The sequence below is a fragment of the Serratia sp. szju genome, from assembly GCF_044594185.1.
GTDB lineage: Bacteria > Pseudomonadota > Gammaproteobacteria > Enterobacterales > Enterobacteriaceae > Serratia > Serratia bockelmannii.
This window is the reverse complement of sequence record NZ_CP172576.1, coordinates 2113856-2344541: the sequence shown is the minus strand read 5'-3', so window position 1 is coordinate 2344541 and position 230686 is coordinate 2113856. Positions and strand designations below refer to the sequence as shown.

208 protein-coding genes, 1 tRNA gene and 1 other RNA gene (2 of these 210 cut by a window edge) are annotated in these 230686 nt (G+C 59.7%); 78 read left to right on the top strand and 132 right to left on the bottom strand.

Annotated features, from left to right (window positions below; translation table 11 throughout):
• From recD to rppH, 12 genes are all read right to left on the bottom strand, one after another.
• Positions 1–1626: the 5' portion of an exodeoxyribonuclease V subunit alpha gene (gene recD / locus RE418_RS10970; protein WP_043139870.1), read on the bottom strand. The gene continues 225 nt to the left of window position 1, outside the view; only the first 1626 of its 1851 coding nucleotides appear in the window; the start codon lies at positions 1624–1626; its stop codon lies beyond the left edge, outside the window.
• Complete coding sequence (gene recB, locus RE418_RS10965) at positions 1623–5174, bottom strand: exodeoxyribonuclease V subunit beta (RefSeq protein WP_043139865.1); 3552 nt, start codon at positions 5172–5174, stop codon at positions 1623–1625. Before recB ends, recD begins: the two co-directional genes overlap by 4 nt.
• Complete coding sequence (ptrA, locus tag RE418_RS10960; RefSeq protein ID WP_043139956.1) at positions 5171–8059, bottom strand: pitrilysin; 2889 nt, start codon at positions 8057–8059, stop codon at positions 5171–5173. Before ptrA ends, recB begins: the two co-directional genes overlap by 4 nt.
• A 231-nt stretch (positions 8060–8290) precedes the next feature.
• On the bottom strand, positions 8291–11662 hold the full coding sequence (gene recC / locus RE418_RS10955) for an exodeoxyribonuclease V subunit gamma (RefSeq protein WP_043139861.1): 3372 nt from the start codon (positions 11660–11662) through the stop codon (positions 8291–8293).
• Positions 11663–11694: 32 nt separating this feature from the next.
• On the bottom strand, positions 11695–12048 hold the full coding sequence (locus RE418_RS10950) for a prepilin-type N-terminal cleavage/methylation domain-containing protein (protein ID WP_043139856.1): 354 nt from the start codon (positions 12046–12048) through the stop codon (positions 11695–11697).
• Positions 12041–12487 carry a YgdB family protein gene (locus tag RE418_RS10945; RefSeq protein WP_043139853.1) on the bottom strand — a complete coding sequence of 149 codons (447 nt, stop codon included), beginning with the start codon at positions 12485–12487 and terminating at the stop codon, positions 12041–12043. Before RE418_RS10945 ends, RE418_RS10950 begins: the two co-directional genes overlap by 8 nt.
• The gene (locus RE418_RS10940) at positions 12484–13062 is read right to left on the bottom strand and encodes a prepilin peptidase-dependent protein (protein WP_043139850.1); all 579 of its coding nucleotides are present in this window, start codon (positions 13060–13062) and stop codon (positions 12484–12486) included. Before RE418_RS10940 ends, RE418_RS10945 begins: the two co-directional genes overlap by 4 nt.
• Entirely contained in the window at positions 13056–13559 is a 504-nt protein-coding gene (locus tag RE418_RS10935; protein ID WP_025304064.1) for a prepilin peptidase-dependent protein, read from the bottom strand. Before RE418_RS10935 ends, RE418_RS10940 begins: the two co-directional genes overlap by 7 nt.
• 174 nt (positions 13560–13733) lie before the next feature.
• Positions 13734–14528 (bottom strand): thymidylate synthase, encoded by a 795-nt coding sequence (gene thyA / locus RE418_RS10930; RefSeq protein ID WP_043139847.1) that lies wholly within the window; start codon positions 14526–14528, stop codon positions 13734–13736.
• Positions 14529–14535: 7 nt separating this feature from the next.
• Complete coding sequence (gene lgt / locus RE418_RS10925) at positions 14536–15408, bottom strand: prolipoprotein diacylglyceryl transferase (protein ID WP_016929919.1); 873 nt, start codon at positions 15406–15408, stop codon at positions 14536–14538.
• A gap of 222 nt (positions 15409–15630) precedes the next feature.
• Positions 15631–17877: a phosphoenolpyruvate--protein phosphotransferase gene (gene ptsP / locus RE418_RS10920; protein WP_043139841.1), complete on the bottom strand. Its 2247-nt coding sequence runs from the start codon at positions 17875–17877 to the stop codon at positions 15631–15633.
• Positions 17878–17889: 12 nt separating this feature from the next.
• Positions 17890–18417, bottom strand: coding sequence for an RNA pyrophosphohydrolase (rppH, locus tag RE418_RS10915; protein ID WP_004931849.1), 528 nt, complete (start codon positions 18415–18417; stop codon positions 17890–17892).
• Between the two features lie 696 nt (positions 18418–19113).
• On the opposite strand from rppH, the gene mutH reads away from it, so the two are divergent.
• The 4 genes from mutH (at position 19114) to RE418_RS10895 (ending at position 22237) form a co-directional block, all read left to right on the top strand.
• A complete protein-coding gene (mutH, locus tag RE418_RS10910; protein ID WP_025304067.1) occupies positions 19114–19800 on the top strand; it encodes a DNA mismatch repair endonuclease MutH in 687 nt (228 codons plus the stop codon).
• Between the two features lie 100 nt (positions 19801–19900).
• On the top strand, positions 19901–20617 hold the full coding sequence (locus RE418_RS10905) for a TerC family protein (RefSeq protein ID WP_025304068.1): 717 nt from the start codon (positions 19901–19903) through the stop codon (positions 20615–20617).
• 155 nt (positions 20618–20772) lie between these two features.
• On the top strand, positions 20773–20991 hold the full coding sequence (locus RE418_RS10900) for a YgdI/YgdR family lipoprotein (RefSeq protein WP_016929923.1): 219 nt from the start codon (positions 20773–20775) through the stop codon (positions 20989–20991).
• 205 nt (positions 20992–21196) lie between these two features.
• On the top strand, positions 21197–22237 hold the full coding sequence (locus tag RE418_RS10895) for an NADP(H)-dependent aldo-keto reductase (RefSeq protein ID WP_043139835.1): 1041 nt from the start codon (positions 21197–21199) through the stop codon (positions 22235–22237).
• Between the two features lie 33 nt (positions 22238–22270).
• On the opposite strand, the gene lplT is transcribed toward RE418_RS10895, so the two are convergent.
• The 3 genes from lplT to RE418_RS10880 form a co-directional block, all read right to left on the bottom strand.
• Positions 22271–23455 (bottom strand): lysophospholipid transporter LplT, encoded by a 1185-nt coding sequence (gene lplT, locus RE418_RS10890; RefSeq protein WP_043139832.1) that lies wholly within the window; start codon positions 23453–23455, stop codon positions 22271–22273.
• Positions 23455–25608, bottom strand: coding sequence for a bifunctional acyl-ACP--phospholipid O-acyltransferase/long-chain-fatty-acid--ACP ligase (aas, locus tag RE418_RS10885; RefSeq protein ID WP_049206118.1), 2154 nt, complete (start codon positions 25606–25608; stop codon positions 23455–23457). Before aas ends, lplT begins: the two co-directional genes overlap by 1 nt.
• Positions 25609–25951: 343 nt before the next feature.
• The gene (locus RE418_RS10880) at positions 25952–28210 is read right to left on the bottom strand and encodes a molybdopterin guanine dinucleotide-containing S/N-oxide reductase (RefSeq protein ID WP_089181236.1); all 2259 of its coding nucleotides are present in this window, start codon (positions 28208–28210) and stop codon (positions 25952–25954) included.
• 220 nt (positions 28211–28430) lie between these two features.
• Here RE418_RS10880 and galR point away from each other — a divergent pair, with 220 nt between their 5' ends.
• The 3 genes from galR to RE418_RS10865 all read left to right on the top strand — a co-directional run bounded on the left by galR (position 28431) and on the right by RE418_RS10865 (position 30261).
• On the top strand, positions 28431–29450 hold the full coding sequence (galR, locus tag RE418_RS10875) for an HTH-type transcriptional regulator GalR (protein WP_028127674.1): 1020 nt from the start codon (positions 28431–28433) through the stop codon (positions 29448–29450).
• Positions 29451–29608: 158 nt separating this feature from the next.
• Complete coding sequence (locus tag RE418_RS10870; protein WP_049206122.1) at positions 29609–29953, top strand: type II toxin-antitoxin system RelE/ParE family toxin; 345 nt, start codon at positions 29609–29611, stop codon at positions 29951–29953.
• A gap of 5 nt (positions 29954–29958) precedes the next feature.
• Positions 29959–30261, top strand: a complete 303-nt coding sequence (locus RE418_RS10865; RefSeq protein ID WP_025304078.1) for a helix-turn-helix domain-containing protein — start codon at positions 29959–29961, stop codon at positions 30259–30261.
• Positions 30262–30288: 27 nt separating this feature from the next.
• Here the strand turns inward: RE418_RS10865 and lysA are convergent, their stop codons facing one another.
• Positions 30289–31551: a diaminopimelate decarboxylase gene (gene lysA / locus RE418_RS10860; RefSeq protein WP_043139806.1), complete on the bottom strand. Its 1263-nt coding sequence runs from the start codon at positions 31549–31551 to the stop codon at positions 30289–30291.
• Between the two features lie 133 nt (positions 31552–31684).
• Between lysA and RE418_RS10855 the strand changes: the two genes are divergently transcribed.
• Positions 31685–32608 carry a LysR family transcriptional regulator gene (locus RE418_RS10855; RefSeq protein ID WP_043139803.1) on the top strand — a complete coding sequence of 308 codons (924 nt, stop codon included), beginning with the start codon at positions 31685–31687 and terminating at the stop codon, positions 32606–32608.
• Positions 32609–32635: 27 nt separating this feature from the next.
• On the opposite strand, the gene RE418_RS10850 is transcribed toward RE418_RS10855, so the two are convergent.
• Positions 32636–33544 (bottom strand): LysR family transcriptional regulator, encoded by a 909-nt coding sequence (locus tag RE418_RS10850; RefSeq protein ID WP_033644836.1) that lies wholly within the window; start codon positions 33542–33544, stop codon positions 32636–32638.
• A 108-nt stretch (positions 33545–33652) separates the two neighbouring features.
• Between RE418_RS10850 and RE418_RS10845 the strand changes: the two genes are divergently transcribed.
• The gene (locus tag RE418_RS10845; protein WP_025304082.1) at positions 33653–34537 is read left to right on the top strand and encodes an MBL fold metallo-hydrolase; all 885 of its coding nucleotides are present in this window, start codon (positions 33653–33655) and stop codon (positions 34535–34537) included.
• A 68-nt stretch (positions 34538–34605) separates the two neighbouring features.
• Positions 34606–35253, top strand: coding sequence for a DsbA family protein (locus RE418_RS10840; protein WP_043139796.1), 648 nt, complete (start codon positions 34606–34608; stop codon positions 35251–35253).
• 28 nt (positions 35254–35281) lie between these two features.
• Here RE418_RS10840 and RE418_RS10835 read toward each other — a convergent pair whose 3' ends face one another.
• Positions 35282–35989, bottom strand: a complete 708-nt coding sequence (locus tag RE418_RS10835; RefSeq protein WP_060435046.1) for a hypothetical protein — start codon at positions 35987–35989, stop codon at positions 35282–35284.
• Positions 35990–36194: 205 nt separating this feature from the next.
• Here RE418_RS10835 and RE418_RS10830 point away from each other — a divergent pair, with 205 nt between their 5' ends.
• Positions 36195–37922: an ABC transporter ATP-binding protein/permease gene (locus RE418_RS10830; protein WP_089181237.1), complete on the top strand. Its 1728-nt coding sequence runs from the start codon at positions 36195–36197 to the stop codon at positions 37920–37922.
• A gap of 36 nt (positions 37923–37958) precedes the next feature.
• Here the strand turns inward: RE418_RS10830 and agaF are convergent, their stop codons facing one another.
• From agaF to agaR, 6 genes are read right to left on the bottom strand one after another with little or no spacing between them, the layout of a single operon-like run.
• On the bottom strand, positions 37959–38393 hold the full coding sequence (gene agaF / locus RE418_RS10825; RefSeq protein ID WP_025304086.1) for a PTS galactosamine/N-acetylgalactosamine transporter subunit IIA: 435 nt from the start codon (positions 38391–38393) through the stop codon (positions 37959–37961).
• A 10-nt stretch (positions 38394–38403) separates the two neighbouring features.
• Positions 38404–39297, bottom strand: a complete 894-nt coding sequence (locus RE418_RS10820) for a PTS system mannose/fructose/sorbose family transporter subunit IID (RefSeq protein WP_025304087.1) — start codon at positions 39295–39297, stop codon at positions 38404–38406.
• Entirely contained in the window at positions 39287–40066 is a 780-nt protein-coding gene (agaW, locus tag RE418_RS10815) for a PTS N-acetylgalactosamine transporter subunit IIC (protein WP_399676184.1), read from the bottom strand. The genes RE418_RS10820 and agaW overlap by 11 nt, the downstream gene beginning before the upstream one ends.
• Before the next feature lie 14 nt (positions 40067–40080).
• Positions 40081–40557 (bottom strand): PTS N-acetylgalactosamine transporter subunit IIB, encoded by a 477-nt coding sequence (agaV, locus tag RE418_RS10810; RefSeq protein ID WP_019455696.1) that lies wholly within the window; start codon positions 40555–40557, stop codon positions 40081–40083.
• Between the two features lies 1 nt (position 40558).
• Positions 40559–41842 carry a D-tagatose-bisphosphate aldolase, class II, non-catalytic subunit gene (locus RE418_RS10805; protein WP_025304088.1) on the bottom strand — a complete coding sequence of 428 codons (1284 nt, stop codon included), beginning with the start codon at positions 41840–41842 and terminating at the stop codon, positions 40559–40561.
• A gap of 23 nt (positions 41843–41865) precedes the next feature.
• A complete protein-coding gene (agaR, locus tag RE418_RS10800) occupies positions 41866–42639 on the bottom strand; it encodes a transcriptional repressor AgaR (protein WP_004931804.1) in 774 nt (257 codons plus the stop codon).
• A 503-nt stretch (positions 42640–43142) separates the two neighbouring features.
• On the opposite strand from agaR, the gene RE418_RS10795 reads away from it, so the two are divergent.
• On the top strand, positions 43143–44363 hold the full coding sequence (locus RE418_RS10795) for an MFS transporter (protein ID WP_089181238.1): 1221 nt from the start codon (positions 43143–43145) through the stop codon (positions 44361–44363).
• Between the two features lie 183 nt (positions 44364–44546).
• On the opposite strand, the gene RE418_RS10790 is transcribed toward RE418_RS10795, so the two are convergent.
• Both RE418_RS10790 and RE418_RS10785 read right to left on the bottom strand, forming a co-directional pair.
• Complete coding sequence (locus tag RE418_RS10790) at positions 44547–44660, bottom strand: YmiA family putative membrane protein (protein ID WP_049232362.1); 114 nt, start codon at positions 44658–44660, stop codon at positions 44547–44549.
• Between the two features lie 388 nt (positions 44661–45048).
• The gene (locus RE418_RS10785; protein WP_399676181.1) at positions 45049–46701 is read right to left on the bottom strand and encodes a multidrug ABC transporter permease/ATP-binding protein; all 1653 of its coding nucleotides are present in this window, start codon (positions 46699–46701) and stop codon (positions 45049–45051) included.
• 178 nt (positions 46702–46879) lie between these two features.
• Between RE418_RS10785 and RE418_RS10780 the strand changes: the two genes are divergently transcribed.
• The 3 genes from RE418_RS10780 to lldD all read left to right on the top strand — a co-directional run bounded on the left by RE418_RS10780 (position 46880) and on the right by lldD (position 50889).
• Positions 46880–47800, top strand: coding sequence for a LysR family transcriptional regulator (locus RE418_RS10780; protein ID WP_025304091.1), 921 nt, complete (start codon positions 46880–46882; stop codon positions 47798–47800).
• Positions 47801–48123: 323 nt separating this feature from the next.
• Positions 48124–49707 carry an L-lactate permease gene (locus RE418_RS10775; RefSeq protein ID WP_213928243.1) on the top strand — a complete coding sequence of 528 codons (1584 nt, stop codon included), beginning with the start codon at positions 48124–48126 and terminating at the stop codon, positions 49705–49707.
• 42 nt (positions 49708–49749) lie between these two features.
• Positions 49750–50889, top strand: coding sequence for an FMN-dependent L-lactate dehydrogenase LldD (gene lldD / locus RE418_RS10770; protein ID WP_025304093.1), 1140 nt, complete (start codon positions 49750–49752; stop codon positions 50887–50889).
• Between the two features lies 1 nt (position 50890).
• On the opposite strand, the gene RE418_RS10765 is transcribed toward lldD, so the two are convergent.
• On the bottom strand, positions 50891–51700 hold the full coding sequence (locus tag RE418_RS10765) for a MoaF C-terminal domain-containing protein (protein ID WP_038629879.1): 810 nt from the start codon (positions 51698–51700) through the stop codon (positions 50891–50893).
• 35 nt (positions 51701–51735) lie between these two features.
• The gene (locus RE418_RS10760; protein ID WP_237651420.1) at positions 51736–53001 is read right to left on the bottom strand and encodes an MFS transporter; all 1266 of its coding nucleotides are present in this window, start codon (positions 52999–53001) and stop codon (positions 51736–51738) included.
• A gap of 669 nt (positions 53002–53670) precedes the next feature.
• Between RE418_RS10760 and RE418_RS10755 the strand changes: the two genes are divergently transcribed.
• Both RE418_RS10755 and RE418_RS10750 read left to right on the top strand, forming a co-directional pair.
• The gene (locus RE418_RS10755; RefSeq protein ID WP_025304096.1) at positions 53671–54588 is read left to right on the top strand and encodes a TIGR03571 family LLM class oxidoreductase; all 918 of its coding nucleotides are present in this window, start codon (positions 53671–53673) and stop codon (positions 54586–54588) included.
• A gap of 158 nt (positions 54589–54746) precedes the next feature.
• Positions 54747–55178, top strand: coding sequence for a VOC family protein (locus tag RE418_RS10750; RefSeq protein WP_049296182.1), 432 nt, complete (start codon positions 54747–54749; stop codon positions 55176–55178).
• A 6-nt stretch (positions 55179–55184) separates the two neighbouring features.
• Here the strand turns inward: RE418_RS10750 and RE418_RS10745 are convergent, their stop codons facing one another.
• A complete protein-coding gene (locus tag RE418_RS10745) occupies positions 55185–56729 on the bottom strand; it encodes a BCCT family transporter (RefSeq protein WP_213928244.1) in 1545 nt (514 codons plus the stop codon).
• Between the two features lie 158 nt (positions 56730–56887).
• On the opposite strand from RE418_RS10745, the gene betI reads away from it, so the two are divergent.
• Positions 56888–57484 carry a transcriptional regulator BetI gene (gene betI / locus RE418_RS10740; protein WP_025304099.1) on the top strand — a complete coding sequence of 199 codons (597 nt, stop codon included), beginning with the start codon at positions 56888–56890 and terminating at the stop codon, positions 57482–57484.
• 9 nt (positions 57485–57493) lie between these two features.
• On the opposite strand, the gene RE418_RS10735 is transcribed toward betI, so the two are convergent.
• Complete coding sequence (locus RE418_RS10735) at positions 57494–59263, bottom strand: ABC transporter ATP-binding protein/permease (RefSeq protein ID WP_049206157.1); 1770 nt, start codon at positions 59261–59263, stop codon at positions 57494–57496.
• A gap of 181 nt (positions 59264–59444) precedes the next feature.
• Between RE418_RS10735 and RE418_RS10730 the strand changes: the two genes are divergently transcribed.
• Positions 59445–60302 carry a GyrI-like domain-containing protein gene (locus tag RE418_RS10730; RefSeq protein ID WP_043142553.1) on the top strand — a complete coding sequence of 286 codons (858 nt, stop codon included), beginning with the start codon at positions 59445–59447 and terminating at the stop codon, positions 60300–60302.
• 34 nt (positions 60303–60336) lie between these two features.
• On the opposite strand, the gene actS is transcribed toward RE418_RS10730, so the two are convergent.
• Both actS and ycaC read right to left on the bottom strand, forming a co-directional pair.
• Complete coding sequence (gene actS, locus RE418_RS10725) at positions 60337–61086, bottom strand: amidase activator ActS (RefSeq protein WP_049206129.1); 750 nt, start codon at positions 61084–61086, stop codon at positions 60337–60339.
• Positions 61087–61274: 188 nt separating this feature from the next.
• Positions 61275–61904, bottom strand: a complete 630-nt coding sequence (gene ycaC, locus RE418_RS10720) for an isochorismate family cysteine hydrolase YcaC (protein WP_025304103.1) — start codon at positions 61902–61904, stop codon at positions 61275–61277.
• Positions 61905–62093: 189 nt separating this feature from the next.
• Here ycaC and RE418_RS10715 point away from each other — a divergent pair, with 189 nt between their 5' ends.
• The 3 genes from RE418_RS10715 to RE418_RS10705 all read left to right on the top strand — a co-directional run bounded on the left by RE418_RS10715 (position 62094) and on the right by RE418_RS10705 (position 64131).
• Entirely contained in the window at positions 62094–62960 is an 867-nt protein-coding gene (locus RE418_RS10715; protein ID WP_346402186.1) for a LysR substrate-binding domain-containing protein, read from the top strand.
• Between the two features lie 127 nt (positions 62961–63087).
• The gene (locus RE418_RS10710; RefSeq protein ID WP_043142563.1) at positions 63088–63657 is read left to right on the top strand and encodes an HdeD family acid-resistance protein; all 570 of its coding nucleotides are present in this window, start codon (positions 63088–63090) and stop codon (positions 63655–63657) included.
• Positions 63658–63792: 135 nt separating this feature from the next.
• A complete protein-coding gene (locus tag RE418_RS10705; protein WP_025304105.1) occupies positions 63793–64131 on the top strand; it encodes a hypothetical protein in 339 nt (112 codons plus the stop codon).
• 172 nt (positions 64132–64303) lie between these two features.
• On the opposite strand, the gene RE418_RS10700 is transcribed toward RE418_RS10705, so the two are convergent.
• Together RE418_RS10700 and RE418_RS10695 are read right to left on the bottom strand one after the other, a co-directional pair.
• Positions 64304–64912 (bottom strand): OmpA family protein, encoded by a 609-nt coding sequence (locus tag RE418_RS10700; protein WP_043142565.1) that lies wholly within the window; start codon positions 64910–64912, stop codon positions 64304–64306.
• A gap of 3 nt (positions 64913–64915) precedes the next feature.
• Positions 64916–65392 (bottom strand): hypothetical protein, encoded by a 477-nt coding sequence (locus RE418_RS10695; protein WP_004931717.1) that lies wholly within the window; start codon positions 65390–65392, stop codon positions 64916–64918.
• 389 nt (positions 65393–65781) lie between these two features.
• On the opposite strand from RE418_RS10695, the gene RE418_RS10690 reads away from it, so the two are divergent.
• From RE418_RS10690 to RE418_RS10680, 3 genes are all read left to right on the top strand, one after another.
• On the top strand, positions 65782–66396 hold the full coding sequence (locus RE418_RS10690; RefSeq protein ID WP_319869801.1) for a 2OG-Fe dioxygenase family protein: 615 nt from the start codon (positions 65782–65784) through the stop codon (positions 66394–66396).
• A complete protein-coding gene (locus tag RE418_RS10685; protein WP_089181240.1) occupies positions 66393–67625 on the top strand; it encodes a cysteine desulfurase-like protein in 1233 nt (410 codons plus the stop codon). The genes RE418_RS10690 and RE418_RS10685 overlap by 4 nt, the downstream gene beginning before the upstream one ends.
• Positions 67626–67920: 295 nt before the next feature.
• A complete protein-coding gene (locus tag RE418_RS10680; protein ID WP_025304110.1) occupies positions 67921–68913 on the top strand; it encodes a LacI family DNA-binding transcriptional regulator in 993 nt (330 codons plus the stop codon).
• A 120-nt stretch (positions 68914–69033) separates the two neighbouring features.
• Here RE418_RS10680 and RE418_RS10675 read toward each other — a convergent pair whose 3' ends face one another.
• The 4 genes from RE418_RS10675 to RE418_RS10660 form a co-directional block, all read right to left on the bottom strand.
• On the bottom strand, positions 69034–70431 hold the full coding sequence (locus RE418_RS10675; protein WP_089181241.1) for a cytochrome c: 1398 nt from the start codon (positions 70429–70431) through the stop codon (positions 69034–69036).
• On the bottom strand, positions 70428–72080 hold the full coding sequence (locus tag RE418_RS10670; protein ID WP_025304112.1) for a GMC family oxidoreductase: 1653 nt from the start codon (positions 72078–72080) through the stop codon (positions 70428–70430). Before RE418_RS10670 ends, RE418_RS10675 begins: the two co-directional genes overlap by 4 nt.
• A complete protein-coding gene (locus tag RE418_RS10665; protein ID WP_089181242.1) occupies positions 72077–72664 on the bottom strand; it encodes a sugar dehydrogenase complex small subunit in 588 nt (195 codons plus the stop codon). The genes RE418_RS10670 and RE418_RS10665 overlap by 4 nt, the downstream gene beginning before the upstream one ends.
• A gap of 376 nt (positions 72665–73040) precedes the next feature.
• Positions 73041–73511, bottom strand: coding sequence for a YhcH/YjgK/YiaL family protein (locus tag RE418_RS10660; RefSeq protein ID WP_089181243.1), 471 nt, complete (start codon positions 73509–73511; stop codon positions 73041–73043).
• A 573-nt stretch (positions 73512–74084) separates the two neighbouring features.
• Here RE418_RS10660 and RE418_RS10655 point away from each other — a divergent pair.
• Both RE418_RS10655 and RE418_RS10650 read left to right on the top strand, forming a co-directional pair.
• A complete protein-coding gene (locus RE418_RS10655) occupies positions 74085–75035 on the top strand; it encodes a 2-hydroxyacid dehydrogenase (protein WP_089181244.1) in 951 nt (316 codons plus the stop codon).
• A gap of 87 nt (positions 75036–75122) precedes the next feature.
• Entirely contained in the window at positions 75123–76433 is a 1311-nt protein-coding gene (locus RE418_RS10650; RefSeq protein ID WP_089181245.1) for an MFS transporter, read from the top strand.
• Between the two features lie 580 nt (positions 76434–77013).
• On the opposite strand, the gene RE418_RS10645 is transcribed toward RE418_RS10650, so the two are convergent.
• A complete protein-coding gene (locus tag RE418_RS10645) occupies positions 77014–78579 on the bottom strand; it encodes an ATP-dependent endonuclease (protein ID WP_089181246.1) in 1566 nt (521 codons plus the stop codon).
• A gap of 258 nt (positions 78580–78837) precedes the next feature.
• Entirely contained in the window at positions 78838–79302 is a 465-nt protein-coding gene (locus tag RE418_RS10640) for a helix-turn-helix domain-containing protein (protein WP_089181696.1), read from the bottom strand.
• 239 nt (positions 79303–79541) lie between these two features.
• Between RE418_RS10640 and RE418_RS10635 the strand changes: the two genes are divergently transcribed.
• Positions 79542–80039, top strand: a complete 498-nt coding sequence (locus tag RE418_RS10635) for a hypothetical protein (RefSeq protein ID WP_089181247.1) — start codon at positions 79542–79544, stop codon at positions 80037–80039.
• Between the two features lie 157 nt (positions 80040–80196).
• On the opposite strand, the gene RE418_RS10630 is transcribed toward RE418_RS10635, so the two are convergent.
• Positions 80197–80754, bottom strand: coding sequence for a recombinase family protein (locus RE418_RS10630; protein ID WP_213928246.1), 558 nt, complete (start codon positions 80752–80754; stop codon positions 80197–80199).
• 191 nt (positions 80755–80945) lie between these two features.
• On the opposite strand from RE418_RS10630, the gene RE418_RS10625 reads away from it, so the two are divergent.
• Entirely contained in the window at positions 80946–81899 is a 954-nt protein-coding gene (locus RE418_RS10625) for a hypothetical protein (RefSeq protein WP_233494354.1), read from the top strand.
• A gap of 1010 nt (positions 81900–82909) precedes the next feature.
• Here the strand turns inward: RE418_RS10625 and RE418_RS10620 are convergent.
• The 4 genes from RE418_RS10620 to prfB form a co-directional block, all read right to left on the bottom strand.
• Entirely contained in the window at positions 82910–84838 is a 1929-nt protein-coding gene (locus RE418_RS10620) for a DUF6538 domain-containing protein (RefSeq protein ID WP_399676175.1), read from the bottom strand.
• Between the two features lie 89 nt (positions 84839–84927).
• Positions 84928–85001 (bottom strand) — tRNA-Gly (locus tag RE418_RS10615).
• Between the two features lie 147 nt (positions 85002–85148).
• Positions 85149–86666 (bottom strand): lysine--tRNA ligase, encoded by a 1518-nt coding sequence (lysS, locus tag RE418_RS10610; RefSeq protein ID WP_004931697.1) that lies wholly within the window; start codon positions 86664–86666, stop codon positions 85149–85151.
• A gap of 9 nt (positions 86667–86675) precedes the next feature.
• Positions 86676–87774 (bottom strand): peptide chain release factor 2 gene (gene prfB, locus RE418_RS10605; protein WP_096242572.1). Its coding sequence is split into 2 segments (ribosomal slippage): positions 86676–87698 and positions 87700–87774, totalling 1098 coding nucleotides; the frame shifts between segments, so codons are not numbered across the junction.
• A gap of 261 nt (positions 87775–88035) precedes the next feature.
• On the opposite strand from prfB, the gene RE418_RS10600 reads away from it, so the two are divergent.
• Complete coding sequence (locus tag RE418_RS10600; RefSeq protein ID WP_049296187.1) at positions 88036–88422, top strand: type II toxin-antitoxin system RelE/ParE family toxin; 387 nt, start codon at positions 88036–88038, stop codon at positions 88420–88422.
• Positions 88415–88759 (top strand): DNA-binding transcriptional regulator, encoded by a 345-nt coding sequence (locus RE418_RS10595; protein WP_025304117.1) that lies wholly within the window; start codon positions 88415–88417, stop codon positions 88757–88759. Before RE418_RS10600 ends, RE418_RS10595 begins: the two co-directional genes overlap by 8 nt.
• 50 nt (positions 88760–88809) lie before the next feature.
• Here the strand turns inward: RE418_RS10595 and recJ are convergent, their stop codons facing one another.
• From recJ to xerD, 3 genes are read right to left on the bottom strand one after another with little or no spacing between them, the layout of a single operon-like run.
• On the bottom strand, positions 88810–90543 hold the full coding sequence (gene recJ / locus RE418_RS10590) for a single-stranded-DNA-specific exonuclease RecJ (protein WP_016929971.1): 1734 nt from the start codon (positions 90541–90543) through the stop codon (positions 88810–88812).
• A gap of 6 nt (positions 90544–90549) precedes the next feature.
• On the bottom strand, positions 90550–91266 hold the full coding sequence (gene dsbC / locus RE418_RS10585) for a bifunctional protein-disulfide isomerase/oxidoreductase DsbC (RefSeq protein ID WP_025304118.1): 717 nt from the start codon (positions 91264–91266) through the stop codon (positions 90550–90552).
• Positions 91267–91292: 26 nt separating this feature from the next.
• Complete coding sequence (xerD, locus tag RE418_RS10580) at positions 91293–92213, bottom strand: site-specific tyrosine recombinase XerD (protein WP_154747450.1); 921 nt, start codon at positions 92211–92213, stop codon at positions 91293–91295.
• Between the two features lie 85 nt (positions 92214–92298).
• Here xerD and fldB point away from each other — a divergent pair, with 85 nt between their 5' ends.
• Positions 92299–92817, top strand: a complete 519-nt coding sequence (fldB, locus tag RE418_RS10575; RefSeq protein ID WP_043142598.1) for a flavodoxin FldB — start codon at positions 92299–92301, stop codon at positions 92815–92817.
• A 37-nt stretch (positions 92818–92854) separates the two neighbouring features.
• Here fldB and creD read toward each other — a convergent pair whose 3' ends face one another.
• The 5 genes from creD to sdhE all read right to left on the bottom strand — a co-directional run bounded on the left by creD (position 92855) and on the right by sdhE (position 97079).
• A complete protein-coding gene (creD, locus tag RE418_RS10570) occupies positions 92855–94219 on the bottom strand; it encodes a cell envelope integrity protein CreD (RefSeq protein WP_043142602.1) in 1365 nt (454 codons plus the stop codon).
• An 80-nt stretch (positions 94220–94299) separates the two neighbouring features.
• Complete coding sequence (gene creC, locus RE418_RS10565) at positions 94300–95718, bottom strand: two-component system sensor histidine kinase CreC (protein WP_043142606.1); 1419 nt, start codon at positions 95716–95718, stop codon at positions 94300–94302.
• Positions 95715–96410 carry a two-component system response regulator CreB gene (gene creB / locus RE418_RS10560; RefSeq protein ID WP_025304122.1) on the bottom strand — a complete coding sequence of 232 codons (696 nt, stop codon included), beginning with the start codon at positions 96408–96410 and terminating at the stop codon, positions 95715–95717. The genes creC and creB overlap by 4 nt, the downstream gene beginning before the upstream one ends.
• Entirely contained in the window at positions 96410–96832 is a 423-nt protein-coding gene (locus RE418_RS10555; RefSeq protein WP_025304123.1) for a protein YgfX, read from the bottom strand. The genes creB and RE418_RS10555 overlap by 1 nt, the downstream gene beginning before the upstream one ends.
• Positions 96813–97079, bottom strand: a complete 267-nt coding sequence (gene sdhE / locus RE418_RS10550; RefSeq protein WP_004931679.1) for an FAD assembly factor SdhE — start codon at positions 97077–97079, stop codon at positions 96813–96815. The genes RE418_RS10555 and sdhE overlap by 20 nt, the downstream gene beginning before the upstream one ends.
• A gap of 320 nt (positions 97080–97399) precedes the next feature.
• Here sdhE and ygfZ point away from each other — a divergent pair, with 320 nt between their 5' ends.
• Positions 97400–98392, top strand: coding sequence for a tRNA-modifying protein YgfZ (gene ygfZ, locus RE418_RS10545; RefSeq protein ID WP_043142609.1), 993 nt, complete (start codon positions 97400–97402; stop codon positions 98390–98392).
• A 38-nt stretch (positions 98393–98430) separates the two neighbouring features.
• Here ygfZ and RE418_RS10540 read toward each other — a convergent pair whose 3' ends face one another.
• Positions 98431–98928 carry a DUF2165 family protein gene (locus tag RE418_RS10540; RefSeq protein ID WP_025304125.1) on the bottom strand — a complete coding sequence of 166 codons (498 nt, stop codon included), beginning with the start codon at positions 98926–98928 and terminating at the stop codon, positions 98431–98433.
• Between the two features lie 150 nt (positions 98929–99078).
• The gene (locus RE418_RS10535; protein ID WP_033639467.1) at positions 99079–99753 is read right to left on the bottom strand and encodes a hemolysin III family protein; all 675 of its coding nucleotides are present in this window, start codon (positions 99751–99753) and stop codon (positions 99079–99081) included.
• A 183-nt stretch (positions 99754–99936) separates the two neighbouring features.
• Between RE418_RS10535 and RE418_RS10530 the strand changes: the two genes are divergently transcribed.
• Positions 99937–100545: an HD family hydrolase gene (locus tag RE418_RS10530; RefSeq protein WP_025304127.1), complete on the top strand. Its 609-nt coding sequence runs from the start codon at positions 99937–99939 to the stop codon at positions 100543–100545.
• Positions 100546–100584: 39 nt separating this feature from the next.
• Here RE418_RS10530 and rbsK read toward each other — a convergent pair whose 3' ends face one another.
• The 12 genes from rbsK to RE418_RS10470 all read right to left on the bottom strand — a co-directional run bounded on the left by rbsK (position 100585) and on the right by RE418_RS10470 (position 112920).
• Positions 100585–101511 carry a ribokinase gene (gene rbsK / locus RE418_RS10525; RefSeq protein ID WP_025304128.1) on the bottom strand — a complete coding sequence of 309 codons (927 nt, stop codon included), beginning with the start codon at positions 101509–101511 and terminating at the stop codon, positions 100585–100587.
• Complete coding sequence (alsK, locus tag RE418_RS10520) at positions 101508–102416, bottom strand: allose kinase (RefSeq protein WP_043142612.1); 909 nt, start codon at positions 102414–102416, stop codon at positions 101508–101510. The genes rbsK and alsK overlap by 4 nt, the downstream gene beginning before the upstream one ends.
• A gap of 10 nt (positions 102417–102426) precedes the next feature.
• Positions 102427–103098: a D-allulose 6-phosphate 3-epimerase gene (alsE, locus tag RE418_RS10515; protein WP_025304130.1), complete on the bottom strand. Its 672-nt coding sequence runs from the start codon at positions 103096–103098 to the stop codon at positions 102427–102429.
• 31 nt (positions 103099–103129) lie between these two features.
• Positions 103130–104164, bottom strand: a complete 1035-nt coding sequence (locus RE418_RS10510) for an ABC transporter permease (protein WP_025304131.1) — start codon at positions 104162–104164, stop codon at positions 103130–103132.
• A 10-nt stretch (positions 104165–104174) separates the two neighbouring features.
• Positions 104175–105161 carry an ABC transporter permease gene (locus RE418_RS10505; protein ID WP_043142614.1) on the bottom strand — a complete coding sequence of 329 codons (987 nt, stop codon included), beginning with the start codon at positions 105159–105161 and terminating at the stop codon, positions 104175–104177.
• A complete protein-coding gene (locus RE418_RS10500; RefSeq protein WP_043142616.1) occupies positions 105154–106671 on the bottom strand; it encodes a sugar ABC transporter ATP-binding protein in 1518 nt (505 codons plus the stop codon). The genes RE418_RS10505 and RE418_RS10500 overlap by 8 nt, the downstream gene beginning before the upstream one ends.
• A 2-nt stretch (positions 106672–106673) precedes the next feature.
• Complete coding sequence (locus RE418_RS10495) at positions 106674–107657, bottom strand: substrate-binding domain-containing protein (RefSeq protein ID WP_025304134.1); 984 nt, start codon at positions 107655–107657, stop codon at positions 106674–106676.
• A 48-nt stretch (positions 107658–107705) separates the two neighbouring features.
• A complete protein-coding gene (locus RE418_RS10490; RefSeq protein WP_033644759.1) occupies positions 107706–108524 on the bottom strand; it encodes a DeoR/GlpR family DNA-binding transcription regulator in 819 nt (272 codons plus the stop codon).
• A gap of 311 nt (positions 108525–108835) precedes the next feature.
• Positions 108836–110161, bottom strand: a complete 1326-nt coding sequence (locus tag RE418_RS10485) for an MFS transporter (RefSeq protein ID WP_043142622.1) — start codon at positions 110159–110161, stop codon at positions 108836–108838.
• A complete protein-coding gene (locus tag RE418_RS10480; RefSeq protein ID WP_043142626.1) occupies positions 110158–110811 on the bottom strand; it encodes a DUF4286 family protein in 654 nt (217 codons plus the stop codon). Before RE418_RS10480 ends, RE418_RS10485 begins: the two co-directional genes overlap by 4 nt.
• 49 nt (positions 110812–110860) lie before the next feature.
• Positions 110861–112207, bottom strand: a complete 1347-nt coding sequence (locus tag RE418_RS10475) for an amidase (RefSeq protein ID WP_043142628.1) — start codon at positions 112205–112207, stop codon at positions 110861–110863.
• Entirely contained in the window at positions 112207–112920 is a 714-nt protein-coding gene (locus RE418_RS10470) for a DUF2848 domain-containing protein (protein WP_043142631.1), read from the bottom strand. Before RE418_RS10470 ends, RE418_RS10475 begins: the two co-directional genes overlap by 1 nt.
• A 162-nt stretch (positions 112921–113082) precedes the next feature.
• On the opposite strand from RE418_RS10470, the gene RE418_RS10465 reads away from it, so the two are divergent.
• Complete coding sequence (locus RE418_RS10465; RefSeq protein WP_169540627.1) at positions 113083–113727, top strand: GntR family transcriptional regulator; 645 nt, start codon at positions 113083–113085, stop codon at positions 113725–113727.
• A gap of 224 nt (positions 113728–113951) precedes the next feature.
• Here RE418_RS10465 and RE418_RS10460 read toward each other — a convergent pair whose 3' ends face one another.
• From RE418_RS10460 to RE418_RS10445, 4 genes are all read right to left on the bottom strand, one after another.
• Complete coding sequence (locus tag RE418_RS10460) at positions 113952–114269, bottom strand: BrnA antitoxin family protein (protein ID WP_025304141.1); 318 nt, start codon at positions 114267–114269, stop codon at positions 113952–113954.
• Entirely contained in the window at positions 114232–114555 is a 324-nt protein-coding gene (locus tag RE418_RS10455; RefSeq protein ID WP_071845113.1) for a BrnT family toxin, read from the bottom strand. Before RE418_RS10455 ends, RE418_RS10460 begins: the two co-directional genes overlap by 38 nt.
• Before the next feature lie 77 nt (positions 114556–114632).
• Positions 114633–115379 carry an SDR family oxidoreductase gene (locus RE418_RS10450; protein WP_025304143.1) on the bottom strand — a complete coding sequence of 249 codons (747 nt, stop codon included), beginning with the start codon at positions 115377–115379 and terminating at the stop codon, positions 114633–114635.
• A gap of 96 nt (positions 115380–115475) precedes the next feature.
• A complete protein-coding gene (locus RE418_RS10445; RefSeq protein ID WP_025304144.1) occupies positions 115476–115709 on the bottom strand; it encodes a hypothetical protein in 234 nt (77 codons plus the stop codon).
• Between the two features lie 189 nt (positions 115710–115898).
• Between RE418_RS10445 and RE418_RS10440 the strand changes: the two genes are divergently transcribed.
• Genes RE418_RS10440 through RE418_RS10430 form a run of 3 tightly spaced genes read left to right on the top strand, consistent with a single transcriptional unit; the run spans position 115899 to position 118508 of the window.
• Complete coding sequence (locus RE418_RS10440; protein ID WP_025304145.1) at positions 115899–116558, top strand: response regulator; 660 nt, start codon at positions 115899–115901, stop codon at positions 116556–116558.
• Positions 116559–116562: 4 nt separating this feature from the next.
• Entirely contained in the window at positions 116563–117969 is a 1407-nt protein-coding gene (locus tag RE418_RS10435; RefSeq protein ID WP_043142639.1) for an ATP-binding protein, read from the top strand.
• An 11-nt stretch (positions 117970–117980) separates the two neighbouring features.
• Positions 117981–118508 (top strand): GNAT family N-acetyltransferase, encoded by a 528-nt coding sequence (locus tag RE418_RS10430; protein ID WP_025304147.1) that lies wholly within the window; start codon positions 117981–117983, stop codon positions 118506–118508.
• A 9-nt stretch (positions 118509–118517) separates the two neighbouring features.
• Here the strand turns inward: RE418_RS10430 and RE418_RS10425 are convergent, their stop codons facing one another.
• From RE418_RS10425 to RE418_RS10390, 8 genes are all read right to left on the bottom strand, one after another.
• On the bottom strand, positions 118518–119483 hold the full coding sequence (locus RE418_RS10425) for a zinc-binding alcohol dehydrogenase family protein (RefSeq protein ID WP_089181254.1): 966 nt from the start codon (positions 119481–119483) through the stop codon (positions 118518–118520).
• 108 nt (positions 119484–119591) lie between these two features.
• Entirely contained in the window at positions 119592–122471 is a 2880-nt protein-coding gene (gene gcvP, locus RE418_RS10420) for an aminomethyl-transferring glycine dehydrogenase (RefSeq protein WP_043142647.1), read from the bottom strand.
• A gap of 92 nt (positions 122472–122563) precedes the next feature.
• Positions 122564–122950, bottom strand: a complete 387-nt coding sequence (gene gcvH, locus RE418_RS10415) for a glycine cleavage system protein GcvH (RefSeq protein ID WP_025304150.1) — start codon at positions 122948–122950, stop codon at positions 122564–122566.
• A 46-nt stretch (positions 122951–122996) separates the two neighbouring features.
• Positions 122997–124094, bottom strand: a complete 1098-nt coding sequence (gene gcvT / locus RE418_RS10410) for a glycine cleavage system aminomethyltransferase GcvT (protein ID WP_004931631.1) — start codon at positions 124092–124094, stop codon at positions 122997–122999.
• Between the two features lie 506 nt (positions 124095–124600).
• On the bottom strand, positions 124601–125803 hold the full coding sequence (gene ubiI, locus RE418_RS10405; protein ID WP_025304151.1) for an FAD-dependent 2-octaprenylphenol hydroxylase: 1203 nt from the start codon (positions 125801–125803) through the stop codon (positions 124601–124603).
• Positions 125804–125881: 78 nt separating this feature from the next.
• Positions 125882–127060, bottom strand: coding sequence for a 2-octaprenyl-6-methoxyphenyl hydroxylase (gene ubiH, locus RE418_RS10400; protein WP_089181255.1), 1179 nt, complete (start codon positions 127058–127060; stop codon positions 125882–125884).
• Between the two features lies 1 nt (position 127061).
• Positions 127062–128378 carry a Xaa-Pro aminopeptidase gene (gene pepP, locus RE418_RS10395; protein ID WP_025304153.1) on the bottom strand — a complete coding sequence of 439 codons (1317 nt, stop codon included), beginning with the start codon at positions 128376–128378 and terminating at the stop codon, positions 127062–127064.
• A gap of 55 nt (positions 128379–128433) precedes the next feature.
• Positions 128434–129012 carry a YecA family protein gene (locus tag RE418_RS10390; protein WP_025304154.1) on the bottom strand — a complete coding sequence of 193 codons (579 nt, stop codon included), beginning with the start codon at positions 129010–129012 and terminating at the stop codon, positions 128434–128436.
• A gap of 319 nt (positions 129013–129331) precedes the next feature.
• Between RE418_RS10390 and zapA the strand changes: the two genes are divergently transcribed.
• The 3 genes from zapA to RE418_RS10375 all read left to right on the top strand — a co-directional run bounded on the left by zapA (position 129332) and on the right by RE418_RS10375 (position 130545).
• The gene (zapA, locus tag RE418_RS10385) at positions 129332–129661 is read left to right on the top strand and encodes a cell division protein ZapA (protein WP_004931621.1); all 330 of its coding nucleotides are present in this window, start codon (positions 129332–129334) and stop codon (positions 129659–129661) included.
• Between the two features lie 40 nt (positions 129662–129701).
• A non-coding RNA gene (gene ssrS / locus RE418_RS10380) (6S RNA) lies at positions 129702–129884 on the top strand.
• Positions 129885–129936: 52 nt separating this feature from the next.
• Positions 129937–130545 carry a 5-formyltetrahydrofolate cyclo-ligase gene (locus RE418_RS10375; RefSeq protein ID WP_089181256.1) on the top strand — a complete coding sequence of 203 codons (609 nt, stop codon included), beginning with the start codon at positions 129937–129939 and terminating at the stop codon, positions 130543–130545.
• 47 nt (positions 130546–130592) lie between these two features.
• Here RE418_RS10375 and serA read toward each other — a convergent pair whose 3' ends face one another.
• The gene (gene serA / locus RE418_RS10370; RefSeq protein WP_025304156.1) at positions 130593–131831 is read right to left on the bottom strand and encodes a phosphoglycerate dehydrogenase; all 1239 of its coding nucleotides are present in this window, start codon (positions 131829–131831) and stop codon (positions 130593–130595) included.
• A gap of 292 nt (positions 131832–132123) precedes the next feature.
• Complete coding sequence (rpiA, locus tag RE418_RS10365) at positions 132124–132780, bottom strand: ribose-5-phosphate isomerase RpiA (protein WP_025304157.1); 657 nt, start codon at positions 132778–132780, stop codon at positions 132124–132126.
• Positions 132781–132984: 204 nt separating this feature from the next.
• Here rpiA and RE418_RS10360 point away from each other — a divergent pair, with 204 nt between their 5' ends.
• A complete protein-coding gene (locus RE418_RS10360; RefSeq protein WP_060441301.1) occupies positions 132985–133878 on the top strand; it encodes a LysR family transcriptional regulator ArgP in 894 nt (297 codons plus the stop codon).
• Positions 133879–133926: 48 nt separating this feature from the next.
• Here RE418_RS10360 and RE418_RS10355 read toward each other — a convergent pair whose 3' ends face one another.
• The 3 genes from RE418_RS10355 to RE418_RS10345 all read right to left on the bottom strand — a co-directional run bounded on the left by RE418_RS10355 (position 133927) and on the right by RE418_RS10345 (position 136340).
• Complete coding sequence (locus RE418_RS10355; protein ID WP_025160209.1) at positions 133927–134658, bottom strand: oxidative stress defense protein; 732 nt, start codon at positions 134656–134658, stop codon at positions 133927–133929.
• A 121-nt stretch (positions 134659–134779) separates the two neighbouring features.
• Positions 134780–135397 carry an arginine exporter ArgO gene (argO, locus tag RE418_RS10350; RefSeq protein WP_025304159.1) on the bottom strand — a complete coding sequence of 206 codons (618 nt, stop codon included), beginning with the start codon at positions 135395–135397 and terminating at the stop codon, positions 134780–134782.
• Between the two features lie 124 nt (positions 135398–135521).
• A complete protein-coding gene (locus tag RE418_RS10345; protein WP_025304160.1) occupies positions 135522–136340 on the bottom strand; it encodes an IclR family transcriptional regulator in 819 nt (272 codons plus the stop codon).
• A 374-nt stretch (positions 136341–136714) separates the two neighbouring features.
• On the opposite strand from RE418_RS10345, the gene RE418_RS10340 reads away from it, so the two are divergent.
• The 12 genes from RE418_RS10340 to RE418_RS10285 all read left to right on the top strand — a co-directional run bounded on the left by RE418_RS10340 (position 136715) and on the right by RE418_RS10285 (position 149025).
• Positions 136715–138268: a sugar ABC transporter ATP-binding protein gene (locus RE418_RS10340; RefSeq protein WP_399676161.1), complete on the top strand. Its 1554-nt coding sequence runs from the start codon at positions 136715–136717 to the stop codon at positions 138266–138268.
• The gene (locus tag RE418_RS10335; RefSeq protein ID WP_016930014.1) at positions 138261–139343 is read left to right on the top strand and encodes an ABC transporter permease; all 1083 of its coding nucleotides are present in this window, start codon (positions 138261–138263) and stop codon (positions 139341–139343) included. Before RE418_RS10340 ends, RE418_RS10335 begins: the two co-directional genes overlap by 8 nt.
• Positions 139344–139357: 14 nt before the next feature.
• On the top strand, positions 139358–140458 hold the full coding sequence (locus RE418_RS10330) for a substrate-binding domain-containing protein (RefSeq protein ID WP_043142668.1): 1101 nt from the start codon (positions 139358–139360) through the stop codon (positions 140456–140458).
• Positions 140455–141330: an SMP-30/gluconolactonase/LRE family protein gene (locus RE418_RS10325; RefSeq protein WP_192839710.1), complete on the top strand. Its 876-nt coding sequence runs from the start codon at positions 140455–140457 to the stop codon at positions 141328–141330. Before RE418_RS10330 ends, RE418_RS10325 begins: the two co-directional genes overlap by 4 nt.
• Positions 141331–141586: 256 nt before the next feature.
• A complete protein-coding gene (gene yiaK / locus RE418_RS10320; protein ID WP_043142670.1) occupies positions 141587–142585 on the top strand; it encodes a 3-dehydro-L-gulonate 2-dehydrogenase in 999 nt (332 codons plus the stop codon).
• 13 nt (positions 142586–142598) lie between these two features.
• Positions 142599–143072, top strand: a complete 474-nt coding sequence (locus tag RE418_RS10315; protein WP_025304166.1) for a YhcH/YjgK/YiaL family protein — start codon at positions 142599–142601, stop codon at positions 143070–143072.
• A gap of 122 nt (positions 143073–143194) precedes the next feature.
• Complete coding sequence (locus tag RE418_RS10310) at positions 143195–144490, top strand: MFS transporter (RefSeq protein ID WP_089181258.1); 1296 nt, start codon at positions 143195–143197, stop codon at positions 144488–144490.
• Positions 144490–145980: an FGGY-family carbohydrate kinase gene (locus RE418_RS10305; RefSeq protein ID WP_089181259.1), complete on the top strand. Its 1491-nt coding sequence runs from the start codon at positions 144490–144492 to the stop codon at positions 145978–145980. The genes RE418_RS10310 and RE418_RS10305 overlap by 1 nt, the downstream gene beginning before the upstream one ends.
• A complete protein-coding gene (gene ulaD, locus RE418_RS10300) occupies positions 145977–146633 on the top strand; it encodes a 3-keto-L-gulonate-6-phosphate decarboxylase UlaD (protein WP_043142675.1) in 657 nt (218 codons plus the stop codon). The genes RE418_RS10305 and ulaD overlap by 4 nt, the downstream gene beginning before the upstream one ends.
• A 1-nt stretch (position 146634) precedes the next feature.
• A complete protein-coding gene (locus RE418_RS10295) occupies positions 146635–147495 on the top strand; it encodes an L-ribulose-5-phosphate 3-epimerase (RefSeq protein ID WP_043142677.1) in 861 nt (286 codons plus the stop codon).
• Entirely contained in the window at positions 147489–148184 is a 696-nt protein-coding gene (araD, locus tag RE418_RS10290) for an L-ribulose-5-phosphate 4-epimerase (protein WP_025304171.1), read from the top strand. The genes RE418_RS10295 and araD overlap by 7 nt, the downstream gene beginning before the upstream one ends.
• A 142-nt stretch (positions 148185–148326) precedes the next feature.
• A complete protein-coding gene (locus RE418_RS10285; protein ID WP_025304172.1) occupies positions 148327–149025 on the top strand; it encodes an RluA family pseudouridine synthase in 699 nt (232 codons plus the stop codon).
• Positions 149026–149032: 7 nt separating this feature from the next.
• On the opposite strand, the gene RE418_RS10280 is transcribed toward RE418_RS10285, so the two are convergent.
• Positions 149033–149572 (bottom strand): DUF2058 domain-containing protein, encoded by a 540-nt coding sequence (locus RE418_RS10280; RefSeq protein WP_033635867.1) that lies wholly within the window; start codon positions 149570–149572, stop codon positions 149033–149035.
• Positions 149573–149889: 317 nt separating this feature from the next.
• Here RE418_RS10280 and RE418_RS10275 point away from each other — a divergent pair, with 317 nt between their 5' ends.
• The 3 genes from RE418_RS10275 to RE418_RS10265 all read left to right on the top strand — a co-directional run bounded on the left by RE418_RS10275 (position 149890) and on the right by RE418_RS10265 (position 153461).
• Complete coding sequence (locus tag RE418_RS10275) at positions 149890–150867, top strand: DUF1852 domain-containing protein (RefSeq protein WP_089181260.1); 978 nt, start codon at positions 149890–149892, stop codon at positions 150865–150867.
• A gap of 25 nt (positions 150868–150892) precedes the next feature.
• The gene (locus RE418_RS10270) at positions 150893–151924 is read left to right on the top strand and encodes a methionine synthase (protein WP_049206152.1); all 1032 of its coding nucleotides are present in this window, start codon (positions 150893–150895) and stop codon (positions 151922–151924) included.
• Between the two features lie 187 nt (positions 151925–152111).
• Positions 152112–153461, top strand: coding sequence for an MFS transporter (locus RE418_RS10265; protein WP_089181261.1), 1350 nt, complete (start codon positions 152112–152114; stop codon positions 153459–153461).
• An 82-nt stretch (positions 153462–153543) separates the two neighbouring features.
• On the opposite strand, the gene mscS is transcribed toward RE418_RS10265, so the two are convergent.
• The gene (gene mscS / locus RE418_RS10260) at positions 153544–154410 is read right to left on the bottom strand and encodes a small-conductance mechanosensitive channel MscS (protein ID WP_025304177.1); all 867 of its coding nucleotides are present in this window, start codon (positions 154408–154410) and stop codon (positions 153544–153546) included.
• A gap of 205 nt (positions 154411–154615) precedes the next feature.
• Here mscS and RE418_RS10255 point away from each other — a divergent pair, with 205 nt between their 5' ends.
• Positions 154616–155284, top strand: a complete 669-nt coding sequence (locus tag RE418_RS10255) for a DUF1345 domain-containing protein (RefSeq protein WP_025304178.1) — start codon at positions 154616–154618, stop codon at positions 155282–155284.
• Positions 155285–155339: 55 nt separating this feature from the next.
• On the opposite strand, the gene fbaA is transcribed toward RE418_RS10255, so the two are convergent.
• The 4 genes from fbaA to RE418_RS10235 all read right to left on the bottom strand — a co-directional run bounded on the left by fbaA (position 155340) and on the right by RE418_RS10235 (position 160057).
• Positions 155340–156419 carry a class II fructose-bisphosphate aldolase gene (fbaA, locus tag RE418_RS10250; RefSeq protein WP_025304179.1) on the bottom strand — a complete coding sequence of 360 codons (1080 nt, stop codon included), beginning with the start codon at positions 156417–156419 and terminating at the stop codon, positions 155340–155342.
• Positions 156420–156535: 116 nt separating this feature from the next.
• Positions 156536–157699, bottom strand: a complete 1164-nt coding sequence (gene pgk, locus RE418_RS10245; protein ID WP_025160206.1) for a phosphoglycerate kinase — start codon at positions 157697–157699, stop codon at positions 156536–156538.
• A gap of 70 nt (positions 157700–157769) precedes the next feature.
• Entirely contained in the window at positions 157770–158786 is a 1017-nt protein-coding gene (gene epd, locus RE418_RS10240) for an erythrose-4-phosphate dehydrogenase (RefSeq protein WP_004931582.1), read from the bottom strand.
• A 311-nt stretch (positions 158787–159097) separates the two neighbouring features.
• A complete protein-coding gene (locus RE418_RS10235) occupies positions 159098–160057 on the bottom strand; it encodes a LysR substrate-binding domain-containing protein (RefSeq protein WP_269149643.1) in 960 nt (319 codons plus the stop codon).
• An 82-nt stretch (positions 160058–160139) separates the two neighbouring features.
• On the opposite strand from RE418_RS10235, the gene RE418_RS10230 reads away from it, so the two are divergent.
• The 5 genes from RE418_RS10230 to RE418_RS10210 all read left to right on the top strand — a co-directional run bounded on the left by RE418_RS10230 (position 160140) and on the right by RE418_RS10210 (position 166853).
• Positions 160140–161225, top strand: coding sequence for a tartrate dehydrogenase (locus tag RE418_RS10230; protein WP_049296204.1), 1086 nt, complete (start codon positions 160140–160142; stop codon positions 161223–161225).
• A gap of 364 nt (positions 161226–161589) precedes the next feature.
• Positions 161590–163200: a BCCT family transporter gene (locus tag RE418_RS10225; RefSeq protein ID WP_025304182.1), complete on the top strand. Its 1611-nt coding sequence runs from the start codon at positions 161590–161592 to the stop codon at positions 163198–163200.
• A 26-nt stretch (positions 163201–163226) separates the two neighbouring features.
• The gene (locus RE418_RS10220) at positions 163227–164351 is read left to right on the top strand and encodes an aromatic ring-hydroxylating dioxygenase subunit alpha (RefSeq protein ID WP_025304183.1); all 1125 of its coding nucleotides are present in this window, start codon (positions 163227–163229) and stop codon (positions 164349–164351) included.
• Between the two features lie 46 nt (positions 164352–164397).
• Positions 164398–165846, top strand: coding sequence for an NAD-dependent succinate-semialdehyde dehydrogenase (locus RE418_RS10215; RefSeq protein ID WP_049296205.1), 1449 nt, complete (start codon positions 164398–164400; stop codon positions 165844–165846).
• 41 nt (positions 165847–165887) lie between these two features.
• Positions 165888–166853, top strand: coding sequence for a PDR/VanB family oxidoreductase (locus RE418_RS10210; RefSeq protein ID WP_089181263.1), 966 nt, complete (start codon positions 165888–165890; stop codon positions 166851–166853).
• A 30-nt stretch (positions 166854–166883) separates the two neighbouring features.
• Here RE418_RS10210 and RE418_RS10205 read toward each other — a convergent pair whose 3' ends face one another.
• The 4 genes from RE418_RS10205 to RE418_RS10190 all read right to left on the bottom strand — a co-directional run bounded on the left by RE418_RS10205 (position 166884) and on the right by RE418_RS10190 (position 171965).
• On the bottom strand, positions 166884–167954 hold the full coding sequence (locus RE418_RS10205; protein WP_025304186.1) for an ABC transporter ATP-binding protein: 1071 nt from the start codon (positions 167952–167954) through the stop codon (positions 166884–166886).
• Positions 167947–169716, bottom strand: a complete 1770-nt coding sequence (locus RE418_RS10200; protein ID WP_025304187.1) for an iron ABC transporter permease — start codon at positions 169714–169716, stop codon at positions 167947–167949. The genes RE418_RS10205 and RE418_RS10200 overlap by 8 nt, the downstream gene beginning before the upstream one ends.
• Before the next feature lie 78 nt (positions 169717–169794).
• Positions 169795–170883, bottom strand: a complete 1089-nt coding sequence (locus tag RE418_RS10195; RefSeq protein ID WP_043142713.1) for an ABC transporter substrate-binding protein — start codon at positions 170881–170883, stop codon at positions 169795–169797.
• Between the two features lie 164 nt (positions 170884–171047).
• Complete coding sequence (locus RE418_RS10190) at positions 171048–171965, bottom strand: DMT family transporter (RefSeq protein ID WP_043142693.1); 918 nt, start codon at positions 171963–171965, stop codon at positions 171048–171050.
• Positions 171966–172255: 290 nt separating this feature from the next.
• On the opposite strand from RE418_RS10190, the gene RE418_RS10185 reads away from it, so the two are divergent.
• The 3 genes from RE418_RS10185 (at position 172256) to brnQ (ending at position 175036) form a co-directional block, all read left to right on the top strand.
• Positions 172256–172588, top strand: a complete 333-nt coding sequence (locus tag RE418_RS10185) for a tRNA-binding protein (protein WP_025304190.1) — start codon at positions 172256–172258, stop codon at positions 172586–172588.
• Positions 172589–172618: 30 nt separating this feature from the next.
• Positions 172619–173500 carry a 2OG-Fe dioxygenase family protein gene (locus tag RE418_RS10180; RefSeq protein ID WP_025304191.1) on the top strand — a complete coding sequence of 294 codons (882 nt, stop codon included), beginning with the start codon at positions 172619–172621 and terminating at the stop codon, positions 173498–173500.
• A 213-nt stretch (positions 173501–173713) separates the two neighbouring features.
• On the top strand, positions 173714–175036 hold the full coding sequence (brnQ, locus tag RE418_RS10175; RefSeq protein WP_043142696.1) for a branched-chain amino acid transport system II carrier protein: 1323 nt from the start codon (positions 173714–173716) through the stop codon (positions 175034–175036).
• Positions 175037–175104: 68 nt separating this feature from the next.
• Here the strand turns inward: brnQ and tkt are convergent, their stop codons facing one another.
• The gene (tkt, locus tag RE418_RS10170; RefSeq protein WP_025304193.1) at positions 175105–177099 is read right to left on the bottom strand and encodes a transketolase; all 1995 of its coding nucleotides are present in this window, start codon (positions 177097–177099) and stop codon (positions 175105–175107) included.
• Positions 177100–177337: 238 nt separating this feature from the next.
• On the opposite strand from tkt, the gene RE418_RS10165 reads away from it, so the two are divergent.
• The gene (locus RE418_RS10165; protein ID WP_016930039.1) at positions 177338–178090 is read left to right on the top strand and encodes a M48 family metallopeptidase; all 753 of its coding nucleotides are present in this window, start codon (positions 177338–177340) and stop codon (positions 178088–178090) included.
• A 41-nt stretch (positions 178091–178131) separates the two neighbouring features.
• On the opposite strand, the gene RE418_RS10160 is transcribed toward RE418_RS10165, so the two are convergent.
• The 14 genes from RE418_RS10160 to RE418_RS10095 all read right to left on the bottom strand — a co-directional run bounded on the left by RE418_RS10160 (position 178132) and on the right by RE418_RS10095 (position 191238).
• Positions 178132–179772, bottom strand: a complete 1641-nt coding sequence (locus tag RE418_RS10160; protein ID WP_089181266.1) for a thiamine pyrophosphate-binding protein — start codon at positions 179770–179772, stop codon at positions 178132–178134.
• A 52-nt stretch (positions 179773–179824) separates the two neighbouring features.
• Positions 179825–181294, bottom strand: coding sequence for an aldehyde dehydrogenase (locus RE418_RS10155; RefSeq protein WP_025304195.1), 1470 nt, complete (start codon positions 181292–181294; stop codon positions 179825–179827).
• Positions 181295–181310: 16 nt separating this feature from the next.
• A complete protein-coding gene (locus tag RE418_RS10150) occupies positions 181311–182105 on the bottom strand; it encodes an aspartate dehydrogenase (RefSeq protein WP_043141242.1) in 795 nt (264 codons plus the stop codon).
• 15 nt (positions 182106–182120) lie between these two features.
• On the bottom strand, positions 182121–182915 hold the full coding sequence (locus RE418_RS10145; protein WP_060434492.1) for an SDR family oxidoreductase: 795 nt from the start codon (positions 182913–182915) through the stop codon (positions 182121–182123).
• Entirely contained in the window at positions 182912–183730 is an 819-nt protein-coding gene (locus tag RE418_RS10140) for an alpha/beta fold hydrolase (protein WP_089181267.1), read from the bottom strand. Before RE418_RS10140 ends, RE418_RS10145 begins: the two co-directional genes overlap by 4 nt.
• Positions 183730–184254, bottom strand: a complete 525-nt coding sequence (locus RE418_RS10135; protein WP_004937634.1) for a cupin domain-containing protein — start codon at positions 184252–184254, stop codon at positions 183730–183732. Before RE418_RS10135 ends, RE418_RS10140 begins: the two co-directional genes overlap by 1 nt.
• 168 nt (positions 184255–184422) lie before the next feature.
• Positions 184423–185679, bottom strand: a complete 1257-nt coding sequence (locus tag RE418_RS10130) for an MFS transporter (protein ID WP_089181268.1) — start codon at positions 185677–185679, stop codon at positions 184423–184425.
• A gap of 23 nt (positions 185680–185702) precedes the next feature.
• The gene (locus RE418_RS10125; RefSeq protein WP_025304200.1) at positions 185703–186914 is read right to left on the bottom strand and encodes an NAD(P)/FAD-dependent oxidoreductase; all 1212 of its coding nucleotides are present in this window, start codon (positions 186912–186914) and stop codon (positions 185703–185705) included.
• Positions 186911–187852 carry a VOC family protein gene (locus RE418_RS10120; RefSeq protein ID WP_043141258.1) on the bottom strand — a complete coding sequence of 314 codons (942 nt, stop codon included), beginning with the start codon at positions 187850–187852 and terminating at the stop codon, positions 186911–186913. The genes RE418_RS10125 and RE418_RS10120 overlap by 4 nt, the downstream gene beginning before the upstream one ends.
• 109 nt (positions 187853–187961) lie before the next feature.
• Complete coding sequence (locus RE418_RS10115) at positions 187962–188756, bottom strand: IclR family transcriptional regulator (protein WP_025304202.1); 795 nt, start codon at positions 188754–188756, stop codon at positions 187962–187964.
• 37 nt (positions 188757–188793) lie between these two features.
• The gene (locus RE418_RS10110) at positions 188794–189549 is read right to left on the bottom strand and encodes an SDR family oxidoreductase (protein ID WP_025304203.1); all 756 of its coding nucleotides are present in this window, start codon (positions 189547–189549) and stop codon (positions 188794–188796) included.
• Positions 189546–190589: an aromatic ring-hydroxylating dioxygenase subunit alpha gene (locus RE418_RS10105; RefSeq protein WP_025304204.1), complete on the bottom strand. Its 1044-nt coding sequence runs from the start codon at positions 190587–190589 to the stop codon at positions 189546–189548. The genes RE418_RS10110 and RE418_RS10105 overlap by 4 nt, the downstream gene beginning before the upstream one ends.
• 20 nt (positions 190590–190609) lie before the next feature.
• Entirely contained in the window at positions 190610–190918 is a 309-nt protein-coding gene (locus RE418_RS10100) for a recombinase-like helix-turn-helix domain-containing protein (protein ID WP_004937617.1), read from the bottom strand.
• A 2-nt stretch (positions 190919–190920) separates the two neighbouring features.
• Positions 190921–191238, bottom strand: coding sequence for a non-heme iron oxygenase ferredoxin subunit (locus RE418_RS10095; protein WP_004937614.1), 318 nt, complete (start codon positions 191236–191238; stop codon positions 190921–190923).
• 398 nt (positions 191239–191636) lie between these two features.
• Between RE418_RS10095 and RE418_RS10090 the strand changes: the two genes are divergently transcribed.
• The gene (locus RE418_RS10090; RefSeq protein ID WP_049296214.1) at positions 191637–192878 is read left to right on the top strand and encodes an MFS transporter; all 1242 of its coding nucleotides are present in this window, start codon (positions 191637–191639) and stop codon (positions 192876–192878) included.
• Between the two features lie 110 nt (positions 192879–192988).
• Here RE418_RS10090 and RE418_RS10085 read toward each other — a convergent pair whose 3' ends face one another.
• The 13 genes from RE418_RS10085 to speA all read right to left on the bottom strand — a co-directional run bounded on the left by RE418_RS10085 (position 192989) and on the right by speA (position 206188).
• On the bottom strand, positions 192989–193141 hold the full coding sequence (locus RE418_RS10085) for a Hok/Gef family protein (protein ID WP_049203456.1): 153 nt from the start codon (positions 193139–193141) through the stop codon (positions 192989–192991).
• A gap of 338 nt (positions 193142–193479) precedes the next feature.
• On the bottom strand, positions 193480–194400 hold the full coding sequence (gene speB, locus RE418_RS10080) for an agmatinase (protein ID WP_004937606.1): 921 nt from the start codon (positions 194398–194400) through the stop codon (positions 193480–193482).
• A gap of 396 nt (positions 194401–194796) precedes the next feature.
• Positions 194797–195135, bottom strand: coding sequence for a hypothetical protein (locus RE418_RS10075; RefSeq protein ID WP_089181269.1), 339 nt, complete (start codon positions 195133–195135; stop codon positions 194797–194799).
• A gap of 325 nt (positions 195136–195460) precedes the next feature.
• Positions 195461–196012, bottom strand: a complete 552-nt coding sequence (locus RE418_RS10070) for a fimbrial protein (RefSeq protein WP_158523382.1) — start codon at positions 196010–196012, stop codon at positions 195461–195463.
• A gap of 41 nt (positions 196013–196053) precedes the next feature.
• Complete coding sequence (locus RE418_RS10065) at positions 196054–196596, bottom strand: fimbrial protein (protein WP_089181271.1); 543 nt, start codon at positions 196594–196596, stop codon at positions 196054–196056.
• 252 nt (positions 196597–196848) lie between these two features.
• On the bottom strand, positions 196849–197373 hold the full coding sequence (locus tag RE418_RS10060; protein ID WP_089181272.1) for a fimbrial protein: 525 nt from the start codon (positions 197371–197373) through the stop codon (positions 196849–196851).
• A 42-nt stretch (positions 197374–197415) separates the two neighbouring features.
• Positions 197416–197958, bottom strand: coding sequence for a fimbrial protein (locus RE418_RS10055; protein ID WP_089181273.1), 543 nt, complete (start codon positions 197956–197958; stop codon positions 197416–197418).
• Positions 197959–197969: 11 nt separating this feature from the next.
• A complete protein-coding gene (locus RE418_RS10050; RefSeq protein WP_089181274.1) occupies positions 197970–198890 on the bottom strand; it encodes a fimbrial protein in 921 nt (306 codons plus the stop codon).
• Between the two features lie 10 nt (positions 198891–198900).
• On the bottom strand, positions 198901–201429 hold the full coding sequence (locus RE418_RS10045; RefSeq protein WP_089181275.1) for a fimbria/pilus outer membrane usher protein: 2529 nt from the start codon (positions 201427–201429) through the stop codon (positions 198901–198903).
• A gap of 47 nt (positions 201430–201476) precedes the next feature.
• Positions 201477–202151 (bottom strand): molecular chaperone, encoded by a 675-nt coding sequence (locus tag RE418_RS10040; protein ID WP_025304211.1) that lies wholly within the window; start codon positions 202149–202151, stop codon positions 201477–201479.
• 99 nt (positions 202152–202250) lie between these two features.
• Complete coding sequence (locus RE418_RS10035; RefSeq protein ID WP_089181276.1) at positions 202251–202763, bottom strand: fimbrial protein; 513 nt, start codon at positions 202761–202763, stop codon at positions 202251–202253.
• A 133-nt stretch (positions 202764–202896) separates the two neighbouring features.
• Positions 202897–203388, bottom strand: coding sequence for a fimbrial protein (locus tag RE418_RS10030; protein WP_049208784.1), 492 nt, complete (start codon positions 203386–203388; stop codon positions 202897–202899).
• A gap of 823 nt (positions 203389–204211) precedes the next feature.
• On the bottom strand, positions 204212–206188 hold the full coding sequence (gene speA, locus RE418_RS10025; RefSeq protein ID WP_004937600.1) for a biosynthetic arginine decarboxylase: 1977 nt from the start codon (positions 206186–206188) through the stop codon (positions 204212–204214).
• An 898-nt stretch (positions 206189–207086) separates the two neighbouring features.
• Here speA and metK point away from each other — a divergent pair.
• Positions 207087–208241 (top strand): methionine adenosyltransferase, encoded by a 1155-nt coding sequence (gene metK / locus RE418_RS10020; protein WP_016926681.1) that lies wholly within the window; start codon positions 207087–207089, stop codon positions 208239–208241.
• A 123-nt stretch (positions 208242–208364) separates the two neighbouring features.
• On the opposite strand, the gene RE418_RS10015 is transcribed toward metK, so the two are convergent.
• The 7 genes from RE418_RS10015 to hrpB form a co-directional block, all read right to left on the bottom strand.
• Positions 208365–208517 (bottom strand): Hok/Gef family protein, encoded by a 153-nt coding sequence (locus RE418_RS10015; RefSeq protein WP_004937610.1) that lies wholly within the window; start codon positions 208515–208517, stop codon positions 208365–208367.
• A 305-nt stretch (positions 208518–208822) separates the two neighbouring features.
• Positions 208823–210811, bottom strand: a complete 1989-nt coding sequence (fhuB, locus tag RE418_RS10010; RefSeq protein WP_049296223.1) for a Fe(3+)-hydroxamate ABC transporter permease FhuB — start codon at positions 210809–210811, stop codon at positions 208823–208825.
• Positions 210808–211716: a Fe(3+)-hydroxamate ABC transporter substrate-binding protein FhuD gene (gene fhuD, locus RE418_RS10005; protein WP_089181277.1), complete on the bottom strand. Its 909-nt coding sequence runs from the start codon at positions 211714–211716 to the stop codon at positions 210808–210810. The genes fhuB and fhuD overlap by 4 nt, the downstream gene beginning before the upstream one ends.
• Complete coding sequence (gene fhuC, locus RE418_RS10000; protein ID WP_060434503.1) at positions 211716–212513, bottom strand: Fe3+-hydroxamate ABC transporter ATP-binding protein FhuC; 798 nt, start codon at positions 212511–212513, stop codon at positions 211716–211718. Before fhuC ends, fhuD begins: the two co-directional genes overlap by 1 nt.
• A 47-nt stretch (positions 212514–212560) precedes the next feature.
• Positions 212561–214765: a ferrichrome porin FhuA gene (fhuA, locus tag RE418_RS09995; RefSeq protein ID WP_049208416.1), complete on the bottom strand. Its 2205-nt coding sequence runs from the start codon at positions 214763–214765 to the stop codon at positions 212561–212563.
• Positions 214766–215015: 250 nt separating this feature from the next.
• Complete coding sequence (gene mrcB, locus RE418_RS09990) at positions 215016–217508, bottom strand: bifunctional glycosyl transferase/transpeptidase (RefSeq protein ID WP_025304218.1); 2493 nt, start codon at positions 217506–217508, stop codon at positions 215016–215018.
• Between the two features lie 118 nt (positions 217509–217626).
• Positions 217627–220065, bottom strand: coding sequence for an ATP-dependent helicase HrpB (gene hrpB / locus RE418_RS09985; RefSeq protein WP_197836010.1), 2439 nt, complete (start codon positions 220063–220065; stop codon positions 217627–217629).
• A gap of 189 nt (positions 220066–220254) precedes the next feature.
• On the opposite strand from hrpB, the gene thpR reads away from it, so the two are divergent.
• The 6 genes from thpR (at position 220255) to folK (ending at position 225233) form a co-directional block, all read left to right on the top strand.
• Entirely contained in the window at positions 220255–220785 is a 531-nt protein-coding gene (gene thpR / locus RE418_RS09980; RefSeq protein WP_089181278.1) for an RNA 2',3'-cyclic phosphodiesterase, read from the top strand.
• An 8-nt stretch (positions 220786–220793) separates the two neighbouring features.
• The gene (gene sfsA / locus RE418_RS09975; protein ID WP_004937572.1) at positions 220794–221501 is read left to right on the top strand and encodes a DNA/RNA nuclease SfsA; all 708 of its coding nucleotides are present in this window, start codon (positions 220794–220796) and stop codon (positions 221499–221501) included.
• 183 nt (positions 221502–221684) lie between these two features.
• Positions 221685–222140 (top strand): RNA polymerase-binding protein DksA, encoded by a 456-nt coding sequence (dksA, locus tag RE418_RS09970; protein WP_004937569.1) that lies wholly within the window; start codon positions 221685–221687, stop codon positions 222138–222140.
• Positions 222141–222212: 72 nt separating this feature from the next.
• On the top strand, positions 222213–223124 hold the full coding sequence (gene gluQRS, locus RE418_RS09965) for a tRNA glutamyl-Q(34) synthetase GluQRS (RefSeq protein WP_089181279.1): 912 nt from the start codon (positions 222213–222215) through the stop codon (positions 223122–223124).
• A 61-nt stretch (positions 223125–223185) separates the two neighbouring features.
• Positions 223186–224733 (top strand): polynucleotide adenylyltransferase PcnB, encoded by a 1548-nt coding sequence (pcnB, locus tag RE418_RS09960; RefSeq protein ID WP_071826146.1) that lies wholly within the window; start codon positions 223186–223188, stop codon positions 224731–224733.
• Positions 224733–225233 carry a 2-amino-4-hydroxy-6-hydroxymethyldihydropteridine diphosphokinase gene (folK, locus tag RE418_RS09955; protein ID WP_043141296.1) on the top strand — a complete coding sequence of 167 codons (501 nt, stop codon included), beginning with the start codon at positions 224733–224735 and terminating at the stop codon, positions 225231–225233. Before pcnB ends, folK begins: the two co-directional genes overlap by 1 nt.
• Positions 225234–225238: 5 nt before the next feature.
• Here the strand turns inward: folK and qseC are convergent, their stop codons facing one another.
• Entirely contained in the window at positions 225239–226597 is a 1359-nt protein-coding gene (gene qseC / locus RE418_RS09950; protein WP_399676143.1) for a quorum sensing histidine kinase QseC, read from the bottom strand.
• Positions 226594–227256 carry a quorum sensing response regulator transcription factor QseB gene (gene qseB, locus RE418_RS09945; protein ID WP_004937550.1) on the bottom strand — a complete coding sequence of 221 codons (663 nt, stop codon included), beginning with the start codon at positions 227254–227256 and terminating at the stop codon, positions 226594–226596. The genes qseC and qseB overlap by 4 nt, the downstream gene beginning before the upstream one ends.
• Before the next feature lie 166 nt (positions 227257–227422).
• Here qseB and panB point away from each other — a divergent pair, with 166 nt between their 5' ends.
• From panB to panD, 3 genes are all read left to right on the top strand, one after another.
• Positions 227423–228217, top strand: coding sequence for a 3-methyl-2-oxobutanoate hydroxymethyltransferase (gene panB, locus RE418_RS09940; protein WP_004937548.1), 795 nt, complete (start codon positions 227423–227425; stop codon positions 228215–228217).
• Positions 228218–228240: 23 nt separating this feature from the next.
• Positions 228241–229095, top strand: coding sequence for a pantoate--beta-alanine ligase (gene panC, locus RE418_RS09935; protein WP_089181281.1), 855 nt, complete (start codon positions 228241–228243; stop codon positions 229093–229095).
• Positions 229096–229240: 145 nt separating this feature from the next.
• Positions 229241–229621 carry an aspartate 1-decarboxylase gene (gene panD, locus RE418_RS09930; protein WP_004937544.1) on the top strand — a complete coding sequence of 127 codons (381 nt, stop codon included), beginning with the start codon at positions 229241–229243 and terminating at the stop codon, positions 229619–229621.
• 34 nt (positions 229622–229655) lie between these two features.
• Here panD and RE418_RS09925 read toward each other — a convergent pair whose 3' ends face one another.
• Positions 229656–230686, bottom strand: partial view of a polysaccharide deacetylase family protein gene (locus RE418_RS09925; protein WP_025304228.1) — the 3' portion only. The gene runs 250 nt beyond the window's last position; only the last 1031 of its 1281 coding nucleotides appear in the window; its start codon lies beyond the right edge, outside the window; the stop codon is at positions 229656–229658.

The window sequence follows — 230686 nt, the reverse complement described above, 5'->3', positions numbered from 1 at the left end:
ATAAGCGGTTTCATGCGCCGGCAAACGGCTTGGCTGTACCGACTTGATGCTGCCGTCGGGCAGTTGGAAATGCACGCGCAGATCGCCGTGCTCATCCGGCAATGTAATGCCGATATCCCCATTGAACAGCCCCAGTGCGCTGTCGTTGCGGCCGATCATCACCGGCCGCCCCCGGTACCAGCGGCCGAGCACGCCCGGTTTGCGGTCGATCAGGCCCGCACGCTGCAGCCCGAGCTCAATGCGCTCGTTCAGGCCGGCGACGCCGAACGGCCCTTCACGCAGCGCGCACAGCACCTGGAAACGGCCAAAAGCCGCCAGCACCGTCGCCGCGTCCGCGCCTTCGGCGGTCAGCCGCAGATAGTCGCGGTAGCCCGCCACGCAGGCATCCAACAGCGCCTGATACTCTTCGCTCGTCGCCAGCGCATAGCCCGCGACATCGCCGAAACTGCCGTTTAGTGCCGCCAGTGCGCGATCCCCCGCGCCGGCGTTGACCGCCAACGCCAGCTGGCCGATGCCGGAACGGGCATCGAAGCGATAGCTCTTGCGCAGCAGACACAGGCTATCGCGCACCGCCGCTTCCGCGTCGGCCTGCCGCCCTTCGATCGAACAGCCGGTCAGGCGGCTCAGCTCTGCGGCACGCGCATCGCTGTATCCCTGCTCGGCAAAACGGCAAATATCCCCCAGCACCGCGCCGGCCTCTACCGAAGCCAGCTGATCGCGGTCGCCAAGGAAAATAACCCGGGCCCGATCGGGCAACGCGGCAATCAGGCGCGCCATCATCGGCAGATCGACCATCGAGGCCTCATCCACCACCAGCACATCCAAATGCAGCCGGTTGCCGCGGTGATAGCGCATGCGCTGACTGTTCGGTTGCGCCCCCAACAGACGGTGCAACGTCGCCGCCTCCGTCGGGAACAACGCCTGCTGCGCCGGGGTCAATGCCAGTTGACGGCTGGCGCTGCCAAGTGACTCCGTCAGGCGCGCCGCCGCCTTGCCGGTCGGCGCCGCCAGCTGAATTCGCAAGCGCGCGCTTTCATCCAGTTGCACCAGCGCCGCCAGCAGCTTGGCGACGGTGGTGGTTTTACCGGTGCCCGGCCCGCCGGAAATCACCGCGATACGCCGCGTAGCCGCCACCGCGGCGGCGATCTTCTGCCAGTCGGGTTCGTCGCTCGCCGTGCCGAACAAGCGGTCGAGAATGGCGCGCAACGCCTCCTCCGGCACCGCCAGCGATTCACCTTCGCCGCCGATAAACGCCGCCACTTCACCTTCGTTTTGCCACATGCGCTGCAGGTATAAACGCGGCCCGCGCAGTACCAGCGGCGTTGCGCCGCTGCCATCCCCGACCGCCGCACTGGCCGCCAAACGCTGCTGCCAACGCGCGCTATCCGGTCGTCCGACCGCCTCCCACACCGCCAACGCCAGCGCTGGTTGGCGCCCTTCAAACAGCGTGTCCGCCTGCAGTTGCTCCAGCATCAGGCAGACATGACCCGCCCCCGCCTCTGCGCTCAGGCAGGCAGCGGCCAGCAAAATATCAGGCTCGTCTTCGTTCGCCACCACGCGGGCGAACTGCACGTCTAGCGGGCGCAGCGCGCCAAGCGCCACCGCCTGCTCCAGCAGTGCGATCATGATCCTTCCTCCGCCGCCGCAGCCTCGCCGCTGAACAAGCGATCCATCCCCTCCACCAACTCAAACTCGGGGAGACAGGTGAAAATGCCATTGCCCGGGTGCGCCGCATCCACGCCGCGCAGGAACAGATAAATCACCCCGCCAAAATGGCGTCGGTAATCATAATCCGGCAACCGATGGCGCAGATAACGATGCAACGCCAGCGTGTACAGCTGGTATTGCAGATCGTAACGATGCTCCGCCATCGCCTGCTCCATCGCCGGCCGGGTATAGGCGCTGCTGTCCTCTCCTAGCCAGTTGGACTTGTAGTCCAGCAGGTAGTATTTGCCCTGCCAGCAGAACACCAGGTCGATAAAGCCTTTCAGCATGCCCTGCACCTGGTGAAAATCCAGCGCCGGACAGCGGGCGGAAAGCGGATCGTAACGCTTCACCAGGGAATCGAGCGCCTTCGCCTGCAACAGCCGATTAATCGGTAAATAGAACTGCAGCTCTGCCTGCTTATGCTGCGGCGTCAGCGCCGCCAGCGTCACGCCGCTGTCATCGAGCGGCGTATTGAGCAGCACCTGCATCCACGCCAGCAGAATCGGTTGCCAGTGTTCGGCGAACCCTTGCTGCTGTAGCTGTTCCAGCAGCCACTGTTCGTCGAGCGGCTGGGTGAAGTCCAGCGTTTCAAACAGGCTGTGCAGGAAGGTGCCGGGCGTTGCGCCGCGCGGGAAGGTATGCGGTGTAAGCGCTGGCTCACTTTCTTCCCCGCGCTCACCGGCCGCGTCGACATCCAGACGCGGCAGCAGATCCTGCATCAGGCTCGCGCCGTGCTGTTGCAAACCGGTATAGCTGGTCACCCGCCAAAAATCCTGGATCCGCCGGGTAAAGCTTTTCGCCTCCAACGCCTCGGTTAGCGAAGCCTGGGGGTGCCAGGGTTCTTCATCCGGCGGTTCAACCAGCGACAGCGCGATACCGCCGCCCGCTAATTGCTGCAGCCGCTCCTGCAGATACACGGCGTCACCGGCTTGCCCGCCCTGCACCAGATAACCCAATGCGCTGCGGTGCAGATCGGTATCGCCCTGTTTCTTGCGCGAGCCCTGGAACAACGGTGCGATGCCGATGCTGCAGTGGTACACCGAGCGGGTCAGCGCCACATACAGCAGACGCAGGTCTTCCGCTAATCGCTCCTCCTCCGCCCAGGCCTGGCTCTCTTCATTGGCGTCGAGATCCAGCAACGCCTGGAAACTGTGGCGATCGTGATACAGCGCCTGTTGCTGCTGGCGGAAGTTGCCGACGAACGGCAGCCACACCAGATCGAACTCCAACCCCTTAGACTTGTGAATCGTGATCACCTGCACCAGATGCCGGTCGCTCTCCAGCCGCAACTGCTGATTATCGGACTGACGATTAGGCTGGGCGATCTGTTGCGCCAGCCAGCGCACCAGCGCATGCTCGCTGTCGAGCTGCGCCGCCGCCTCTTGCAACAGCTCCCCCAGATGCAGCACGTCGGTCAAGCGACGCTCGCCGCCGGCGCTGGCCAGCAGGTTCTCCGCCAGCTGGCGCGCTTTCATCACCTCGCTCAGCATCGGCAACACGCCGCGGCGCAGCCAGAGCGTACGGTAACTGTCGAATTCATTAACCAGCGAGTCCCAGGCGCGCTCATCGCGGCTCAGGCCGTCCAACGTCGGCGCGTCCAGCCCCATCAGCCCGGTGGCCATGGCGCTGCGCAGCGTGCGCTCTTGTTCCGGCGCCAACACCGCCTGCAACAACCACAGCAGGTCTTTGGCCTCCGGGGTGTCGAACACGCTATCGCGGTTGGACAGATACACCGAAGGAATAGAAAGCGCACTCAGCGCATCGCGCACCAACGCCGCCTCATTGCGGCTGCGCACCAGCACCGTGATATCGGAGGCTTGTACCGGCCTTGGCATCTTGCCGCCCTGCAGCCACGCCTGGCCCTGCTGCCCAGCGCTGAGCCAGTCGCGAATTTGCGTGGCGCACAGGCGCGCCATCAGCTGTTGGTAATCACTTACACCGGCGCCTTCCCCCTGCTGCAGCCAGAACTGCATCGCCGGTTGCGGCTTGCCGTGCAATTCAAACGCCAGCCCTTGGTTCTTTTCCGCCGCGCTGACCTCGATAAAGGGGATTTGGCCGAACAGGAAAGGCTTTTCTACCTGAGAAAACAGGTGATTAACGCTGGCGACCATCGACGGCGACGAGCGCCAGTTGGTCTCCAGCGTATAGTGGGCGCTCACCTCTGAGCGCGCCCGCATGTAGGTAAAGATGTCGGCACCGCGAAAGGCGTAAATCGCCTGCTTGGGATCGCCGATCAGCAGCAGGCCGCAATCGGGCCGGCCGACGTAAAGTTTTTGGAAAATGCGGTATTGCTGCGGATCGGTATCCTGGAATTCATCGATCATCGCCACCGGGTAACGCTGGCGGATCGCCTGTGCCAGCTGTTCGCCGCCACCGCTTTGCAAGGCGCCGTCCAGCCGGCTGAGCAGGTCGTCAAACCCCAGCTCGGCGCGCTGGCGCTTTTCTTGCTGAATGGAAGTGCGGATCTCGCTGAGCGCGCGCGCCATGATCAGGTCGCGCAGCGTCAAGGGTTCATCAAACAGCTCGTCGATCGCCGTGAACAGCGCATGCCGCGGCGGCTCGCCTTTCTTGGTCTTCTCCAGCAGCACCGACTGGCGAAATTTATCCAGTTCCTTCGGCAGCTGGTAGTCCTGAGTCTCCTGCCCGCTCCATTCGCCGACCTTGTTCAGCCAGTTCGGCAGGTGTTTGCTGCTGTAGCTGCGCTTATCGACACCGGACTGGGCGATTAACGCCTCCAGATCGCCCGCCGCCGCCCGCCATTGCGCCTTGATGGCGTCGATGCGCCCGACGATCTGCTCGTGGCGCATCAGGACGGTTTCTTCGTCCTTCGGCGGCCGACGCAGCGCCGGCGCTTCACCGTGCAGATAACCGGAAAGGTCGGCCAGCAACGCTTCCGGGCCGCTCCACTCCTGGCTGACCGCACGCGCCACGCCCAGTGGCAACGGATAGCAGTGGCGACGCCAGAAATCGGCGCAGGCCTGCCGCCGCAGCGGCAGTTCATCCTGCACCAGCGTTTGTTCAAACAGCATGCCGGACTCAAAGGCGTTGTGCGTCAACATTCGTTGGCAAAAGCCGTGGATGGTGTAAATCGCCGCTTCGTCCATCTGCCGCTCCGCCGCCAGCAGCTGCGAGGCGGCGTCGGTCAAATCGTCAATTTCTTCCATCAGCGCCGAAAACAGCGGGTTGGCGCTGATACCGCGCACGCAGGCGATGCGCAGCCCGTGGATATTGTCGCGGATGCGCCCGCGCAGCTCCTCGGTGGCGGCCTCGGTAAAGGTCACCACCAGGATTTCTTCGACCGTCAGCGGCCGGGGAAACGCTGCTTCACCGCCCAACCCCAGCAGCAAACGCAGGTACAGCGCGCCGATGGTAAAGGTTTTGCCGGTGCCCGCCGACGCCTCGATCAGGCGTTCGCCGAACAACGGTAACGTCAGCGGCTCCAGCCTTTGCGGGGCAACTTCCGTCATGGCGTCGCCACTTTGCGCGGCAGGATCTGCTGCAATGCAGACGCGTTCGGATAGGTAACCCAATCCTTAGGCGCCGCGTAATCCGCCTTGTCTTGCCCGCTGCCGCTCACCTGCGACAGCACCGCCAGCCCCTGCGGTTGGATCACCGCCTGGTGGAAATAATCCGCCAGCTTGGCCGGCGTCAGCTGTTGCACCTGCGCAATCAGCTTCTGACGGGTATCGAAGGCGAAATTGCCGCGATCGAAATCGTTGGCGAACCGGCTGGCTTCTTCGCTGAGGGTTTGCGGCCGCTGCTTCAGCTCATTAATGAGCGCCTGTTTGTACTGCTCAAAATCGGCCTCGCTCATGTCGCGCAAGCGCTTCTCGGTTTTCGGGTAGAAATCCTGATAGCGCTGGTACAGGTAGGCCGGCTGTTTGCTGTTGCTCTGCAGCAGGAAGCCCACGCCCCACTGGCGGCCCACCGACATCGGGAAGGCGAAGACCGCATACCCCAATTGCTCCTGAGTGCGCAGCTGGCTGTAGAACCACGGCTGAATGATCTGCCCCAGCAGCGAGCTGTAGGCCATGCCGGTCACTTCGTCGTAGCCGGTCGGCACATAGACCGCCGCCAGCGCCGAGTCGGTGCTGCTGCCCACCTGTTGCAGGTTGGCTAGCTGATTCTTGTCCACCACCACGTCTTCGCCGTGCCACCATTCGATGCCGGTACAGCCCAGACGATGTTTCAACGTCGACGCCAACGTGTCGACCTGCTGCTTGCTCATGTTGCCCACCACCAACAGCTCCGGCGTGGCCTCGGCCAGCAGGCTGTCGCGATAGGCCAGCACGTCTTTCAGCGTCAGCGTCTTCAGCACTTCGCGGCGCTCGCTACGTTCGGAATACGGCACGCGGGAAACCATCTGCACCGGCTGAATGGCCAGTTCAAACGCCTTGCCCTTCTCGGCGGCGTCCAACTGCTCCAGGTACCAGGACTTGGCCTGCGCCAGCTGATCTTCCGTCGGCGTGAAGCTGGAATAGCCCTCGATCAGCGCCGTCAGCAACTGCGGCAGGCGCTGGGTAAAACCGTTGGCGTTAAACATCAGGCCGTTGTTCGGCGACGTCGAGAAGCTCAGCCCACCGACCGATGCCTGATAGCTCAGCTGATCCAGTGCGAGGCCGGCCAGATAATCCGTCAGCGAGAACAGCACCTGGTTGCGCGCGGAATCCATGGTCTTGGCGTTGCGGAAAGCGACGGTGACGTCGGCCTTCGGCTCGTCGGCGAAATAACGGCTCGGCATATACAGCACGCGCAGGCCGGGTTTATCCACCACCATTTCTGGCTTTTTGAACTCGTGCGACGGTTTGGTCAGGGTGAAGTCATCCGGAATGTACGGATTGAGCGCCGGCAACGACAGGGCAATGCCGCTGCCCAGCTGCTGCCACTGCGTAAAGTGCTGCGGCGTGATTTTGTCGACCTGGTAAGGCGCGTTGACGAAATAGGCCGTCTTGTTGTGCGGCTCATCGGGGCTGACGAACCAGATGCGCGCATTTTGCGGCGTCATGGCATCCAGACGTTCAGCGATCGCCTTGGGATCATAACGATCGGCCAGGTAGGGTGCGTCCAGCGCATGCTCAACCGGCACACGCAGCATGGTGTCCACCAGCCATTCGATGTAGTCCATATCGCGCGTGATCGACGGATAACGGAAGTCCAGATTCAGAACGTGCGAAATTTCGTCGAAATAACTCTGCTTGATGCCTTCGCTGCGCAGCATTTTCAGGTAGTTGAAAATGGCGGCGACGACCTCGTCGCGTTTGGCCAGACCTTTGTCGGTCAGTGAAACGCTGATGGCGAAGACGCCGCCGTTGCGATCGACCATCGGATCCGCGCCGGCATTGATGGCGTCCGCCAGCCCCTGCTTCTGCAACCAGTCAGACAGGGTGTTTTTGCTGCGGTTGCCGATCAGGTAGCTGATGTAGGTATCGGTTTTGCTGCGAAACGCGGCGCTGTTGTTATCGATGCGGAACTCGACCTTCAGCTGCTTGCGCGGCTGTGCCGGCACATAGTGAATGATGATACCCTGCTGTTCCGGCGTCACGGCCGGCACGGTGATCGGCGGCACGCTGGCGTCGTGATTCGGCACGCGGCCAAAGGTTTCCGCCGCAATATCCGCCAACTGCGGCAGCGGCTGATTACCGTACAAAACGCCCATCATCAGGTTGGCGGAGTAGTAGCGTTTATAGAAGCCGGTCAGTTCATCATGCAACTTGCTGTCCGGCTTGTCTTTCAGCGTATCGAGATTGCCGCCGGAGAAGCGCGCGCTCGGGTGCGCCGGGTTAAGGGTTTCCGCGCCGACCTGCGCCATGCGCATGCCGTCGCGCGAGCGCGCCATCGTCAATTCGGCGTTCACCGCGTTGCGCTCACGATCGGCATTGCCCGGATCCAGCAGCGGCTCGGCAATGGCGTCGGCCATGCGATCGACCGCCGGCTCCAACGCGTCATTCTCCACTTCCAGATAGAAGGCGGTGCGATAAGAGGCCGTGCTGGCGTTATGGCTGCCGCCGTGCTTTTTCAGGAATTCGGACAGGTTTTCCGGCTCTGGATAGCGTTTGGAGCCCATCAGCACCATATGTTCCAGATAGTGCGCCAAGCCCAGTTGGCTGTTCGGATCTTCGAGCGACCCGACCGGCAATGCCAGCGCCGCCAGCGATTTCGGCGCCTGGGCATCGGACACCAGCAACACCGTCATGCCGTTAGCCAACTTGATCGCCTCGTACTGACGCGGATCGTGTTCGCTCTTGTTGATCTTCTCCGCCAGCGGTTGCCATCCTTGCGCGGCCCAACTCAACGGTGCCCAACACATAGCCAATAATACCAGCCCGGCGATACGGGCCAACTGTCTGCGCATATCCAAAATAAACCCCTATTCTGACGTCGCTACGCCCACTCCCTGACGTTGGCGACGTGCATCAAAACCACATAACCAAATCGGTACTCGCCGGGTTCTTCGCCAATGTGGCGGTCCGAACACGGCGGGTATATGCCTGTACGTTATGTCAGACCGGGAATTACCCCAATGGTTGAATATAACCTTCGTTATTTTTACCACCTCCCGCTGCACAGCACCACCGGGGGATTGTTACCCCAGGTTATGCCGCGCCACCGGCAGCAGATAACGCTCTGTTTCGGCCAGAATTTGCGCCAAGTATTCATTATCCAATTGGCGGAATACTCGCTGCACGTAGGGATCTTCCCCTTCTCCGGGAATGCGCTGATCGCCCTGCCAGGCCTGCAGCAATTTGGCGCGGGCCTTAATTTGCGCGTCTTCCTCCCAGTCGATTTGCTGCGTTTCCGGCAGATAGCACTGGCTCAGCCACGCCCAGCCGCTCTTGTTCAGCAACAGCAGCGGCTCACACAGACCGCGTTGATAGCCCGCCAGCAGCTCCGCCAACTGTGCCTGCGCCTCTTCTGGCGCCAGCGCGGCAAAGCGCCAGGCGGAGTTCTTGCGGCCATACATGCGGCTCTCGCCGGTGCCGCCGGCACAGCAATACACCAGGTGCTCCAGCCACAACAATATGCCGTCCACCGCCGACAGCGTAGCGGGCCGCCAGCGCAACAGGCCGTCATCCTGCACCTGGTGCAGCCAGCCACTGAGGCGCACGCCGGCGATATCGATATCCAGCTCCAGGCTATGGCTCTGCGCCCGTTCCGCGCGCACCTGCTCGGCCAGTTCGCTCATTTCTTCCTGCTGCTTTTGCCAATAAATTTCGCCGAAGGCGCCATAGGGCAACCCACCGGCGGCGCGCACCCGCTGGAATAGCCGCTCGGGATCGTCGCCGTCGATAAGCGTATTCAGCAGTTGACTGTTGAACTGGTAACGGCTGAGGTTATCCAGCGTGAAGGGTTCTTCGTCCGGCAACTCGGTCTCTTCCAGGATAAAACTGACGCCCAAGCGCAGCTGGAAGAAGGCACGAATCGGATGGCGATAAAACCGCAGCAGCTCATCCAACGCTATTTGCTGCAGCGCTTCGGCGGGCAGCGGCTGGTTGAACGCCGGATGCGCCGCACCGCGACCATCGGCGGCGGGCAGCCACTCGGCGGCATAGCTTTGCGCCTCCGAGCCCGGCAAGAAATTCTCGGCGGCGAACGGCATGCGCGCATGCCACTTCAGCAAGTGCTCGCCCACTCGGCGGGCGCTGTCGTCTGCACTAAGTTCCTCGTCTCCCGGCAGACAATAGCTTTGCTCCAGGTACTCCAGCAGCTCGGTGACCAGCACCGAAGGATAGCGCGGGCTGTTGTCCTGAATGGAACGGCCGATGAAGCTGATATACAGCCGCTGCTGAGCGGACAAAATCGCTTCCAGGAACAGATAGCGGTCGTCATCGCGACGGCTACGGTCGCCACGTTTGACCTGCTGCGCCATCAGATCGAACCCCAGCGGCGGCAGCGTGCGCGGATACACGCCGTCGTTCATGCCCAGCAGGCACACCACCTTGAACGGAATGGAACGCATCGGCATCAGCGTACAGAAGTTGATTTGCCCGGCGAGGAAGCGCTGACTGATGCGTTCCTGATCGAGGCGCGCCGCCAGATCGTCACGCAGAATGGTCAACGGCACCTCGTCGGGATAGCGCGCCGCCAGGCCAAAATTGATGGCCTGCTGCCACTGCTGTTCGATCAGCGCCAGCACGACTTCAGTGTCACTATCCGCGGCGAAGAAGGCATCCAGCAGTTGCCGGCACAACGGCAGCCACGCCTCGAGCGGGCGCGCTTCGCTCAAGACTTGCCGCCAGTGGCTGAGCTGCGCCAGCAGGTCTGCCAACTGCCCCGCCAACTCGGCGGCCAACCCGCTCGATTCGTCGTAAGGTAAAATGCCCTGCCAATCGCCGGCATTGCTGTCCATCGCGTAGCCAAGCAGCATGCGCGTAATGCCGAAGCGCCAGGTATGCTGGCCAGTGGCGGGCAGATCCAGTTCGCGCACGTTATCGTCGTCCAGGCCCCAGCGAACGCCGGATTCACCAACCCAGTGACGCAGCAGGCGCAGCCCCTCTTCGCCGATGGCGAAACGGGTAGCCAGGGCAGGCACCTCCAGCAGCGCCAGCACCTGTTCCGAGGTAAAGCGGCTTTGCGGCAAATCGAGCAGTGAAATGAACGCCTGCAGCGCCGGATGCGCCTGCCGCGCTTTACGGTCAGAAATGGCGAACGGCAGGTAGCGCTCGGCGGGGGCGTTGCCGAACACAGCCTGAATATAAGGCGTGTAGCTGTCGATATCCGCTACCATCACGATGATGTCGCGCGGTGTCAACGACGGATCCTGCGCCAGCATGGTCAGCAGTTGATCGTGCAGCACCTCCACTTCCCGCTGTGGGCTGTGGCAGGCGTGCAGGTTGAGGGAGCGGTCATTCTCATCAAGCGGGCGTTTGCTGACGCTGCTTTCCAGCGTTTCCGCGGTAATACCGATCACCGCATGATCTTCCAACTCCAGCATGTCGCGCTGAACGGCGTGCAGCATGGTATCCGCCGGGATATCGACAAAGGCGTCTACCTCTTGCGCCCCTTCCATCTGCGACAGCAGATAGAGGTGATCGCGCCCCAGCTTGCCCCAGGAGGCCAGCAGCGGGTTGCTGAGCTGCTGCTGACCTTCGGCGTCAAACAGGCGCGCCGCGTCGGCCGGCTCGCGAAACAGCCCTTGCTCACGCGCCTGATGGTAATGACGACGCTTGCGGCTCTGCAAGCGGGCCAGGAAAGCGTAATCCTGAATGTCGCCCCAGTAATAACGACAGGGGTTGGTGAACATCAGGTGGATATCGATATGCCGCCCCAGCGCCTGCAGCGCCTCCAAATAGATCGGCGGCAACGCCGAGATGCCGCAGATAAACACCCGCGGCGGCAAACCGGGCGGGCACGTTTTTGCCTGCTCCAGCGCGTGGATAAAGCGGCTGTACAGATTAGCGCGGTGCCATTCCGGCTGCCCCAGTTCGCGCGTGTACTCTACCAACCGCGCCCAGAGCGGCGCCTGCCATTGCTGAGCCTCCGCCAGACCGTCGATGCGCTCACCGCGCTGCCAACTCTCCAGCCACTGCGGGCGATAAACCAAATATTGGTCGAACAGGTCGGCGACCCGGCCGGCCAGCTGATGAATTTTGCGCTTGTCGCCGTCATCGGTCAGATAGTGCTGCAGCGGCGCAAACGCCGGTTGGGTCAGCATCTCTGGCAGCAACCACATCAGCTTCCAGGTCATGGCGTCCTTGCTGAAGGCGCTCTCTTTCGGGATATCCGGCAGCACCCGGGTGAACATGTCCCAAATAAAGGTCGCTGGCAGCGGAAACGCGACATTGGCGGCGATGCCGAATTGTTCCGCCAGCTGCATCTGCAGCCATTGCGCCATCCCGGGGCTCTGCACCAGTACCACTTCCTGTTGAAAAGGATCGGCCAACGGATCTCTGGCTATCAGCGCGCTGGTCAGCGTCTTCAATAAATCCAGCTGATTGGAATGATAAACCGTGAACATGAACGCTCCTTTAAAACAAAAAACATACCGGCTCAAAAACGGGTGCAATACCAACGGCTCAGCGTTGCCCACTGCCGCTGCGGCGTTTGAACCCTGACCGTCAATCGACGGCAATCACTCTCCGCATCGTCAAGCGCCGCCTCACGTCGCCAGCCATCCAGCGGTGGTTCGGCATCGAGCCGCCCGGTGACGGCGAACGTTTCCAACTGCTGGTGCGCCAGCGCCCAGGCTTGCCGGTAGTGCCACTGGCGCTGAAACGACTGCAACAGCACCTGATGATACTGTAACAAGCCAAGCAGCGACACCGAGAACAGCAAGGCTGCCACCAATACCTCCGGTAGGCTGAAGCCGTTGCGGGATAGCCGCCCTGCGCGAGCGTTAGCCATCGCAGTCAGCCAGCCTTTTCTCGGGGCAAAAATCCAGCCGCCCCCCTGGCTGCGCTTGCACCTTGCCAGCAGCCTCTGCATCGTCAAACACGCCCCATTGATACAGCCAAAGCGGCTCCCCCCCGTGCATCTCACCAAGGCCGCGTACCGTCACCACCCCCGCTCTGGTAGACAGCCGGGCGCAGGCCGTCAATTCCACGCGCTGCCTGCATAGCCAGGCCGCTGCACTCAGCTCGGCGCGCGGCCAGCGCTGGCTCATCCCCCAACTCAGCGCCGAAGCGGCCTGATTGTAAGCCTGAAGGTAACGCTGCTGATCGGCGGCCAGTAACAGCGCGTTATCCAATTGCCGATGCTGAGCATTGAGCAACATCAGCCCCAGCGCCAGCAGCAACATCACCGCCGCCAGGGTGCTACCGCCTCGCTGGGTGCGCCGCTTCATGGCAGCGCCGCCATTTCGACGCTCCCGCTCAGACTGCGCCTGATACGCGTATCGCTGGTGGAGCGCCCCGTCAGCGTCAGACGAGCCAACGCTGCGCCGTGATCGCCCCGCTCTATCGCCACATGAAACCGCTCAATGCGCACTTCGTCATGATCGAGCAGCCGCTCCCAGCCGCCGCCATCGCATTGGCTTACGCCGCGCTGCCCTTCCAAGCCGCCATTGCGCAGCCGATAACCGAAATAGCCTGCATCCTCGCCCGAGGTGGGCCATTGCCCGCTGCGGGTGATGTCGTAAGCGACGATAACGCAGCTGCCCGCCGCTTCTCCCGATGCCTGGCCGATCAGCAACGGACGGCCTGCGCACTGCCCGGCGCAAAAACCGGCGCGGCGCAGATCTTTCTCAATGCCGAACGCCAGCTGTCGCAGCGTTGACTCCAGCCGAAAGTGCTGACCAACGGCCACGTTCTGCTGGCGTAACAGCGGGTAAGTTTTTGCCGCGCCAAGCGCGATCACGCTGCCGAACACCAGCGCCAACATGACCTCCGGCAGAGTAAAACCGCGTTCGACAGTCAGCATGGCGCGATCCCCCTTATCCGGAGCCCTTCGCTGCATAAACGCAGCCGCCCTCGGGCAGACAGCACTAGCCGCAGGCCGCCTGCCTCATTGCTGAGCTGGATATGCCCCGCCTGCGCAGTATTGCGCAAACCGTAAAACCCGATTTCTTTGTCGGTATAACCGCTCAGCGCAACGTCGCGATAAAACGGTGAAAAAACGGGGCCTTCGGCTGAACCACAATCCGGCGGCGGCACGCCACCGCCCAGACACCAAGGCGTGCCGCTCTTGAACCACAGCAGCGTCGTGCGGTTACGCCAGTTGGCGTCCGCCTGCAATCGCAGCAAAAACGCCAGCAGTTGTTGGGCCGTGTGTTCCAGCCGCAGCGCTTGCTGATGATAGCGCCATTGCCCGACGCCCCAGCCGGTAAGCATGCCGGCGATCAATATCGCCGCTAACAGTTCAATCAGCGTCATGCCACGCTGGCGGTCATCAATGTTCGAGAGAGTCTTGTCTTTCATGCGGCCAGTGTAAGGGCCGTAACAAAGCGGTAAAGCCGTATGCGCAAGCCTTGCGGCAAGCTGCGCAATGTTTTCTCAGTAGTGACAAGTGGCGACAATAAAATGCGGCGCAGTGCGCAATGCGGATAAAAAAAGGGGCGCAATCGCTGCGCCCCTGGTGTGATGCGGTTAAGGTCAGATCGCGACCGGCGCCTTGATGGCCGGATGCGGATCGTAACCTTCGATCTCGAAGTCTTCGAAACGGTAATCGAACAGCGAAGCCGGCTTGCGTTTGATCACCAGTTTCGGCAACGGACGCGGTTCACGCGTCAGCTGCAGCCGCGTCTGTTCCATGTGGTTGCTGTACAGGTGGGTATCGCCGCCAGTCCAGACGAAATCACCCACTTCCAGATCGCACTGCTGCGCCATCATGTGCACCAACAGCGCATAGCTGGCGATGTTGAACGGCAGGCCCAGGAACACGTCGCAGGAACGCTGGTACAGCTGGCAAGAGAGCTTGCCGTCCGCCACGTAGAACTGGAAGAACGCGTGGCACGGCGCCAGCGCCATCTGGTCCAGCTCACCGACGTTCCAGGCGGAAACGATGATGCGGCGCGAATCCGGATCCTGCTTCAGCTGTTGGAGCACGTTGCTCAGTTGATCGATCTGACGACCATCCGCCGCCCCCCAGGCGCGCCACTGCTTGCCGTACACCGGGCCGAGATCGCCGTTTTCATCGGCCCACTCGTCCCAAATGGTGACCTTGTTGTCACGCAGGTAGGCGGTGTTGGTATCGCCGTTCAGGAACCACAACAGCTCATGAATGATCGAACGCAGATGACATTTCTTGGTGGTCACCAACGGGAAGCCTTCCTGCAAATTGAAACGCATCTGGTGGCCGAAAATCGACAACGTGCCAGTGCCGGTACGGTCGGCTTTAGGAGTGCCCTCGGCGAGCACCTTGTTCATCAAATCCAGATACTGTTTCATTTGTCCCTCACGACAGTTGTTGCTGCGGGCGACGACGGTACGCCCAAATCATCATAATAATACCGGCCACCACCATCGGGATGGACAGGATCTGCCCCATGCTGATCACGCCGTCGAACAGGCCAAGCTGGGCATCCGGCTGGCGGAACGCTTCGACGATGATGCGGAATGCGCCATAACCGATCAGGAACAGGCCCGATACGGCACCCATCGGCCGCGGCTTGCGGATGAACAGGTTCAGAATGATAAACAGCACCACGCCTTCCAGCAGCAGTTCATACAGCTGGGACGGGTGACGCGGCAGCACGCCGTACTGGTTCAGCAGCGGCAGCAGAGAAGGATCGGCGGCGGCGAGCGCCACGTCTTCGCTGCGCGAGCTTGGGAACAGCATCGCCCAAGGGGTGTCGGTAGTCACGCGGCCCCACAGTTCACCGTTGATGAAGTTGCCGAGGCGGCCGGCGCCCAAACCGAACGGGATCAATGGCGCGATAAAATCGGAAACCTGGAAGAAGGTGCGTTTGGTGCGACGAGCGAACCAGAACATCACCAGAATCACCCCCATCAAACCGCCGTGGAACGACATGCCGCCATCCCAGACCTTGAACAGATAGAGCGGATTATCCAGGAACAACGGCAGGTTGTAGAACAGCACATAGCCCACGCGGCCGCCGACGAATACGCCCAGGAAACCGGCGTAGAGCAGGTTTTCCACTTCGTCTTTGGTCCAGCCGCTGCCCGGCTTGTTGGCGCGGCGCACCGCCAGCCACATGGCAAAAACGAAGCCGACCAGATACATCAGGCCGTACCAATGCAAAGAAACCGGGCCAATGGAGAAAATGACCGGATCAAATTTAGGAAACGCCAGATAGCTATTGCTCATCTATCACCACAACATGTCTGTTATTTTTCCCCATGCGGGGGCGGCAGGTGCCAAACGGCGACGGACATTACCTCGCGCCTTGCAAACGGCAGCATTGGCCGCTGCGGTTTGCAAGACGACGAACATGCGTCGCGCTGAGGTTGCGCATCATAACATAGGCTTAGCGCGGTCCGGGCCGGCAGCGCGGGAAAAGTTCTGTAAAAAAATCACATCGCGCGGCGATTATCTGCCGCCGCGAATCAACCCGCCCATGCCGCGTCGCTCCATAAACGCCGCCACCAAATGGCGCACTTCCGTGGTCATTTGGGTGTTCAACACCCGGAGCGCCAACACTTCCGCGTCGGCAAGGTCGATATGTCGCAGCAGGTATTTGATGCGCGCCACGCTGCGGCCGTTCATGCTCAGATTGCGATAGCCCATGCCCACCAGCAACAGCGCGCCCATCGGATCGCCGGCCAGTTCACCGCATAGGCTAAGCTGCAGCCCGGCCGCTTTCCCCTGTTCGGCGATCAGCTTCAGCACCTGCAGCATCGCGGGATGCAGACTGTCGTACAGCGAGGCTACCCGCGTGTTGTTGCGATCCACCGCCAGCAGGTACTGGGTCAAATCGTTGGTGCCTACCGAGATGAAGTCGACGCGCCCGGCCAAATGCGGGATCAGGAAAATCATCGACGGCACTTCCAACATCACGCCGATTTTCGGTTTCGGGATCGCGTAGCCAAGCACCTCTTCCACCTCGCGCCCGGCGCGGTCAATCAGGCGCTTGGCCTCATCGACCTCTTCCAGGCTGGTGACCATCGGCAGCAAAATGCCCAGGTTGCCGGTGCCGGCATTGGCGCGCAGCATGGCGCGCACCTGTATCAAAAAGATCTCCGGCTGGTCCAGAGTGATGCGAATGCCGCGCCAGCCCAGGCAGGGATTTTCTTCGCTGATCGGCATGTAGGGCAGTTGCTTGTCGGCGCCGATGTCTAGCGTGCGCAACGTGACCGGTTTGTTGGGGTAAAGCTGCAACATACCTTGATACTGCGCGACCTGTTCTTCTTCGGAAGGGAAACCGCTTTGCAACATGAACGGAATTTCAGTGCGGTACAATCCCACGCCGTCCACCCGGCCGCCCAACAGCTGTTCATGTTCCGGGCTGAGGCCGGCGTTCAACATCACCTGAACGCGTTCGCCGCTTTTCAACTGCGCCGGCTGTTCGACGTCGTCTTCCGCCAGCTTGCTCAGTTCCTGTTCTTCGCTGATCAGCCGTTGGTATTCCTGCACCAGCACCGGCTCAGGATCGACCAGCAGTTCGCCGCGATACCCATCAACGATCAGCAGCCGCTGGCTGAGCAGAGAAGGCTGGATGTCGGCGCCCATCACCGTCGGCACGCCCATCGCCCGCACCAAAATCGCCGCATGCGAGTTGGCGGCGCCGTCGCGCACCACCACGCCGACCAGGCGATCCTGCGGCACTTCGGCCAGCAATGTCGCGGTCAGTTCATCCGCCACCAGCACAAAACGCGCCGGCCACTGGGTGGCGCCCTGAGTGGTGTCGTCGAGGTGGAACAGCAGGCGCTGGCCCAGCGCGCGCAGGTCGCTGCCGCGCTCGCGCATATAGGTGTCCTGCAGTTTGGCGAACTGTTCGGCAAAGGCTTCTATCACCTGCTTCACCGCCCATTCCGCCACCGAGCCGTTATCAATTTCGGCGAACAATTCGCGCTTGAGGCGGGCATCGTTTAGCAGGTGAGAATAAAGATCGAAGATCGCCGCGCTCTCTTTTTGCGAGCTGGCGGCAAAACGCTTGCTGAAGCGACGAAATTCGGCGCCGGCCTCTTCCAGCGCCAACGTCAGGCGCTCGCGCTCGCTGGCGGTGTCCAGCGTCGACGCGCGGTAAACCTGATCGAGCGAAGGCTGGCTGCTGTCCTGCCACCCTTCCGCCACCGCCACGCCGGGCGAGGCCGCCAGCGCGCGCACGCGCGTTTGGCGATACTGGCCGAAAATGGCGTTAAGCTGCGACTGTGACAGGATCCCGGCCATCTGCGTGGCCAGGGTGACCATGAAAGACTCTTCGCTTTCGTCGAACTGGCGCAGCTCACGCTGCTGCACCACCAGCACGCCCAACAGCTGGCGCCGGTGAATGATTGGCACCCCGAGGAAGGATCGGAAACGATCCTCTTTCACCTGAGGGACATATTTGAAACTGGGATGGCTTTGAGCATCGGCCAGGTTGATAGGCTCGGCCCGGCGGCCGACCAACCCGACGACGCCCTCGTCAAACGCCAATGCGATAGTGCGCCCGCGCGGCTTTTTCAGACCGCGCGTGGCCATCAGGTAGTAGCAGCGGCGATCGTTGTCCGCCAGGTAGATGGAACACACTTCGGTGTCCATCGCCAGACAGGTTTCATTGACCAGCAGATCCAGCGCATCCGTCAGACTGGCCGCCGCGGCCACCTTCTCTACAATTTCTCGCAAGCGCGTGAGCATAGTCGGCTTAACTTAACCTCTCTTTCGGCGATAAGCGGGGGCCTGCCGCGGCGCCGCCTGCTCTTGCATCGGCATCACGGTCACGGCGAATTCTTTCATCACCCGGCGGTAAACGTCGCGTTTGAACGACACCACCTGGCGCACCGGATACCAGAAGCTCACCCAGCGCCAACCGTCGAACTCCGGCGTGCTGCTGCGCTGCATATTGATATCAGCGTCATTGCACAGTAGCTGCAACAAAAACCATTTTTGCTTTTGGCCGATACAAACCGGCTTTGTGTCCCAACGCACCAAACGTTTCGGCAATTTATAGCGCAACCAGTTGCGGGTCGAAGCCAGGATGCGCACATCCTTTTTACTCAGCCCCACTTCTTCGAACAGCTCACGGTACATCGCCTGCTCCGCAGTTTCGCCAGGGTTAATCCCACCTTGGGGAAACTGCCAGGAGTGCTGACCGTAACGGCGGGCCCATAAGACCTGCCCCTGACGATTACAGATTACGATACCAACATTCGGGCGGTAGCCATCATCATCGATCACCGGACTACCTCGATAAGCTTAAATTCGCATAGATGTCCTGATTGTTTCACACAAGCTACAGGCGGTAAACCACTGCTTTACGGTGCTGCGGGCCGGATAACATTGGGATAACTCACAGATATAGGCAAAGTTATAAACATACCCCAGCCTTTTAAGCCGGTTTTATTCACTTTTTCTGTGGATAGGTGTGTGCAGAACTCGAGGGATAAGCCGGTAAAACTCTCACACCCTCAAATATCCCCTCATACCGAAAAACACATATTTACCTTAAAAACATATAATTAAACGACAACACGCAATGATGAACAGGTCAAAAATGTGATCTATGCACGGTAAGGATCTTACCCTGGTGAAAGATCCACCAACGCCGTTTTTATCCACAGATTATGCGGGCAAGTTACGCACAAAACGGACAAATTCGTAAAAAACCGCCTGAGTCAAGGCTGTAAATTGAACCAGTGATCGGCAAAAATTTGGGTTATCCCATAAATCTGTGGATAAATAGGTGTAAGATCCTGTTTATTGTCGGTGGCTTCAGGTGAACAAGCCCCGTGAGTGTATTGTCGACCACGTAAGGAAAGAAAAAAAGTCATGTAAAATCATGCTACTATTATTCTTTTCCCCAGGCGACAGCGGTTATCGCTCGCCGTGTATAATTGCAGTACATTTTTCAACCAAATTCGACAGGCTTGATTTATGGCATTTTTATCCCCTTTGCCGCCCCCGCCGGAAAATGAACGGCAGCTGTTCGAGCGCGCTCAGGCGCTGGCCGGCTTCAGCTTTGGTGAACTGGCCGCCCGTGCGCAATTGCCGATCCCCAAGGATCTGAAACGCGATAAGGGTTGGGTGGGCATGCTGCTGGAGCTGTATCTCGGCGCCATGGCCGGCAGCAAACCGGAACAGGATTTTCCCGAGCTGGGCATTGAGCTGAAAACCATTCCTGTCGACGCCGCCGGCAAACCGCTGGAAACCACGTTTGTCTGCGTCGCCCCGCTCACCGGCAACAGCGGCGTCACCTGGGCCAGCAGCCACGTTCGCCACAAGCTGGCGCGCGTGTTATGGATACCGGTAGAAGGCGAACGGCAGATCCCGCTAGCCCAGCGCCGCGTCGGTTCGCCGCTGCTGTGGAGCCCGAGCGCGGCAGAAGAAGAGAGGTTGCGCCGCGATTGGGAAGAACTGATGGATCTGATCGTGCTCGGTCACGTAGAACGCATCACCGCGCGCCACGGCGAAGTGCTGCAACTGCGCCCCAAAGCGGCCAACAACAAGGCGCTCACCGAAGCCATCGGCGAACAGGGGCAACCTATCATGACGCTGCCGCGCGGTTTCTATCTGAAAAAGGGTTTTACCGGCGCGCTGCTGGCAAGACATTTCTCAATCTAGGCGATTTCGTTTAACTCTGGTTTAGCTAACCCTGTCAGCGCCGCGATAAACGCGTATAATTCACACTTTGCATTTATTTAGTATTAAGGTGTGTCGGGCAATGTTCGAATGGATTATGGATCCCAATGCCTGGTTAGCGTTAGGTACGCTAACCATTCTTGAGATCGTACTGGGTATTGATAACATCATTTTTCTGTCGCTGGTGGTGGCCAAGCTGCCCAAAGCGCAACAGAACAAAGCTCGCCGGCTCGGGCTGGCCGCCGCCATGATTATGCGTCTGGCGCTGTTGGCCTCCATAGCCTGGGTGATCCGCTTGACGCACCCGCTGTTCACCGTGCTGGATCACTCTATTTCCGCCCGCGATTTGATCCTGCTGCTGGGGGGATTGTTCCTGATCTGGAAAGCCAGCAAAGAGATCCACGAAACCATCGAGGGGTCGGAAGAAGAGCACCACACCAAGGTGCACAGCTTCTTCGGCGCGATCGTGCAAATCATGCTGTTGGATATCATCTTCAGTCTGGACTCGGTGATTACCGCCGTGGGCCTCTCCGACCATCTGTTCATCATGATGGCGGCGGTGGTGATCGCCGTCGGCGTGATGATGTTCGCCGCCCGGCCGATCGGCGAATTCGTCAATCGCCATCCGTCGGTAAAAATGCTGGCGCTGGCGTTCCTGATCCTGGTGGGCTTCACGCTGATGCTGGAAAGCTTCCAGGTGCACGTGCCGAAAGGCTACATCTACTTCGCCATGTTCTTCTCCATGTCAGTAGAGGCGCTCAATCTGATGCGCAGCAAGAAAAACCGTTCGCCGGAATAACCCTACGCGGAGGCCGCCATCGGCGGCTTCCGCCGTTTCGTTGCCCCCTCATTTCAGTTTTTCTTATCAGATAAAGACTTATCTGAGACGCCCCCGGCCAAGAGTTTGCTAATCTTGAAAGAACATTGTTTTCTGCATAATCGAGGATCCGCAGGATGAAAAAGTGGGTAATGGCAGTGTCTGCGCTGGTGATGGCCGCCGGTTTGGCGGGATGTTCCAGCGACTACGTCATGGCGACCAAAGACGGCAACATGATCCTGACGCAAGGCAAACCAGAGATCGACACAGACACCGGACTCATCAGTTATAAAGATGAGAAAGGCAACCACCGCCAGATCAACGGCGATCAGGTTTCCCAGGTTATCGAACGCTAATCACCGCCCGCCGGCTATCGCCCGCTCGAGCGCGGTAGCCCTCATTCGTGTCCGCACGGAATCCGCTTCCCCCATCTTCACCGCTTGGTTATAGTCAGGAAAGGCGACATCGCCGCCCGACGGACTTTGCGCCGTCTTCTGAATTGGGCTCCTGTTTCACCGGGCCGCACGGCCCGTCAGCGCTAACAAGAAAGGAAGGCCGTTAATGCAATACCACCGTATTCCCCACAGTTCTTTAGAAGTGAGCGTGCTGGGACTGGGCACCATGACCTTTGGCGAACAGAACAGCGAAGCCGACGCCCATGCGCAACTGGACTATGCATTGGCCGCAGGCGTGAACCTGATAGACACCGCCGAACTGTATCCGGTGCCGCCCCGCCCGGAAACCCAGGGCCTGACCGAGAGCTATATCGGCAGTTGGATCAAAGCGCGCGGCAATCGCGAAAAAATCGTCCTGGCCAGCAAAGTCTCGGGCCCGGTGCGCGGCACTGACAGCAGCATCCGCCCGCAGCAGGCGCTCGATCGCAAAAACATCCGCGCCGCGCTGGACGCCAGCCTCAAGCGGCTGAACACCGATTATCTCGATCTTTACCAATTGCACTGGCCGCAGCGCGCCACCAACTGCTTTGGCAAACTCAACTATCAATATACCGATGACAAAGCCACGGTCACGCTGCTGGAAACCCTGGAGGCGCTGACCGAGCAGGTGCGCGCCGGTAAAATTCGCTATATCGGGGTCTCCAACGAAACGCCCTGGGGCGTGATGCGCTATCTGCAGCTGGCGGAGAAACACGAGCTGCCGCGCATCGTGTCGATCCAAAACCCGTACAGCCTGCTGAACCGCAGCTTTGAGATTGGCCTGGCCGAAATCAGCCAGCACGAAGGGGTAGAACTGCTGGCCTATTCCAGCCTGGCGTTCGGTACGCTGAGCGGTAAATACCTCAACGGCGCTAAACCGGCCGGTGCGCGCAATACGCTGTTCACCCGCTTCAATCGTTATTCAGGGCAGCAAACCCAGCGGGCGATCGCCGAATACGTGGCGCTGGCCAAAAAACACGGGCTGGACCCTTCGCAGATGGCGCTGGCCTTCGTGCGTCAACAGCCGTTCGTCGCCAGCACCCTGTTGGGCGCCACCTCGGTGGAGCAGTTGAAAATCAACCTCGACAGCCTCGACGTGATTCTGGATGAGGAAGTGCTGCAGGCGCTCGAAGAAATCCACACCCGTTTTACCATTCCGGCACCTTAATACCCTGAGGGCGCAGCCAGGCTGCGCCCCGTTTCACCGCCGCTGCGACCACCACAACGCGCAAATCGCCAGCGCAAACACCACGCCAAACCCTACGCCGACGCCCACTACCGGCACGCCCAGCTTCACGACCAAAGAATACAGGCCCAGCATCAGCAACATGGCGGCGTTTTCACCCAGGTTTTGCACCGCGATCGCATTGCCGGCGCCGACCGAATGTTTGCCCCGCTCCTGCAGCAACGCATTGAGCGGTACGACGAAGAAGCCTCCCAGCATGCCGATGATCGCCAGCAAGACGTAGGCATTGAGCATGGTCGTTTGCAGCGCAAATACCGCGACCGCGACGCCGATCAGGATCCCGGCCGGCATACAGCGTTTCACCGTCTTCAGCGTGACGAAGCGCGCGGCGGCACCCGCGCCCACCACGATGCCGACGGCCACCATGGCGTTCAGCAGCGTCGGCGTGGCGTTATCGGCGATACCCAGCGCCACCGGCACCCATAGCACCAGCAGAAAACGCAGCGTCACGCCGGCCCCCCAAAACAGGCTGGTGCCAATCAAGGAGAAACGCGTCTGCCCATCGCGCCACAGCGTAACGCAGGCGGTAAAGAAACTGTTCGTCATGGCCCGCGGCCGCCATGAAGCCCCCGGGCGCGCCGCCGCCAGACGCGGAATATACAGGTTGGCGACCACTGCCCCCGCGTAAACCAAGGCGCAGGCCGCCAGCGCCGCGACCACATGCCAGTCCGCCAGAATACCGCCGGCCACCGAACCGGTCAGAATGGCCGCGATGGTCGAGGCCTCGATCAGGCCGTTAGCCTTGACCAGTTTCTCGCCGCTGGTGATCTCGCCCAGAATGCCGTATTTGGCCGGTGAATATGCGGCGGCCCCCACGCCGACCAGGCTGTAACCCAGGAACGGGTTCCCCCCAAAACAGATCACCAACGCTCCCGCCAATTTTAGGGCGTTGGCGAACATCATCACCCGCCCTTTGGCAAAGCTGTCGGCGATCTGCCCGACGAATGGAGCCAGAATGATATAGGTGGCGACAAAGGCCATCTGCAGGATCGGCTGGCTCCAGTCTGGATACAGCTGCTGCTTGATCAACGCCAGCGTGGCGAACAGCAATGCATTGTCGCCGAACGCCGAGAGGAACTGCGCGCTGATCACCGCGATCATGCCGCGTGACAACAAAGGGGATTCGGTCGAAGGATTCATCAGGCACTCTCCGGCTGTTCGGCCATATGACGCAGGGTGACGAAATCGGGTTTGCCGCTGCCGAGCACCGGCAGCGTTTTCAACAGGCGAATATCGCGCGGCACCGCCAGCTCCGGGCTGCCCAGCTCGCGCGCCACCCGCAGCAATGCCTCGCGGGTAATGGCGGGATCGGTGGTGAACAGCACCAACGCCTCCCCCTTGCTGCTGTCGCTTTTGACCGTGGCGGCATGCAGCTTTTCCGGCGACAGCCGTTGCGCCAGCAGTTCGACGCTCTCGAGCGACACCATCTCACCCGCCAGCTTGGCGAAGCGTTTCACGCGGCCGCGAATGGTGCAGTAACCCTGCTCATCCAGGCTGACGATATCACCGGTGTCATACCAGCCCGGCTGCAACACGCCGTTCGCATCTTCCGCCGCCGGCGGTTCCAGCTCACCGGGGCGTTCAACCCGCAGATAACCTTTCATGATATTCGGCCCCTTCAGCTGCAGACGGCCGCCGTTATCGATGCCCGGCACCGCGATCAGACGCGCCTCCATCTGCGGCATGATGCGGCCGACGGTGCCCACCTTGGTCGCCAGCGGCACGTTGATCGAGACCACCGGCGCGCACTCGGTCACGCCATAGCCTTCCAGAATGCGGATGCCGTATTTGTCCTGATAGATCTGTTTGGTGCTGTCCGCCAGTTTCTCCGCGCCGGCCACGACATAGCGCAGGCGGGCAAAATCATACGGATGCGCGAAGCGCGCATAGTTGTTAAGGAAGGTCGCCGTGCCGAACAGCACCGTGCAGTTACGGTCATACACCAGCTCCGGCACCACGCGATAGTGCAGCGGGCTGGGGTAGAGGAAAATGCGGCTGCCGGTGAGCAGCGGCGTAAGCAGCCCCACCGTCAGGCCGAACGAGTGGAACAGCGGCAGCGACGACATGAAGCGGTCGCGCGGCGTGAAATCGGCGATGGTGCGAATTTGTTCTACGTTGGCCAGCAAGCTGGCGTGCGAATGCACCACGCCCTTGGGGTGGCCTTCAGATCCAGACGTGAACAGGATCAGCGCCGCGTCCTCCGGACGTTGCGGCAACGCCGCGCGCTGCGGCTGCAGCAAGTGACGCAGGATCCACAGCTTATCCGCCAGCGTGACAGTGTCTTTCAGATCTTCCAGATACACCCAGTTAGCCTGCGGCACCTGTTCCGGCAGGTGGGTCAGCTTGCCCTTCTCCAGAAACTGGCGCGAGGTGACGATGGTCTTGATACCGGCGGCCGTCATCGCGCTGTTCAGGCCCTTGGCGCCGGCGGTGTAGTTGAGCATCGCCGGAATGCGATTGCGCAGCGAAGCGCCGAAGATCGCCGCCGCGGTGATAGTGGCGTTCGGCAACAGCAGCCCGACGTGTTCCCCTTCGGCGGTAAAGCGTTGCAGAATGCGGCTGACACCCAGCGATTTTTTGATCAGCGTCTGGTAGCTGTCTTCTTTGAAAGCGATGTCTTCGATACACGGTTTTCGGCGCCCATAGCGGTGCTGCGCCGCCAGCAAGGCATGGAACAGCGTCTGCGGTTCGCGCGTGTCCATCCGCGCCCGCATCATAATCTGCATCAGCCGATCGCCCGCCAACGCCCGGCGATCGCGCGCACGCGGCGCCTCCGGCATCGGCAGCGTGGTCGGCGGCAAGATGCGAATGTTGATTTGCGGGAACCAGCGGATCTTGAACACCCCGGCCATACGGCCGAACGGGCTGAATTCGGGGCCGTCGATCCGCACCGGCACCACGGTGGCGCCCGATTTGGCGGCGATAAACGCCGCGCCGTCGTAGATTTTCATCAGCGCGCCGGTCACGGTGATGCGCCCTTCAGGGAACACCACGATCGGCCGTCCCTGTTCGACCATCCGCACCAGCTGCTTGATGGCCATCGGCTTGGTAGGATCGAGCGAGACAAAATCGATGTAAGGCCGCAGCCAGCGCATAAACCAGCTCTCGCCGATGCTGGCGTAAACCGCAAACACCGGTTTTATCGGCAGGAATAGCGCCAACAGCACGCCGTCGAGGAAAGAGACGTGGTTCGGCGTAATCAGTAATTTTTGCCGTTCGAAGTGCTGGACGTCCCCTTCGACCCGAACCCGAAACAACAGGCGAAACAGCGCGCGCAGCAGTGAAAAGATCATGCCCTTCTCCCTTGGCCATGGAGGCGTAAATCGTTGTAGGGAAAAGAATACTATATGGCAGGCAAAAAAAAACCTACGCATCCGCGTAGGTTGGTGCAATTGAAAATGGCTTCAACATACAGAGTATGCTGATTTCTCACCAATCAATACCTCTGGGATCACCTACTCTAGAGAGATGTCGTGCAGGAAACTACCGCCGAATCGCAAGAGTTCTGCTCCAAATGCAACCAGCTGTAAATTTCCCGCGATCAGCTGTAATAACTCAATGAAACTTAAACCTTCCCGCAGCGACGAAAATAAATATAACAACGACGAGCCAGTGACCCAGACGTGAAATCTTCACTCATCGCGCGCTGACCTCCACCAGACAGCTCATGGCGTTCGGCCCCTGCGTCAGCGGCGAGGTGCCGATATCGAGCGTCAGCACGTTCGGGTTGCCCGCCTGCTCGACCGGCCGGCGCTGCGCGTCGTAACCCGGCTCGAACCAGGCGCCGGTCGCCATCAGCACCACGCCGCGCGTCACGCCATCGGTGAGCGATACCCCCGCCAGACAGCTGCCGCGTGCGTTGCTAACCAGCACTTCGGCGCCGTCCGCCACGCCGCGCGGCGCCGCATCGTCCGGATGCATGTACAAGGTTTCGCGCCCGGCAGTCTTGTTGCCCTGCGCCAGCGGCGCCGGATCCATCTGGCTATGCAGGCGATCGCTCGGTTGAATGGAGATCAGGTGCAGCGGCCAGTTTTTGGCCTGCGGCGCGCCCAGCCACTCCACCGGCGGCCGCCACTGCGGATGCGGCGCGAAATCTTCGTAGCGATAGCCGGCGATCCGCTCGCTGAACAGCTCTATCTTGCCGCTGGACGTTTGCAGCGGGTTAGCCTGCGGATCGGCGCGGAACGCCTCAAAAAAGACGAACTCTTTGGCCGGCGCGGGCAGTTCGACATAGCCCCGGCGCCAGAAATCCTCAAACTCGGGCCAGGCGACGCCGGCGCGCTGCTGCGCTGCGCCGCATTGCCGGTAGATAGCTTCGATCCAAGCCCGCTCGTCGCGATTCTCGGTAAAGCGCTCACGATAGCCGAGACGCTCCGCCAGATCGGCGAAAATATCGAAATCGTTGCGCGCCTGATGCTGCGGCGCAATGGCCTGATGCATCGCCAACACGTAGCGATCGCGCGACGAGCCGCCGATGTCGTTACGCTCCAGCGAACTGGTGACCGGCAGCACGATGTCCGCCATTTTGGCCGCCGCCGTCCACCAGATATCTTGAACGATCACCGTGTCCGGCTTCTGCCACCCCTCCACCAGCCGATTCAACTGCTGATGATGATGGAACGGGTTGCCGCCGGCCCAGTGCACCAAATGGATATCCGGATAATGCCGCGTCTCGCCGCAAAATTGATAGGCTTCGCCGGGGTGCAACAGCATGTCGCAGATGCGCGCCACCGGGATCGCCAGCCCGGCCGGGTTTTCGCCTACCGGCATGGTCGGCGCGGGGGTATCCACGCGCGGGTTGCCGACGCCGTTCATCGAGCCGTGGCCGAACGAGAAACCGCCGCCCGGCAGCCCCACCTGGCCCAGCATCGCCGACAGCGCGATCATCATCCAATACGGTTGCTCCCCCCGATGTGCGCGTTGCACGGAGTAGGAACAGGTGATGAAACTGCGCACGCCGATCAGTTGCCGCGCCAGCAGCGCAATACGCGCCGCCGGAATGCCGGTAATGGCGCTGGCCCAGTCGGGGGTTTTCGCCACGCCGTCACCGGCGCCGTTCAGGTAATCCGCCAGCTGTTGATAGCCCACGCAGTGGCTGTGCAGGAAGGCTTCATCCTGCGCGCCCAGCCGCTGGATTTCATAAGCCAGCGCCAGCATCAGCGCCACGTCGGTATTCGGCCGGATCGGGATCCATTCCGCGTTGACGAACGCGGGGCAGTCGTCGCGCATCGGGCTAATGTTGATCACCGGCGTGCCCTTATGCGCCAGCTTTTGCAGCCAGGGTTTGAGCGCATGTTCCGCCGCGCCGCCGGAAGAGACCTGAGCGTTTTTCAGCGCCAGCCCGCCAAACGCCACAAACAACTCACAATGCTCCACCACGCTCGGCCAACTGGTGACGCGCCCGGTCAAGGGCGAGAAAGTGCCGATCACATACGGCAGAAAGAACTGCGCCGCGCCCCAGCTGTAGTTGCCCTGCTGATCGACCCCGCCGCCGCCGCCGAAGTAGAACCGCCGCACCAGCGAGCGTGCATGGTGCAGCCGCCCGGCCGACGACCAGCCATAAGAACCGGTGAACAGCCCGGAGGCGCCGTAGCGATCGCGCACCCGGCGATTCTCTTCCGCCACCAAATCGAGCGCTAACTCCCAGCCCACCTCGACGAAATCTTCCCTGCCGCGCAGCGTCCGGTCGCTGCCCTCGCGCTTTTGCAGCCACGAGCGGCGCACCGCCGGCTTGCGGATGCGTTTGTCGGAGTAGACCATCGGGACGATGGAATCGAGCAGCGGCGAAGGGTCGGGATCGTCGACGAAGGGTTCACAACGGATAAGCCGACCGTCTTCAACCACGGCGGTATAAGCGCCCCAATGGGCGAGCTGCGGATAGCGTTTAATGGACATGGCATTCTCGGCGCAAATCGGAATGCACAGACGTTACCTCAGCCCGGCGCCAGTGCCAACGTACAAATTGCGCTATCGTTCGGTCGTCGATGGTTATGCGTACAGACTCGAAGAGATTCTGCAACGGCCGCCACAAGTTGCGCACGAGACCGCTTGCAGCCCCGGTTTTTTTCCGCAAAACTGGGGGATGTAAGCGATTACCCAGGATGTGTTGACTGATATGGCTACAATAAAGGATGTTGCCAGGCTGGCGGGTGTTTCCGTGGCCACGGTATCCCGCGTGATAAACAATTCCCCCAAGGCCAGCGAAGGGTCGCGCACCGCGGTGCTGGCCGCCATGGAACAACTGCAGTATCACCCTAACGCCAACGCACGAGCGCTGGCGCAGCAATCCACCGAGACGCTGGGCCTGATCGTCTCCGACGTTTCCGATCCCTTCTTCGGCGCAATGGTCAAAGCGGTCGAGCAGGTGGCCTACGCCACCCATAATTTTCTGCTGATTGGCAACGGTTACCACGACGCCGAAAAAGAGCGCCAGGCGATTGAACAACTGGTGCGACACCGCTGCGAAGCGCTGGTGGTGCACGCCAAAAGGCTGAGCGATCAGGAACTTTGCGGCTGGATGCAACAGATCCCGGGCATGGTGCTGATCAACCGCACGCTGCCGGGCTTCGAAACACGCTGCGTGGCGCTCGACGATCGCTACGGCGCCTGGCTGGCGACCCGTCATCTGATCCAGCAAGGGCATCAGCGCATTGCCATCATCTGCTCCACTCACCAGATTTCCGACGCTACCGACCGGCTGCAGGGCTATCTCGACGCGCTGCGGGAACACGGTATCGCGGTGGATGAAAAGCTGATCGCCTATGGCGAACCGGACGAGATCGGCGGCGAACAGGCGATGACCGAGTTGCTCGGCCGCGGCCGTTCGTTCTCCGCCATTACCTGCTATAACGATCCGATGGCCGCCGGCGCGCTGTCGGTGCTGAGCGATAACAGCGTCGACGTACCGGGGGAAATTTCGCTGATCGGTTTCGACGACGTGTTGATTTCGCGCTACCTGCGCCCACGCCTGACCACCATTCGCTACCCTATCGTCGCGATGGCCACCCAGGCGGCAGAGCTGGCCCTGGCGCTGGCCAACCGGCAACCGCTGCCGGAAATCACCAACATGTTCAGCCCGACGCTGGTGCGCCGCCACTCGGTCGCCACCCTCAACAACGCGCACGAACAGCCGTAATGACATCGCTGCATGGGTGAGCAGTCACCCATGCGTTCATATTGCGTAGCCCGCCGCATTTCCCGCTTTTGGATTTTTTCCGCTCCCTGCGTTCGTGCATATTGATCGAACAATAACCTTTACGCTATATAGCATAAACACTATATTCTGAGCACGTCATGTGGCAAGTGGTGACCGTCGAACGGTTCGACGACTGGTTTTTAGCGCTGAACAACGCCCAGCAAACCAGCATCCTGGCGGCGATCTTCAAATTACAGACGTTCGGCCCGCAGTTGGCGCGGCCGCACGCCGATACGCTGCATTTTTCCGACGCGGCCCGGCAGTTGAAGGAGCTGCGCGTTCAACATCGCGGGCGCCCTTTCAGAGGGTTTTTCGCTTTTGACCCACAGCGGCAAGCGGTATTGCTGTGCGGCGGCGATAAAACTGGCGACAAACGCTTTTACCAGCGCATGTTGCCCATCGCCGCCATGGAGTTTTCACATTATCTGGCAACCCGGAGGTAGTACAGATGGCCAAACCGTTATCCCAACTGATCGATAAACTCGATCCCGCCGTCGTTGCCGCAGCCAGGCAAAAAGCGGACAAGGAAATTTTCGAGCTGCGGCTGGCAATGCTGAGGGAAGAGCTGGCGGTCTCTCAGGTTGAATTGGCGAAGCGGCTCGGCATCAGCCAACCCTCCGTCGCCAATTTGGAAAAGCGCGGCAGCGAAATAAAGCTGTCGTCGCTCAAACGCTATATCGAGGCGATGGGCGGCACGCTGTCGCTGGATGTGCAATTGCCCAATGGCCAGCACCGCCGCATGACGCTGTAAAGCGGGCGCCAGGCGCCCGCCCGCTGATCAGATAAGCTCCAGCGCGATCAGTTCTTCGATGGTTTGGCGGCGGCGGATCAAGCGCGGCTCGCCGTTTTCGAACAGCACTTCAGGCAACAGCGGACGGCTGTTGTAGTTGGAGGACATCGATGCGCCGTAGGCGCCGGTATCGTGGAACACCAGATAATCGCCGATCTGCACCGGCGGCAGCTCGCGAGTTTCCACGCCGCCGCCCGCCTGCTGGGTGAAGACGTCGCCGGATTCGCACAGCGGCCCGGCGATCACCGTGTCGCGCAGCGGTTGCCCCGAGGTAGCGCGCCCATCGGCCGGCAACAGTGAAATATGGTGATAGCTGCCGTACATTGCCGGGCGCATCAGATCGTTAAAACCGGCGTCCACCAGCACGAAGTGGCGGCTGCCCATGTCTTTCACCGCCCGCACCTCGGCCACCAAGACGCCCGCTTCCGCCATCAGGAAACGCCCGGGTTCAATCTCCAGCTGCACCGGATGCCCCAGATGCGCGGCGATGCGTTCACGCGCCCGGTTCCACAAACCGAAATAGTGTTCGGTATCGATCGCCTCTTCGCCGTACTGATACGGGATAGACAGGCCGCCGCCGGCGGAAATGGCGCTGATGTCATGACCGAGATCGATCACCTGCTGCACCATCGCATCGCAGACGCGCTCCAGATGCTGGTAATCGACGCCGGAACCGATGTGCATATGCACGCCGATCAGTTGCAGGCCGTAGCGGCGGATTTTCTCCACCGCCTGCGGCAGATCGGCATACCAGATGCCGTGCTTGCTGTTTTCGCCGCCGGTGTTGGTTTTCTGGCTATGGCCGTGGCCAAATCCCGGGTTAATGCGCAGCCACACCGGATGCCCTGCGGAAACCTGGCCGAGCTGATCCAGCATGTCGATGGAACCGGCGTTAACCGGGATCTTCAATTCGCTGACGCGCGCCAGCGTGGCATGATCCAACACGTCCGCGGTAAACACGATCTCACTCGGTTCGCCGCCCGGCTGAAAACCAGCCTGCAGCGCCCGTTCGATCTCGCCCAGCGACACCGAATCCACCTTCACGCCCTGCTCGCGCATCAAACGCAAAATATGAATGTTCGAACAGGCCTTCTGTGCGAAACGAATGGTGTCGAAGTGGCGCAGTTGAGCGATGCGCTGGCTGATGATGTCCGCATCATAGGCCCAGACCGGGCAACCGAAACGCGGCGGCAAGGCCAGCAGGTTAGCGGCATTCAACGCGGTGGAGGTGTCGTGCAACGGGCGAGGCATGGCGATATTCCCAATTCGAAAATGACGGCAGATAGAGCCATAGTGCCGCACGCTGAATCGGGTGAAAAATATCTATTTAGCCGTAGTCTATTCATTTATGATATGGATTTCTCTATAGTCGAGCAGCCTCGCCATGCACAGCATCTCTTTGCGGCAGATCGAAATCTTTCGGGCGGTGATGACCACCGGCAACCTGACCGAGGCGGCAGCCCTGTTGCAAACCTCGCAACCGACCGTCAGCCGTGAGCTGGCGCGCTTTGAGAAGCTGATCCGGCTGCAGCTGTTCGACCGGGTGCGCGGGCGCTTGTCCCCCACGGTGCAGGGCCTACGGCTGTTCGAAGAAGTGCAACGCTCCTATTATGGCCTCGATCGCATCGTCAACGCCGCCGCCGGCATTCGCCAGTTTCAGCAGGCGCAGCTGTCGATCGTGTGCCTGCCGGTATTTTCCCAATCGCTGCTGCCGGCGGTGTGCCGGCCCTTTATCGAACGTTACCCGGAAGTCAGCTTCAGCGTGATCCCGCAAGAGTCGCCGCTGCTGGAAGAGTGGTTGTCGGCCCAGCGCCACGATCTCGGGCTAACGGAAACCACCCTGACGCCGGCGGGCACCGAGCGGGTAACGCTGATGACGTTGAATGAAGTCTGCGTGCTGCCGGCGGGCCATCCTTTGCTGGCGAAAGATCCACTGACGCCGCAGGATTTCGCCGGGCAGAACTTTATCAGCCTGTCGAGCACCGACAGCTATCGCCACTTGCTCGATGCGCTGTTCGCCGAGCAGGGCGTCGAGCGCCGCATGGTGATGGAAACGCACAGCGCGGCGTCGGTGTGCGCCATGGTGAGGGCCGGCGTGGGGGTGTCAATCGTTAACCCGCTGACGGCGCTCGACTATGCCGGCAACGGCGTGCACGTGCGATCCTTCAGCATCGACGTACCGTTCACCGTCAGCCTGATCCGGCCGCTACACCGCCCTTCGTCGGCGCTGGTGACGGCCTTTATCGACCATTTGCATCAACAGGCCGCACTGTTCACCGCTCGCCTGGCCGCTGCCGTCAAGCGGTGAAAACGGCGTGGGAATGTTGCCGAAGCCTCAGCGCAGCGTCGCCTGCCACTGCGGATCGCTGGCGAACCACTCCACCAGAAAGTCCAGCATGGTACGCAAGGTGGCAGGCATCTGGCGGCGCGAGGTGTAGATGCCGTAGATGCCCATCGACTGCGGCCGGTAACCCGGCAGCAGCTCCACCAATTCGCCGCTGGCCAGCAGCGGCGCCGCCGAATAGTAGGGCTGCAGGGAAATGCCCGCGCCCTGCACCGTGCCGGCCATCAGCACCACCGACTCGTTGGCGCTCAGGTTGCCGCTGACCGCCACCGCCGATTTCACCCCCTGAGCGTCAAAGTGCCACAGGCTTTTGCCGAAATAGGAATAAGTCAGGCAGTTGTGCAACGCCAGATCCTGCGGCTGGCGCGGCGTGCCGTGCGCCGCCAGATACGCCGGCGCGGCACACACCACCGATGCGCAGGTGGACAGCGGCCGGGCGATCAGGTTGGGATCCAGCTCGTTGGTGATGCGCAGCGCCAGATCGATGCGCTCTTCCACCAGATTCACCGCCCGGTTGTTCATCTGCAGATCGACCGCCACCTGCGGATGGCGCTTCAGATACTGAGCGACGGCCCCCACCAGCGCCGTTTGCCCGAGCGACTGCGAACAGGTGATGCGCAGCAGGCCGCGCAGTTCGTCGCTCTGCCCTTCCTCCACCAGATCGATTTCCCCCGCCAGCGCCAACATTTGTCGGCAGCGCTCCAAAGTACGCTCCCCGGCGTCGGTCAGACTAAGCTTACGGGTAGTGCGATGCAGTAAACGCGCCCCGGCCCATTGCTCCATCTGCGCCAGATAGCGCGTGACCATCGCGCGCGACATCTCCAGCGTTTCTGCGGCGGCGATCATGCTGCCGCGATCGACGATGGTGACAAAAACCTCAGCGGCGGTAATGCGATCCATGATTAGTCCGATTTATGCAACGAATAATTGCTTATTATCCGGTTTTTCTATCGCTTTATGCAACCTAACATCATTACAACATTAACCGATACCTAAGGACCTCTGCCCATGTTTAAGAAATCACTGTTAACTCTGGCCTTCACCGGCGTCGCCACCCTGAGCACTTACGCCACCGCTGCCGATACCCTGACCATGGAAGTGTATAACCCGGGCGAAAAAAGCGTGTTCCCGGTGTCTTCCGAAATCGTCAGCGGCAAACACGAAGTGGCGCTGATCGACGCTCAGTTCCAGCGTAATGATGCTGAAGAGCTGGTGAAAAAGATCAAGGCGACCGGCAAGAAGCTGACCACCGTTTATATCAGCCACTCAGACCCGGATTTCTATTTCGGTCTGGACGTGATCAAGGCGGCCTTCCCGGAGGCGAAAATCATCGCTTCGCCTGGCACCATCAAAGACATCAATGCGACCAAAGACGGTAAAGTTGCCTACTGGGGCCCGATCCTGAAAGACAACGCGCCAAAAACCGTGATCGTGCCGCAGCCGCTGCAAGGCGATAGCTTCACCATCGACGGCCAGAAAGTGGAAGTGAAAGGCTTGAACGGCCCGACCCCCGATCGCACCTTCGTGTGGATCCCGGCGCTGAAAGCGGTCGTGGGCGGCGTCGCGGTCGCCGGTGACAATATCCATCCGTGGATCGCCGACAACCAGAGCGTGGAATCGCGCCAGCACTGGCAGCAGACGCTGAAAAATATCGAAGCGCTGAAGCCGCAGGTCGTCGTGCCGGGCCACTTCCTGCCGGGCGCCGCGCAAACGCTGGCATCGGTGCACTTTACCCAAAAATACCTGACCACGCTGGAAGCCGAACTGCCGAAGGCCAAGGATTCCGCCGCGCTGATTGAAGCGATGAAAAAGCATTACCCGACGCTGAAAGACGAATCGAGCCTGGAACTGAGCGCAAAAGTGCTGAAAGGCGAGATGAAGTGGCCGCAATAAGCGCCCCTGCGTGATTGAACCAGCCCTGGCGCCGCGGTGAACTGCCGCGCGCCAAGCGAGGAGTAAAAATGACCGAAACCACTCTGCATTATATTTTCGATCCGCTGTGCGGCTGGTGCTACGGCGCCACGCCGCTGGTGAAAGCGGCTCAGAGCCTCCCCGGGCTGAAGGTCGTGCCGCACGCCGGCGGCATGATGACCGGCAACAACCGTCGCCAAATCACCGACGAATGGCGCAACTACGTCATTCCGCACGACAAACGTATCGCCGAGATGACGGGCCAGCCTTTTGGCGAAGCCTATTTCAACGGCCTGCTGCGCGACACCACGGCAGTGATGGATTCCGAGCCGCCGATCACCGCTATCCTGGCGGCGGAGAAACTGGCGGGACGCGGGCTGGACATGCTGCACCGCATTCAGCGGGCGCACTACCAGGAAGGCCGGCGCATCGCCGACACGCCGGTGCTGGAAGCGTTGGCGAAAGAGCTGGGGTTGCCTTCGGCGGCGTTTATCGCCGAAATGCGCTTTAGCAGCGGCGCGCCAACCGCGCAACACATCGCGGAAAGCCGGGCGCTGCTGGCCAAAGTGCAAGGCCAGGGCTTCCCGACCTTTGCGCTGCAGGACAGCGAAGGCCGCCTGCATCTGCTGCCGGCCGGCAACTATCTGGGCAATGTGGAAGCCTGGAAAAACCTGCTGGGCGCCGCCGCGCTGGCGTAACCCTTCTCGCCCCGATCGCCGGGGCGGGTCATTCGACCCGCACGAACCGCCCTTCGGCCCGCACGTTGTGACCGAACCCGCAATCCCCCCGCGTGTGCATCTCCAGCGCTTGTTTGCCAAACGCCATTGTCACGTCGCAGACCTGCGCGCTTTCCGCTTCATGCTGGTGGTAGACAGCCTTGCCGTGTTCGATCGGCAGCTCGGCGGTGAAGTCGCCCATGTTCGGCCCGTAATACAGCCCCATCTGCGGCATGGCGTAGCCGGAAAACGCGATCAACCAGCGCTCGCCCTGCGGCTTCACCGTCACTTCGCTCCACACGCCGCGCCCGGCGTATTGCCAATACACGCCGGCCAGCCCCTGCGGCTGTGGCCACTGCGCCAGGCGTTGGCGCAACAGGCTCATGTTGTGCTGCGATTTGTCATCGTGCGGCGCCAGCGCCAGATAGGCCTGCGCCTTGAGCAATTCGCCGGCGTGCATCAGCGACAACGCCACGTTGTTGTAAGCCGTGGCGACAGCCTGCTCGCTCAGGCCGCAAAACTCGCTCCAAGCCGCCTGATCGCGAAAGATGTCGGCGGCTTTAGCGTAATCCTGCCGCTGATAGGCCTTTTTTCCCAGTTCGGCGTAGCTCGCCACCTTTTGGCAGTCGGCGGCGATGTCCGGCTCGTCAATGTGCGCCCAGGCCCGGACGCTGGCGAAGACGCCGCAGGTCAGCAACAGAGGAAACCAAGCCTTCATCGTTTATCCTTTCTGCAAAAATTCGGCGCCAGTATAACCGCCCGGCGCCGGAGTGTATGCCGCAATTGCGCCCAGCTGCACGCTGCCGGCGATTCAGCCGCTTTATTTCAAACGGTTAGCGGAGTTAAAACTGCTTACAGTCACGGTTTGTTTGTTACCGGCCCGCAGCCCATGCTGAACGAAATACCGCAATTATCGAGCCGTTATGAACGCAACCCCCTTGCAGAAACACGCCGTGTGGCAGCTGATCAAACCCTTTTGGGTGTCGGAGGAACGATGGCGCGCCTGGATGATGCTGATCGCCATCGTCATCCTGTCACTCGGCCTGGTCTATATCAGCGTGCTGATCAACCAGTGGAACCAGGTGTTCTACGATGCGTTGCAGAACAAAAACTACCCGGTGTTCAAGGCGCAGCTGTGGCGCTTTACCTATCTGGCGCTGATTTTTATCGTGTTGGCGGTCTACAAGATCTACCTCACCCAGGGGCTACAGATGCGCTGGCGGCGCTGGATGACGGAAAAGTTCATGGGGAAGTGGTTGGCGCACCAGGCGTATTATCACACCGAGCAGCAACAGATCGTCGATAACCCCGATCAGCGTATCGCGGAAGATCTCAACGTATTGACCCAATATACCCTGTCGCTGTCACTCGGGCTGCTCTCCAGCCTGGTGACGCTGTTTTCCTTTATCGACATTTTATGGCACGTCAGCGGGCCGATGACCTTCGCGCTCGGTCAGCACGCCATCACGCTGTCCGGCTATATGGTGTGGTTCGCGCTGCTGTATGCGGTGCTGGGATCGCTGCTGATCTGGTGGGTCGGCAAACCGCTGGTCATGCTGGGCTTCAACCAGGAACGGTACGAGGCGAACTTCCGTTTCGGCCTGATCCGCATCCGCGAAAACAACGACGCCATCGCGCTGTACCACGGCGAACCGCGCGAGGCACAGCAGCTAGGCGATCGTTTTGACACCATTCGCAGCAACTGGTGGGCAATTATGCGCATCACCCGGCGGCTGAACATTGCCACCAACTTCTACAGCCAGTTCGCCATCGTGTTTCCCCTGCTGGTAGCGGCGCCGCGCTACTTCTCCGGCGCCATTCAGATGGGCGGCCTGATGCAGATCGCCTCGGCCTTCGGCCAGGTGCAGGGTGCGCTGTCGTGGTTTATCGACGCGTTTAACGATTTGGCGACTTGGAAAGCCTGCGTTAACCGTTTGGCCGGCTTCAACGCCGCCGTCGATCAGGTTCACCATCAGCCGCGCGGCATTCAGCTGCGGAAAGAGACCGCCCACCCGTTAACACTGGATAACCTCAGCCTGAACTTGCCCGATGGTCAGCCGCTGCTGACCGGTGCCGAGATGACGCTGCAACGCGGCGATCGCCTGCTGATCGTCGGCCCTTCCGGCTGCGGCAAGTCGACGCTGCTGCGGGCCATCGCCGGCATTTGGCCTTACGGCGCGGGCGCCATCGGGCTGCCGGCCAACGCCAATACCCTGTTCCTGCCGCAGCGCAGCTACATTCCGATCGGCACGCTGCGCGAGGCGCTGAGCTACCCGAGCCAGGCGACACAATACAGCGACGAGCAGCTGATGCGGGTGCTGGAAAACTGCCGCCTGAAGCACCTGCAGCGCTGGCTGGATACCGCCGCCAACTGGAGCCACCGCCTGTCGCCAGGCGAGCAACAGCGGCTGGCGTTCGCCCGCGCCCTGCTGATTCGCCCGAGCATCCTGTTCCTCGACGAAGCCACCAGCGCGCTGGACGACGAAACCGAGCAACTGATGTACTGCCTGCTGGTGGATGAACTGCCGGACGTGACGCTGATCAGCGTGGCGCACCGCAACAGCGTGGCGAAGTACCACCAGACCTGCTGGCGCTTCAGCCGCAGCGAAGATCAACCGGCGCGCCTGGCGCTGAGCCCGCTGCCGGTATAACCCGCAGAGCCGGGCGCTATCGCGCCCGGCGTTCGTTCAGATGCCGTCGGTCTGCACGTCTTCGCACTTCACTCGGCGGCGCTCATGCCACAGGCTGGTCAGGCCCCGTTTGCCGCACGCCAGCGCCACCTCGCGAAACTCATCCAGGCTCAACCCGTCGCGCTCCAGCATCATTTCCGCCGCCAGCTGCATATTGACGCCGGTGAGCACTTCGCAATCGCCCTGCTCATCCGCCAGTTCGCAGGCACTGCGAAACGGCGAACCGCCGAGCATATCGGTCAGGAACACCACGCCGTCCGGCTGCATCACCGCAGCCAGCGCCGAGCGTAGGGCGTCCCTGAGCTGCGCGGTACTCATCTGTTCGGGGAAATCAACCGCCGCGCAGTGCCGCTGCGGCCCCACCACCTGTTCCACCGCCTGCAACAGCCCGGTGGCAAAACCGCCGTGGCCGGTAATCACAATGCCTGGCATCGCTCGCTCCTCACAAAATGCCGATAAATTTGCCCACTACGCCAATCGCTACGGTGACGCCTATCAGCTTCACCGGTGAGAATCCGCGCTTCATCAGGAAGAAAATAAGCAGCGTGAAACACAGCGGCAATAAATTGGGCATCAACTTGTCCAGCACGTCGGTCTGCAAGGCCACGCTGGCCTTGCCGGCATGCATTACCAGCGGCGTGGACAGGTGCACATACGACGCCACCAGCGCGCCGATCACCGTCATGCCAACGATCGACGCGGCGTGAGAAATGCGCCGGGTGTGGGTCTTCAGCAGCGCCAGCGCGCTGGTGCCGGCCTGATAGCCGTAGTGCGCCAGCCCAAAACGCAGGCCGAAATGAAACAGGTTGAACAGCAGCAGGAAGACGATAGGCCCGAACAAGCTCCCTTCCAACGCCAGCGAAGCGCCTATCCCGGCACAGATCGGCAGCAGCGTCAGCCAAAATAGCGCGTCGCCGATACCGCCGAGCGGCCCCATCAGCGCCACTTTCACCGCGCGAATGGTGGAGATTTTCTCCTTGTTCTGCTCCATCGCCAGCACCAGGCCGGACAGGAAGGTGACGTCGAACGGGTGCACGTTGATAAATTCCATGTGCATCTTCATCGAGTTGGCCAGATCCTGCGGGTTGCGGTGGATCTTGCGCAGCCCGGGGATCAGCTGATACAGCCAGCCGCCCGCCTGCATGCGTTCATAGTTGAACGACGCCTGCAGCAGCAGCGAACGCCAGGCCATGCGGTTGATGTCGCCGCGCGTCAGCGCCTCGGCGGGCTGGCTGTCCAGATAGTCGTCCTGCTCCACCTGGCTGGTGGCCAGCGCCTGCGCCATGCGCTGCTCGGCCTTTTGCGCCAGCAGATCGTCGGAATCGTTAAATGCCATCTTCGGCGTCCTCCTGCGGAGCGGGCCAGGCGGTCGCCTCTGCCGCGCCGCGTTGCGTGTTGAAGAAATCAATCAAAGCGATCGCCAGGGCGCCCAGCGCCACTGCCAGGATCGGCAGCTTGAGGAACGTGACCGAGATGAAACCGAGGATAAAATAGGCCACGTAGGTTTTTTTCATCATCACCTTCATCAGCAGCGAGAAACCGATCGCCGGCATCATGCCGCCCGCCACCGCCAGCCCGTCCAGCAGCCAGCCCGGCGCTTTCTGCACCATGGCGCTGGCCGCGTCGGCGCCGAAGTAAATCGGTAGGAACGCCACCACGAAATAGAAGATGAACAGGATGCTGATGCCGAGATAGTTCACCCGTTCGATGCCGCGCCAGTTCAGCTCTTTCACCATGCGATCGCAGCGGTGCATCATCGGTGAGAACAGCGTAAACAGCAGCGTGATGCAGCCCTGCACCGCAATCGAGAACGGCACTGCCACGCCGATCGCCACTTTAGGATCGGCCTTGGTCAGAATGGCGAACGCGGTGCCGATCACCCCGCCGATCACCACGTTCGGCGGTTGAGCGCCCGCCAGCGGCACCATCCCCATCCACACCAGCTCCAGCGTCCCGCCCACCAGCAAGCCGGTGTAGACGTCACCCAAAATCAGCCCCACCAGCGGCCCCATCACCACCGGCCGGTGGAAGTGGGTTAGACCGTCGAACAGGTCAACCCCCGCCAATCCGGCCAACAGCGCAATCAATAACGCATCCGTCAACATGCTTCCCCCCAGGCTCAAAAGAGCAATTTGCCGATCGCCTCACCCGCCTCATCCGGCACCCGGCGCACTTCGCACTCCACGCCCAGCGCCGCCAGCGCGCGGAACGCGGCCACGTCGCCGTCGTCCAGCGACACCGTTTTGTGCACCTGCCGCTTCCCCTCGGCGAAGTGCATATTGCCGACGTTGACGAAACGGATCGGCACCCCGCCGCGCACCAGCGTCAACACGTCCTGCGGTGTTTTGCACACCAGAAAAATCTTCTGCCTGTCCGCCGCCTTGTGGATCACGTCGATGGTTTTCTGCAGCGTGAAGTAGCGGGTCTGCACCCCTTCCGCCACCACCATGTCCATCAGGTTCTGCTGCACCGGATCGGCGGCGGCCTCGTCGTTGGCCACCACCACCAGGTTGGCGCCGAGGGTATTGGTCCAGGTCACACCCACCTGGCCGTGCACCAGGCGATTGTCGATGCGGGTCATTAAAATGTTCGGCATGTCAGCGGCCCTCCGGGTAACAGGCGGCGTGGTAATCGTCGAGCACCTGCGTCACTTTATGCAGCACCCACTCCTGCGGATCGGCGCTTAATTCGCCGGCGTTCAGCGCCCGCGCCTGATCCGGCAGGTACTGGCTGAGCAGCGCCAGCGGTGCCGGGCTGCGGCGCAGGTTGTCCAGCAACCCGTCGACGGCCTGCTGCACCTGCGGCTGCGGCCAGTAGTAACGCACCCGATCGCTCAGGCTGTAGTGGCGATCGAGATACTGCTGGTGCGGCGTGCCGTGGTAATAGCGGCTCCACTGCTGCGGCTGCTCGCGCATCACCTGCTCCAGCGTGGCGCACAGCTGCGCCGACTGGCGTTCCCCCAGCCATTCACGCTCGATGCGATCGAGGGCGAACAGCGCTTCGCGCAGCGCGAAGGTCAGCGCCGGCCCCACCTTCAGGATGGCGAAGTGATCGCGCACCAGTTGGCGGTAGGCCTGCGGTGGTTGGTAGTCCGTAGAGTGCGCCTCATAGATCATGCCCGGCTGCCTTTCGATGAAGTGGCTCAATGCGTCGGCGCGCTGCGGTTGGTAATGCTCAACGCTGTGGTGATCGAACTCGACGCCCGGCTGTACCACCAGCGCGATAGTTCGCTGCCAGGCATCGTTCAGCTCGGCTTTTTGCCAGGCGATGCGGTGCGTTTCCAGCGTTTGCGCCACCGCCTGCGGCGTGGTGACCTGCAGACCCGCCAGCGCCTCCTGCGCGCCGCCCGGGACCGGCACTTCGGTGCCGATTACATAGACCGGCGCTTCGCCGCCGCTCTGCGCCCAGGCCCGCTCCGCCACCGCGCACAGGCGCGCCGCACGCTCGGCGACCGTGACATCCCCCAGGGGCGAGGGATCGCCGGCGCACGACATGGAACAATCGAGGTGAATTTTGCGAAATCCGGCGCGAACGTAATCGTCGATCAAGGTTTCCGCCAGCGCCATCGCCTCCTGAGCCGGGCGATCTTGCCAAGCGTTGGGCCCCAGGTGATCGCCACCCAGCCACACGCGCTCGCGCGCCAGGCCCACTTCATCCGCCAGGCGCCACAGCGCATCGCGGAACTGGGCCGCCGTTTGGCCGGTATAGCCGCCGAATTGATTAACCTGGTTGGACGTCGCCTCCACCAATACCGGCGTGCCGCGCGCTTTGGCCTGCCGCAGCGCGGCCTTCAGAACCCAGGGATGGGCGGAACAGACGGAAAAGATCCCGACCGGCATACCGGCCTTGTGCTGCTCGACAAGCTGTAACAACTGCTGCATGAAGCCCCCATGCAGGCGCCCTGCTACCGATCGGCGATGATGACCTCCACGCCCAGCTCGGTTAACGCCCGCTCGTAATCGTCCGGAAGACGGCTGTCGGTGATCAGCCGATGGATTTGTCCGGCTTCGCGAATCATGCAAAAGCTCTTGCGACCGAATTTGCTGGCATCCGCCACCGCGATAATCTCGCGCGCCACCTCGCACATCACGCGATTGAGGTGCGCCTCACCGGGGTGAGGCGTGGTGATGCCGGCGCTCAGATCGAACCCGTCGACGCCCAAAAACAGTTTGTCGAAGCGGTACTGACGCAATTGCTGCTCGGCAGCCGGACCGTAGAGCGAGTAAGAGTTGCGGCGCACGCTGCCCCCCAGCACCATGACTTCCACCCCGTCGTTTCCCGAAAGCTCGTAGGCAATGTTCAGCGCATTGGTCATCACCACCAGATCGCGCCGCCCCTTCAGGAACGGCACGATCTGCGCGGTGGTGGAACCGGAATCGAGGATCAACGCATCGCCATCGCGCACATAGCCGGCCGCCGCGTTGGCGATCAGCGTTTTGACGTCGCGATTCAACCGCCCTTTGTCCCGTAACGGCCGATCGAAAGCGAATTGCTGATTGAGCATTGCGCCGCCGTAAGCGCGCAGCGCACACCCTTTTCGTTCCAGAAAGCGCAGATCGTTGCGGATCGTCACCGTGGATACCGCAAACTGCTTACTGAGCTGCTCCACGCGCACGCTGCCGTGCTCGCATAACAGATCGATGATGTGTTCACGTCGCTTTGCGGTATTCACTGGCATGAGCTGCGGTCCTCAGGTTTCCGGCAACGCCGGGGAGAAGATGGCTTTCGCTCTACTGCGCTGGCATTACAGCAAAGCGAAAGCAATGAAATTGTGATCGGGCTTACAGCCCCGTTTTAGCAAAAAAACCGCCAAAAAACCTTTCGAATCGAAACGAATCGAAAAGCAAAAAGTGGAATGGGAGAAAAATGAAATGCCATGACGAGCGCTAACCCCCGGAGCGCTGAGACGTGGGCTGCACGGAAAGCGAAAGCGGCGCATGGTGCGCCCCACGCCATGACTTTTAGTTCACTCAGTGACCAGGATCACATAATGATAATTATCCTGCGGCCGGCGGGCATTAACCGCCACCATCCCGCCGGGCCATCCCCTTGTCAGTACGAGCCATCTTCCCTACACTTGCGATCAGATATCGGCCCCTTGTCGGTACGTAAGCGTTAACGTCAATCAACGCATCACGCCATGCAGCGCTGATTGACTGCATGCCCTGGTGCGAGGAACCCATGCCGCAACCCGCTTCATCCCCAGCGTCCACCGCGACCCCGCGTCGCCGGTTACACTGCCCTATTTTGCTGATCGTCGGCATTATGCTGATCGCGGCCAACCTGCGCGCCGCCCTGACCAGCGTCGGCCCGCTGCTGGAGCAGATCCAGCAACAGCTGGCGTTGTCCGCCACCGCCGCCGGCCTGATCAACTCACTGCCGCTGATCCTGTTCGCCATTCTCTCGCCGCTGACCCCAGCGCTGGCGAAACGCATCGGCATCGAGCGCACCCTGGGCCTGGCCCTCGCGCTGCTGGTCTGCGGTATCGTGCTACGTTCCCTGCCGCAAGACGCCATGCTCTGGCCGGGCAGCGTCCTGATCGGCGCCGCCATCGCCTTCGCCAACGTGGTGCTGCCAACGCTGGTGAAAAGAGATTTCCCACATCGCGCCGCCGCGATGATCGCTGCCTATGCGGCGGTGATGTCACTGGTTGCCGCCATCGCTTCCGGCCTGGCCGTGCCACTGGCCTCCCTGGCCAACCTCGGCTGGCGGTTCTCTTTGCTGTGTTGGGGTTTGCCCGCGCTGCTGGCGCTGTTGGTGTGGCTGCCGCAGCTGCGGCGCTCCGCCCCCCCCGTCGCCAAAGAGCCGCAGCCAACAGAGCTGCAACGCTATCGCTCTCCCTGGGGCAGCGCACTGGGTTGGCAAGTAGCGATGTTCATGGGGCTGCAATCGATCGCCTTCTACACCATCATCGGCTGGTTCAGCGCCTTTGCCGCCAGCCACGGCACCTCCGCTCAGCAGGCGGGTTTCGAACTGTTCGTTTACCAGGTGGTGGCAATCGTCGCCAACTTTGTCATGGTGGTGATTTTGCCGCGTGCGCGCGATCAGCGGGCAATAGCGTTGGGCAGCTCGCTGCTGATCTTCATCGGCGTCGGGGGATTATTGGTGCAACCCGCCAGTTCACTGGTGTGGCTGACGTTTGCCGGGTTGGGGGCGGGGAGTTCGCTGGTGCTGGCGCTGTCGTTCTTTGGATTGCGCAGTCAGCATCATCATCAGGCGACGCTGCTGTCGGGTATGGCGCAATCCGTCGGTTATCTGTTAGCGGCGCTGGGGCCCACCCTATTTGGCTTACTGCACGATCTGACGGAAGGCTGGCGCTGGCCGTTGATCGCCCTGCTGTGCCTGACCGTCTTGCAAATGCTGTTCGGCGCGTTGGCCGGCCGCAGCCGCGTGATCAGCTAACGCTGCGGCGCGATGGGGGCCGCGCCGCCTCAGAGTCGGTGTCCTGCCATAAATCTTCAATAAAGGCGCGCTGCTCATCGCTCAGCACCCATGACGGCGGAATTTTGGACGGTGCGCGACGCTCAGCGCCCTCACGGTTTTTAGCCTGCTTTTTGTTCACGAATCGCCTTCCTGCTTAACCTGCTAACTCAGTAACCAGTAAATCACGGCGGCGGTTAACAGCCAGAATAGCCCGCTACCGATAAACACACACAGCCATGCTCTACGTTTGATATCAGATCCATCCTTGCTCACCACAGCGCCCTCAACCAATAGATTAAACCATTCAAACATTAATTATCGATCTGTTTTAACGATCAATAAAGTCGTTTTTTCCTATGGAAATTTAAAAAACAGCTGCTAGCCATAGATCTGCATTACCGCCCTGGTAAGAACGGCACCGTGGATATCACTGTTATCGGCAGGCGATAACTTGAATTGATAGGCGAACGAACGTGCAGTGTGTCATACCTTGAAAGGTCAAAATTAAACCACTAGTAAATAATTCAACTATCAATTATTTGACTGGCCGTAAGCCAAATCGACAACAGACAGCGCTAAAGGCGGGGGATAAAATGAAACGACATACTGGGATCATACGAAGAGAAGCACCGGCCCGCTTTGGTCTCGCCCGGGCCGGCGTGAGTTAACCGATTCTGCTGACGGAATCCCGGCTGGCATGTTCACGCTCGCTGCCGGTCAGCTCACGTAAATGACCCGAGCGCATCTCAAGCAACCGATCGGCGTATTCGAAATAGTGATCGTCATGGCTGATGGCAAACACCGTTTTGCCCAGCGCACGCAGTTCTGGCAATAGTTCACGATAGAAAATGCGCCGGAATTGCGGATCCTGATCCGCGGCCCATTCATCCAACAGCAAGATATCGCGCTGTTCCGCCACCGCCAGCAGCAAAGCCAGACGCTTGCGCTGCCCCTGCGACAGTTGCGGATTGGTCACCCTGGTGCCGTCGAACTGCAGTTTGCTTTTCATATTCAACCGCTCGAGCCAGGCGGCGACCAGCTTCGCATCGGGTTCACCGCCTTCCGGCCCTTGTAAACGATCGAACTGATGAAAATCGGTGAAAATCGCCGAAAATAGCCGGCGGTAGTCCGGCATATCCGCCGCGGTCTGGGCGACGCCATCCAGCACGATGTGGCCGCTCACCGGTCGGTACAATCCGGTCAACAGCATCGCCAGCGTTGACTTGCCACTGCCGTTGCCGCCGATCAAAAAGACCAGCTCGCCATGCCGCAGCGTCAGATTAAGCGGCCCGACGGCAAAACCGGGCTGCTGTTCCTTATCTGCATAGTGAAAAACCACGTCACGCAGCTCCAGCGTCTGCCAGGAACGGCAGGCGGCGACAGGGAACGCCGGTTGGTACTCGGCCAAGTGCAGCGTCTTCAGCTTGTTGAAGGCGACTTCGGCGCTGACCAGCGTCGGAAACGCCCCCACCGCCTGCAGTAATGGCGTGCGCAAGAACAGCAGCGTCAGGGAATAGGTGGCAGCCACCGCCGAGTCCGCCCATCCCAGGCTGTTAGCCATAAAGAACACCAGCCCAATCGCGCCTAACATCATGATATTTGACCAGTTGAGCGCACTCAAATGGAAGGTATCGGCGCGAATGATATGGTGGCGGTAAGCTTGCGCATCGGGTTGATAGGTCTGTTCGTACAGCGCCTGCGCTCGCTTGCGGTTTAACGTCAGTTCCTTGCGACCGTCAATCACCGATTCGTAATGATGATAGAGACGCTCTTCCGACTCGCGCAAACTGGCCATATGGCGATAAACCCGCGAGACCAGGCAGCCGCTGCCCACCACGGTGACGGCGACCCACACCGCCGTCACCGCCAACATTTTCGGCGATAACCACCCCAGATAGGCCGCCGACCCCAAGGTTAAAATCACCCCTTGCACCAGTTCGGGCAAGCGCACGAAGGCGACGGTGATATTGCGGACATCGCTGGACAGGCTCGCCAACAATGAGGCGCTGCCTAACTGTTCAAGGCGTTCAATATCGGTATCCAGGATGCGCTTCACTAACTGCCCGCGCAGGCGGTAGACGAAGTAATGGCCCAATGTCGTCAGCGCCAATTGCGATCCCAGCGTGACCGCCATCAGCAATGCCAGCAGGGCGAGAAACATTGGCAGTACGGCCAACGCATCGCCGCCGGCGTCCATCAGGTATTGATTGATAAACGCAATAATACCGATGCCTAAGCCGGCGCTGGTCATGGTCAATGCCATAACCGCCAGAAATGGCCAACGATACTGGTGATAAACCACCCGTAGCAGTTCCATGAAAAAACCTCTGAAGTCGCGATCTGGCAGGCATTGTAAGCGGCACGAGAATGAGATCAAGACGAATTCTCATTGCTCGCGCAGCCTCTGATTTCGACGCCAAGGGCATTTTGATGATTGCTTATTGAAACGAGAGACTTACACTGACGCCTCTATCCGCTGAAGGGAACAGCCGATTATGCTCGCCACTCACGAATACGCCAACGACCTGATTCTGTTCGCCCTGATTGTCGACTACGGCTCGTTCAGCAAGGCCGCGGAGAGCGCCGGCATCACCAGTTCGGTGGTCAGTAAACGCATCGGGCGGCTGGAGAAATCCCTGGGCGCCCGGCTGCTGTACCGCACCACGCGCAGCCTGACGCTGACCGAAAGCGGCCAGGCGCTCTACCAACAGGCCAAAGAGATCGGCGCCAAAGTGCAGGAGGCACTGTACGCCGTCAGCGAAAAAAGCGAAGAATTAACCGGTACCATCCGCATGTCGGTGCCGACCATTTCGGGCGAGCTGCTGCTGAGCGAGAGCGTGGCGGAGTTTTGCGCACTGCATCCCAGTCTAAAGGTCGAAATGCGGCTGGAAAACCGCTTCGTCGATCTGGTGGAAGAAGGCATCGATCTGGCGATCCGTACCGGCACTATGCCAGATTCGAGCCTGATTGCCCGGCCGATCTTCGATTCCCGCTGGGTGATCGTCTGCTCGCCGGGCTATTTGAAAAGCCACCCGGAACCGCGCAGCGCCGAAGACCTGCTCGGCCACAATTGCCTGACCTACACCTACCAGGAGAGCGGCACCGCCAACTGGCTGATGAAACGGCCGGGGCGCAACGAAATCTACGAGCTGCAGGTTAACGGCAACCTGTCGGCCAACAATGCGCGGGCGATCCGCAAAGCGGTGATCGGCGGCCACGGCATCGCCATGGTGCCGCGCTGCATGGTGTATGAGGATTTGCAGGACGGCAAACTGACGGAGATCCTGGCCGGCCACTGCGGCAAGGTATTGGGCATTTACGCCGTCTATCCTTACACCCGTAATCTGCCGTTAAAAACTCGCCTGCTGATCGAACATATCATCGGTTCCTACCAAAATATCAGCCATTATTTTTGAGTTTTCCTCTCGGATTATTTCCCCGCTACCGCAAAAGCCCGCGGGGATTACGGCATTTTTGGACATAATCTATTGAACATTAGCGCCTAATTAATGTGAGCTCGCGCACTCATCACACAGCAAAGATCCCTATCACACTGATTTTAAATCAATTAATTTAACCCCTTCTACCGGCGATTTTCTCACCGCCGACGCCGTTCGCCGATGTTAAAAAATTACCGCATGGCATCGTCACCAACGTTGTGATTAGAATGAAAATGTTGCGGTAATTAACCTTTCAGCTACATATCTCTGCCCATAAAAATAATAACCCTGAGGATCTTATGCCCCTGCTTTTTAGTATTGCGCCCATCGTCCTGCTGATTTGGATGATGACCAAAAGGAATGGCGTGCCCTCTTATCTCGCCCTGCCGCTGACGGCCGCCGCGGTGTATGCCCTACAGCTCCTGTGGTTCGATGCCTCGCTGCGGCTGCTGCATGCGAATATCATCACCGCGCTGGTGTCGACGCTGACGCCGATCACCATCATCGCCGGCGCCATCCTGCTCAACAAACTGATGCAGGTAAGCGGCGCGGAAAACGTGGTGCGGCGCTGGCTGGAAACCATCAGCCCCAATCCCGTGGCTCAGCTGATGATTATCGGCTGGGCATTCGCCTTTATGATCGAGGGTGCCAGCGGCTTCGGCACCCCGGCCGCCATCGCCGCGCCGATTCTGGTCGGGCTGGGCTTCAACCCGCTGCGCGTCGCCCTGCTGACGCTGGTAATGAACTCGGTACCGGTCTCCTTCGGCGCCGTGGGCACCCCCACCTGGTTCGGCTTTGCCAATCTCGGCCTGTCGGACGCCAGCCTGCTGGAGATCGGCCGGCAAACCGCGCTGATCCACTTCATCGCCGGCTTCGTTATTCCTCTGCTGGCGCTGCGCTTTATCGTTTCCTGGCAGGATATCCGCCGTAACCTGCCGTTTATCCTGCTCAGCGTGCTGAGCTGCACCCTGCCCTATCTGCTGCTGGCCCAGGTGAACTATGAGTTCCCGGCGCTGGTCGGCGGCGCCATCGGCCTGGCACTCTCGGTGCTGCTGGCACGCGGCGGCATCGGTCTCGCCCGCAGCGACAAACTGCAGAACGCCGGGCAGGCGGTGCCGTTCTTGCAGGTGGTCAAGGCCATGACCCCGACCCTGCTACTGATTGCTATTCTGATAGTGACGCGCGTGCATCAGTTGGGCCTGAAGGCGCTGCTCAACAACACCACGCTGCTGTGGCAGGAAAACCTCGGCTGGCTCGGGGAGCTGCGCATTAGCCAGGCGCTGATCGTCGAACTGCAGCAGGTACTGGGCACCTCCGCCGCCGCCGGCTACAAAACGCTGTATGTCCCGGCGCTGATCCCGTTCCTGTTGGTGGTGGTGCTGTGTATTCCGCTGTTCCGTCTGAATGGCGGCCAGGTGCGGCAAATGTTCAGCGAAACCGGCGGGCGCATCGCGCGGCCCTTTATCGCGCTTTTCGGCGCGCTGGTGATGGTCAACCTGATGATGCAGGGCGGCGACAACGCGCCGGTGATCCTGATCGGGAAAGCGTTGGCGGCGCTGACCGGCGAGAGCTGGCTGCTGTTCTCTTCGTTCCTCGGTGCGCTGGGCTCGTTCTTCTCCGGTTCCAATACCGTTTCGAACCTGACGTTCGGCGGCATTCAGCAATCGATCGCCCAGAGCAGCGGCCTTGACGTCAATCTGACGCTGGCCCTGCAGTCCGTCGGCGGCGCCATGGGCAACATGGTGTGCCTGAACAACATTATCGCGGTCTGTTCGATCCTCGGGATCGGTAACGCCGAAGGCAAAATCATCAGAAAGACCGTGCTGCCGATGCTGGCGTACGGCGGGATTGCGGCCGGTATGGCAGCGATCCTCACTCTCTGACTGAACACTCGTTATCGCAAGCAAGACAAGAAGGTAAACACTATGATCATCTCCGCGTCAACCGACTACCGGGCCGCCGCCCAGGCCAAACTGCCGCCGTTTCTGTTTCACTACATCGACGGCGGGGCCTACGCGGAGCATACGCTGAAGCGCAATACCGCAGATCTGGCCGATATTGCCCTGCGCCAGCGCGTGCTGCGCAATATGTCCGAACTCAGCCTGGAGACCACGCTGTTCGGCGAGCAGCTGGCGATGCCGGTAGCGCTGGGGCCGGTGGGGCTGACCGGCATGTACGCCCGCCGCGGCGAAGTGCAGGCCGCGCGTGCCGCGGCCAAAAAAGGCATTCCGTTCACGCTGTCCACCGTGTCGGTCTGCCCGATCGAAGAGGTAGCGCCGGCGATCGATCGGCCGATGTGGTTCCAGCTCTACGTGCTGAAAGATCGCGGCTTTATGCGCAACGCACTGGAGCGCGCCAAGGCCGCCGGCGTGAAAACGCTGGTGTTTACCGTCGACATGCCGGTGCCCGGCGCCCGTTACCGCGACGCCCACTCGGGAATGAGCGGCCCTAACGCCGCCCTGCGCCGCGTGCTGCAGGCGTTTACCCATCCGCAGTGGGCCTGGGATGTCGGCCTGTTCGGCAAGCCGCACGATCTGGGCAACGTCTCGGCCTACCGCGGCAAACCGACCAGCCTGGAAGACTACATCGGCTGGCTGGGCGCCAACTTCGATCCGTCGATTTCCTGGAAAGATCTGGAGTGGATCCGCGAATTCTGGGACGGCCCGATGATCATCAAAGGCATTCTGGATCCGGAAGACGCCAAAGACGCGGTGCGCTTCGGCGCCGACGGCATCATCGTCTCCAACCACGGCGGCCGCCAGCTGGACGGCGTGCTGTCGACCGCGCGCGCCATGCCGGCGATCGCCGACGCAGTGAAAGGCGACATTACCCTGTTGGCCGACTCCGGCATCCGCAGCGGCCTGGACGTGGTGCGCATGATCGCGCTGGGCGCCGACAGCGTGCTGCTGGGGCGCGCCTTCGTCTATGCGCTGGCGGCGGCGGGCGAAGCCGGGGTGGCCAACTTGCTGGATCTGATCGACAAGGAAATGCGCGTCGCTATGACGCTCACCGGCGCGAAATCCATCACGGAGATCAACGCCGGATCGCTGGTCAGAAACGCCTGATTCACAGCGGCTGCACGCCCTCCGGGTACGCGTTGTAGCTCATCTTGCTGATGAATGCCCCGGCCGGTGACACCAGCACCCGGCCGGCGGCGTCCAGCCCGAGGAAGGTGCCGGTGCAGCGTCCGGAGATAAAGTCGAAGAAGAACACCGAGCACACCGGGATAATCTTTTCCCGGAAGGTGAACAGGAACATCTCGTCCTCAAACTTGTAGTAAGTGGCGTAGTCCATGTCGCCGTGGCCGAACTGTTCGCCGCGCAGGTTTTGCCAGGCGTAGCGCTCGGTGTTGACGTAGAAGTGCTCGTAGTAATGGTTGGGGCTGTAGACGTTCAGCGTGCGATAGCCGATCAGCTCGCGGGTCAAATGCGGTGCGATGCCGCCCGGCGTGACGCCTGCAATCAGCCCAACGTGGAAGCTTTGCTTGAGGCGAGACCCCTTTTCTACCGCATGTTCAGGCAGTAGCGTGCTGCGCACCAGCAGCGCCCGGCCGCTGTCGCGGTTGAGCACCAGCGTCAGGCATTCGTTGCCCGGCGACTGCAGCGGAATATTGAAGAAATAGCGTGCGGCGGAGGTTTGCACCTCTTCGTAAGCGTCCTCGCCGCTCTCCCCGCCCCAGGCCCAGAGCACCCGTTGCCGATCGGCGCTGAAACGCAGCGTGAAGTCCCCGCCGTCTTCAAAGGCGATCTGCAACGTTTTGCCGCGCCAGTCCTGGGTGCCCGGCAGCCGGTTGGTGTCGATGCCGCGTGCGAAATCGTCGTAATTCTTCCAGTCCGGTTCGGCATTTTGATTCAGTACGGATTGTTCTGCTGACATCTTCGCTCTCCTTGATTGAATGGGATAAAACCGTCTTACACGTCGGCGACGCTCGCCGGTTTCACCGTTCTGCGGCTCACCACCGCGGGTGCAGTTTCATCGAGAAAACAGCTCAGTACGCCGGCGCAGACCGCGCCGGCAGCCGCCAGCCACATCACGCTGACCAGGCCATAGCGATCGGCGATCAGCCCGGCGATAAACGGCGCCAGGCAGCCGCCAATCACCTCGCCGATCCCCATCACCAGCCCTAATGCGGTGGCAATACGGGCTGGCGATACCGTTTCAGACGGGATGGTGGCCATAAACAGCGTGAAGCAGCCGAGGCCGGTATAAGACAGGAACACCAGCACGCCCAGCAGCCACGGGTTGTCGACGTAGCTCAGGAACAGCGGGCAGCACACCGCCAGCAGCGAAAAGAAAATCAGCGTCGGTTTGCGCCCAAGGCGATCGGAGATCGCCGGTACCGCCACGCCCCAGAAGACCCAGGCGGCGCCGATGGCGCTCATGATGCCGCCCATCGTGCCTTCACCGAAGCCACGGTCGGTCACCAAAAAGTTAGGGGTGAAGGTAATGATGATCATGAACCAGGTGACGAACACGCAGGAAATCAGAATGCACAGCGCCACGTTCTTGATTTTGAACAGCTCGCCGTAAGCGGCTTTGCCCGCCGCCTTACCGGTCGCCGGCGCGGCGATAAAGGCGGGATCTTTTTTGCCGTTCACATGGCGATAGATCAACCACGCCAGAATGATGCCCGGCACGGCGGTCAGGTGAAACGCCATGCTCCAGCCCCACTTCTGCGCCAGATAGATGATCAGCGGCGGCGCGATAATGCCGCCCAGCAGCCCCGGCGCCGCGCCCTGGATCAATCCCATATTGAAACCGCGGCGTTGCGGCTGCGATTTTTCCACCATCAACGATTGAGCGATCGGCAAAACCGGCCCTTCGGCGATCCCCATCAGCGCTCGGAAGATCAATAGCATGGCAAACCCGCTGACCAACCCCGACAGCGCTGAGAACAGCGAAAACACCAGGATCGACAGGATCAGCATCGGTTTGCGGATATTAAAGCGATCGGCTATCGCCCCCAGCCCCGCGCCAGACAGCGCCCAAGTCAATGCCAGCACCGCCGACAGCGTGCCGAGATGCACGTTGCTGAGCTTGAGGTCGGCGGCAATCATCGGAAACAGAAACGAGATGGTCAGACGATCGACGAACACGCAGCCGAAGACGAAAAACAAAATAATCAGCAACCGGTTCTCTTCACTTAATGCGCGGCGAAGCCCTGGCGATGTATTCATAGCGTCATTTGTCCATAAGTTAACTTATGAATGGCGACCCGCCATGGCATAAGTGTATTAAGCGCTCGGCCAAGAGAGGCATTGGCCCTCCTTCACGACAACAACTCATTAACATATTAATGACATAAAATTATCGCAAGCCGGCGGTCTGTCAACCGGCGCTTTCTTAGAGACGAATGAAGTTTTTATCCGGTACTATTTTAAAATCGAATTATCACAATCAGATATCTTATCACTTTGTTTTTACAGACAATAAAATAATAACGGGTATTTTCCCGCGGTTAAAAACGCCTATTTTCACGCCATCTGCGAATAATCCCATCATTCACTCTTCAGGTTTATTAATTTGTTATCCACTTTCAGTTAACGATAGGCAGCATTCGGATTCGTTTTTATCTATTGAATCATTTCGTTTTATTTCATGACCGCACAACAAAATAACTCTTACGAGGGAAAGGCTATTGGCAGGGTTACATCATTTAATCTGGACAATAACAAAAGCGCAGAGCGTGACGTAAATCACGGCAATCATGCCGTATCCTGCAAAGTAATTATGCTCGCAACAGCAATTATCTATTGCGATTAGGGCTGTTTATCTCAATTAAGCGCCATGCAACACTTCGTGCCATCGTTCGACACCGCGCCGCAAGGCCAGAGACGGAGTGACACATGAGCATCGAAAAACTAACCCGGGAGCCGCTTTCCATCGGCATCGAGTTGCCGCTGGACAACGATTGGTCCACCAGCGGGCAGCTGAAACGCCAGCAGGATGGGCGACCGTTCGGCGTGCCGGACATGAGCGAACACGCTGCGCGCATCAAGCTGGCCGATGAGCTCGGCTTTCGCGCCGCCTGGGTTCGCGACGTGCCGCTGTACGATCCGGACTTCGGCGACGCCGCGCAGGTGTTTGAGACCTTTACCTACCTCGGCTACCTGTCCAGCCTGACGCGCAATATTCTGCTGGGCACCGCGGCCGTGGTGCTGCCGCTGCGCCAGCCGTGGCTGGTACGCAAAGCGGCTTCCACGCTGCAAACGCTGAGCGGCGATCGTCTGCTGCTCGGCGTCGCCAGCGGCGATCGCCCTGTGGAATACCCGCTGTTCGGCGCCGATTACGCCGCGCGCGGTGAACGCTTTCGCACCAGCGTCGGCATTCTCAAAGGGGAAGCCGACAGCGCGCTCCAGCCTGGATTGCGCCTGCTGCCGGCCACGCCGCCGCCGCCGCTGCTGGTCGCCGGGCTGGCGCAACAAACGCCTGAGTGGGTGGGAAAAAATATGGATGGCTGGCTGTCGTATCCCGGCACGCCTGCGGACCACGTTTCGCGGGTCAAACTCTGGCGTAACGTGGCCGGTGACAAACCCTACGTCAGCTTTATTCATCTCGACCTCACAGATAACGCCGACGCGCCGATTCAGCGCCATCGCTTCGGCATCAAGAGCGGCCGCAATGGGTTGATTCAGGAACTGAGCGCCATGCGTGACGCCGGGGTCAACCACATCGGCCTGCATTTCCGCCGCAACCAGCGGCCGCTGGAAGAGACGATGCAGGAGATCGGCCAACTGGTGTTACCGGAATTCCATCGCGCCTGACGCCTGCTTTAGCCCGCTATTCCGACCTGAGCTGGTCTTTGCCCCGTTACCGGGGCTTTTTTATTTCCGCCGCTGCTAGTTCATAACAACTCAGTCTAATCCCTGCGGCCAAACGGCGGCATGATGACGGGGAAACGAGCCACCATGAGGAATGAGCAATGACGGCAAAACTGACAGAAGCGGGCTTTTGGCGCAAAACCGCCGACTCTTCATCGCTGCGCGAGCCGCGCGTGCTGATCCGGGTCTACGTCGACGAAGGCGAGATTGACCGCGCCATCGCGTTTTACGAGCAGCTGCACGGCGTGGAAGCGGATATGCGTTTCGACTTTCCCGAGCATCGGTTGGTGCTGGCAGCGGTAGGACCGTTTCTGATCCTGGAAGGCGCGGAAGAAAACCTGCGCCCTTTTCGCAGCACCGTCGGCACGCTGCTGGTCGATGACATTTACCCTTACCACCAGCGGCTGCTGGCGTCCGGAGCCGAGATCTTCTTCGGCCCGGTGGAAGTGCCCACCGGCGCCTGTTTCAATGCGCGCCTACCGGACGGCACGATTGTCGAGTACGTGCATCATCGGCCGCGCGCGGACGAATAAACCGCCTCAGGGGATCGCCGGCGTCATGGTGTAACCGCGCAGATCCTTGCGCAGGCTGACCATGTACAGCACGATCACCGCCGAGAACGGCAGGCCGCACAGCACCACTGCGGTCTGCATCGCGCTGAAACTGCCGGCGTACAGCAACCCGGCGCACACCAGCGTGGTGACCGCCGCCCAGAACACTCGCAGCCAGGCCGGCGCGTCATCGTGCGCGGAACCGCCCTGGCAGGAGAGGTTAGCTATCATCAGCGTGCCGGAGTCGACCGGCGTCAGGAACAGCACAAAGCTTATCACCACCACGAAACCGGCGGTCAGCTGGGTATAGGGCAGGTATTCGAACAGCTTGAACACCGCCATCGGCGGATCGCTTTGCGCTACCTGCCCCAGGATCGCCTGCCCGCCTTCCAGCACCAGGCTGATGGCGGTATTGCCGAAGATCGACAGCCACGCCAGCGTGAACCCGAGCGGGATCAGCAACACGCCGAAGATCAGTTCACGGATGGTGCGGCCTTTGGAAATGCGTGCGATAAACAGCCCGACGAACGGCGCCCACGCCACCCACCAGGCCCAATAAAACAGCGTCCAGGCACCCTGCCATTGGCGCGCCTTGCCGTACAGATACATATCAAAGCTGCGGCTGACGAGCGAGGTCAGATAATCCCCGAGGTTCTGCAACATGCCGTTGAGCAGGTTCAGCGTCGGGCCAGCCAGAAACACGAACAGCAGCAGCAGGCACAAGAAGCCGACGTTGATGTTCGACAGCATGGCAATGCCCTTCTCGACGCCGGTGACCGCCGCCAGCGTGGCCACCACCATCATCACCACGATCAGCGCCAGCAGTACGCCGGTGCTTTGCGGGATGTCGAACAGGTAAAACAGCCCCGAGTTCACCAGCAGCGCGCCGATCCCCAGGTTGGTCACCATCGAGATAACCGTCACCAGAATGCCGAAGCTGTCCACCAGATGGCCGACGCCACCGTGGATACGCTCGCCGAAGATCGGGTACAGCGCCGAACGCAGCGCCAGCGGCAAACCGCGACAATAGGCGAAATAGGCGAGCGCGGTGGCGATCAACGCATACAGCGCCCAACCGTGCAGCCCCCAGTGCAAAAAGGTCAGCGCCATCGCCTGTCGCGCCGCCGGCACGCTGCCGCCGCTGCCTTCCGGTGGCGACAGGAAGTGATCCAGCGGCTCATAGGCGCCGTAATACACCAGCGCAATACCGATGCCCGACGAGAACAGCATCGCCACCCAGGAGGGGTAGCTGAACTGCGGCGGCTCGTCATCCTGGCTCAGGCGAATATGGCCAAAGCGCGACAGCGCCAGCCAGAACACGAACGCCATGCAGGCGACCATCAGCAGCATGTAATACCAGCCGAACACATCGGCCACCCAGCTTTGCGCGACATTCAACCACTGTTTGCTGGCGGCGGGAAACAGCACAATCAGCGATCCCAGCAGCAGGATCACTGCCGCTGAACCGAAAAATACCGGGACATTTAATCTGACAGGTTCTTCGTCAAGCGATAGGGGAGTTTTCATTGTCATTGGCAGGCTTCCATGATGCGAAAGACAGACGATTTAAATGCAACCTTCAGTTAACATCTTATCGTCATTTATTTGACATTTTCGCAGCATATAGAGTATTGATTGACCGTTCAATCAATCAAATTCAAAGTGTGATTTGCCTATCAGTTGGGGAAAATATGTACCGCAGAGACATTCCTGAGCAGCGCAAGGAGCAGCTGATTAACGCCGCCTTCGAAACCATCAGCGTGGTGGGGCTGGCCGGAGTCACCCTCTCTCAGGTGGCGAAAGAGGCCGGGCTGTCGACCGGCATCGTCAGCCACTATTTTGGCGATAAAGAAGGATTGTTGAGCGCGACCATGCGCAAGATCCTGCGCGATCTGCGCGACGCGGTGGCCGAGTGCCGCGCTCAGGCGGCAAGCGACAGCCAGTCGCAGCTGTGCGCCATCATTCAGGGCAACTTCCACCCCAGCCAAACCAACGCTATTTCCATGCGCGCCTGGCTCGACTTCTGGGCCGCCAGCATGCACCAGCCGGTGCTGCGCCGCCTACAGCGCGCCAACGATCGGCGGCTCTATTCCAATATTTGCAGCCAGTTCCGCCGCGAGCTGCCGCTGCAGCAGGCGCGCGACGCGGCGCGCGGGCTGGCGGCGATGATCGATGGGCTTTGGCTGCGCGGTAGCCTGGCCGGGGATGACACCGATCTGCAGCAGGATTACCGCATCGCCTGCGACTACGTGATACAACGGCTCAGGGCCGCGCCATCGGCGGAGTGAACGGCAGCGTCAGCGCGGTTCCTGCTCTTCGCTGTACTGGGTTTGCCACATGGCAGCGTAGCGGCCGTTCGCCGCCAACAGCGCCTCATGCCCCCCGCGCTCGACGATCTCCCCCGCCTCCAGCACGATGATCTCATCGGCATCCACCACGGTGGAGAGCCGGTGGGCGATCACCAGCGTGGTGTGGTTGCGGCTCACCTCGCGCAGATGCCCCTGGATTTCGCGCTCGGTCTGGGTATCCAGCGCGCTGGTCGCCTCGTCGAACACCAGGATAGCCGGATTTTTCAGGATGGTGCGCGCGATCGCCACCCGCTGCTTTTCACCGCCCGACAGCTTCAGCCCGCGCTCGCCCACCCGGGTGTCGTAACCGTCTGGCAGACCGACGATAAAATCATGGATATGCGCCAGCCGCGCCGCCCGCTCGATTTCTTCATCGCTGGAGCCGGTTTTGCCGTAACCGATGTTATAGCGCAGCGTATCGTTGAACAACACCGTATCCTGCGGCACGATGCCGATCGCCTGACGCAGGCTGGCCTGCGTCAGTTGGCGAATGTCCTGGCCGTCGAGGGTAATGGCGCCGCCCTGCACGTCGTAGAAGCGGAACAACAGACGCGACAGCGTGGACTTGCCCGCGCCGGAGGCGCCGACCACCGCCACCGTGTGGCCTGCCGGAATGGTAAAACTCACCTGCTTGAGGATTGGTCGGCGCGTGTCGTAACCGAAGCTGACCGCGTCGAACCGCACTTCGCCGCGATCGAGGCGCAGCGGCTGCGCATCCGGGCTATCGACGATCTCACGCTTTTCCTGCAGCAGATCGAACATATTCTCCATGTCGATCAGCGCCTGGCGCACCTCGGAATAAATAAAGCCGAAGAAGTTCAGCGGCTGATACAGCTGCAGCAGGTAGGCGTTGACCAGCACGAAGTCGCCGACCGTCATCGTCCCCTGGGTAATGCCCTGTGCCGCCATGGCCATCATCACGATCAGCCCGATCGAGATAATGGCGGTTTGCCCCAGGTTGATCGCGGTAAAACTGAATTGGTTCTTGATGGCGGCGTATTCGTACAGCCGCCGCGACAGATCGAAACGCTCGGCCTCGAACGCTTCATTGCCGAAGTACTTCACGGTCTCATAGTTCAGCAGGCTGTCGATGGATTTGCTGTTGGCGTCGGCGTTGGCCTTGTTGAGCTCACGGCGAAAACGGGTGCGCCAGCTCACCGCCAGCACGGTGAACAGAATGTAGCAGCCGACCGTGGTCAGGATCGCCAGCGCAAACCAGCCGTTCAGCATATGCCACATGATTGCCGTGACCAGCGAGAGTTCGAACAGGATCGGCACGATGGAGAACAGCAGCCGCGACAGCACCGTGGACACCGCCTGGGTGCCGCGCTCGATAGACAGCGACAGCCCGCCGGTCTGGCGCTCCAGATGAAAGCGCAGGCTCAGCGCATGCAGCTGGCGAAACACCCGCACGCCCAACAGGCGCGTGGCGTTCTGGCTGACGTGGATAAACATCACGTTGCGCAGCTCCTCAAACAGCGCACCGCCCACCCGCGCCACGCCGTAGGCGATAATCAGCCCCAGCGGCACCGCCAGCATTTTCGCCGTCTCGCCGCTCAGCGCATCGACCATCGCTTTGTAGGCCAGCGGCACCAGCGTGGTGCTGACCTTGGCCGCCACCATAAACACGAAGGCCACCACCAGATACCCCCGCAGCCGCGGGTTGTCTTTCGGCCACAGGTAGGGCAGTAGGAATTTCAGCAAACGGGAACGGTCCATCATGTAATATTCATCTTCTCGGTCGGGCTCGCGGCGCATGGCCGCGCGGGGGTTATGAGTTTGGCCTGGCCGGCGGCGAACGCCTCAGCCATTCCGTTTTCCTGCGGTGGCAACTCAGCATCATCCGTCAGGAGAAGCAGCAGCGACTCGGGCAAAGTTCAGGCATGGAGGAGACAATCACATGACCCAGACGTATGCAAAGCGCTTTGCGCAGGTCTTTGACTATATCGACCGCCACCTGGACGAAGCGCTTACCGTCGACACGCTGAGCGAAGTGGCCCATTTTTCGCGCTTTCACTTTCAACGCCAGTTTAGCGCGTATTGCGGCATCTCGGTGTGGCGTTATATCCAGTGGATGAGGCTTAAACGCGCCTCTTACCGCCTGGCGTATAACCCGCTGGAGCCGGTGATTGACATCGCGCTGGACGCCGGTTTTCAAAACCCGGAGTCCTTCAGCCGCGCCTTCAAACAGGCGTTCAGCCAAACGCCGAGCCAGTTTCGCAAACAGCCGGCCTGGATCGATTGGCAGCAGCGCTTTCCCGAGCCGAAACACAAAAGGAAACAACCCATGAAGGTAGACATTGTCGATTTCCCGGCCACGCCAGTGGCGATGATCGAACATAGCGGCCCGCCCGCGCTGGTCAACGAAACCGCCGCACGCTTTATCGAGTGGCGCAAAACCAGCGGCCTGTCGCCGGTCAGAAGCAGCCGCACTTACGGCATCGCACCGCACGATCCGGCCACCACCGACGCGCAAGACTTCCACTTCTTCATTTGCGGCGAGGTCACTGCACCGATCCCGGAGGACAACGCCTCTGGCGTGGTGAACGGCACGCTGCCGGCCGGACGCTGCGCGGTGCTGCGCCATCACGGCTCGCTGGATGGGCTCTCGGAAAGTGCCCACTATCTGTACCGCGAGTGGTTGCCGGCCAGCGGCGAGGAGCTGCGTGACTTTCCGCTCTATTTCCACTACCACAACTTCGTGCACGAGGTGGCGGAATATGAACTGGTGACCGATCTTTATCTGCCACTGAAATAGCTGACATCCGGCCCCGTAAGGAGCCGGATTAATGTTAACAGGACGGCGACGATCCCTGCGGCGGCAGATAGCGCTGTGGATCGAGCGCGGTGGCGCGGTAGCGGATCTGGAAATGCAGGAACACCGAATCGGTGCCGGTGCTGCCCATGGTGCCAATCTTCTGCCCCGCTTTCACATCCTGGCCGTTGCGCACCAGCGTGGTGTCGTTGTGCGCGTAGGCGGTAATAAAGTCTTCGCCGTGCTTAATCATGATCAGGTTGCCGTAGCCGCGCAGTTGGTTGCCGACGTACACCACTTTGCCCTTGGCGGAAGCATAGATCGGCTGGCCGCGCTTACCGGCAATGTCGATGCCCTTGTTGCCGCCATCGGCATTGGAGTACGCCTGCACGATCCGGCCGCTGGTCGGCCAGCGCCAGCAACGTGCGGCGCCCGGCGGTGGCGTTTGCTTGGCGATAGCGGAGGAAGACGTTTTACGGCGCGTGGCGGCGGTTTTGGTCGGTGCGCCGCCGCTCAGCCGCAGCTTTTGCCCCACTTCCAGGCTATAAGGCGGGCGTATCTTGTTGATTCTGGCCAGATCGCTGACTTCGCTGTCGGTGATCCAGGCGATGTAGTACAGCGTATCGCCCCGTTTGACGGTGTAAGACTTGCCGGTGTAGCTGCCCTTCGGCAGTTTGTCGTAGTCACGGTTGTAGGTATTTTTACCCGAACACCCGGCCAACAATAGCCCCAATGTCAGACACACCGCGATGCGGCGCCACCTCGCCAGCTTGCTTCCTGTGCTCAAATCCTGTCCCCAATCGTCTTTTCGGTTCTGATACGCGTCAGCCGCACAGTGTAACATTTGCGCCGGGTCAGTCAAAAAGCGGGAAAGAGGCAACTATCGGAAAACAACTGGCACGGAGGCCGCTGCGGCACGATCGGCGGGAGGAAAAATGGCGCCATAAGGCGCCAAATCATGCAGCGATGCCGGGGTTACTGTTTACCTGAGGTCAGCAAACTGAAGCTGGTCATCAGATTGCGATAGTCAGGGATATGTTGAGAGAACAGGTTCCCCAACCCTTCGATATCATTTCGCCAATCGCGGTGCAATTCGCACGCCGCGCCAAACCAACTCATCAGCTGCGCGCCGGCCTGGGACATGCGATCCCAAGCCGCATCGCGCGTAATCGCATTGAACGTGCCGGATGCGTCGGTGATGACGAAAACCTCATACCCCTCTTCCAACGCAGAGAGCGCAGGAAACGCCACGCAAACCTCGGTCACCACGCCGGCGATGATCAGTTGTTTCTTGCCCGTGGCCTTTACCGCCTTGACGAAATCTTCATTATCCCAGGCATTGATATTGCCGGGACGAGCAATATAGGGGGCGTCAGGGAACGTTTGCTTTAGCTCTGGCACCAAAGGGCCGTTCGGTCCGTTTTCAAAACTCGTGGTCAGTATCGTCGGTAAATTGAAGTATTTAGCCAGATCGGCCAGCGCCAAAACATTATTTTTGAATTTATCCGGATCCTGATCTCTAACCAGGGACAGTAGCCCCGTCTGATGATCGACTAATAACACGGCGGCCTGTGCCTTATCTAATCGGTTATATTTAAAAGTCATTCCCTTCTCCTTTATCATCAAAATCATCAAATTCCGATCGCCCCATGCATTCCAAGCATGTAGCATGCTTTAAAACGCTCCGACATCAGGCTAGCAATGAACCAGCCGGGTAAATAGAACGATTATTGGGAATGAGTATCTCACCACTGGGAAGGTCAACTTTATATGATAGATTTCAATGAGATGGTTATGTTTGCCAGAGTAGTTGAATGCGGTGGATTTCTTTCCGCCAGTAAGAAGTTTGGTATACCCAAATCGACGCTATCAAGACGAATATCCAATTTGGAAAAAAGGCTCAATGTCAGACTTATTCAGCGTTCAACGCGAAACCTCATGGTCACCGATATAGGAAAAGAATATTATCAGTACTGCCTGCAGATGATTAGCACCGCAGAGAAAGCGGAATTCCTCATTATTAACAAAAGCGAAAAACCCACTGGAAAAATAAAACTAACCTGCTCAAACATTCTCCTGGATCTTGGCCTAACGGAAGTCCTGGCGAAATTCATGCTGCAATACCCCAAGGTCAATTTGCATGTGAAAATATTTAATCGCAACGTGGATATTATTTCTGAAGGGTATGACCTCTCATTAAAACTCATCGCCGATGAGCCCAAAAACAGCAACTTGGTGATGCGTCGAATTTGCGCTGTGCCCACCGCATTTATGGTCGCCCCCTCTGCAACTATTCAGTACCAAAGTATCAATACGCCCGAAGATCTCTCCAGTTTGCCAACGGTCGGGTGGTTATCGACCCATCTTCAGGCCGCCTGGACGTTTCAACAAGCCGATCGCGAAGTCAAAATAAACAACGAGTCGCGCATGGTGTGCGATGACATTCGCCTGATCAAGGAATCGATCGTAAAAGGCGTCGGTGTTGGCTGCCTGCCGCTGAAATTAGCCCGCCAGGAACTGCTCGACGGCAGCCTGAAAACGCTGCTCGACGACTGGACATTGGAACAACACAAGATTGTCGCGTTTTACCCTTCCAGACAAGGACTCCCCCCTTCGGTAAGGGCGCTGATTGATTTCATCGTTGATGAACTGGCCGAATAACACGCCGCTACCAAGCATAAACGCCACGCCGGATTTACCGCAGTGATTAAAAAGTGACTACTATAATAGAGCGCTCGGAAAAATAGAGTGCCCCCGAGGATCGCAACAAAGAGAATGGAGCTGTAACATGCTAAACCTTGATCGCAATAATCTGCCCCTCCTGAGCGAAGAACTGCTCAAAAAGCAACGCACCACCCTGCTGATCATCGCCTTCCTGCTGCTGGCGGGCGGTATAGTGTGCCTGGTTAATCCTTTCGCCTCCGGCGCGGCGCTGAGCATCGTGGTCGGCGTCCTGCTGCTGTTGAGCGGCGCCGGGCTGATTATCGCCATGATCGCCAACCGAGCGCAGAATACTTGGCCGATGATCGGCGGCATTCTGCTGGGTGTGGCCTACCTGATTATCGGCTATGTGTTCATCACCAGCCCGCTGGCGGGCATTCTGGCGCTGGCAGTGTACCTCGCCGTGCTGTTCGCGCTCGGCGGCATCGCCCGCCTGGCGGCTGGCTATATGCGCCGCGGATTGCCGGGCAACTGGCTGCAGTTCGTTATCGGCGTGCTCGATTTGATCATCGCCTGGATGCTGATCGGTTCAGGCCCGGCGGCGTCGGTCACGCTGGTGACGGCGATCGTCGGCATCGAGATGCTGGTCAGTTCCTTTGCGCTGTTCCAGGCGGCGAATCTGTTTAAACGCGCCTGACTCTACCGGCCCGCCATCGCGGGCCTCATCGCTTTCGTTGCTTCCAGACAAAACAAGGCGATACCCCCTCGGCTTGTCCGTGGTTATCTTCATCGGTAAGTGCCAATATAGGCGCAGACAAGGGAGCTGAAACCGATGACAACCCATTCCAACCCGTTGAACTCGCGGGAAGTCTGCCTGCAATTACGCCATTTCAATCAGGTAATCGGGCAACAATGCCGCAATATGGCGCGCCAAAAAACCACCTGCCCGTGCTGCCTGACGGACATCGCCACCGGCTGCGACGCCGGTATCAAACTGTGTGGACAGCAGTTGGCCAAACCCAACCCGCAAACCCCGTTATTCCGGCAGATTCGCAACTTGCTGCTCGATCTGCGCGCAGAAGCGATAGGAGTTCACAGAATAGACGTCCTGAACCGCACCAATAACGAAATCTCCTGGCTGTTGCGCGAGCTATATTTCGAGACGTTCTGACCCGCATTTTGTCGGGGTCGCTAAAGCGAAAGCCGAAAGTGGGATACAGGCTTTTGGCGACGCGATTATGTTCATCAATCATTAACGTCACCGGCTCCACGCCCTACAAGCAGTCAGCAGGAGAGCCCGTTTAAAAGCGGCTCTGGCAAAAGAAACGTCCACCGACGCGGGGTTAACCGGCGGCAGCGGTTTTCGGCAACACGAAGTCAACCCGCCGATTCTTGGCCCGGCCCGTCGGCGTGTCGTTGGAAGCCACCGGTTCAGCCTCCCCTTTTCCCCGTTCACTCAGACGAGATTTTTCTACCCCATGTGCGATCAGCCAAACAGCCACCGCACGTGCGCGTCGCAGCGACAGATCCTGATTATATTTATCGCTGCCCACCGCATCGGTGTGCCCCTCGATCACCACGTTCCCTACCGGTTCGGCCGCGATAAATTGCGCCACCTGTTGCAGCGCAGGCTCCGCTTTAGCAGCAATCGCATCGCTGTCGAAAGCGAACAGCACATCGCTGCGCATCGATAACGTTACGGCATTTTTGCTGTCTCTGACGGAAATGTCGGCGGATTGTTTAGCCAAATCCGCTGCCTTACTCTGCAGATCAAGGACGCCGGCATTCAGCCCCGAAGGCAAACCAACCAAATCCAGCCGGGTGGCCTTAAGATCGAGTATCACCGGTTTCCCCACGGATGCCGGCTCTCCGCTGTCAGCCCATGAACCCAATGACACCAACCCAAAGGCTAACATCCCACCCACACAGGCGGCTTTCCTGAGGCCGTTCATCGCTCAACGATCCGTAATGGCTATCGGCCCGAGCGGCTCGACGTTGGCGATCGTCAGGTACACCTCTTTCACATCAGGTGGAGGCGCAGGGAAGCTGCCAAACCAGGTGGCGACATAGGGAATGCCTGAACTTGAGCTGAATGACACGCTGGGAGAGGCCAGTGGGACATTATTGCTATCGGTAAGCAGCAGGTATTTTTTATTACCCACCAGAATATAGAAGGATTTCTCAAGGCTGCTTTTATCCAGACTGCTATACAAGCCTTGCCCATTAAGGTTGTCTTTCAACCCTTTGAAACGCACTTTGATGGTCAGGATTTCACCGTGGCGCACGGCCTCGGTCACTTGCGCTTCGGCTACGCCGCTGCTGACGATCCCGGTAGCCAACGGTGTCACGGGGGGATCTTCCGCGAAGGCCATGCCGGGGAACATTATCGACGCAAACAGGCAGGAAATGACGAATTTTCTGACATGCTGCATGATCGGAGTCCTTATTCAGGGGGAATTGAAGATTGTTCTTTCAACAACCAGGCAATGCCACTGCGGTCACTCTGTCCCGGAATTATAGTAAAGCACCTCATATTCATGAGAGTTATCCCTGAAAGCGTAACCTTGGTCACGTTATGCTTGCGCATGAATTCTCCCCCCGTTAGCGCTTATTTTGCTGAATGACCCGCTTCATACCGGCATTCCCTTTCGCTCATCCTCTCTACTGTTCACCCCACTTTACGACCGCCGTCACACCTCGCCACCGCCAAATTGCGTTGGTTATAGAGTCGTCTACAATTCAATCGAATTACCCCCTACAACATCAGAAATTATTATTATTAGAGGTGATTATGTTACAGAAACACGAAAACGTAATAAGTATGACTGTACTAAGCCCGCAAGCCACCCAACAGCTGATGCCATCGTTCTCCTCCTTGCCCCACACGCAACACGCCGACGGAAAATATCGCCTGCGCCGTTACTCGGTCGTCAAATACCTCAACCCCAACGTCGCCGAAGTGGGGCCGCGCACTTTCATGCAGTCGGATCAGATCAACCACTTTCAGGGCAACGTAGTGCGCCGCTTCGAACCTATCGACAGCGCCGTGTTGCAGAGCGCCGGCATGGCAGAGATGTGCAACCTGTTTGCAGAAAGCAACGAACTGCTGGAAGGCGCCGAGATAGAGATCCACCAGATGCGCGTGGTCGCCATCGAGAAAGACACCCAGGTGGCGCCGGAAGGCATTCACCAGGACGGTTTCGACCACATCGCGATGATCGCCATTCACCGGCACAACATCGTCGGCGGTGAAATCATGCTGTATGACGACAGTCACCACGATCCCTTCTTTAAAAAAGCGCTGGCGGACGGCGAAGCCGTGCTGCTGGCGGACAGCAAACTGTGGCACAACGCCACGCCGATCAACGCCGTGAGCCCAACAGAAGAAGGCCATTTGGACCTCTTCGTCCTCACCGCGCGGGGAGAGAAAGCATGACCTTTACTCCCGAGCTCGCCCGCCGCCAGTTCAGCGCCCTGTCCCAGCTAATCGACGGCAAACCGGCGATCTTTTTCGACGGCCCCGGCGGTGCGCAGGTTTCACGGGGCGTGCTGGAAAAAATGACGGATTACCTGGGGGCATACAACGCCAACCTGGGCGGCCACTACTTCTCCAGCCGAGTCACCGGCGAGGTGATGGGCCAGGCGCGGGAATCGGTGCGCGCCTTGTTAAATGCCCCGTCGGCCGACACCATCGTCTTCGGCATGAACATGACCACGCTGACTTTTCATCTCAGCCGCATCATCAGCCGCGACTGGCAGGCCGGCGATGAGGTCATCGTCACCGCGCTGGATCACTACGCCAACGTCTCCAGCTGGCAGCAGGCCGCTGCCGACAGAGGGGCCGTGGTGCATCAGATACCGCTCGAGAGCGCCGACTGCGCATTGGATGCCGCGAAAGTGTGTGAGCGCATCAATGCCAACACCCGCCTGGTGGCGGTCAGCTACGCCTCCAACGTCACCGGCAGCATTGTCGATATCAAAACCATCGTCGAAGCCGCGCATCGGGTCGGTGCGCAGGTGTATGTCGACGCCGTTCATTACGCCCCGCATAACCTGATCGACGTACAGGCGCTGGGCTGTGATTTCCTGGTGTGCTCCGCCTACAAGTTCTTTGGCCCGCACGTCGGCATGGCCTACATCGCGCCGCAGTGGCTGCAGCGCCTGCGTCCGTACAAAGTCGAGCCGGCCACCGACGTCGGCCCCGGCCGTTTCGAGACCGGTACTCAGAGCTTCGAAGCGCTGGCCGGCGTCGCGGCCGCTATCGAGTATCTGGCGCAGTGGGGCTCGCCCGGCGCGCCGTTAAGGCAGCGTTTGCAGGAGAGCTTCGCCGCCTACCACCAGCATGAAGAGGCGCTGTGCCGCCACTTCCTGCAGCGGCTGCAGCAGCTCGACGGGGTGCGGCTTTATGGCAATCCCCAGGCGGACAGCGCGCGCCGCACACCGACCTTCGCCCTGACCTTCAGCGACCATACGCCTGACGCAATCGCCCGCCGCCTCGGGCAGCACAACATCTGCGCCGGCAGCGGGCATTTCTATGCGTTGGGCTTGGTGCAACAGCTGGGGTTGCAGGACGGCGGCGTGCTGCGCATCGGCATGATGCACTACAACACTCAAGGCGAGATCGATACGCTGTTCAACGTGATCGCCGAAGATATTCTCAGTTAACCCGGCCACATCGCCCGCTCACCTTATTGAGCGGGTTGAGCGGACGAAAAGGAATCAAACTGCCCGCCTTTTCTTCCATGAGAGTCCACGGCACGCTGATGCGTGCCTTTCTTTCACTCCGTTACGAAATGCGGGGATAATGAACATACTCATGCTGGAACGGCAAAAGAAGCCGGGATCGGCGCATCGTGCGGTTGTCACCGGATACGCCGGAGGTAGCGCATTGCACGCATTCTCTTTTGACTCAGCAGTGGGCATAATGACAAACACGGTCTGGGTCAGATGAGTATGAATGGTGAAGTCGCAGCGAATTACGTTAAATGACATTGCTGTACTGGCGGGTGTAACCAAAATGACGGTCAGTCGCTATCTGCGCACGCCGGACAGGGTTAAACCGGAAACAGCTGCGCGCATTGCCGCCGTTATCGAGGAAGTCGGCTATCAGGCCGATCCCGACAATCCCGCCCTCTATTCCAATAGCCCTCCCCTCATCGGCGTTCTGGTTCCTTCTTTTAACAATCTGATATTTGCTGATGTCCTCGCCGGCATTGAATCCGTGACGTCTATACAGGGTTATCAGACGCTGGTCGTCAATTATGACTACAACAGCAAACGCGAAGAGGAGCAAATTGCCGCGATCCTGGCTTTTAAGATAAAAGGGCTGCTGCTGACCGAGTCGGTCCATAGTTTGCGGGCGGAAAAATTCCTGAAGACGGCAAAAATACCCGTTGCTGAAATCATGGGGCTGTCAGGCAATACAGATCGAATTAACGTGGGTTTTGATAATGTGAAAGCCGGCTACGATATGACCACCATGCTGCTGGCCAGCGGTAAAAAACGCATTATCTATTTTGGTTCAATGTCTGATATCCGCGATGAACAGCGTTATACGGGATACTGTCAGGCAATGGCTAACCATGATTTACCTACCGGTCGTATCTCCCCCAATAAGATCTCTTCCATTTCGATTGGAACAGGCATGATGACGCTTGCGAGCCAGATGTATCCGGATATGGATGGGATTCTCTGTACCAACGACGATCTGGCCGTGGGCGTGTTACAGGAATGTCTGGCAAACGGTATCAGCGTGCCAGCGCAAATGGCCATTGCCGGATTTCACGGTCTTGAGATCGGGCAGATCATTACTCCTCGGTTAGCCAGCGTACTGACGCCACGGTATGAGATGGGGAAAGTGGCGACAGAAATCATAATAAAAAAAATTAAAGGGCTGCCGACCATTGAACGTGTCGATCTCCACTTCCGCCTGTCAATGGGGGAGACAATATAGCTTGCCCCTGCCAGTGACTTTATCATTGGCCATCACTGCCCGCTTCGCCAGAAGACCATCTCTCGTTATCCCGGCCAGAGATTCGGCCAGATGGCGCCACCCACCTGACCAAACGCCCCCTTAACGTGCCTTGCGGCGGCGGAGCCAGAATAGGACCAGCAGAATAATGACGACCGCCGCGACGGCCATGCCAGGCAGAATCATCGGCTGTGCGCGCGCCAACAGCGGTTTCGGGCCCCCGGCGCGCACCTCACTCACGTCGGCCTCAGTCACGCTCAGCGTGCTGTTGCCGTATTTCTGCAGTACGAAGTTAGCGATATCGGCAACCTGCTTATCCGTCAGTTCTCCGACATAGGAACCGGCGCCAAAGCTCGGCATCAGGACGTGCTTACCGTCAACCCGGCGATCAACCCCCTGCAAAATGGCGGCAATCAGGTTTGACGGATTGCTCGCGGCCGTGGTGGAGTTGTTGAACAGCGAAGGGTAGGCCTGGTTCAAACTGCCGCTGCCGTCCGGCTGATGGCAACTGGCGCAGTAGCCGCTGTAGAGCGCCTCGCCGCTATTGAGCGTGTGGTTGGCGTTGGGCGAATTGATGCCGCGGAGATGGTGCTCAACGTTGTAATGCGCTTGACTAAAGCTATTGCCCTGGCGCTCATCGCCCTGTGACGGCACGGTCTTCAGGTAAGTCGCTATCGCCTGCAGCTGCTGGTCGGTCAGGTATTGGAAGCTGTGCTCAACGGCTTCAGCCATTGGCCCCGCCGCTTGCGCGCGCCCTTCCGCCCGACCGGTTTTCAGGTAGGCCACTAACTCCTGCTCGCTCCAGCCACCGATCCCTTCTTGGCGATCTGCGGTGATATTCGGCGCGTACCAAGAGCCCAACGATGCCCCCATCAGGAAGCGCGAATTGTCTTCCGCCATCAGCACATTACGCGGCGTATGACAGGTTCCACAGTGAGCCGGGCCCTGCACCAGCGCGGCCCCTTCGTTCCACGCCTCACCTTTCGTCAGATCCGGGGTGAAGCGCCGATTGTCCAAATAAAGCCTGTTCCACACCGCCATGGAGAGGCGGATGTTGAACGGAAACGGCAGATCGGTTTGGTGCTTGGCCGGCTCATCGACCGGGGCAACGCCATGCATGAAATAGGTATACAGAGCGTGGATCTCGTCATCACTCAGACGGGTGTAGGCGGTGTAGGGCATGGCCGGATAGAGATACGCCCCATCTTTCCGGATCCCGGCGCGCAGCACGTCGGCAAACGCCGCTTCGGAATAGCCGCCGATGCCGTATTTTACCGATGGAGTAATATTGGTGGCGTAGATAGTGCCCATAGGGGAAACGATGCCGTACCCCCCGGCAAAAGGTTTACCCTGCTGCTGCGTATTCGTATGGCAGGCCATGCAGTCCGAGGCGATAGCCAGCGCTTGCCCTTTAGCGATCAGATCGCCGTCCTGGGCATGCGCCGCAAAACCGCTTCCCAGCAGCAGCGTCGCTGCCAGCGCGTGGGTGATTTTATTCATTTGCTCTCCAGGGCTCGAAGTACGTCATTGGCCGCCTTGAGTCCAAGCGCCGCCATCGTCAACGTGGTGTTGACAACGCTGGCTGAAACCATGGCGCCTCCACCCGGGATCCAAAGGTTGTCGTGATCGTGAGCGCGGCAATTACCGTTCACCACCGAGTTCGTGGGGTCGCTGCCCATGATCGTGCCGCCCATAATGTGGTTGTTGGCATTCAGCTTGTCGTTAATCACAAACTCTTGCGCATCGAACAAGTCGCCAATCTGCCGTAGCTGGGTTTTGACCACTTCCAGCCCTTTGCGCACGTAATCGCCGACGTCGTAGTGGATGTCCGGGCAGGCCAGGCCATGCTTGTCTTTGCGAGTGGGGCTCAGGGTCAGACGGTTGTTCGGGTCCGGCAGCGGTTCCAGGCTGATGGAGAGATCCACCGAGCGGCTGGCGCGATCGCGCACTTCATCCTGCAGCGCCTTGCCGACCTTGCCCGTTTTCAGGACTTCAAGGGCGGAGGGGATCACCCGGTTGATGTTGTTGATGATGATCTTGTTGGCGGAGTGGTCGCTGCGGAACGCGCCGTCACGATACCCCACCATGCAGCTGCTCTGCGCCGGGCCGCGGCCAACCCACAGGGCCTCTCGCGCCAGGAAGGAGCAGTGCAGGCCCGAGTGATCCATCATGTTGCGTCCCACCTGATCCGAGCTGTTCGCGATGCCGTTCGGGTTCTTTTCGTTGGCCGCCAGCAACAGCAAGCGCGGGTTCTCAATCCCATTGCAGGCCAGAACGAACGTTTTACCGATCGCCCGATGGGAGTTGTGCGCCGTGTCATACCAGTGAACGGCGGTGACGCGGTTATTGTCGTCGGTGTCAATTTTGTACACCACCGCTTCAGGGATCACCTTCGCCCCCTTGTGTTCGGCCCGTTCAACGTGGTGAATACCGTTGTACATCGCCCCGATCGGGCAAATCGGCTGGCAATTGTTATTGCCGCAGCAGGTGGGCCGTCCATTCCAGGGCCGGGTGCTGCGGCCTTGCGGAATGGGCACCGATTTAAAACCGTGAGGATTAACAATCTCAGCAATGCGTCTGTCGCCGTAGGCCCAGGGCACCATGTCCATCGGGTAAGGCCCGCTGCGTTCCGCAGGGGACTGCCACTCCGGATTATTCGGGCCGGCAACGCCTATTTCCTCTTCGGCTTTCGCGTACCACGGTTCGATATCTTCGTAAGAAATAGGCCAGTCTCTCCCCACGCCATAGAGAGATTTCATGCGAAAATCATTGGGATGGTTGCGCCAGCAAGAAGCGGCCCAGTGCCAGGTGGTTCCCCCCACCACACGCAAATAGCCCTGTTTAAAGCCAGAGCCATTGGGGCCGGTCAGTTTGATATAGTCGTTCTCCGGGAAATAGAGCGGCGCGGTGGCGTACTCCGATTGCGGGTAAAGCCCCTGAAAATCCGACCCCGCACGATTGTGCAGTGGCATATTGCGCCAGTTTTCCACAGCCTGTGCGCGCTCAATGCGCGGGCCTGCCTCAAGTACCAGCACCGAGTAGCCCTGGCTCACCAAAGCATCCGCCATCAGACCGCCCACAATACCGGAACCGACAATGACGACATCGGCCTCTGCATCGCCGGAAGCATTAATTATTGGGCTTTTCACACGCGGTCCTCATATTTTTTATCGGCTACGGCAGGCACATCTGTTGCGGGAATGGAAGGTTGGCGGGTAACGCCCGGCGGCAGGCCGGTCCACCACAGCGGGCCAAAATTGCACCAGGTCGGCACGATCAGGGCATCCTGAACCGTGCGATACATCAGTGCCTCTTTATAGGTAATCAACTGACCCTGCTCGGCGCTTGAAGGATCTACAGTTCCGGTATACCACGCGGTCACGATGGCCTGAATAAGCTCCCTCTGCCCCTGTTCAATCGCATGTCGGTTCAAGGTTTCCGCATCGGTAGCTTGCTGGCTCAGGGTGAACAGGGCGTTGAGTTGCGAGTTCAACTGCGGAAAATGTTCGCGCAGTGCGGAAAAATAGCGGGCGGAGAGGGTGACGTCCAAATCGTCAAACTCGGTAATTTTTCTCGAAATTTGCAAAAATTGCGCGTATTCAACGGGCGAGGCGGCAATTTGTGCCCGTTCGGCATAGGTTATATTTGAATAAGGCAACAGGCTGGCGGCGACGATGACGCCCACCATTTTTCCCAGCGCCTCCCTGCGGGTAAGCACGATTTGCAACGACATTGTTAGCTCCGAAATAATTTATTTTTATATAGTTTTTTTAATATCTATCAGAACGCAGGCAAACCAAAATAAAAAATTGTGCCAATGGGGAGGAACCGCATTAAAAGATCAAGGCGTTATGAGATTGGCTACATCGACTACAGAGGTAAACTCACGGCCTTTAAGGATGTAATGTGAACCTGAAGAAAATATCCCTGTAAATAATACGGCGTAATCTCTGCCGTAAATTTATTCAACCTAACTCAATCTTTAAAAATTAGGGGCTATGGCTTTGACGGGAAAGGCGTATTCTTCGGAATCGCTGCAGACAGCGGATGAGCGAGGCTTTCCGCCGGGCAGCCTGAAGTCGCGATACCAGCCGCCGCTGAACGTCTTGCTACGTCAGCAGGGCGCAGTCGATTTTCGCCACAATTTTACGCAGAGCTGCCGGTGCCGTGCAGGTACTCATCGGGCGGTGCAACTCACCCGGGAAGATAACGGCCAGTTCACCGGGTTGCAGGTGGATGAGAGTCTCACCGGGGATCGCCGGGCTAAACCCAAGATCGTGCGCCTCGTTAAACGGCTCACTCAGGGGCAGAGGTAGCCCCAGAACCCCGGCGCCAATCACTTCTTTCCCTTCCAGGACAAAATGGATATCCAGATACTGGCGATGAAACTCTGGCTTCTGGTCGGCCAATAGTTTGGTTTCCCCTTCAACGACGTTAAAGAACATCTGTTTACCCTGCACCTGATAGTGCCCGACAGGTAAATTGTACGGCTCATTTTCAATAATACTGGCCAGCATTTTACGGATGGCCGCCGGATAGAACCTATTATTTACGGCAGTGGTTAAAGCATCAATAATCATAATATTTTCTCTGGTCAATATCGGCTCGGTATTTCACCGACAAAAACAATGGTTGGATAGTGTTATGGCAACACGCAATCTCGGCGTAATTACGGCAGAATCACTATTAGATCGTTCTACGGGCGCCACTATGAATAAACAACAAAGCAAACCGCTTTGTTTCTAATATTTACAACCTATCACCACTGTGAGTAAACTCCACCTGAAAGGCCATTCGGCATGGTGAAATAAGTCATGGCCTATCTCACGGTTTTTAGCCGTTTAAAACTGTGACAAAAGTCACTTAATTAAGTGTTACGAAACAGCGTTACTTATCCTGTGATCCACGGCAGAAAATCACTGGCTATTCACCCTTTTCACCAGAATCGACCGATTTCACACTCTCCGCCTACGGGCATAACGGGCTATCGCCCCCGATAAGAATCGACAGAAGCCACGAAATTGCACACGAGATCACGCCAGCAGTAACATGCTTTTTTAACACTCTTTGGCGTGATGTAGATCGCAATAATAAGCGGTAAAAAAACGTCTGATACAGGATATCCCCTATTGTTTTCAGACAGGATCGCAACGATGCACACTGACACTCAACCTACCATTTTACTTATCGCGCCGGTGATGGATACTTTACAGGCCGCGTTGGACGCCAGTTACCGGGTATTCCGTCTCTATGAACAATCAGATATTCCAGCCTTCCTGGCTCGCCATGGCGCAGACGTTCAGGCGGTGGTCACCCGTGGCGACGTGGGGGTAACCCGGGAGACGCTGGAGCAGCTGCCGCAGGCGGGCATGATTGCTGTTTTTGGCGTGGGAACCGACGCTATCGACCTCAACTACACCCGGGAACGCCATATCAGCGTCGGGATCACCGCCGGCGTGCTGACCGATGATGTGGCCGATCTGGCGATGGGGCTAATGCTGTCCGCCAGCCGCCGCCTCTGCCAAGGAGACCGTTTTGTACGCGAAGGCCGCTGGGAAACGACGCCGCCACCGCTGGCGACCAAAGTGAGCGGTAAGCGCATCGGTATTTTTGGCATGGGGAATATTGGCCAAGCCATCGCCCGCCGGGCGAAAGGCTTCGATATGACCATCCTGTATACTGACCGCCGGCGCAAAGACGACCTGGATTACCCGTGGTGCGCCGATCTGCACACGCTCGCAGCGCAGAGTGATTTCCTGGTGATCGCGGCATCTGGCAGTGCGGAAAACCGCGGGATTATTGATGCCAGCGTATTTAACGCCATGCCCGATCGTGCCTGGCTTATCAATATCGCCCGCGGCAGCCTGGTCGATGAGGCGGCGCTGATAAAGGCGTTACAAAATCATGTTATCGCCGGGGCCGCTCTGGATGTGTTTGAAAACGAGCCCCATGTCCCGACAGCGTTTTTTGCGCTCGAGAATGTTTTGCTTCAGCCCCACGTGGCCAGCGCTACCGTAGAAACCCGCCAGGGAATGAGCCAATCCGTTTTGGATAATCTCGCAGGTTATTTTTCCCATCAGGATATTCCTGGCTTAATTCAATAAAAATGATCGCCTGAATGGCGCACCATCATTTTTATTCAGCCTAACAAAATATCCGCTTATCGTGGCGGATATCATCGAGGCATTACTATGACCGATAAAATACCAGGAACTCGCTGGCTGCGGGTTATCGCGCCGATCCTTGTCACCTGCATTATTTCATTTATGGATCGCGTTAATATCAGCTTTGCTCTGCCGGGCGGCATGGAACAGGATTTAGGGATTACCAGCCAAATGGCTGGCGTGGCCAGTGGGATATTTTTTATTGGTTATTTATTTCTGCAAATCCCTGGCGGACGACTTGCGGTTTACGGTAGCGGGAAACGTTTTATCGCCTGGTCGCTCGTGGCCTGGGCGATTGTCTCTATCGCCACCGGCTTTGTCACCCATCAGTATCAGCTGCTCGTGCTGCGTTTTATTCTCGGGATCTCCGAAGGAGGAATGTTGCCCGTCGTGCTGACCATGGTCAGCAATTGGTTCCCGGAAAAAGAACTGGGCCGGGCCAATGCCTTTGTCATGATGTTTGCCCCACTAGGGGGGATGCTGACTGCCCCAGTTTCCGGCGCGATTATTGCCACTCTCGACTGGCGCTGGCTGTTCATTATCGAAGGCTTGTTGTCGGTCGTGGTGCTGGCCATTTGGTGGCTGGTGATCAGTGACCGTCCGGAAGAGGCGCGTTGGCTGCCGGCGAAGGAACGCGACTATTTATTGACCGAACTGGCCCGGGAGCGCAAAGCGCGAGAAGGGATGGTGCCGGCGGCAAAAGCACCGTTAAAATCGGTGTTTCGCAACAAGGGATTGATGCGCCTGGTCGTGCTGAATTTCTTTTACCAGACCGGAGACTATGGATATACGTTGTGGCTGCCCACCATCTTGAAAAACCTGACCGGTGGCAGCATGGCCAATGTTGGGGTATTGGCGATCCTGCCGTTTGTTGCCACTCTGGCGGGGATTTATGTGATTTCGATGTTCAGCGATCGCAGCGGTAAACGCCGTTTGTGGGTCAGGATCTCCCTGTACTGTTTTGCGGCGGCGCTGATAGCCTCGGTGATCCTGCATGAGCACGTGGTGGCCGCCTATATCGCGTTGGTGGTGTGCGGCTTCTTCCTTAAAGCGGCGACCAGCCCCTTCTGGTCAATTCCCGGACGCATTGCGACGGCAGAAGTGGCGGGCAGCGCACGCGGGGTGATCAACGGGCTGGGCAACCTCGGTGGGTTCTGCGGCCCCTATCTGGTAGGCGTCATGATTTATGTGTACGGACAGAACGTCGCGGTTTGCGCGCTGGCGGCATCGCTGCTGCTGGCGGGAAGTATCACCTTCCTGCTGCCGAAAGAATGCGATCGCTCCTGCGAAGAAACGGACAATCTCCTCCCCTCCGGGGCCAAACAGAAGTGGAGTTAAGCGGCAATAACGCGGTGTGGGCAGCAACGGTGGCTCACACCCGCATCAGGACTGGATGGCGCGTTGTGTTATCGCGGTAAGATGCCAGGCCAGCGGCTTGCTCGTCTCACACGTCAACCCACACCAAACGGTGATGCAATCGTTGAGAATCAGCTTTTCTGAAAACGGTTATAGCTCAATGGGGTGATGTTTACGGAGGTTTTGGAGCGGGTGAAGGGAAATCACCCCCGCTCCAAAGATCTCGTAATCCCATGGATTTATTAACAAAAATTTGACGCATTGTAGGAGAGTTTTGTAGGAGGAACTACAGCTTTGTTCAGAACAACCTAAATATAGGGATTGCCATATTCGTCGCAACATAGAAGACAAAGTAATCAGTCAGGTGCTAACCATCTTTAATTTTCAAAGCGTAGAAACTCACAGCATCTCGGAATCTCTTAGAAAATAGAAGAATTGAGCATAACAATGTTCTACTAATAGCATCCTTGAATAAACAGGCTCTATAATTGTCGGAAGCGCACCAAATAGATGCTTAACTTGACTGCCCCCAAAAGGGGGCCAGTATGATTTATGCTGCACTCTAACGATAAAAACGTGATAGCACTTCTTCCAGATCATTATTGTTAGGTGATAAGGGTGATTCGATCGATCTCATAGCAATATCACAAAGAGTATTCTCTACTGAATTCTGATCAAACCTCTTCTCTCCTGCTCTTGTTTTTATTGCATTCAATAAACTTTTCCCCTTTTTATCTGTCGTCTCATAGTTAGGATTATCTCTTACATAATCCTCAATAACTTCTTCAAATGAAAGAGTTGAGTTATTAAAGAATGCACCTTCTATAGCTCTGAATATAGAGTCATCACCCTCAATCATTAATTTCCTAAACAAAAACTTCTCTAAACTTGGTATGGGTAAAAACTCCACCCAACAATTAGAATATAAATTACCATACTTCTCCTTATTGTATTGCTCTTGAATATCTCCGTCCAAAATGGAAATATAACTACAAAAGCTCCCCCCCAAAGAATTAACCTGAAATTCATCATGGAGTTCAATTACTTTCTTCCACCCTCCCAATGGCATGATTTTATGTAAATTGTTATCACCAAGCCCAGACAAAATAATTTGCCGCTCTATTATCTTTTTGGCTAACCTATCCTCAACGAAAATCATTTTGTCATAACCATTCATATCCTTTGTTGCTCGAATTGCATATGCAGGATAACATGGATTTAATATTTTAATATTTTTCCCGCCAAACTTAGAGCGCTGCAGTAAATAAATACCACCTTTAGAAACCTTACTCATGGTCGCGGGATTATGAGTGGCAATCAAGAAACAAATTTTATTTCGTTTACTTATAACCGATAAGTAATCCATAAGTCTATTTAATGCAGATGGATGTAACCCAACCTCAATTTCATCTAAAATGACAAGACTTACATCAGAAATCCTACCCGGCTTCCCATTAATTCTTTTAATCTCGCTATCTATATACTCTAGTAGGCTAGCAACTATAAACTCTCCCGAACTCATGTCATGGTGTCGAACCGACTTACCACCAACCTCCATAATAAAAAGCGGTCTATCTGCCTTAACCATTTCAAACCCTGAATCCACATTACCTTTTGAATTTTTTATCTTTCGAGGGAAATAAGGGTAATACGCCTGTAGCTTTGAGTAATGGCTTTCATCTTTTCTTAAAATAGTGCCAAGCATTTTCCTTACATCATCACTAACATAAGACAGCTCATCTGATGTTATTTTTTCAGACTTTCTCATCATACTTGTATTTGCGTATTTAAACCTATTCCCATGAATAAAACTGCCTTCAATAAATCCATTTAATAATATATCACCATTTTCTGAAAACACATTCCTCCATGTGAAATTCTTATTTTTCACCCATCGATTAGTTAAATCACCGAACTCAATCTCAATTGACGAACTTTGATCTGCAGAGTGATAAAAATGATCTCTATATGCATTCCCATTAAATAATTTCGACATAACATGAAGCAAAGTAGTTTTCCCAACGCCATTGGCACCACACAGGACGTTCACGCTAGGCGTAAGTGGGATAGAGAATTTTAAATTATCAATTGTCTTTAAGTTTTTTATATCTATCGAAAGAACATTCATTTCTTATCCTTATTGCAAGGTGTGTATTAATGCTAATTTTTAGCACAGCATTGAAAAGAAGCTCTTATGCTAAACCTACCAAGATCTTCACTGATGCCCAACCAACAAATGCCACCGTAACGCCTATGTAACGCACCTGTATTTCATCGTTTTATTGGTTTTTTTTGAAGAAAGGAACTTACTCATAGGCAAAATACCCATCGTTAAAAGATGTTGATAATTCACACATCGATCAGAATTTATAAACTTACACTAACGTCACTCTCTCAGTTTGTCCCATCGCACCGCTGAAACAATGCCCCAGTTGCCACTGGCATTGGGTCTACGCCATTTTGCCGTCTCCATGCTACGGAGATACTCAAGCGCTTCGGAAAATGAGGCAAAACGCTTCTGAGCCGCTTTATCACCTACGCCAAACGAACCATCACGGGTGCTCGCCAAACCGGGGTGAAAACAAGAACCATCCGCCGCATAGGGAACCAACAGTTCAGGGTCGTTATCTTCAGATGAATCAGACATCAACAGTTGCCAAGGCTCAACACTCAAAGCATTAGCCAGCACCTCAATCGCATCCAAAGACGCATTAGAACCACCGCGTTCAATGCGGCTCATATAGCTACGAGCAAACCCACACCGATCGGCAAAGGCTTCCTGGCTCATTCCGGTGGCTATACGCAGTTCTTTTACCCGTTCGCCAAACTGTATTCTCAGGGATTTTCTCATGCACTGAATGTGCAATTTTGACCACTGTAAGGCCACGCTCCATATGAGACATTTTGAATCTAACAGCCTTAATTGTGAGCACACGCACCTTCACAAGAAGCCTGTATCGCTAAAATCAAAAGATTCAAAATGAATACCAATAGTGACAAATAAAACCAATATCGTATGATGGCTGTCACTGGTTGGGTGTCTTCAGCACTCACTATGAGATGTGATGTTGTTTGGCAAGTGAGGAAATCATGGCGGGATCAGACTTTATATTTCCGATGGTAGCGGGAGCCGTGCTTAGCTGGGCCGGTTACAACGTGGTCGCTCATGTTACATCAAAACGGCAGATCAGCAGTCTACGAGCAATCTCATGGGGTGTTCTGGGAACGCTCTCATTAGTGCTGGGAGTGAGTGCATTTTCCGCTGTTAGCGCTGAACACCCGGCAGAAAAACAAAATGCCTTGTGCTTAATTAACACCCCAGAATGTTATGCAAAAGCGCATCATAATCCCGTAAAAAAGTGCAAGCAGGTAATGGATGAGAAAGCGACGTTTCGCCATGTGTGGCTGGATAGCGAAGCACCGCAGGTTTTCAGCACCTACCTCTGGCACGACGAGCAAAAGAAAACGATTCAAGCATTTGGACAACAGGCTAAGGCCATTAACAGCATGAATATGCTGATACCACTGCAATATTTTTGTGTTTTTAACGCCAACACCGGGGAAGTCATCGCGGCTTCATTTGAGTAACCACCATAAGCCCCCCAAATTTATAAGTGGGGGCATTCCACCTAGTAGATCTTCCCTGCTGATCTAACCGGAAACGGTGCCACAATCTTTTTCACGCTTTGAATCTCCCACGCTAACCAGCCCAAAACTCGGGATTGCAATGAAAGTTTAGAAGCGTTTAAAGCAACGCGGCTATAGTCGCTCTGGAAACGCCATATTCACGCGCTAATGCGCTGACACTGATTCCGCTACTTTTTTTCTCTATAATCACTCTACGGGCTTCTGGTGCGATTTTAGAAGGTCTACCCAATTTCTTTCCTTCGGCTTTTGCTCGCGACAAACCCGCCTGAGTGCGTTCAATCAGTAGATCACGCTCCATCTCCGCAACCGCTGCCAACATCGACAATAGAAGCTTACCGGCAGCAGAAGTGAGGTCAGTTGTTCCAAGCTGGTGGACGATTACCTTGATGCCGCGATCAGATAACAATCGGACTGTCTGGAGCACGTCAATAGCATCACGCCCCAGACGGTCGAGTTTTGCCACTACCAGCGTTTCACCGGTTCGAATTTTGCCAAGCATTTCAGCAAACGCCTTACGCTGAATTGCCTGAACTTTCCCGCTAACAATATCGGCAAACCAAAAGTCAAACGTCCAACCAGCTTGCTCAAGCTCCAACCTCTGGTTCTCCGTATCTTGCTGAGCGGTAGAGACACGCCCGTAGCCGAAAATCGCCATTTTCAACACCTCTCAATACCTGTCAGAAAACGGTGTCAACAATAGGACGCCTGCCAACAATTGCCAAGGCTAATTTTTCAACATCCCGGAAGATACAAGCGAAGAGGTGCCAGCAAACGGTCGTTTGTTGGCACTGCTGATCTGTTTATACATACAGCAGAGCGTTGCCGCGGAAAACCGGATGACATAACATGAAAATTCTCTGGGCCAAAAAAGGAATAAAAATGATTGCTCTCAACACAGTCAAGGGAATCATTGAGATCAGCAGTTGGCATGATATCGTTGAGCGCCCGCATTTTCGCTCAAACATCAACCCTACAAACGTTGACCTTAAAGAGATCATCGGTAGCTACCAATTTCCAGAAGATGTTCCGTGTGGACTCACAACATGTCATCAACCACATAAACGTGGTTATATCGTAGTAACAAAGGAAGGTTACGAAACCAACATCGGAAAAGATTGTGGCAAAAACTACTTTTCCGTAGATTTCATCGAAATGAAGACGCGGTTTGATCGAGATGTTAAAACCTCACTACAACGCGACAATATTCGCAAGGCAAAAGAAACAGCACCACTACTCCTTGAGCATGTCGAGGGATTACGGAAACACCCTAAAGGGGCTGATTGGATCTACTCTCGTATTGAGAAACTCCGCAATCGAGGTGTAATTGGTGAGGCTGCGGCTAACGAAATTCGTAAAATGCTTAAGGAGAGACGTAAAGAGCTACTCTCATCTCGTCTTGCAACGAAAGAAGAAAGAGAGCGGGATTTTTCCATGAATCCGTCTTTGGAGGATAAATACCGTGGTCAACCTTATTACGTTACTATCGTTACAGGCTCGATTAACCACCTCGAAGCAATGTCTAAAGACAATGATCTCAAAGAACTATTGATCCGTGGCGTTACACAAACACTGAGGCAATTAATAGATTGTGATGTCGATAATTTGAAGTCTCGTGAACTTGCACAACTGTCCAAAGATGCAAGCAACATTCAAGCAAAAATTAACATGGCCCAAGAGATCATACCGCTTGCACAAAAATTACTAACAGCTTCAAATCTTGAACCGCTTGCCTTTTGGGTGGAAGAGCATCATGGAGAGCGAGCAGCGGCACCCTTTAAACGCTTTATTGAACAACTCTAAGCAAGATAACTCTCTTGCACTGAAGCCTCAAAATGTTACTATCAGTATACATTTTGGGGTTTTGGTATACAGACGCTTACCCAAAATGGCGTATCAACAAGGCTCTGCAACTAGCGGAGCCGGGGTGTAAAGCGGGCGCACCGTTACCCACTGGTCTGGTTCCGAAAGGCGGCGTATGCCAGGGTGCGTGAGGTTGTGTAAGGTGCTGAGTCTTGGACTTGCACAGCCAATAAGAATAGCGAGTTATCATGTTTTGCAAAGGGCTTACGTCGTGAGTCTTTTTTAAAGCAGAGTAGCTCACATCGCCGATCCAAGCAGGGACCCAGAAAAGAGGTTTAATAAAACATATAAAACAAAACAATAAGTTAAGAAGAAAAAACAACTCTAGAACCAAGTTCTTGTTGTCTTGAAGTTTCAGCTTAGAACCTACCAGAATCTCTAACCCACACGACAAAAGCTACCGGAAAAATTGTCGCGCCGAAAAGTGGATCTCCTAGGTTTGGAAGCGCCTCTCTCAGGCATTGCGTCCGAAATTTTCCGCAGCGGCAGGCTTCTCCTTATAGAGCCAAACAGACTCAAAAGTTAAGAGGCGCGGTAAAGCTAAAGCTCGCCCAGATTTCTCATTGATTGCTCGATCTCCGCTACCCATTTATCAGGGCAAGGATAAACCCGGCTTTCAGTGCTAATACGGTTCGGAGATATTCGACGGGTTAGCCCATGCAATGACTTAACATGCGCGATCCAACACGTTTTTACTGTTTTTCCCGTCCGGGATTTAACATCATCGGCAATCTGCCGGTAGGTCGCCATAAATGTCCGCGCTCCTATGGTTAATATTTTTCTGCATGAGGCTGCATATTTAGAAAGTGGCAGCGTGATAAAAGGTTACGCCTGCTTCATCTGACTTCGCCAGCCACACTATGAGAACGCCGCATCCTATAAAGCAATAAATCCGTTACCTATGAGAAAAAACGCGCCACAGGGCTTCCTATGGCGCTAGTGAGAGATCACTACTTATGCTTGCGAACCCCATCTTTCATCGCTTTCAGCCCCGCCTCTGCATTAAATGGGGCTATCTCAGGCAAATTGTATGTCAGCCCGGAAATGGCGTGGAACTGATCCTCAACCGCCCTGTCCTTACGATAGGTTGTCATGGCAGTAGTGTTGCCACGAACATGTCCAACAAGCTGCGCGATCATCCGCTCACTTAGCTCCAGCCTGTCGAGGCTGTTCACATAATTATGGCGGAATGAGTGAAAAACTATCTTCCCATTGCGCTCTAAGCCAAGCTGGTTGCCACAATAAAGCTCATTAAACCATTTTGATGCATAGCCACGATAACCTTTAGTTTTATTAAACTTTAACTCAGGGAAAAGGCGTTCTTGTCCGTCGGATTTTAACGCCTCTACATATTTGAGAAATCCAAGCCGAATTAACTCTGGGTGGATCGGCATCTGTCGTAAAGCATTAAGTGTTTTTAGCGACTTATCTGCTTCTGAGTCCATTACTTTATCCGGTGCATCCAAATTGAAATCTAAATATGCGACGCCATTTTCACTTACACGGATATCAGAAAGATAAAGCTGGCATAACTCATTCATTCGCCCGCCGATATACAATGCCAACAATGGCAGCCAGTAGCGGTAAGGACGAAAGTCGATGTAACGCCCAAACTTATTCGGCACACCTGCACCTGTTTTAAACCAGTATGCGGAGAATATGAGTTCCAGTTCATCATCACTAAATTGATGCCGGTTATCCTGAGATCTGACGATTTTCTTACGTTTCGCCAGAACGTTCTCAACTGGATTCGCAATTAAGTAATTTTCTTTACGCGCCCATTCCAGCATTGAACCCAGTGATGCCATATGGCGTTCAATGGCATCTTTCGTCATGAGCGGCTCACCAGCATCGAGGGCTTTTTCGATGAGCTGATCTAAGCTTTCAGCAGCATATCGACGCCGCATTAAATACAAGTTACTGGGCATCCTCTGCATTCTGGAAACGTAATTTTTAACAACATTACGATCTAACTCAGCGAGTGTTATGTCGCCCACAATGTCGATAAAATGAGATATTCGTGACCGAATTTTCTCCTCGCTGGCAAGTTTGATATCCCCTGAGTGTTTATAAGCCAGAAACTCCTCCAGCACTTCTGAAACCCTTTTCGAAGCGGATAGAGGATTGCAATGCGGATTAGTGATGACAACTGGTGGAGGTAGCGGGGCTGAAATCACAACAGGAGCCGGAGGCAATTCAGGCTCTGATTTCGCAAACGCGTTATCCCAAATATTGCGCAAACTCTCAGCCTGCACCTTGTTGATAAACAAAGAACTGCCATCCAATCTGATCCCTGGAAAATCCATCAACCAGATAGAAAGACGGTTGTCGCCGTTCGTTCTGAATGCCACTTCCTCGGTGTAGCCTTGCTCCAGAAGTTGTTTAAACGCATAGCTCGTCTGGAACAATCGGACATAGCCATGCATCACGCTTTCTAACCCTTTCTGCTCAAGGTTATTAAGCACAAAACCGCCATTATCTTCCCGTTCAGCTTCGGTAAAGTCTGCAATCTGGAAAGCGGTTAGGCCTTCCGCGAAGCAATAAACCGGAACATTGTGCGCCAAAAGATGCTGAACAACCATTTCAAGCGCAATCCCAAATGACTCGCAAAACAGCGCTAAACTGATTTTGCCAGCGCCAGCCAACAGCGGCGCATTACCCCGAATCTTCTCTTTATCCACTTGCCTGAACTCTTCCAGAGACGCATACCACTTCTCCAGCAAACGCGCGGCAATAGCTCTGGCATTTGCAAGGTGGGTTGTGCGGGTAGATGCATGAATTTCACGCTGCCCTATCAGGGCGCGATAACGAACCGGAACGGTGATCCGCAGAACATAGATACCACTTGGACGTCGATATAGATTATCACGCTGCGCCATCGGCTGTATGACCCCTTTGTAGGAGGATCACGAACGCCGTCACGTATGGTTTTGAAAAAGATAGTAGAATTAATACGTTAGGGGAATTCTGGAGCGGGCGAAGGGAATCGAACCCTCGTATGCAGCTTGGGAAGCTGCCGTTCTACCATTGAACTACACCCGCATCGGTGTGCGACAGGCATTATAACCGGTTATCGGCGGCGGGCAAGCGGAGATGGCGCGTAACTGTCGATGTTTTAAGCGGTTAAGTCCCGTAGACGAAAAAAAACCGGCGCAGTCGCCTGCACCGGTTGTTACACGCTAAACGCGATTATTTCTGTGGGCGCATCGCCGGGAACAGAATCACGTCGCGGATGGTGTGGCTGTTGGTGAACAGCATGACCATACGGTCGATACCGATGCCCAGACCGGCGGTCGGCGGCAGGCCGTGCTCCAGCGCGGTGACGTAGTCTTCGTCGTAGAACATCGCTTCGTCGTCGCCGGCGTCTTTGGCGTTCACCTGATCGGCGAAACGCTGCGCCTGGTCTTCGGCGTCGTTCAGCTCGGAGAAACCGTTGCCGATTTCACGGCCGCCGATGAAGAACTCGAAGCGGTCGGTGATTTCCGGGTTCACGTCGTTGCGGCGCGCCAGCGGCGACACTTCAGCCGGGTACTCGGTGATGAAGGTCGGCTGAATCAGATGGCTTTCCGCCACTTCTTCGAAGATCTCGGTCACGACGCGGCCCAGACCCCAGCTCTTCTCAACCTTGATGCCGATGGATTCGGCGATGGCCACCGCTTTACCCATGTCGGCCAGGTCAGCCAGATCGGTTTCCGGACGGTATTTCTTGATCGCCTCGGTCATGGTCAGCTTCTCGAACGGCTTGCCGAAGTCGAACACTTCGTCGCCGTACTGCACCTGAGAGGTGCCCAGCACTTTCTCGGTCAGGGTGCGGAACAGGGTCTCGGTCAGCTCGATCAGGTCTTTGTAATCCGCGTAAGCCATGTAGAGTTCCATCATGGTGAACTCTGGGTTGTGACGCGGAGAAACGCCTTCGTTACGGAAGTTGCGGTTGATTTCGAACACGCGTTCGAAGCCACCGACCACCAGGCGCTTCAGATACAATTCCGGCGCGATGCGCAGGTACATGTCGATATCCAGCGCATTGTGGTGCGTGATGAACGGACGCGCGGACGCGCCGCCCGGGATCACCTGCATCATCGGGGTTTCGACTTCCATGAAGCCGCGTTCCACCATGAAGTTACGGATAGCCGACATCACCTGCGAACGCACTTTGAAGGTGTTGCGCGATTCTTCGTTGGCGATCAGATCCAGGTAACGCTGGCGGTAACGGGTTTCCTGATCTGCCAGGCCATGGAATTTGTCCGGCAGCGGGCGCAGCGCTTTGGTCAGCAGACGCAGCTCGGTGCAGTGGATCGACAGTTCGCCGGTCTTGGTTTTGAACAGCTTGCCGCGCGCGCCGAGGATATCGCCCAGGTCCCACTTCTTGAACTGCTCGTTGTACACGCCTTCAGCCAGATCGTCGCGCGCGACGTACAGCTGAATGCGGCCGCCCACGTCCTGCAGCGTAACGAAGGATGCCTTGCCCATAATGCGGCGGGTCATCATACGGCCGGCGACGGTCACTTCTACGCCCAGCGCTTCCAGCTCTTCGTTGTCTTTATCACCGTACGCGGCGTGCAGTTTGTCGGAGGTGGAATCGCGACGGAAGTCATTCGGGAACGCAATGCCGTTCTCACGCAGGCCGGCCAGCTTCTCGCGGCGGGACTGCAGTTCGTTATTGAGATCCAGCGCCTGATCGGCGCCCTGTACTTGTTGTTCAGACATTTCTATTCCTCATAACCCGGCTTTCAAACTTGCCTCAATGAATTTATCCAGGTCGCCATCCAGTACGGCCTGCGTGTTACGCGTTTCGACGTTGGTGCGCAAATCCTTGATGCGGGAGTCATCCAGCACGTAAGAACGGATTTGGCTGCCCCAGCCGATGTCGGACTTGTTGTCTTCCATCGTCTGCTTATCAGCATTTTTCTTTTGCATCTCAAACTCGTACAGCTTGGCTCGCAGCTGTTTAAACGCTTGATCCTTGTTCTTATGCTGAGAACGATCGTTCTGGCACTGCACCACGATGTTGGTTGGCAGGTGAGTAATACGTACGGCGGATTCGGTTTTGTTGACGTGCTGACCGCCCGCACCGGAGGCGCGGTACACGTCGATACGCAGATCCGCCGGGTTGATTTCGATATCGATATCGTCGTCCACTTCCGGGTAGATGAACACCGAGCTGAACGAGGTGTGGCGACGGCCGCCGGAATCGAACGGGCTCTTGCGCACCAGGCGATGCACGCCGGTTTCAGTGCGCAACCAGCCGAACGCGTAGTCGCCGATGATCTTGATGGTGGCCGATTTCAGGCCCGCGACGTCGCCGTCGGATTCTTCGATCACTTCGGTCTTGAAGCCCTTGGCTTCGGCCCAGCGCAGGTACATGCGCAGCAGCATGCTGGCCCAGTCTTGCGCTTCGGTGCCGCCGGAGCCGGCCTGGATATCCAGGTAGCAGTCGGCGCTGTCGTATTCGCCGGAGAACATGCGGCGGAATTCCAACTGATCCAGCTTGCTCATCAGTTGATCCAGCTCGGCGACCGCTTCGTTGAAGGTTTCTTCGTCGTCGGCTTCCACCGCCAGTTCCAGCAGCCCGCCGACGTCTTCGCCGCCCTGCTCCAGCTGATCGATGGTTTCAACGATGGCTTCCAGCGCGGCGCGCTCTTTGCCGAGCGCCTGTGCGCGCTCCGGCTCGTTCCAAACGTCCGGCTGCTCCAGCTCGGCGTTGACTTCTTCTAGGCGTTCCTTCTTGGCATCATAGTCAAAGATACCCCCTAAGAACCGCAGTCCGCTCGGACAGGTCCTGAATTCGGTTTTTTACCGGGTTAATTTCAAACATGGTTTCGTTCTTTTACGTTGATGTCGTCGATGGCGGAATGCCATTGGAACCGCTAATTCTAACGGATCCGGGCGGCAGTTTATAGCGAGTTGGTCAGTTTTTGTGGCGATCGGGCGACAAAGCGGGTGGCAGGAAGAGCAGGAATTTCACCAGCGTTTTATTACCGGTGCCCCTCACGCCGCTAAGCTGTTCAAGTATTGAGCAATGTGGTCATTGAGACTATAGTCGCTATGATGACTCACAGGGACAGGCGGTGCCAAAATGGACATTTTCGTCACGGATGATTTCGACAAATTTATGAAGAAAAATCGCATCGTCGATCAAAAGATTTGCACCGCGGCTCACGAACTCGCACACGGTAACCATGACGGCGATCTGGGCGGCGGCGTCTACAAGAAACGTATTTCGCTCAATCGGGGTAAACGGGGTGGTGCTCGATCCATCGTGGCGTTTAAACGCGGTCGTCATCAGTATTTTATTGATGGATGGCTGAAAAACACCGTAAAACAGAACGGTGCAAAAGAAATCAACGATGATGAATTGGCAACCTATCGCGAGCTCGCCAGAGATTTTCTTGCCATGCCGCCGGAAATTATCAAACGAGCCATCGATAGCGGCTACTTGCGAGAGGTGAAATGCGATGACTGATAATCGCCTGCTCAGACTGCAAAAAATGGCACAGCGTTTTAATGAGATCGGTGCGGTGTCAGACGATACCGTACGCAACATCGCCACACGAGTACAGGCGCAGGAACAACATGCCCAGCGTGAGCAGCATGATCAAATGGACGGCGCACGCATCAAAATGCTGCGCAGACGGCTCGGCCTGAGCCAGGCCGATTTAGCGGCCGTGGTTAACATGTCGACCACCAGCGTACAAAAATGGGAACGTAACGCGGTAAAACCCCAGGGAGCCGCGCTCAGAATGCTGGAAATTATCGAACAGAAAGGGGTCGCCAGCCTGATCATCTCACCACGAAACTGATGAGCGTTCGTGCACCAGTCACTTACCGATGCACGAACGTCAATTTCGCCTCAGCGCGGCCAAAGATGCTGGATCAGCAGCTGCACGTTGCGGTTGCCGCGAAACTCGTTGACGTCGAGCTTGTAGGCCAGTTCCACCTCGCGCACGCTGCTGTCAGGCCACAGCGTGGTGTCCACGTTGAACGCGATGCCGTCGAGCAACGGGCCGCCGCCGAGCGGCTCCACCATCAGCTTCAGGTGTTTCTCGCCCACCAGCCGCTGCTGCAGGATGCGGAACTTGCCGTCGAAGGTCGGTTCCGGGAACGCCTGGCCCCACGGGCCGCCCTCGCGCAGCAGCTCCGCCGTTGTCAGCGACAGCTCCTGCATCGCCAGTTCGCCGTCGGACCAGATCACCCCTTCCAACATCGCCGGATCGAGCCATTCACCCACCAACTCGCCGAAACGCTGGCGGAACTCGTCGAATTTGGCCTCTTCCAGCGACAATCCGGCCGCCATCGCGTGGCCGCCGAACTTCATCATCAGCCCGGGGTTCAGCATATCCAGCCGCTCCAGCGCATCGCGCATGTGCAGGCCGGGCACCGAACGGCCGGAGCCTTTCAGTATGCCGTCGCCCGCCGGTGCGAACGCGATCACCGGGCGGTGGAAACGCTCTTTGATGCGCGAAGCGAGGATGCCCACCACGCCCTGGTGCCATTCCGGGTGATACATCGCCAGCCCGTAAGGCAGCTCGGTGCTGGTGCGCTCCAGCTGATCGCACAGCTGCAGGGCTTCCACCTGCATGCCTTGCTCTATCTCGCGTCGCGTCTGGTTCAGCGCATCGAGATCGTTGGCCAGCATACGCGCCTGCGCAATGTCGTCGCTCAGCAGCAGCGCCACGCCGATAGACATGTCGTCCAGCCGGCCGGCGGCGTTGAGGCGCGGACCGAGAGCGAAACCGAGATCGTTGGCCGCCAGTTGGCGGGCATCGCGATTAGCCACTTCAAGCAGCGCGCGGATGCCCGGTCGGCATTTGCCGGCGCGGATGCGGTTTAACCCCTGATACACCAGAATACGGTTGTTGGCATCCAGCGGCACCACGTCGGCCACGGTGCCGAGCGCCACCAGGTCCAGCAGCTCCGCCAGATTGGGCATCGCCAGCGCGCGCTGCTCGAACCAGCCGCTGTCCCGCAGGCGGGCGCGCAGCGCCAGCATCAGGTAGAACGCGACACCAACCCCCGCCAGCGATTTGGACGGGAAGGCGCAGCCGCGCAGGTTGGGGTTAACGATCGCTTCGGCCGCCGGCAGGGTCTCGCCCGGCAGGTGATGATCGGTCACCAGCACCTGCATGCCCTTGGCGTGCGCCACGTCGACGCCGGCGTGGGAGGAGATGCCGTTATCGACGGTGACAATGAGTTCTGCGCCGCGTGCCGCCGCCTGCTCCACCACTTCGGGGCTCAGGCCATAACCGTCTTCGAAACGGTTAGGCACCAGATAATCGACGGCTGCGCCGCCCATGCTGCGCAGCGCCAGCACCGTCAGCGCGGTGCTGGTGGCGCCGTCGGCGTCGAAATCGCCCACCACCATGATACGGCGACCGTCGGCCAGCGCCTGTTGCAGCAGGCCGACGGCGTCGTCGATGCCGTCCAGCTGTTGCCAGGGCAGCATGCCCTTGACGCCGCGTTCCAGCTCTTGCTCAGCCTGCACGCCGCGCAGGGCGTAAAGCCGACGCAGCAGCGGCGGCAAACTGGCGGGCAGATGCGTGTCGTCCGCCGCCGGGCGGCGGCGTAGTTGCGTTTTGATACTCACCGGCGATTAACCACCGGCTTTGGTGGCGGCCTGGTGCGCATCCAGCATGGCGGCCATCTCTTTCGGCCCCTGATAGCCCGGGATCATCATGCCGTTTTCCAGGATGATGGCCGGCGTGCCCTGAATGCCGAACTGCACGCCCAGCTCGTAATGCTTGCTGATGTCGGTTTTGCAGGTCGCCGGAGAAACGGCATCGCCCTTCATGGCGGCGTCGAACGCCTTGGCCTTGTCGGCGGTGCACCAGATCGACTGCATGTCTTTTTCAGCCTGGGAAGCCAGCCCCTGGCGCGGGAATGCCAGGTAACGCACGGTAATGCCCAGATCGTTGTACTCTTTCATCTGCTGATGCAGTTTGTGACAGTAACCGCAGGTGATGTCGGTGAACACGGTGATCACGTGTTTCTCTTTCGGCGCTTTGTAAACGATCATCTGATCTTTCAGCGCGTCCATCTTGGTGCCCAGCAGTTGGTTGGTCACGTTGACCGGCTCTTTGCCGCTGACGTCAAACAGCGGGCCCTGCAGGATGTGCTTGCCGTCTTCGGAGGCGTATAGCACGCCGCTGTCGGTCAGCACGGTTTTCAGGCCGTTGACCGGTGAAGGCTGCACGTCCGCCTGCTGGATACCCAGGCTGGCGAGCGCTTTTTTGATCGCCGCGTCATCGGCATGGGCGGCGCCGGCCACCGAAGCCACCAGCAGAGAGAGCAGCATTAAACCTTTTTTCATTGTTCCAATCCTTTCGAACCCGCCGCTCAGGCGCGCGGGTGATGCTGTTGATGTAGCTGTTTCAGTCGTTCGGTCGCTACATGTGTATAAATTTGCGTGGTCGAGAGATCGCTGTGCCCTAACAACATCTGTACGACACGGAGATCGGCCCCATGGTTCAGCAAATGGGTGGCGAACGCGTGCCGCAACACGTGCGGCGACAGACGCTCGCTGTCGATGCCCGCAAGGATGGCATAGTGTTTGATGCGATGCCAGAACGTCTGTCGGGTCATTTGCTGGCAGCGGGTGCTGGGGAACAGCACATCCAGCGTCTGGCCGTTGACCAGCCATGGGCGGCCGTGCTCCAGGTAATTTTCGATCCAGTAGACCGCCTCTTCGCCCAGCGGCACCAGCCGCTCCTTGTTGCCCTTGCCGATCACCCGCACCACGCCCTGGCGCAGGCTGACGTCGCTGATGCTCAACCCCACCAGCTCGGAAACCCGCAGCCCGGTGGCGTACAACACTTCGAGCATCGCCTTGTCGCGCAGCTCCAGCGGTTGATCGACGCAGGGCGCCTGCAACAGCGCATCGACCTGCGCCTCGCTCAGATCCTTCGGCAAACGCTGCGGCAACTTGGGAGACGCCAGCTGCGCGGTGGGATCGTCGGCGCGCAGCTTCTCGCGGTACAGATATTGAAACAGGCGCCTCATGGCGCTCAACAAACGCGCGGAGCTGGTGGCCTTGTAGCCGCCGTCCACCCGCTCGGCGAGAAACGCCTGCAAATCCAACGCCTGCGCCTGCAGCAAGGTGGTATTTTGCTGGCCAAGCCAGGCGCCCAGGGCCTGCAAATCCAGCCGGTAGGAGGCCAGCGTATTTTCCGCCAGATTGCGCTCAAGCCACAGCGCATCCAGGAATTGTTCAATCAGCGCATTGTCTTGCTGTTGCACGCGGTCCTCTCTTTGTTGCATTTCCACCCGCGCCATTATGCCTTAAGCCGACGCAAATCAGGTATACTCGCTGCAATTCTCTAAACAGCAACGTAACGGTTTACACATGAAGATTGGTCTGTTTTACGGCTCCAGCACCTGCTACACCGAGATGGCGGCAGAAAAAATCCGTGAGATTCTGGGTGAAGACCTGGTCGACCTGCACAACCTGAAAGACGTCTCGCCCAAGCTGATGGAGGACTATTCCATTCTGATCCTCGGCATCCCGACCTGGGATTTCGGCGAACTGCAGGAAGACTGGGAAGCGATCTGGCCGCAGTTGCCAGAGCTGGATCTGAAAGGCAAGATCGTCGCCATGTACGGCATGGGCGATCAGCTCGGTTACGGTGAGTGGTTCCTTGACGCGCTGGGCATGTTGCACGATCACATCGCGCCGCTGGGCGTGCAGTTCATCGGCTTCTGGCCAACTGAGGGCTTCGAGTTCACCAGCCTCAAACCGCTGAGCGCCGACGGCAAACACTTCGTCGGCCTGGCGCTCGATGAGGTCAACCAATACGATCTGAGCGAAGAGCGCCTGCAGCAATGGTGCGAACAGATCCTGCTGGAGATGGAGCCGCTGCTGTAGCCGCTATCGGGCGCTGAGCGCGCCCGATTCCCCTCGCTTATTTCCACAGCCGGAAGCGTGGCTCATCTTCCCCGGCCGGCGTTTCCTTGGTCAAACGCGCCGGATCGGCCACCTGATACCAGTCCAGTTTGCGCGTCAACAGCATAATGCCCGCCAGAATGGCGAACAGCAGCCCGGCTCCCAGCACCAACGCATTGTCCTCCGACTGCAACAGCAAATAGAGCACGCCGTACAACAACAATAGGCTCGCGGCGAACAGCGCACCGCGCAGCTTGCCGCGCAGTACGGCGCTCAGATAGAAGCCGATCAGTCCGCTGCAGGCGATGCTGGCCGCCAGGTAAGCGAAAGCGAATCCCAGGTGTTCGGAGAAGGCCAGCAGAATCAGGTAGAACAACACCAGCGCCGCGCCGACCAGCAGGTACTGAATCGGGTGCACCCGCAGCCCGGTCAGGGTTTCGAACAGGAAAAACGCCATAAACGTCAGCCCGATAAACAGCAGCGCGTATTTGACCGCGCGCTCGGTCAGCTGATAGTGATCGACCGGTTCGACCAGGCTGGCGCTGAAGGCCGGCAGCTTGTCCTCGTCGATAATGGCATCGTCGTAATGGAACGCACTGTTGATGTTGTTGGCAAACCAGGTGCTGCGCCAGCGAGCGCTAAACCCTTGCTCCGTCACCTTGCGTTCGTCCGGCAGGAAGTTGCCGAGGAAATTCGGGTGCGGCCAGTTGCTTTGCAGCTGCAGCTCGCTGCTGCGCCCCAGCGGCACCAGCGACAGGCTACTGGTGCCCGCCAACGTCAGGGTGAAGTCGGCGTTCAGCCCCTCTTTTTGTTGCAGCATCGCCAGCGTCAGCGGGGCGTGGATCCCCTGGCGCAACGATCCCACGCCGGTGCCCGGTTCAAACGCCACCGGCTGCGGCATTGCCAGCGGGGAAATGCGCTTGATGCCGCGAGAGTCGCTCAGCGCCACCAGCAGGAACGGCTGGCCGACGGTCACGTTGGCGCGTTGCAAATCCGTCAGCTCCGGCTGGCCGAAACGCACCTTGAAGTTCAGCGGCCCCTGGTAAACCTGCGTCTGATAAATGCCCAACTTGCGCACCTCCACATTCGGCGCGCCCTGTACCTGAAGCGACTCCGGCAGCAAATAGCGGTAATGCTGCACCCGCTGCACTACCGTTTGTCCTTTCTCGTCTTTCTTCTCTTCGCGTTCGACATAGGGAATGACAATCAACGGACCGAGCACGCGCTGCGCCCCGCTGGTGCTTTCGCTCACCTGCCCGACCACGCTTTGCCGATAGCCGCTGCGTTCGTCGATCACGCTCATCAGCTGGGCGATGGGGATCAACATCACCACCATCAATCCCAGCAGCGTGGTTATTTTCCAGAAAAGTACCGATTTCATCATGCTCGCTCCTCGTAGGTAATAAGGCCACGATAAAACCCGCAGGTGAAATCAGAATGTGGTTATGTGAAGGGAAGGTGAAGTCACAGCGATAACATGAAAGTCGCTTCCACCCCGTGCGGCCGGCGGTTGCGCAGGTGAATGCCGCCATGATGCAGACGGGCGACTTCCTGCACGAAGTTCAGGCCCAGCCCGCTGCTTTTCGGCCGTTCGGCGCGCGGCAGCGAATAAAAACGTTCGAACACTTTATCGAGGGCGTAGTCAGGAATGCCGCTGCCGTCGTCACAGACGCTGATGCAGTAATGCTGTTCCCGCCGTTCGCCTCGCACGCTGACGCACCCGCCCGACGGGGTAAAGTCGATCGCGTTGTCCAGCAGGTTGGTCAACGCCTGGCTGATCAGCAACGCATCGCCGTTCAGCGTCACCTCCGCCAACGCCTCCAGTTGCAATCTGACGCCGCGCTGCATCGCCTGCGCCTCTTTGCCCGCCATCGTCTGGCTGACCAGCGCCGCGATCGCGATGGGCGCGGTCTCCATGTCTGGCCGGCTCTCCAGCCGCGCCTGCACCAGCAGTTTGTCCACCAGCTGCTGGATGCGTGCGCTTTGCTGCTCGATGTTGGTGAGAAAACGCCGGGCGGTATCCGGCGGTGGCAGCTCCTGCAACAGCTCCGCCGCGCCCCTGATCGCCGCCAGTGGGCTTTTCAGCTCATGCGTCAGGGTATGTGCATACTGTTCGATATAAGCTTTACCTTCCAGCTTCAGTCGCATGCTCTCCAACGCCTGCGCCAGCTGCGTCAATTCCCGCCCGCCCACTTTGGGCAGCGGCGCGCTTTCCCCTTGCGCCACCCCGTCGGCATAACGCACCAGCCGGCCTATCGAACGGTTGATCCACCAGACGAATACCGCGCCGATCAGCAACGCAATCCCCAGCAGCAACGCGCCGGCCCATAGAATGCGCCGTTCGCTGCGTTTGATCACCGGCGCCATGGTGCTGTTGGGTTTGCCCACGGTGAGCACGCCGATAATACGCCCTTGTTCTATCACCGGCGCGGCCACATACATCACCGAACTGTTTTCATCTTCTGGATCGCTACGGGTGCTGCGGGCGCCGTACTGGCCGCGCAGCGTCCGATAAACGTCATTCCAGCGCGAGTAGTCTTGCCCCTGCGCGCGGCCGGCAGAATCGAAAATGACCCGGCCCTGGGCATCGGTAAGATAGACGTGGTATTCACTGCGATCCTTGCGGATGCCGGAGATATTGGCGCCGATCGGCCGCTGGTTCAGCTGCGTGAACGCCTGCGCCAGTTGGCCATGCGCCGCATCGCCGCGCTGCATGTCCTGACGGGCGATTTGCGCCAACAGGTTGGCGGTGTCCACCAGCGTGCCTTCGGTAGCGCGCCGCACGCCGGGCTTCACTTCCTGGACGAAAATGCTCAGCACGAAGTACCCGGCCACCGCCACGATCAGAAAATATCCCAGCAGCAGGCGCAGGCCAATTTTCATGGCTGGCGGCTCACGCTGTAGCCCAATCCGCGGTGGGTGTGGATGGGCGGCTCACCGGGCTCAACCGCACGCAGCTTGGCGCGCAGCGTTTTGATGTGGGTATCGACGGTGCGATCCAGGCTTTCTTCCGCTTGCGCCCAAACGCTTTCCATCAGTTGCTGCCGCGAGAACACCCGTCCAGGCGCCAACAACAGCGTCTTCAGCAGCAGGTATTCGTAACGGGTCAGCGGCAGCGGCCGCTGATGGTAGGAGATGGTGGCCGCGTCTTCGTCGAGCGTGAAAGCGCCGAAATGGTAGCGCGCGCTCTGTTGCAGGCGCTGCTGCTTATGCAGGCGGCGCAAAATGGTGCGCACCCGGGCGCTGACCTCGCGAGGGGAGAACGGCTTGGCGACATAGTCGTCGGCGCCGATCTCCAGCCCGATCAGGCGATCCACTTCATCACTGCGGGCGGTAAGAAACAGAATCGGCAGGTCAGCCGCCTGAGCCAGCAGGCGGCGACACAATTCAAAACCGTTGATATCCGGCAAACCGACATCGAGGATAGCAAGCGCGGGCGCGCCTTGCGCCAGCGCCTGCAACGCCGGTTCCGCACGTTCGAACCAGCGTACTTCGAAGCCTTCGCTCTCCAGCGTGTAAACCAGCGTATCGGCAATGCTGGGTTCATCCTCCACCAACCAGAGCACGGGTTTCATCAGGGTTCCTCGCCGTTACCCGCCGGCGGATACAGCAACAGCTGCCGCAGGTGGCGCCACTCCTCTTTGCTCATGCAGTCGGAAGCCAGCCACAGCCGGCGGCGCTTTTTGCCTTCCATCGGCTGCAGCGTCAGCAGCAGGCCGTAGCCCGGCATCCAGGGCTTTTTCGCCAGCCGCCATTCTCGGCCGTGCCAGCTGAAACGCCGGTCCGCCAGCAGCCGCAGCTCGCCCTGCACTGCGGCGATGCGCTTCTGGCTACGAATGCACTGAAACACCACCAGCGTCAGCAGCACCAGCCAAAGCGGGCCATAACCTTCCGGCCAGGGCGAAATCAGGATCAGCAAGATCAGAACGCCATGAGTCAACAGGGAAAAAAGCTGGGTGCGCCAGGAAATGCGGATATCACATCGCCACTGGGCCACGGTCTTTATTTCGCGTTTGGATCAGGGTCACCATTCTCTGCAGCTCGCCGTCCTGCGGCGCGCCATGATTCATCAGCCAGTTGAACAGATCGGGATCGTCACACTCCAGCAGGCGGATAAACAGCGCCTTGTCCGCGTCATTCAGGCTGTCGTATTCGTATTCGAAGAACGGCATGATGGAGATGTCCAGCTCGCGCATGCCACGACGGCAAGCCCAGTGAATACGTGCTTTGTTGTTAATATCCATGTTGTTATGACTCACCTCTTTTCAGCGCGGCAGCGCCAGCGCAGGGTTCAAATGACACACTGTATGGCAACGCCGTCGCAATATAATTCCATCAGCCGGGGATCTGTCTGCAAGGGTGCCCTGGCCGCAAGCCTATAGAGTAACAATTTGACATACACGCCGGGAAGGCGCTTTGCTGCGGAAAACGTAATAAAGCGCAAAATGCCAAAAAAAGCGCCCCCCGGTCCCACGGCGCGAATAACAGTTTGCAAAGCCCGCCGCCTCTTTTACCATGGGTTCAATACCCTTCAGGTAAGCTAAACGTTGAGCAGGAACTTACTATGGCGCATAACATTCCATTCCCACCCCGTCAGCCCTCCGCTTCCACCCATCTCCCCCTGACGCTGATCTCGCTGGAAGATTGGGCGCTGGTGACGTTGAACGGGCCGGACACAGTGAAATATCTTCAGGGCCAGGTGACGGCGGACATCGACGCGCTGGCGGCCGATCAGCACGTGCTGTGCGCCCACTGTGACGCCAAGGGCAAAATGTGGAGCAACCTGCGTCTGTTCCACCGTGGCGAAGGCTTCGCCTATCTGGAACGCCGCAGCGTGCTGGACAGCCAGCTGGCTGAAATCAAAAAATACGCGGTGTTCTCCAAAGTCACTATCGCCGCCGATAATGACGCGGTGTTGCTGGGCGTCGCCGGTTTCCAGGCGCGCGCCGCGCTGACGGGCCTGTTCGCCACGTTGCCGGACGCCGAGCACCCGGTGGTGCAGGACGGCGAGACCACGATTCTGCACTTCGCTACGCCGGCGGAACGTTTTCTGCTGGTGACCCGCCCCGCCGTGGCCGAACAGCTGATCGGCAAGCTGCATGACCAGGCAGAGCTGAATGACAGCAGCCAATGGCTGGCGCTGGAGATCGAAGCCGGTTATCCGGTTATCGATGCTGCCAACAGCGCACAGCTGATCCCGCAGGCTACCAACCTGCAGGCGCTGGAAGGCATCAGCTTCAGCAAGGGCTGCTATACCGGTCAGGAGATGGTGGCGCGCGCCAAATTCCGCGGTGCCAACAAGCGGGCGCTCTACTGGCTGGAAGGTAAAGCGGTCCGCGCCCCGCAGGCGGCGGAAGATCTGGAGCTCCAACTGGGTGAAAACTGGCGCCGCACCGGCACCGTATTGGCGTCGAGCCAACTGGCCGACGGCACGCTGTGGGTACAGGTGGTGATGAACAACGATTTGGATGCCGACAGCCAGTTGCGGGTGCGCGACGATGCCGCCAGTCAACTGGCGATCAAACCGTTGCCCTACTCGCTGGCCGAAGAGAAATAATCCGTCGGCCGCAGGCGCCCTGCCTGCGGCCATCTTCATTACTCGTCCAATTCCCCGTCGCGCTGCACCAGATAAATCAGCACCAGAATGATAGTGACGAAGAAGCGAAACGCATCCGGCACGCCGTTCCACTGCTTCGACATCCACATGCCAAACCACTCGCCCCCAATCGACATAAAGCCGACCTGCCAGGTGAGAAAGCCCAGCGTCAGCCCCACTACCGCCAGCTTTTTCCGACCGTTAAAGGCGTGCGCAGGCAGTTTCAGGCCGCCCAACAAACGCAGGCCGCCGATCCAGCACAGCAGCGCGGTCAGGCTTTCCAGCGCGATGATGAAAATATAACCGGCGTGATGCAGCCACGGCGTCTGTATCGAGCGGTATCCGATGGTGGCGTCGGGGAAAATCGTGTCCATCATAAAGACGTGGCGCACGAAGGCGAAGTTGGAACCGTAGTCGGTGATGTTGCCGAAGGCGACCAGCGAAGCGAACAAGGCGATAGCGCAGACCAGCAGCGCTTTGGATAAGCGAACGATCATCTTGGTGAGTCCTGAACAGAGGTTAAAGAAACGGTATGCGGGCTCAGAAATGAAGGAACGGGCTTGCTGGATACCCGAAAGAAGCAAGCGCCTCTTTTTTAAAACAAAAGAGGCGCCAGTTCAATACGCATTCAGACGTAGCGGGAACGCTTAGACGTAGAGGTAGATCGCCATGAAATGGCAGGCGCTGCCGCCGAGCACGAAGGCGTGCCAGATGGCGTGGCCAAAGCGAATGCGCTTGGAGGCGTAGAAAATCACGCCCAGGGTATAGACCACCCCGCCGATCGCCAGCAGCGTGACGCCGCCGGCCTCCAGCCGCGTAACCAACTGATAAATTACGATCAGCGACAGCCAGCCCATCGTCAGGTAGGTCACCAGCGACAGGGCTTCAAAACGGTGGGCGAAGGCCAGCTTGAACAGCACACCGAGCAGCGCCAATCCCCAGATTACCGCCATCAGGCCCTTCGCCAGCGGCGAATCCAGCCCCACGAGTAAAAACGGGGTATAAGTGCCGGCAATCAGGAGATAAATGGCGCAGTGGTCAAATTTTTTCAGCCAATGCTTGGCCTTCTGATGCGGGATCGCATGGTAGAGCGTGGAAGCGAGAAACAGCAGGATCATGCTACCGCCGTACAGGCTGTAACTGGTGATGGCCGTCGCATCGGCGCCGGTATTCACCGCCTGCACCAACAGCAACACCAGGCCGACGATGCCGAACACCAGCCCGATGCCGTGGCTGATGCTGTTGGCGATCTCTTCCGCCCACGGATAAGCCGCGGCGACAATCTTATTGCTCCCGGCTTTCACTACGTCCGTTTTCCCCATAACGCGCAACCCCTCAAAATGCCCTGCTTTGTTCGAAATTAACGCAAAGCAGCTTAACTGAGAATAATTCCAGTGTACACGTGTACGCTAAAATAAAAATGTGAACGCGTGTAACCATCGAAATCCCCCGCCCGGTGGTCTACAATCGTCAGGCTTCAACCCACCCACCTTGAGGTTTACACCATGTCATCCGCTGTACCCGCGTTAGATTTCGGCTCAATGACCCAAGTCATCCAATTCCTGATGGAAATCGATAAGTTGAAAGGTGTTCAACGCCGCACCAAAGTGCTGGGCACCCAGCGCCAGGAAAACTCCGCCGAACACAGTTGGCACTTCGCCATCGCCGCCATGAGCCTGGCGCCCTACGCCGGTGATGACGTAGACATTCAGCGCGTGATCCAGATGGCGCTGCTGCATGACATCGTAGAAATCGACGCCGGCGACGTGCTGGTCTACGATCTGGCGGCCCGCGCAGCGATCCACGATCAGGAAGTGGCGGCGGCACGTCGTCTGTTCGGCATGTTGCCGGAGGCTCAGCGCGAGTATTTCACCGCTTTATGGCAGGAGTATGAAGATGGCGAAAGCGCTGATGCACGCTTCGCTCTGCTGCTGGATCGCACCATGCCGATGCTGATGAACCTGCACAATGAAGGCCAGAGCTGGGTGGAAAACGGCATCAGCCTGGAGCAGGTGCTGGCGCGCAATGCATCGATCGCCGACGTACACCCCGAGCTGTGGCACCATATGGAGCAACACCTGCGGGATGCGCAGCGCAAAGGCTGGTTGAAGTAAGGGACCGGGCTGCCGCTTCTTGGCCGCAGCCCGTCTTCGTCAAGCGAACGCCTGCTGGCGTTCCAACGCCTCCTCATAGCTCGGCATCGATCCCGCCGCCCCGGCCCGTTCCACGCAGACCGATGCGTAGGCGGCGGCAAAGCGCACCGCATCGGCTAACGGCACCTGATTTGCCAGCTGCGCCGCCAGGGCGCCGTTAAACGCATCGCCCGCACCGGTGGTGTCTTTCGGCTGTGCCGGAAACGCCGGGATCAGCTCGCTGTTTTCCCCATCCGAGAACAACGCCCCCTGCGTGCCCAACGTCACGATCAGCAAACGAATGCCCTTGGCGTGCAACACCTGCGCCGCCTGGCGCGCCGAAGCCACATCGCGCACCGGCACGCCGGTCAGCAACGTGCACTCGGTGGCGTTGGGCGTCAGCAGATCGACCTGCGCCAACAGGCTGTCCGGCACCGGCTGAAACGGCGCCGGGTTGAGTATGATGAACGTTTGCGCTTCGCGGGCAATGGCGATCACCTGCTCGATCGCCGGCAGGTTGTTCTCCAATTGAGTCAGCAGAATATCCGCCGCGGCGATCGCCGGGCGGCACTGGCGCACCTCGTCTTCGCTGACCGTCAGGTTGGCGCCGGGATCGACGGCGATCATATTCTCCGCCTCCTCGCCGGCAACATAGATAAGCGCATTGCCGGTCGGGCAATCGCCGGTCGAAAACAGCGTCACCGCATCGAAACCGGCGGCGGCGAGGTGGCGCCGGGCGAAGGTGCCGAAGTCGTCGCGCCCCACCTTGCCGATATAATGCACCCGCGCCCCGGCGCGCAGCGCGGCGGTGGCCTGGTTGGCGCCCTTACCGCCCGCGCCCATCATGCTGTTGCGGGCGATCAGCGATTCACCGGGCTGCGGAAAGCGCGCCATGCCGGCGACGATATCTAGGTTGAACGAACCGAACACGCAGACTTTGCCTTTCATTGCGGGTACTCCCTGCTCAATTGGAGGTGGCGCCGGGCGGCCAGGCAGGCGCCTTTGCAGCCGGTTTCATCGGTCAGGCGGCTGACGGAGATCGCCAGCCCCTGCGCCGGCTGCGGCCCGCGTAAATGGCGGCGGATCTCTTGCTCAAGGTGCGCCAACGGGAAACCGCTCATGGCGATCACGCCGCCGCCCAGGATCAGCCGCTGGGGATCGAGCACGTTCATTTCGATGGCGATGGTCTGCGCCAATCGTTCGACGAAGCGTCGCAGATCCGGATGATCGCCGTGGCGCTCAAACAGCCGGTCGAACGGCGTTTGTGCCGCGTTGGCGCGCGCCCAGCCGGTCAGCCAATGGCCGGAAGTCAGGCTCTCGACGCAGCCCCGTTTACCGCACGGGCACTCGCCCTGATGGCCGGGCCAGGGAATGTGACCCAGCTCGCCGGCGGCGCCGTGCGCCCCGTGATAAAAGTCGCCGTTCAGCCACAGGCTGTTGCCCATGCCGGTGCCCAGATACAGCCCCACCGCCACCTGCGGCAGCGCCGGCAGCTGCTGCAAATCCCACCACAGCAGATGGTTGACGTCCTTGTCCATTCGCACCGGCAACGCCAACAAATCGGCCAACAGCGCCGCCACCGGCTGGGCGTCCAGCGCCGGAATAAACGGCAGCGACAGCACCCGCGAGCGATCGCGACTGAGGATCCCCGGCAGCCCCAGCATCACCTGCGCCACCTGACGATCCTCGCAATGCCCGGCGATCAGGCGGCCCAACGCCGCCAGCGGATCGGCCTGCTGCGCCCAGTCGGCGGTCGCTATCTTGCGGTACCCGCTGAACTCGCCGTCATCATTCATCAACAACAGGCGGGTATTGGTGCCGCCGACGTCAACGCCAAGAAAATGCCGCATCATGTCCCCCGCCTCAGGCCGCCTGCCGCATTTGATCCAGCATTTTTTCCCATGCCGTCTCCAGATCCGGATCGAGGTTGAACAACCCGGAGCTGCCGACGATCAACACCTCCGCGCCGGCGCCCATCAGATCGCGGTAGGTCCGCTGATTGCAGGATCCGTCGATCTCGATCAGATAGCGCAGATTTTGCTGGCGTTTCAGATCGCGCAACTGACGGATCTTTTCCAGCATTTCGGGAATGAACGGCTGCCCGGCATAGCCCGGATCGACGGTCATCACGGTGACCTTGTCCAGCAGGTGAAGGTAGTGGCGGATAAACTCCACCGGCGTGGCCGGGTTCAGCACCACCCCCACTTTTTTGCCCAGCGCGCGGATTTGATTGATCACCCGAAACGCGTCGCGGTTGATGGTTTCGGCGTGCGGGCAGATAAAGTCCGCGCCGGCGCGGGCGATCGGGTCGATGAAATCGGTCGGGTTCTCCACCATCAGATGCACATCCAGCAACAACGGGGTGTGCGGGCGGATCTGTTCGATAAAGAACGGCGACAGCGTGATGTTTTTAACGTAGTGCCCGTCCATGATGTCGATATGCAGCATATCGGCGCGGCGATTCAGCACCGCCAATTGCTGGCGGATATCCATCAGGTTCATGCACATCAGTGAAGGTGAAATCTGGTATTTCATTAGCGTTATCCTGCGCAAAAGGGAAAAGGGATCAGTGGCCCGCCGCGGTTCTGGCCTGGGCCGCGCTGCGGCGCATCGCCCGCCGCTGCCGATAGCGATGCCGGAAAAACTTCATCGCCAGCACCGCGATCAGCACCGCGCCCCACATCGCCAGACTGAAATGCGGGCTGACGTTCATCAGGTTCAAACCGGTCGCGATCACCTGCAGCACGATCAGCGCCAATACCACGCCGCTGACCCGACCAAAACCGCCGAATGGATCGGTGCCACCCAGAATGATCGCCAGCACCGTCAGCAGCAGGTAAGAGTCGCCGTAGCCCATGCGCGCCGAGTTGAAGCGCGCCATCATCACCAGCCCGGCAATGACGCACAGCAGGCTGGAGAGGGTGTAAATGGCGATCAGTACTCGATGGGTATTCACGCCGCTGAAGTGGGTAGCGTTGATGTTGCTGCCGCTCATGTAGATGCATTTGCCGAGCCGGGTTTTCTGCAAGAACAGCGCCAGCAACGCGGCGACCACCAGGAAGATCCACAGCGGTACCGGCACGCCCAGCACGCTCTCAGCGCCGATAAACCGCACGATCTCCGGCATGCCGCTTAGGGCCGCGCCGCGCGTCAGGTAGATGCCGATACCGTTGACCGTGGTCATGGTGGCCAGCGTCACCAGAATCGGATGTGCACCGACGTACGCCACCAGTGCGCCGGTCGCCGCGCCGATAAGCCCGGCCAACAGCATCGCCGCCGCCAGTGCCAACACCAGCCACAGCGCCTGCAAGCCCAGCCCGGCGTCCGCCGGCAGATAGCTGATGAACAGCCAGGCCATCAGCAGGCTGGTCAGGTTGGCGCTGGCGATAATGCACAGGTTCAGGCCGCCGCTGAGGATCGGGATGAACATCGCCAGCGTCAGCAGGCCCAGCTCCGGCAACTGGAAGGCCACGCTGGTGAAGGTGGCGCCGCTGAAGAAGCGCCCCGGCATCAGCAGGCTGAAGGCCAGCACCACCGCCAACAGCAAGGCCAGCAAACCGACGGCGGCCCCGTCTGGACGAAATTTCAGGTTGTTGCCCATCAGGTGCTCCTCAGGCGAAACCGACGTCGGTTTCTTTGCGTTTCTTGTAGTGAGTGACGGTGATCGCCGCGACGATCACCAGACCGATCACCACGTTCATGAAGTAGCTGGACACGCCGATCAGGTTGAGGCCGTTTTTCAGCACGCCGATCAGGAACACGCCCATCAGCGTGCCGACCACGCTGCCCTTGCCGCCGTTCAGGCTGGCGCCGCCCAGCACCGCCGCCGCCAGCACGTCAAGCTCGCCGCCCACCAGCGCGTTGGGCACCACCTCCCCCATGCGGTACACCTGCACCAGGCCGCCGATCGCCGCCATCGCGCCCAGATAGCCATAGGCGAACAGATGCAGCAGGCCGACGCGGATGCCGATGCGCCGCGCCGATTCCGCATCGCCACCGACGGCAAACAGCTGGCGCCCGAGGTGCGTTTTGTTCAGCAGCAGCCAGGTCAACAGCGCCACCGCCAGCATCACCAGCGTCGGCAAACCGAGCTGATAGCTCTGCTCACCCAGTTGGAACGGCAGCACGCTACGGGGCAACGTCCACCAGTCCGGCAATGCGTACACACTGCGGCCGTTGGTCAGCCACATCAGCATGCCGAACAAGAACGCCTGCATGCTGATGGTGACAATGATCGAGACGATGCGCAGGCAGTAGATCAGCAGCGCGTTGACCATGCCCAGCGCGGCGCCGATCGCCAACGCCAGCAAAATGCTGCCCGCCGGGCTGGCCAGGCCGTAATGCGTCGCCAGCGTGGCGATCAGGTACTGCACCACCGAGGCGACTGCGGCGAAGGAGATATCGATGCCGCCGGTCACCAGCACCACGAACAGGCCGAGGGCGAAAATGCCGCTCACCGCGTAGCTTTCACTAAGATCGAGCAGGTTCTGCACCGTCAAAAACCGATCGCTGAGCAGCGAAAAGACGATGACCGTCAGCAGCAGTACCCAGGCCAGATAGCCTTCGTTGCCGCGCGGTTTCAGACTGAATCTACGCATTGACCGCCTCCGCCAGCTGCTGCTGGCTCACCTGCCCCGGCAGGTATTCGCCGATCACGCTGCCGCCGCTGAAGTGCAGCACCCGATCGCAGTTGTAATACACCTCCGGCACTTCATCGGAGATCAGCAGAATGGCGATCCCTTCCTGCGCCAACAGATGGATCAGTTGGTAGATGCTGGCCTTGGCGCCAACGTCGACGCCAACGGTCGGCGAGTCGAGGATCAGGATCCGCGGCTGGGTCAGCACCCACTTGGCCAGCACGATCTTTTGCTGATTGCCGCCGGACAGCGTCGAAACCGCCTGATCCGGATCCGCCACCCGCACGCCGAGTTTGGCAATCCACTCCGCGACGATGCGATTCTTGCGGTAATCGTCGATCAGGCGAAAACGCCCGCGCAGCTTATCGAGAATGGTCAGCACCGCGTTATCCGCCACCGACTGTTGCTGCACCAGCCCCAGCGTCAGGCGATCCTCCGAGACGTAACCGATGCCGGCCTTGATGGCGTCCTCATGGCCGCGAAAGCGTACCGGTTTGCTGTCGAGATAAAGCTTGCCGCTGTCCGGGCGGGTCATGCCGAACAGGCTCAGCGCCAGCTCGGTACGCCCGGAGCCGAGCAGTCCGCACAGCCCGAGCACCTCGCCCTGATGCAGGCGGAAGCTCACGTCCTGATACTGCCCGGCGCGGCTGAGACGATCCGCCTCCAGCATCACCCGATCCTTATTCATGCTCGGTGACTTCAGGCGATAATCCAGCTTCAAGCCGGTCATCAACTCGGTCAGGCGATCGCCGGTGATCTCCGCCGCCGGCCAGGTGCCGATCTTGTTGCCATCGCGGATCACCGTGACGCGATCCGAGATCTCCAGCACCTCGTCCAGCCGGTGGCTGACGAACACCACGCAGATGCCTTTCGCTTTCAGGTAATCCACCGTGCGCAGCAGCTGATTGACCTCGGTGCGGGTCAGTGAGGCGGTCGGTTCATCCATGATCACCAGCCGCGCTTCCGCCACCAGCGCGCGGCAGATTGCCACCTGCTGGCGCTGGGCAATCGGCAGCTCCGCCACCCGTTTGTCGAGATCGAGATTAAAACTCAGCTCCTGCAGCAGGCGCTCGGCGGTGCGCCGCAGCCGCGCCGGCCGGTGCCACCCCAACAGCCCGCGCAGGTTGTGCTCGAAGGCGATGTTTTCCGCCACCGTCAGGTTGGGAAACAGCGACAGATCCTGATAGATCACCTGAATGCCGAAGGCGCGCGCCTGATCCGGCGACAGCCGGCCGAAGGTTTGCCCATCGAGGGTAATGCGGCTGCCGTCATCCGGTTGATACACGCCGGCGATCGCCTTGATCAGCGTGCTCTTGCCGCAGCCGTTGGTACCGGCCAGGCAGTGCACCTCCCCCGGCATCAGCGCCAGTGAGATATCGTTCAGCGCTCGCTGCCCGCCGAAGGTCATCGACAGCTGTTGCAACGCGATCAGCGGTGCACCCTGCGTTGCCGTATTGCCGGAAATCGCCATGATTACAGCCCCATTTTCACCAGCTTCGGCAGGTTTTGCTTATCCAGGCTTTCGGTGGCGTTGCCGAGAATAGTGTGCTGCTGCGCATCCACCTGCACCTTGCCCATGCCCTCGATGGTCATGCCATCGGTGATTTTTTCTCCTTTGTGCATCATGTCGGCGATGCGCACGAACACTTCGCCGGCCACCATCGGATTCCAGATATAACCGCCCTTGATGGCGCCGCGATTGACCAGCGAAGCGCCCTGGCCTGGGCTGAACGGCCCAATGACGCAGATATCGTTGCTTTTGCCGCGGTTGAGCACCGCGCGCCCGGCGCCGATCGGCCCCTGCGAACCGAACGCCAGCACGCCTTTCAGATCGGGATATTTGGCCATCAGATCGTTGGTGGTGCGCACACTGTCATCCAGCGATTCCCCCACGCCGAACTTGTCGCCCACCAGCTGCATGTTCGGGTAGTGCTGCTTCTGGTAGTTGATGGCCGAGTCCGACCAGGTGATGTGCAGCGGCACCGTCAGGCTGCCGACATACACCGCATACTTGCCCTGCTCTTTCATGCAGGCGGCCAGCGCTTTCATGTGGTTGACCCCGTGCTGCGAGGCGTCCACCAGCTCAAAATCCCAGTCGGCGTACTTCTGTCCGGGAGATTCGTGCACGATCACCTTGATGCCCGCTTCCTGCGCGCGCTTGAGCACCGGCTCCAGCACCCGGGCGTCGTTCGGCACCACGCCGATAATGTCCACCTTCTGCGCGATCAGATCCTCGATGGCGCGCACCTGCAGCGCCGGATCCGCCGCCGTCGGCCCGACCATCCAGGCGTCGATGCCGCGTTTGGCGCTCTCGCTTTTGATACCGGCCTCCATGGCGTTGAACCAGGGAATGCCGCCGATCTTCACCACCACGCCCATTTTCAGCTTGTCCGCCGCCTGCGCGGAGACCGACAGCAGCAGCGAGGCAAACAGACCGACCAGTACGGATTTTTTCATTGTTCTCTCTCCACAAGTGTTGGCTGTAATAAAAGGTTTTCGTTGTTGTTATCGCGCCGCCCTTTTCGCGGCGGGTGAAACTTCAATCACGTCGACGTTATTCCAGGCCAATTCCTGACGAAACTCGTCGTCGCCAAGCCTGTCGGTGATCAGCGTATCTATTTCCCGGTAATGGCAAATGCGAGCGAACGAGCGGCGGCCGAACTTGTTGCTGTCCACCAGCAGGAACTTGCGCTCCGAGGCCAGCAGCATCTGTTGCTTCAGCCGCGCATGGTGCTCATTGCTCTCGCGGATGCCGCCGTCCTGGCAAATGCCGTGGCAGGAGAAAAACAGCTTGTTGATCACGAACTCTTTCAGCATCTGCTCCGCCAGCACGCCGATAAAATCCTCGTACTTGGCGGAATACTCGCCCCCCAGCCCGATGGTGCGCACGTTGGCCTTGCAGGCCAGCGTCTGGATGATGTGCAGCGAGTTGGTCAGCACCACCAGCGAGATATCCGGCAGCTGGCGCGCCAAAAACCAGCTGGTGGAGCTGCTGTCCAGCAGCAGGCAATCCCCGGGCGCGATAAACTCCAGCGCGCGTTTGGCGATGCGCGTCTTCTGCTCCGGCGACTCATTGCTGCGCTGGCGGAAGGACTCCCCCTGATCTATCTCGGCGGGCACATAGGTTTTTTCCACCGCCGGCGGCTCGACGAAGACCGCGCCGCCGTGGCTGCGCAGCAGCAGGCCGCGCCGTTCCAGCAGGGCCAGATCACGCCGCGCCGTCTCGATAGAGATGTGGCACAGCTGCGCCACCTCCTGCACCATCACGCGGCCGCGCTGGCTCAAGACTTCGGTAATAAAGCGATGACGTTCTACAGGCAGCATGTTTCTTTTCTCCTCCACGACGATGATTACGATATCGATTTGCCGCGCCGCGTTTTGCGCGCAGACGCAAAGCGCATCGCCCCGCGGTCGGTCAACGATCGCGCTGTGATAGTTGTCAAAAAAATCGGGAAGGAAATGAAATGAATAATTACGAAAGTGTGGAGTAACAGACAGTTATGATGCGCGACCGCCTGAGGCAGACAGGAGAGAAACGGTAAACGGTCACAATTCCACGTTCCGCAGCATGACCGTTAATGACCGTTTGTGTGGTTTTGACCGAGCGCCGGCCCCAAAGTAGCCCGGCGTTCTATTTACAGCGGCTTATGCGCCGTTTCCCGCGCCGCCCATACCGCCCAAAGTGTGATAAGCAGAGCCAACGCAACATAGGCGGAAATCGCCAGCGTGCTGTCGTAAGATTTAAACAGAGAAGTGATGATCAGCGGGGCAAAGCCGCCACCGATAATCCCCGCCAAGGTATAGGCTAACGAAGAGCCGGCATAACGCACCCGTGTCGGGAACTGTTCCGTGATGAATGCCGCCTGTGGCCCATACATCGCCGCATGGATCAACAGCCCAATCACCACAGCCATGCAGATCAACACCGGTTGACTGCTGTCGAGCAGGACGAAGAACGCAAACGCCCACACTATCGCCGCCAATGCACCGCCGATATACACCGGACGACGGCCGAAGCGATCCGACAACGCGCCAAACAGCGGTACTGCGACGGCGTTGCCTATCGCCCCCAGCATGGTGGCACCCAGCGCCAGCGGGCGCGGCAGATTCAGCACGGTGGTGACGTAGGTCAACGTGAACACGACCACCAACGCATAGAGCACGTCAGAGCCGATACGCGATCCGCCGGCGATCAGCAGCGGACGCATGTGCTGCGTGAAGACTTCGCGCACCGGCGACTGCGTAACATCTTTCGACGCCTCCAGTTGCAAAAATGCCGGCGTCTCACCCACACCCCGGCGCAGCCACAAACCGAAGATGACCAGCACCAGACTCAGCAGGAACGGAATCCGCCAGCCCCATTGCTGAAAATCGTCCGCCGACATCGCCAACGTCACCAGCGTAATGAGGCCTGTGCCGATCAACGAACCGCAGGACGGCCCTACCTGAGCAAAGGACGCGTTGCGCCCGCGCTGATGCGGCTTACCGTGTTCCATCGACAACAGTACCGCACCCGCCCATTCTCCGCCCAGCGCAATGCCCTGAATAAAGCGCAGCGTCACCAGCAGCAGTGGGCTCCAAATCCCCCAGCTGGCGTAGCCGGGCAGCAATCCCATCAACGCCGTGGTCACGCCCATGATCACCAGCGTGGTGACCAGTACAAAGCGCCGTCCCAACACATCGCCAAGGTGGCCGAATAAGATGCCACCGATCGGCCGGGAAACATAGCCCACCGCGTAAGTGGAGAAAGCCAGAATCGTGCCCACCAGCGGATCGAACGATGGGAAGAATACATGGTTGAAAATCAACGCGGCCATGATGTTGTAGACGGTGAAATCGTACCATTCCAGCGCCGTACCGATCGAGCTGGCCGCCGCAAGTTTGCCGGTATTGGGCGTTGCGGCGGCACTTTCTGCGGCCGGTGCGGCAACCTGTGCCGTTTCAGTGGTGTATGCATTCATGATGTCAGCTCCTGTGCAGTCAGTTGCCAGCCAAGGGCATAATGCCAGGCATCGGCGGCGGGCATGTTCAGCGCTTCAGCGGCCTGCTCGCTTAAACGCAGGCCGGCTTCGGCGTCGCTGCTTTCGATCAATAGCATCGGCAACATTCGGCGGTTTTCTCGCGATTCTTTCGGCAGCGGGGAACTGAGTTCGGCATCCGGCGTCAACAGGCTGCTGCGCACGAATCCAGGCTGTTCAGCCAGCTGCGCGCCCAGTTGCAAGATGCGGGCATGCAGCGCTTCCGATGCCGCCGACGGCAGCACGAAGATACAGAGATGACTGCCGCACCCTTGGCCAGTGACCGCCTCCACCGCACACACTCTGCGCATTGGATCTCGCATTTTCTCCAGGCTCGCCACCGACCATGGCGTTTGGTGTTGAAACGCGGCGCGATAGGCTTCGGAGGTAAAACTGGCCAACGATTCGGTTTTATACAACCCCAAATATTGACGCCCCCCCTGCAATGCCCGATAGCGTGTGCCGGATAAAAAGCCGGGCACCCGCACTCGCTCCTCCACATGTTCGCGGTCATACCAGCGATTGAAATCCGCATCATCCTGCGTGGCGACATCCGTCGCGACAAACAGCATTCCGTTCTGGGAATCGTTCATGAATATTCTCCTGGTCATCTCAAAAGGCAGGCCTGCGCCCACCGGAAAATCACGCGTCGGCGAGGCAGCGCTCGATCGCCAGCGCCCACCCCAACAACGCCTCATCACGCATCGGCAACCCAGCCAGCATCAGTCCGACCGGCGCCTCTCCTGGCTGTTGGCAAGGCAAGGACAACGCGCAACCGTCGAGGAAATTGATGATCGCGGGATTGCGCAGCATCAGTCCGTTGCAACGGAAGTAGGCATCATCCGCCGCCAGCTCGCCGATAGTTGGCGCAATCAGCGGCACGGTCGGCATCAGCAAAGCGTCAAAACTCTGCAGCGCCGCCGTAACTCGCCGCTGCCAGTCGGCACGTTGTCGCTGCAACAGCTGCAGCTCAGCATCGCCCAAGGATGCACCGCGGCGAATGCGCGACAGCACCCTTGGGTCATAGCCATCGGCCCGTTCAGCGATCAACGCTTGATGCCAGCGCCAGGACTCCAGCGCGGTGAAACCGCCATCGGCATTGATCGCCGCCAGCTCGGCGAACGCCGTGGCGGGGATCAATTCAATACGTGCGCCTGCCTGACTTAGGCATTGCAGGCTGCGCTGGAACGCCCCGGCAACTTCCGGCTGCAGTTCATCCAGCACCACCGCTTGCGGCACGGCAAAATGCGCCTGCGCCAACGTTTTTTGCGGCACCCGCAGCGGACAGCCGGCAATCAGTGCATCCAGCGCAATACAGCTGGCGACGTCATGAGCGATCACGCCGATCGAATCCAGCGAAGGCGACAGCGGCAGTAAGCCAGCGTCATTGATGCGCCGTGCAGTGGGTTTATAACCGGTCAACCCGCACAGCGCGGCGGGAATGCGTACCGACCCGCCGGTATCGCTGCCAATCGCGCCCAGGCACATGCCGTCGGCCACCGCCACCGCCGCACCGGAAGAGGAGCCGCCGGGAATGCGCGCCGCCTGGCGCTCCCAAGGATTGGCCGGCGTCCCGTAATGCGGATTGATGCCCAGACCGGAATAGGCGAACTCCGTCATCGTCGTTTTGCCAACCACCACCGCGCCGGCTTGCAACAGCCGTTCCACTACCGCAGCGTGTTTTTCAGCGGCTGGCGCGTCCGCTAATACGCGCGAACCGGCCGTGGTCACCTCACCGGCCACGTCAAACAGATCCTTGACCGAGATCGGCACGCCATCCAGCGCCGACAGAGGCGAGCCGGCGGCGCGTCGCCGATCGGAGGCCTGCGCTTGCCGTTGCGCCCACTCGGTGTATGTTCGCGTAAACGCGCGCCCCCCCTCTCCCCGCTCATCGACGATCTGCGCCAAAGCGGCGGTGGTGAGTTGCACTGCGGTGAACTCACCGCTAGCCAGCCCGGCGGTGGCCTGCATCAAAGTCAGCTTTTTCATTACGCCACCACCGGCAGTTCGATGCTGCGGTAGCGATGACTGATGGTTCGCCCGAGCACGTCGTCCACCAGTTCCATGCGAAACTCGCCAGCCGGTCGAATGCCGCCGATCGCCGCCACCGTGCCGCAAGTCATCGCCAACCCGTCGGGCGTTTGCGGCTGCGCCAGCCCGCACTCCGGCGGCTGCATACCGGTGAAGTAACGTTCCAGCAAATCACCGGGCGTACGCAACGCGGCAAGGCAGCCCTGTTGATACAATCGCCATTCGCCCTCTTCCCTGATCCACGAACGCAAGATCAAACTGTCCCAATGTTCCAACACCTCCTGGAGCGGCCAGGCGGCTCGCGCCACCGGTTTAACGCAAATCTGTTTCGACAGCGCCACGCTGTGCGCTTCGAGTTGACGATCGGTGTGATCGGACGCCAATGACACGAACAGTTCGCCGCTGTGGGCAAAAATCAGCGGTTCCACTTCGCCGGACGTCGCGTTGCCAATGACTTCAATGGTCTCTTGCTGGCTCAACTGATTGGCGGCAACGCGGTAAAACAGGGGGATTGCACTGGGCTGGGGCACGCCCAGCTCGGCCAATTCACGAATATGGTGCAAGATCGCCTCGCGATCGCGTCCGGTCCAACCGGCGATCACCAGATGATCAATCTCAACATTCAACGTCGCCGCGCCGCAGGATTCAGGTAAAGTGAAGGTCAGTCTCATGGCAGTTTCGCCCCTTTTGTTAAAACACTGTGAAATTTCACTATATCTTTAGTTACCAAATAAGCGATTTCCATGCCATGTTTTTGTGTACTATGTCTAAAAACTTTCTTCTTGCAGGAGCAAAACGTGAAGACTGTTGACGCAGAAAGCCCGCAGCGCCCGATGACGGAAGAAGCCGGCGTGTCACTGAACGAGCTGGCCTACCGGCGTTTCAAACAGGCGCTGGTCACACTCAGCTACAAGCCGGGCGAATATCTCAATACCGCGCAGGTGATGAACGACCTGGATATGGGGAGAACGCCGATCAATCAGGCAATCCACCGCTTGGCCAACGAGGGGTTATTGCAGGTCATCCCGCGCAAGGGCGTGATGGTTTCACCGTTGTCGATGGACGATGCGTTGGAATTGATCGAAGTAAGGCTGGCTAACGAGATGCTGTGTATGCGGCTGGCAAGCCAGAAGATTACCGAGAGGCAGATAGCAACGCTGACCGAACTCAATCGGCAAATCGAAGCCGCGAGCCAGGAGCGAGATAGGGTGCGCATGATGACACTCGATCATGAGTTTCACCAGGAACTGGCGCAGATCGCCGGCAATAACATGCTGGCGGATATCCTGAGTGTACTGCACGCCAGGGCGCAGCGTTTTTGGGCCAGCACCCTGTCGCGGGAAGGGCATATGCGCGAAGTGATCGACGAACACCGGGCAATTATCGCCGCGCTGGCCGCACAAGACAGCGCCGCCGCCGCCGAGGCCGCGCAGGCGCATATCCTGTCATTCCGCACTGCGCTGCTGCACGACGGGTAACCCCGCGGCGCAGGATATTACCGGGAATAGTTATGATGACCCTGTTCTGCCGATGAGCAGGAGATAAACGGTAAACGGTCACATTTCACGCTCCGCGGAATGACCGTTTTTATAGTTTTGATCGAGCTCCATCGAGAGGTGGCCGACGTTGGTAGGCGTTGCCTTAAAAAACAGCAAAAAAATCCGGTGAGAATCTCACCGGATCGTTAGCCGCCTGACACACATTATTCTTCGTGCTCATGCTCTTTCAACATCGCCTCACGCAACACGGCGTTCAGGCGTTTCTGATAGCCTTTGCCTGGCCGCTGAAGCCAAGCCAACACATCCGCATCGATTCGGATGGTTTTTGATACTTTCATCGGCTTATAAAAACGCCCCTGAACCGCAGTCTGCCACGTTTCTTCCTCCAGCGCCGGCGCATCGGCATAATCGATGTCCTCGTCCGGCAACGCATTCAGTGAAGCAATTTGCGCTTTCTGCTCCTCCGTCAACGGCGGGAGTACGCTATGGGCCAGATTTTTGGCGGAATTTTTGCGCTTCATATCTTCCCCTCTCTTTGGCATCGGCCTTGCGTGCTGAAATGATACGCACGATCTCGACGGTATCGCCTTCGACATCCGTTTCGATCGTCGTATGTGCCACCAGCAACAGCAAACAGGATCCGACCATACCGATCGTTTGCCAACGTTCTTCTCCATCCTCGATCCTTTCCAGCACAGCCAAATGGTTGGGATCCAGAAAAACCCGTTGCGCTATCTCAAAACTGACACGGTGTTTACGCTGGTTGCTGTGATTTTTATCCTGATTCCATTCAAAATAAACATACATTTTTGTAACTACATTTTGATTGTTATTTAATCAAAATACACTCCACACGACGGGATGTCAAAAACCCCCTCATGCATTCAACGCCCGCCTGCTGCCTCGATAAAAGTACCGGTCACGTAAGACGCAGCGTCAGACAGCAGCCAAGCGATCGCCTCCGCCACTTCCTGTGGCTGCCCGCCGCGCTGCATCGGTAAACTGTCCTTCACGCGATCCACCCGGCCGGGCTCGCCGCCGCTGGCGTGCATCTCGGTATAGATGAATCCGGGCCGTACGCCGTTGACGCGGATGCCCTGCGCCGCCACCTCGCGCGATAACCCGATGGTCAGGGTATCGACGGCGCCTTTCGAGGCGGCGTAATCGACGTATTCTCCCGCGGCCCCCAACCGGGACGCCGCGGAGGAAACGTTGACGATAGCGCCGCCCTGCCCGCCATGGCGCTGCGCCATGCGTTTCACCGCCTCGCGGCAACACAGGAAGTAACCGGTGACGTTGGTGCCGAGCACCTGATTGATGCGCTCGGCGGTCAACTGTTCAATGTTCGCCTGCTGGAACAGAATGCCGGCGTTGTTGACCAGCGCGCTGAGCGTGCCCAGCCCGGCATCCAGCGCCCTGAACATCGCCATCACCTGCGCTTCATCGGCCACATCGGCCTGCAGCGCCAGCGCCTTACCGCCCTGCGCCTCGATCTCCGCCACCACCTGGCGCGCCGCATTTTCGTCACGCAGGTAATTCACACCCACCGCATAGCCCTGCCGGGCCAGCAGCAAGGCGGTCGCGCGGCCAATCCCCCGGCTTGCGCCGGTCACCAATGCCACTTTCGTCATACTGTTTTTTCTCTGGTTAGCGATATCAACACAGCGGCCTGCGCGCAGGCGCCCCGTATGCCCGTCAGAGTATAGAACGGCTCCCTAAAAACCGCTTCAAAGCTGAGCCAGGCGGCGCAGCTGCTTTTTAATGCGCGACTTGGCGCAGCCGTAAGCATCCGTCGCCGCCGCCTGATGCACCCGCTGCAAAGCGGAAGCATGATGGCCGCCGTGGCTATGGCTCTGCGCATCGCCGCGAAAAGACAACAGCAACAGAACGAGCAGCGTCGCCACGCCTACATACATCAGCCGCCGCGAGGCGCCCGCGTTCGGGAAACCTTCAGTCTGCATGTTTTGCTCCCCCAGCCATGATTTCGAATGGCAGCAAAATAACTGAAATTCCCCCCCGCTCCCTTAACGCGAGATTAAAGCCAGATTAAGGTTTGCTTAAGAACGCGCAGGCAGAGCGGTTTTCCCCGTTGTCTTCCCGTCAGCGTTATAGTTAGATAAGCGCGACTCAAGGCTCTCAGCGGAAATAACGTGAACATACTGTTGGTGGAAGACGACCTGCAATTAGGCAAGGCGCTGTGCCGCGCATTGGAGCTGGCCGGCTTTAATTTGTGCTGGGTGCGCCTGCTCACCGACGCGGAAAATAAACTTTCACCCGGCGGGTTCGATTTGATGCTGTTGGATCTCACGCTGCCGGACGGCGACGGTTTGCAGAAGCTGATCGCCTGGCGCGCCGCCGGGCAAAATATCCCGATCATCATCCTGACCGCTCGCGACCGCATCGAAAGCTTGGTGAACAGCCTCGACTCCGGCGCGGACGACTTTCTGGCCAAACCCTTTGCGCTGCCCGAACTCATCTCGCGCGTCAAAGCGGTTAACCGGCGCATGGCGGGCTTCGCTTCTCAAACCTGGAGCCTCGGCGCGCTGTATCTCGATCCGGTCAACCATCAGGTCATGCTGGATAACGAACTGCTGATGCTGTCGAAAAAAGAGTATCACCTGCTGCACGAACTGATGCGCTGCGCCGGCACCGTGGTGCGCAAAGCGGTGTTGGAACAGCGGCTGTTCGGCCACGGCGACAGCGTGGAAAGTAACTCGCTGGAAGTGCACATGCATAATTTACGGCGCAAAATCGGTAAAGAAAGAGTGATTACCGTACGCGGCATTGGCTATTTGCTGAAGAAAGAGTAGCGGAATGATCGGTTTCAAATCCTTCTTTATGCGTACCATTATTTTTCAGGTGCTGGCCATTTTATTATTGTGGGGGATCCTCGTCGCCTGGGTGAAATATTGGTATTACCCCGACATGGAGAAATATTTCGATAACCAGCAACGCATCGTCGCTGCAGGCATCGCCAATATTCTCGACGAAACCGGCACTGACAATATCGATTACCGCGGCATCATCAAGACCATTGAAGGCATGTACATTGATTCCATCAATAACGGCATGCAGGATGAAATCGACTATCACCCGCTGTTTGTGGTTTACGATCGGGACAGCCGGGTGCTTTACAGTTCGCAAACGCAGGGAGAACCGCTGCGCCTGCCGCCTTCGGTGCTGTCCGGCTCCGTCAATTACGCCGGTGCCAACTGGCATCTCGCCGGCAGCTGGAGCGAAAAGCACCAGTACCGGGTGATCGTCGGCGAATCGTTCAACGATCGCACCACGCTGTTCGGCAACCCGGCGGAGAGCACCGCCGTACCGCTGCTGGGCATTCTGGCAGCCATCATCGTTACCTTGCTGTTTACCGCCTATTTCAGCCTGCGGCCGCTGCGCCAGATCGCCCGCACCATCTCCGATCGCCAGCCTGGCAACCTGTCGCCGATCAACGTCAGCGAGCAGTATCAGGAAATCCGGCCGGTGGTGGTGGAGGTCAACAAGCTGATGGCGCGCATCGACGCCGCCAATCAGCGCGAGAAGCGCTTTATGGCCGATGCGGCGCACGAGCTGCGCACGCCGATCGCCGCCGTGCTGGCACAGCTGCACCTGCTGACCCAGGTCGGCGAGCAGCAGGAGCGCCGGGAGATCATCGGCGACATGCAGCAAGGGCTAGATCGCGCGGCATCGCTGTCGCGCCAGCTGATCAACCTGGCCAAGCTGGAGGCGGAAGATTTTCCACTGAAAATTGAGGCGGTGGACATCTACGCAGAGATCGGCAAATGCATCGCGCAGCACGTCCCCTATGCGCTGGAAAAGGATGTGGAACTCTCGCTCGACGGCAGCGAGGACGTGGTGGTGAGTACCGATCGCCATGCGCTGATCGCCATCTTCACCAACCTGCTGGACAATGCGCTCAAGTATGCGCCCCCCGGCAGCCGTATCGAAGCCAATATCCGCTCGCTGGCGCCGCTCGGCTGCTATATTACGTTGCGCGACAACGGCCCGGGGGTGAGCGAAGAACACCGTTCCCGCCTGTTTGAGCGCTTTTACCGCGTGCCCGGCACGCAGCAAACCGGCAGCGGGCTCGGCTTGGCCATCGCCCGAAACCTGGCCGACAAAATCGGCGCGCAGCTGCGCGTCACCGAAGGCCTTGACGATCGCGGCATCGGCTTCATCATCGATTTGCCGGAAAGTTACCGGCCACAGACTGAGAGTTAACAACGACCATGATCGCCCCTGTTCTGCTGCAACGGCAGCAACTCGACCGGCTATGGGATATCGACCGCAGCGAAATTATCGACACTCTGTATCGCCTGCAGGACGGCAAGCTGCAAGCCTACCCGGACTACTACGACGTGCGCGGCTGGGATCCGCACGATCGGGAAACCTATACGCCGATCCACGAAGCCTGCTTCGATCGCGGCGGGACATTCTTCGCGCTGTTCGAAGGCGAGGAGATCGTGGCGGCGGCGGCGCTGGACACCGAACCGCGCGGCCCACAGCGGGATCTGCGCCAGCTGCTGTTCTTTTACGTCAGCGCGCACAAACGCGGCCAGGGGTTAGGCAGGCAGCTGTTCCAGCTCTGCCTGCGTCAGGCGGCGCAAGACGGCGCCGCCGGGCTGTATGTCTCCTCCATCCCCAACAAAAGCACTGTAGACTTCTATCTGGCGCAGGGTTGCCGGCTCATCGAACAACCGGATACCGAATTGTTCGCCCGTGAGCCGGAAGACATTCATCTGGTCTGCCCTTGCCGCTAGCGGCCGGGGTTAACGGGCGATGCGCATCACCGAACGCACGTCGCTTTTCTTGTTCAGATCCCACACCTCGGCGATCTCCGCCAACGCGTGCTCCTGCGTCTCGATAGTGAGCGCTCCGGTCGCCGCCAGCGCCAAAATCTCGGCCGCGTAGCGCTGCATCTCCGGGATCGGCGGGAAGTTGCCGGTGCCGCTGCCGAGGATCTGCAGCTGGTTGCTGCGCAGCACCGCCGCCGGCAGCCGGATGTCCGGCGCGGCCATCGAACCGACGTTGACCAGGCGAATGCCGCGTCCGCCGGCGTAAGACGAGAGATCGTGATTATTGAGCGTCGCGAGCAGCGCTTCGGTCGCCGGCCCCCAGATGTAATCGACGATCACCTGATAACCGCCAGGCCCCGCCGCTGCCGCGAAGGCCTGCGTCAGCGCCTCGCCGTGCAGGCTCAGATCCACCGTGGCATCCACGCCCAATGCCTCCAGCACGCTCAGCCGACGGCCGGCGGCAACGATACGCCCAGCCCCTGCCTGACGCGCCGCGGCAACCGCCAGTTTGCCTGAGGTGCCGGTGGCGCCGATGATCAGCACCGTTTCACCGGGCTGCAGATCCGCTCGCCAGCGCAACGGCAGCCAGGCGGCGAAGGCCGGATTGATCAGCGCTGCCGCCGTGGCGTCATCCACCGCCTCCGGTACCGGCACCGTCCATGACGCGACGCTGCGCTCAGCCATCGCACCGTAAGGACGGCGGAAGGAGGCAAAGTACACCCGTTTTCCGTCCGCCGTACGGCCCACGCCGTCGGTACCGGGCACAATTGGCAATTGCTTCGGGCTGGAATAGTGGGTGCCGGCGACGGTGGCGCGATCCAGCTGTTTGATGCCGGCCGCCAGAACGTCGATCGGCACTTCATTCGCCTGCGCCTGGGGCTCCTCAAAAGTGCCGAAAACCGGGGCTTGCCCCAGCGCTGTTACGATTGCCGCTTGCATGGTGACTCCTTAAATCGTGGGAACGTACAGGAAAGAATAGGCCGCTATAAAATAAAAAGGGACACCGCATGATGCGGTGTCCCCCAAACACAAACTTTGCCGAACGTGTTATTCGTAATCGCTCATCGGCACGCAAGAGCAGAACAGGTTACGGTCGCCGTACACGTCGTCCAGACGCTTAACGCTCGGCCAGTACTTGTTCTCGCGCACGCCGGCCACCGGGAACACCGCCAGCTCGCGGCTGTACGGGTGCTGCCAGTCGTTGACCAGCTCCGCCTGCACGTGCGGCGCATTCACCAGCGGGTTGTCTTCCAGCGGCCATTCGCCTTTGGCGACGCGGTCGATCTCGCTGCGGATCGCCAGCATCGCATCGATAAAGCGATCCAGCTCCACTTTGCTTTCCGACTCGGTCGGCTCGACCATCAGCGTGCCCGCTACCGGGAACGACATGGTCGGCGCGTGGAAGCCGAAGTCGATCAGGCGTTTGGCGATGTCCATTTCGCTGATACCGGTCTCTTCCTTCAGCGGACGAATATCGAGGATACATTCGTGCGCCACGCGGTGATCGCGGCCGGTATACAGGATCGGATACGCGTCTTTCAGACGAGTTGCGATGTAGTTGGCATTCAGGATCGCCATCTGGCTGGCCTGCTTCAGGCCTTCCGCGCCCATCATGCGGATGTACATCCAGCTGATCGGCAGGATGGAGGCGCTGCCGAACGGCGCCGCGGAGACCGCGCCCTGCTGGGTGGTTACGCCGTCGATCTGCACGACACTGTGGCCCGGTACGAACGGCGCCAGGTGCGCTTTCACGCCGATAGGGCCCATGCCCGGGCCGCCGCCGCCGTGCGGGATGCAGAAGGTTTTATGCAGGTTGAGGTGCGAAACGTCGGCACCGATGTAGCCTGGCGTGGTGATGCCCACCTGGGCGTTCATGTTGGCGCCGTCCAGATATACCTGACCGCCGAACTGATGCACGATCTGGCACACTTCACGGATGGTTTCTTCATACACGCCGTGGGTCGACGGGTAGGTCACCATGATGCAAGAGAGTTCTTCGCCTGCCTGCTCTGCCTTGACGCGCAGATCGTGCAGATCGATGTTGCCGTTCTTGTCGCAGGCGACCACGACCACGCTCATGCCCGCCATTTGGGCGGAGGCCGGGTTGGTGCCGTGCGCCGAGCTCGGGATCAGGCAGACGTGGCGGCCCGCTTCGTTGCGGCTTTCGTGGTAGCGACGGATCGCCAGCAGGCCGGCGTATTCGCCCTGCGCGCCGGAGTTCGGCTGCATGCACACCGCGTCATAGCCGGTCAGCTGCACCAGCCACTGAGACAGTTGGCCGATCATCTGTTGGTAACCGGCAGCCTGCTCCGGCGGGCAGAACGGGTGCAGTTCGGAGAATTCAGGCCAGGTGATCGGGATCATTTCCGCCGCAGCGTTCAATTTCATGGTGCAAGAGCCCAGCGGGATCATTGCCTGGTTCAGCGCCAGATCCTTACGCTCCAGACGATGCATGTAACGCATCATCTCGGTTTCGCTGTGATAGCGGTTGAATACCGGGTGGGTCAGGATCGGGTCCTGGCGCAACATGGCGGCCGGGATCGATGCGCTGTTCTTGCTCACCGCCGCGTCCAGCGCGTCGATGTCCTGGCCGTGGTTGTCGCCGGCCAGCAGTGCAAACAGCGTTTGCACGTCTTCACGCGAGGTGGCTTCATCCAGCGTGATGCCCACGGCGCCGTGAATGTCGGTACGCAGGTTGATGCCGAAGCTCAGCGCACGTTCCAGCACGGCAGCCTTGTCTTTCACTTCAACGGTCAGGGTGTCGAACCAGGTGTTATGACGCAGCGTCAGGCCGGCCTTCTGCAGCCCGGCGGCCAGAATGTCGGTCAGGCGGTGGATACGCCCGGCGATGCGCTGCAGCCCTTGCGGGCCATGGTACACCGCGTACAGGCTGGCGATGTTGGCCAGCAGCACCTGCGAGGTACAGATATTCGAGTTGGCCTTCTCGCGACGGATATGCTGCTCACGGGTCTGCATCGCCATACGCAGCGCGGTGTTGCCGGCGGCATCGCGGGAAACGCCGATGATGCGGCCCGGCATCGAACGCTTGAACTCGTCGCGGCAGGCGAAGAAGGCGGCGTGCGGGCCGCCGTAGCCCATCGGCACGCCGAAGCGCTGCGCGGAGCCGAACACCACGTCGGCGCCCTGCTTGCCCGGCGCGGTCAGCAGCACCAGGGCCATGATGTCGGCGGCCACGCTGGTGATGATTTTGCGCGATTTCAGTTCGGCCAGCAGCGCGCTGTAGTCGTGCAGTTCACCGGTGGTGCCCACCTGCTGCAGCAACACGCCGAACACGCCGTCCAGCTCCAGCACTTTTTCCGCTTTATCGACGATGACGTCGAAGCCGAAGGTTTCGGCGCGGGTGCGCACCACGTCCAGCGTCTGCGGATGCACGTCGTCAGCCACAAAGAAGCGGTTGGCGTCTTTCAGCTTGCTGGCGCGTTTGGCCAACGCCATCGCTTCGGCGGCGGCGGTCGCTTCATCCAACAGCGATGCGGAAGCCAGATCCAGGCCGGTCAGATCGAGGGTCACGGTCTGGAAGTTCAGCAGCGCTTCCAGGCGGCCCTGCGACACTTCCGGCTGATAAGGGGTATAAGCGGTGTACCAGCCCGGGTTTTCCAGCATGTTGCGCAGGATCACCGGCGGCGTCAGCACGGCGCTGTAGCCCATGCCGATATAGGATTTGTAGCGCTGATTTTGCGAGGCGATCGCCTTCAGCTCAGCCAGCGCCTGGTGTTCGGTCGCCGCGTCGCCGACCGGCGGCGGCCCCGGCAGCTGAATATCCGCCGGCACGATCTGTTGGATCAGCGCGCTGAGCGAGCGAGCGCCCACCGCTGCCAGCAACTCCTGGCGTTGTTCCGCAGAAGAGCCGATGTGGCGTTCGATGAACGCTTCGCTGTGTTCGAGTTGGCTGAGTGTCTGAGTCATTGCTACAAATTCCTGAATGCTTGCGTGATACGGGATATAGCTTGAACGGTAACTAAAACGCCCCGGCCGAGAGGCCTGGGGCGCGGTCACGATTACTCGTCGATCGAGGCCTGATAAGCCGCGGCGTCCAGCAGGTTCGCCAGCTCGCCTTCGTCGGAGGCTTTAATCTGGAACAGGAAGCCGTCACCGTAAGGTTCGCTGTTCACCAGCTCCGGGGAGCTTTCCAGCTCGCCGTTCACCGCCACGATTTCGCCGCTGATTGGCGCGTAAATGTCCGACGCCGCCTTGACGGATTCCGCCACGGCGCAATCTTCACCGGCGGCGACGCTGCGGCCCACTTCCGGCAGATCGACAAACACCATATCGCCCAGCAGTTCCTGCGCGTGTTCGGTGATGCCTACGGTGTAAACGCCGTTACCTTCTGCACGAACCCACTCGTGGGAGGATGCGTATTTCAATTCTGTTGGCACATTGCTCATCGCCGGTTACTCCTTCGAAGAAATAAAAGAATCAATCAATAAAAAATCAATTTGTCAGCGGCTTGCCGGCGCGAACGAAACCGGGCTTGGTCACTTTGACCGGCATTTCACGGTTGCGGATCTGCACGATAGCCTGCTCGCCGATGCCTGCCGGCACGCGCGCCAGCGCGATGCTGAAGCCCAGCGTCGGAGAGAACGAGCCGCTGGTGATCACGCCTTCGTGGGTTTGCCCCGCCGCGTCGGTGAAACGCACCGGCAGCTCATTACGTAATACGCCTTTTTCCGTCATGATCAAGCCGACCAGTTGCTCGGTGCCCTGCTCGCGCTGTTGCTCCAGCGCTTCGCGGCCGATGAAACGGCGATCTTCCGGCTGCCAGGCGATGGTCCAGCCCATGTTGGCGGCCAGCGGCGAAACGCCTTCATCCATCTCTTGCCCGTAGAGGTTCATGCCCGCTTCCAGACGCAGCGTGTCGCGCGCGCCCAGACCGGCCGGCTTGACGCCCGCGGCCAGCAATTTTTGCCAGAAATCCGCCGCCTGCTCTTTCGGCAGCGCGATCTCATAGCCGGCCTCGCCGGTGTAACCGGTGGTGGCGATGAACAGCTCGCCGGCCTGCACGCCGAAGAATGGCTTCATGCCTTCGACCGCGCTTTTTTGTTCCGGGGTGAACAGGGTGCCGGCACGCTCTTTGGCCTGCGGGCCCTGCACTGCGATCAGCGCCAGATCGTCGCGCACCGTCAGCGCGACGCCATACGGCGCGGCGTGCTCTTCGATCCAGGCCAGGTCTTTGTCGCGGGTGGCGGAGTTCACCACCAGGCGGAAATAGTCTTCAGTGAGGAAATAAACGATCAGGTCGTCGATCACGCCGCCGGAGGCATTCAGCATGCCGGTGTACAGCGCTTTGCCGGGTTGGGTCAGTTTGGCGACGTCGTTCGCCAGCAGGTAGCGCAGGAACTCGCGGGTGCGGGCGCCGTGCAGGTCTACAATGGTCATGTGAGACACGTCGAACATGCCGGCATCCTGACGCACCGCGTGGTGCTCATCGAGCTGCGAGCCGTAGTGCAGCGGCATCATCCAGCCGTGAAAGTCTACCATGCGCGCACCGCACGCCACGTGCTGGTCGTACAGTGGGGTTTGCTTTGCCATCTTTTCCCTCTTTCCACTCGTCGCTAGAAGTTAGGGTGCTGCCACGCAATGCGGCGGAGCCTGGCTCGCGGCCCGATCGCCATGGCGCACTGACTGCTCAACACAAATGCTGCGCCGGGACGGGCGGAAACTGCGTGTAACCGCCGTGACGCAAACGATACCTTTCCCTCGAACTTATCATCGAACGACCACATTAACCATAAGTTAAAATAGGCTCATCGCCGTTCCCGGGCGGTAAAATGCCGGGGTAGTGTGCAGAGTTTTTCACTGGAAAAATGCGCCTTAAGGCACAAAATTAACAATTAAAGCGGTAAAACGCCGAAGTTATATAACAAACAGATGGCCGCGCATGGGATCCCGACTTTTGATAACCGAACATGGAATTAGAAAAAGTAATGATAAAAAGCGGCTGAAATTAGATTATTTCAAATGAAGGGTTATATAAGGAAAAGCGATGGAATAAGGCGAGAAGCGCGAGCCCGGTGCGGGCCCGCAGAAGGAAGGGATCAGGCAAGCCACTCGGGCAGATCGTTCAGGCCCATCGCCTGACGCACCAGCTTAGGCTTGACGCCCGGCAGGCTGTCCGCCAGCCGCAGGCCCACGTCGCGCAGCAGCTTTTTGGCCGGGTGGTTGCCGTCAAACAGTTCGCGGAAACCCTGCATGCTGGCCAGCATCACCGCCGCGCCATGTTTGCGGCGGCGCTCATAGCGGCGCAGATAGAGGTGCTGGCCGATATCCTTGCCCTGCCGCTGCAGGCGGCGCAGTTCGGAAATCAGCTCGGCGGCATCCATAAAGCCCAGGTTCACGCCCTGCCCGGCAAGCGGGTGCACGGTATGCGCCGCATCGCCCACCAGCGCCAGGCGGTGCGCGGCGAAGCTGCGCGCATAGCGGCCGGTCAACGGGAACGCCAGCCGTTCGCTTTCCAGGCTGCAAGCCCCCAGGCGCATGTCGAAGGTCATCGCCAGTTCGCGGTTGAATTGCTCCGGTTCCAGCCGTTTGAGCCGTTCGGCTTCTTCCGGCGTCACCGACCAGACGATAGAACTCAAATGCGGATCGCTGAACGGCAGGAACGCCAGAATGCCGTCGCCGTGGAAAATTTGCCGCGCCGTCGCCTGATGCGGTTCTTCGGTGCGAACGGTGGCCACCAGCGCGTGGTGACGGTAATCCCAGAAGGTGAGCGGGATATCGGCATGCTGGCGCAGCCACGACTGGGCGCCGTCGGCGCCGATCACCAACCGGGCGGTCAGCATGCGCCCGTCCTCCAGCGTGACGAAGGCGTCATTTTCGCCCCATGCTACCTGCTTGAGCGCGGCCGGGGTAATCAGCGTGATGTCCGACAGGCTTTCGGCGCGTTTCCACAGCGCCTGCTGGATCACCGAATTTTCGATGATGTGGCCGAGATGGCTGAAGCCGCACTCGTCGCCGCGGAAAGCAATCTTGCCGAAGCTGTCGCGATCCCACACTTCCATCGCATTGTAGGCGCTGGCGCGCAGCTGGAGAATGTCGTCCCACACGCCGATGTGCTGCAGCAAACGCTCGCTGGCGGCATTGATGGCGGAGACGCGCAGGGCCGGCTGTTCCGACGGCGGCGCCATCTCCGGCTGGCGCTGCTCCAGCACCGCCACGCGCAGCCCGCTGCCCTGCAGGCCGCAGGCCAACGCCAGCCCCACCATACCGCCACCGGCGATAATCACGTCAAATGATTGCATGCTGCTCGATTTCCTTAAATAACGCGCGACGCCTTGCCGCGCCGCGCTTTGGGCGCGTTAAAGCGCCCGACCATGTCTCTAACGTTCCACCCAGCCCAGCGTTCGCTTGGCGAAGGCATCGCGTATCGCCGGCAAACGTTCCATCGCCATCAGCCCCAGATTGCGCCCAATCACCAGCGGGCCATAACGGTTGGCGAACAGATGAATCAACCCGTCGGTCACGCCGATCGTCGCCTGTTGATCGTTTTGCCGCCGCTGCTGATAACGGCTCAGCAGCGCATAACCGCCAGCGTCTTCGCCGCTGTCTGCCGCTTCCGCCAGCGTTTCCGCCAACGACATCACGTCGCGCAGGCCAAGGTTGAACCCCTGCCCAGCGATCGGGTGCAGCGTCTGCGCGGCGTTGCCCACCAGCGCCAGCCGGTGGCTGACATGGCGATCGGCGGTCAGCAGGCTGAGCGGATAACTGTGCCGTTTACCGGCCTTGAGGATACGCCCCAGCCGCCAGCCGAAGGCCTGTTGCAGCTCGGCGATAAAGCGCTCGTCGCCCCAGGCATCCACTCGGGCGCGATCTTCGCGCGCATGGCACCACACCAGTGAACTGCGCCCCTGCGACATCGGCAACAGCGCCAGCGGCCCATAGCGGGTAAAGCGCTCAAAGGCGCGCCCCTGCGGATCTTCCGCCGTGGTGACGTTGGCGATGGTGGCGAACTGCGGATAGTCCTCCTGCCGCCACTGCACGTTGCAGGCCTGCGCCAGCGCAGAGCGCGAACCGTCGGCCGCCACCAGCAGCTGCCCGCGCAGACGCTGGCCGTTGTCCAGCAGCACTTCCGCCCGCTCTGCGGTGCGGATCACGTCCACCACCCGCGCCGGGCAGTGCAGCGTGACACCCGGCGCCTTGGCCAGCAGCGCGAACAGCCGCTGCCCGGCGTCGTGCAGTTCGATCACCTGGCCGAGCGCATCGACCTGATAATCTTGCGCCTGCAGATTCACGAAGCCGGCGTGCCCGCGATCGCTGACGTGCACCTGAGTGATCGGCGTAGCGCAATCGCGCAGCGCCGGCCAAACGCCGATGCGCGCCAGCTGTTGGCAGGTACCCTGCGCCAATGCGATGGCGCGGGCGTCAAAACCTGGGTGGCTGCGGTCATCCGGCCGGGTCGCCTCGACCAGATCCACCGCCATTCTTCCCTGAGTGAGCGACGAAATGGCCAGCGCCAACGTCGCGCCCGCCATACCGCCGCCAACGATAATAACGCTCATGCTACGACCTTGCCGCCGCCATCAAGGCCTCGATGGCATCGGCGTCTTTCACCACGGTGGCGGTCAGGTTTTCATTGCCGTCGGCGGTGATCACGATATCGTCCTCGATGCGGATGCCGATGCCGCGGTACTCCGCCGGCACGTCCGCATCCGGCGCGATGTACAGCCCCGGCTCCACGGTCAGCACCATGCCCGGCTCCAGCAGCCGATCGCGGCTCGGCGTGCCGTAGTGGCCAACGTCGTGCACATCGAGACCCAGCCAGTGGCTCAGCCCGTGCATGAAGAACTGACGGTGCGCCTGCTCGGCGATCAGCGAGTCGACTTCACCTTTCAATACGCCCAGCTCCACCAGCCCGACCACCATGATGCGCACCACTTCGTCATTGACTTCGCGAATGCTGGTGCCGGGTTTGAACAGTTCCAAAGCGCGCTGCAGCGACGCCAGCACAATGTCGTACACCGCGCGCTGCGGCCGGCTGAACTTGCCGTTGACCGGGAAGGTGCGGGTGATGTCGCCGGCGTACCCCTGGTACTCGCAGCCGGCGTCGATCAGCACCAGATCGCCGTCGCGCATCTGGCTCTCGTTCTCGGTGTAGTGCAGGATACAGCCGTTTTCGCCGCTGCCGACGATGGTGTTGTAAGACGGGTAACGGGCGCCGAGGCGGGTGAATTCATGATGAATTTCCGCTTCCAGCTGGTATTCGAACATGCCCGGGCGGCATTTTTCCATCGCGCGGGTATGCGCCAACGCGCTGATCTCACCGGCGCGGCGCATCACCGCCAGCTCTTCCGGCGACTTGAACAGCCGCATGTCATGCAGCCACGGCCGCCAGTCGGTAACGGTGGCCGGCGCCTGCAGGCTCTGGCGGAACCCCTTGCGCAGCTTGTCCAGCGCGCCGAACAGGATCTGATCGGCATAGGCGTATTCGCCCTGCGCGTGGTAGACCACGTCCAGGCCGTTGAGCAGCAGGTGCAGCTGGTCATTGATTTCATCGAACGGCAGCGCGCGATCCACGCCCAGCTTCGCCGGCGCGGCGTCTTGCCCCAGGCGGCGGCCAAACCAGATTTCCGCCGTCAGATCGCGCACCCGGTTGAACAACACGCTGTGGTTGTGCGTTTCGTCGCTTTTAATCAGCACCAGCACCGCTTCCGGCTCATTGAAGCCGGTCAGGTACCAAAAGTCGCTGTTCTGCCGATAGGGATAGTCTGAATCTGCACTGCGCGTCGTTTCCGGCGCAGAGAAAATAACCGCCGCGCTGGCCGGCGCCATTTTCGCCAACAGCGCCTGGCGGCGGTTGTTGAATTCCTGCTGAGTCATTACCTTCTCCTGAAATCATGCCATCCGCACCGCCGGCGGAGGGGCGATAGAACGTTTAGTGCAGCGTCGGTTTGATATTTTCCGGCGCCGTCGGTTTTTGACGGGTGAATTCGCCGTGGCACATGATGGCGGCAACCCGCACATACTCCGCTACTTCTTCCAACGACTGTTCCAATTCTTCCTGATCTTCGTCTTCGTCGTAGCCCAGCTGCGCGATGTTGCGCAGATCGTCGATCGCTTCACCGACCTCGTCTTTCACCTGAGCCAGCTTCGGCTGCATCATGCCCAGCCCGAGCAGGAAGTGGTTGACCCAACCGCCCAGCGCGTCGGCGCGATCGAACACGCTGACGATCTCCCCTTCAGGCAGCATCAGTTGGAACAGGAATTCGTCATCTTCCAGCGTGTCACGCGTCACTTCATACAGCTGCTGCAGCGGTTGGCTAAGCGCCTGCGGGAAGGCGACGCCTTCGTTGGTCAGATCGTGCACCAGCGCCTGCCAGCCGGCGTCACGGCTGCCGCCGCACAGCAGGCCGCTGATCAGGCCGTGCATTTCTGCCGCGGTCAGCGCCACCGACTGCTGGTTTAGGGCCACGGTCAAAGATTGGTAACTTGGAAATGTATTCTGTATAGACATGCGCATTCGTCATCGTTGGCAGGATAAGTTCGTGTTATGCTACCACCAAGGTCCGTCGCTATACCAGATAAGCGCGACACCTCAGTGGCTAGTTATAATCGCGATGTGGCAGGTTTCACACTGCGCCGGCGGGTGACGAAAGTGCGGTAAATACGCATTTTGAAACCCTTTTTTGACTGGCAATGTGCGCCACAGTAGATTACAACCAGGTACTGAAAAAGGGGTTGTATCTTGGTACCGAGGTATATATAGTGGCGCCCGCTTTGACGGCCCGGCCAGGGCGGACAAGGCTGGCGCGAAATTTAGGCAGGAAGGTGGCATGTCTGCACAACCGGTAGATATTCAAATTTTTGGCCGCTCGTTAAGAGTCAATTGCCCGCCAGAACAACAAGATGCGTTGAATATGGCGGCGGACGATCTTAACCAACGGTTGCAAGATCTTAAAGTTCGCACTAGAGTCTCCAATACTGAGCAACTGGTTTTCATCGCGGCATTGAACGTCTGTCACGAACTTGCTCAAGAACGGTTGAAAACCCGTGACTATGCGTCCAATATGGAACAACGCATACGGATGCTGCAGCAGACCATTGAACAAGCGCTGCTTGAACAAGGTCGCATCTCTGAACGTCAGGATGCACAATTCGAATAACTTAAGTTGTTGAAATCAAAGTTTCAGCAACGAGTACAAAATTTCTCTGAGATGTTCGCCAGCGGGCCAGTCCCCTGAGCCGATATTTAGTACAAACAGAATGTGTTGCTCCGCGATCGGTGAGCACGCTCGGTGCGCCGAGAAGCCTTAAGATTGCGACGGCACGTTCACCTTGAACCATGGGTTCAAGGGTTACAGCCTGCGACGGCATCTCGGAGATTCCCCTTCTCAGCGGTTTATGTGTGCTGAACGCCACACTGAGCAAGCCTGATACGATGTCTTTTCAACCCCAATTCGCGCAGCAGCGCCAAGCCATTCGTCAACTCATTCGCCAACGTCGGCGTGAGCTTACGCCGGGCCAGCAACGCTTTGCCGCAGACAAGATAACCGAACGCCTCGCCGCGCACACACGTATTCAGGCCGCGCACAACATCGCGGTATTTTTGTCGTTTGACGGCGAACTCGACACCGGGCCGCTGATCGAGCAACTGTGGACGCTCGGCAAACAGGTTTACCTGCCGGTGCTGCATCCGTTCAGTTCAGGACACCTGCTGTTTCTGCGCTATGCGCCGGAAACACCGCTGGTGCGCAACCGCTTCAATATTCTCGAGCCGCGGCTCGATGTGCGCCAGGTGTTACCGCTGGGCGAACTGGAGGTGGTGCTGACACCGCTGGTGGCATTCGATCATACCGGACAGCGTCTGGGCATGGGCGGCGGTTTTTACGATCGCACCCTGCAAAACTGGCGCAGCGGCGGCCCCTATCCCATCGGCCTGGCCCATGATTGCCAGCAGGTGGAGCACCTGCCGACCGAGCACTGGGATATCCCGTTGCCGGAAATCCTCACCCCGCTCTGCAGCTGGGCGTGGCACGAGCCCAAATAGAGAAGGCCGGATCGCTCCGGCCTTTTTCGTTGCGGCGAGCCGCCGAATCAGAACAGCAGTCGGGCGCGAATGGTGCCGTCGATGGCCTTCATACGCTGCAGCGCGGCGTCGGCGCGCGCGGTTTCCGCTTCGATGTCGATCACCACGTAGCCGATTTCCGGCCCGGTTTGCAGATACTGCGCGGCGATGTTAACCCCCTCTTCGGCGAAGATCTGGTTAATCTGCGTCAGCACGCCCGGACGGTTTTCGTGGATGTGCAGCAGGCGGCTGGCGTTCGGACCATGCGCCGGCAGCGACACTTCCGGGAAGTTGACGGCGGACAGAGTCGAACCGTTGTCGGAGTATTTCGCCAGCTTGCCGGCCACTTCGTCGCCGATGTTCTCCTGCGCTTCCTGCGTGGAACCGCCGATGTGCGGCGTCAGCAGCACGTTATCGAACTCGCACAGCGGCGAGTTGAACGGATCGCTGTTGGTCGCCGGCTCTTCCGGGAAGACGTCGATCGCCGCGCCCGCCAGGTGATTGCTGGCCAGCGCGTCGCACAGCGCGGGAATATCCACCACGGTGCCGCGCGAGGCGTTGATCAGAATCGCGCCCGGCTTCATCAGCGCCAGCTCTTCCGCCCCCATCATGTTCTTGGTGGCCAGCGTTTCCGGCACGTGCAGCGTCACCACGTCGCTCATATTGAGCAGATCGGACAGATGACGCACCTGCTGCGCGTTGCCTAACGGCAGTTTGTTCTCGATATCGTAGAAGAACACCTTCATGCCCAGCCCTTCGGCCAGAATGCCCAGCTGGGTGCCGATATGGCCGTAGCCGATGATGCCCAGCTTTTTGCCGCGCGCCTCATAAGAGCCCACGGCCAATTTGTGCCACACGCCGCGGTGCGCCTTGGCGTTGGCGGCCGGAATGCCGCGCAGCATCAACAGCAGCTCGCCCAGCACCATTTCGGCCACGGATCGGGTATTGGAGAAGGGGGCGTTGAAGACCGGAATACCGCGTTTGGTCGCCGCTTTCAGATCAACCTGGTTGGTGCCGATGCAGAAGCAGCCCACCGCCACCAGTTTTTCTGCGGCGGCGAACACCTCTTCGGTCAGATGCGTACGCGATCGGATGCCGACGAAGTGTGCATCGCGGATGGATGCCTTCAGCGATTCGGTGTCTAACGCACCCTTGTGGTATTCGATGTTGGTATAACCGGCGGCACGTAAATTATCGACCGTGCTCTGATGAACCCCTTCCACCAACAGGAATTTAATCCTGTCTTTCTCCAATGATACTTTTGCCATTTACCCGACCCTATGTTCAGACTTCAGAAGCGGCTGTGACGACACAGCTCCCATCCAACATAACAAAAATAACGCGGGCGGCAATACAAACGATTGCCTGCCCGGCAGGACAAGGCGCAGCGTTGATGGCGGTTTACGGCAGAAAATGCCATAGGGAAAGTTTTCAGCAGAAGCTTTGGGGAGTCAGCTTTCACAATGTGACATAAGTCACCAAATTTGCCGTTTTTCAGAAAAGATATTTTAACCGAAGAATTATGCGGCCCGGCACTACCGGGCCACAGACGGCAGAGGCTTATTTGACTACTTTCACGCCTTCCGGGGTGCCGACCAGCGCCACGTCCGCGCCGCGGTTGGCGAACAGCCCCACGGTCACCACGCCGGCGATGCCGTTGATCTTGTTCTCCAGCGCGATGGCGTCGGTGATGCTCAGGTTATGCACATCGAGGATCACGTTGCCGTTGTCGGTCACCACGTTCTGGCGATACTCCGGCAGGCCGCCGAGTTTCACCAGCTCGCGCGCCACGTAAGAGCGAGCCATCGGGATCACTTCCACCGGCAGCGGGAACTTGCCCAGCACGTCCACCTGCTTGCTGGCGTCGACAATGCAGATAAATTTCTTGGCGATGGCGGCGATGATCTTCTCGCGCGTCAGCGCCGCGCCGCCGCCCTTGATCATCTGCATATGGCCGTTGATTTCGTCCGCGCCGTCCACGTAGATATCGAGCGAGTCCACTTCGTTGCTGTCGAACACGTGGATGCCGAGGCTTTTCAACTTGGCGGTGGAGGCGTCTGAGCTGGACACCGCGCCTTCGATCTGGTGCTTGATGGAGCCCAGCGCGTCAATAAAGTGGGCGGCGGTAGAACCGGTGCCGACCCCGACGATGGTGCCCGGCGTCACGTATTCCAGCGCCGCCCAGCCCACCGCTTTTTTCAGTTCATCCTGCGTCATAATATGTCCCTTGCCTCTGTACGAAAACGTGTGCGTATTATAGGGTAAAACGCTATTTTTCACGCCGGCAGGATCACACTTATTTACCGCAGCCCGCATTTTTACCCGCTTGGCGGCGAGCTGGGGGCGTGATTTTTCCACCTGCGCCGCACGCAAAATGTGGCATAGTGCCGGTATCATTCTAATTTAAGGGATATCTTTCCGATGAAACGCCCAGACTATCGTACGCTGCAAGCGCTGGACGCGGTGATCCGTGAGCGCGGCTTCGAGCGCGCCGCGCAAAAACTCTGTATCACGCAATCGGCGGTATCCCAACGCATCAAACAGCTGGAAAACCTGTTCGGCCAACCGCTGCTGGTTCGTACCGTGCCGCCGCGCCCGACCGAACAAGGGCAAAAGCTGCTGGCGCTGCTGCATCAGGTGGAGCTGCTGGAAGAAGAGTGGCTCGGCAATGACACCGGCGTCGATACGCCGCTGCTGCTGTCGCTGGCGGTCAACGCCGACAGTCTGGCAACCTGGCTGCTGCCGGCGCTGAAGCCGGTGCTGGCGGACTCCCCCATTCGCCTGAATCTGCAGGTGGAAGATGAAACCCGCACCCAGGAGCGGCTGCGCCGCGGTGAGGTGGTGGGCGCGGTGAGTATTCAGCCGCAGCCGCTGCCGAGCTGCCTGGTCGATCGGCTGGGGGCGCTGGACTACCTGTTCGTGGCCTCCCGCGGCTTCGCCGAGCGCTATTTCCCGAACGGCGTCACCCGCTCCGCGCTGCTGAAAGCGCCGGCGGTGGCCTTCGATCATCTCGACGACATGCATCAGGCATTCCTGCAGCAGAACTTCGATCTGTCGCCGGGCAGCGTGCCCTGCCACATCGTGAACTCATCGGAAGCCTTCGTGCAGCTGGCGCGTCAGGGCACCACCTGCTGTATGATCCCGCATCTGCAGATCGAAAAGGAGCTGGCATCCGGTGAACTGATCGATCTGACGCCCGGGCTATACCAGCGCCGCATGCTGTACTGGCACCGTTTCGCGCCGGAAAGCCGCATGATGCGCAAAGTGACCGACGCGCTGCTGGAACACGGTCACCAGGTGCTCCGCCAGGATTAAAACGAAAAAAGGTTCGCCGCAGCGAACCTTTTCTTCAATACGATAACCTTACTGCGCGGCGTTACGCTGCAGCTCGAACACCACGTCCACCTGATCGTCGAAGTGAATGCTTTGCTGTTCATAGGTTTGCGCCGCGTCGCTTTCCGCCGCCGCACCGGCCGCCTTATACATCCGCGCCACCGGCATCGGCTGGTAGTTGGCGACCCGGTAGCGAATGCTGTACACCGGTCCCAGCTTGGCGTGGAAGCCTTTGGCCAGGGATTCGGCCTGTTGAGTCGCGTTCTCGATCGCTTTTTGCCGCGCCTGCTCGCGATACACGTCCGGCTTGGCGACGCCCAGCTCCACCGCGCGGATCTCGTTCAGGCCGGATTTCAGCGCGCCGTCCAGCAGCTCGTTCAGCTTGTCCAGCTGACGCAGAGTCACCTGCACCTGGCGCACCGCCCGGTAGCCCTTCAACACCGACTCGCCGGTTTTCAGGTAATCGTATTCCGGCTGGGTGCGCAGGTTGGCGGCGCTGATGTCTTTCTTCTCGATGTTGTTTTTCTGCAGGAAATCAAAGTACTGCGCCACGCGCTCGTCTACCTGCTTCTTCGCCTGGGCGGCGTCTTTGGAGGAGACGCTCACTTCGATCGCCAGGGTGGCGATATCCGGCGTGGCGTCCACGCTGGCGGTGCCGGAGGTGACGACGTGCGGCCCTTCAGGCACTTCAGCCGCCTGCAGCGCCATCGGTAACGTCCCTAATCCGACCATTGCGGCCATAGCCAATGCTTTTAGCTTCACAGTGTCTCCTTAATGACAGGCTGTCTCTGATCGCCGGCTTTTCCCTGTGAGAACCGCCGGTTTCCTGGCATCAAACGTAGCATATCGCGCGGCGTTTTGAATTCGGATTAGTGACAAATTCTTATAAATTTGCCCCCTGCCAGGCCAGCTGCAGCGCGATGCCCCACATCACCAGCCCGACCAGCGCGTTGATGATGCGCTGCGCCCGCTGCGTGTTCAGCCACGGCGCCAGCCAGGAGGCCAGCAGCGCCAACCCGAAGAACCACACCGCCGACGCGCTGACCGCGCCAAGCGCGAACCAGGAACGCACGTCCGCCGTCAGCTGCCCGCCCAGGCTGCCGAGCACCACAAAGGTATCCAGATAGACGTGCGGGTTCAGCCAGGTGACCGCCAGCATGGTGACCACGAGGCGCCAGCGGCTCTGCGCCAGCTCCTGCGCCGCGGCCTGCGCAGGTTGCGGGCTGAAGGCGGAACGGAACGCGCCCCAGCCGTACCACAGCAGAAACGCCACCCCGCCCCAGGTGACCAGCGCCAGCAGCAACGGCGAACGGGTCAGCAATGCGCTGCCGCCGAAAATACCGGCGCAGATCAGCACGATATCGCTCAACGCGCACAACGAGGCAATCATCAAATGATACTGGCGGCGAATGCCCTGGTTCATCACGAATACGTTCTGCGGGCCCAGCGGCAGGATCATGGCGGCGCTCAGGGCAAAGCCCTGCAGGAAGACGGCTAACATGGGGATTCCTCGAATGATAAAAGGCGCCGGACGAGGGCGCGTGTCGGTCAACACGCGCATCATACGAGGAAGCGATCATTAGGTGAAATTGATGTTTCTAATCCAGTATCAGAGATGCTAATACTTAAATCGGCGTGACGAACCCCAGCTCCTGAGAGATGCGTTGCGCGGTGGCCAGCACCGGTTTAATCAAGCTTTTGACGCCGATCTGCTGCAGCTTGGCGGTCGGCAGAGAAACCGACACCGCATAAGGCACGCGCTGTTGAATATCGAACACCGGTGCCGCCACGCAGGAGACCCCCAGCTCGTTTTCCTCGCGATCCATCGCCATGCCGCGCTGGCGAATATCGGCCAGTTCCTCATACATCTTCGGCAGCTCGGTAATGGTATTGCGCGTCAGCGTCTGAATCTCTTGCTGGTGAGTCTGCCAGTAGTGAGCCGGGTAATCATCATTGCCGTAAGCCATGAAGATTTTACCCATCGCCGAACAGTACAGCGGCATATGCTGGCCGATATAGGCGCGGGTGCGCATCATGCCGGTGGTCGGCTCCAGCTTGTAGATCAGGATGACGTGGTCGTCTTCGCGGCTGGAGAAGTTGACCGTCTCGCCCACTTCCAGATTCAGCTGTTCCAAATGCGGCGCGGCCACGTGAATGATGTTGAGTGACGACAGCGCCTTCTGGCCGATGGAAATGAACTTGGTGGTCAGGCGGTAGCTGCCCGGCGACGGCGCCTGGGTCACATAGCCGCTGGTGTGCAACCCCTGCAGCAGGCGGTGCACCGTGCTCTTGTTCATGCCGGCCAGCTCGGACAAATGCGCCAGCGGACATCCGTTGGGGAAATTACTCAGGATCTCAATCAACTGCAAACCGCGGAACAGGCTTTGGCTGCCCAGCGGTTTGTCTTTCTTGTCATCTTTCTCGTCGACGGCTTTCAGGCTCATAGCGAAAATCTCTCCAGTGTCGAACCGCCAACCGGCGCTGCGGCAAAGTCAGCAGGCTCTTTGCCGGGCATGTTACCCCAAGGCCCGCATCAGGTGAAGACGGAACGCCGTTTCATTGTCCGCAGCAGGATAAAAATCCGCAATATTTCCCCCATGTTGAAGTGAGCCATCGGTCACACTTCCGCAAAGTAAAAAATAACTCATTGTTTAATAACAATAATTAAAACCTCACCGCCTTTGATTTAGCGCAACGAACGTCATATTATTTTTGAAATTGAATTTCGCATATTGAAATTTAAAGACCAGATACTCACCAGCAGTTTGGCTAATTTGCCCGACATCTTCGCACGGGCACGACACCAGGGGCGCATCACATGACTATGGATAATGCGGCACAACCCATCCTTACCCTCAGCCACATCGTCAAACGATTTGGCGGCAACGTGGCGGTCAACGACGTCAGCCTGCAGGTGATGCCGGGCGAAGTTCTGGCGTTGCTGGGCGAAAATGGCGCCGGCAAATCGACGCTGATCAAAGTGCTGGCGGGCGTCTACCCGCGCGACGGCGGCGATATTCGCTTTCAGGGCGCAAGCATCGCCTCCGCCGCCGCGATAAAAAGCACCAGCCGCCAGCCGATCGCCTTTATTCATCAGGATCTCGGCCTGATCGAATGGATGACGGTGGCGGAGAACATGGCGCTGGTGATGGGGTTTCCCCGCCGCTTTGGGCTGATCGACTGGCGCGCCATTCGCCGCCGGGCGGCGCAGGCGCTGCAAGACGTCGGCATCGCGCTCGATCCCGATGCGCGCGTCTTCGAACTGTCGCGCACCGAAAAATCGCTGCTGGCGATCGCTCGCGCGGTGGCGGTCAACGCCGAGCTGCTGGTGCTGGATGAACCGACCGCCTCCCTGCCCGCCAACGACGTGCGTCATCTGTTCGCCGTGATCAACCGGCTGCGCGCCAAAAAGGTCGGCATGATTTATGTCACCCACCGTCTGGACGAAGTGATCGAAATCGCCGATCGGATCTGCGTGATGCGCGACGGGCGCTATGTCGCCGGCGGTCGCACCGCCGACTACTCGCTGCGCGATCTGGTGCAAACCATCGTCGGCGAAGCGATGGCGGACGATCAGCGCGAACCGCTGCCGGAACATCGTCCGCCGGTGCTGCAGCTCGATAGCGTCACGGTGGGCGACATCGGCCCGGTGAGCTTCGACTTGCAGCCGGGCGAGATGCTGGCGCTGGCCGGCCTGCGCGGGGCCGGGCAAGAAGAGATTGGCCGGCTGCTGTTCGGGTTGCGCCAGGCCGACGGCGGCGCGATTCGATTTCGCGATCGGCCCTATCAGGCGAGCACCCCGCAGCAGGCGATGGCCTGCGGCGTTTCGCTGGTGGCGGGCGATCGCACCGGCGAAAGCCTGGTGATGTCGATGAGCGTGCGTGAAAACCTGTTTATCAACCCCTGCGCCAGCGGCCACCGGCTGCTCTCCCGCTACGGGCGGCGAGCGGAGATCGGCGCCAGTTGGTGGAAGGTGCAGCTGTTCGACGTACGCCCCAAGGACGTCAATATCGATATCAGCGCGCTATCCGGCGGCAACCAGCAAAAGGTGGTGATGGCGCGCTGGATGCATCTGGGGGCGCCGCTGCTGATCCTGGAAGATGCCACCGCCGGCGTGGACGTCGGCGCGCGCGCGGAAATCTACCATCTGCTGAATAAATCCCTGGCGGAAGGCGTGGCAGTGCTGGTTATCTCCAACGATTTCGAGGAGATCGCCCATATTTGCAACCGCGCACTGGTATTCAACCGCGGGAAAGTGGTCGGCGAGCTGAAAAATCAGCAGGTGTCATTCGCCAATTTATTGGAGCTGGCCTCTGCCAGCACCGGGGAAAACGTCGCAATCACGTCAGAATCCGAGGTAGGCCATGTCTAAAACATCCGTTAAATCAACCGCACTGGAGCAGCGCGTCAGCCTGGCGCAGGACGGCGCCGGCCCGTGGCTGATGCAGGTTCTCACCCGCTATGGCCTGCTGCTGCTGTGCATCGCGCTGGTCGTGCTGTTCTCACTGCTCACCCCCTCCTTCGCATCAATGCTGACGCTTCAGGCTATCTTGTCGAGCAAGGCCAAAATCGCCCTGTTGGCGCTGGCGGCGACCATCCCGATGATCGTGGGCAAGATCGATCTTAACGTCGGTTTCGGCATTGTGCTGTGGCACATTCTGGCGATCACGCTGCAGGTGGAATACGGCTTCTCCTGGCAGATGGCGGTGCTGACGGTGCTGGCGATCTCGGCGCTGTACGGGTTGCTGAACGGCATTCTGGTGGCGCTGGCCGATATCGACAGCTTCGTCGCCACCCTCGGCTCCGGCACCGTACTGTACGCCATTGCCCTGTGGCACTCCGGCGGGCGGCAGATCGTCGGCGACTTGCCGGATGCCTTCATCGCGCTGCACCACACCGAGATCGCCGGCATTCCGATCGTGGCATTTTACGTGCTGATCGTCGCGGTGGTGCTGTGGCTCATCACCGAACACACCCCGCTCGGCCGCTGCATGTATGCGGTGGGCGGCAACCCGGCGGCCGCGCGCCTGAACGGCATTTCGGTCAACCGCTTTACCATCGGCGCCTTCATCGCCTCCAGCGTGCTCACCGGTTTCAGCGGTGTGTTGATCGCCGCCGAACAGGGCGTCGGCCAGGCCAGCGTCGGCATGGACTATCTGCTGCCAGCGCTGGTCGGCGCCTTCCTCGGCAGCACCACCATTCGCCCAGGGCGCGTCAACGTCTGGGGCACCGTGGTCGGCATCGCCATTCTGGCTATCGGCATCGCCGGCATCCAGCAGTTCGGCGGCGAATTCTGGGTCGAGCCGCTGTTCAACGGCGCGACGCTGTTGCTGTCGATCACTCTGGCCGGCTATGCCCAACGCCGTCGGCTGCTCAATCAGAAAGCGGTACAACGCAGCCAGGCGACGCCGGCTGACAACAACAATCAGACAGCGACCCACCCTTAAACCAGGAGCACACCATGAAACGCATTTGGCTGTTACCGGGGTTCACCACATTCTTGCTCGCCGCATCGCCGGTCTGGGCCGACGCCTATCTCGATCAGGCCACCGCCGCCGTGGCGAAGGCTACCGCCAGCGCCACCCAGTGGGACGGCCCCACCAGCGGCCCGCAGCTGCAGGCCAACAAGAAGATCATTTTTATCGCCTCCGACATGAAGAACGGCGGCGTGCAAGGGGTGCAACAGGGGTTGAGCGAAGCGGCGAAAGCCGCCGGCTGGAAGCTGGAAACGCTCGACGGCGGCGGCTCGGTGAAAGATCAGCTGGCATCGCTCAATCAGGCCATCGCCCAGAAACCAGACGGCATCGTGATCGGCGGCTGGAACCCTAACGTCGCCAAGATCCCGCTGAAAAAGGCCGTACAGCAGGGCATCGTGCTGACCGCCTGGCATGCGGTGCCGGAACCGGGCCCCATCGCCAAATACAATGTGTTCTATAACGTCACGTCGGATTCCAACGAAGTGGCGCGCATCGCCGCGCAATACGCGGTGGTGCAGTCCGGCGGCAAGGCGAGCGTGTTGATCTTCACCGACTCGCTGTACCAAATCGCCTTGGACAAGGCCAACGTCATGAAAGAAGAGATCGCCAAATGCAGCGGCTGTACGCTGCTGGAATTCATCGACACGCCGCTGGCAGATACCGCCAACCGCATGCCGGCGATGACCTTCAGCCTGCTGCAGAAGTACGGCGACAAATTCCAATATGCGCTGGCAATCAACGATCTGTATTTCGACTTTATGGCGCCGGCGCTGAAAACCGCCGGCAAAGGCGGCAAGAACGCGCCTTACAACGTGTCGGCCGGCGACGGTTCAATCTCCGCTTACCAGCGTATCCGCTCGGGCGACAGCCAGTCGGCGACGGTGCCGGAGCCCTTGAAACTGCACGGTTGGCAGCTGCTGGACGAATTCAACCGCGCCTTCGCCAAGCAGCCGCCTTCCGGCTACGTGACCCCGGCGCATCTGGTCACCCGCGACAATATCGCCGCCGACGGCGGCGCCAATAACCTGTATGACCCGCAAAACGATTACCAGGGCCATTACAAAGCGATCTGGGGCGTGAAGTGAACGGCGGCATTCGGCATTCATTGCGCACGCACGCTCAGCTCGAGCGCTTGTGCTCACCGGCGATTTGGGCCGAAGGGCCGGTCTGGCTGCCGCAAGAGGATGCGGTGGTGTTCAGCGACGTGAAAGGCAATCGCATGTTCCGCTGGTCGCGCCGGGGTGAGCTAAGCCTATACCGCTCGCCGTCGCACTACGCCAACGGCAATGCGCGCGACGGCGAGGGGCGTGTGGTCAGCTGTGAACACGGGCGGCGCGGCATCAGCCGCACCGAAAGCGATGGCGAAGTGCGCCTGTTGATCGACCGCGTCGACGGCAAGCGCTTTAACTCGCCGAACGACGTGGCGGTGTGTTCCGACGGCACCCTGTGGTTCACCGATCCGCCCTACGGCATCATCGGCGACGAAGAGGGTTACAAATCGGAAAGCCAGGTGATCGGCTGCTATCTCTACAGCTTCGATCCGCGCGACGGTTCGCTGACCATCGCCGCCTGCGACCTGCAGCGCCCGAACGGCCTGGCGTTTTCACCGGATGAAAAATGGCTGTACGTGGCGGACATGTCGATCGTGGATTTTCCGACGCTGGGCCGCCGCGAGCTGCGCGTCTATGCGGTCAACGGTCGCGAGCTGGAAGCCGGCCGCCGTTTTGCAACCGTGGAACCCGGGTTCCCGGACGGCTTCTGCGTCGATCGGGCCGGCAATCTGTTTTGCAGCTGCGCCGACGGCGTGCTGGTCTTTGATCCACAGGGGCGACAGATCGACAAAATCAGCGTGCCGGAACGCGTCTCCAATTGTACCTTCGGCGGCCCGAACGGCGATGAACTCTATATCACCGCCACCACCTCGCTCTACCGCATGGTGCTGAACACCCGCGGTTAACCGGGGTCTCGCAAGACGCAGGGTGGGTTTTGATCCGCCCTGCTTTGTCACGTCTGAAGCACGCCATCTCCACCAAAACGTGGCGGCGATCACAAAATCACCACTCAATTTTAACGTCATGTTTTTCATGAATAATTTTACTCCCCCTTGCTTTGACTTCCCTGAATCACCGGGATAGCATTTATTTGAAATGCAATTTCGCATATTGAAATTTAGCGAACCAAAAACAGACAATTCGCACAGGCGGAGAACCGGCATGAGAGTGAGTTACAGCGAGTTAAAACAGCAATTCAAACGCGTGCTGCTGGCGCGCGGCGTGGCGGAACCTATCGCCGACGACTGCGCCGGCATGTTCGCCGACACCACCGCCAGCGGCGTTTACTCCCACGGCGTTAACCGCTTTCCGCGCTTTATTCAGCAGCTGGACGCCGGCGATATCGTGCCGGACGCCGAACCCAGCAAACTGTTGTCTCTGGGGGCGATCGAGCAATGGGATGCGCACCAGGGCATCGGCAACCTTACCGCCCGCCGCATGATGGATCGCGCCATGCAGTTAGCCGACGAGCATGGCATCGGCCTGGTGGCGCTGCGCAACGCCAACCATTGGATGCGCGGCGGCGGTTACGGCTGGCAGGCGGCGGAGAAAGGCTATATCGGCATTTGCTGGACCAACTCGATCGCCGTGATGCCACCGTGGGGCGCCAAAACGTGCCGTATCGGCACCAACCCGCTGATCGTCGCCGTGCCCGGCAACCCGATCACCATGGTGGACATGTCGATGTCGATGTTTTCCTACGGCGCGCTGGAGCTGAACCGGCTGGCGGGCAAAACCCTGCCGGTGGACGGCGGCTTCGACAACGACGGCCGCCTGACCCGCGATCCGGCCACCATCGAAGAGAACCGGCGCATTTTGCCAATGGGGTATTGGAAAGGATCGGCGCTGTCGATCGTGCTGGACATGATCGCCACCCTGCTGTCCGGCGGCGCCTCGGTGGCGGAAGTGACGGAAGATCACCGCGACGAATACGGCGTCTCGCAGGTGTTCATCGCAATTGAGATAGACCGGTTGATCGACGGCGACAGCCGCGATCAAAAACTGCAGCGCATCATGGATTACGTCACCAGCGCCGAACGGGACAACCCCGACGTCGCCATTCGCCTGCCGGGCCACAAGTTCCCGCGCATTCTGGAAGAAAACCTGCGCGACGGCATTCCGGTTGACGAACGAGTCTGGGCGCGCATTCAGGCGCTGTAACGGGAGGATCATCATGATATTCGGCCACATCGCCAACACCGCGCCCGAGCAGTACCCGACGCCGGTCGCCAACGCCGTCGCCTATTTGCAGCGCACCGATTTCAGCGTCTTGCCCGCAGGGCGCTATGAAGATCCCGCCACCGGCTACGTGGTGCAAGTGCTGGATCTGCATACCCAACCACCGGATGCGCTACGCCCGGAAGTCCACCGGCAAAACGTCGACGTGCAGTTTCTGGTCAGCGGTACCGAGCTTATCGGCGTAGCGGCGGACAACGGCGACAACGTCATTCATCAGGAGCTGCTGGCGCAGCGCGACATCCTGTTTTATCAGGACGTGGCCGACGAATCCTGGCTCACGATGCGCCCCGGCAACTTCGCGGTATTTTTTCCGCAGGACGTGCATCGCCCGGCCTGCATTAACCAACGCCCCTGCGCGATACGCAAGGTGGTGGTGAAGATACCGCTGGCGTCGTTTAGCGCCCGATAGACGCAGCACCCGTAACGATAACAACACCGGTCCATGAGGCCTGTGCGGGCGCCCTTGCGCCCAAATTAAGCAAAACAATAACGCCCGACCCTACAAAAAAGTGAACATCGAAAGAGGTCCTTATGAATACAGCCTCCGTTTCCGTCAGCCAAAGCCAGGCTATTCCCAAGCTCCGCTGGCTGAGGATCGTGCCGCCGATCCTCATCACCTGCATCATTTCTTACATGGATCGGGTCAACATCGCCTTCGCCATGCCCGGCGGCATGGATGACGAACTCGGCATCACCGCCTCGATGGCCGGGCTGGCCGGCGGCATCTTCTTTATCGGTTACCTGTTTCTGCAGGTGCCCGGCGGCAAGCTGGCGGTATACGGCAACGGCAAGAAATTCATCGGCTGGTCACTGTTGGCCTGGGCGGTGATCTCGGTGCTGACCGGGCTGGTCACCAATCAGTACCAGCTGCTGTTCCTGCGCTTCGCCCTCGGCGTTTCCGAAGGCGGCATGCTGCCGGTGGTGCTGACCATGATCAGCAACTGGTTCCCGGATAAGGAGCGCGGCCGCGCCAACGCCATCGTCATCATGTTCGTGCCGATCGCCGGGATTCTCACCGCCCCGCTGTCGGGTTGGATCATCACCGCCTGGGACTGGCGCATGCTGTTTCTGGTGGAGGGCGCTCTGTCGCTGGTAGTCATGGCGCTGTGGTACTTCACCATCAGCAACCGGCCGCAGGAAGCCAAATGGATCTCGCAGGCGGAAAAAGAGTATCTGGTAAAGACCCTGCACGACGAACAGCTGCTGATCAAAGGAAAAACGGTGCGCAACGCCTCGCTGCGCCGGGTGCTGGGCGACCGGATCATGTGGCAGCTGATCCTGGTGAATTTTTTCTACCAGACCGGTATCTACGGCTACACCCTGTGGCTGCCGACCATTTTGAAAGGGCTGACCCACGGCGATATGGAGCAAGTGGGCCTGCTGGCTATCTTGCCCTATATCGGCGCCATCTTCGGCATGCTGATCATCTCCACCCTCTCCGATCGCACCGGTAAGCGCAAAGTCTTCGTCGCCCTGCCGCTGGCCTGCTTTGCCGCCTGCATGGCGCTGTCGGTGCTGCTGAAGGAGCACATCTGGTGGTCTTACGCTGCGCTGGTCGGCTGCGGCGTATTCATTCAGGCGGCGGCCGGGGTGTTCTGGACCATCCCGCCCAAATTGTTCAACGCCGAAGTGGCCGGCGGCGCACGTGGCGTGATCAATGCGCTGGGCAACCTCGGCGGCTTTTGCGGCCCGTATATGGTCGGCGTCCTGATCAGCCTGTTCAACAAGGATGTCGGCGTCTACAGCCTGGCAGCCTCGCTGGCGATCGCCTCCGTGCTGGCGTTGATGCTGCCCAATAAATGCGACCACAGCGCGAGGAGCGAATGATGGAATATTGGCTGGGGCTCGACTGCGGCGGTACCTTCATCAAGGCGGGATTATACGACCGCAGCGGCCATGAACACGGCGTTGCGCGGCGCAATCTAGCGATCGTCGCGCCGCAGCCCGGCTGGGCCGAGCGCGATATGGCATCGCTGTGGCGCACCGCCGCCGACGTGATCCGTGAAGTGCTGTCCGCTAGCGGCGTCGCCGCCGGCGCCATCCAGGCCATCGGCATCTCGGCGCAGGGTAAGGGGGCGTTTCTGCTGGATAAGCAGGGGCAGCCGCTGGGCAACGCCATGCTCTCTTCCGATCAGCGCGCGCTGGCGCTGGTGCAGGAATGGCAGCGACAGGGCGTGCCGCAGGCGCTGTATCCGCAAACGCGCCAAACGCTGTGGACCGGGCACCCGGTCTCGCTGCTGCGCTGGCTGAAGCGGCATCAGCCGGAACGTTACGCCCGCATCGGGAGCGTGCTGATGGCGCACGACTACCTGCGCTATTGCCTGACCGGCGAGCTGGCCTGCGAAGAAACCAATATCTCCGAATCCAACCTGTATCAGATGCGCAGCGGACGCTATGACCCGGCGCTGGCGCAGCTGCTGGGTATCGGCGACATCATGCCCGCCCTGCCGACGATCGTCGGTTCGGCCGAGATCGCCGGGCGCGTCGAGGCAAACGCCGCGGCCATCACCGGCCTGCAAACCGGCACTCCGGTGGTCGGCGGGTTGTTCGACGTGGTGTCCACCGCGTTGTGCGCCGGCCTGCAGGACGAAACCCGGCTCAACGCGGTGATGGGGACCTGGTCGGTCACCAGCGGCATCACCGACGCCATCATCGAGGGTTTCGATCATCCCTTTGTCTATGGCCGCCACGCCGAAAACGGCCAATACATCGTGCACGAAGCCAGCCCCACTTCCGCCGCCAACCTGGAGTGGTTCTGTCACCAATGGGGGCTGCAGGACTACGACCAGCTTAACCGCTGGGTCGCCGCCCTGCCGAAAGCCGCCGGCGATCTGCTGTTCGCCCCTTTCCTGTATGGCTCCAACGCCGGCCTGGGGCTGAGCGCCAGCTTCTACGGCCTGCAGGCCTTCCACCAGCGCGAGCACCTGGTGCAGGCGATCTACGAAGGCGTGGTGTTCTGCCACATGACGCACCTTAACCGTATGCGCCGGCGTTTCCCTGAGGCGCAGGCGCTGCGCGTGACCGGCGGCCCCGCCAAATCCCGCCCCTGGATGCAAATGTTCGCCGACGTCAGCGGCCTGCCGGTTGAGCTGCCGCAGGTGGAAGAAACCGGCTGTCTGGGCGCGGCGATGGCGGCCATGGTCGGCAGCGGCGTCTTCAACGATTTCACCGCCGCCCAGCACCGGCTGGCGCCGCGTATCGAGCGGCTGCTGCCTGATGCGGCCGCCGCCGAAGCTTACGACCACAAACACCAACGTTATCAGGCGCTGATTGCTGCATTGCAAAATCTGCAGCCCGCCAACAAGGAGGCCCCATGAGCACGAAACCGCGCCTGCAGCTGGCGCTCGATCAAACCCGTTTGGATACGGCGCTGCGCACCGCCGAGACCCTCAGTCCCCATGTGGACATCATCGAGGCCGGTACCATTTTGTGCATCAGCGCCGGTATTCAGGCGGTTAGCGCGCTGCGTGAACGCTGTCCGCAGCACACGCTGGTGGCCGATCTCAAGGTGGCCGACGCCGGTGCGACGCTGGCCGATCAGGCCTTCGGCCAGGGCGCGGACTGGATGACGGTGATCTGCGCCGCGCCGTTGGCCACCATGGCCAGCGCGCGGGAGGTCGCCGAGCGTCACGGCGGTGAAATCCAGATCGAACTGTTCGGCCGCTGGACATTGGAGGATGCGCGGCAATGGCGCGGCCTCGGCATTCGTCAGGCGATCTATCACCGCGGCCGCGACGCGCAGGCCAGCGGGCAAACCTGGGGCCGGCAGGATCTGGATCGGATGAAGGCGCTGTCCGATCTGGGCATCGAGCTGTCGGTGACCGGCGGCATCACGCCCGCCGACCTGCAGCTGTTTAAAGAAATCGCCGTCACCGCCTTTATCGCCGGCCGCGCGCTGGCCGAGGCCGGCGATCCGCCGGCCGCCGCCAGGCAGTTCCGCACCGCCATCGATGACATCTGGAGATCATGATATGCGTCAGCACCCGTTGGGAATTTACGAGAAAGCGCTGCCGAAACACCTGAGCTGGCCCGAACGCCTGGCGCTGGCCAAGGCCTGCGGCTTCGACTTCGTCGAAATGTCGGTGGACGAAAGCGATGAACGTCTGGCGCGCCTGAGCTGGAGCAAGGCGCAGCGCCTGGCGCTGGTGGACGCCATGCTGGAAACCGGCATCCGCATTCCGTCGATGTGCCTCTCCGGCCACCGGCGCTTTCCGTTTGGCAGCCACGATCCGGCGCTGCGACAGCGCGCCTTCGACGTGATGGAACAGGCCATTCAGCTGGCCAAAGATGTCGGTATCCGGACGATCCAGCTGGCCGGCTACGACGTGTATTACGAAGAGCAGGACGAGGGGACGCTGGCGCGCTTTAGCGAAGGCATGCAGTGGGCGGTAGACCGTGCCGCCGCCGCCCAGGTGATGCTGGCGGTGGAAATTATGGACACCGCCTTTATGAACTCGATCGCTAAATGGAAAGCCTGGGACGCCCTGCTGGCCTCGCCGTGGTTCTCGGTGTATCCAGACGTCGGCAACCTCAGCGCCTGGGGCAATGACGTGCCGCGCGAGCTGGAGCTGGGCATCGATCGCATCGCCGCCATTCACCTGAAAGACACCTACCCGGTCACCGCCACTTCGCCGGGGCAATTCCGCGACGTGCCGTTTGGCGAAGGCTGCGTCGACTTCGTCGAGGTGTTTCGCACGCTGCAGCGCCTCAATTACCGCGGCGCATTCCTGATTGAGATGTGGACCGAAAAAGCCGAGGAGCCGGTGGCCGAGATCGTTCAGGCCCGCCGCTGGATCGAACAGAAAATGCAACAAGGGGGCATGACATGCTGACTCAGTTAAAACAACAGGTGCTGGAGGCCAATCTCGATCTGCCGCGCCATAAGCTGGTGACCTTTACCTGGGGCAACGTCAGCGCGGTGGATCGCGAACGCGGTCTGGTGGTGATCAAGCCTTCCGGCGTTGAATACGAGCATATGACGGCGGAGGATATGGTGGTGGTCGATCTGGCCAGCGGCCGCACCGTCGAGGGGGCAAAAAAACCGTCGTCGGACACCGCCACCCATCTGGCGCTGTACCGCGAATTTGCCGATATCGGCGGCATCGTCCACACCCATTCGCGCCACGCCACCATCTGGGCGCAGGCCGGGCTGGACATCCCCGCCTGGGGAACCACCCACGCCGACTATTTTTATGGCGCTATCCCCTGCACTCGCCTGATGACCCAGGATGAAATTGAGCACGATTACGAACTGGAAACCGGCAACGTGATTATCGAAACCTTCCGCCAGCGCGATATCAATCCCAACGCGATCCCGGCGGTACTGGTCAATGCCCACGGCCCCTTCGCCTGGGGCAAAGACGCCCACAACGCGGTGCATAATGCGGTGGTGCTGGAAGAGATCGCCTACATGGGCATTTTCTCGCGCCAGCTGACGCCGGGCATTCACAGCATGCAGCGCGAGCTGTTGGACAAACACTACCTGCGCAAACACGGCCAAAACGCCTACTACGGGCAGTAGAGCGCCGGGGACTTAACCGTGGCACCCGATGCTTTGCCGCATCGGGTGCCAACGGGCATGAGCCGCAGTGTAACGAAAACCGCATTCGCTCATCGACGCGAAATTCGCTATCATCCGCCCCCACCCACCAGCCGGCCGCCCGATGTCTACGATCACCGATACCTTTATCGCCCCGCCATGCCATGACCCAATAGAGATCCTCTATCAGGACGATCATCTGGCGCTGATCAATAAGCCGGCCGGGCTGCTCAGCCTCTCGGGCAAGAATCCGCAGAATCTCGATTCGGTACACCACCGGCTGGTACAGATCTTCCCCGGCTGCGCCCTGGTGCACCGCCTGGATTTCGGCACGTCCGGGTTGATGGTGGTGGCCCGCAACAAGGCCGCCAACGCCGCGCTCTGCCGGCAGTTCAGCGAGCGCACCGTCAGCAAAGTGTACAGCGCGCTGCTGTGCGGCCATCTGGCGAATAACGAAGGGGTCATAGACGCGGCGATCGCCAAAGATCCGGCGCTGTTCCCGCTGATGTCGATTTGCGCCCTCCACGGCAAGCCCGCCCGCTCCCGCTATCGGGTCGTCGAGCGTTTTTATCGTGAAACGGAAGGCGGGATCTCGCTGCCGCTGACGCGGGTGCAGCTCACCCCGGAGACCGGGCGCACCCACCAGCTGCGTATTCACAGCCGGCAGTTGGGCCACCCTATTTTAGGCTGCGATCTGTACGGCGGGCGCCTGCTGCCGGGTACCGAACAGACGCCGCGGCTGATGCTGCACGCCAGCGAGCTGGACTTTGTGCACCCCATCAGCGGAGAGCGGATCGCCGCTCGTCACGCCGCGCCGTTCTGAACGCGGCTTACCACATCAAATCGTCGGGCACTTTAAAGTCGGCGTACGGATCGTCTTCATCCTGCTCTTCCTGACTCAGCGCACTGTGCAGCACAATGCTGGCCGCATCGCGCTGCGCGATTTTATCGGCGACGCTCGCGGGGATAATCGCGTATTCACACTCTTCCCGGTTCTCGACCACCAAGCGGGCAATGGCGAGGCGGCCATTGATCAGCTGAGTCTGCGTCGCCTTATCCACCAGGATTTTCTTGATCAGGTTGCCGTCGGTGAAGTTGAAACCAATATCACCTTTCGCCAGAACGATGCGGTTCATCTCGATCAGTTGCTTCACCTGCGCCTTGTATTCTTTGGACAGCGCGGCTTGCTTTTGCTGCTCGTTCAACTGCTTATCGCGCTCAAGCTGCGCCTTTTTATTCTCTTCCACCGCCTCTCTGGCCTCACGGGCCTGAACGCGTGATTTTTTAGCCGTTCTTTGGACTTTGGCCATTTTCTTGCTGGTTACCAAGCCCGCTTTGAGCATCTGCTCTTGTAAGGTGAGTTTTGTCATGTTCGTGTCTGAAGCCGTGGGATCATGGGGGGATTATACCCGTAATTTTTCAGGCTGCACCAGGTTGCCGGCCCGGTACGTTGGCGGTTTGCGCTGCAGGGCAACGGCGATAAACCGACCCGAACGCCAGATCATGAATAGCGCTCATGTGGTAATGAAATTAAGTCTCTTTCACTCCCTGCGGGACTCTGGCAAAAATAGACCTCATTAACGACAGACAATATGAAATCGGCTGAATGAAAAAAAGAGAAAAACAACCCATTGAAAAAAATGGATAAATCCAGCCATCATACCATATAACAGGATGCTATAAGACGATGAATAGAGACTTTACCTTTACGATTAAGAGCAGTTCTTTCGATGAAGATTATAACCCTTCTGAAAGTACGCGTATCACCACCAACTTCGCCAATTTGGCCAGAGGGGAAAACCGCCGGGAGAACCTGCGCAATACGCTGGTGATGATTAACAACCGCTTCAATACGTTGGCGCATTGGGATAACCCCAAGGCCGATCGCTATTCGGTCGAGCTTGAAATCATCTCGGTTGAGATGCGCGTTGAAGATCGGGGTGCCAGCTTCCCGGTGATCGAAATCCTGAAAACCAACATCATTGATAAAAAAACGCAAAAGCGTATCGAGGGCATCGTTGGGAACAATTTCTCCTCTTACGTGCGCGACTACGACTTTAGCGTCTTGCTGCCGGCGCACAATAAAAACACGGCGGAATTTACCATTCCGGATGATTTCGGCGATTTGCACGGCAATATCTTTAAGCACTTCGTCAATTCAAACGAATACCATGAAAATTTCAGCAAACCGCCGGTGATCTGCCTCAGCGTGTCCAGCAAAGACACCTACCATCGGACGGGCAATCAACACCCGGTGTTGGGCGACGAGTATCGGCAAGACGGCGCTTCGCTGACCGACCGGTATTTTAAAAAAATGGGCCTGCAGGTGCGCTACTTCATGCCGAAAAATAGCGTCGCGCCCCTGGCGTTTTATTTCCCCGGGGATTTGCTGAGCGATTACACCGATCTGGAACTGATCGGCACCATCAGCACGATGGAGACCTTCCAGAAAATTTATCGGCCTGAAATTTACAATGCCAACTCGGCGGCGGGGCAATGCTATCAGCCAAGCCTGAATAACCAGGATCATTCATTAACCAAGATTGTTTACGATCGCGAAGAGCGTAGCCAGTTAGCGATTGAGCAGGGGAAATTTACGGAAGAGCAATTTATCAAACCCTACAAACCTCTTCTTGAGCAATGGTCTGCTCACTACGCGCTTTGATTCACTCAAATACAGGTCATCTATTATGAAAATATTGCTCCCTACGTCGACCGCCGGCAGCTTGCCCAAACCTGTCTGGCTGGCCCAACCGGAAACCCTGTGGTCGCCTTGGAAATTGCAGAATGAAGAATTAATCGAAGGGAAACAGGACGCCTTGCGTTTGTCGCTGGCAGAGCAACAACAGGCCGGCATCGATATCGTCAGCGATGGCGAGCAAACGCGCCAGCACTTCGTCACGACGTTTATCGAACACCTCAGCGGCGTCGATTTCGAGAAACGCGAAGTGGTTAAAATCCGCAATCGCTACGAGGCGAGCGTGCCAACCGTTGTGGGGGCGGTCTCGCGCCAAAAACCCGTTTTCGTTGAAGACGCCAAATTTTTACGCCAGCTGACCAAGCAGCCGATTAAATGGGCCCTGCCGGGGCCGATGACCATGATCGACACGCTTTATGACAACCACTATAAAAGCCGCGAGAAATTGGCCTGGGAGTTCGCCAAGATCCTCAATCAGGAAGCTAAAGAGCTCGAGGCCGCCGGCGTCGACATTATTCAGTTTGATGAGCCCGCATTTAACGTGTTCTTTGACGAGGTGAATGACTGGGGCATTGCCGCCCTGGAAAGAGCCATTGAAGGGCTTAAGTGTGAAACCGCCGTACATATCTGCTATGGATATGGGATTAAAGCCAATACCGACTGGAAAAAGACGCTGGGCTCGGAATGGCGGCAATATGAAGAGGCGTTTCCGAAACTGCAAACGTCCAACATCGATATCATCTCCCTGGAGTGCCATAACTCGCACGTGCCGATGGACCTGCTTGAACTGATCCGCGGCAAAAAGGTGATGGTCGGCGCCATCGACGTAGCGAATCATGCCATTGAGACGCCAGAAGAAGTGGCCGCTACGCTGCGCAAAGCGCTGCAGTTTGTCGATGCCGACAAGCTCTATCCGTCGACCAACTGCGGCATGGCCCCCCTGCCCCGTCAGGTCGCCCGCGGCAAGCTGAATGCGTTAAGCGCAGGTGCCGAGATCGTGCGCCGAGAGCTGTTAGCCAAATAACCTTGCCAGCGCCCGCCACAGACACCTCCTGTGGCGGGCGATTATCATCAATTCCCCCTCCCCGCAACGTCCCCGCTCTGGTGTATACTCGGATTTCTACGCGATGCCAGCCACAGCGGTTTTGGTTCAGGCCTGGCCTGAACAGCCCTCAGCCAGCCCACACCAGCCGAATAACAGTGGAATAACCATGAGCCCAAATACCGCTCGCATCAGCGAAATCATCGATCGCGCCAGGATCTCCCCCTACCAAATCCTGATCCTCACCCTGTGTTTCCTCATTGCCCTGCTGGACGGTTTCGATACCGCCATCATCGGCTATATCGCCCCGGCGCTGCGCGAAGAGTGGGATCTGCTGCCCGCTCAGCTCTCTCCCGCCTTCGGTGCGGGGCTGTTCGGCCTGCTGATCGGCAGCCTGCTGTTCGGGCCGATCGCCGACGCCTTCGGCCGCAAACGCGTGCTGCTCGTCGCGGTGCTGGTGTTTGGCGGCTGCACCCTGGCTTCGGCCTATACGCATTCGATCGAATCCCTGACCCTGCTGCGCTTCATCACCGGCATTGGCCTCGGGGGCGCAATACCAACTTGCATCACCCTCAGCTCGGAGTACTCACCGGCGCGCCGCCGCATGCTGATGGTCACCTTGAGCTGGAGCGGCTTTACCGCTGGGTTAGCCCTGGGCGGCCTGCTGGCCGGGCAGATCATCCCGGCGTTCGGCTGGCGCGGCCTGCTGCTGGTCGGTGGCATCGCGCCGTTGGCGCTGCTGCCGCTGTTGGCCTGGCAGATGCCCGAATCAGTACGCTTTATGGCCGCCAGCGCCAAACATGCCGATCGGCTGCGCCGGGTGGTCGAGCGTATCACCGGCCAGCGTTGGGCCGGTGTGACGATTGTCGATGACGAGCGTCCGGCGCAGATCAAATCACCGATCTCGCATCTGTTTATCGAAGGGCGCGCCGTGCGCACCCTGCTGCTGTGGGCGGCGTTCTTCTGTTCGCTGTTCGTGTTCTACCTGCTCACCAGCTGGTTGCCGACGATACTCAAAGACGCCGGTTTCGATATCGCCCACGCCTCGCGCATCGGCGCGATGGTGCCGCTCGGCGGCACCCTGGGCGCCATTCTGATGGCGCTGCTGATGGATCGGGCCGGGCCCTACCGCGTGCTGGCCGTCTCCTACCTGGGTGCCGCGCTGGTGATTGGCGCCACCGGGTATCTGATGGGCGACGTCTACACGCTGGCCGCCGTCGTGTTCCTTATCGGCTTCGGCGTGGCCGGCGCGCAGAACGGCCTGAACCTGGTTTCCGCCACCCTTTACCCGACCGCAGCCCGCGTGACCGGCGTCAGTTGGGCCATGGCCAATGGCCGCTTTGGTTCGATCGTCGGCTCGATGCTCGGCGCCTGGATGATGACCGCCGCCGGCTCGACGGAGGTGTTCTTCCTCTGGCTGGCGCTGCCGGCGCTGTTGGGCGCCGCCGCCATCTTCCTGCTTTATCGCCTCAGCCTGCGCCGCCGCGTGCCGCTCACGGAGCCGGCAGCGGACATCTGACCGCCCTAAAAGAAAAGGCCGAGACGCCATCGGTAGCGTCTCGGCCTGCAGTAAAAAAAGGGGACCAAGGCCCCCTTCTGTGTTATTCCGCCTTGGCGGAAGCGTCTTCGGTGCGATACAGGTGCACGTCCATTTGCGGGAACGGAATGCCGATGTTGTGGGCATCCAGCGCGCGCTTGAAGTTTTCCATCAGATCGAAGTACACGTTCCAGTATTCCGCATTGGTGGTCCAGGAACGGGTCACAAAGTTCAGGGAAGATGGCGCCATCTCGTTCAGACGCACGGTCACGCCTTTAGCGTGCATGATGCGCTTGTCGGCGGCGATCACATCGCCCAGCACCTTCTTCACCACGTCGATATCGGCGTTGTAGGCCACGCCTACCACGATATCCACACGGCGATTCGGCTCGCGGGAGTAGTTGATGATGTTGCCGGCGATGATTTTACCGTTCGGCACCACGATGGTTTTGTTGTCTGCGGTGCGCAGGGTGGTGGAGAAAATCTGCACCTGATCGACGGTACCGGCCACGCCGCCCAGATCGACATATTCACCCACGCGCAGCGGGCGGAAGATCACCAGCAGCACGCCGGCGGCGAAGTTAGACAGCGAGCCTTGCAGCGCCAGGCCGACGGCCAAACCGGCGGCACCCAGCACGGCGATCACCGAGGTGGTCTGCACGCCGACACGCCCCAGCACCGCGATGAAGGTGAACGCCAGCACGCCGTAGCGCACGATCGCCGACAGGAAGTCTGCCACCGTGGCGTCGATGCCGCGCAGCTTCATCACGCGGTTCAGCGCATTGCCGACCACGCGGGCCACGATCGAACCGATGATCAGGATAACGATGGCGGCGACGATATTCACCGCGTACTGGATCAACAGATCCTGGTTCTTCACCAACCAGTTGCCGGCACCGTTGATGCCGTCTACTACATTCAAATCTTTCATTCGTGTCGTCCTAACTCAGTCCCTAACGGGAGAAACTCGCAAAAATACACTGGCCTCGGCAGCCAGTAGGAAACCACCGCCTAAGGGTAACCAACATTAAAGGCTCATGCCAACCGTCAGCGTTAAAAATAGCCGAAACCGCCCGCCGCGTCTTCTATGCTGAAAACAGCGCGTTGGCTATTTCACGACTAGGGATCCGTTCTTCATGCACATTCGCTCTTCGCTCAAACACTATTGGCAAGTGCGGCCCAGGCTGCTGTTTTCCGTCGGCGCCGGGCTGCTGTGCTTTCTGCTGCTGCCCGCCCAGCTCTCGTTGCTGCAGCGCCTAATGATCGGCTGGAATACGCTGGCCTGGCTCTATCTGCTGTTTCTCTGGCGGCTGATGCTGGTCAGCACACCGCAGCACATTCGCCAGATCGCTCGGCGACAGGATGAAAGCGCCAGCACGGTGTTGGCGCTGGTCAGTTTCGGTTGTCTGGTGAGCATTCTGGCGATCCTGTTCGAATTGAGCAGCGCCAAACAGGCCAGCGACTCGCTGAAAACGCTACATCTGGCGTTAACCGGCGCAACGCTGGCAGTCTCCTGGCTGCTGCTGCCGACCGCCTTCACCATGCACTATGCCCATCAGTTTTACCGTCAGGGCGCACAGCAGGATCCTTTGCCGCTGCTGTTTCCCGGCAATCTCACCGAGCCGACCTATCTGGACTTCGCCTACTTCTCCTTCACCATCGCGGTCGCGTCGCAAACGGCCGACGTGGCGGTCGGCGCCGCGGAGGTGCGTAAAATCGCGCTCGTGCAGTCGGTTATTTCGTTCGTGTTCAACATGCTGATCCTGGGCCTGTCGATCAACGTCGGTGCCGGCCTGCTGGGCTGAAAACGAAAAAGGCTCCCCGCAGGGAGCCTTATGCACGTGCAACAGGTGCCGAAGATTACAGAACGTCTACCGCGTTCAGATCTTTGAAAGCCTGCTCCAGACGCGTCACCATGCTGGTCTGCGCTGCGCGCAGCCATACGCGTGGATCGTAGTATTTCTTGTTCGGCTGATCGGCGCCTTTCGGGTTGCCCAGTTGGCCCTGCAGGTAAGCTTCGTTCGCTTTGTAGTACTGCAGGATGCCATCCCAGGTCGCCCATTGGGTGTCGGTGTCGATGTTCATTTTGATCACGCCGTAACCCACAGACTCTTTGATCTCTGCGTCGGTAGAACCGGAACCGCCGTGGAACACGAAGTTCAGGCTGTTGTGCGGCAGGTTGAATTTCTTGGACACGTAGTCCTGAGAATCACGCAGGATGGTCGGAGTCAGCTTGACGTTGCCTGGCTTGTACACGCCGTGCACGTTACCGAAGGAGGCTGCGATGGTGAAGCGCGGGCTGATGGCGTTCAGTTTTTCGTACGCGTAAGCCACGTCTTCCGGCTGGGTGTACAGTGCGGAAGCATCCATATGGCTGTTGTCCACGCCATCTTCTTCACCGCCGGTGCAGCCCAGTTCGATTTCCAGCGTCATGCCGATTTTGGCCATGCGCTTCAGGTAGGCGCTGCAGATCTCGATGTTTTCTTCCAGAGATTCTTCAGACAGATCGATCATGTGGGAAGAGAACAGCGGTTTGCCGGTAGCGGCGAAGTGCTTCTCGCCGGCGTCCAGCAGGCCGTCCAGCCATGGCAGCAGTTTCTTCGCGCAGTGGTCGGTGTGCAGGATCACCGGCACGCCGTAGTGTTCAGCCATCTGGTGAACGTGGTGTGCGCCAGAGATAGCGCCCAGAATCGCTGCACCCTGAGGCACATCGGTCTTCACGCCTTTGCCGGCGATGAACGCGGCGCCGCCGTTGGAGAACTGAACGATAACCGGCGCGCGCACTTTAGCCGCGGCTTCCAGCACTGCGTTGATGGAGTCGGTACCCACGCAGTTTACCGCTGGCAGCGCAAAGTTGTTCTCTTTAGCAACTGCGAAGACTTTCTGAACGTCATCACCCGTGATGACACCCGGTTTTACGAAATCAAAAATTTTAGACATGTTACTTTGTCCTGTTTCGTCGGCCGTAGATGGATGTAAATCGATGTTTTCACGCCGCGCAGCGTGAGCCGCGCGGTATAAAACAAACGGGCGGCTTTCGCCTCCCGTTGTCTGAATTACTGCTTAGCGCGCTCTTCCAGCATCACGACTGCAGGCAGCGGTTTCCCTTCAACGAATTCCAGGAATGCGCCACCGCCGGTGGAGATGTAGGAAATTTTGTCAGCGATACCGAACAGATCGATGGCTGCCAGAGTGTCGCCGCCGCCAGCGATAGAGAAAGCGTCGCTATCGGCGATCGCGCGGGCGACAATTTCGGTGCCCTTACGGAAGTTAGGGAACTCGAATACGCCAACCGGGCCATTCCACAGAATGGTCTTGGCGTTCTTCAGGATAACGGCCAGACGCTCGGCAGAGACGTCGCCCATATCCAGAATTTGCTCGTTGTCCTGGATCTCGTTGGCCTGCTTCACGGTCGCGGTCGCGGTTTCAGAGAACTCGGTCGCCACGCGCACGTCGGTCGGAACCGGGATGTCGCAGGTTTCCAGCAGTTTCTGCGCGTTCGGGATCAGATCCGGTTCGTACAGGGACTGGCCCACGTTGTTGCCCTGCGCCGCCACGAAGGTGTTGGCGATGCCGCCGCCGACGATCAGCTGATCGGCGATTTTGGACAGGGAATCCAGCACGGTCAGTTTGGTGGAGACTTTAGAGCCGCCCACGATGGCGACCATCGGACGGGCCGGGTTGCCCAGGGCCTTGCCCAGCGCTTCCAGCTCGGCGGACAGCAGCGGGCCGGCACAGGCGACAGGCGCGAACTTGCCCACGCCGTGGGTGGAAGCCTGCGCGCGGTGCGCGGTGCCGAACGCGTCCATCACGTACACGTCGCACAGCGCCGCGTATTTCTTGGACAGGGTTTCGTCGTCTTTCTTCTCGCCCTTGTTGAAGCGAACGTTTTCCAGCACCACCAGTTCGCCTTCGGCGACGTCGACGCCATCCAGATAATCCTTCGCCAGACGCACTGGGGATTTCAGATGATCTTTCAGGTAGTTGACCACAGGCAGCAGGGAGAATTCTTCGTTGTACTCGCCTTCGGTAGGACGACCCAGGTGGGAGGTTACCATCACGCGGGCGCCTTGCTTCAGCGCAGCTTCGATAGTCGGCAGGGAAGCGCGGATACGCGCGTCGGAAGTCACTTTACCGTCTTTTACCGGCACGTTCAGATCGGAGCGGATCAGTACGCGTTTACCCGCCAGATCCAGATCGGTCATCTTAATTACAGACATGGTGAACCCTCTTTATTGAATCTCTATAAAATTGCCTGAGCAGCGCGCCCATCACGCCGGCGCCGCCGTACTAGAAACCGCTGGCGGCCATTGCCCGTGTTGTATCCAACATCCGATTGGCAAAGCCCCATTCATTGTCGCACCAGACCAAGGTCTTTATCAGGTGCTGCCCGCTGACCCGGGTCTGCGTACCGTCGACGATAGCGCTGTGCGGGTCATGGTTAAAATCAATCGAGACCAATGGTAATTCCGTGTAGTCAACTATACCACGAAATGATTCCCGTGCGGCCTTTTGCAACAGCTGGTTGACCTCCGCCACCTTCACCGCGGCGCTCACGCTGACGCTAAGATCGATAGCCGTCACGTTGATGGTCGGCACGCGCACCGAGATAGCCTCGAAGCGATCGCAAAACTGCGGGAAGATGCGGGTGATGCCCGCGGCCAGCTTGGTATCGACCGGAATGATCGACTGGCTCGCCGCGCGGGTGCGCCGCAAATCCGCGTGATACGCGTCGATCACCGGCTGATCGTTCATCGCCGAGTGAATGGTGGTCACGGTGCCGGACTCGATGCTGTAGGCGTCGTCCAGCAGCTTGATCACCGGAATAATGCAGTTGGTGGTGCACGAGGCGTTGGACACGATGCGGTGTTCCGCTAGCAGCGTCTGATGGTTGACGCCAAACACGATGGTGGCGTCCAGATCGTTGCCGCCCGGATGGGCGAACAGCACTTTCTTCGCCCCCGCCGCCAGATGGGCTTCGCCATCCGCCCGGCTGCCGTACACGCCGCTGCAGTCCAGCACCACGTCGACGCCCAGCTCGCCCCAGGGCAACTGCTCCACCGCCGGCTGATGCAACAGGCGAATCGCGTCGTCTCCGACGCTCAGCGTGTCGCACTCTTGCCGCACATCCCACGCAAAGCGGCCGTGGCTGGAATCGTACTTCAGCAGATGGGCCATGCCTTCGGCGTTCGCCAGCTCGTTGATCGCCACCACGGAGATTTCCGCCCGTCGTCCCGATTCGTACAGTGCGCGCAATACGCTGCGGCCGATGCGGCCAAAGCCGTTTATCGCTATGCGGATGGTCATGCTGCTCCTGAAAAAGGGCCGTCCACGCCGGGTGACTCACCGGCGCCGCCCGGCGCTGACTGGTTGTCTCACTAACCCGCATAGAGTAGTGGATCGTACCGCCCGCTGTGAATCGCCGAGTTTGCATTATTCCCGCGCTTCAGCGGTTTTTCACCGCCGTCACATCGGCATTTCTGTTGAAGAGTGCTTCAACTGAAACGCTTCAGCTGAGCATAAACCAAAGTTTTGGCAAAAGGAACAGGTGCGACAGTTCCTCAGGTAACGGACGGGAGTTTTACGAGCATAAGATGATCTGGCGCACATTTTTGGCCTCAAGACCGCGACGAATTTTCGCTCGCCGGCCCCGTTTCGCCGTAGTGCTCACGAAAATAGTCGCGCAAAAATTCGACCGTCACCCGCACTTTCGCCGACGTTGCCAGCCGGGAAACGTACACCGCCCAGATGTTGGCCGGCTGATAATACTCCGGCAGGATGTGCACCAATCTGCCGCTGTCGATGTTCTCTTTTACGTCCCAGGCGGAACGCAGCGCAACGCCCTGCCCGTCCAGGCACCACTGGTGCACGATCTCGCCGTGGTTCGACGCCAGCGCCCCCGTCACCTTCACCGTCTCTTCGCCGCCCGGCCCCTGCAGCCGCCACAGCCCGAACGGGTGATCGCGTTCCTTGATCACCAAACAGGTGCGGCCCGCCAGCTCCGCCGGGTTTTTCGGCACGCCGTGGCGCTGCAGGTACGCCGGCGAAGCGCACAAGATGCGCTGATTGTCCGCCAGCTTGCGCGCAATCAAATTGGGGGCGATATCGTCGCCGATGCGGATATCCAGATCGAACCCTTCGCTGACCAGATCCACCAGCCTATCGGACACGTCGAGCCGCAGCTCCAGCTGCGGGTACTGCCGCGCCAGCGCCGACAGCGCCGGCGCCACGAAACGCCGGCCGAAGCCGAAGCTGCTGACCACGCGCAGCATGCCCTGCGGCGCCTGACGCACCTCGGACAGCTCGTCCATCATCTGATCGACGTCGTTGAGAATGCGCTGCGCCCATTCGTAGATGCGTTCGCCGTCTTCGGTGATCGCCACTCGCCGCGTGGTGCGGTGCAGCAACGACACGTCCAGCGCTTTTTCCAGCAACGCAATGCGTTTGCTGATAAAGGCCGGCGACACGCCCAGCTCTTCGGCGGCGGCGGCAAACCCGGCGCGGCGCGCCACCAGCACGAACACCCGCAGGTCACTCAGGATCGGCATATTGTTCATGATTCGTGTTTTATGTTTCACCGTTTTCAGGGTTGATTAACAGTTAGTCAATTATAGGATAAGAGTGTTGTCAATCTCCCCTACCTACAAATGAGACCTCTGTATGAGCAAAACCTATAAAATTGCCGCCATCCCCGGGGACGGTATCGGGCGGGAAGTGTTGCCGGAAGGCATACGAGTGTTGCAAGCGGCGGCGGCACGCTGGGATCTGTCGCTGGAATTCGACACTTTCGAGTGGGCCAGCTGCGACTACTACCAGCACCACGGCCAGATGATGCCGGACGATTGGTTTGAGCAGCTCAAGGGCTTCGATGCCATCTACTTCGGCGCCGTCGGCTGGCCGGATACGGTGCCCGATCACATTTCGCTGTGGGGGTCGCTGTTGAAATTCCGCCGCGACTTCGAGCAGTACGTCAACCTGCGCCCAGTACGGCTGTTTCCCGGCGTGCCCTGCCCGCTCGCGAACAAACAGCCGGGCGATATCGATTTCTACGTGGTGCGCGAAAATACCGAAGGGGAATACTCCTCGCTCGGCGGACGGATGTTCGAAGGCACTGAACGCGAGATGGTGATCCAGGAATCGGTCTTCACCCGTCAGGGCGTGGACCGCATCCTCAAGTACGCCTTTGAGCTGGCGCAACAGCGCCCGCGCAAGCGCCTGACCGCAGCCACCAAGTCCAACGGCATGGCCATCAGCATGCCGTACTGGGATGAGCGCGTGGCGGAGATGGCGCGCCGGTATCCGGACATCGCCTGGGACAAGCAGCACATAGATATTCTATGCGCGCGCTTCGTGCTGACCCCCGAACGCTTCGACGTGGTGGTGGCCTCCAACCTGTTCGGCGATATTTTGTCTGATCTCGGCCCGGCCTGCACCGGCACTATCGGCATTGCGCCGTCGGCCAACCTGAACCCGGAGCGCAACTTCCCGTCGCTGTTCGAGCCGGTGCACGGCTCGGCGCCGGACATTTTCGGCAAAAACATCGCCAACCCGATCGCCATGATCTGGAGCGGCGCGATGATGCTGGACTTCCTCGGCGACGGCGATGCCCGTTACCGCCAGGCACACGACGGCATCCTGCAGGCGATCGAGCGCATCATCGCCGACGGGCCGCGCACGCCGGATATGCGCGGCGATGCCTCCACTCAGCAAGTCGGCCAGGCGATCGCCGCCCTGCTGCAACGCTAAACACCGCTGATTTTCCTGCGCAGGGCGCGTTTTCGCGCCCTGCTTTGCCATGTCCGCTTTTCCGCTTCGATCGCCGCCGCAAATCCGTTGAAAACCACCGCAGAAAGCACGCCAATACCCCGGCCAAGATCACAACAAATTGTTTACATACTGTGTTTTATCCTTTTACAGATGCCCCAATTGTGGCCCTCCCGTAATTTGTGCACACTCAAAAATGTTAATGAAGAGTAAACATTTCCGGTGGCGTTCTGCCGGGGCGGTTGCTCCTCGCGGTGTAACAAAACAAAGGGTTCAAACCAATAAGGCCCGGGCGCACCCTACGCTTCGCGCACCGGCCCACCACCGATAACAGGAGTTCACTCCCATGCAGAGCACCCCTAAAAAGGATGTCACGCTCATCGCCATCAGCCTGTGCAGTATTGCGCTGATCGCCATTTGCCTGATGCTCTTTCCAGCTCAATCCGCGCTTATCGCCAACACCATTTTCAACGGCGTCACCCGGCTGTTCGGCTCAACCATTCAAATCCTGGTGCTGATCGCCCTGCTGGTGGTGCTGTATCTGGCGTTGAGCAAATACGGCAACATCCGCCTCGGCGAAGGCAAACCGCAGTACTCCACGTTAGCCTGGCTGTTCATGTTCATCTGCGCTGGCCTGGGCTCGTCCACCCTGTACTGGGGGGTGATGGAATGGGCGTATTATTACCAGACGCCGGGGCTGAACATCGCGCCGCGCACCCCGAAGGCGCTGGAATACAGCATCAGCTACTCCTTCTTCCACTGGGGCCTGAGCGCCTGGGCGACCTATGCCCTCGCCTCGCTGATCATGGCCTACCACTTCCACGTGCGTAAGAACAAAGGGCTCAGCCTATCGGGGATCATTTCCGCCATCACCGGTGTGCGCGCCAACGGCCCGATCGGGCGGTTGGTGGATCTGATCTTCCTGGTCGCCACCGTCGGCGCCCTCACAATTTCACTGGTGCTGACGGCCTCTACCTTTACCCGTGGGCTGACGGCACTGACCGGCATCCCGGACAATTTCGTGGTGCAGGCGACGGTGATCCTGCTGGCCGCGGTGATCTTCTGTCTCAGCTCTTACATCGGCATCGACGGCGGCATGCAGCGCCTGAGCAAAATGGTCGGCTGGGGTGCCTTCGCCTTCGCCGGGCTGGTGCTGCTGGTCGGCCCGACCGAGTTCACCATCAACAACACCATCAACGCCATCGGCCTGACGGCGCAAAACTTCCTGCAGATGAGCCTGTTCACCGATCCGATGGGCGACGGCAGCTTCAGCCGCAGCTGGACGGTGTTCTACTGGCTGTGGTGGATCTCCTATACCCCGGGCGTGGCGATGTTCGTCACCCGCGTCTCGCGCGGCCGCAAGATTAAAGAGGTGATCTGGGCCTTGTTGCTCGGCAGCACCCTCGGTTGCTGGTTCTTCTTCGGCTCGCTGGAAAGCTACGCCATGCACCAGTTCATCAGCGGGCAGCTCAACGTGCCGGAGATCCTCAGCACCCAGGGTGGCGAAACCGCCGTGCAGATGCTGCTGACGGCGCTGCCGCTCGGCAAGCTGTTCCTGGCCGCCTATCTGTTCATCATGATCATTTTCCTGGCCTCGCACATGGACGCGGTGGCCTACACCATGGCCGCCACCAGCACCCGCAACCTGCAGGAGGGGCAAGATCCCAGTCCGATGCTGCGCCTGTTCTGGTGCGTGGTGATCACCCTGATCCCGCTGTCGATCCTGTTTACCGGCGCCTCGCTGGACACCATGAAAACCACGGTGATCCTGACCGCGCTGCCGTTCCTGCTGGTGCTGCTGGTGAAAACCTACGGCTTTGCCCGCTGGCTAAAGCAGGACTACGCGGCCATCCCGGCGCACCTGATCGAAAGCAGCCCGCCGGCGCTGCCCGAAGCACCGGCGGCCGCCGAACTCCCCGCTCCATCGTCGTATCAACCGCGCCCTATGGCGAAATGACAATAAGAAAAGAGGAAGGTTAACTTATGAGCACTCTGATCCCTGAATTTACCTTACCGAAAGATTTCTGCGCCGACGCCCGCGAGGCTTACACCATTCCAGCCCGGTTCTATACCCACCAGGCGGCGTTCGAGCACGAAAAAGAGCAGGTGTTCGCCACCAGTTGGATTTGTGTGGCGCACCGCAGCGAGCTTGCCCAACCGAACGACTACATCACCCGCGAGATCATCGGTGAAAACATTCTGGTGGTGCGCGGCCGCGACAACGTGCTGCGCGCCTTTTACAACGTCTGCCCGCACCGCGGCCACCAACTGCTGGCGGGCGACGGCCGGGCGAAGAACGTCATCACTTGCCCTTATCACGCCTGGGCGTTCAAGCTGGACGGCGAGCTGGCGCACGCGCGCAACTGCGAAAACGTGCAGAACTTTGATAAGGAAAACTCGCACCTGATGCCGGTGCGGGTCGAAGAGTACGCCGGGTTTATTTACGTCAATCTGGACTCGCAGGCCGGCACGGTGGAAGACCAGTTGCCGGGCCTCGGCGCCAAAGTGCGCGAGGCCTGCCCGCAGGTCGACGATCTCAAGCTGGCGGCACGCTTCGTCACCCGCACTCCGGCCAACTGGAAGAACATCGTCGACAACTACCTCGAGTGCTACCACTGCGGCCCGGCACACCCCGGCTTCGCCGACTCGGTGCAGGTCGATCGCTACTGGCACACCCTGCACGGCAACTGGACGCTGCAGTTCGGCTACGCCCGCCCTTCCGAGCAGTCGTTCAAGTTTGAAGAGGGCAAAGAATCCAGCTTCCACGGCATCTGGCTGTGGCCGTGCACCATGTTCAACATGCCGCCGCTGGAAGGCATGATGACGGTGATCTATGAGTTCCCGGTCGATGCGGAAACCACCCTGCAGCACTACGACATCTACTTCACCAACACCGATTTGAGCGACGAACAGCTCAAACTGATCGACTGGTACCGCGACGTGTTCCGCCCGGAAGATTTGCGGCTGGTGGAAAGCGTGCAAAAAGGCCTGAAGTCGCGCGGCTATCGCGGCCAGGGGCGCATCATGGCCGACGGCGCCGGCAGCGGCGTCAGCGAACACGGCATCGCCCACTTCCACAACCTGCTGGCGCAGGTTTATCAACCTTGATGCGACGGGGCCCGCGGGCCCCTTTCCCCTGACTTGTGAGGTTCTTGTGAAAATTTCCGATCGGGCGCTATTCCGCCAACAGGCATATATCAACGGCCAATGGCGCGACGCCGACAACCAGGAAACCCTGCCGGTGAGCGATCCCGCCACCGGCCGGCCAATCGGCAGAGTGCCCAACATGGCGACGGCCGAAACCGAACAGGCGATCGACGCCGCCCAGCAGGCGCTGGAAGGCTGGCGCGCGCTGCCGGCGCAACAGCGCGCGCAGCTGTTGCGCCGCTGGTTCGAACTGATGCTGGAGCACCAGCAGGATCTGGCCAACCTGATGACGCTGGAGCAAGGCAAACCGCTGGCGGAATCGCTGGGTGAGATCCGCTACGCCGCCTCCTTTATCGAATGGTTCGCCGAACAGGCCAAGCGCGCCAACGGCGACATCATTCCGTCGCCGAGCAGCGATAAACGCCTGATGGTGCTGAAACAGGGCATCGGCGTGTGCGCGGCGATCACGCCCTGGAACTTTCCGGCGGCGATGATCACCCGCAAGGCCGCGCCGGCGCTGGCGGCCGGCTGTACGCTGGTGGTCAAACCCGCCAACGAAACCCCTTATTCGGCGCTGGCGATGGCCGAGCTGGCCGAACGCGCCGGCATTCCCGCCGGGGTATTCAACGTGGTGACCGGCAATTCACAGGCGATCGGCGCCGAGCTGACTCGCCACCCGCAGGTGCGCAAACTCAGCTTTACCGGCTCCACGCCGGTGGGCAGGCTGCTGATGCGCCAGAGCGCGGACACCATCAAGAAAGTGTCGCTGGAGCTGGGCGGCAACGCGCCGTTCATCGTGTTTGACGATGCGGACATCGATGCCGCGGTGGAAGGCGCGCTGATCGCCAAATACCGCAACGCCGGGCAGACCTGCGTCTGCGTCAACCGGTTCTACGTGCAGCGCGGCGTTTACCCGCAGTTCGCCAAGAAGTTTGTCGCCCGCGTGGCGGCGCTGCAGGTCGGCAACGGCTTCGAAGCCGGCGTGCAGATCGGCCCGCTGATCAACCGCAAGGCGTGCGACAAGGTGCTGGAGCTGCTCGATGACGCGCTGAGCAAAGGCGCTCAGGTGCTGACCGGTGCCACGCCGCACGCGCTGGGCGGCAATTTCTTCACGCCGACGGTGCTGGGCGACGTGCAGCCCGGCTCGCTGCTGCTGGAAGAAGAGATCTTCGGCCCGGTCGCGCCGCTGGTAGTGTTCGATGACGAAGCCGAGGCGATCCGTCAGGCCAACGACACCATCTACGGCTTGGCCGCTTACTTCTACACCCGCGATGCGGCGCGCATCTGGCGCGTTTCGGAACAGCTGGAGTACGGCATGGTCGGCATCAATACCGGGCTTATCTCCAACGAGGTGGCGCCGTTCGGCGGGGTGAAACAGTCGGGGCTGGGGCGTGAAGGCTCCGAATACGGCATCGAAGACTATCTGGAGCTCAAATACCTGTGCCAGGCGGTATAACTTTTTCATGCGCGGGGACGCCCGCGCTTTGGAGCCAATGAATGACCAGCTATCAGATGCTTGATGTTCGCGTCGTCGACATCGAAACCGTCACCGCACAGGTCAAGCGCTTTACCCTGGCGGATCCGCAAGGCCGCCCGCTGCCCGCCTTCAGCGGCGGCAGCCACATCATCGTGCAAATGCAGGACGGCGAGCAGCGCTACAGCAACGCCTATTCGCTGCTGAGCTCACCGTTCGAGCTCGACCGTTACCAGATCGCCGTGCGCCGTGAGTCCCCTTCCAAAGGCGGTTCCGACTTCATGCATGACCGGCTGGCGGTCGGCGATACGCTGACCATCAGCACCCCGAATAACCTGTTCGCGCTGGCGCCGGAGGCGCAACATCACGTGCTGATCGCCGGCGGCATCGGCATCACGCCGTTTATGGCCCATCTGCATGAGCTGCAACGCAGCGGCCAACGCTACCATCTGCACTACTGCTTCCACAGCGAGGAACACAACGCCTTCCAGCAGCAGCTGATGCAAGCGCCGTTCGCAGACAACGTCAGTTGCCATGTCTCCAGCCTTGGCGGCCGGTTGGATCTGGCGCGCACGCTGGCCTATGTGGAACCCGGCGCCCATATCTACGTCTGCGGCCCGGCGGCGCTAAATGAAGCGGTCTACCGGATCGCCGCCGAACGGGGTATCGACGCCGCGCGTTTACACAGCGAAGCCTTCGCCGCCGAAGACACAGCGGGCAGCGCCTTTACGCTGGTGCTGGCTCGATCGGGCATTGAGCTTGAAGTGGCGCAAGACATGACCATCCTGCAGGCGCTGGAAAACAGCAAGGCGGCCAGGGTCGAGTGCCTGTGCCGCGAAGGCATTTGCGGCACCTGCGAAACCCGCATCGTCGAAGGGGAAGCCGATCACCGCGATCAATATCTCAGTGAGGAAGAGCGCGCGGCGCAGCAGACCCTGTTGATCTGCTGCTCGCGCGCCAAAGGCAGCCGGCTGGTGCTGGATTTGTAAACGGAGCGCCCGCATCGGCGGGCGTCCTGGTTAGGCTTTCGGGAATATCCACAGATGCTCGGCCGGCAGGGAGAGCCGGCACAGCGCCCGATCGCGCGCCTCGTGGCCATAGGCGCGCACTACAAAATCTTCGGCCACGGTACGGAACAGGTATTCCCAGCGATCGCCGAGATACATGCTGGTCAGCAACGGCAGCTCAAGCTGGTTGCCCTGCGGATCTTCGCCCAACCGCACGCGCTCGACGCGGATCACCGCCGTGCCCTCCTGCCCGACCTGCACGCCTTCGCCCGCTTTGCCCCACAGCGCCCAATCCTTACCTTCGATGCGCGCCCGATCGCCTTCCAGCGCGACGACCTTGCCCGGCAACCGGTTGTTGCTGCCCATGAACTCGGCGGTGAACAGCGTGGTGGGCGAGCCGTACATCTCCTGCGGCGTGCCCTGCTGTTCGATTTTGCCGTTATTGAGCAGCAGGATGCGATCGGAAATGGCCATCGCCTCGTTCTGATCGTGAGTCACCATCAGTGCCGACAGACCGAGCTTGATGATCAACTCGCGCAGGAATACCCGCGCCTCTTCGCGCAGCTTGGCGTCGAGGTTGGACAGCGGCTCATCCAGCAGGATCACCGGCGGGTTGTAGACCAGCGCGCGCCCGATCGCCACGCGCTGCTGCTGGCCGCCGGAGAGCTGGTGCGGATGGCGTTTGGCCAAATGCCCCAGCCCGAGTTGATCCAGCACCGCCTGCACCCGCTGGGCGATTTCCGCCGAGGCGGTCTTACGCAGTTTCAGCGGGTAAGCGACGTTCTCAAACACCGTTTTATGCGGCCACAGGGCGTAGGACTGAAACACCAGCCCCAGATTGCGCTCTTCGGCGGGAATTTCACTGCGTGCGCTGCCGTTGTACACCGCGCTGTTGCCGATGACGATCCGCCCCTGGCTCGGTTTCTCCAGCCCGGCTACCGCCCGCAGCAGCGTGGTTTTGCCGCTGCCCGACGGGCCCAGCAGCGAGACCACTTCGCCCCGTTTCAGATCCATCGACACCCCTTTCAACACCGGGTTGTCGCCATAGGTCAAATGCAGATTCTCTACCGAAAGTTCAATCATGTAATTTCACTCCAAAGCGCAAGGCGATCCCCAGCCCCAACACCACCAGCAGGATATTGATGAACGACAGCGCGGCGACGATATCGATAGCGCCCGCGGCCCACAGGGAAACCAGCATCGAGCCGATGGTTTCTGTGCCCGGAGACAGCAGATACACCCCGGTGGAATATTCGCGTTCAAAGATCAGGAACATCAGCAACCAGGAGCCGATCAGGCCGTAGCGCGACAGCGGAATGGTGACGTGGCGGGTGATCTGACCGCGGCTGGCGCCGGCGCTGCGCGCCGCCTCCTCCAGCTCCGGTCCCACCTGCAGCAGCGTAGAAGAGATCAGCCGCAGGCCGTAAGCCATCCACACCACGGTGTACGCCAGCCAGACGCTGAAGATGGTGCTGCGCAGCGAACGCAACCAGACGATCACGTTCTCGCGCAGCCATTCTGCCATCGGCAGCACTGACAGCCAGCCTTCCTTAAGCGATTTGTCCAACCACATCGGCAGGAACAGAAACACCCACAGGAACGCCAGGCCGGCCAACAGCCCCGGCACCGCGCGCGGCACCAGCACGCTGTAGTCGAGGAAGCGCGTGGCGCCATCCGGCTTGCGGTGCATGGCAATGCCGATAAACAGATAGCACGCCACCGCCAGCGCCCCGCCGATCACCCCGATCGCCATCGAGTTGACGATGGCGCGCAGCAGGTTGGGTTGCGCCCAGATGGTGCGGAAGGTGTTGATCGACAGTTCGTCCCAGACAGACACGCCCACGCCCCAGTTGGAGATAAAGGCGCGCAGCACTACGCCGATCAGCGGCACGCCGATGGTCACGGTCAGCCAGAACATCACCACCGCGCCGGCCACCCAGCGCCATTTGCCCAGCGGCAGCGCGCGCGCCTGCGAGGCTTTGCCCTTGACGGTGACGAAACGGTTGGCGGTACGCATCAGCCTGCGCTGCAGCATCACCAATGGAATGGTGATGCAGATCAGCACCACCGCTACCGCCGCCATCAGGTGGTAAGAAGGCGTACCCAGCTTGTTGGTCAACTGATACAGGTAGGTCGCCAACACCAGGTTGCCTTCCGGATCGCCCAGCACCAGCATCAGGCCGAACACCTCCAGCCCGAGGAAGAACAGCAGCACCCCGGCGTACAAGATAGACGGCCGCACCATCGGCAGGCTGACGGCGGTCATCACCTGCAGCGGCGTAGCGCCGGCGGTGCGCGCCGCTTCTTCAACGTCGGAGCCCACGCTGCGCAGCGCCGAGGAGATGTACAGATACGCGTGGGGCACGTGCGTCAATCCGGCTATCACCACGATGCTGGCCATCGAATAGATGTTCCACGGCACGAAACCCAGCAACGCTTCCGCCCACAGCGAGAAGAAGCCGACCGGCCCCGCCGCCACCACGTAACCGAAACCCAGCACCATCGGCGACACGAAAATCGGCACCAAAATCAGCGGTTCGATGATCCGCCGCCCCGGCAGATCGGTGCGCACCATCAGGAAGGCCAAAATGCCGCCGAGCGGGATGGCGATAATCACCAGGCCGAATGCCAGAATAAAGCCGCTTTTCAGCGCCTTGTAGAAATCCGGATCGGTAAAGATGAACTCGAAGGCCTCCAGGCTGAAGACCTTGGAGGGAGAGAAAAACGGAGCCGAGAGGAAGCTTTGAATGATGATAAACGACAGGGGGACATAGATAACCAGCGCGGTTATCAACACCACCAGGCCGCGCGGCAGGCTCTGCCACTTTCTGCGCCATGCTTGCATAAATGCTCCCTATGGTTGTAAACGACGACCAAAGGGCGCGCGCCCGTGCGGCAGGCGCGCGTCCGAATGCAGTCCCTGTTATTTCGCCGCGGCGGCGCGCCATTGTTTGATGTAGTCGAGACGTTTGGCCGGCTGCAGATATTCCAGCAGGCTGTCATCGACCGGGATCGGCTTGAGCGCGTTACCCAACAGCTTGGTCATGCCATCGATGTCGTTCTTGCCTTCGATGTCGTTGCGGATCGAGGGGATATCCGCCTGATTGGCGAGAATATTTTGCCCTTTCTCCGACAGCACGTAGTCGAACCACAGCTTGGCGGCGTTAGGGTTGCCGGCCTCTTTGCTGATGAAGCTCACGCGCGACAGCACCAGGGTATAGTCTTTCGGATAGACGATGCCGAGCGACGGATCGCTCTTGGCGCGGGCCTCGGCGTATGAACCGAGGATATTGAAGCCGATCAGGTTTTCACCGGAGGAGACGCGCTCCATCATGGTGCCGGTGGAAGATTGCACCGCCAGCCCGCCCTTGGCCACGTCGGCCAGCGTTTTGAAGTAGTTAGGATCGGCCTTGAAGTCCTGCACCGACAGCATGAAGCCGACGCCGGATTTTTCGATGTCGTAGGTGGTGACTTTCTTCTTGAATTTGTCCGTCTGACCGGCGATCAGTTTAGCCAGCGCCGCGTGTGAATCCGGCACATCGCCCTGCGGGATCAGCCGTTTGTTATAGATAAACACCACCGGCTCATAGGTGGTGCCATACACTTTATCTTGCCATACCGCCCATTTTGGCAACTGAGCCCGCTCCGGAGAGGCATACTCCTGCGCGTAATCGCCCGCCAGTTTCAAAATGGTGTCCATCGACGAACTCCACACCAGGTCGCCGCTGGTGCCGCCGGCCGCCTGCTCGCTGATAAAGCGGTTATACAGTTCGGTGCTGTTCATGTCGTTGTATTCGACCTTGATGCCCGGATACAACGCCTCGAACCCCTGGATCAGCGGCGCCGCCGCCTTGGTGTCGGTGGTTGAATAAATCACCACCTTGCCTTCTTTCTTCGCGCCGTCGACCAGTTTCTGATAGTCGGCAGGGTAGCCCGCCGGGAAGGCCGCATAGGCGGAAACGGAGCCCAGTAAGGTGATAGCAGCTACGGTCGCGCTGATTTTTTTCATCATCATCCATCCCCTGATCACATTTAATAAACCAAAAATTAACATACAGTTAATATTTATGACGAGGCAACGGCGTTGCTTGTTATCTTTCGGTTTTGTGAGGTTGGACGTTTTTCAGCCAATAAAAAGCCCGGCAGCACGGGCTTTACAGCACTTCCTATCGCAGACTATTCGGCCAGGTGAGAGCGCCGCCGCAGGCGAATTCGCTGTACGATGGCAACCCCCAGCAGCGTCAGAACAAATCCCGCCAGCTGCACCAGCGACAACGCCTCACCAAACAGCGCGTAAGCCTGCAGCGCCGCCGCCGGCGGCACCAGCAGCATCAGCGCGGTAATGCGAGTCAAATCGCCGTGGCGCACCATCCAAATGAACAGCGCGGTGCCGCCCAGCGACAACACGCCGGCCGACCACAGCAGCGAGAACCACAGCGTTGGCGAATTGTCCCAGGCGCCTGAGCCCATTACGGCCGCCAGTACGCCGGTCACGATCGCCGCGCCGAGGTGCTGAATGGCGCCTGCCGCCCGCAGATCGGCCGCTGCCAGCGAAGACTTCTGCACCATGATGCCTATCGTCAGCGCAACGATGCTGCCAAACCCCATCAGGATCGGCAGCAGCGCCATATTGCCGACGTCGATGCCGGTCAGCCGCGGGGAGAGCACCAGCGCAACGCCGATAAAACCGACCGCCAGCCCGGCCCAGGAACGTAACCCGATCGGCTTACGCAGCACCAGCGCGAAAATCAGCGCGGTAAACAGCGGCTGCAATCCGCCGATCAGCGACATCACTCCGGCTGCCAGGCCGTTCGCCACCGCCCACCAGCTTGCGGCAAGGTAAACACCGTTCATCAACATGCCGGTCAGCAGGTGCATTACGAACTGTCGCCCCTTGGGCCAGGCGCAATGCAGCGCCAGCAGAGCGAATACTGCCGCGGCGATCAAAAAGCGAAAGGTCAGGAAAAGGTTGGGATCGGCATGATCCGCCACCGCCCGCGCGGCAATAAAACCGGTCGACCAAATTAATATCAGGAAAAACGGCGCAATCAATGCCTTTCGCCGATCGCGTTTTTCGCGCTGGGTTATTTCCATATCACTACCTAAAAAATGCCGTTGATGAATTAATGCAGAGCATACTAACCAATTTAACACGGGCTTAACAGTATCGACGCTGGCACCAAGCAGGCGTGGTGAACATAATTGCGGGAAATAATGAAGTTTCAATCTTATATAATTCACCAAGCTTATAATTAATTCCACCACGTTACGATAATGTAAATTAATTGCTACATCCGGTATAACTATTCCCCTCCTGGCGGCATTGTCGGAATAATTCCCCTTTGCTAGCCTTCCTGAAGCCACTTAATTAACTGGACTGACTCATGGCCGAAATCACTGATTTTATGAAACTGGATATGCGTATTGGCGAAATTATTTCCGTGGAATATAACGACAAGGCATTAAAACCCGCCTATAAGCTGCGCATTGATTTCGGCGAAGAAATTGGCATTAAAAACAGCTCGGCGCAATTATGCGAAAACTATCAGGAAGATGATCTGCTTGGAAAAAAAGTCATCTCCGTCGTTAATTTCCCCGCCAGGCGGGTTGCCGGATTTAAATCTGAAGTGCTGGTACTTGCCGCGGTCACCCGGGATCAAGGCACTGTCTTGCTGAAACCCGATGTCGACGTGGAGATCGGCAGCAAGATTTTATAATCGCCACATCATTCGTGAGGCCACCGAGAAATGCGACAGTTATCCCTGCTTGATGAAGTTAAGAAGGCGTACCAGGAACACCGTTCAGCCTTTATCCCCGGCGCCACCATGCAAGCGATCCTGCTGGCGCTGGGCGCGCGGCCGGAAGATTTCGCCAGGCTGCAGCAGGTCAGCGCCAATCTGGCGGACGATCCCACACTGCCTTTCCGCAAGTCCAGAAACGGCCGCTTCTGCTTCGACTTCGATCGCGCCCAGATTGAGCGGCTGGAGTTCCAGCCTTTCGTGCTCTCGGTCGAGGAAGACTTCATCCGCTACGATTCGGGAAAGGTGCGCCATTTCCGCGGCATCAACGACGATCTGCAGTTGAATACGGCATTTCAGGCACTGATGAAATTCAAAGCCTACGTGATCGATGGCGTGAGCGTGACGCCGCGCCCCCGGCTTAATCAGGAGATCAACAAATTCGTCTGCACGGTGTTCAACCTGCGCACCGTCACCACGCCGCAGATGTTGGGCGAACCGGCGCTGGAAGGCGTACACAGCGACGGCGTCGACCACACCATGACGACCTTCCTCGGCTGCGACAACATGACCGACGACAGCGCCAAGACCTTTATTCACGATATGCGCGAAACCAGCGGGATCAAATTCGATCGCGCCCGGCCGGAATGGATTTTGGGCGAAATACAGCATCGGCATTTCCTCGATACCCTGCTGATTGTCGACCATGAGCGCAAACACAGCCTCTCACCGGTGGAAGCGCAGGACAAACGCCGGCATTCGACCCGTGATATGCTGATCTTTTTCACCCGTAAACCGGTCGAAGACGGCCACGTCTCCTTCGCGTATGACTCTTTTAAACCGCATATCGAAATCCCGCTGTCGATAGACATGGTGGCGCGCGCGAGCTAACGCGCTGCCGGGCCGGCCGCCAGGATCCCTCTGTGCGGCCGGTTCACGCCGGGGTAAACAGCGCTGGATTAATCAGGTTTTTGTCGCCGAATTATTATATCCTGCCGGACGAAAATTTTTGCGGGCTTACGCTGCCCCACGCGCCTCCTCCTGCAGTGCTTCATTCCGCAGCCAGGCCGTTTATTTCATGAATACAGGCAGTGCCATACCGTTATGACCAAGAGTTTATCCCCGAAAGACATTATCGCCCTGGGCTTTATGACCTTCGCCCTATTTGTCGGCGCCGGCAACATCATTTTCCCCCCGCTGGTGGGGCTGCAGTCCGGTGAGCATCTGTGGCCGGCCGCCCTCGGTTTTATGGTGACCGCCGTCGCCCTGCCGGTGATTGCCGTGATCGCGCTGGCGCGCGTCGGCGGCAGCATCAGCCTGCTGACTGGCCCCATCGGCCGCACAGCCGGCCTGCTGTTGGCGACCGTCTGCTATCTGGCGCTCGGCCCACTGTTCGCCACGCCGCGAACCGCCAATGTCTCTTTCGCCCTCGGCATCGCGCCCTTCACCGGCGACGGCGCCCTGCCGCAGTTCATCTACAGCCTGCTGTTCTTTACCCTGGCGATGATCGTGTCGTTGTATCCTGGCCGCTTGCTCGATAACGTCGGCCATATTCTGGCGCCGCTGAAAATTCTGGCGCTGGCCGCGCTCGGCATCGCCGCCCTGGTCTGGCCCGCCGGTGCGCCGGTCTCCGCCGTCGGCAGCTATCAGGCCGCGGCGTTTTCCACCGGCTTCGTTCAGGGTTATCAAACCATGGACACGCTGTCGGCGTTGATGTTCGGCTCGATTATCGTCACCGCCGCCCGCTCGCGCGGCGTCAGCGACAGCGGCCTGCTGCTGCGCTACACCCTGTGGGCCAGCCTGATCGCCGGCGTCGGCCTGACGCTGGTCTATATCTGCATGTTCAAGCTCGGCGCCGGCAGCGGCAGCCTGGTCGGGAACGATGCTCAGGATGGCGCGGCAATCCTGCACGCCTATGTGCAGCACACCTTCGGCGATCTGGGCAGCGTCTTTATGGCGGTGCTGATGTTCATCGCTTGCCTGGTGACGGCGGTCGGCATGACCTGTGCCTGCGCGGACTTCTTCTCCCGCTACCTGCCGCTCTCTTACCGCACGCTGGTGGTTATCCTCGCCCTCTTCGCCATGCTGGTTTCCAACATGGGGCTGGCCAATCTGATCCGCGTCTCGCTGCCGGTGCTGACGGCGATCTACCCGCCCTGCATCGCGCTGGTATTGCTCAGCTTCAGCCAGAACCGCTGGCGCAGCGCCAAGCGCGTCTTCGCGCCGGTGATCGCTACCAGCCTGGTGTTTGGCCTCGCCGACGGCCTGAAAGCCTCCAGCTTCAGCAGCCTGCTGCCCGTCTGGTTCGATAAGCTGCCGCTGGCCGAACAGGGTCTGGTCTGGCTGCAGCCTACGCTGCTGGTGCTGTTGCTGGCGGCGGCTTACGACCGGTTGCGCAGCGCCGAAAGCATCAAGACCGCGTCGTAATCGCGGTTTCCGCCCATAAAAAAGCCGGTCATAATGACCGGCTTTTTTATCGGCTTGCGCCCGGCCGCTTACTTCAGCAGCGCCTGCGCCTTGGCCACCACGTTGTCCACGGTGAAGCCGAACTCGGCGAACAGCTGCTCCGCCGGCGCCGACTCACCGAAGGTGGTCATGCCCACGATGGCGCCGTTCAGGCCCACGTACTTGTACCAGTAGTCCGCGATACCCGCTTCCACCGCCACGCGCGCCGTTACCGCCGCCGGCAGCACCGACTCGCGGTACGCCGCATCCTGCTTGTCGAACGCGTCGGTCGACGGCATCGACACCACGCGCACCTTGCGGCCCGCTGCGGTCAGCTTGTCCGCCGCTTCCACCGTGATACCCACTTCGGAGCCGGTGGCAATCAGGATGACGTCCGGCGTGCCCGCGCAGTCTTTCAGCACGTAGCCGCCGCGGTACACGTTCGCCAGCTGCTCTGCGCTGCGCGGCTGCTGGGTCAGGTTCTGGCGCGAGAACACCAGGGTGGTCGGGCCGTCGTTGCGCTCGATACCGTACTGCCACGCCACCGCCGATTCCACCTGGTCACACGGGCGCCAGGTGCTCATGTTCGGGGTCACGCGCAGGCTCGCCAGCTGCTCCACCGGCTGGTGGGTCGGGCCGTCTTCGCCCAGACCGATGGAGTCGTGGGTGTAGACGAACACGTTGCGCAGCTTCATCAGTGCCGCCATGCGCACCGCGTTGCGGGCGTATTCCACGAACATCAGGAAGGTCGCCGAGTACGGCAGGAAGCCGCCGTGCAGCGCGATGCCGTTGGTGATGGCGGTCATGCCGAACTCGCGCACGCCGTAATGAATGTAGTTGCCCGCCGGGTCAACGTTCAGCGCTTTCGAGCCGGACCACATGGTCAGGTTGCTCGGCGCCAGGTCGGCAGAGCCGCCCAGGAACTCCGGCAGCACCTTGCCGAACGCTTCCAGCGCGTTCTGCGACGCCTTGCGGCTGGCGATGTTGGCCGGGTTGGCCTGCAGTTTTTCCACGAACGCTTTGGCGTCGGCTTTCCAGTCGGCCGGCAGCTCGCCGTTCATGCGGCGCTTGAACTCGGCAGCCAGTTCCGGGAAGGCCTTGGCGTAGGCGGCGAACTTGTCGTTCCAGGCCGCTTCTTTGGCCTGACCGGCTTCTTTGGCGTCCCACTGGGCGTAGATGTCCTGCGGGATTTCAAAGGCGGCGTATTTCCAGCCCAGCGCTTCGCGGGTGGCGGCCACTTCGGCGGCGCCCAGCGCGGCACCGTGCACGTCATGGGTGCCGGCCTTGTTCGGCGAACCGAAGCCGATAACGGTCTTGCACATCAGCAGCGACGGCTTGTCGGTCACCTTGCGGGCTTCTTCAATCGCGGCCTTGATGGCGTCCGGGTTGTGGCCGTCGACGTTGCGCACCACGTGCCAGCCGTAGGCTTCGAAACGCAGGGCGGTGTCGTCGGTGAACCAGCCGTCGACGTGGCCGTCGATGGAGATGCCGTTGTCATCGTAGAAGGCGGTCAGCTTGCCGAGCTTGAGGGTGCCGGCCAGGGAGCAGACTTCGTGCGAGATACCTTCCATCATGCAGCCGTCGCCCATGAAGGCGTAGGTGTGGTGGTCGACGATGTCGTGGCCAGGGCGGTTGAACTGCGCCGCCAGGGTGCGTTCGGCGATGGCGAAGCCGACGGCGTTGGCGATACCCTGGCCCAGCGGACCGGTGGTGGTCTCAACGCCTGGGGTGTAGCCGTACTCCGGGTGCCCCGGGGTTTTGGAATGCAGCTGACGGAAGTTCTCCAGCTCGCGCATCGGCAGGTCGTAGCCGGTGAGGTGCAGGAGGCTGTAAATCAACATGGAGCCGTGGCCGTTGGAGAGCACGAAACGGTCGCGGTCAGCCCAGTGCGGGTTAGTCGGGTTGTGGTTGAGGTAGTCACGCCACAGGACTTCGGCGATGTCCGCCATGCCCATAGGGGCCCCCGGGTGGCCGGAATTTGCTTTTTGTACGGCGTCCATGCTGAGTGCGCGGATGGCGTTGGCAAGCTCTTTACGAGAGGACATGTTTTACTCCAGGTCGGATAAAAAAAGCAGTCAAGTTCCCTATTTTCTCAGACTCCACATCACAACGGCAATCCCTAATGCCAAATGAGAGCGAGTTCACCACTTATTAGCACGATTGGACGCTTTTTCGGAATAACACTATTCTCGCCTTAGCTGGCGTACACTAGGCTCTTGCGACAAGATTTCCTCAAAGCAAAATGACTCTTTTACCTTGTTACCTTCACAGGAAGATAGCGTTATGAAGATCCGTACCTCTTTGATTGCGTTGGGCATTGCCACCTTGGCAACCGGCTGTCAAAACCTGAATACCGAAACCTTGATGCAGTCCGGCGCGCAGGCGTTCCAGGCGGCGACCTTGAGCAACGACGACGTTAAGGCCCTGAGTGATAAATCCTGCGCCGAGATGGACAGCAAGGCACAAATCGCGCCGGCCGGCAGCACCTACGCCAAGCGTCTCAACAAAATCGCTGCGGCGCTGGGCGACAACATCAACGGCACCCCGGCCAACTATAAGGTTTACGTGACCAAAGACGTCAACGCCTGGGCGATGGCCAACGGCTGTATCCGCGTCTACAGCGGCCTGATGGACATGATGAACGACAACGAAGTGGAAGGCGTGCTGGGCCACGAAATGGGCCACGTGGCGCTGGGCCACACCCGTAAAGCGATGCAGGTGGCTTACGGCACCGTGGCGCTGCGCACCGCGGCGTCCTCCGCCGGCGGCGTCATCGGCTCGCTGTCGCAGTCGCAGTTGGCGGACATCGGCGAGAAGCTGGTCAGCGCCCAGTTCTCGCAGAAACAGGAAAGCGAAGCGGATGATTACTCGTTCGATCTGCTGAAAAAGCGCGGCATCGATCCGAACGGCCTGGCCACCAGCTTCGAAAAACTGGCCCAAATGGAAGCCGGCCGTCAGAGCAGCATGTTCGACGATCACCCGTCTTCCCAAGCGCGCGCGCAGCACATTCGCGATCGCATCGCGGCAGAGAAGTAACCACGAGAACGCCCGGCAACCGCCGGGCGTTTTTTATCGTCTCAATACAGCGTCTTCTGCGGCGGTCCGGCGAAAGTCAGCGGCCCGACCTGCTTCATGTCCACCTCGACCACCGACGGCCCCGGGTAGTTGATCGCCTCGGCCAATACGCCGTTGAACTGCGCCGCCGCCTCGACCTTCCAGGCTTTCAGCCCCATCGCTTCGGCTATTTGAGTAAAGGCCGGCGTATGCAGCTCGTTGTAATACTGGCGCCCGGCGAAATACTTGTCCTGAATGCCGCGCATCACGCCATAACCGCCGTCGTTCATGATCAGCAGGGTGATGTTCACCTGTTCCTGCGCCATGGTCGCCAGTTCCCCCAGGCCCAGCGCCAAACCGCCATCGCCCACCAGCCCCACCACCTTGCGCTGCGGGTTGGCGATCGCGGTGCCGATCGCCATCGGCAGCCCCATGCCGATAGCACCGGCCAGCGAGTGAATGTTGCACAGCGGCGAGATCGCGCGGAACAAACGGCTGCCCCAGACGCTGCCGGAAACGGTGATATCGCGCACCAGCAATCCATCCTGCGGCAACGCGGCGTCGATGGCGTCGTTGAGTTTGGCGTATTCGCCGGACTGCTGACGCAACGCGCTCTCCGCCTGCTGCACCGCCCCCGCGATCTCGGCATCCCACTCGGCGTTAACCTTCTCGCCGGTGCTCAGCCGCGCCGCCAGCGCGGCCAGCAGCGCCGCACAGTCGCCGTTGATCTGCTCATCGGCCAGGTAGTTGCGGTTGGCCGCCGCCGGATCGATGTCAATCTGCACCAGCGGGCGCGGCAGTGGCAGCGTCCAGGTGCGGGTTTCATTACTGCGCAGGCGCGAACCAGCCACCAGCGTCAGGTCGCACTGCGTCAGGATCGCCTCGATGCTCGGCGAGTTGTGGAACGCCCGCAGGCTGCGCGGATGGCTGTCCGGCAGAATGCCGCGCCCGTGGGTGCTGGAGATCACCGCCACGCCGGCGTCCGCCAGCTTGCGCACCGCGTCGCCGCAGGCCAAGGCGCCACCGCCTAACCACAGCAGCGGACGCTTGGCCTGTTTCAGCCGCTGATGCAGCCGCTCCACCGCCGCATCGTCCGCCTTCGGCAGCGGCGCCGGCGCCAACGCTTCGGTCAGCACCGAACGGGAAACCAGGCTACTTTGAATATCGATCGGGATCTCGACCGCCACCGGGCCACAGGGCACGGTTTGCGCATCCAGGATCGCCCGCTGGATCACCGCCACCGCCTGCTCCGGCGAATTGACCCGGTAAGCGCGCTTGGAGCAGGCGCGCAGGAAGCCGAGCTGATCGCGGGTTTCATGAATAAAACCGGCGTCGGCGTCCAGATAGGCTTTTTCCACCTGGCCGGTGATATGCAGCAGCGGCGTGTTGGCGTTGAGCGCCTCAATCATCGCCCCCACCGCGTTGCCCGCGCCGGCGCCGGTGCTGGTCAACGCCACGCCCAGGCCGGAGAAGCGCCCGTGCGCGTCGGCCATGGTGACCGCGCCCGCTTCGCCGCGCGCCGGCACGAAGCGAATTTTATCGCGCTGCCCCACCGCATCGGCGATCGGCAGATTATGAATCGAAATGATGCCGTACATCGCCGACACCGCGTACTGTTCCAGAGTCCGGGCTATCGCCTCGCCAACCGTGATTTTATCGCTCATCATCTGCCTTCTTAGGGTAGTCGTTATTAGGGTTATCCGTAGAGGTGTCGGCCTAGTCGCTCCAGCGGTTCACCTGATGGCTCAGCGCCAGATACACGCTTTTCTGCTGCATGTAGGCCTTGATGCCGTTCAGGCCCTTTTCGCGGCCCAGCCCGCTTTCCTTGAAACCGCCGAACGGTGTAGAAATCGAGAACGTTTTGTAGGTGTTGATCCAGACGGTGCCGGTTTCCAGCCGCTCCGCCAGCGCCATCGCCCGCGGGAAATCGCGGCTCCAGATGCCGGCCGCCAGGCCGTACACCGAGTCGTTGGCCTGTTCGATCAGCTGTTGCTCGTCGTCGAACGGCAGCGCCACCAGCACCGGGCCGAAGATCTCCTCCTGGCACACGCGGGCGTCATTGTTCAAGCCTTCAATAATGGTCGGCAGGTAATAGCTACCGCTCGCCAGTTGCGGATCGGCCGGCGCTTCGCCGCCGATGATCACCCGGCCACCCTCCTGCCGCGCCAGCGCCACGTAGTCCGCCACGCTTTGCCGATGTTTGGCGCTGATCAGCGGGCCGAGATGCACGCCCGGCACCAGCGGGTTGCCGATGCGCAGCCCCGCCGTCAGTTCGGTCAAGCGCGCCAGCAGCGGCTGATACAGCGAACGATGCACGAACAGCCGCGATCCGGCGATGCACGCCTGGCCGGCGGAGCTGAAAATGCCGTAGCAGATACCGCGCGCCGCCTGTTCCAGATCGGCGTCCTCCAGCACGATGGTCGGTGATTTGCCCCCCAGTTCCAACGAGGTGGGGATCAGCTTGTCGGCGGCGATATGCGCCAAATGGCGCCCGGTGCTGGTCCCACCGGTAAAGGAGATCTTTTTCACCCGCGGATGGCGCGCCAACGCCTCGCCGATCACCGAACCTTTGCCCGGCAGCACGCTGAGCAGCCCGGCAGGCAGGCCCGCCTGTTCGAACAGCTCGGCCAGCTTCAGCGCCATCAGCGGCGTGGCTTCGGCCGGTTTGAGCACCACCGCGTTGCCCGCCGCCAGCGCCGGCGCCACCTTCTGCATTTCACTGGCGATCGGTGAGTTCCACGGCGTGATGGCGGCGATCACCCCCATCGGCTGATACTGGCTGAGCGTCATCACCTCGGCGCTGCGCGGGGTCGGCAATTCGCCTTCCAACACTTCGCAGGCGGCGGCGAAGTAGCGCGCGGTCGCCGCTGCGCTGGCCACCAGCCCGCGGGTCTCCGCCAGCGGCTTGCCGTTGTCGCGGGTCTGCAGCTCGGCCAGCTGTTCCTGCTGCGCCAGGATCAGGTTGCTGACGCGGTAGAGGATCGAGGCGCGTTGGTGCGGCACCAACCCACGCCACTCCGGCGCGCGCCAGGCGCGTTCCGCTGCCTCCACCGCCTCATTCACGTCCTCGACGTTAGCGGCACGCAGCCGCGCGTTGACGCTGCCGTCGGCCGGGAATACCGAAGCCATCTCTTCGCCACGCCCTTCGCGCCAGCGTCCGGCGACAAAAATATTCAATCGTTCCATGCTCCGCTCCTGCCGTTCAGGCAATAAAACCGCCGTCCACCAGACGGCGGCAGGCTTGTACCGCGCTCAGCGCCGCCAGGGTTGATGTTTTGGGATTGCTCGCCAGCGGGGTGCCGCTCAGCTCGATGTGAAACTCGCCAAAATCGCCGCACACCTGCAGGCGATGGGTATTGCGTCGGGTGGCGGGATCGACCTGCAGGCGTACCCGGGTGGCGTCCATCCCCAGGCCGTTGAGCGCAATGGTGGCCGCCACGTTGGCATTAGCCGGGAACAAACGCGCCGCTTCACGCGCCGAACCTTCAAAAAACACCTGCGCTTCACTCACCGCATCGAGATCGATCAACTGTTCCGCCGGGCTGCCGCGCCAGCTGGCCGGGCTTTTACTGGCCTGATAGGTCACGCTCTCCAGCCCGCCTTCGCGCGCCGACGCCAGCCCGTCCATCCCCGCCACCGCGCCGGACAGCACGATCAGCTGCCCGTGATGGCGGCGGCAAACCTGCTGCAGCCGCTGTTGCAATGCGGCGTCCGCCAGCGCGCCGGTCGAGATCAGCGCCAGCGGCCAGCCGCGCTGCAGCACCGCTTCGCCAAACTCCGCCACTGCCTGCTGGCTGGCGCACTCCAGCACCAGATCCGGCTGCTGCGAACACTGCCCAGGATGGGCCAGCGCCTGCACCCGCCCGCCAAAAGCCTCGGCGATCGCCGCATGATGAGCTGCGCGCGCCAGGATCCAACCGACCTCCACGCCTTCCGGCAAACGGGCGATCACTTCCTTCGCCATCGCGCCGTAGCCAATCATCATGATCTTCTTCATCTTTTTCGGCCCCTGCTACACATGGCGGTTAAAGCCGCCGGAAACGTCCAGCGCCGCGCCGGTGGTAAAAGAAGCCAGCGGCGAAGCGAGGAACAGCAGCGCCTGCGCCGGCTCCTGCGGCTTGCCCAGGCGCTTCATCGGGATGCCGCGCCGTTCGGCGATCGCCGCCGTCCACTGCTCCCAACTTTGATCTTTATCGCTGCGATCGTCGAAACGGCGGCGCCACTGGCCCGACTCCACCATCCCCAGCAAGATCGAGTTAACGCGAATACCTTTGTCCACCAGCTCTTTCGATAGCGTCAGCGTCATGTTGAGCAGCGCGGCACGCGCCGCCGAGGTGGCGATCATGTGTTCTTCCGGCTGCAGCGCCAGCAGCGAGTTCACGCAGGTGATAGACGCGATCGCCGATCGTTCCAGCGCCGGTAAGAACGCCTGCACCGGATTGATCACGCCGAACAGCTTCAGCTCGGCCTCATGCAGCCAGGCCTCGCGCGGCGTCTGGTCAAAATGGGCGACGAAGCCCTGACCGGCGTTGTTGATCAGCAGATCCACGCCGCCGAAACGCGCCGTCACCTGAGCGGCGAACTGCGCCACCTGCTGTGCATCCAGCACGTCGCAGCGCAGCGCCAGGATCTCCGCCTGCGGGAAGTCCGCGCGCAGGCTGGCCTCCGCGCCGGCCAGTTTGTCCGGATCGCGGCCGCAGAACGCCACCTTCGCCCCTTCGGCCAGCAGCAGCTTCAGAGTTTCGAAACCGATGCCCGACGAGCCGCCGGTCACCACCGCCACCCGATCCTCAAGCTGAAAATTCATCGTTGGATTGCTCCCGTAAAATCCCGCAGATAGCGGTTGAAACACGCCGGCGCATCGAGGTAGCTGGCGTGACCGGCGGCGGCAATCAGACGCAGCGTCGCGTCTTGCTCACGCGCCAGCTCGGCCGCCTTCTCCGGCGGCGTAATGCGATCCTGTTCACCGCACCACACTTCCAGCGGGCCGCGATAGCGCGCCAGATAGCGGCCGATGTCGTCGTTAGCCAGCATCCAGGCGGCGCTCAGAAAACCGTCGGGATCGAGCTGTTGCATGCCGTTGCGCACCCAGGCGATGTCCTGCGGATCCGCCTCTTCATGCAGCAAGGCCGCCGCCCGCTGCTCGCCGTAGCCCACCGGCCCCAGCGTCTCCATCATCTGTTGGCGCTGGCCGTACACCTGCCGGCGTTTTTCCTCCGGCGCCGCGGCATAGCCCTGCGCCGGATCCGCCAACACCAGCCCACATAGCCCGTCCGGATAGCCGGCGGCGTAAGCGCTGCCGATCAGCGCCCCCAGTGAATGGCCGACGATCAGCGGCTGCGCCAGCTGCAGCTCAGCAATCAGCGCCGCCAACGCCGCCGCATAACCGGCGGCGTCAGCCTGCGGATCCGCCAACGGCAGGCTGCCGCCGTAGCCCGGTGCGTCCCACGCCAACAGACGATGACCGTCCGTCAGGCCGCTGTCGTTAAACTGCTTTATCCACGAGGCGGATCCGGAACTGATGCCGTGCAGCAACACCACCGGCCGCCCCTGCCCGGCCTCGCGCCAGCTCAGGGTGTACGCCCCGCAGCGCGCCCGTTGGCGTTGCGCCAGGCCGTTCATCAGTTGCGCTTCACTTTGGACAGCGGGTGATCCGCCGGATAGGTCGGGATCTCCGGCTTGGCGGTGCCGAGCATCACGCACATCAGCGCCTCTTCCTCGCCGTGGTTGAACAGGCCGCGGTACACGCCCGCCGGCACCGAGATCAGATCGCGCTCTTTCAGCCTGGTTTCGTAATACTCTTCACCATCCTGGATCATCAGCGTGATGCTGCCTTTCAGCATGAAGAACACTTCTTCCACGTCGTCGTGCAGGTGCAACGGGCCCTCGCACTTCGACGGCAGCACCATGGTGGAAAAGGTGAAGTTGCCCGCCGGAATGGTGTTGGCGTCGCTGGCCACGCCGGTGGCGCCGGTGCCGATATAGCGCATCTGCGCGCGGCGGTATTTCGGGTCAAAGTCGGCCTGGAATTTCAGCGCGTTCCAGTCGTATTTGCGGCCCTCGAAACGGGCGATGCGCGACTCTACCCAGTTTTCCATCGACAGATCCTGCGGCTTGACGCCGGCTTTGTTCTCAACCTGAGACATGTTGTCACTCCTCTGTTGAATCAAATGGTTATCCCCTTCGTCTTTCACGCTGTGGCGTTGTTGGCTGCATTCGTTCACACCAGTCACTTACCGCAGTAAGCTCCTGGAGACTCACGAACTTGCCGCCTAGCCACAGCATGAAATCCATTGGGCTTAGCAATTGTTAATTCAGTACTTTCTCAGCAACGGCAGCAGAATGAGGCAGCCGACGAACGCCATCACCACCAGGAACAGCAGGCCGTTATCCATATTGCCGGTGGCGGCGATCAACGCCCCCATCAGCACCGGCGCCAGCGCGCCGGCAAAATTGCCCAGTCCGTTGAAAATGCCGCCGGCGGTGGCGCTGACCTTGCTGCTGGTCGCCTTCGCCAACAGCGCGAAAATATTCGGCGCACCGGCGCCCCACATAAAGGTGCTGAAGGCCATGGCGGCGATCACGCTGTAGGTGCCCTGCAGGTGCAGCACCACCGCCAGGCCGAGGCCCGCGCCGCACAGCGACAGGAAGCAGGCCAGCGCGCGCCGATCCAGCTTGTCCGACAGCCAGGCGCCCAGCACTTCGCCGAGCAGCATGGCGATGAACGGCAGCGAAGAGAGGTAACCGGCATGCTCCAGATGAATGCCTTTGCCCTTGATCAGGTAGCTCGGCAACCAGCCGTTCATGCCCCACAGGTAGGTCAGGAAGGCGATATTGAACAGGCAAATCATCCAGAAATGCGGGCTGCGCAGCAGCTCGCGGCGGTGCTGTTTGCGTTCGGACACCGCCGGCTTGGCCGCCGCCGCCGGGCGCGAGACGTTCAGGTGGCGCATGCCGAACAGCACCAGCAACATCACCGGCAGCGTCAGAAACGCCATAAAGAAGAAGGTGGTCTGCCAGTCGAAGGTATTGAGGATGTACAGGGTGACCGGGAAGCCGAGCGCGGCCCCGAGCGGCGTGCCGAGCAGCCACAGCATGGTGGCGCGCGCCTGCAGCTGCGGCGGAAAGGCCTGACGAATAATGGCGTAGGCCATCGGCAACAGCGGCCCTTCGGCGATGCCGAGCAGAATGCGCAGCGTCATCATGGCGTGATAGGAACGCACCATCCCCATTAACACCATCAGCACGCCCCACACCACCATCATACCAATCAATACCTTGACCGGATTAAGCCGATCGCCGATGCCGCTGAGCAGCATCGAGGAGATGCCGTAGGAGAACAGAAACGCGCTCATCAGCAAGCCCAGCCGCGCCGGGTCAAAGCCGATCCCTAACGCCTGCTGAAACTCAGCGTCGGAAAACAGCGCCGCGATGCTGATCTTGTCGAAAAACGCCAGCAGCACGCAGGCAAACAGCGCGATCGGCACCGACCAGCGCACCCGCTGCTGCGGATTTTCGGCAACGGTTTCCCCCGCCCGTCCAGCGCGGGCGTCAATGTCTTGCGTAGTCATAAAACGCTCCCGAGGTTCGGGCGTTATTTCAACGCCATCAAAGAAAACTCCGCATCCGCCAGCTGCTGCGGATCCAGCACCCGGCCACTCGCCAGCCAACGCTTACCGAGCTTGATAGTGCGCGCGTCGTTGAACGCTACCATCTGCACCAGCTGCCGATCGGCGTTCAGCGTGAAGAACACCTGCGACTGCGGCGTGCGGCGCACCACATGGTGCACGCCGCCGCTCGGCACGCCGAGGATCTGGATATTGACGTCATATTGATCCGACCACAGCCAGGCCACGTCGTCATACGGAGCGGCAAAGGCGTCGAGCATCGCGCAGGCGGTGCTGATGGCCTGATTTTGCGCGTAGGCCCAGGACTGCAGGCACAGGCCAAGCGTCGGGTGGCGCGCCACGTCGCCGGCGGCGAAGATCGCCGGATGGCTGGTACGCCCTTGGCCGTCGACCACGATGCCGGACTCGATCGCCAGCCCGGCGCTGCGCGCCAGTTCGAGATTCAGCTCGACGCCGATCCCCACCACCACCAGATCGAAGACCTGCGGATCGCTGACTTCGCTGCCGATCCAGGCGGCGCCGTCGCGATCTTCCAGCGAGATCTCGCCGCAGCCACACAACACCGTAACGCCCTGCCGGCGATGCAGTTCGAGCAACGCCTGCGAGACATCGGCGCCGACGCTGCGCATGCATAGCGCGGGCTGGCGTTCAAACACCGTCACCTCGGCGCCGAGACGGCGCGCAGAAGCGGCGATCTCCAGCCCGATCCAACCGCCGCCGACGATCGCCAGACGGCGGCAACCTTGCAGGCCCTGCCGCAACCGAGCCGCATCGTCCCAGGAACGCAGCGTCATCACGCGCGGATGCTGCGCCCAGGCGGCGCCCGGCACACGCGGCCGCCCGCCAGTGGCGATCAGCAACTGCTCGAACTGCAGCCGTTGCCCGTCGCTGAGCGTGACGATTTGCTGTTCAGCGTCGATGGACTCGGCGCGCAGCGGGCGACGCCAGTCGATATTCAGCTCCGCCACCGCCTGTTCGCTGAACAGCCGACTGAGGGGAGCCGCGGCATCCAGCAGCGCCGCTTTCGACAGCGGCGGCCGCTCGTAAAAATCGTAGGGCTCGTCGCTGACCACCGTCAGCCGGCCGCTGTAACCGCGGTCGCGCAGCGTCTTGGCCGCCCAGCCGCCGGCCTGGCCGCCGCCGACGATGACAATGCCCGTCTGTTCTGGCCGGTTCATAACGCTTGCGCCTTTTTATGCTGGCGGCGCGTATCGTGATCGATGCCGCCCTCTACCGCCCATTCGGTGAAGGAGACCAGCGAATGCTCCAGCTCGCGCGGCTGCCAGTTTTCCGTCAGATAATCGTCGTTGGTGTAATACTCGAACGCACCGCCGGTCGGGCTGTTGACGTACCAGAAATAGGCCGAGGAAATCGGGTGGCGGCCAGGGCCGATAAAGGTGCTCCACTGCTCTTTGTTCATGGCGATGCCGCCGCCGATCACTTCATGGATATCGCGCACGGTGAACGCCACATGGTTCAGGCCGCGTGGGCGGTTAGGCAGCTTCAGCAGGAACAGGTTATGGTGGCCGCCGCGCGCCTGGGTGCGCAGGAAGACGGCGCGATCGATATAGCGATCGGAAACCTGGAAATCCAACAGCTCGCGATAGAAACGCTCGGTCGCCGCCAGATCTTCAACGAAGAACACTACGTGGCCAATATTGATCGGTTGCGCCTGCGAATAGACCGGGCTGGGTTGATCGATGCGGCGCACGTCGCCCCATTGGTTGATCGGCGTGACCGGCACCTCAACCGCCTGCTGGCGGCTGACGACGAAGCGCAGCGTCATGCCGTTGGGATCGAGGCATTCCAGCTCTTCTCCCACCTGACGGAAGCCGGGCATCAACGCCAAACGCGGCTGCAGGCGCGCCAGATCGGCGGGTGAGCCCACGCCCCAGGTCATGCGGCGCAGGGTAGAACCGCCTTCAAACGCCGCAGGCAGCGCCGCGCTTTGCAACGGGTGCAGGACAACCTGCGCCCCGCTCAGGGTGGTGAATTCGCGCTGCGGTTCGCCCCAATGTTGCGTGGCGGGCTGCAGGCCGAAGTCTTGCATGAATTTTTCGCAGGTTGGCAGATCTTCGACGCCAAATTCCAGTTTTTCGATTCCGATTACGCTCATTGTTCAGCCTCACGTTCTCGCTGCATACGGTTTTCAGGCATGAGTGACCCCCGGCCCCTGTTTGCTGTGGGCCTTATCCCTGCCTGAGTGAAAGAGTCGGTCCTGTCGGTTAGCCGACGTTGGCCTGCGGCGGCGCGCCGAGGAAGCCAGAAATTTTCTCCGCCGCATCGCGCACTTCCATGCGCAGCCGCTCGCGATCCGCTTTCGGGATCTCATCGGACGGCACCATGATGCTGACCACCGCCTCGACCCGCTGCTCACGGTTGAAGATCGGGTAGACGATCGAGGAGATGCCGTGGCGGAAGAACGATTCGCCGATCACATAGCCGCGCGCCTTGTCTTGCTGCACCATCTGCCACAGCATTTCGCGATCCGCCGGGGTGCCCGGCGCGTTGCCCGGCAGCTGCGCGTCCGGATAGAGTTGTTCGAACTCGCTGCGGGTGGCGCTGGTCAACAACATGCGGCCGAGCGAGGTTTGGTGCACCGGCAAGCGGGTGCCGACGCTGACCTGATTGATCTGTGAACCGGCGGCGCTGACGCGGGCGATATAGATCACGTCGCGCCCGTCGCGGATCGCCAGATGGCTGCTGCACTGGCTGCGATCGCGCAACTGCTCGATCACCGGCTGGCCGGCCTGCGCGACGTCCAGCGACGCGATGTATTCAAAACCGAGACGCAGCACCTTGATGCCCAGCGCGAAGGTATTGGTGCGCGGATTGCGCTCCAGAAAGCCCAGGTGCTCGAGCGTCTGCACCACGCGGTAGGCGGTGGCCTTCGGCATATCGACCAGGCGATGCAACTCGGCAAAAGTCATTTCCTTATGCTGCTCGCCAAACGCCAGCAGCAACTGCAACCCGCGATCCAGTCCCGGGATCAGATACTTACATGCTTGCTCGTCCGCCATCTCTCGCTCCTGCGCTGTGCGCCTGCCCTGCGGGCCGTCAGTTGAATACGAAGCCGCCGTTGACCGGCAGCAGTTGGCCGGTGACGAAATCCGCCAGCGACGACAGCAGATAAAGTACCGTACCGTTCACATCGTCCGGGTGCTGCGCCCCGGCCAGCGCGCGCCCCTGCTCGTACAGCTGATGGCGCTCGGCGGGCACATACTCAGTGGCTTCCACTCGCGTCAGGCCCGGCGCGATGGCGTTGACGCAGATACCCTGCGGGCCCAGCTCGCGCGCCATCGATCGGGTCATCGCGATCACCGCGCCTTTACTGGCGACATAGGCCATCAGGCGCGGCGCGCCCCACAGCGCGGTGTCCGACGCCACGTTGACGATCTTGGCGTGCGGATTGCGCGCCAGCAGCGGCACCGCCGCCTGGCTCACCAGCCAGGTGCCGCGCACGTTGACTTGCATCACGCGATCCCACAGATCGATATCGTATTCCATCATGGTTTTACCGCCGACGCCGGTCGCCAGCGCCGCGTTGTTCACCAGACCGTCGATCCCGCCGCCAGCGGCGATCTTCTCGAACGCCAAGCGGATCGAATCCGGTGAGGCCAGATCGATCGTCTGCGTTTCCACCCGAGCGCCCTGCTCGCGCAGCGCGGCGCCGCTCGCCGCCAGCTCATCCGCCAAGATGTCGCACATCACCACCTGCGCGCCTGCTGCGGCGATGGCGGCGGCAAAGCTGTAGCCCAGGCCGCGCGCCGCACCGGTGACCACGATGCGCTTGCCGTCCAGCAAGCCGTTCACTGCGCCGCCTCCCGCTCGCGCAGCGTCGCCAGCTGTTTCTGCGCCTCTTTCTGCATCAGGCGGCGCAGGCGAGAAAGACCGACGTCGTGCTGGTACAGGTATTCGCGGCCGCGGGCGTTAGGCGCCATGTTCTCGAGCACGATGCGATCCTGCTCGAGCACGTCCCAATGCAACGATTCCAGGCGATTACGGTACATGAAGCGCCACATGTCGCGCTGCCAGTCTTTGACCTTACGGATGCGCCAGAAGAACACCCGGCAGTGATCCTTATCTTCCGGCACCACCATGCCGATGATCCAGAAGTGACCACCCGGCCCAAAGCGCTTCTTGTACGGGATCGACAGGCGCATCCAATACGCGCCGCTGCTGCCGAATTCCACCCAGTCGAAGTTAACCCCGATCTGTCCGTTCTTTTTGAAGATAAACCCGCTGTCGGTCGGCTCCAGCCCCATATCCGCCTTGCGATCGCCTTCCGCCATCGAGTGTGAGGAAGAGTGCAGGTAGGTGCCGTGCATCGGATCCATCACGTTTTCCAATGCGTACTGGTAGTTGCAGTCCCAGCTGGCGGTACACAGAAAATTACTGTACGACGCTTCGTCCGCCAGCTCTTGCGGGAAAGTCAGCTCCGCCGGCGCTTCATCCGCCGTCACGCCGAAATAGAGAAACACTGCGCCGTAGGCTTCTTTGGCCGGGTAAGACCGCAGGCATTTTTGCCCCACCAGCGGGCAGCGATCCACCGCCGGCACGTCTTTCACCGTCCCGTCTCCGCCGACTTCCACCCCGTGATACCAGCAGGCGATACGATCGCCGAGGTTCCACCCCATGGAAAGCCGCGCGCCGCGGTGCGGGCAGCGATCTTCCAACGCGTGGATCTGGCCTTCACCGTCGCGCCACACCACGATTTGCTGCTCGAGACGGGTGATGCCGACCGGGTTGTTGCCCACTTCCCAACTGGCCAGCACCGGATACCACATGCCGCGCAATCCCTGGTCAAGATAGTCCTGCAGGCTCTGTTCGGAGGATGTTGTGTTTGCTGTCATTGTCTTCTCCCGGATGTGGCTCAGAAACCGTTAACGTGAAGGAATTCGCGGAACGTCGCCTCATTCCACGGTTGGCCGCTGCGATCGAACAGGCGGCGCTGATTCAACGCGCTGACGATCTGCTCCAGCTCTTCCGCCCCCTGATCGAAGATCGTTTCCAGCGCCGCCACCAGCGCGGTTTCGAAACCGTCCGGCACCCGGGCGCGGTTTTGCCAGATGACATTGCGGAACTGGCCCGGCTGATGGATTTGGCCGTTGCCGCCTTCGCGGGCCGGCGTCACCTGTTGGGTGTCCGGCAGCCAGGGATTGAAATCGGTGATGTGCTGCATGATTACTCCTCCGCGATAAAGGTGATCTGGATTTGGTTGTCGACCACCCGGGTGGGATAGGTTTGCAGATCGCGGCCGCCTGGCTCGCGCAGGCACTGGCCGGTGCGCACGTCAAACAGCGCTTCGTGCAGCGGGCACTCAACCTTGCCGTCGTCTACAAACCCCTGGCTGAGCAAGGCATAAGCATGCGGGCAGACGTCTTCCAGCGCGTAGTAGTTACCGTCGAGCAGGTACACCCCGATCTCTTTTCCTTCCACTTTGCCGGAGAAAGGAAAATCTTCTTTCACCTGAGACACTTCGCACACATTCTTCCAGCTCATTGCTTTTATCCTCTATCTGATTGTTTCATATATGAAACTCAGTTTCTTATTTAATACAGCCACTATAAGTCTGGCGAAACTTTCGTCAAGCGAGCGGAACGGCAAATGTTAATGAAAGGTTGTTTAAAAATGACAAATGCGGGAGGGATCACGAAATCATGCACCGATATGAAAAACCTATGTCAGTTGTGCGCTCTTCCGCTAATTTATGGCAAAAAATGCGTTGATCCCGGCGGCGCATTGCGCGTAAAAGTGTTTTCTCACTGTCTTTTACACTCAATTTAATAACAATTAATTTACATTAATCAGCCTCGTCCCCCGCGTTTACGCGTAATGGCCTCCGCGGGCGAGTTTACTGCTGCCTGAATTCGTCAACCGCTCGCACTGAGGAACGCGCCGTGCAACAACGTCAACGCTGGTTTGGGGTGATCGCCCTGCTGTTTCTGATCGTTATCGCCTATGCAGATCGGGTTAATATCGCCGTGATGTTGGTCAATCCCGACTTCCTGCAACACTTTCAACTCGGCGGTGACCGCGCCCATCAGGGCACGCTGATGACGGTGTTTTTACTCGGTTACGGCCTGTCCGCCATGTTGCTGACGCCGTTTCTGGAAACGCTGATGGGTTACCGCCGCGCGCTGACGCTGAGCGTGGTGCTGTGGGCGCTGCTCACCGCCGCCTCGCCGTTGGCGGGATCGCTGCTGTTGCTGTGCGCGGTGCGCGCGTTGCTTGGCGTCAGCGAAGGGCCGCTGTTCTCGCTCAAGACCATGTACATCAGCGATCATTTCGCCGCCGACGAGCGCGGCAAACCCAACGCGGTCAGCGCGCTGGGCGTCTCGTTGGGGCTGGTGATCGGCTTTCCGCTGGTGAGTTTTCTGATGGCGCACTTCGGGTGGGCGATGTCGTTTCACCTGCTGGCGCTGCTCAACCTGCTGTTGGGCCTGGCGCTGGTGCGGCTGTTCGTTCATCCGCTCGCCTTACCCTCATCTTCACGCCCCGCCGATCCTCAGCCGGTGTTGAGCCGCGTCTGGCACACCTTCGCGCTGGCCTGGCGCACACCGATGCTCGGTTGGATCCTGCTGATCGAGATCGCCACGCTCAGCTACCTGTGGGGATCCAGCGCCTGGCTGCCGGCTTACCTGACTGATGAAAAAGGATTCTCCATCAAGCAGATGGGATGGATGGCCGCACTGCCTTTCATCGTCAGCATCGCCTCAAAATACCTCGGCGGCGTGCTGCTCGATCGTATCCGCCCCTATCAGGCGCCACTGATCTTCGTCTTTGGCGGCGCGGCGACCGCACTGTGCATCTATGGCGTAATGAACAGCCATCAGCTTGGCTGGATCGCCTTCTTCCTGCTGGCGGCCAACGCCTGTTGGGGCGCACAGGGCGCGGCAATCCCCACGCTGCTGCAGCATTATGCGCGGCCGGAGGCGGTCGGCAGCGCCTATGGTCTGATCAACGGCATCGGCAATCTGTTCTCGGCGTTTGTGCCGATGGCGATGGGCATGGTGATGGCCAGCCAGGGCAAGGTGTCCTCGGGCTTTGCGGTACTGATTGCCTCACAGCTGCTGACGCTGCTGGCGGGCGGCGCGCTGTTTAGCCGCATGTTGCTGGCGCGCCAGGTGAAACGGGCATAGCCTGTTCCCGCACCGTTGCGGCAGAGAAAGCCAATGGCCTTGAGAGGGTGCTCATGGATCTGGACGCCAACAACCAGCAGACGGGGGACACCCCCCGTCGCCGGGTTGCCTTACCGTTCGGATTCGTAAGCCAAAATGGCCGCAACCTCCGTGTTGCCCGATCGGATCCGCAGCTCGCACAGCGTGCTGCGGGTTATCCATACCAGTGATATTACCGTGGCACAAATAACCACCAGTTTTAACAGGCTCCGTTTGTTCGGCATCATGCCTTCTTCTCCTTGCCTCGCGGCGGGTAAGAGGCTAACTTAACGTTGCTGGCGTTAGAGTAGGCCTCGGGTTGATGAATATCGACTCGGGGCTTTTCTCTTTGTACCTTTCACGCAGGCTCTAGATACAAAGATCCAGAGCACCCGCGCGCAGTATATTCATCCTCCCCGTTATCCCGGTTCCTTTTTACTGACTCAGTTTCATTTCTGCGCAGGATTGCGCAAAGGCGTTGCAACAGGCTGAAAATCGCAGTGCGGATGGCGACAGACAAATGAAATAAAAAAAGCGGCCCCATACGATGGGAGCCGCTTTTTCAGCGAGGCGTGGCCAAGCGTCAGGCGTGTTTCTTGGCCGCCTGCAGGTACAGCATCTCCAGACCCAGGGTCGCCGCGGCCAGCGCAGTGATCTCGGACTGGTCATAGGCCGGCGCCACTTCCACCACGTCCATGCCGACGATGTTTAGCGACTGCATGCCGCGCACCAGTTTCAGCGCGCGATCTGAGGTCAGGCCGCCGATCACCGGTGTGCCGGTGCCCGGTGCAAACGCCGGATCCAGGCAGTCGATGTCGAAGGTCAGGTACACCGGCATATCGCCGACGATGCCCTTGATCTGGGTCAGCAGGTCGTCCACGCTGCGATCGTTCACCTGCGCGGCGTCCAGCACGGTAAAGCCGTTGTCGTGATCGAACTCGGTGCGAATACCGATCTGCACCGAGTGGTGCGGATCGATCAGGCCTTCATTCGGCGCATGGTAGAACATGGTGCCGTGGTCGAACTTGCTGCCGTTGGCGTAGGTATCGGTATGGGCGTCGAAGTGCACCAGCGCCAGCTTGCCGAAATGCTTGGCGTGCGCGCGCAGCAGCGGCAGGGTGACAAAGTGGTCGCCGCCGAACGAGAGCATGCGCTTACCGGCTTTCAGCAGTTTCTCCGCGTGCGCCTGCAGCTTGTCGCTCATGTCCTGCGCATCGCCGAAGTTGAACACGATGTCGCCACAGTCAACCACGTTCAGGCGATCGCGCAGATCGAAGCTCCACGGCCAACGGTTGCCTTCCCAGGCCAGGTTGGTGGACACCTGACGGATGGCCGCCGGGCCATGGCGGCCGCCGGCGCGACCGGAGGTCGCCATGTCAAACGGAATGCCGGTGATGACCCACTCTGCATCGCTGTCGTAAGGCATGAAGTTCAGCGGAAAGCGCAGGAAACCAAAGGCGTTGGACACTAATGAATTATCGGACTGATGGCCTAAGGTGCTCATAGTAAACCCTCGTAGTTCAACAAGTTGCCGGGCGCAGATGCCGGGCCGTGACAAAAAAAAATCCCTCCCGCGTCGTTAGCCCGACGAGAAAGGGATTTGTTCGATGTGTGTTTCGGTGCTACCGATACGGCAGATTATGGCCGCATTTTGTTCATGCTTCAAGGGGGCATAGCTTCGTGCCCAAGAACAGATGCGGAACGCTGCTTGCGCAGTTCTCCACTTTATGCAGGGACCATAAAATGGTGACGTTGTTCGCGGACTACTCCAGACTCCCATCCCTGTAGCGACTACAGCTTTGCGGTGTTGAAACAGACATGCGTTTATGTTTTTCCGGCTCACGCCTAGTCGGCAAGAACGAATCGGGTCAACGATTTCTATTGAAGAGACATCAGGCGTTTACTCAATCTCGTTCAATGCCGCATCAGGCACCCAATAAGCACCAGGTTTATTAGGGATAGTTATGTGTTTTCGATATTGCTGGAATCCTTTCCTTCTATCAGTGATACAAACCTCAATGCCGGCAGGAAGTGCAATGACAGAATGCTCTGATAATAAAGGAGATAATTCCGATGTATTTCCAGATTCGATAATAGAGGTCATTTTTCTATAAGACTCAGCGTTGAGCGCGGCATAGTACCCTGATTTAGTCACCACTGTATTTCCGTCTGGGCAGGCTGCAACGACTGGCCCCGTGAAACCTAACAGAGCAAACATACCAATTACAGTATTTTTCATTTTGATCTCTCTTTGTATGACTTAAGGATATTCCCGGTGAGTATGTAGCACACGTAAAATCTCCATTTACAACTCATTGACATGGCAAATAATAATATAGTTAGGGTGAATAATAATTTCCCGTGAACCAGTCCCCCTGCCAAAGCGATAAAGATAAGGGTGCTGAGGCAGATTCTCGAAGCATGTACAATTTAGCTGTGCAACTTTATACTCGCAGCTGGGTTATATTGGTCAATATAATCAATGTTCTCTGTTAGTAGAGTTACTACACCTTAATTCTAAAAATATCATCCGCCCAATGGGCTACGCCATTGGGCAGAGTAGCTCAATTGTAATACAAGTCAATTTGGGTCGTCAGGTTGGCCGTACCGGGGGTAACGTGATCATCCAGGGCGACATACTGCGCCGCGTACTTCATGGTTAGCTCACCCTCAGAGTTTGGATAAAAGCTCCTCCCCCAATAAACATTAGGCCCAACGAAATAATCATAAACGCCATCATAGCTCTCATTCGCTATCTTCACTGCGACCCCCGACGCCACACTGTCTTGATCCAAAGCAAAAGCCTGACTATCCCCTGCTGCTGCCGTGCCTGAAAAACGCACTGCAACAGAAGTATTTTTGCTTGTTCTCGGGCAACCGGTCGCTTTTAATTCAAACAACACCGGCGAACTCAGGTTCCCGGTTTTAGCCAACTGGCTGCGGTTAATATCCCCCAGCGGTACGCTCATGTTCTTGCTGGCGGCCGTCAGATTGCAGGTAAATTGAATAAACTTCACTTTAGTTTTGATCGTGCCGTCTGCACCTTGTGCCGTACAGGCCAGGCCAATCAGGCAAGTTGACAAGCCCTGAACGATTCTTCTGATTGCTTTATTCATCACATTTTCCTTCGTCACCATAAAAATAGGCCATGGCGGGTTTAGTTATAAAGAATGCTGAACTGAATAGTGCCCGTCGCCTCACCAAGTGGGATGGGCTGGCTCTGGTTCTTGCCAAGCCAACGTATCGACACACCAAAATGAAGATCATTCGCACTGCCGGAACCGCTGTTTTTAAGCTCATAAGGCTTCGATTCACCGTTAACTCCAATATCAGCAAAATCCGCATTGTATATCCCGAACCCTACGTTCTGTGCGGCTCCCGGCTGCCCCTGATTATCGGGGGCGAAAACATAGCCGTATCCGGTACCTTCAAATCTAATCTTCACCTGCTTAGCCCCCGAAGGACAATCCAGAAGCCTTATGGTTTGCCCATAGCCACGGCTGCCCAATGAGGAATTACCCGCCTGCTCACCAAAATCCACCATGATATTCTTCGATTCGGCGGCGACCACACAGGCATTCTCCACCACCCGCCCAGTCACATTAATACTCCCATCCGCCGCGTAGAGCGGCGGGGATAACATTGCTGCGCTGAATAATGCCAGCAGCGGCATTCTTTTTCTCACTGTTGCTATCATCATTAATTTCCTTATCTCTCTGATAATGCCAAACGATCATCGTGCTGAAACAGGCCCGGTTATTATGGATAAACCAGGCTAATCTGCGTGGTCAGGTTGGCGCTGCCGGGGATGACCGTTTGCGCCTTCGTGGCAATATAGGCAGCCGCGCCGCTGATTTACTTTTTACTCTCGCCACTTTCCTTATTACTGGATAACAGCCTTTTATTCTGATGATATCGATAAGCCGACGCAGGGGGTGGCGGGTGGCGTTATTTAGTCATAGACCAGATTGAGTTGAGCGGTGGCGTTTGCCGTGCCGGGTGTTACCTTATCGGTTAAAGCGATATATCGTGCATTAAATGGTTTAGAAAAAGAACCATCATTTCTTGGGATAACTCCATACCCATAACTTGCATTAGGAATTTTGACATACTCCTCGTAAGGGGAAACATCGGCCACCTGTACCCCAACCCCCTCAGCAACGGAGCCACTGCCTAATGCAAAGGCTTTATTATTTTGGCCGGCAGCAACGCCATCAAAGCGGAAAAATACGGCCAAGCCTGGGGCACAGTCGGTTGCTTCAACGGTAAAATCAACCGGCTTGCTAGTCGCACCAATTGATGTCAGCTCGGTACGGGAAATATTCCCCAGCGCTACCTGCATATTTTTGCTGCCTGCGGTTAAATTGCAGGTGCCATGAGCAAGCGTTAATTCCATATCCACGCTGCCGTCTGCAGCATAAGCGCTAAAGGCCAATCCGCCCCCCACCAGCAGCAGCCCCTTGATGATATTTTTCATTAGCTGTTCCTTATCTCAATAAAAACGAAATTCAATAATCCATCATGGGTAAATCAGGCTAAACTGTAGGCGAGTACGAGCAACCCCTGCAGTAGGCATTTTGTTATCGGTGGTATATCCCGTACTGAATTTAAGCTCATTCACCGCCCCTTTTTTCAATTCAATAGCTGGGCTGAACTCATTTACCCCCAGCAAATTTTGAAATGCAACTTCCCCTGACTTTTGAATTATAAAACCCACATTTTTAGCGGCATCGGGTTGATCGCTATTATCGGTGGCAAAAACTTTTCCTGAGTATTTTTGGGTATTAGCCAACGTCCCTTCAAACCTGATGCGTACCTGGCTAATGCTGTCCGGGCAGTCCGCCAACTGCACATAGATATAGCCAGCGCCCCCTAACCAAGTCGCAATGGTAGCGCTCTGCACCCCCTTATTCACCTTCTGGTTTTTAGAACTGGCATCCAGCACGCAGCTGCTTTCGGTGACTCTGCCAGTCACATTAATATTCCCATCCGCCGCCTGCAGCGGCGGTGCCAGCATGGCGGCGCCGAGCAGCGTCAGGGGCAGTGCTATTTTTCTCATCATTATCTTCATCCTTATTGGTAGGTGAGGCTAAAGGTTGCTACCGCGTTGGCCTCGCCGGCGGCGATCTGCGGTTGCGTTTGGTAATAACGGGCGCTGAACGGGTAGCTGCGCAGCCCCTGTAAGGCCGTTTCCAGCGGCAGCCGTTCCCCCAGCGCCAGCGGCGCGCCGCGGTAGAGCAGCTGTACCCCGACGCCGCGCGCGCTCTCCTGCGCTTCGGGGTGGGTCAACGCCAGCACCCCGGGCGCGTCGCCGCCTGCGGCGATGCCGTCGAACTGAACATTGACCCGGGCGCCGGCGTCGCAGGCCAGATCCAGCAGGAACGGCTGCTCGCCGCGCGTGCTGCCCACGCCGCGAAAATCGCTGCGCGCCACCTCGCCCAATGCCACCGTGCGATGGCGGCCGCCCTGCAGCTCGCAGGCCAACCGGATAATAGCGACCGGTTTTTGCAGGGCGATATCCAGCACCGGCAGCCCATTAACCGTGCGCCGAGCCAGCGTTTCCGTCGTCAACACGCCGGAGACCAGCGGCCCGGTCACCACCAGCCGCAGGCTGATTTGCCGTTTTCCGGCGGCAATGGCGCCGCTCGCCGGCCAGCCATCTCTGAAAGCGGCATCGGTATCCAGCGCATAGCCCAGCCCGCTAATCGTGGTGCCGTAGACCGCGCTGTTGCCGCTTTTCAACCCACTGTCGCCGCCCTGCAGATTCAGCCGGGCGTCCTTCGCCTCCGCGCAGGGCGCCAGCGACGCGGCCTGCTGCACCTGGCGCGTGCCCTGCCACACCACGCTGCCGACCGGCAGATCGCGTTGCAGCGTCTGCGGCGGAATGTCGAACAGCAGCCGTTCCGGGTTGCCGGCCGGCAGGCATTCCGCTCCCCAGGCGCCGCCCGCCGCCCACAGCCCGCACAGGCCGAGCATCCATACTCCCGCTTTCATCCTTTGCTCCTTAACGGCACTCGGCCGCTATCTCTGGGATCTCCGGGCCGGCAGTTTCCGGCAGGCCGTAGACGACCTGGCATTGCTGGTCCGGTTGTTTGCCCCACTGCACGTGCAGCATGCCGTTGGCCGGCATGCCGGCCAGGAACAGCTGCCCGCCGTCGCCGACGATGCTGCCGTCACCGCCTGCGCCTGCCAGCGTGGCGATCGCACCAAACGGCACCGGCCGGCCGTCGGCGCGCGTCAGCGTCATCATCATCCGTGCACCGACCTTGGTTTGATAATCCGCCAGCACCACCGCGCCGCGGGTCGGGATCACCGTCTGGCTGGTCAGCCCCAGCTCCACGTCGTCCGCGAGGGTGGTCGGATCCAGTGCAATCGCGTTCTGGCGATAGGCGGAGAGGTAAGGCACCACCGCATAGCCGCGGCTATCGGTTTTCACCCCCACCTGATTCACCACGCTGACCCCGCCGGCACCCGGCGCGCGCACCAGCGCCACCGTATCGTTAAGCGGTTGCGACAGCGTCACCCCGCCGGCATGCAGCAACACCCCGCCCTGAACGTCGTAATTCAGCCGCTGGCGCTGGCCGTCGTGGCTCAGCCCGGCGCCGAGCAGCGCCTTGCTGCCGCGATAACCCAGCGTCAGATTGCCATTCTCGCCTTCGCCCTGATTGCCATAGCCGCCGGTTATCCCCCAGTTCAGGTTGTCGCCTTCCAGCGCGGTGCCGTTCAGCCCCAGCGTCTGCAACGTTTTGCCGTTGTTGCTATTGCTGATGCCATAACCGGCCCAGGTGTTGTGTGCCCACAGGTTCAGTGGAATGCTGACATTCAGCGCCACGACGCGATCGGTCTGAGCCTGATAGCTCTGGTTCTGACTGTAGTTAAGGCCATAGCTCACCCCTTTGATGCTGCCGTTGTAGCCCAGGCTGACGGACTGGCGCTTGCCTTGTTCCCCCCAGCGCCGATCTTCCGCCAGGCTCAAGAACAGTGAGCCTGGCAGCGGCCCCAATCCCTGCTGCAGCGAAAGTTCTTTACGGCTGCGGGTCGCGCTGTTGCTTGTCCTATCGCGGGGTTGCATCGCCTGTTGCAACGTGGTGTAGCCTTCGCTGGCATGGCGATAACCGGCCAGGCTCAGCTGGGTGCCGGTGAGCGGGAAGCTTTTTTCATAGCGCAGGCGCCACATGTTGCCCTGCCGATCGTCCCCCTGAACGGCCTCCTCCGGCCGCCGGGCCCAGCTTTGCGTCATATCCAGCGACAACGCGCCGGCGCGGCCCAGGTTTTGCCCCACGCCCAGCGCCAGCGAACGGTAACGATTGGCCCATTGGCCACCGCCATACAGCGTGGCGCCGAGCGGCAGGCCGTAGATCAGCGTGCCCTGCATAAACTTCTCGTCATCGGCGCTCGCGTCCTGCGCACGGTATTGCCCGGCGGCCAGGCCGTAGCTGAGCCGCCCTTCGCGCTGCAGCACCGGCAGCGAGGCAAACGGCACCAGCAGGCGCTGTTCCGTACCGTCGCTTTCCTTGATGGTGACATCCAGATCGCCGCTGCCGGAAACCGCATATAGATCGCTGATTTCAAAGGCGCCCGGCGGCACATAGCGCTGATCGACCACCACGCCGTTCTGGCGAATGATCACCTCCGCATTGCTTTTGGCGATGCCGCGCACCACCGGCGAGTAGCCGCGCAGGCTGTCCGGGTACATCTCTTCCACCGAGGCCAGCTGTACGCCGCGCAGCGGCAGCGAATCGAAGATATCGCCCGGCGTGGTGGCATCGCCCAGCGTCAACAGCCCGTTCAGCGGGGTGATGTCTCGCTGTACATAGCTGTTCAACGTGCGCCAGTGCGCCTCTCCCTGACCGTTCCGGTTCCACACGCCGTCATGCCGCAACCGCCAGGCGCCCCAGTTGGCGCCGTTGCGCAGGTTGACGAAATAGCTGCTTTCATTGCCGCCCCCCTGCCGGCTGCGATCGTGCGCCCCACGCAGGGTATAGTTGCTCAGCAACGCCGGAATGCCGCTGTCCCACTGCTCCGGCGGCACATAGCCGCGCGCCTGGCGTTTTAACGCCGCCTGCGGGATGCTCAGCTTCAACTGCTGTTGCTCGAACAGCAGTTCCGTTCGGGCGCCGGGAATGGCCTGCGGCAAGTTGATGCACGCATCGGAGGGTTGCAGCGCGGGAAAGGCGGCCAGATCCACGCCAAAGCCCTGCAGATCTTCCCATTTCAGACAAGGAACCAGACGTTCTTTGCCCTGTTCGTCCGGCTGCAGAGAAAAGGCCAGCGTGCGGGTATCCAGCCGCTGCTCGTTGAGGAACAGATCAACGCGATACTCCCCCGGCGGCTGTTTCTCCTCATCGGTGAACAGCGCCAGATCCACTTCGGTTTGCGGCGTATTGCCTATCTGCAATAAAGCCGAGCTAAAACGGTATTCCGCCTGCGCTACGCCGCTGTACATCAGCAGGCCGGCAAGTTGCCAGGCCAACGGCGTCAGCCGATATTCGCTGCGCCGCCCAGATAGGCAGCGCGCTGTTTTGCTGTTCATGTTTCACATCCCTGTTCACACCGCGCCCCTGGCTATCAACCGAGCCATCACAACGCTTGTTGGTGCTGAGCGCTCAGGCCGCCGTAGTCGTTGATCACCTGCCAGCTCACCTGTTTGCCGGTGGCTGAAGGCGGCAGGGTATAGGCCAGTGTGGCGAACGGCGCCACCATCTGCGGCTCCTTGATTTTTTCACCGGCGACCGAGACCGTAGAGAAACTCAGGTAGTAGGGGGAATCATTGATCGCTTTCAGCGTGTTGCCGCTGCGCTCCCAGCGCACTTTCCCGGCCGCCTCTTCCGGCGAGCCGGGCAGCGACGCCGGGCGATAGAAAAGTTTGATGCGGGTACGCACCGCGATTTGCAGGTGGTTGCCTTTGCCTTCCGCCTCCGGTGGCACCGTTTTGACGCTGAACCAGAATACCGACTCGCGATCCTCCGGCAGCGGCTGGGCGGTTTTCACCACCCGCAGCGTATTCTCTTTGCCGCCGTTCAGGCGAAACAGCGGCGGCGTGACCAAGAACGGCGCCTTGACGTTGCCTTCCAGATCCGCATTGACCCACGATTGCACTAAGTAAGGGATGTCGTCCGGGTTTTTTACCGTGATGGTCGCTTCTTTCTTGCCGCCGGGATACACCAACCGGGTGCCGCCGATCACCACGCCAGCAGCAGCCTGAAAACTATTGATTAACAGCGCGGCGCACAGCGCCAAATAGACAGCCTTCATTATTGTGCATTCCCTTGATGTTGTGATTAAGTCGTTCTATTAACAAGTTACCGCCACAGAATGCGTATTCCATCGATCAATAAAGCCAAGTCAGATAGATTAGTTATACAAAACGCTGAATTGTATAGTGGCGTTAGCCGCACCGGCGGTGACTTTATCTGTTGATCTGTAGCGTGCCGCAAAAGACAGGCGATTCTCACCCTCATTCAGCGAAAATTTCTCCGAAGTACCACCAGGTACAATCGATTGTTTTCCCCAACCACTCTCACTTATTGCAATAAGTTCTAAGGCTATACCAGTGGCGCCGCCAGAGATAAGTTGGAATAGATTTTTATTGTTGGAATCTGCCTCGCCATCCAGCTGTACAATAGCCGCCTTGGTATTTGCCGGACAATCTTTAAGCTCCAAGAAGAACGCTGTTGCATAACCCCAATCTCCCACGTGTTCAAAATCAGCCGCAGCCGCGTCCCCCAGACGCACATCCAGAGTTGGGCTCACCACACAAGCGTTATCAATAATTTTTCCAGTAACGTTAATCACACCATCGGCGGCAAACGCAGAGGAGCAGAGCGCCGTACACGCCAGCATAGAAGCAACCAGATACTTTTTCATCTAAGTCCCCTAAAACACATTTTTGTTTTTCAAATACCCCACTCCTCACCCGCAAAAGCCTTCCGCCCGATGAGAATTTAACGAATTACCGGCGAAAACGTGTTTCACCGGTAGATTAACGCCGGATAGAAAATTAGTTATACGCAACGCTGAATTGAATAGTCGTGTTAGCATCACCGGCGGTGACTTTATCCGTTGATTTATAAGCCGCCTCGAATGTCAATACATTGTCACCCTCATACAGCTTGAATTCCTTGGTGCTGCCCGGCCCCATCCTTTCACCTGGCGCAGCAATACGCAGCGCCAGGCCAGTTGCACCGCCGTCATTCAGTTTGAACAGCTCGGTGTTGTTGTCGTCCGCCGCGCCGTCCAGGGTCACTTTGGCACTGCTCAGGTTAGCCGGGCAATCTTTCAGCTCCAGATCAAATTTCCGGGCACCGGATTCATCTCCCACATTCTTAAACGCCGCCGCCGCCACATCTCCCATCTGCACGTTCAGCGTCGGGTTAACCACGCAGGCGTTATCGATGATTTTACCGGTGAAGTTAATCACACCATCGGCGGCAAACGCCGAGGAAGAGATCGCCGCACAGGCCAGTGCGGAAGCTACCAGATACTTTTTCATATAATTCCCTTATATTATTTAAACCACTAAGTTATATGTCGATGTACATACATCTATTGACCGTGACACGAACACCACGCTTACTGCGCATCGCTATTACCGATGGCAATATATTATGCATCACGCACGATAATATGGGCGCCATGCATGAAGTCATCATTATAAAATCTAAGGAATGTCATTAGTACTCAAAAACCCACCAAGGATACTAAGACATTTTAAAAAATGAATTCAACCAAAAATAAAAAACAAACAGAAAACAGGACCGCACATCATAATTAACGAATTTACTTTTTTAAAAAATCAGAATCATGCCCTATCAACAGGAACACCTAAATATAGAAAAAATACAACTCACTATAAAACAAGGAGATTAGCATCGCTCACAAAAAGACTAAACCATATGCATAATGAATTAAAAACTTAAAACCATCACAAGTACAACACATAATGAAAGATAAACTGATCAATTATCGTATTTATAATGAATACCAATAACTAATATTGATTATATTTTTTAATTTAAAAATCTAATTTGTGAATGAAAAGGTTAATTTCAGAGATTTCTTGTATTTAGGAAGTGAATTTATTGGAAGGATAACTTCAATAAAAAAGATGAAAGAAAACAGACTTTTCGTAACGCGTTGAGCTCACTGCTGCAGAGTTAGGCGTGGTATCAGGGCGGCAAAAGCCCGCTACGCTCTGCGCCGCCGTTCGAACGGCAGCATAGCGGTCTGCAACCTACACGCCATCCGTATCATAGTCGTGCAACAGAAAAGAAAAGGCCAGGCGCCTTAACGACGCCCGGCCTTTCTTCATTTCATCACTCGTCTTCCAGATACGTATAACCGTACAGACCGGCCTCAAATTCTTCCAGGAACTGCGCCTGCAGCTCGCTGTCCAGATCGGTTTCTTTGACCTGATCGCGGAACTTGGACAGCAGCGCGCTCGGATCGAGCTGCACATACTCCAGCATGTCCGCCACGGTATCGCCCTCGTCGGACAGCTCGGTCTCGACGCTGCCGTCCGGGAACACGTACACGTCAACCGAGGCGGTGTCGCCGAACAGGTTGTGCATGTTGCCAAGGATCTCCTGGTACGCGCCGACCATGAAGAAGCCCAACGCCGGCGGGTTCTCCGGATCGTACGGCGGCATCGGCATGGTGGTCGCCACGCCGTCGCCGTCGACGTAATGATCGATGGTGCCGTCGGAGTCGCAGGTGATGTCGAGCAGCACCGCACGGCCTTCCGGCGGCTTATCCAGCCCTTCCAGCGGCAGCACCGGGAACAGCTGGTCGATGCCCCATGCATCCGGCATCGACTGGAACAGCGAGAAGTTGACGTAGAACTTGTCCGCCATGCGCTCTTGCAGTTCGTCGATGATAGGACGGTGCGCGCGGTTGCTCGGATCGAGCTGCTGCTGGATCTTGTTGCAGATGTTCAGATACAGCTGCTCGGCCCAGGCGCGCTTGGTCAGGTCCAGCATGCCGTGCGCGTATTGGGTATGCACGTCGTGCAGATCCATCTGGCTGTCGTGCAGCCATTCGCGCAGCGAGCGGCGGTTCTCCGGCTCGTTCATTTCCAGCCAGGTTTCCCACATGCTTTCCAGCGCGCGCGGCGCGTCGGCTTCCGGCGGCTGCGGTTCGCTGAACTCGTTGCGCTCGACGCCAATCACGTTGGAGACCAGCACCGTGTGGTGCGCGGTCACGGCGCGACCGGACTCGGTGATCACCGTCGGGTGCGGCAGGCCGTGTTCGTTACAGGCGTCGCCGATGCCCCAAATCACGTTGTTGGCATATTCGTTCAGGCCGTAGTTGACCGAGCAATCGGACTGCGAACGGGTGCCTTCGTAGTCGACGCCCAAGCCGCCGCCCACGTCGAAGCACTGAATGTTGACGCCCAACTTGTGCAGCTCAACGTAGAAGCGCGCCGATTCGCGCACGCCGGTGGCGATGTCGCGAATATTGGCCAGCTGCGAACCCAAATGGAAGTGCAGCAGCTGCAGGCTGTCGAGGCGGCCCGCTTCACGCAGGGTCTCCACCAGCTTCAGCACCTGCACCGCCGCCAGACCGAACTTGGATTTTTCCCCGCCGCTCGACTGCCATTTGCCGGAGCCTTGCGATGCCAGACGCGCACGCACGCCCAGGCGCGGTATGACGTTCAGCCGCTCGGCCTCTTCCAGCACCAGGTTGATCTCGGACATCTTCTCGATCACCAGGTACACCTTGTGCCCCAGCTTTTCCCCGATCAGCGCCAGACGAATATATTCACGATCTTTATAACCATTACAGACGATCACCGAACGGGTCATGCCGGCATGCGCCAGCACCGCCATCAGTTCGGCCTTGGAGCCGGCTTCCAGCCCCAGCGGTTCGCCGGAGTTCACCAGCGATTCAATCACGCGGCGGTGTTGGTTCACCTTGATCGGATACACCAGGAAATAACCGCCCTGGTAGCCGAAGGATTCACGCGCGCGTTTGAACGCGGCGTTGATAGAGCGCAGGCGATGCTGAAGGATCTGCGGGAAGCAGAACAGCGCCGGCAGACGTTGGCCGTCTTGCTGGCGCGTTTTCACCAGTTCTGCCAGATCGACGCGCGCCTGCGGGACATCCGGATCCGGGCACACGCTGATATGGCCCAGCTCGTTGACGTCATAGTAATTGTTGCCCCAGTAGGCGACGTTATAAGTACGCAGCATCTTGCTGGCATTACGATCATTCATGGCAACCTCCTGCATGGAGCGCAAAGATAAAGACTCGCCCGCAACCGGCGGACGGTGAATCAACAGATCATCAGACATGGTTCGCCTCACATTCCCTACTGACGAAACCGTCAGCCACTATCGCAGCTACAACCCGCGAGAACAACCCAACAAGCCGCGCCGGCGGCAGCGAAGAGAACTGCCGTTCGCGGTCAGCGATCGGTTTATCACTCATATAATTGTAAGACACCCTGTTCAAACCTCGTGAATCGGGCCAAGAAACATCCCACAGGAAGGCTGCAGGCTACCCTTGTTCAGTTCTTCAGACGACCGTTAGCCGGCCCGAGAATCCTGAGTAGCGGCCAAGTGTTTATCGCACCTGGTAAGTGACAGAGAGACAAGACGGGAAATAGCAGAAGAATGTGCGCCAGAACGGCACTGCTGTTGAGAACCAACAACCGGTAGACAACGGATCATTAATCCAACCACCTCCACGCGCGCCGTTCGGAGTGAACGACCCAGCCTCTAAATATAGTGTAAGAACGTGACCGTTCGATGAAGCGGCGAACGCCCGCGACGGATAATAGCGCAACGCTGGCGAATGCAAAGCGGAAGTTTATCGCTCCTTCCCCCACGCCAGACCGCCGTACTGTGCATCAAATGAACCGCGCGCGCAGTTTATACCGGTAAGCAGGTGAAAAAGCAAAATGAAAATTCGCCGAAAACTGTTTCAAGCGATGAAAATGGCGCCAACCCGTTTGCGCAAAAGAGCGAAAGCGCAAAAAATTACTGGCAATCTGGCTAAACCCTGACCTAAAATAGACGTCCAGATGTTAATCCATCTATACTGGTTAACTGATAAACTGCTTAACGGCTTTGCCTGAGGGGCGTTGCAGGATGCATCTCGCGCCATCAGCGGAAGACCCTTCGCTTCGATGCCGGATCTCCAGCGCTGTGCAGTAATTTCTAACCCGTCTTATGCAAGGTAAAGAACACAATGGCTAAACACCTCTTCACGTCCGAATCCGTCTCCGAAGGACATCCCGATAAAATCGCCGACCAGATCTCCGATGCCGTCCTCGACGCCATCCTGGAACAAGATCCGAAAGCGCGCGTCGCCTGCGAAACTTACGTGAAAACCGGTATGGTGCTGGTCGGCGGTGAAATCACCACCAGTGCCTGGGTCGATATCGAAGAGATTACCCGCAAGACCGTGCGCGAGATCGGCTACGTTCATTCGGACATGGGCTTTGACGCCAACTCCTGTGCAGTCTTGAGCGCCATCGGCAAACAATCCCCGGACATCAATCAGGGCGTTGACCGTACCGATCCTCTCGAGCAGGGCGCCGGCGATCAGGGCTTGATGTTTGGCTACGCCACCAACGAAACCGACGTGCTGATGCCTGCACCGGTCACCTACGCGCACCGTCTGGTGCAGCGCCAGTCCGAAGTGCGCAAAAACGGCACCCTGCCGTGGCTGCGCCCGGATGCGAAGAGCCAGGTGACCTTCCAGTACGACGACGGCAAAATCGTCGGCATCGACGCCGTGGTGCTGTCCACCCAGCACTCAGAAGACATCTCGCTGAAAGATCTGCAAGAAGCGGTGATGGAAGAGATCATCAAGCCGGTACTGCCGGCGGAATGGCTGACGGCGGGCACCAAATACCACATCAACCCGACCGGCCGTTTCGTTATCGGCGGCCCGATGGGCGACTGCGGCCTGACCGGCCGTAAGATCATCGTCGACACCTACGGCGGCATGGCTCGCCACGGCGGCGGCGCCTTCTCCGGTAAGGATCCGTCCAAGGTTGACCGTTCCGCAGCTTACGCGGCGCGCTACGTGGCGAAAAACATCGTTGCCGCCGGCCTGGCCGATCGCTGCGAGATTCAGGTGTCTTACGCTATCGGCGTAGCGGAACCGACCTCCATCATGGTGGAAACCTTCGGTACCGAGAAAGTGCCAACCGAACAGCTGACGCTGCTGGTGCGCGAATTCTTCGATCTGCGCCCATACGGCCTGATCCAGATGATGGATCTGCTGCAGCCGATCTACCGCGAAACTGCCGCCTACGGCCACTTCGGCCGCGAGCACTTCCCGTGGGAAGCGACCGACAAAGCCGCACTGCTGCGCGATGCCGCCGGCCTGAAATAAGCCCCGACATCAACATGAAAACGGCGAGCCAAGGCTCGCCGTTTTTTTTGAACGGATGGGTGCTCCTGGATCAACGCATCGACTGCCGGCCGGCGGAGGCAAAGCCCCCGCCGCCGGGTTGCCTTACCGTTCGGATTCGTAAGCCAAAATGGCCGCAACCTCCGTAGTGCCCGATCGGATACGCAGCTCACACAGCGTGCTGCGGGTTATCCATGCCAGTGATATTACCGTGGCACAAATAACCACCAATTTTAACAGGCTCCGTTTGTTCGGCATCATGCCTTCTTCTCCTTGCCTCGCGGCGGGTAAGAGGCTAACTTAACGTTGTCGTGCGTTAGAGTAGGCCTCGGGTTGATGGATATCGACTCGGGGCTTTTCTCTTTGTATCTTTCACGCAGGCTCCAGAGACAAAGATCCAGAGCACCCGCCCGCAGTATATTCACCTCCCCCTCTCTTCCCGCGTTCCTTTTCACGTTAAATGTCTTTCTTGCGTAGCGGCACGCAACGCCTTGCAAGGCGTTGAAAAAAGGCCCAGCAACGCTGGGCCTTTGATGGCGGAGAAAGCAAAGTAGGGCTGAAGCTTACGACGTCTGCTTACGCAACAGATAAACGAAGTACGGCGCACCGATAAAGGTCGCCAATAACCCGGCGGGGATCTGATACGGGAACAGCAGCATACGCCCGCACCAGTCGGCAAACACCATCAGCAAGCCGCCCAGCAGCGCGGCGATCACCATTTGCGGCAGCGCGCGGCGGAAGCCCAGCATACGCGCCATATGCGGCGCCATCAGCCCGACAAAGCTCAACGGCCCGACGGTCAGGGTCGCCATGGCGGTCAGGGTGGCAGCCAGCAACAAAATGGTCAACCGCGCCGGCGTCAGCGCAATGCCCACCGAGCGGGCGGTGGCGCCGCCGAGCGGCAGGATGGTCAACCAACGGCGGCACAGCGGCGCCAATACCATCAGGCCGGCGGCCACCAGCGCGGTACGCAGCGCCTGCGCCGGCTCCACCGAATAGGTCGAACCGGAGAGCCAGGTCAGCAAGCCCCCCATACGCGGATCGCCGCTGGCCAACAGCAGGAAGATGACGGTAGTAAAGGCGGTGCTGAGCGCGATACCGGCGAGCAGCATGCGTTCCGTCGAGAAACCGCCGCGGCCTGCGGCGATCATGATGATCAGCAGCGTAGCGGCCGCTCCCAAACTGCCGGCGGGCAGCAGCCAAACGAAGGCGTCGCCCGGCACCATAAACAGCATCATCACGACGCCAAAAGCGGCGCCGGAGCTGATCCCCAACACTTCCGGGCTGGCCATCGGGTTGCCGGTCAATTTCTGGATCAACGTGCCGGCGACCGCCAGCATCATGCCCGCCGCCAGCGCCGACAGCACCCGCGGCCAGCGCCACGGCAGCAGGGAATCCAGCTCCGCACCCAGGCTCCAGTGCCAACCGCCGGCATTTTTGCCCAGCATCAGCGCCAGCGTCAGACCGATCAGCAATACGAGGCCACCCAGCAGGATCCAGCCGGGCAGATTCCCGCGCTCGGCAGGCACCTTGTCGCCAAGGTTCATCGGCGGCGGCGTGGTGGCGCTGCGCAAACGCGGCAACAGCCACAGCAGCAGCGGTGCGCCGAACAGCGCAGTGGCCGCGCCGGTCGGGATCTCACGCCACACCTGCGTCACCCCGAGCATCACCTGATCGGTCAGCCACAGCAGCAACGCCCCCAGCAACGGCGCCAACATCATGCGATGCGCCAGGCGGCGAGCGCCCAGCATCTTCGCCATCAGCGGCGCAAACAGGCCGATAAAGCCGATAACGCCCACCGCGCTCACCAACATGGCGCTGAAAATGATGGCCAGCCCCAAGGCGCAGAAGCGCGCCATCGATAGCCCCAACCCCAGGTTGCGCGCCACGCCGTCGTCCAGCCCCAGCAGCGTCAGCGGGCGCAGCAACAGCGCCGCCAGCAGGCCTGCCACCAGCAAACGCGGCAGGAGGAACTGTACGGCGCTCCAATCCTGTTGGTTCAGCGCGCCGGTGCCCCACAGGAACATGCCCTGCAGCTGATCGTAATGAAACAGCGCCAACAAGCTGTTGACCGCGCCGCAGTACAGTCCCAACACCAGCCCGGCCAGAATCAGCGTCACCGGCGACATCCGCTTTCCCCAGGCGACGCCGAACACCAGCCCGCCCACCACAATCGCACCCACCATAGCGGCCAGTTGGCGGGTAAATTCGCCCCCCGGCAGCACCCACAGCGTGGCGATGGTCAGGCCGAGCTGCGCACCGGCGGCCACGCCGAGCGTCGACGGTTCCGCCAACGGATTGCGCAACACCTGCTGGAACAGCACGCCGACCAACCCCAGGCCGGCGCCGGCCAACAGCGACACCGTCAACCGAGGCAGCAGGCTGTAATGGAACAGCATTTGCCGCACGTCGTCGATGTCCGGCGCGCTGAGCGCCCGTGCCCATTGCGCCGGCGGCAGCTGCTGCGTCAGGTTGTATATCGTCAGGCCACCTGCCGCCGCCAGCAACAGCAGGATCAGCGTCAGCGGCAATTTCCGGATGCCCGCATTCATGACGCACTCTCCTGAGCTTGTGCCAATAAACGGCAGAAACGCATCGTCGACAGCGTGGCGCCATAGAACCACACCGCCGGCACCTGCCGCAGCTGGTTTTGCCGCACAAAAGGCAATGACTGCCACAGCGGCGTCGCGCTGACCTTGTCCATCATCGCCTGATTACCGTGATCGAGATAGATGACTCGGGCGTTACGCACCGTGGCCAACCGTTCAATCCCCACCACCGCCGTGCCCCAAAAGTCGGTTGGCTCCTGCCAGGCATTGCGGATGCCCAGTTGGTCCATCGCTTCCTGGAACAGGCTTTTCTGGCCGATGATCAACGCATGGCGCGTGTCTATCAGGGAAAACAGCAGCAACGGTTGGCGGGTGTAGCTTTGCAGGCGCTGACGGGCGTCCTGCATAAAGCGGTCGAACTGCGCCAGGTGGTTTATCGCCCGGCTTTCTATGCCTAATCGTTGCCCCAGCGCCAGCAGCGACTGGCGGGCGACGGTCAGCGGTTTGCCGCTGCCATCGTTGAAGCCGAAGCTCATGGTTGGCGCGATGGGTTGGATTTTTCGCGGCGTCGGGCCATAGCCCTGCGACAGCAACACCAGCGAAGGCTGGAGCTGCTGCAGCAGTTCGAGATTCGGTTCGGTGCGCTGGCCGACGTCGACCACCGTCGCCGGCAGCTTCGGCTCCGCCACCCACAGGTTGTAGTTATGGACATCGGCCACCGCCAGCGGCGTCACGCCCAATGCCAACAGCAGCTCGATCGGCAGCCATTCCAGCGCCGCAACGCGCGCGATATCCGGCGGCGCCTCCGCCGCTCGCCCGGGCAACGATCCCAACAGCGGCGACAGCGCCAGCGCCATCAACAGGCGGCGGCGCAGCGGATCGTGAGAAGAAGTGAATGCAGAGGACATCAGTAGACAAAACTCACCGGCGCGCCGCCGCTCGGGTGCGGCAACGTGCCCATAGGAATACCGTAAATTTGCTCCAGCACCGGCCCCTGCATCAGTTCCAGCGGGCCGCCCTGGGCAATCATTTCACCGCCGCGCAGCGCCACCAAATGGTCGCAGTAGCGCGCCGCCATGTTGATGTCGTGCAGCACAGCGATCACCGTGAGATCGCGTTCGCGGCTCAGGCGCTGGATCAGCGCCAGCACCTCAACCTGATGCGCGATATCCAGCGCCGACGTCGGTTCGTCGAGCAACAGGCAGCGGCTGTCTTGCGCCACCATCATCGCCAGCCAGGCGCGTTGGCGCTCGCCGCCGGACAGGCTGTCCACCAGCCGGTTGGCGAACGGCTTCAGCCCCACCAGTGAAATGGCCTCTTCAACCAACTGGCGATCGTTGGCGCCAAAACGCCCCAGCGCGCCATGCCACGGATAACGGCCGACGGCCACCAGCTCGCGCACCGTCATGCCTTCCGCCGCCGGCAACTGCTGCGGCAGGTAGGCCACCTGGCGGGCGAAGGATTTGCTGTCCCACTGCGCCAACGGCTGCCGATTGAGCAAGACCTGGCCGCCGCTGGGCGCATGGTGCCGCCCGAGCAGTTTCAACAGGGTGGATTTACCGGAACCGTTATGGCCGATCAGGCCGCAGACTTTGCCCTGGGGAAAACTGAGCGACAGCGGTTGCAGCAGCACCCGGCCGGGGACGGCGAAGCTGGCGTTATCCAGCGCGAAGGCCGCGCCGGGATTAAGAAGTTTGTCCTGCATAGATCCTGCTTTGTCCGGGGCGACGCGGCGCCGCCCCGGCTATCCGGTTAGAAACGGAAGGTTGCGGTGGCGACCACCTGGCGTTCTGCGCCCCAGTAGCAGCCATAGGTAGCAAAGCAGCTGGAGACATATTCTTTGTCAAACAGGTTGTTCACATTGATGCCAATCGAAGAGCCCGGCAAATTGAAACGCGCCAGATCATATTTTATCGCGGCATCAAACACCGTGTAGTCCTTCACTTTAAACGTATTGGCCTCGTCGCCATAGCTGGAGCCGACATAGCGAACGCCGGAACCCAAGGTCAAGCCGCTGATCGCGGTTTCATGGAAGGTGTAATCCGCCCACAAAGAAGCCATGTGTTTAGGGATCGCCGCCGGCGTGTTGCCCTGTAGCGTAGTGTCTTTGGTATATTCAGTGTTTGTGTAAGTGTAAGAACCCAATATATTCAGATTGGCCGTCAACGCCGCTTTGGCTTCAAGCTCAACACCACGTGAACGGATCTCACCGCCCAATATACTGGCGAAGGCATGTTCGGGATTCGGATCGGCCACTTTATTGTTGGTTTTAGTCAACTGGTAAAGCGCCAAACTGGCGGTGATCGGACGATCCTTAGGTGCGTATTTAACCCCAGCCTCATACTGTTTGCCTTTAGAGGCAGCAAACGTATTACCTGAAAAATCAGTGCCTGAGGTTGGCTCAAACGATTCGCTGTAGCTGACATAAGGCGCGATGCCGTTTTCGAAAACATAGTTCAAGCCAGCACGGCCGGTAAACTGTTTATCCTGCTGCTTAGAGACGGAATTCTGGTTCAGGCGATTGGTGCTGTTGGTATCGCTCCAATCATAGCGCCCCCCCATCGTCAGAACCCAGTTGTTCCATTCAGCCTGATCTTGCACATACAGGCCGGTCTGCTCCTGACGGTTAACCTGACTGGCGCCACCGGTAATGGTATAGCTTCGATTGCCATATTGTGGAGCAATGACATTCAGATTGGATGCACTGCCATATTGATAAACGACATCATTGCGCATACGCATATAATCAACGCCCATCAACACGATATGGTCAACTTGCCCGGTAGCAAATTTGGCCTGCGCCTGTGTGTCTACTGCAAAGCTGGACATATGCTCTTTGGAGTTCATCACGCCACGCTTCAGCTCAGCGGAATTATCTGGATCAATGCCTAGACCATAAATAGAACGGTAGTCCACATCCATTTTCGAATAGCGCAGGTTTTGGCGCACGGTCCAAACATCATCGAAAGCATGTTCAAAGGCATACCCCACCATTTGCTGCTTGCGAGAAATGTTGTTATAGCCCGGCTCACCGTCGTTGAAGCTGGTTGGTAACTTACCATTGACGCCATTTTGCACCGTACCTTCTTTCGGCAACCAACCATAGAAGCCAACGCTAGGGTCATCCTGGAAACTGCTGAGGAAAGTCAAAGAAGTGCGATCATCAGGTCGCCAGCTGAAGGAAGGAGCAATAGCATAACGTTTGCTTTTCTCGCCAACCTGCTGCTGATCTTCATCGCGCGCCACACCTGTCAGACGATATGAATAAACACCCGCATCATCCAAGGCGTCACTGAAGTCAAAACCGGTCTGGAACAGATTATCTGTCCCCATTTTGAATTGAACCTCGCGCAGCGTCTCTGTTGTCGGCCGTTTACTGACCAGAGCGACCACCCCACCTGGGTTGCTTTTGCCATACAATACCGAAGACGGCCCGCGCAGCACTTCCGCCCGCTCCAAGAAGTATGGGTCGATCTGATAAATCGAATAGTTATCGTCCTGCAGCTTCAGACCATCCAGGTACATATTGGTACCTACAGAGCTGAAGCCACGAATGTTCACAGCATCATAGGCAGTGGAGGCTCCGCGATTCCCAATCATCACACCTGGGGTATAAGCCAGCGCACTTTTCACCGTATCCGGCTGGCGCATGTCCATCTCTTCACGCGTCACCACGGAAACGGACTGCGGGTTCTTTTCGATCGGCGTATCGGTTTTGGTGCCGGTGGCGCTACGTTTGGCGACATAGGTGCCGACCGGCCCCCAGGCGCTTTCCTGCTGGGCGGAATTGCTGCCGCCCACAACGGTAATCGTGTCTTCCTTGGCGGCCGGCTTGGCGTCGGCGGAAAAAGCCGGCATCGCCAGCGTGCCTAACGCCGCAGCGACGGTGATCGCTAACGCGCTGACGGGGAGACGGCCCTGCTTGGCCGCGGATGATGAAAGACGCTTGGTCGGCATGATTTATTTCTCTGATGAATTATTAAATGACGAATGTAAACGATAATAATTATTATAAGCGTCGCATTTTATGCAGAAGCCAAATTAAACTGCAAGCCGAATTCATAGGGCAAATAGGTTAAGGATTAGGCGCTTAGCCATGTAGTTAACAGGGAAATAAAACGAGCGGAAAAACAAAAAAGCCCGCAACCAAGGTTACGGGCCTAATAACAAAGAAAAATTTTCACCGGGGCCGACGCCCCGGTAGCGATTACTGACCGAACATATCCTTGATCCAGCCGGCGACGCCATCGCCATCTTTTTGCTCACCCGCCGCCGGTTGCTGCTGTTGCTGCACCGCCGCCTGGCTGGCCTGGCACAATCCCTGCGGATTGTCGGTCCAGACCGGGATGGTGCGCCAGCTGCCGCCGCCGCAGATAAAGTTGCCGGCAGAGTCGATGCTCATCTGGTTTATGCCTTCCGGCGGCTGCAGCATCAGCGGCAGCGGCGTCTGGTTTTCCAGATAGCGGCGATAGAGGGTCAACGCGCCGTTGGCGCCGGTCAGCTTGGCCGGGCCGTTGTTGTCGCGCCCCACCCAGGCGATCGCCACTTCCTTGCCGTCGATGCCAGCGAACCAGCTGTCGCGCAGATCGTTGGTGGTACCGGTTTTCGCCGCCAGGTTGTAGTTCGGGAACTTCACCGACAGCGAGCGGGAGGTCCCGCGCGCCACGCCCTGCTGCATCGCGTACAGCGTCAGGTAAGCGGCCTGCGCCGGCACCATGCGTTCCGCCTGCGGGAAGCTCTGGTACAGCACCGTGCCGTCTTCGGCGATCACCGAACGCACCGCCGACAGCGGCGCACGGTTACCGCCGCTGGCGATGGTCTGGTACTCCTGCGCGACTTCCATCGGCGTCAGGCCGATCGCCCCCAGCAGCATCGAAGGCACCGGATTGATCTCCGCTTTCGGGATCCCCAGGCGTTGCAGCGTGGCGCTGATCTGATCCAGCCCGACCGACAGGCCGAGGTTCACCGTCGGCACGTTCAGCGAGTTGGCCAACGCATCCACCAGCATCACCTGACCGCGGAATTTACGGTCATAGTTGTTCGGCTGCCAGACGGCGCCGTTCGGCTGTTTCAGCGACAGCGGCGCATCCGCCAGCCAGGTGTTGAGGCGGTATTTATCCGGTTCGGACAGCGCGGTCAGGTACGTCGGCGGCTTGGCCAGCGAGCCTACCAGACGGCGCGCCTGCATGGCGCGGTTGAAGCCGGCGAACTGCGGGTTGGCGCCGCCGACCATGGCGCGTACTTCACCGCTGAAGCGATCGACGATCACCATCGCCGCTTCCAGATCCTGCAGGTGACGCGCAGCGCGCAGCGCCGGGATGCCGTCTTCGACCGCTTTTTCCGCCGCGTCTTGCGACACCGGATCCAGCGTGGTGAAGATCTTCACGCCGGACAGGTCATTGACCTTATCGCCCAGCTTGGTTTGCAGTTCCTGACGCACCATCTGCATAAACGCCGGCTGTGGCGTAATGACGCCGCCTTTCGGCTGCACGCCCAGCGGACGCGCGCTCAGCATGTCATACAGCTCGCCGTCGATCACGCCCTGGTTCTGCAACAGTTTGAGCACCAGGTTGCGGCGCTCCAGCGCCAGTTTCGGGTTGCGCCACGGGTTATACAGCGACGCGCCCTTGACCATGCCGACCAGCAACGCCTGCTGATCGAGGCTCAGCTCGTCCACCGGACGGCCGAAGTAATACAGGCTGGCCAGCGGGAAACCGCGGATCTGGTCGCTACCGCTCTGGCCGAGGTACACCTCGTTCAGATACAGCTCCAGGATGCGGTCTTTGCTGTAACGGTAATCCACCAACAGTGCCATATAGGCTTCGTTGGCCTTACGCCACAGCGAACGTTCGTTGGTCAGGAACAGGTTCTTCACCAGCTGCTGCGTCAGGGTACTGCCGCCCTGCACCGCACGACCGGCGGTCAGGTTGGCCAGCACCGCGCGGCCGATGGAGTACGGGCTGATGCCGTCATGCTCATAGAAATGGCGGTCTTCCGTGGCAATCAGCGTGTCTACCAACAGATCCGGGAAACCGGAACGCGGCACGAACAGGCGCTGTTCACCGTTAGGCGACTGCAGCATGGTGATAAGACGCGGATCGAGGCGGAAGAAGCCGAAGCTGCGGCCGCTGTCCAGGTTTTCGATCTTCGCCAGACGGTTGTTCTGGAAATCGAGGCGGGCACGGATCTGCCCTTCTTTACCATCCGGGAAGTCGAACGGGCGGCGCAGCATTTCGATGCTGTTGGCCTGCACGGTAAACTCGCCCGGGCGCGTCATGCGGCTGACCTGGCGATACTGCATGCCTTCCAGCAGGTTGACCATCTCCTTCTTGCTGTACGGCATACCCGGTTCCAGGTTGACCATGCGGCCGTACACTGCCGCCGGCAGCTGCCAGACTTTACCGTCGATGCGGCTGCGGATCTGCGAGTCCAGGTAGACGCCATAGATTGCCAACAGAACGGCGATCACCAGGATCAGTTTGATAAACAGGCCGAGCCAACGGCGTTTTTTACGCGGTGGAGTCGCTTTTACCTTACGCGGCATGCGTTCCTCCTCCTCTTCATACTCATCATCGTCATACTCGTCTTCTTCGTAATCGTCATAATCGTCGTCTCGGCGACGGCGCGGCGGCTTGCGCGACGCGGTGCTTTTTGGTTGTTTTCCTTTGCGCCCGATGGGCTCGCGGTCATCCCCAGCCATGGCTGTTGTTCTCCGAGCTTGCCGACACTGCCGGCCATGATTAGTCGCTTAATCTGTGCCTACGCCGCAGCGCTGACCAGAAGAAACATCTGAATTCCAAACCTTAAATGATCGCGACCTACTGATATTTCTTCGTTCGGCGCGTCGGTACCGCCGTGGCCGGATCGTCCGGCCAAACGTGTTTAGGGTAGCGGCCCTTCATCTCTTTTTGCACCTCGCGATAGGCGCCTTGCCAGAAGGCAGCCAGATCGCCGGTGATTTGCAACGGCCGGTGCGCCGGTGAGAGTAACTCAAGCACCACCGGGATGCGACCCTCCGCCAACATCGGGCTGCGCTGCTCGCCGAACACCTCCTGCAAACGCACCGCCAGCGCCGGCGGTTTACCCGCCTCATAACGGATCGGTAAGCGGCTGCCGGTCGGCACAGTGTAATGAGTGGGTAGCGCATTATCCAGCCGCTGCTTTTGCTGCCAGTCCAGCAGACGGGACAGCGCCTCGGCGATGTTGACCTGCTTCAATCCGCGCAGATCGCGCACGCCGTTCAGCGACGGCAACAGCCACTGCTCCAGCGCCGCCAGCAGCGGCTCTTCATCCATTGCCGGCCACTCCGCCTCCGGCAGCCAGGCTTGCGCGCACTGCAGGCGCACCCGCAATTGTTCAGCGGCCCCCTCCCAGTTGAGCACCGCCAACCCCTGTGCGCGCACCCAGTCGAGCAGCGCCTGCTGCAGCTCTTCGTCCGCCGGTTTGGCCAGCGGCTGAGCGCGCAGCGTCAGACGACCGATCTGCTGGCGCTTCCAGGCGCGCAGCGTGCCCTTCTCTTCATCCCATTCCACCGCCGTGCGCTGCGTGACGATCGCCGGCAGCTGCGTCGCCAGGGCTTCGATGTCCACCGGCAGCGCCAGCAGGATACGCGCATCGGGGCTGTTGTGGCCCTGCAACAGGCTGGGAACGATAAGCCAGGGGGCGCGCGACAGCGCCTCGTCCTGGTTCATCGCCGCGCCCAGGCCGTTGGCCAGCAGGTAGCGGCCGTCCTGGCCACGGCGCTGGGCGATGCGATCGGTAAACGCCTGCGCTAACAGGCGCGGCGCCAGATCGACGTCGACTTGCCCCGCACATTGCGGCAGGCGTTTGGTCAACTGCGCGGCGCGCTGCCGCCAGTTCGGTTGCAGGCGGCTCAGCCAGTAGCCGATATCCATCTGCCCGCCGCGCGGCGGTTCTTCCAGCAATGCCGCCAGCAACGCCGCCGTCGCCAGGCCGTCGGCGCTCAGTGCCACCCCGGCGACCAGCATCGCCGCCAGCCGCGGCTCGCACCCCAACGCGGCCATCTGGCGCCCCGGCGCGGTAAGTTTGCCGCCGTCATCCGTGGCTCCCAGCCGGTGCAACAGTGCCCTGGCCGCTGCCAATGCCGCCGTCGGAGGCGCATCAAGCCAGGTCAGCTGCGCCGGATCATGGCACCCCCATTGCAGCAATTCGAGCCAGAAGCCGGTGAGATCGCTCTGTAAAATTTCCGGTTCGGCATGTTCCGCCGCGCGCTCCGCCTGTTCTTTGGCGAACAGATGCCAGCAAAGGCCCGGCTCCAGGCGCCCGGCGCGCCCGGCACGCTGCACCATCGAGGCCTGACTGATGCGCTGCGTCGCCAGCCGCGTCAAACCGTTGCGTACGTCGTAACGCGCCACGCGCTCCAGGCCGCTGTCCACCACCAGTCGGATACCCTCGATCGTCAGGCTGGTTTCGGCGATGTTGGTCGCCAGCACCACCTTGCGGCGGCCAGGCGCCGCCGGCTGAATCGCTTTTTGCTGTTGCGCCAAAGGCAGGGCACCATACAGCGGGCAAAGATCGGTATCGCTCGCCACCTCGCCGGTCAATCGCTCCAGCACCCGATTGATCTCCGCTACGCCCGGCAGGAACAACAGCAAAGACCCCGGCTGTTCGGCCAGCAGACGCTTCACCGCCGCCGCTACGCCATCCTCCAGCCGCTGATGGCTGGCCAACGGCTGATATAAACGTTCAACCGGAAAGCTGCGTCCCTCTGACACCACCACCGGTGCCTGCGGCAACAGCTGCGTCATACGGACGTTATCCAGCGTGGCCGACATGATCAGCAGTTTCAGATCGTCGCGTAGCCCTTGCTGCACGTCGAGCAGCAGCGCCAGCGCCAAATCGGCCTGCAGACTGCGTTCGTGAAATTCATCGAGGATCACCAGCGACACGCCCTGCAGCTCGGCATCCTGCTGCAGCATGCGGGTGAGAATGCCTTCCGTCACCACTTCCAGCCGGGTCTGCGGCCCGCTTTTACTTTCGGCGCGCATGCGGTAGCCCACGGTCTGGCCGGGCTCCTCCCCCAGTTGCTGTGCCAGGCGGTAAGCGACATTTTTCGCTGCCAGCCGCCGCGGCTCCAGCATGATAATGCGCCCCGGCAATCCGGCCTTAGCCAGGATCTGCAGCGGCAACCAGGTGGATTTACCGGCGCCGGTCGGGGCGTGCAACAGCACCTGAGGAGCGGACTGCAGCGCAGCCAGCAACTCATCAAGCACCGCGCTGACGGGCAATGAAGACACTGAACTCTCCGTGGTGGTTAACGTTAAACGGCGTACAGTGTAGCATTAGCTTTGCCCCCGTAGCCTTTCAAACTGCGGCGTCGTTAGCTATAGTACGGAGCTCATCCATGCGCCCCGCTTCGCGCGAGACCGTTGCAAACCGCATTCAAGTCTGTTCCTGACGGATTTGTCATTATTTACCGAGCCCCCATGTCCAATTCGCGCCGCCTGTTTTTCGCCCTGTCTTTGCCTGATGCCCTGCAACAGCAGGTGATCCGCTGGCGCGCCGAGGCGTTTGCGCCGGAGGCCGGCCGACCGGTGGCGGCGGCCAATTTGCACCTGACGCTGGCGTTTCTTGGCGAGGTCACCGCGCAGAAAGAGCTGGCGCTGCGCAAACTGGCCGGCCGCATCGTTCAACCCGGCTTCAGCATGCGGCTCGACGATCTCGGCCATTGGCCGCGCCCCGGCGTAGTCTGGCTCGGCACCCGCCGCGCACCGCGCGGGCTGCTGCAGCTGGCCGAGCTGCTGCGTTCGCAGGCCGCCCGCAGCGGCTGCCACCAAAGCGCGCTGCCGTTCCATCCGCACATCACGCTGCTGCGCGCCGCCACCCAGCCGGTAGCCATCCCGCCGGCGACGCCGGGCTGGGCGTTCAGCGCCGACGCCTTTTCCTTATATGAGTCGGTGTTCGAAAACGGCCGCACCCGCTATCAACACCTCGAACAGTGGCCGCTGGCCAAGTAGGCATCCGCATGATTTTCTCTCCACCGCTGCGTTCCGCCACGCTGATCAAACGTTACAAGCGCTTTCTGGCGGACGTGATCACCCCGGAAGGGGAAACCTTTACGCTGCACTGCGCCAATACCGGCGCCATGACTGGCTGCGCCACGCCCGGCGATACCGTTTGGTACTCCACCTCGGACAACCCCAAACGTAAATACGCCCACAGCTGGGAGCTGACCCATACCCAACAGGGACACTGGATCTGCGTCAACACCCTGCGCGCCAACGCGCTGGTGCGCGAGGCAATTGAACACAATTTAATCAATGAATTATCCGGTTACAGTAAAATTAGTGGCGAAGTGAAATACGGCGGTGAAAACAGCCGTATCGATTTGTTATTACAGGCAGAAAATCGGGTTAACTGCTATATTGAAGTTAAGTCAGTCACATTACTGCAACAACAACGTGGTTACTTTCCTGATGCGGTAACGCTCAGAGGGCAAAAGCACCTGCGTGAGTTGCTCAGCGTGGTTGAAAGCGGGCAACGGGCGGTGTTGTTCTTTGCCGTGTTACACAGCGGTATTGAGCAGGTCGCACCGGCACATCATATAGATGAGCGCTATGCGGCGCTGTTGGCACAGGTCCGGCAGTTGGGAGTGGAAGTGGTTTGCTATGGGGCAAAATTATCACCTGACGGTATTTATCTCTGCGATAAGCTGCCGTTTTTTATCGATTAGCGCAGTCGGGTCCCTATAAATAGACAACCGGCCAGCACGATCGCCAAATACGCCCTCCTTCACACGATTGTCAAGCGGGCGACAGGAATAATTGCCAACCTACCTTCCTTCTGTTATTTATAGCGGCCTGTTTTTCCCCCGCATTGGGGATTCGATAGTGCGTGTGTATGTAGGAGAAGCAACATGCAAGAAGGGCAAAACCGTAAAACCTCGTCCTTGAGCATTCTCGCCATCGCTGGGGTGGAGCCGTACCAAGAGAAGCCGGGCGAAGAGTACATGAACGACGCCCAGTTGTCGCATTTCAAGCGCATTCTTGAAGCGTGGCGCAACCAGCTCAGGGACGAAGTGGACCGTACTGTATCGCATATGCAAGAAGAGGCAGCCAACTTCCCTGATCCGGCCGACCGCGCTACCCAGGAAGAAGAGTTCAGCCTTGAACTGCGTAACCGTGACCGTGAACGCAAACTGATCAAAAAGATCGAGAAAACGCTGAAGAAAGTGGAAGACGATGATTTCGGCTACTGCGAATCTTGTGGCGTGGAGATCGGCATTCGTCGCCTCGAAGCGCGTCCGACCGCCGATCTGTGCATCGACTGCAAGACGCTGGCTGAGATCCGCGAAAAGCAGATGGCCGGCTAATACCGTTGTTACCGCTGCGGCGTGCGCACCTGCGTGCGCCGCACAGAGAAAAGGGAACCTCTCCCCTCTGATATGCAAGAAAGTCATTATGTGGGGCGCTTTGCCCCATCGCCTTCCGGGGATCTGCATTTCGGTTCGCTGATTGCCGCTCTGGGAAGCTACCTTCAGGCTCGCGCCCAACGCGGGCAGTGGCTGGTTCGCATCGAAGATATCGACCCGCCGCGCGAAGTCCCCGGCGCCGCCGCTCGCATCCTGTCCGCGCTGGAACATTATGGTCTCCACTGGGACGGCCAGGTTATCTATCAATCCCAACGTCACGACGCCTATCGCGCCGCGCTGGATCTGTTGCAGCGCCAGGGGCTCAGCTATTACTGCACCTGCACCCGCAGCCGCATCCAGCACATCGGCGGATTGTACGACGGCCACTGCCGCGATTTGCAGCTCGGCCCGCAGGGCGCCGCCATCCGCTTGCGTCAGACCGCCCCCATTTACCGGTTCCACGATCGCCTGCAGGGAGAATTGCACGCCGATCCGGCGCTGGCGGGGGAAGACTTTATCATTCGCCGCCGCGATGGGCTGTTCGCTTACAACCTGGCGGTGGTGATCGACGACCATTTTCAGGGCGTGACCGAGATTGTCCGCGGCGCCGATCTGATCGAACCGACGGTGCGCCAAATTGCCCTTTACCGCCAGCTGCAGGCGCCGGTGCCCACTTATGTGCATCTGCCGCTGGCGCTGGGTGCCAACGGCATCAAGCTGTCGAAGCAAAACCATGCGCCGGCATTGCCCGCTGGCGATCCGCGGCCGGTGCTGATCGCCGCGCTGAAATTTCTGCGCCAACCGCTGCCGGAAAGCTGGCAAGATCTTGACCTGCCATTATTATTGAGCTGGGCGATCGAACACTGGCGGTTGGAAAACGTGCCGCGTCAGGAGGCTATCCCTCTGGATGAAAACACGCCGGCATTCTCAAAGGAGCCATGGTGAGCTATGATTAGCCGCTATTTTTTGTTAGCTCCATTTTTATCAGTCACTATCGAGGTGTACCATTTTTACCCGAGTAGCCAACTTCTGTCGTAAGGTACTGACCCGCGATGACAAGCTGCCCCGCGACGACGCGGCGGCCGGCGATAAAAACGTAGTCCGCGAAGAGCGTGCCGCGGCGCCAAGCCGCCCTGCGCCGCAGCCGCGCGCCGCCGATAACGGCAGCAACGCCCCTGCCCGCCGCTCAACGCCGCGCAAGCGTCCGCCTTTTCCTATCGCCGAGAGCAACGACTCGATGACCGTGATCCCGCGCGAACAGCACTCGATCTCCCGTAAAGACATCAGCGAAAATGCGCTGAAAGTGCTTTATCGCCTGAACAAGTCCGGCTACGAGGCCTATCTGGTCGGCGGCGGGGTGCGCGATCTGTTGCTCGGCAAAAAGCCGAAAGACTTCGACATCACCACCAACGCCACGCCGGAGCAAGTGCGCAAGCTGTTCCGCAACTGCCGCCTGGTCGGCCGCCGTTTCCGCTTGGCGCACGTGATGTTCGGGCCGGAGATCATCGAAGTGGCCACCTTCCGCGGTCACCACGAACAGAATCAGGAATCCGACAAGAACTCGTCTCAGCAGGCGCAAAACGGCATGCTGCTGCGCGACAACATCTTCGGTTCGATCGAGGAGGACGCCCAGCGCCGTGATTTCACCATCAACAGCCTGTACTACGGCGTGGCGGATTTCACCCTGCGCGATTACGTCGGCGGCCTGAACGATCTGAAGCAAGGCGTGATCCGCCTGATTGGCGATCCAGAAACCCGCTACCGCGAAGATCCGGTGCGCATGCTGCGCGCGGTGCGCTTCGCCGCCAAGCTGGATATGCGCATCAGCGAAGAGACCGCCGAGCCGATCCCGCGCCTGGCCTCGCTGCTGCACGAGATCCCGCCGGCGCGCCTGTTCGAAGAATCCCTCAAGCTGCTGCAGGCGGGTTACGGTTTCCAGACCTACCTGAAGCTGTGCGAATACCAGCTGTTCCAACCGCTGTTCCCGCTGATCGCCCGCAACTTCACGCCGAACCACGATACGCCGATGGAGCGCATTCTGGCGCAGGTGCTGAAGAACACCGATCACCGTCTGCAGAACGACATGCGCGTCAACCCGGCCTTCCTGTTTGCCGCCATGCTGTGGTACCCGCTGCTGGAGCACGCGCAGAAGCTGGCGCAGGAAAGCGGCCTGGCGTACTACGACGCCTTCGCGCTGGCGATGAACGACGTACTCGACGAGCAGTGCCGCTCGCTGGCGATCCCGAAACGCATCACCACGCTGGTGCGCGATATCTGGCAGCTGCAGCTGCGCCTGTCACGCCGTCAGGGCAAACGCGCGCACAAACTGATGGAACATCCGAAATTCCGCGCCGCCTATGATTTGCTGGCGCTGCGTGCGGAAGTGGAAGACAATCAGGAGATGCTGCGTCTGGCCGAGTGGTGGGGTGAGTTCCAGGACGCCACGCCGGCGCGGCAGAAAGCCATGCTGAGCACCCTGGGTGACGATCCGGCGCCGCGCCGCGCGCGTCAACGCCGCCCTCGTCGCCGGGCACCGCGTAAAGAAGGGGCATAATGATCCGCGTTTATATCGCGCTGGGCAGCAACCTGGCGCAGCCGCTGCAACAGGTTAACGCCGCGCTGGAGGCGCTGGAGCATCTCCCGCGCACCCGGCTGGTCACCTGTTCTTCGTTTTACCGCACCAAGCCGCTGGGGCCGCAAAACCAGCCGGACTTTCTCAACGCGGTGGTGGCGCTGGATACCCTGTTGCCGCCCGAACAGCTGCTCGACCATACCCAGGCGATAGAACGCAATCAGGGGCGCGTGCGCAAGGATGAACGCTGGGGGCCGCGCACGCTCGATTTAGACATCATGCTGTACGGCGACAAGGTGATCCATACCGATCGCCTGACCGTACCGCATTACGGCCTGAAAGAGCGCGAATTCATGCTCTACCCGCTGGCGGAAATCGCCCCCGATCTGATTTTCCCCGATGGCGAACCGCTCGCCAGCTGCCTCAAGCGCGTGCCGGAAAACGGCATGGCGCTATGGCATCAGCCAAAACCGAAATCCTGACCTACCTACAGCGCCAACCGCGCAACGAATCCCCCCGCCGAGCGATTGGCGAAACTGATCTGTAAACCATGCAAGCCGGCAATACGCTGCACGATAGATAACCCCAGCCCGCTGCCGGTTTGTTCCTGTCCCGGCGGGCGATAGAAACGTTCTCCCAGCCGCGCCAGATGCTCCGCGGTCACCCCCGGACCGTCGTCCTCTACCGTCAGCGAACGTTCGCTCAGCGTCACGGTGACGACGCCGCCCTGCGGGGTATAGCGCACCGCGTTGTCCAGCAAGTTGCGCAATAGCAGCGACAACAGCAAGGTTTCCCCCTGACGCGGCGGTGGCGTTCCTCGATGTTCATAGCGCAGCGTCACACCCGCCGCATGGGCCTGCCGATCCTGTTCCGCCAGGGTCATCGTCACCAGATCGTTCCAGTCGATCGGCGTCAGCTCGGCCAGATCCGACAGCGAATCCAGCCGCGACAGCGTCAGCAGCTGATCCACCAGCCGGGTCGCGCGATCGATGCCGACCGTCAGATTGTCCAGCGCGTGCTCGCGCATCGGCGCATCATCCCCCGCCAACTGCACCACTTCGGTCTGCACCCGCAATGCCGCCAATGGGCTGCGCAATTCGTGCGCGGCATCGGAGGTGAAGCGTCGCTCTCGCACCAGCAAAGTGTTGATGCGAGCGAACAGCGCATTGAGTGCATCCACCAGCGGGCGCACCTCGGTCGGCACCTGGCGCGCATCCAGCGGCGTGGCGTCATCGGGTGCTCGCCGACGCAAACCGGCGGCCACCGCACGCAGCGGCCGCAGCTCGCGCCCCACCATCAGCGCGATCAGCAGCATCAGCACCGGCAGCGTCGCCAGCCAGGGCACCAATTGGCCCGTCACCATGCCCAGCGCCATATCGCGCCGGTAATCCCACTCCTGCCCCACGACAATGCGGTAGCGCCCGTCCGGGCTGGTCAACCATACCAGGCGCCAGCTGTCGTCATCGCCTTTGCGCTCACCGTCGGTAAAACCTTCACGCTCCCCGTCAAACAGGAAATCAGCGCCGTTCTCGCCGTCGTTGAGCAGCATCTTGCCGTCGCGATCGAAGATGGCGAACGCCAGCGCGTCGTCGTCCTGCTCGCCGCGCTTGCCATGATGCACCAGCTTCTTGGTTTTCGGCAGGCTGCGCGCACTTTCATCGGCCAGCAGATCGCCGAGGTTGGCGGTCGCCAGCCGTTTGGCGAACAGCATCTGTTGGGTGTCGAACACTTCGTTGATGGTGTTGCGCGACATCACCCAGGCCACCACGCTGGCGGTGCTCCAGGTCAGCAGCGCCAGCAGGCTGAAGATCAGGATCAGGCGCAGCCGCAGGCTGAGACGCTTCACGGCGCATCCCCCAGCGTGTAACCCACGCCGTGGATGGTACGGATGAAGCCGTTGCCCAGCTTGCGCCGCAGGTGGTGAATATGTACCTCCACCGCGTTGCTGCTCACCTCGTCATCCCAGTTGTACAGCTTCTCCTGGATCAACGGCCGCGCCAGCACCCGCCCCTTGTTGTGCAGAAACAGCTCCAGTACCGCCAATTCGCGCGGCGTCAGCGTCACCGGCTCGCCGTTGCAGCTCACGCTGCGGGTGGCGCTGTCGAACACCACGTTGCCGTGCGTCAGCTGTGGCATCAGTTGGCCGTGGCGACGGCGGATCAGCGCCTGCAGGCGCGCCGCCACTTCGGCCAGCGCGAACGGCTTGCACAGGTAATCGTCGGCGCCGCTTTGCAGCCCGCTAACCCGCTGCTCCAGCGCGTCGCGGGCGGTGAGGATCAGCACCGGCACGTCCTGCCCCGCCTGGCGCCACTGGCGCAGCAGATCCAGGCCGTCGAGGCCCGGCAGGCTGAGATCGAGGATCACCGCGTCGTACGGCGCACTGTCCAGCGCATTTTTGCCGACGGCGCCGTCGGTGAACCAGTCCAGATTGAAGCCGAGTTTGGTCAGCCCGGCCTTGATGCCGTCACCGATCAGTTTGTCATCTTCGATCAACAGAATTCGCATGAGTATCCCTTTTGAGTCTTGGCGCCATTGCACCACAAGGTTCTTAAGAACCGCTTAAGCATGGCGATCCGCGCTACCCACCCCGATCGGGTTACAGTAGAATGGCTGCACTTTTTTGCAGCCTGGGCCTGCGTAAGCCGCACGGCCCGTTTCAGGAGACGTTGTGATGAAACCCACCACCGTGACCCATTTGCGCCAGTGGAAACAGGAGCAGCGCAAGTTTGCTACCCTTACCGCCTACGATGCCAGCTTTGCCAAACTGTTTGAAGAGCAAGGCATCAAAGTCCTGTTGGTGGGCGATTCGCTGGGCATGACGCTGCAGGGCCACGACTCCACGCTGCCGGTCACCGTCGCCGACGTGGCCTACCACACGCGCGCCGTGCGCCGCGGCGCGCCGGCCTGCCTGCTGCTGGCCGATCTGCCGTTCATGAGTTACGCCACCCCGGAACAGACCTTCGCCAACGCCGCCGAGCTGATGCGCGCCGGCGCCAACATGGTGAAACTGGAAGGTGGCAGCTGGCTGTGCGACACGGTGAAAATGCTCGCCGAGCGCGCCGTGCCGGTGTGCGGCCACCTGGGCCTGACGCCGCAGTCGGTCAACGTGTTCGGTGGCTATAAGGTGCAAGGGCGCGACGAACTGGCCGCCAAACAGCTGCTGCAGGACGCGCAGAATCTGGAACTGGCCGGCATTCAGCTGCTGGTGCTGGAATGCGTGCCGACCGAGCTGGCGCGCCAGATCACCGAAGCGCTGTCCATTCCGGTCATCGGCATCGGCGCCGGCAACGGCACCGACGGCCAGATCCTGGTGATGCACGACGCCTTCGGCATTACCGGCGGCCACACGCCGAAGTTCGCCAAGAACTTCCTGGCGCAGAGCGGCGATATCCGCACGGCGGTGCAGCACTACATTCAGGAAGTGGAGCAAGGCCTCTACCCGGCGGCTGAACACTCTTTTAACTAAGCGATGGTTCCAGGAGTCACCCAATGATTATTATCGAAACCCTGCCGCTGCTGCGTCAGCAGATCCGCCGCTGGCGCCAGGAAGGCAAACGCATCGCGCTGGTGCCGACCATGGGCAACCTGCACGACGGCCACATGACGCTGGTCGATGAAGCGCGTGCCCGCGCCGACGTGGTGGTGGTGAGCATCTTCGTCAACCCGATGCAGTTCGATCGGCCGGACGATCTGGCGCGCTACCCGCGCACGCTGCAGGAAGACAGCGAGAAGCTGACCCGCCGCGGCGTCGATCTGGTGTTCGCCCCGGCCCCGGCCGCGGTCTATCCGCAGGGGCTGGAGCAGCAGACCTACGTCGACGTGCCCGGCATCTCCAGCATTCTGGAAGGCGCAAGCCGGCCGGGCCACTTCCGCGGCGTTTCCACCATCGTCAGCAAGCTGTTCAACCTGGTACAGCCTGATTTGGCCTGCTTCGGCGAGAAGGACTACCAACAGCTGGCGCTGATCCGCAAAATGGTGGCGGACATGGGTTACGACATCGATATCGTCGGCGTGCCGACCGTGCGCGCCAAAGACGGCCTGGCCCTCAGTTCGCGTAATGGCTACCTGACCGCCGAAGAGCGCAAGATCGCGCCGCAGCTGAGCAAGATCATGAACGCGCTGGCACAGCAGCTGGCCAATGGCGAGCGCCAGGTCGAAACGCTGTTGGAGCAGACCGCCGAGCAACTGCGCGCCGCCGGCTTTACGCCGGATGAGCTGTTTATTCGCGACGCCGACAGCCTGCAGCCGCTGACGGTAGATAGCCAGCGGGCGGTGGTGCTGATGGCCGCCTGGCTGGGCAAGGCGCGTCTTATCGACAACCAGCAGGTTGACCTGACGCTATAAGCCGTTTTTTATACTATCGTCACCCTGAAGCCTTGGCCATTGGTAGACAATGGCGGAGCAATCGGTGACGATAGAGATTGCAGGGATGCAGGAGAGATGTTCAACCCCAGCGCCTGTGAAGGCCGATATTCAGTTAGGTAAAGCTATGATACGTACTATGCTGCAAGGCAAGCTGCATCGCGTCAAAGTCACTCAGGCTGACTTGCACTATGAAGGATCCTGCGCCATCGACCAGGATTTTCTGGAAGCCGCCGGCATTCTGGAATATGAAGCGATCGATATTTACAACGTGGATAACGGCCAGCGCTTCTCCACCTACGCTATTGCCGCCGAGCGCGGTTCGCGCATCATTTCTGTCAACGGTGCCGCCGCGCGCTGCGCCTGCGTGGGCGACAAACTGATCATCTGCTCCTATGTGCAAATGACCGACGCCGACGCCCGCCAGCACCACCCGAAAGTCGCCTATTTCGAAGGTGACAACAACCTGCAGCGCAAGGCGAAAGCCGTGCCGGTTCAGGTCGCCTGACAATAAAACGGGCGCCTTACGCGCCCGTTCTTCCCTACTGCACCACCACCGTACCCGGCTTGTTGGCTATCCGATCCGCCATGGTCTGGATCGAGTCGGTGCGCAGAATATACAGCCGCTTCAGCGTATAGGGGTTATCCCCCGGCTTCACCTTGCCCTGCACCGTGGTCACCGCCAGATGGAACCCGGCGTCCTGCGCCGCCTGAATCGCCCGTTGGTTATAACCGCCGAACGGGTAGGACACATACAGCACGTGCGGGTTGAACTGCGACAGCGCGCGGCGCGAGCGCTCAAAATCGAACTCGATATTGTGCAACGAACGGCTCAGCAAAATCGGCTGGCGGTTGCCATCGGTGCGGTGCAGAAAATGGGTATGCGACTGCACGTCGAACACGTCCTGAATCTGCTTGAGCTCCGAAACGCTCATAAACTGCAGCGAGTCCGGGTTCCATTTCTGCGGGTGGCGTTTGATGCGCGAAGAGATGATGAACGCCGTGGCGCGGAAACCGTAATCCTTCAGCACCGGGTAAGCGTAGCGATAAACCGACTTCAGCCCGTCGTCGAAGGTCAGCACGATCGCCTTGCCCGGCAGGTTGATCTGATTTTTCAGGTAGGCTTCCAGCTGATACAGCGAAATGGTGTCGTAGCCCGCCTGCTTCAGATAGGTCATTTGGTTGCTGAACGCCACGTCTGAGGTGGTGGTCGAGGTGTGGCGGAAGCGTTTGTTCTCTTCGTTTTTCAGCAGGTGGTGGTAAGTCAGCACCGGTATGCCGTTATCGATCTCGCAGTCCAACTCATTAATGAACCCCAGCCGCTCGCCGATGTTGACCTCGTACCAGGTGTTGTTCAGGCGATCCTTCAGCTTGCCGATGATAGGATAGCGCAGGTTGCCTTCCAGCGTGCCCAAGACCTCGCTGTCCTTGTCCGCTGCGGTGTATACGTCGATCGTTTTTTGCGTGATCAGATTCTGGTTGGTCAGCGGTTTGTTCAGCTCGCCCAAATCGTCTTGCACCTTGCGCGACTTCTTCAATTCACGCACGTCGTCTTTATCGATAAAGCCGGTAC

Excerpts from the sequence above, each read along its gene's own strand:
- creD (WP_043142602.1), bottom strand. The coding sequence starts at position 94,219 with ATGATGAAATCGGTACTTTTCTGGAAAATAACCACGCTGCTGGGATTG.
- RE418_RS10150 (WP_043141242.1), bottom strand. The coding sequence starts at position 182,105 with ATGAAGAAGATCATGATGATTGGCTACGGCGCGATGGCGAAGGAAGTG.
- RE418_RS10765 (WP_038629879.1), bottom strand. The coding sequence starts at position 51,700 with ATGTCAGCAGAACAATCCGTACTGAATCAAAATGCCGAACCGGACTGG.
- RE418_RS10635 (WP_089181247.1), top strand. The coding sequence starts at position 79,542 with ATGGCGGGATCAGACTTTATATTTCCGATGGTAGCGGGAGCCGTGCTT.
- xerD (WP_154747450.1), bottom strand. The coding sequence starts at position 92,213 with ATGCAACAAAGAGAGGACCGCGTGCAACAGCAAGACAATGCGCTGATT.
- RE418_RS10015 (WP_004937610.1), bottom strand. The coding sequence starts at position 208,517 with ATGCCGAACAAACGGAGCCTGTTAAAATTGGTGGTTATTTGTGCCACG.
- sdhE (WP_004931679.1), bottom strand. The coding sequence starts at position 97,079 with ATGGATATTAACAACAAAGCACGTATTCACTGGGCTTGCCGTCGTGGC.
- RE418_RS10375 (WP_089181256.1), top strand. The coding sequence starts at position 129,937 with ATGTCTTTTCAACCCCAATTCGCGCAGCAGCGCCAAGCCATTCGTCAA.
- RE418_RS10625 (WP_233494354.1), top strand. The coding sequence starts at position 80,946 with ATGAAAATTCTCTGGGCCAAAAAAGGAATAAAAATGATTGCTCTCAAC.
- RE418_RS10030 (WP_049208784.1), bottom strand. The coding sequence starts at position 203,388 with ATGAAAAAGTATCTGGTAGCTTCCGCACTGGCCTGTGCGGCGATCTCT.
- RE418_RS10270 (WP_049206152.1), top strand. The coding sequence starts at position 150,893 with ATGAAAATATTGCTCCCTACGTCGACCGCCGGCAGCTTGCCCAAACCT.
- RE418_RS10490 (WP_033644759.1), bottom strand. The coding sequence starts at position 108,524 with ATGCTGCCTGTAGAACGTCATCGCTTTATTACCGAAGTCTTGAGCCAG.
- panB (WP_004937548.1), top strand. The coding sequence starts at position 227,423 with ATGAAACCCACCACCGTGACCCATTTGCGCCAGTGGAAACAGGAGCAG.
- lgt (WP_016929919.1), bottom strand. The coding sequence starts at position 15,408 with ATGAGCAATAGCTATCTGGCGTTTCCTAAATTTGATCCGGTCATTTTC.
- creB (WP_025304122.1), bottom strand. The coding sequence starts at position 96,410 with ATGAAACCCGTGCTCTGGTTGGTGGAGGATGAACCCAGCATTGCCGAT.
- RE418_RS10220 (WP_025304183.1), top strand. The coding sequence starts at position 163,227 with ATGAGCACTCTGATCCCTGAATTTACCTTACCGAAAGATTTCTGCGCC.
- RE418_RS10660 (WP_089181243.1), bottom strand. The coding sequence starts at position 73,511 with ATGATTATTGATGCTTTAACCACTGCCGTAAATAATAGGTTCTATCCG.
- aas (WP_049206118.1), bottom strand. The coding sequence starts at position 25,608 with ATGATCTTTTCACTGCTGCGCGCGCTGTTTCGCCTGTTGTTTCGGGTT.
- RE418_RS10045 (WP_089181275.1), bottom strand. The coding sequence starts at position 201,429 with ATGAACAGCAAAACAGCGCGCTGCCTATCTGGGCGGCGCAGCGAATAT.
- creC (WP_043142606.1), bottom strand. The coding sequence starts at position 95,718 with ATGAAAATTGGCCTGCGCCTGCTGCTGGGATATTTTCTGATCGTGGCG.
- RE418_RS10870 (WP_049206122.1), top strand. The coding sequence starts at position 29,609 with ATGTGGCAAGTGGTGACCGTCGAACGGTTCGACGACTGGTTTTTAGCG.
- gcvP (WP_043142647.1), bottom strand. The coding sequence starts at position 122,471 with ATGACTCAGACACTCAGCCAACTCGAACACAGCGAAGCGTTCATCGAA.
- rpiA (WP_025304157.1), bottom strand. The coding sequence starts at position 132,780 with ATGACGCAGGATGAACTGAAAAAAGCGGTGGGCTGGGCGGCGCTGGAA.
- RE418_RS10630 (WP_213928246.1), bottom strand. The coding sequence starts at position 80,754 with ATGGCGATTTTCGGCTACGGGCGTGTCTCTACCGCTCAGCAAGATACG.
- RE418_RS10855 (WP_043139803.1), top strand. The coding sequence starts at position 31,685 with ATGCACAGCATCTCTTTGCGGCAGATCGAAATCTTTCGGGCGGTGATG.
- RE418_RS10390 (WP_025304154.1), bottom strand. The coding sequence starts at position 129,012 with ATGTCTATACAGAATACATTTCCAAGTTACCAATCTTTGACCGTGGCC.
- RE418_RS10190 (WP_043142693.1), bottom strand. The coding sequence starts at position 171,965 with ATGGAAATAACCCAGCGCGAAAAACGCGATCGGCGAAAGGCATTGATT.
- RE418_RS10805 (WP_025304088.1), bottom strand. The coding sequence starts at position 41,842 with ATGCAGCAGTTGTTACAGCTTGTCGAGCAGCACAAGGCCGGTATGCCG.
- RE418_RS10480 (WP_043142626.1), bottom strand. The coding sequence starts at position 110,811 with ATGAACGATTCCCAGAACGGAATGCTGTTTGTCGCGACGGATGTCGCC.
- RE418_RS10330 (WP_043142668.1), top strand. The coding sequence starts at position 139,358 with ATGAAACGCATTTGGCTGTTACCGGGGTTCACCACATTCTTGCTCGCC.
- lplT (WP_043139832.1), bottom strand. The coding sequence starts at position 23,455 with ATGAATCCTTCGACCGAATCCCCTTTGTTGTCACGCGGCATGATCGCG.
- RE418_RS10595 (WP_025304117.1), top strand. The coding sequence starts at position 88,415 with ATGACTGATAATCGCCTGCTCAGACTGCAAAAAATGGCACAGCGTTTT.
- RE418_RS10640 (WP_089181696.1), bottom strand. The coding sequence starts at position 79,302 with ATGAGAAAATCCCTGAGAATACAGTTTGGCGAACGGGTAAAAGAACTG.
- RE418_RS10780 (WP_025304091.1), top strand. The coding sequence starts at position 46,880 with ATGCTCGCCACTCACGAATACGCCAACGACCTGATTCTGTTCGCCCTG.
- qseB (WP_004937550.1), bottom strand. The coding sequence starts at position 227,256 with ATGCGAATTCTGTTGATCGAAGATGACAAACTGATCGGTGACGGCATC.
- RE418_RS10435 (WP_043142639.1), top strand. The coding sequence starts at position 116,563 with ATGATCGGTTTCAAATCCTTCTTTATGCGTACCATTATTTTTCAGGTG.
- RE418_RS10675 (WP_089181241.1), bottom strand. The coding sequence starts at position 70,431 with ATGAATAAAATCACCCACGCGCTGGCAGCGACGCTGCTGCTGGGAAGC.
- RE418_RS10645 (WP_089181246.1), bottom strand. The coding sequence starts at position 78,579 with ATGAATGTTCTTTCGATAGATATAAAAAACTTAAAGACAATTGATAAT.
- mutH (WP_025304067.1), top strand. The coding sequence starts at position 19,114 with ATGGCATTTTTATCCCCTTTGCCGCCCCCGCCGGAAAATGAACGGCAG.
- RE418_RS10715 (WP_346402186.1), top strand. The coding sequence starts at position 62,094 with ATGTTTGCCAGAGTAGTTGAATGCGGTGGATTTCTTTCCGCCAGTAAG.
- RE418_RS10620 (WP_399676175.1), bottom strand. The coding sequence starts at position 84,838 with ATGGCGCAGCGTGATAATCTATATCGACGTCCAAGTGGTATCTATGTT.
- RE418_RS10685 (WP_089181240.1), top strand. The coding sequence starts at position 66,393 with ATGACCTTTACTCCCGAGCTCGCCCGCCGCCAGTTCAGCGCCCTGTCC.
- agaV (WP_019455696.1), bottom strand. The coding sequence starts at position 40,557 with ATGCCGAACATTTTAATGACCCGCATCGACAATCGCCTGGTGCACGGC.
- yiaK (WP_043142670.1), top strand. The coding sequence starts at position 141,587 with ATGAGAGTGAGTTACAGCGAGTTAAAACAGCAATTCAAACGCGTGCTG.
- RE418_RS10500 (WP_043142616.1), bottom strand. The coding sequence starts at position 106,671 with ATGGCGATTTCCGGCAATACGGCAACGCAGGGTGCACCGCTGATCGCG.
- RE418_RS10795 (WP_089181238.1), top strand. The coding sequence starts at position 43,143 with ATGCCGCAACCCGCTTCATCCCCAGCGTCCACCGCGACCCCGCGTCGC.
- argO (WP_025304159.1), bottom strand. The coding sequence starts at position 135,397 with ATGTTAGCCGTCTTCCTGCAGGGCTTTGCCCTGAGCGCCGCCATGATC.
- RE418_RS10180 (WP_025304191.1), top strand. The coding sequence starts at position 172,619 with ATGCGACAGTTATCCCTGCTTGATGAAGTTAAGAAGGCGTACCAGGAA.
- gcvT (WP_004931631.1), bottom strand. The coding sequence starts at position 124,094 with ATGGCAAAGCAAACCCCACTGTACGACCAGCACGTGGCGTGCGGTGCG.
- RE418_RS10345 (WP_025304160.1), bottom strand. The coding sequence starts at position 136,340 with ATGAGCCTGAAAGCCGTCGACGAGAAAGATGACAAGAAAGACAAACCG.
- RE418_RS10750 (WP_049296182.1), top strand. The coding sequence starts at position 54,747 with ATGACGGCAAAACTGACAGAAGCGGGCTTTTGGCGCAAAACCGCCGAC.
- RE418_RS10460 (WP_025304141.1), bottom strand. The coding sequence starts at position 114,269 with ATGAAGCGCAAAAATTCCGCCAAAAATCTGGCCCATAGCGTACTCCCG.
- RE418_RS10485 (WP_043142622.1), bottom strand. The coding sequence starts at position 110,161 with ATGAATGCATACACCACTGAAACGGCACAGGTTGCCGCACCGGCCGCA.
- betI (WP_025304099.1), top strand. The coding sequence starts at position 56,888 with ATGTACCGCAGAGACATTCCTGAGCAGCGCAAGGAGCAGCTGATTAAC.
- RE418_RS10785 (WP_399676181.1), bottom strand. The coding sequence starts at position 46,701 with ATGGAACTGCTACGGGTGGTTTATCACCAGTATCGTTGGCCATTTCTG.
- lysS (WP_004931697.1), bottom strand. The coding sequence starts at position 86,666 with ATGTCTGAACAACAAGTACAGGGCGCCGATCAGGCGCTGGATCTCAAT.
- dksA (WP_004937569.1), top strand. The coding sequence starts at position 221,685 with ATGCAAGAAGGGCAAAACCGTAAAACCTCGTCCTTGAGCATTCTCGCC.
- RE418_RS10340 (WP_399676161.1), top strand. The coding sequence starts at position 136,715 with ATGACTATGGATAATGCGGCACAACCCATCCTTACCCTCAGCCACATC.
- tkt (WP_025304193.1), bottom strand. The coding sequence starts at position 177,099 with ATGTCCTCTCGTAAAGAGCTTGCCAACGCCATCCGCGCACTCAGCATG.
- RE418_RS10845 (WP_025304082.1), top strand. The coding sequence starts at position 33,653 with ATGTTTAAGAAATCACTGTTAACTCTGGCCTTCACCGGCGTCGCCACC.
- speB (WP_004937606.1), bottom strand. The coding sequence starts at position 194,400 with ATGAGCACCTTAGGCCATCAGTCCGATAATTCATTAGTGTCCAACGCC.
- RE418_RS10360 (WP_060441301.1), top strand. The coding sequence starts at position 132,985 with ATGAAACGCCCAGACTATCGTACGCTGCAAGCGCTGGACGCGGTGATC.
- RE418_RS10065 (WP_089181271.1), bottom strand. The coding sequence starts at position 196,596 with ATGATGATAGCAACAGTGAGAAAAAGAATGCCGCTGCTGGCATTATTC.
- RE418_RS10280 (WP_033635867.1), bottom strand. The coding sequence starts at position 149,572 with ATGACAAAACTCACCTTACAAGAGCAGATGCTCAAAGCGGGCTTGGTA.
- gluQRS (WP_089181279.1), top strand. The coding sequence starts at position 222,213 with ATGCAAGAAAGTCATTATGTGGGGCGCTTTGCCCCATCGCCTTCCGGG.
- RE418_RS10085 (WP_049203456.1), bottom strand. The coding sequence starts at position 193,141 with ATGCCGAACAAACGGAGCCTGTTAAAACTGGTGGTTATTTGTGCCACG.
- fldB (WP_043142598.1), top strand. The coding sequence starts at position 92,299 with ATGAAGATTGGTCTGTTTTACGGCTCCAGCACCTGCTACACCGAGATG.
- RE418_RS10130 (WP_089181268.1), bottom strand. The coding sequence starts at position 185,679 with ATGACTACGCAAGACATTGACGCCCGCGCTGGACGGGCGGGGGAAACC.
- RE418_RS10310 (WP_089181258.1), top strand. The coding sequence starts at position 143,195 with ATGAATACAGCCTCCGTTTCCGTCAGCCAAAGCCAGGCTATTCCCAAG.
- RE418_RS10060 (WP_089181272.1), bottom strand. The coding sequence starts at position 197,373 with ATGAAAAATATCATCAAGGGGCTGCTGCTGGTGGGGGGCGGATTGGCC.
- RE418_RS10650 (WP_089181245.1), top strand. The coding sequence starts at position 75,123 with ATGACCGATAAAATACCAGGAACTCGCTGGCTGCGGGTTATCGCGCCG.
- fbaA (WP_025304179.1), bottom strand. The coding sequence starts at position 156,419 with ATGTCTAAAATTTTTGATTTCGTAAAACCGGGTGTCATCACGGGTGAT.
- RE418_RS10900 (WP_016929923.1), top strand. The coding sequence starts at position 20,773 with ATGAAAAAGTGGGTAATGGCAGTGTCTGCGCTGGTGATGGCCGCCGGT.
- RE418_RS10905 (WP_025304068.1), top strand. The coding sequence starts at position 19,901 with ATGTTCGAATGGATTATGGATCCCAATGCCTGGTTAGCGTTAGGTACG.
- sfsA (WP_004937572.1), top strand. The coding sequence starts at position 220,794 with ATGATTTTCTCTCCACCGCTGCGTTCCGCCACGCTGATCAAACGTTAC.
- RE418_RS10465 (WP_169540627.1), top strand. The coding sequence starts at position 113,083 with ATGACGGAAGAAGCCGGCGTGTCACTGAACGAGCTGGCCTACCGGCGT.
- RE418_RS10705 (WP_025304105.1), top strand. The coding sequence starts at position 63,793 with ATGACAACCCATTCCAACCCGTTGAACTCGCGGGAAGTCTGCCTGCAA.
- recC (WP_043139861.1), bottom strand. The coding sequence starts at position 11,662 with ATGTTCACGGTTTATCATTCCAATCAGCTGGATTTATTGAAGACGCTG.
- RE418_RS10035 (WP_089181276.1), bottom strand. The coding sequence starts at position 202,763 with ATGAAAAAGTATCTGGTTGCTTCTATGCTGGCGTGTACGGCGCTCTGC.
- RE418_RS10095 (WP_004937614.1), bottom strand. The coding sequence starts at position 191,238 with ATGAGCTGGAAGAATGTGTGCGAAGTGTCTCAGGTGAAAGAAGATTTT.
- RE418_RS10530 (WP_025304127.1), top strand. The coding sequence starts at position 99,937 with ATGTCATCCGCTGTACCCGCGTTAGATTTCGGCTCAATGACCCAAGTC.
- mrcB (WP_025304218.1), bottom strand. The coding sequence starts at position 217,508 with ATGGCTGGGGATGACCGCGAGCCCATCGGGCGCAAAGGAAAACAACCA.
- ptsP (WP_043139841.1), bottom strand. The coding sequence starts at position 17,877 with ATGCTCACGCGCTTGCGAGAAATTGTAGAGAAGGTGGCCGCGGCGGCC.
- RE418_RS10125 (WP_025304200.1), bottom strand. The coding sequence starts at position 186,914 with ATGAACCGGCCAGAACAGACGGGCATTGTCATCGTCGGCGGCGGCCAG.
- RE418_RS10495 (WP_025304134.1), bottom strand. The coding sequence starts at position 107,657 with ATGAAAAAATCCGTACTGGTCGGTCTGTTTGCCTCGCTGCTGCTGTCG.
- RE418_RS10145 (WP_060434492.1), bottom strand. The coding sequence starts at position 182,915 with ATGAATTTTCAGCTTGAGGATCGGGTGGCGGTGGTGACCGGCGGCTCG.
- RE418_RS10155 (WP_025304195.1), bottom strand. The coding sequence starts at position 181,294 with ATGGAACGATTGAATATTTTTGTCGCCGGACGCTGGCGCGAAGGGCGT.
- araD (WP_025304171.1), top strand. The coding sequence starts at position 147,489 with ATGCTGACTCAGTTAAAACAACAGGTGCTGGAGGCCAATCTCGATCTG.
- pepP (WP_025304153.1), bottom strand. The coding sequence starts at position 128,378 with ATGACTCAGCAGGAATTCAACAACCGCCGCCAGGCGCTGTTGGCGAAA.
- RE418_RS10315 (WP_025304166.1), top strand. The coding sequence starts at position 142,599 with ATGATATTCGGCCACATCGCCAACACCGCGCCCGAGCAGTACCCGACG.
- RE418_RS10070 (WP_158523382.1), bottom strand. The coding sequence starts at position 196,012 with ATGAATAAAGCAATCAGAAGAATCGTTCAGGGCTTGTCAACTTGCCTG.
- RE418_RS10050 (WP_089181274.1), bottom strand. The coding sequence starts at position 198,890 with ATGAAAGCGGGAGTATGGATGCTCGGCCTGTGCGGGCTGTGGGCGGCG.
- RE418_RS10470 (WP_043142631.1), bottom strand. The coding sequence starts at position 112,920 with ATGAGACTGACCTTCACTTTACCTGAATCCTGCGGCGCGGCGACGTTG.
- agaR (WP_004931804.1), bottom strand. The coding sequence starts at position 42,639 with ATGCCAGTGAATACCGCAAAGCGACGTGAACACATCATCGATCTGTTA.
- fhuC (WP_060434503.1), bottom strand. The coding sequence starts at position 212,513 with ATGCAGGACAAACTTCTTAATCCCGGCGCGGCCTTCGCGCTGGATAAC.
- RE418_RS10285 (WP_025304172.1), top strand. The coding sequence starts at position 148,327 with ATGTCTACGATCACCGATACCTTTATCGCCCCGCCATGCCATGACCCA.
- RE418_RS10755 (WP_025304096.1), top strand. The coding sequence starts at position 53,671 with ATGAGCATCGAAAAACTAACCCGGGAGCCGCTTTCCATCGGCATCGAG.
- RE418_RS10700 (WP_043142565.1), bottom strand. The coding sequence starts at position 64,912 with ATGAACGGCCTCAGGAAAGCCGCCTGTGTGGGTGGGATGTTAGCCTTT.
- fhuB (WP_049296223.1), bottom strand. The coding sequence starts at position 210,811 with ATGAATGCGGGCATCCGGAAATTGCCGCTGACGCTGATCCTGCTGTTG.
- RE418_RS10055 (WP_089181273.1), bottom strand. The coding sequence starts at position 197,958 with ATGATGAGAAAAATAGCACTGCCCCTGACGCTGCTCGGCGCCGCCATG.
- RE418_RS10265 (WP_089181261.1), top strand. The coding sequence starts at position 152,112 with ATGAGCCCAAATACCGCTCGCATCAGCGAAATCATCGATCGCGCCAGG.
- RE418_RS10830 (WP_089181237.1), top strand. The coding sequence starts at position 36,195 with ATGAACGCAACCCCCTTGCAGAAACACGCCGTGTGGCAGCTGATCAAA.
- RE418_RS10895 (WP_043139835.1), top strand. The coding sequence starts at position 21,197 with ATGCAATACCACCGTATTCCCCACAGTTCTTTAGAAGTGAGCGTGCTG.
- RE418_RS10505 (WP_043142614.1), bottom strand. The coding sequence starts at position 105,161 with ATGCGTAGATTCAGTCTGAAACCGCGCGGCAACGAAGGCTATCTGGCC.
- RE418_RS10100 (WP_004937617.1), bottom strand. The coding sequence starts at position 190,918 with ATGCAGCACATCACCGATTTCAATCCCTGGCTGCCGGACACCCAACAG.
- RE418_RS10115 (WP_025304202.1), bottom strand. The coding sequence starts at position 188,756 with ATGGCGGACGAGCAAGCATGTAAGTATCTGATCCCGGGACTGGATCGC.
- epd (WP_004931582.1), bottom strand. The coding sequence starts at position 158,786 with ATGACCATCCGCATAGCGATAAACGGCTTTGGCCGCATCGGCCGCAGC.
- lldD (WP_025304093.1), top strand. The coding sequence starts at position 49,750 with ATGATCATCTCCGCGTCAACCGACTACCGGGCCGCCGCCCAGGCCAAA.
- RE418_RS10040 (WP_025304211.1), bottom strand. The coding sequence starts at position 202,151 with ATGAAGGCTGTCTATTTGGCGCTGTGCGCCGCGCTGTTAATCAATAGT.
- RE418_RS10730 (WP_043142553.1), top strand. The coding sequence starts at position 59,445 with ATGACCCAGACGTATGCAAAGCGCTTTGCGCAGGTCTTTGACTATATC.
- RE418_RS10160 (WP_089181266.1), bottom strand. The coding sequence starts at position 179,772 with ATGAGCGATAAAATCACGGTTGGCGAGGCGATAGCCCGGACTCTGGAA.
- RE418_RS10880 (WP_089181236.1), bottom strand. The coding sequence starts at position 28,210 with ATGTCCATTAAACGCTATCCGCAGCTCGCCCATTGGGGCGCTTATACC.
- RE418_RS10185 (WP_025304190.1), top strand. The coding sequence starts at position 172,256 with ATGGCCGAAATCACTGATTTTATGAAACTGGATATGCGTATTGGCGAA.
- RE418_RS10475 (WP_043142628.1), bottom strand. The coding sequence starts at position 112,207 with ATGAAAAAGCTGACTTTGATGCAGGCCACCGCCGGGCTGGCTAGCGGT.
- RE418_RS10195 (WP_043142713.1), bottom strand. The coding sequence starts at position 170,883 with ATGATGAAAAAAATCAGCGCGACCGTAGCTGCTATCACCTTACTGGGC.
- RE418_RS10305 (WP_089181259.1), top strand. The coding sequence starts at position 144,490 with ATGGAATATTGGCTGGGGCTCGACTGCGGCGGTACCTTCATCAAGGCG.
- mscS (WP_025304177.1), bottom strand. The coding sequence starts at position 154,410 with ATGAAAGATTTGAATGTAGTAGACGGCATCAACGGTGCCGGCAACTGG.
- RE418_RS10255 (WP_025304178.1), top strand. The coding sequence starts at position 154,616 with ATGCACATTCGCTCTTCGCTCAAACACTATTGGCAAGTGCGGCCCAGG.
- RE418_RS10140 (WP_089181267.1), bottom strand. The coding sequence starts at position 183,730 with ATGAACGGCCTGGCGCAACGCCAACGGGCGCGCTGCGGGGCGTACACC.
- RE418_RS10445 (WP_025304144.1), bottom strand. The coding sequence starts at position 115,709 with ATGCAGACTGAAGGTTTCCCGAACGCGGGCGCCTCGCGGCGGCTGATG.
- RE418_RS10335 (WP_016930014.1), top strand. The coding sequence starts at position 138,261 with ATGTCTAAAACATCCGTTAAATCAACCGCACTGGAGCAGCGCGTCAGC.
- RE418_RS10840 (WP_043139796.1), top strand. The coding sequence starts at position 34,606 with ATGACCGAAACCACTCTGCATTATATTTTCGATCCGCTGTGCGGCTGG.
- ubiH (WP_089181255.1), bottom strand. The coding sequence starts at position 127,060 with ATGAGCGTTATTATCGTTGGCGGCGGTATGGCGGGCGCGACGTTGGCG.
- rbsK (WP_025304128.1), bottom strand. The coding sequence starts at position 101,511 with ATGAAAGGCAAAGTCTGCGTGTTCGGTTCGTTCAACCTAGATATCGTC.
- RE418_RS10665 (WP_089181242.1), bottom strand. The coding sequence starts at position 72,664 with ATGTCGTTGCAAATCGTGCTTACCCGCAGGGAGGCGCTGGGAAAAATG.
- RE418_RS10210 (WP_089181263.1), top strand. The coding sequence starts at position 165,888 with ATGACCAGCTATCAGATGCTTGATGTTCGCGTCGTCGACATCGAAACC.
- RE418_RS10425 (WP_089181254.1), bottom strand. The coding sequence starts at position 119,483 with ATGCAAGCGGCAATCGTAACAGCGCTGGGGCAAGCCCCGGTTTTCGGC.
- serA (WP_025304156.1), bottom strand. The coding sequence starts at position 131,831 with ATGGCAAAAGTATCATTGGAGAAAGACAGGATTAAATTCCTGTTGGTG.
- RE418_RS10935 (WP_025304064.1), bottom strand. The coding sequence starts at position 13,559 with ATGAAAGACAAGACTCTCTCGAACATTGATGACCGCCAGCGTGGCATG.
- folK (WP_043141296.1), top strand. The coding sequence starts at position 224,733 with ATGATCCGCGTTTATATCGCGCTGGGCAGCAACCTGGCGCAGCCGCTG.
- RE418_RS10695 (WP_004931717.1), bottom strand. The coding sequence starts at position 65,392 with ATGCAGCATGTCAGAAAATTCGTCATTTCCTGCCTGTTTGCGTCGATA.
- alsK (WP_043142612.1), bottom strand. The coding sequence starts at position 102,416 with ATGATGCGGCATTTTCTTGGCGTTGACGTCGGCGGCACCAATACCCGC.
- RE418_RS10450 (WP_025304143.1), bottom strand. The coding sequence starts at position 115,379 with ATGACGAAAGTGGCATTGGTGACCGGCGCAAGCCGGGGGATTGGCCGC.
- RE418_RS10865 (WP_025304078.1), top strand. The coding sequence starts at position 29,959 with ATGGCCAAACCGTTATCCCAACTGATCGATAAACTCGATCCCGCCGTC.
- RE418_RS10225 (WP_025304182.1), top strand. The coding sequence starts at position 161,590 with ATGCAGAGCACCCCTAAAAAGGATGTCACGCTCATCGCCATCAGCCTG.
- RE418_RS10710 (WP_043142563.1), top strand. The coding sequence starts at position 63,088 with ATGCTAAACCTTGATCGCAATAATCTGCCCCTCCTGAGCGAAGAACTG.
- ubiI (WP_025304151.1), bottom strand. The coding sequence starts at position 125,803 with ATGCAATCATTTGACGTGATTATCGCCGGTGGCGGTATGGTGGGGCTG.
- alsE (WP_025304130.1), bottom strand. The coding sequence starts at position 103,098 with ATGAAATACCAGATTTCACCTTCACTGATGTGCATGAACCTGATGGAT.
- gcvH (WP_025304150.1), bottom strand. The coding sequence starts at position 122,950 with ATGAGCAATGTGCCAACAGAATTGAAATACGCATCCTCCCACGAGTGG.
- RE418_RS10105 (WP_025304204.1), bottom strand. The coding sequence starts at position 190,589 with ATGACAGCAAACACAACATCCTCCGAACAGAGCCTGCAGGACTATCTT.
- RE418_RS10540 (WP_025304125.1), bottom strand. The coding sequence starts at position 98,928 with ATGATCGTTCGCTTATCCAAAGCGCTGCTGGTCTGCGCTATCGCCTTG.
- RE418_RS10600 (WP_049296187.1), top strand. The coding sequence starts at position 88,036 with ATGGACATTTTCGTCACGGATGATTTCGACAAATTTATGAAGAAAAAT.
- RE418_RS10735 (WP_049206157.1), bottom strand. The coding sequence starts at position 59,263 with ATGGACCGTTCCCGTTTGCTGAAATTCCTACTGCCCTACCTGTGGCCG.
- panD (WP_004937544.1), top strand. The coding sequence starts at position 229,241 with ATGATACGTACTATGCTGCAAGGCAAGCTGCATCGCGTCAAAGTCACT.
- fhuA (WP_049208416.1), bottom strand. The coding sequence starts at position 214,765 with ATGCCGACCAAGCGTCTTTCATCATCCGCGGCCAAGCAGGGCCGTCTC.
- RE418_RS10690 (WP_319869801.1), top strand. The coding sequence starts at position 65,782 with ATGACTGTACTAAGCCCGCAAGCCACCCAACAGCTGATGCCATCGTTC.
- ptrA (WP_043139956.1), bottom strand. The coding sequence starts at position 8,059 with ATGCGCAGACAGTTGGCCCGTATCGCCGGGCTGGTATTATTGGCTATG.
- RE418_RS10820 (WP_025304087.1), bottom strand. The coding sequence starts at position 39,297 with ATGGCATTTAACGATTCCGACGATCTGCTGGCGCAAAAGGCCGAGCAG.
- ulaD (WP_043142675.1), top strand. The coding sequence starts at position 145,977 with ATGAGCACGAAACCGCGCCTGCAGCTGGCGCTCGATCAAACCCGTTTG.
- RE418_RS10850 (WP_033644836.1), bottom strand. The coding sequence starts at position 33,544 with ATGGATCGCATTACCGCCGCTGAGGTTTTTGTCACCATCGTCGATCGC.
- RE418_RS10075 (WP_089181269.1), bottom strand. The coding sequence starts at position 195,135 with ATGAAAAATACTGTAATTGGTATGTTTGCTCTGTTAGGTTTCACGGGG.
- brnQ (WP_043142696.1), top strand. The coding sequence starts at position 173,714 with ATGACCAAGAGTTTATCCCCGAAAGACATTATCGCCCTGGGCTTTATG.
- RE418_RS10165 (WP_016930039.1), top strand. The coding sequence starts at position 177,338 with ATGAAGATCCGTACCTCTTTGATTGCGTTGGGCATTGCCACCTTGGCA.
- ygfZ (WP_043142609.1), top strand. The coding sequence starts at position 97,400 with ATGGCGCATAACATTCCATTCCCACCCCGTCAGCCCTCCGCTTCCACC.
- thpR (WP_089181278.1), top strand. The coding sequence starts at position 220,255 with ATGTCCAATTCGCGCCGCCTGTTTTTCGCCCTGTCTTTGCCTGATGCC.
- RE418_RS10205 (WP_025304186.1), bottom strand. The coding sequence starts at position 167,954 with ATGATTGAACTTTCGGTAGAGAATCTGCATTTGACCTATGGCGACAAC.
- panC (WP_089181281.1), top strand. The coding sequence starts at position 228,241 with ATGATTATTATCGAAACCCTGCCGCTGCTGCGTCAGCAGATCCGCCGC.
- metK (WP_016926681.1), top strand. The coding sequence starts at position 207,087 with ATGGCTAAACACCTCTTCACGTCCGAATCCGTCTCCGAAGGACATCCC.
- RE418_RS10275 (WP_089181260.1), top strand. The coding sequence starts at position 149,890 with ATGAATAGAGACTTTACCTTTACGATTAAGAGCAGTTCTTTCGATGAA.
- RE418_RS10120 (WP_043141258.1), bottom strand. The coding sequence starts at position 187,852 with ATGAGCGTAATCGGAATCGAAAAACTGGAATTTGGCGTCGAAGATCTG.
- RE418_RS10135 (WP_004937634.1), bottom strand. The coding sequence starts at position 184,254 with ATGTCTCAGGTTGAGAACAAAGCCGGCGTCAAGCCGCAGGATCTGTCG.
- RE418_RS10230 (WP_049296204.1), top strand. The coding sequence starts at position 160,140 with ATGAGCAAAACCTATAAAATTGCCGCCATCCCCGGGGACGGTATCGGG.
- ycaC (WP_025304103.1), bottom strand. The coding sequence starts at position 61,904 with ATGACTTTTAAATATAACCGATTAGATAAGGCACAGGCCGCCGTGTTA.
- pgk (WP_025160206.1), bottom strand. The coding sequence starts at position 157,699 with ATGTCTGTAATTAAGATGACCGATCTGGATCTGGCGGGTAAACGCGTA.
- fhuD (WP_089181277.1), bottom strand. The coding sequence starts at position 211,716 with ATGTCCTCTGCATTCACTTCTTCTCACGATCCGCTGCGCCGCCGCCTG.
- RE418_RS10945 (WP_043139853.1), bottom strand. The coding sequence starts at position 12,487 with ATGAAGCGGCGCACCCAGCGAGGCGGTAGCACCCTGGCGGCGGTGATG.
- lysA (WP_043139806.1), bottom strand. The coding sequence starts at position 31,551 with ATGCCTCGCCCGTTGCACGACACCTCCACCGCGTTGAATGCCGCTAAC.
- RE418_RS10775 (WP_213928243.1), top strand. The coding sequence starts at position 48,124 with ATGCCCCTGCTTTTTAGTATTGCGCCCATCGTCCTGCTGATTTGGATG.
- RE418_RS10835 (WP_060435046.1), bottom strand. The coding sequence starts at position 35,989 with ATGAAGGCTTGGTTTCCTCTGTTGCTGACCTGCGGCGTCTTCGCCAGC.
- RE418_RS10950 (WP_043139856.1), bottom strand. The coding sequence starts at position 12,048 with ATGGCTAACGCTCGCGCAGGGCGGCTATCCCGCAACGGCTTCAGCCTA.
- galR (WP_028127674.1), top strand. The coding sequence starts at position 28,431 with ATGGCTACAATAAAGGATGTTGCCAGGCTGGCGGGTGTTTCCGTGGCC.
- agaF (WP_025304086.1), bottom strand. The coding sequence starts at position 38,393 with ATGCCAGGCATTGTGATTACCGGCCACGGCGGTTTTGCCACCGGGCTG.
- RE418_RS10535 (WP_033639467.1), bottom strand. The coding sequence starts at position 99,753 with ATGGGGAAAACGGACGTAGTGAAAGCCGGGAGCAATAAGATTGTCGCC.
- recB (WP_043139865.1), bottom strand. The coding sequence starts at position 5,174 with ATGACGGAAGTTGCCCCGCAAAGGCTGGAGCCGCTGACGTTACCGTTG.
- RE418_RS10940 (WP_043139850.1), bottom strand. The coding sequence starts at position 13,062 with ATGCTGACTGTCGAACGCGGTTTTACTCTGCCGGAGGTCATGTTGGCG.
- zapA (WP_004931621.1), top strand. The coding sequence starts at position 129,332 with ATGTCTGCACAACCGGTAGATATTCAAATTTTTGGCCGCTCGTTAAGA.
- speA (WP_004937600.1), bottom strand. The coding sequence starts at position 206,188 with ATGTCTGATGATCTGTTGATTCACCGTCCGCCGGTTGCGGGCGAGTCT.
- RE418_RS10510 (WP_025304131.1), bottom strand. The coding sequence starts at position 104,164 with ATGGGCAACAACCTGAAATTTCGTCCAGACGGGGCCGCCGTCGGTTTG.
- RE418_RS10295 (WP_043142677.1), top strand. The coding sequence starts at position 146,635 with ATGCGTCAGCACCCGTTGGGAATTTACGAGAAAGCGCTGCCGAAACAC.
- RE418_RS10200 (WP_025304187.1), bottom strand. The coding sequence starts at position 169,716 with ATGCAAGCATGGCGCAGAAAGTGGCAGAGCCTGCCGCGCGGCCTGGTG.
- RE418_RS10745 (WP_213928244.1), bottom strand. The coding sequence starts at position 56,729 with ATGACAATGAAAACTCCCCTATCGCTTGACGAAGAACCTGTCAGATTA.
- RE418_RS10760 (WP_237651420.1), bottom strand. The coding sequence starts at position 53,001 with ATGAATACATCGCCAGGGCTTCGCCGCGCATTAAGTGAAGAGAACCGG.
- agaW (WP_399676184.1), bottom strand. The coding sequence starts at position 40,066 with ATGTTGACGGATGCGTTATTGATTGCGCTGTTGGCCGGATTGGCGGGG.
- dsbC (WP_025304118.1), bottom strand. The coding sequence starts at position 91,266 with ATGAAAAAAGGTTTAATGCTGCTCTCTCTGCTGGTGGCTTCGGTGGCC.
- RE418_RS10655 (WP_089181244.1), top strand. The coding sequence starts at position 74,085 with ATGCACACTGACACTCAACCTACCATTTTACTTATCGCGCCGGTGATG.
- RE418_RS10455 (WP_071845113.1), bottom strand. The coding sequence starts at position 114,555 with ATGTATGTTTATTTTGAATGGAATCAGGATAAAAATCACAGCAACCAG.
- thyA (WP_043139847.1), bottom strand. The coding sequence starts at position 14,528 with ATGAAACAGTATCTGGATTTGATGAACAAGGTGCTCGCCGAGGGCACT.